Here is a 230,686-nt window from a genome sequence, read left to right as displayed (position 1 = left end):
GGTCAGGGCAACTGGGGCGCGCCGGACGATCCGAAATCCTTCGCCGCCATGCGTTATACCGAATCCCGTCTCTCTAAATACGCCGAGCTGCTGCTGGGCGAGCTGGGGCAGGGCACGGTGGAATGGCAGCCGAACTTCGACGGCACCCTGCAGGAGCCGAAAATGCTGCCTGCTCGTCTGCCGAATATTCTGCTGAACGGCACCACCGGCATCGCGGTCGGCATGGCGACGGACATCCCGCCTCATAACCTGCGTGAAGTGGCGAAAGCGGCGATCGCGCTTATCGAACAGCCGAAAACCACGCTGGATGAGCTGCTGGATATTGTGCAGGGGCCGGATTATCCGACCGAAGCGGAAATCATCACCTCGCGGGCGGAAATCCGCAAAATCTACCAGAACGGGCGCGGCTCGGTACGTATGCGCGCGGTCTGGACCAAAGAAGACGGCGCCGTGGTGATCACCGCGCTGCCGCACCAGGTCTCCGGCGCGCGCGTGCTGGAGCAGATCGCCGCCCAGATGCGCAATAAAAAGCTGCCGATGGTCGACGACCTGCGCGATGAATCCGATCACGAAAACCCGACGCGTCTGGTGGTTGTGCCGCGTTCGAACCGCGTGGATATGGATCAGGTGATGAACCACCTGTTCGCCACCACCGATCTGGAAAAAAGTTACCGCATCAACCTGAACATGATCGGGCTGGATGGCCGTCCGTCGGTGAAAAACCTGTTGGAGATCCTCTCCGAGTGGCTGGTCTTCCGCCGCGACACCGTGCGTCGTCGTCTGAATCACCGTCTGGAGAAAGTGCTCAAGCGCCTGCATATCCTCGAAGGTTTGCTGGTGGCGTTCCTCAACATTGATGAAGTGATTGAGATCATCCGTACTGAGGACGAACCGAAGCCAGCGCTGATGTCGAAGTTTGGTATCAGCGAAACCCAGGCCGAGGCGATCCTGGAGCTGAAATTACGCCACCTCGCGAAGCTCGAAGAAGTGAAAATCCGCGGCGAACAGGCCGAGCTTGAGAAAGAGCGCGACCAGCTGCAGGGCATTCTCGCCTCCGAGCGCAAAATGAGTAACCTGCTGAAGAAAGAACTGCAGGCGGATGCCGAAGCTTTTGGCGACGATCGCCGCTCGCCGCTGCATGAACGCGAAGAAGCGAAAGCGATGAGCGAGCACGACATGCTGCCGTCTGAGCCGGTGACCATTGTGCTGTCGCAGTCTGGCTGGGTGCGCAGCGCCAAAGGGCACGACATTGACGCGCAGGGCCTGAGCTACAAAGCGGGCGATGGCTGGAAAGCCTCGGTGAAAGGCAAGAGCAACCAGCCGGTGGTGTTTATTGATACCACCGGACGCAGCTACGCCATCGATCCGATCACGCTACCTTCCGCGCGCGGGCAGGGCGAGCCGCTGACCGGTAAGCTGACGCTGCCGCCGGGCGCGTCTGTGGAACATATGGTGATGGCAGGCGAAGAGCAGAAACTGCTGATGGCGTCGGACGCAGGCTACGGCTTCGTCTGCACCTTTAACGATCTCATCGCCCGTAACCGCGCCGGTAAAGCGCTGATCACGCTGCCGGAAAATGCCCGCGTCATGCCGCCGCTGGAAATTACCGACGACAGCGATATGCTGCTGGCAATCACCGCCGCCGGACGCATGCTGATGTTCCCGGTCAGCGATCTGCCGCAGTTGTCAAAAGGCAAAGGTAATAAGATCATCAGCATTCCGTCGGCCGAGGCCGCTAAAGGCGAAGACAGCCTCGCGCACCTCTATCTGCTGCCGCCGCAAAGTACGCTGACCATCCACGTTGGCAAGCGCAAAATCAAACTGCGCCCGGAAGAGTTGCAGAAGGTGCATGGCGAGCGCGGACGTCGCGGCACGCTGATGCGCGGCCTGCAACGCATCGACCGCGTGGAGATTGACTCCCCGCATCGCGCAAGCCCCGGCGACAGCGAAGAGTAATCACGGTATCACCGTCCCCCTTTTCTTACGGGGGACGTCAGTTAAAATTTCCCGAATGGCCGGATGCCCCGGGCATAAGAGGTAGCTATGCTGTTTATTATTCGCTCTATTATTATTGTTGTTTACAGCATTTTGCTGTGTATTTTTGGTTGTATTTACTGTCTGTTCAGCCCACGTAATCCGAAGCACGTCGCCACTTTTGGTCATATGTTTGGCCGCCTGGCGCCTGTGCTTGGCCTGAAGGTGGAAACCCGCCTGCCGCCGAATGCCGCTGAGTTTGGCAACGCTATCTATATCTGTAACCATCAAAATAATTACGATATGGTCACCGCGTCCTGCATCGTGCAGCCGCCGACCGTGACCGTGGGTAAAAAAAGCCTTATCTGGATCCCTTTCTTCGGCCTGCTTTACTGGCTGACCGGCAACCTGTTGATCGACCGCAATAACCGCGCCAAAGCGCACGGTACTATCGCCCAGGTCGTGAAGAACATTCAGAAGCGTAATATTTCAATCTGGATGTTCCCGGAAGGCACCCGCAGCCGTGGCCGTGGTCTGCTGCCGTTTAAGACCGGTGCATTCCATGCGGCTATTGCCGCCGGTGTGCCGGTGATCCCGGTATGCGTCTCCACCACCTCGAATAACATCAGCCTCAACCGCTGGAATAACGGTCATGTGATCGTCGAGATGATGCAACCGGTGGATACCACCAAGTTTGGTAAAGATCAGGTTCGTGAGCTGGCAGTACACTGCCGGGCATTAATGGAAAATAAAATCGCCGCGCTTGACCAGGAAGTTGCCGTGCGCAATGCCGCCGATAAGCGTTAATTTTCCCTCGTATTAAAAGTCAGTTTTACATGGAGCAGATATGTCACTCAGTCGGCGTCAGTTTATTCAGGCATCCGGGGTTGCGCTTTGTGCCGGAGCGGTGCCGCTGAGGGCAAACGCTGCCGGGCAGCAACTGCCGTTGCCCATTCCCCCCTTGCTGGAATCACGCCGCGGCCAGCCGCTGTTTCTGACGCTTCAGCGCACGCACTGGTCCTTTACCCAGGGCACCCGCGCCCAGGTGTGGGGGATTAACGGCCGCTATCTGGGGCCGACGATCCGCGTCTGGAGCGGTGACGACGTGAAGCTGATCTACAGCAACCGCATGACGGAAAACGTCGCCATGACGGTAAGCGGCTTACAGGTGCCCGGCCCGCTGATGGGCGGCCCGGCGCGCATGATGTCACCTAACGCCGACTGGGCGCCGGTGCTGCCGGTGCGCCAGAATGCCGCCACGCTGTGGTATCACGCCAACACCCCCAACCGCACCGCCGAACAGGTCTATAACGGCCTGGCGGGAATGTGGCTGGTGGAGGATGAGATCAGCAAATCCCTGCCGATCCCGAATCATTATGGGGTGGACGACATCCCGGTGATTATTCAGGACAAGCGGCTGGATAACTTTGGCACGCCGGAATACAGCGAGCCGGGCAGCGGCGGCTTTGTGGGCGATACCCTGCTGGCGAACGGCGTGCAGGGGCCGTATGTCGAGGTTTCCCGCGGCTGGGTGCGTCTGCGTCTGCTGAACGCGTCTAACGCGCGCCGTTATCAGTTACAGCTGAGCGACGGTCGCCCGCTGCACGTTATTTCCGGCGACCAGGGCTTTCTGCCTGCGCCGGTGTCGGTGAAGCAGCTGTCGCTGGCGCCGGGCGAGCGCCGGGAGATCCTCGTGGATATGACCAATGGCGATGAAGTGTCGATAACCTGCGGAGAAGCGGCGAGCATTGTCGATCGTATTCGCGGCTTCTTCGAGCCATCGAGCATACTGATCTCCACCCTGGTGCTGACGCTGCGTCCGACCGGGCTGTTGCCGCTGGTGACCGACAGCCTGCCGATGCGTCTGCTGCCGAGCGAACTGCTGACCGGCACGCCGGTGCGCAGCCGTGATATCAGCCTCGGCGACGATCCGGGTATCAACGGCCAGCTGTGGGACATTCAGCGGCTGGATATTACCGCCCAGCAGGGCACCTGGGAGCGCTGGACGGTGCGCGCCGACACGCCGCAGGCGTTCCATATTGAAGGTGTCAGCTTCCAGATCCGCAACGTCAACGGCGCCATTCCCTTCCCGGAAGATCGCGGCATGAAAGATACCGTGTGGGTGGATGGTCAGGTAGAGCTGCTGGTGTACTTCGGGCAGCCGTCCTGGCCGCATTTCCCGTTCCAGTATTACAGCCAGACGCTGGAGATGGCGGATCGCGGATCTATCGGGCAGTTGCTGGTGAATCCCGCCCCCTGATTTTTTTCCCCTCACCCTAACGAACGGCCCGGTATTCTCCCTCTCCCCTGGGGAGAGGGCCGGGGTGAGGGGTTAAACAAGGGTGATTTTTAAACAATAAGCCTTCATTCTCTGCGGTATTACAGCGTATAATCCCCGCCCTTCGAATTTGATAACTTTTCCCCGGAAGCATTATGAGCGCTATTTCCCTGATCCAGCCGGATCGCGACCTCTTTTCGTGGCCGCAATACTGGGCGGCCTGCTTTGGCCCCGCACCTTTTTTGCCAATGTCACGGGAGGAGATGGACCAGCTTGGCTGGGACAGCTGCGACATCATTCTGGTTACCGGGGATGCCTATGTCGATCATCCAAGCTTCGGCATGGCGATCTGTGGACGTATGCTGGAAGCGCAGGGCTTCCGCGTGGCGATCATCGCCCAGCCGGACTGGAGCAGCAAAGAGGATTTCATGCGTCTGGGCAAGCCGAATCTGTTCTTCGGCGTCACCGCGGGCAACATGGACTCAATGATTAACCGCTATACCGCCGACCGTAAACTGCGCCACGACGACGCCTATACGCCGGATAACGTGGCGGGTAAACGCCCCGACCGCGCGACGCTCGTTTATACCCAGCGCTGTAAAGAAGCCTGGAAAGACGTGCCGGTGATCCTGGGGGGTATCGAAGCCAGCCTGCGCCGTACCGCGCACTATGATTACTGGTCTGATACCGTGCGCCGCTCAGTGCTGGTGGATTCGAAAGCCGACATGCTGATCTTCGGCAACGGCGAGCGCCCGCTGGTGGAAGTGGCGCATCGTCTGGCGCAGGGCGAGCCGGTTGGCAATATCCGCGACGTGCGTAACACGGCGATCATGGTGAAAGAGGCGCTGCCGGGCTGGAGCGGCGTGGATTCCCGCATCATTGACCGGCCAGGCAAAATCGATCCGATCCCGCATCCCTATGGTGAAGATCTGCCATGCGCCGATAACCAACCTGTTGAACCCAAAAAAGCCGAGGCAAAAGCTGTCGTTGTGCAGCCGCCGCGCCCGAAACCCTGGGAAAAAACCTACGTGCTGCTGCCGTCCTTCGAGAAGGTAAAAGCCGATAAAGTGCTCTACGCCCATGCGTCGCGCATTCTGCACCACGAAACAAACCCAGGCTGCGCCCGCGCGCTGATGCAAAAACACGGTGAGCGTTATATCTGGATCAACCCGCCCGCCATTCCGCTCTCTACGGAAGAGATGGACAGCGTCTTTGCGCTGCCGTACCAGCGTATTCCGCATCCGGCCTACGGCACTGCCCGTATCCCGGCCTATGAGATGATCCGCTTTTCCATCAACATTATGCGCGGCTGCTTTGGCGGCTGCTCGTTCTGCTCCATTACCGAGCACGAAGGGCGCATTATTCAGAGCCGCTCTGAAGATTCGATCGTGAACGAGATCGAGGCGATCCGCGACACGGTGCCGGGCTTTACCGGCGTGATCTCCGATCTCGGCGGCCCGACCGCCAACATGTATATGCTGCGCTGCAAGTCACCGCGCGCCGAGCAGACCTGCCGCCGTCTGTCGTGCGTCTATCCTGACATTTGCCAGCATATGGATACCAATCATGAGCCGACGATCAATCTCTATCGCCGCGCCCGCGATCTGAAAGGTATCAAGAAGATCCTGATTGCCTCCGGTGTGCGTTATGACATCGCCGTGGAAGATCCGCGCTACATTAAAGAGCTGGCGACCCATCACGTTGGCGGTTACCTGAAAATCGCCCCGGAGCATACCGAAGAAGGGCCGTTGTCGAAGATGATGAAGCCGGGCATGGGGAGCTATGACCGCTTTAAAGCGTTGTTCGACACCTACTCGAAACAGGCCGGCAAAGAGCAGTATCTGATCCCGTACTTTATCTCCGCGCACCCCGGCACACGCGATGAAGATATGGTGAACCTGGCGCTGTGGCTGAAGCAGCGACGCTTCCGCCTCGATCAGGTACAGAACTTCTATCCGTCGCCGCTCGCCAACTCCACCACCATGTATTACACCGGCAAAAACCCGCTGGGTAAAATTGGCTATAAGAGTGAGGATGTGGTGATCCCGAAAGGGGATAAGCAGCGTCGTCTGCATAAAGCGCTGCTGCGCTATCACGACCCGAAAAACTGGCCGCTGATCCGTCAGGCGCTGGAAGAGATGGGGAAAAAACATCTGATTGGCGGACGCCGCGACTGCCTGGTGCCGTCGCCGACCATTGAAGAGATGCGCGAAGCGAAGCGCCAGAACCGGCATACTCGCCCGGCATTGACCAAACATACGCCGGTGGCGCATCAGCGTCAGACGCCGGTCAGCGCCAGAAAACGCAGTAAGGTTGCCGGGGGGTAAGCCTGTTGCCCGGTGGCGCTTCGCTTACCGGGCCTACAGGCCGTTGCCCGGTGGCGCTCCGCTTACCGGGCCTACAGGCTGTAGGCCGGATAAGACGCGTGCGTCGCCATCCGGCAATGAATTACCCGCCGAACTGATCCGGGTCCGGGCCAAGACGTTTGCCCTGATCCAGTTTGGCGATTTCACTCAGTTCATCTTTATCCAGACGGAAATCCCACACATCGAAGTTTTCCGCAATGCGCGCAGGCGTAACGGATTTCGGGATCACCACCAGACCCTGATCCAGATGCCAGCGGATGACGATTTGCGCCGGAGTCTTGCTGTATTTGTCTGCCAGCGAGCGGATCACTTTCTGATCGAACACGCCTTCGCCGCCCTGCGCCAGCGGACTCCAGGATTCAGTCTGGATCTTATGGGTGGCGTTCCAGGCATGCAGCTGACGCTGTTGCAGCAGCGGATGCAGCTCGATCTGGTTGATCACCGGCGTCACGCCCGTTTCATCAATCAGACGCTGTAAATGCGCGATCTGGAAGTTACACACGCCGATGCTTTTCACCAGCCCTTGTTCCTGCAGGGCGATCATCCCTTTCCAGGCTTCCACATAGTGATCGATAGCCGGTACCGGCCAGTGCATCAGGTAGAGATCAACATGATCCAGCTGCAGTTTATCCAGACTTTCCTGCAATGCTTCCTGCGGGCGTTTTTGATCGTCATTCCACAGTTTCGTGGTGATGAACAGCTCCTCACGCGGGATGCCAGCGCTCTGAAGCGCCTTGCCGACGCCTTCTTCGTTCTTATACGCGGCAGCGGTATCAATGGAGCGATAACCCACTTCCAGCGCTTTATGAATGGCGGAGATCACTTCCTCATTGCCCGCTTTCCACACGCCGAGACCCAGTTGCGGCATGATGTTGCCGTCCTGAAGCTTGATAACGGTTGGATTTGCCATGCATTCCTCCTTTTATGAAATCCACCAGGCATACGCCTGGTGAAGTGGTGTGCCTTAAGTCTGGACGAAAAGCCCAAAAACGAAAGGCGCAGAAGAAAAAACCTTTAGCGAGCCGCTTCGTAGATACGACGGCTGACATCCAGAGTTATATCCTGATGTTCGCCTAAATTCGTCATACCGTGCTCTTCCAGTTTCGCCAGCAGGGCAGGGATGGAGCTGCCGTCCAGACCGTAGCCGGACAGGCGCGTCGGCACGCCCATTTGCTCGAAGAAATCGCGGGTGGCCGCGATAGCCGCATCGATACGCTCGTCGTCAGAACCTTCAGTGATGTTCCACACGCGCTCGGCGTACTGCAACAGCTTGCCGCGTTTGGCGTCGCGTTTCTCATTCCACAGCGCAGGCAGCACCACCGCCAGCGTCTGGGCGTGATCCAGACCGTGCATCGCCGTCAGTTCGTGGCCGAGCATATGCGTCGCCCAGTCCTGCGGCACGCCCGCTCCAATCAGGCCGTTCAGCGCCTGGGTCGCTGCCCACATCACGTTTGCGCGTACGTTATAGTTCTCCGGATCGGTCAGCGCTTTCGGGCCGTCTTCAATCAGGGTCAGCAGAATGCCTTCTGCAAAACGATCCTGAATTTTGGCATCCACCGGGTAAGTGACGTACTGCTCAACGGTGTGCACAAAGGCGTCCACCACGCCGTTCGCCACCTGGCGCGGCGGCAGGGTGTAGGTGTAAACCGGATCCAGTACCGCGAAGACCGGCTGCACGAACGGCGAATGGAACGCCTGTTTATCACCGGTGGCTTTACGGGAGATCACCGCGCCTTTGTTGGACTCAGAACCGGTGGCGGGCAGCGTCAGCACGGACCCCATCGGGATGGCGCTTTTGATTTCGCTGCCAGAGGTTTGCAGGATCTGCCACGGATCGATGCCTTCCGGGTAGTGGGCCGCCGCGGCGATAAATTTGGTGCCGTCCAGCACCGAGCCGCCGCCGACCGCCAGCAGGAAGGTCACGTTTTCCTTACGCGCAATCTCAACGGCTTTCATCAGGGTTTCATAAGACGGGTTCGGCTCGATGCCGCCAAACTCCAGCACGTCGAGGCCATTGAGGGCGCTGTAAACCTGATCCAGTACGCCGGTTTTTTTGACGCTGCCGCCGCCGTAAGTGATCAGCACGCGTGCGCCTGCCGGGATTTGATCGCGCAGATCGGCAATGGCGTTTTTACCAAACAGAATGCGGGTGGGGGTATGCAGATTAAAGTTATTCATTGCTCGTGCCCTTATGTGGGTTAAAAAACCGCTGACCATGGATGGCCTGATGCGTCTCATTGTGGTCATCGGGGCTGTTCCTCTCAATGCACATTCCTGCCGATGTCTTGCCCATTTCTCCATGCCGCTGGAGAATATGCACAGAAATACGCACACTGTATTCGTCAAAAAACCCATCCGGAGTGGCGTGAAATGAACCGCGAAGAAATATGTCTGCACCTGACAGAACAGGTTAAGCGACTGAAAATTCATGAGAACAGGCTGAGCGACCTGTTGCCGGATATCCGCCTGCTGTACGGCACACAGCCGGGCACGCGCACGCCGGTGATGTACCAGCCGGGCATAGTGATCCTCTTTTCCGGGCATAAAACGGGCTATATCAACGACCGTGTATTTCACTATGACGCCAATGAATATTTGCTGCTCACCGTGCCGCTGCCGTTCGAGTGTGAAACCTTCGCCACCCCGGAAGTGCCGCTGGCGGGGATCCGCGTCAATGTGGATATTCTTCAGCTTCAGGAACTGCTGATGGATATCGGCGAGGACGAGCATTTCCGGCCAGCGCTGGCGGCAAGCGGCATTAACTCCGCCACGCTGTCCGATGAAATTCTCTGCGCGGTGGAGCGCCTGCTTGACGTGATGGAGCGCCCGCTGGATGCGCGTATCCTCGGCAGGCAAATCGTGCGGGAAATTCTCTATCATGTGCTGACCGGCCCGCGCGGCGGCGCGCTGCTGGCGCTGGTAAGCCGTCAGACGCACTTCAGCCTGATCAGCCGCGTATTAAAACGCATCGAAAGCCAGTACACGGAAAACCTGAGCGTTGACCAGCTGGCGGCCGAAGCCAACATGAGCGTCTCGGCGTTCCATCACAATTTTAAAGCCGTCACCAGCACCTCGCCGTTGCAGTATCTGAAAAGCTACCGTCTGCACCGGGCGCGCATGTTAATGATTCACGACGGTATGAAAGCCAGCGCGGCGGCCATGCGGGTGGGATATGAAAGCGCCTCGCAGTTCAGCCGCGAGTTTAAACGCTATTTTGGCGTGACGCCGGGAGAGGATGCGGCCAGGATCAGGATGATGCAGGGGACGTAACAACCCCCTCACCGCGAGGTGAGGGGATAAAAGTCAGGCGTTGCAGTATTTCTTTTTGATCACCACGATCACTGTGCCCAGTAACCCGGCGACCAGCAGGAATACGGGCAGGATCATCAGGAAGGTCATCACCTGATCTTCATGGCGCTTCACGAAAGGGATCATGCTCAGCGCATAGCCCAGCGAAGTCACCGCGCCCACCCACAGCAGCGCGCTCAGCCAGTTAAAGAACTGAAAGCGGCGGTTGGAGAGGCCGGAGATACCCGCCATCGTTGGCAGCAGCGTACGCACGAAGGCCAGAAAACGCCCGGCCAGCAGCGCCAGCAGGCCATGCCGCTCGAACATGCAGGTGGCCCGCTGGTGGTATTTAGCCGGCAACTGCGCCAGCCAGCTTTTCACCACCCGCGTATTGCCCAGCCAGCGGCCCTGAATATAGCTCAGCCAGCAGCCCAGACTGGCGGCGGTGGTGAGGATCACCAGCGCCGGTATAAAGTCCATCACGCCGCGGGCGATCAGCGCTCCGGTTAAGAGAAGCAGACTGTCGCCTGGCAGGAAAGAGGCCGGAAGTAATCCGTTTTCCAGAAACAGCGTCGCAAACATCACGAAGTAAACGACACCGACAACATGTGGATCAGCTAACGCCGCGAAATCATGATGCCAGAGCGCGGCGATAATATCTTGAATAACTACCATGGACTTTCCTGTGGAACCGCATATAGAGCGCTATTGTACGCCTGAACTGTCAAGGACACCTTGATCCCCCACGCAAGAAATGCAGACGATTCTGCTGGTCTGGAAAGATTTCTTGTCAGGCTGCTAACTTTACACGATGCGCTCAAATCCCGCTGCTAAATCAGCACGTAAATCATCAACGTTTTCTAAACCTATATGCAGACGGATAAGTGTGCCAGTAAAGTCGACCTCGGCGCCCGGACGGATCGCCGCAATATGCTCCGGCTGGTTCGCCAGGATCAGCGATTCATAGCCGCCCCAGGAGTAGGCCATGCTGAACAGCGTGAAGTGATCGAGATAAGCCGCCAGCTCCTGATTATTCAGCCTTTTACGCAGCACAAATGAGAACAGGCCGCTGCTGCCGGTAAAATCGCGCTTCCAGAATTCATGTCCTTTACTGCCCGGCAGCGCAGGGTGATTCACGCAAGCCACCTGCGGATGCGCCGCCAGCCATTCGGCGAGTTGCAGGCTGCTTTCATGATGCTGGCGCAGACGCACGCTCAGGGTGCGCAGGCCGCGGCTGGTCATATAGGCGGTGTCAGCGTCCACCATTTGCCCCATCAGGTAGGCGTTCTCGCGCAGTTGCTCCCAGCAGCGGGCATTCGCCACCGCCGTGCCGATCATGCCGTCGGAGTGGCCAATCAGGTATTTGGTGGCCGCCTGAATGGAAATATCAATGCCGAAATCCAGCGCTTTAAACAGGATGCCCGCCGCCCAGGTGTTGTCGATCATGATGATCGCCTCCGGGGCCACGCGCCGCACCGCAGCAACAATCGCCGGCACGTCGTGCACTTCCATGGTGATCGAGCCGGGGGATTCAAGGAAAACGATGCGGGTATTGGGTTGGATGAGTCCGGCAATGTCGCCGCCGATCAGCGGGTCGAACCACCCGGTGGTAACGCCCATTTTCGCCAGGATTTTTGTGCAGAAATCCTGCGTAGGTTCGTAGGCGGTGTGGGTCACCAGAATATGATCGCCCTGTTCAACAAACGCCAGAATGGTATTCGCCACGGCAGCCGCGCCGCAGGGGAAGAGCGCGCAGCCCGCGCCGCCTTCCAGTTCGCACATCGCTTCCTGTAAGGAGAAATGCGTCAGGGTGCCGCGACGGCCATAAAACAGCTCGCCGCTGGCGCGCCCTCGCGTGGCCTGCTTTTTTGCTTCCACCGTGTCGAACACCAGAGAAGAGGCGCGCTGGATAACGCTGTTCACCGCACCCTGAGTATATTTTTTGCTGCGCCCGGCATTCACCAGCGCGGTATCAATGTGCTTCGCTGCCATAATCGAAACCTGTTTTTATACGTCTGGATGTCCAGACTACCATGAATGCCCGATTCTGCATCCTGAGGGTTATTCATTCAGCACAATATTTTCTGAAAATGGCCCGATGAAAGGTTTTACTGAGTAAGCGCAATGAAAATGCACAGGAATAGGGGCATCATGTAAATACTAATGAGAACTACTATCAATTCGACGCTGTTTTGATATTATTATGCTCAGAATTTGTGATTTATGTCCGGAGATACACAGTGGGTAATAATTTGATGCAGACGGATCTCTCCGTCTGGGGTATGTATCATCATGCCGATATTGTTGTAAAAATCGTGATGATTGGCCTGATCCTGGCGTCAGTAGTCACCTGGGCAATTTTCTTCAGCAAAAGCGTTGAGCTGATCTCGCAAAAGCGCCGCCTTAAGCGCGAACAGCAACTGCTCGGCGAAGCCCGTTCGCTGGATCAGGCGAGTGAAATCGCCGCCTCCTTTAAGTCTAAAAGCCTCAGTACGCTGTTAATTAACGAAGCGCAGAACGAGCTTGAGCTCTCTGCCGGTTCGGAAGATAACGAAGGCATTAAAGAGCGTACCGGTTTCCGCCTTGAGCGCCGCGTGGCGGCTGTGGGCCGTCATATGGGCCGTGGGAATGGCTATCTGGCGACCATTGGCGCGATCTCGCCCTTTATCGGCCTGTTCGGTACCGTATGGGGCATCATGAACAGCTTTATCGGTATCGCCCAGACGCAGACCACTAACCTGGCGGTTGTCGCGCCTGGTATCGCGGAAGCGCTGTTAGCCACGGCCATTGGTCTGGTTGCCGCCATTCCGGCGGTGGTGATCTACAACATTTTCGCCCGCATGATCGGCAGCTATAAAGCCTCGCTTGGCGATGTCGCCGCGCAGGTGCTGTTACTGCAAAGCCGCGATCTTGATCTTGCCGCCAGCCCGACGGCTAAACCGGTGCACGCTGCACAGAAATTACGTTTAGGTTAATGTCCTATGGCAATGCGTCTTAATGAAAATCTGGACGATAACGGCGAAATGCATGAAATCAACGTGACGCCCTTTATCGACGTCATGCTGGTACTGCTGATTATCTTTATGGTGGCCGCGCCGCTGGCGACGGTGGACGTGAAGGTCAATCTGCCTGCCTCGTCCAGCCAGCCGCAACCGCGTCCGGAAAAACCGGTCTATCTGTCGGTAAAAGCGGATAAATCGATGTTTATCGGCAACGATCAGGTGACGGAAGAAACCATGATCAACGCGCTGAACGCCGTGACCGCGGGTAAAAAAGACACCACGGTTTTCTTCCGCGCGGATAAAACCGTGGATTATGAAACCATGATGAAAGTGATGGATACGCTGCATCAGGCGGGTTATCTGAAGATAGGTCTGGTGGGTGAAGAGGTCGCGAAAGCGCAGTAATCGCCTTATCACGCCCGGCGGCGCTGCGCTTGCCGGGCCTACTGGATCTGGTAGGCCGGGTAAGGCGAAGCCGCCACCCGGCAAATCAAAGTGTAGGCCGGGTGAGGCGAAGCCGCCCAGAGTGTAGGCCGGGTAAGCGAAGCGCCACCCGGCAAAAGAACGCTGACTCCGGTCAGCTTTTTTTTGCGCGTTATTCCGCAACCGGCGGCGTTTTCTCTGTCAGCGCGACGCTGGTGACGTTTGACGTCAGATAGCCGCCATCAGCCAGCTTGCGGGTAATACGCAGCGTAGCCGTCTCACGCGCCAGCAGATGCTGGTAGTTGGCTTCGAGGCGGGACATGATTTTTTCGTACAGTTCGGGGTGGCGCTTCGCCACTTCGTTGATCGCGGCGCCGTAAATCTCTTCTTTGATCTGTAACGCGTAAATTTCGCGGCGGTTCTGCCATTTTAAGCGCACCAGCGCGGCAGGAATGGAGATCAGATCCCGCGCCAGACGGGTAATATGATCATTTTTACTCTGTACCAGGGCATCGAGATTTTGCTTTAAGATAAATTCGTCGCTTTTATGATTATCTAAAGCTAAATAAACGTTATTATCTTCAACATCTTTCACGTTATTCATCCTCTAGTTTATAAAACAAAGGCGCATCTTTTTCGCGGGTAATGAGGTTAAGCCAGACATCATTACCGGCGGCATTTATCTCTTCGGTTTTTTCGGCAATTATTTGACTTAAGGTTTGGGCATCAATGTCCCCTTCGGCTTGTAAATCGTTAAGCAGACGGGTAAATGTTTCAATTTTTACTACGCGGTATAATCGATCTTTTATATGGCGGTCGCGTTCTTCCAGCAGCATATTTCTCGATTGCCTGGTATGGCTGACATTCGTTAATATATCGCTTTCGAAATCAGAGAGCGTTCTTTTTCCCTGAGTGAAATTAACGTCTTTTTCTGCTTCCCCCGATTCAGTTTCCTTCGCGGAAATGTGAAAACGAGCCGGGACAAGGTTCTCGGGCAGCATCTCTAATATCCTTTGATTTCAAACGAGTGGGGAAGGGGTCCGGGCGTGAGGTTCGTTGACAATATCATGGCAGACTTTTAAAATCAAAAAAAATGGAGCCAGCCCATGAACAGTATTTTTTATTCTGTTATTGCTTTGTTGTTACTTACTGCGGGCGTACTTTTTATGATGCGCGAGCTGAATAAAGGCACGCCAGCCGCAGACAGCAACCCACTTCCCGAGGCCGCGCCGTTGTCAAAGGAGGAGGGAGAAGATCACTTTTCAATGTTAATGAATGCCATTACGCCGGTGTGGTACTGGCGTGTCAATCATGAATATATTGATTTTCTGCACGCGACAATTAAAAGAATGAACATATCGCAAATAAATAGCGTGCCGGGCTTATTTGAAGCGCAACGTCGTTGCAGCGATCTGAATTCAGCAGTGTATAAGTATTACGATAATATAAAAAAACGCTGCCTTAACGGTGAGAAAGTTCCGCACTCCGATCTGGAATTACTGAACTTAAGTCAGTGTTTTCACGAATTCAGTCTCGACGCCTATCCGGAACTGGTCACGCTGGTGTGGCCGGAGTATGCCCGCCCGGACGTGGATCCGCGGGATGTGCGCACCGCGCAAATTTGATGGCTGAACATGCCGGGTGGGTGTCCCCGGCATGGTGAGATTATTTGTCCGACGACGCCTGCCAGAGATTCAGCTCGCCATCTGCCACATGTTTATCGATCTGCGCCAGCTCTTCCGCGCTGAAGGTCAGATTGTCCAGCGCCCGCACGTTTTCTTCAATTTGCTCCGGACGGCTTGCGCCAATCAGCACCGAGGTAACGCGCGCATCTTTCAGCAACCAGCTTAACGCCATCTGCGCCATCGATTGTCCGCGCTGTTGCGCCATCTCGTTGAGCAGGCGCAGGCTGTTCAGGTTACTGTCGGTCAGCATCTTCTCGGTTAATCCGCGCACCTTTTTCCCTTCCCGCTGCATACGCGAGCCGTCAGGAATGCCGTTGAGGTATTTTCCGGTCAGCAGACCCTGCGCCAGCGGCGTAAAGGCGATACAGCCCACGCCGTTGCGCTCCAGCGTATCCAGCAGGCCGCTTTTATCCACCCAGCGGTTGAGCAAATTGTACGAGGGCTGGTGGATGAGCAGCGGGATTTTCCATTCACGCAGCAAATCGACCATCGTCTGTGTGCGTTCAGAGGAGTAGGACGAGATACCCACATACAGCGCTTTACCGCTCTGCACCGCCTGCGCCAGCGCCGAGGCTGTCTCTTCCATCGGCGTATTTTCATCAACGCGGTGGGAATAGAAAATATCGATATACTCCAGCCCCATGCGGCTGAGGCTCTGATCGAGGCTGGCGAGCAGATACTTGCGCGAGCCGCCGGAGCCATACGGGCCTGGCCACATGTCATAGCCCGCTTTGGTAGAGATGATCAGCTCATCGCGGTAGGCCGCAAAATCCTCTCTCAGCAGACGACCAAAATTTTCCTCGGCGCTGCCCGGCGGCGGACCATAGTTGTTGGCCAGATCGAAATGGGTGATGCCCGCATCAAAGGCGGTGCGTAGCAGGGCGCGCTGGGTATCCAGCGGCTGAACGTGACCAAAACTGTGCCACAAACCCAGCGACAGAGCAGGCAGGCGTAACCCGCTTTTCCCGCAGTAGCGATACTGCATCTGCTCGTAACGGGCAGGATTGGCTAACCAGGGCATGATGTCTCCTTTTTTGATTATAAATATTCGAAACGCTGTTTCTATTTTAGCGTTACCGCCGATCGCCACAAGCCGCAGCGGTCACAAATCTTTATGATTATGTAGCGTTGCTTAACTATTCATTAATGCGCCTTATGGTTTAAGCCCTCAGGCGTCACGCGGCCCGGATACCAGGCTGGAAGGCAGGCGCGGTGAGCGCTTGCGGGTTTGGCTCCTCAAAAAAAGCGCATCTTTATTACGGGTAACATATGCATAATATGGCGAAACACGTAATTAACTATACGTGCCATATTTAAGATTACTTAATTTAAATTAATGCACCCTTTTTAAATTACCGTCTATATTGAGATGCTGCGACTACAGATAGTAAATAGTATTATTTAAATAAGGGATTTATTCCCCCATAAACATTGTTTAAACCAACCCGAGAATCTATTAGTTTTGGGAGGATTCTTATTTTTCGCATCAATAAGAATGTTAGCAGGCTAAATAAATGGAGTGGGGATTTTCTCTTTAAGATAAGTAGCTTACAGATAGTTTCCGCTGTAACTATCTGCTGAACTTTATGTAAAAGTGTGAGCAAAAGTGAATGGCGATATTATTTAAATGCCTGGAGCCTTGTTTTTTAAAGGATTCCTGGTGGATTATTTTTTGATCAAAAAAGGTCCGCCGTGGCATACATATTACGCATATTTTGCCGATAACCATAATAAGTCCCACCTTCTGGATGGGAATGCACCTCAAGCAAGGAATTAACTATGTGTATGCTCCAAAACTTCACAATTCGCTTTGTGATGCTCGCCATTCTTGGCGTTTTCTGCCTGCTGTGGTCAGGTGTCGGATTATTTAGCGTGTTATCGCTGTCGAAAGTGGCTGAAGGTAATGATATGGATCGCCAGCTGGTCACGCAGATGACGCTGCTCAGCCAGGGCAACGATCAGTATTTCCGCGTCGTCACCCGATTGTCACGGGCAATGGAGGCAAAAGCGACGGGCGGCAGCGCCGATTTTGGTCCGGTTCAGCAGGCGCTGGACAATATGAAAACCAAACTGGATGCGCTGAAGGCGATCTCACCCGGCCCGATTGATGCGACTGTTTCCGCACAGGTGATCGGTAACTGGCAGGCGCTGCTGGATCAGGGCGTGACGGCGCAGGTTCAGTTTGCGCAGCAAGGCAATCTTGACGCTTACCGTAATCAGGCAAGCAATGTGACGCCTGCCCTCAGCCGCGCCTTTGGTGCCAGCACCGAAGCGTTCAACAAAGCGGCGAACCAGATGCTGGATGATACCCGCGTCATGGTGGATCATCAGACCAGTGTTACCCGCACGGCGATCATCACTGCCGTGATATTTGGCCTTCTGTTACTGCTGTTCTCCGATCGCTATCTGGTTGCCATGCTGGTTAAACCGCTGGCGAAAATTCGCCAGCACTTCAGCCTGATCGCCCGGGGCGATCTCAGCCAGCCGGTAGAGGCGATGGGCCGTAACTGTGTGGGCCAGATGGTGCCGCTGTTGCAGGAAATGCAGGATAGCCTGCGCGATGCGGTCAGCTCCATTCGTTCCGGCAGCGACAATATCTGGCGCGGTGCAACGGAAATTTCCAGCGGCAATAACGATCTCTCATCCCGTACGGAAGAGCAGGCGGCAGCGCTGGAAGAGACAGCGGCCAGCATGGAACAACTGACCGCCACCGTGAAGCTGAACGCAGACAACGCACGTCAGGCCAGCGAACTGGCGGAAGTGGCGTCCACCACTGCCAGCAAAGGCGGCGCGCTGGTCAGCGAAGTGGTCACCACCATGAGCGACATTTCAGACAGCTCGAAGAAAATCGCCGAGATCACCACGGTGATCAACAGTATCGCCTTCCAGACCAATATCCTGGCGCTGAACGCCGCCGTTGAAGCGGCGCGTGCCGGTGAACAGGGCCGTGGTTTCGCGGTGGTGGCGGGTGAAGTGCGTAATCTGGCCAGCCGCAGCGCAGGGGCGGCCAAAGAGATCGAAACCCTGATTGCGGACTCGGTCAGCCGCGTCGATAAAGGCGCAAAACTGGTGAACGATACCGGCACCACCATGGAAGGCATTCTGCGTGCGGTTACTGAAGTGACCACTATTATGAAGCAGATCGCCGGCGCGTCCGCGGAGCAGAGCAAAGGCATTTCGCAGGTCGGGGTGGCCATCACCCAGATGGACAGCGTCACCCAGCAGAACGCCGCGCTGGTGGAGCAGGTTTCGGCCGCCGCCGTGGCGCTGGAGCGTCAGACGGAGGAGATGCAGCGTGCGGTTCAGCAGTTCCGTTTATCGGCAGACGAGCAAAAGCTTGCCGCCGCGCCTGCGGCGACATCGTCGTCACGCCATACCCCGCCAGTAAAATCACCCGTCTCTGACGAGTGGGTCGCGTTTTAACTTTTAGTATTCTGATCACCAGGCCACGACGGTAACGTTGTGGCTTTTTTTGTAAATAACCATGTCACTTTTAAGGTTAATTGTCGGGCCGATCGCAGCAATTTTCCCGGGAAGGGGTTGAAATAGCGCCACCTTTGCATAAGGAAGCGCAATTATGGTTACAAAAACATCTGCTATTCCGCCCGGCATCACGCGCCGGGATTTCATGACGTTATGCGCTGCCCTGGCCGCCACCATGGGGCTTAGCAGCCAGGCGGCCGCCCGCATGGCCGGGGCGCTCAGCCAGCCGCAGCGCCTGCCGGTTATCTGGATCGGCGCGCAGGAATGTACCGGCTGTACCGAATCGCTGCTGCGCGCCACCCATCCCACCATTGAAAATCTGCTGCTGGAAACCCTTTCCCTCGAATATCACGAAGTGCTGAGCGCGGCCTTTGGGCATCAGGCCGAAGACAACAAACATCAGGCGCTGGAAAAATATCAGGGGCAGTACGTGCTGGTGGTGGATGGCTCGGTGCCGCTGAAGGACAACGGCATTTACTGCATGGTCGCCGGTGAGCCCATTGTCGACCATATCCGTAAAGCCGCTGAACATGCGGCGGCCATTATCGCCATTGGCTCCTGTGCCGCCTGGGGCGGCGTGGCGGCGGCAGGCGTCAATCCAACCGGCGCCGTCGGATTGCAGGCGGCACTGCCAGGCAAAACGGTGATCAATATTCCCGGCTGCCCGCCGAATCCGCATAACTTTCTTGCCACCGTGGCGCACATCATTACCTGGGGCAAGCCGCCCGCGCTGGATGCCAAAAACCGCCCGACCTTTGCTTATGGTCGATTGATCCATGAACACTGCGAACGGCGACCGCACTTCGACGCCGGACGCTTCGCCCGCGCCTTTGGCGACGAGGGCCATCGCGCCGGCTGGTGTTTATATCATTTAGGCTGCAAAGGCCCGGAAACCTGGGGCAACTGTTCGACGCTGCAATTCTGCGATGTCGGTGGCGTGTGGCCGGTGGCGATTGGTCATCCGTGCTACGGCTGTAACGAAGAAGGCATCGGCTTTTATAAAGGCATTCACCAGCTCGCCAGCGTGGAAAATCCGACGCCGCGCGCCGACAAACCGGAGGTGGCGCAAAAAGAGGGCGGTGCGGTTTCCGCCACGGCGATGGGGTTACTCGGCGGCGTCATTGGCGTGGTGGGTGGCGTCAGCCTGATGACGGTGCGCGAACTGGGGCGTCAGCAAAAGCACGATGACGCCGATCGTCAGGGAGAGTGATCGTGGACAGACGTGATTTCCTCAAACTCTCTGCCGGGAGCGCCTTGCTGTCAGGCAGCGCGTCTTCCGCTTTCGCCGCCGCCAGCAACCGTCCGCCGATCCCCGGCGCGCTGGGGATGCTGTACGACTCCACGCTTTGCATCGGCTGCCAGGCCTGCGTCACCCGCTGCCAGGATCTTAACTTTCCAGCCCGCAATCCGCAGGGGGAAGCCACCTGGTCGAACAATGACAAACTTTCCCCCTACACCAACAACATCATTCAGGTGTGGCGCAGCGGCAGCGGGCGGCACAAAGACCAGGTGAAAGATGGTTACGCCTACATCAAAAAGCAGTGCATGCATTGTGTTGATCCTAACTGCGTGTCGGTCTGCCCGGTATCGGCGCTGAAAAAAGATCCTCTTACCGGCATTGTGCATTACGACGCCAGCGTCTGTACCGGCTGCCGCTACTGCATGGTCGGCTGCCCGTTTAACGTGCCGAAATATGATTACGCTAACCCGTTCGGGGCGCTGCATAAGTGTGAGCTGTGTAATCAGCCGGGGCTGGCGCGGCTTGATAACGGCGGTCTGCCCGGCTGCGTGGAGGCCTGTCCGGCGGGAGCGGTCATTTTCGGCACCCGCGACGCGCTGCTGGCGGAAGCGAAAAAGCGGCTGGCGCTGACGCCCGGCAGCCAGTACCGCTATCCGCGCCAGACGCTCAGTACGGGGGATACTTATCTGCATCCGGTGGCGCGTTATGTGCCGCATATCTATGGCGAAAGGGAGGCGGGCGGCACCCAGGTGCTGGTGCTGAGCGCCGTGCCGATGGAAAACCTCGATCTGCCGCCGCTGGATGAGCTCTCTACCGGCGCACGTGCCGAAAATATTCAGCATACGGTTTACAAAGGCATGCTGCTGCCGCTGGCGATGCTGGCGGGCCTGACCGTGCTGGTGCGTCGTCACAGTAAAGGCGATCAGCATAAGGAGGACGATGATGACGCATCATGATCCGCAGCCGCTGGGCGGAAAACTCATCAATAAGGCGATCCTGATCTTCGCGCCGCTGGTGGTGCTGTGCCTGATCCTTATCGGCAAACGGCTGGTGTTCGGTCTCGGATCGGTTTCCGATCTTAACGGCGGCTACCCCTGGGGGATCTGGATCGCCTTCGATCTGTTAATCGGCACCGGTTTCGCCTGCGGCGGCTGGGCGCTGGCGTGGGCGGTGTACGTTTTTAACCGCGGCGAATATCACCCGCTGGTGCGCCCGGCGCTGCTGGCCAGCCTGTTCGGTTACTCCCTGGGCGGGCTGTCGATCACCATTGACGTCGGGCGTTACTGGAACCTGCCCTATTTCTATCTGCCAGGGCATTTCAACGTCAACTCGGTGCTGTTTGAAACCGCCGTCTGTATGACGATCTACATCGGCGTGATGGCGCTGGAATTCGCGCCCGCAGTGCTGGAGCGCCTCGGCTGGAAAGTGTCGCTCAGGCGCATCAACAAAGTGATGTTTTTTATTATCGCGCTGGGGGCGCTGCTGCCCACCATGCACCAGTCGTCGATGGGATCGTTAATGATCGTTGCCGGGCACAAAGTGCATCCGTTGTGGCAGAGCTATGAAATGCTGCCGCTGTTTTCCCTGCTCACCGCCTTTATCATGGGCTTCTCCATTGTGATTTTCGAAGGATCGCTGGTGCAGAGCGCGCTGCGCGGCAGGGGCGCGGATGAAAAGCCGCTGTTTATCAAACTGACCGGGCTGTTAAGCCTTCTGCTGGCGCTGTTCCTGCTGCTGCGTTTTGGCGAACTGCTCTGGCGCGACAAGTTGCACTACGTCTTTGCCGGAGACGTTTACTCTGCACTGTTCTGGGTTGAAACCGCGCTGCTGGCGTTTCCGCTGCTGGTGCTGCGGGTAACCCGCTGGCGGCGCGACAGCCGGGTACTTTTTCTGGCGGCGCTCAGCCAGCTGCTCGGCTGCGCCTGCTGGCGGCTCTCTTATTCGCTGCTGGCCTTTAACCCCGGCGGCGGCTGGCGCTATTTTCCGACCTGGGAAGAGCTGCTGATCTCCATCGGCTTTGTGGCCATTGAGATCTGCGCCTACATCTTACTGGTCCGCCTGCTGCCGATCATTCCTCCGCTACAACAGCCTGTTCATTGTCCTCAGGGAGCGAGTAAAGCATGAGCCAACGAATTACTATTGATCCCGTTACCCGTATTGAAGGCCATCTGCGCATTGACTGCGAGATCGCCGACGGCGTGGTGTCGAAAGCCTGGGCCTCCGGCACCATGTGGCGCGGCATGGAAACTATCGTTAAGGATCGCGATCCGCGCGATGCCTGGATGATCATGCAGCGCATCTGCGGCGTCTGCACCACCACCCATGCGCTCGCGTCGGTGCGCGCCGTCGAAAGCGCGCTCAAGATCAACGTACCGCTGAACGCGCAGTACATCCGCAATATCATTCTCGCAGCGCACACCACCCACGATCATATCGTCCATTTTTATCAGTTGTCGGCACTGGACTGGGTGGATATTACCGCGGCGCTCAATGCCGATCCGGCCAAAGCGGCGGCGCTGCTGGCGGGGATCTCCCGCTGGCCGCTCAACAGCGCGGCGGAATTTACCCGTGTACAAAACAAAGTGAAGGAGCTGGTCGCCAGCGGACAACTGGGGATTTTCGCCAACGGCTACTGGGGACATCCGGCCATGAAGCTGCCGCCGGAGGTGAACCTGATCGCCGTCGCCCACTATTTACAGGCGCTGGAGTGCCAGCGGGATGCGAACCGTATTGTGGCGCTACTGGGCGGCAAATCGCCCCATATCCAGAATCTGGCGGTGGGCGGCGTGGCGAACCCCATCAACCCCGACGGCATTGGCGTGCTTAACCTTGAACGGCTGATGTACATCAAATCCTTTATCGACAAGCTCGGCGATTTTATCGAGCAGGTCTATAAAGTCGACACGGCGGTGATCGCCGCGTATTACCCGGAATGGCTGGCGCAGGGGCAGGGGGCGGTGAACTATCTCTGCGCGCCGGAATACCCAACCGACAGCCAGAACGGCAGCTTTTTGTTCCCCGGCGGGGCCATTACCGATGGCGATCTCGCTACCTTCCGCCCGATTAACGCCCACAGCAGCCAGTGGCTGATCAACGGCATTCAGGAGAGCGCGAAACATGCCTGGTACCAGGACGACGAACCCCAGGCTCCCTGGCAGGGCACCACAAATCCGGCTCACACCGGCTGGGCGGATGACGGCAAATATTCCTGGGTGAAATCCCCGACCTTTTACGGCAAAACCGTGGAAGTCGGGCCGCTGGCGACGCTGCTGTGCAAGCTGGCGGCGGGGCGGCAGGAGACCCAAACGAAATTGCAGGAAATTAACGACATTTACCAGCAGCTCACCGGTCAACGCATTGAGGTGGCACAACTGCATTCTACGCTGGGACGCATTATCGGCCGGACGGTTCACGCCTGCGAACTGCAGCTGATCCTGCAACATCAGTACCAGGCGCTGATTGCCAGTATCGGTAAAGGCGATCACCTCACCTGGGTGAAGCCAGTCATCCCCGAAACGGGGGAATTTTACGGCGTCGGTTTTCTCGAAGCGCCGCGCGGCATGTTATCTCACTGGATGGTGATCAAGGACGGCAAAATCGCTAACTATCAGGCGGTGGTGCCGTCCACCTGGAACGCCGGGCCGCGCAACTTCAACGATCAGCCGGGGCCTTATGAACAGGCGCTGGTGGGCACGCGCATTGCCGATCCGCATAAGCCGCTGGAAGTGGTGCGCACCATTCACTCTTTCGATCCGTGTATGTCCTGTGCCGTGCATCTGGTGGATACGGACGGCGGCGATCCGGTATCGGTAAAGGTGCTGTGATGACCATTTTAGTGTTAGGCGTGGGCAATATTTTGCTCAGCGACGAAGCCATTGGCGTGCGCATCGCCGGGACGCTGGCGGCGCGTTACCATCTGCCGGAGCACGTGGAAGTGCTTGATGGCGGCACGGCGGGCATGGAGCTGCTGGAGGCGATGGCGAATCGCCGCCATCTGATTATTGTCGACGCCATTGTCTCGCGTAAATACTCCCCCGGCACCGTTCTGACGCTGCGCGACGACGAGGTGCCGGTGCTGTTCACCAACAAAATTTCGCCCCATCAGCTGGGACTGGCGGACGTGTTATCGGCGCTGCGTTTTACCGGCGAGTTTCCGCGCAAGCTGACGCTTATCGGCGTCATTCCCGCATCGCTGGAACCGCACGTCGGCTTAACGCCGGTGGTGGCCGCCAGTCTGGAGCCTGCGCTGGCGCGGGTGATCGCTGAACTGCGTGACAGCGGGGTGACGCTGGTGGAGCGTGCGGCATGAGCGGCTTTTCCGGTGATCCGGCGGAGCAGGTGCAGACGGCCTTTGCGGCGATCGGCGCACGCACGCTGCACGATCTGGCGTTTTTGCATCCGGCAATGCCGGTATATGCCGCGCCCTTTACCCTGTTTGAAGAGCAGTGGATCGGCTGTCTCATCACGCCGTGGATGCTCAGCGCGCTGGTGCTGCCCGGCCCGCATCAGCGCTGGCAGCCGCGTCCGGTAGGGGGAAAACTCGCCCTCGCGCTGCCTGCGGGAAACATCACCTTTACCGTCGGCGAGCTGGAAAGCATCGGGCACTATCTGGCCTGTTCGCTGATGTCGCCGGTGCAGCGCGGGCTGACGGCGGCGCAGGGCATAAATCTGACGAACGACTGCGCCCGTATGCTGCTCTCGCTGCCGGTAAACACCCCGGATCTGTCGCGCCGGCGGGCGCTGTTTGGCTGGCAGGCGCGCGCCCGTGCATGAGCTGTCGCTGTGCCAGAGCGTGGTGGAAATTGTGCTGGAACAGGCGGCGCAGGCCGGCGCCCGGCGCGTAACAGGCGTCTGGCTGGAAATTGGCGCGCTGGCCTGCGTGGAAGAAAACGCGCTGCGCTTTAGCTTTGCCAGCGTCTGCGCGCAGACGGCGGCGCAGGGCTGCGCGTTACATCTCATCCATCGCCCGGCGCAGGCGTGGTGCTGGACGTGCAGCGCCCGCGTGGAAGTGCAGCGTCACGACGCGGTCTGTCCGTGCTGTCATGGCGCGAGCCTTAGCGTGGAAGGCGGCGAGGCGCTGCGGGTGAAAAGTATCGAAATCGAATAAAAGGAATAACCGATGTGTATAGGCGTGCCGGGGCAGATCGTTGCGGTTGGGGAGGATCTTCACCAGCTGGCGACGGTAAACATCTGCGGCGTACAACGACAGATTAACATCGCGCTGGTGTGCGAAGGCGATCCCGCCGCGCTGTTGGGGAAGTGGGTGCTGGTGCACGTCGGTTTTGCGATGAGCATCATTGATGAACAGCAGGCGAGAGAAACCCTGGCGGCGTTAGAGCAGCTGGACAGTTAACGGCGGACGTCGGTGATCATCTGCGTCACCGCGCTCAGGTTGCCAATTTTTACATCGCTGGCGCGCTGAAATTTGCTTTTATCAATCAGCAATAACGACTGCTGCGCCCGGCTTAGCAACTGCGTTTTGAATCCGGCATTATGTACCGTCGGATCCCACATATCGCCGTGGGTATCAACACCCTCGCAGGAAAAGATAAACAGGTCGATCTCAAGCGCTTTCAGTAAGGGCGCGAGCGTCGGATTCATGTAGCAGCGGTATTTACGATCCAGTTCGCCGCCGGTGCAAATCAGCCTGACGTGCTGGCGGCGCGCCATCTCCTGACAAACGGGCTGGCTGTTGGTAAATACGGTCAGCGGCACGTCCGGCAGCTGTCGTGCCAGATGAAAACAGGTGGAGCTGGCATCCAGCGCCAGGCACATCCCTTCCTCGATCCACGCCAGCGCATGGCGGGCAATATCCGCTTTATCCGCGTAATGGCTTTTTAACCGGGCGACGAAGGGCTCGCCGCCATCGTGATTTTGCGTGTGGATCAGCCGCGCGCGCCCGTGATGACGCACAATTTTCCCCTGCGCCTGTAACGCCGTGAGATCCCGGCGCAGCGTCTCTTTGCTGATGCCGAGCTGTGCCGCCAGGCTGGCGGTGGTCAGGGTGTCGTGGCGGGCGAGGAGCGCCAGAAGGGTTTGTTGTCGCGTGGATTTCATGCCCGGCCTCAGGCTGTCAGCCGCGGGGAGATGGAGATCAGCGTTGCGCCCATCGCCACGCCGTTTTTGCCGCTGTGCTTGATGTGATACATCGCCTCGTCCGCGCGGGTTAAGGCTTCCACAAAGCTGTCCTGCGGCTGCACTTCATCAATGCCAATGGATGCGCCCACCGATCCGACGCCGTTATCCAGATCAAAGGGCGTCAGCACGGCGTGCAGCAGATCCTGCGCCGCGCGGTGGATCGTCGCATCCGCCAGCGCAAAGGGCAGCAACAGCACGAACTCATCGCCGCCGAGCCGCCCGATAGTGGTGCCCGGCGGACAGGTGTCGCGCAGACGCTGGCTGAGCTGGATCAGCAATACATCGCCGCTACGATGCCCGAGGGTATCGTTAACATGCTTAAAATTATCCAGATCGATAAAAGCCACGCACAGCGGCCCGGCCTGTTTACGCTCGTCGAACTGTTTGATCAGCGCGTGACGGTTGGCAAGTCCGGTGAGCGGATCGTGATTGGCCAGCAGCGCCAGTTGCTCTTCGTACTGCTTCTCTTTGGTCATGTCGATGTGTGTGCCGGTGACCTTCAGCGGATTGCCGCTGGCATCCCGCTCGCTGACGCGCCCGCGATCCAGCACCCAGGTGATGGTGCCGTTTTTATGCTGCATGCGGTGCAGGGCTTCGTAGTAAGGGGCTTTGCCCTCAAGATGATCGTAAAACGCCTTCAGTACCCAGGGACGATCCTCCGGATGCAGATGATCTTTCCATACCTCAAACTGCGCGCTGAGCTCTTTCGGCTGATAGCCGAGCATCGATCCCCAGCGGCGGTTGAAGATGATCAGTTTCCCGCTGGGCACATCCAGCTGCCACAGGCACAGGCCGGTGCCGTCGAGGGTAGCGCTGAGTTTACTGCGGGCGTCACGCGCCAGCCTCACCAGACGGGCATTATGCTTTTTCAGATTCTGGATCTGCTGTGTCAGGGCGCGTTCAGACATAGGTGTCCGCAATGAATGAAAAAAAATCATTCTTACCAGTTATTATTTTGTTGTAAATATGCGGCGAGAAAAAGAAACCGGCGGGCGGCAGAGAAAAGAAAAACCGGGCGTAGTTCGCCCGGTTACACAGGTTAGCTGCTGCGCTTGTCTTCGGTGTTGGTATCGAAGTCGCTAGCGTCGTGACGCTCGTGCAGCTGTTCGTTCAGCGGCCCGTTGGTGCGGTTGACGATGCGGCCACGCTTCACGGCGGGGCGCACCGCCACCTCTTTCGCCCAACGTAGTACGTTTTTGTAGCTGCCGGCATCGAGGAACTCGGCGGCGTCATAGATGGTGCCGAGCACCACGTTGCCGTACCACGGCCAGATCGCCATATCCGCGATGGTGTATTCGTCACCGGCCACAAACTTATGCTTCGCCAGCTGCTGATCCAGCACGTCGAGCTGACGCTTGGCTTCCATGGTAAAGCGGTTGATGGCGTACTCGATTTTCACCGGCGCATAGTGATAAAAATGCCCGAATCCGCCGCCGAGGAACGGGGCTGCGCCCTGTAGCCAGAACAGCCAGTTCAGCGCTTCGGTACGCCCGGCCGGATCCTTCGGCAGGAAGTGGCCGTATTTTTCTGCCAGATACAGCAGGATAGATCCGGATTCGAACACGCGGGTCGGCGGAGTAGTGGAGTGATCGCTCAGCGCCGGGATTTTAGAGTTCGGGTTTACCTCAACAAAGCCGCTGGAGAACTGATCGCCTTCGCCAATACGGATAAGCCAGGCATCGTATTCCGCGGCGGTCACGCCTTTTTCCAGCAGCTCTTCCAGCAGAATTGTCACCTTCTGGCCGTTAGGCGTACCGAGGGAGTAGAGCTGAAGTGGGTGCTTGCCAACTGGCAGGGTTTTTTCATGCGTGGCGCCGGATACCGGGCGATTGATGCTGGCAAAGGCGCCGCCTGCGGATTTATCCCACGTCCAGGTTTTCGGTGGCTGATACTGATTGTCTGACATGTTAACCTGCCTTTTCATTGATGTGTTGAAGCAGTGTAGCAGGCGCTACGCGCAGAAACGGACGGTTAGTGCGCTTAACGCCAGGTCGTTGTTATTCAGGAAAAAAGGCGTTCAGCCCAGACGGTGACGTCATCTCCGCTGCCCAGATCCGGCTGCACCAGACCGTTGACCATAAAGGTCGGTGAGACGTGAATGCCGTTCTGACGGGCATATTTGCAGTGCCATTTAATGACGGTTTGCAGATCCGCCCGGCCAAAGGGTACCGAGGCATCCACCCCGCTGTAAGCTTTAAGGCGCGCCAGAATATCGTTTGGCGTGGCGTCCATATTCGGACCGCTGCAATGATCGGTAAATTCAAACTCTTCACGGTGATCGGCCACCGCCTGCATGACTTTATGCGCCGCGTCGCGCCCGTCCGGCAGCGTCGAGGCCGCAAGGATATAGCGCACGATCACGCCGGAATACAGATGCCACGGTTGGGATTGCAGACGGATTTTAATGGTGACGTTATCTTCGCCGACATGCTGTAACAGCGCGTCCAGCTTGTTAAAGGCTTTGACGGAGAACGGACAGGTAGGCTCAAGAAAAACTTCAAAGGTGCGTGGCCCGTGGCCCCACTCCAGCGGTTGCGCGTTAAGGGCAGCTTGCTGACTCATGTTAACTCCTGATGTTGTGTGTGTTTATTCACTATATCAAAAGCGTGATGAATGTTTTTAGCATGGCGGGCAGAGAAAGGAAAAGGCACGCTGGCGTGCCTTTTTAATCTTTATGGGCAGGTCCTTGACGTAACATCAAACCTTAAGCATTTTCACCGTCGCATCCACGTCGATCTCATCTTCCGTAAAGATTAACGTCTCTCCCTGGAAGGTGGTGATCGCCAGTTTTTTCAGCGTCCGCATTTGTCCCGGCTTGATATCGGTTTTTGGGCGAATGTTGCCCATCAGCAGCCCTACGGACAGCACGGTATTTTCTTTATCGATGCGCGCCTCGACGGGGACTTCTTCGCTGAAAACCACGTAAGATTTGATGGCCGTAAGCTTAATGCGCTCACCGGCGATAAAGATGTATTTGCTTTCCGGCAGCACTTTCACTGCGTAGGCGGACAGGCCTTTATTATTGGTGGTGGGTTCAAAGGTCACCGCCGCATCTTTCTTGATGAGTTCAGGGTTGGCGACCTTAATCACATGAAAATAACGGTTATCCCCGTTTTCATCTTTGAGAAATCCAAAACCTTTGTCTTTGAACCAGGTTGTGATTGTTCCGTTCATCGCCATTACCGCCTGTTTAATCGTTTATCTGCTCAGTTCTTGCCGCGCGCAGTGTAATGCACAACGCCTGCGCGTACTACGTTTTGCTTACCACATCAAATCATCAGGTACTTTGAAATCTGCATACGGATCGTCTTCATCCTGCGCTTCCTGACTCAACGCACTGTTGAGGACAATACTTTCTGCATCCCGCTGCGCAATTTTATCGGCAACGCTTGCCGGAATAATGGCGTATTCACTCTCGCCGCTGCTGTCTTTCATCAGACGCGCAATAGCAAGACGTCCGCTAATCAACTGCGCCTGGGTCACCTTATCGACGGCGATTTTTTTAATAAAGTTATTGTCGGTAAAGTTGAAATCAATATTGCCTCTGGCAATGTTGATGCGGTTCATCTCAATCAGCTGCTTCACCTGCGCTTTGTACTCTTTGGACAACGCTGCTTGTTTTTGCTGTTCGCTCAGCAGCTTGTCGCGCTCCAGCTGTGCCTTTTTATTCTCTTCCACCGCAGCACGGGCTTCACGCGTCTGCACGCGGGATTTCTTCGCCGTGCGCTGCACTTTGGCCATTTTTTTGCTGGTCACCAGGCCCGCTTTCAGCATCTGCTCTTGTAAGGTAAGTTTGGTCATCGTCGTTTCTGAACTCATTGGATAATTTTTGTCATTATACCCGCAATTGCTGAGGCTGTGACAGGTACCGATGGAGGCGGGGGAGTAGGAGCGCAGCGGGCAGAACGTCCAAAAGCAAAAACCCGCCTTGTGGGCGGGTTCTTTAAATAGTGGTGCCCGGACTCGGAATCGAACCAAGGACACGGGGATTTTCAATCCCCTGCTCTACCGACTGAGCTATCCGGGCAACGGGGCGCATTAAACCTGATCCGCCTCGTGTCGTCAACGAAATTTATTTAAATCGTTGCAGACTGCACAATCTATCAGCAATCTGGCGTCACTGCACGCGGTTCAGGCGAAAAAAGCGCTCCAGGCGGCGGAGATCGGCATGGCGATAATCAACGCGGGCAGCATGTTAGCGACGGCAAACATCTTGATACCGCAGATACGCAGGCCGGTGGCCAGCAGCAGAATACCGCCGACGGCAGTGAAATCGCCCATCATCGCCGGTGTGGTGAGCGGCAGAATAAAGGTCGCGCAGGTGGCGAGGGTAAGCTGAATAATCAGCATCGGCACCGAAATGGCCGCCACGGCAATGCCCAGCGAGGTGGCAAAAATCACCGCGGTAAAGAAGTCGAGAAAGGCTTTGGCGATCAAAATACTCGGATCGCCGGTCATGCCTTCGCGCATCGCGCCGAAAATCCCGGTGCCGCTGGCGCAGAACAGAATAATGATGGCGACCAGACTTTCGATAAAAGCGTCATGACCTTCCGGCACGCCGGTTGATTTTTTGCCGCGCTGCACCAGTTTACGCAGGCGGTTCACCCCGCCGCTGATGCCGCGCTCGACGTAACAGATCTCGCCAATCAGCGTGCCCACCAGGGTTGCCAGCACCATCACCGGCAGGTTGACGCATTTCATTACCAGAAGAATGCCGATACCCAGCGAGCACAGGCCGAAAATGGCGGGCATCGAACCACGCACGCGTTCGGGTAAGCGGTGGCTTAACACCGCGCCGAGGGTGCCGCCGATTAGCACGGCAGCGGCATTGATAAAGGGGCCAGTTAACACGCTGTTACTCCTGAACAATTTGTTTGCACTATTGCATAGTATGCCGCAAAAACTCAGGTTCCAGGCATTTTTTGCGTGTTGCACCTGCCGGTCAAAAGTGACATTATTGCGCGAAATTTCCTCTCTTAATCACGGGGCCGCCTGGATGACACCACATTCTGCTCGCCAGACCTGTCGCATAATTATGCGATCGCGTACCCGTTCTGCCATGATCCATACTCTTCTCACCATGCGGTGAGGGCAACGCAGGCTCATCCGAGGGCAACCGTAAAGGCAGACGCGATCTGTTTTTACTGATGTCTGGCGATTGGAGCTGGCTCCAGTCAGATACCTTCATTGGGTGAGATCGCCATCTCGCCCGGGGCTTTTTACTCCCCTGAAACGGGTAAACGTGCTTATGAAAACCATGAAAATTGCCGCCAGCCGCGAGCTGGTTTCCCAGCTTTCCACCCATCGCGAGGTGGTCAGCCTGGACAACACGGATTTTACCGACGTGGCGGCAGTCGTCATTACGGTGGCTGACAGTTACAGCGGCATTCTCGCGCTCTTAAAACGTACAGGCTTTAAGCTGCCGGTATTCCTGTTCAGCGACACGCCTGCCGATGCGCCAGCGGGCGTCGAGGCGGTGATCGGCGGTAAAGCGCAGGAGATGCTGGAGCTGGAATCCGCGGCCTGCCGTTACGAAGAAAACCTGCTGCCGCCGTTTTTCGATACCCTGACGCAGTATGTGGCGATGAACAACAGCACTTTTGCCTGTCCGGGACATCAGCACGGCGCGTTCTTCAAAAAACACCCTGCCGGACGTCAGTTTTTTGACTTCTTCGGCGAGAACGTTTTTCGCGCTGACATGTGCAATGCCGACGTTAAGCTCGGCGATCTGCTGATCCATGAAGGTTCCGCCAAACACGCGCAGAAATTTGCCGCCAAAGTGTTCCATGCGGATAAAACCTACTTTGTGCTGAACGGCACGTCGGCGGCGAACAAAGTTGTCACCAATGCGCTGCTGACGCGCGGCGATCTGGTGCTCTTTGACCGTAACAACCATAAATCCAACCACCATGGCGCGCTGATCCAGGCGGGGGCGACCCCGGTCTATCTGGAAGCGGCGCGTAACCCGTTTGGCTTTATCGGCGGCATTGACGAGCACTGTTTCGACGAGCGTTACCTGCGCGAGCAGATCCGCGCCGTCGCGCCGCAGAAAGCGGACGATGCGCGCCCGTTCCGCCTGGCGGTGATCCAGCTTGGCACCTACGACGGCACCATCTACAACGCCCGTCAGGTGATCGACAAGATCGGATCGCTGTGCGATTACATCCTTTTTGACTCGGCGTGGGTGGGCTACGAGCAGTTTATTCCGATGATGGCCGACTGCTCGCCGCTGCTGCTGGATCTGAATGAAAACGATCCGGGGATCTTCGTCACCCAGTCGGTGCACAAGCAGCAGGCGGGCTTCTCCCAGACCTCGCAGATTCACAAAAAAGATAACCACATTCGCGGCCAGGCGCGCTTCTGCCCGCATAAACGGCTGAACAACGCCTTTATGCTGCACGCTTCCACCAGCCCGTTTTATCCGCTGTTCGCCGCGCTGGACGTCAATGCCAAGATCCACGAAGGTGAAAGCGGCCGCCGCCTGTGGGCAGAGTGCGTTGAGCTGGGCATCGAAGCGCGCAAGGCGATCATCGCCAACTGTAAGATGATTAAACCTTTTGTGCCGCCGGAAGTGGCGGGGCGACCGTGGCAGGATCACCCGACTCACGCCATCGCCAGCGAACGTCGCTTCTTCAGCTTTGAGCCGGGGGCGAGCTGGCACGGTTTTGAAGGCTACGCCCGCGAGCAATATTTTGTCGATCCCTGCAAGCTGCTGCTCACCACGCCGGGGATCGATGCGCAGACCGGTGACTACACCGATTTCGGTATTCCGGCGACCATTCTGGCGCACTACTTGCGTGAGAACGGCATCGTGCCGGAGAAGTGCGATCTGAACTCGATCCTCTTCCTGCTGACGCCTGCCGAGAGCGCGGAGAAAATGGCGCAGCTGGTGGCGATGCTTGGTCAGTTCGAGCAGCACATTGAAGACGATACGCCGCTGGCGGACGTGCTGCCGACCATCTTCAACAAATATCCGGTGCGCTACCGCGATTACACCCTGCGCGAGCTGTGTCAGGAGATGCACGATTTGTACGTCAGCTTTGACGTTAAAGATCTGCAAAAAGCGATGTTCCGCGCCGACAGTTTCCCGCCGGTGGCGATGAATCCGCAGGATGCGAACAGCGAGTTCATTCGCGGCAATGTGGAGCTGGTGCGCATCAGCGAAGCCGAAGGGCGCATCGCGGCGGAAGGCGCGCTGCCGTATCCGCCGGGCGTCTTATGCGTGGTACCGGGGGAAGTGTGGGGCGGTGCGGTACAGCGCTATTTCCTCGCGCTGGAAGAGGGCGTGAACCTGCTGCCGGGCTTCTCGCCAGAGCTACAGGGCGTGTATAGCGAAACAGACGCCGATGGTATCAAGCGTCTGTTTGGCTATGTGTTAACAGAGAAATAAAACCGGAATGCCTTACCTGCGACGATAGCTCTTCTGCGCGGTATCCACTTTATAGAGATAGCGGCGCGATTCAGCGGACGGATGCCGCGTGGTGAGTGCTTCGTACACATCCCCCGGCGTCATGCGGTTAATAATGTTCGCCGCCTGCACCTTATCGCTGGAGAACACCCGCAGCACGCTGCCCGCGCCGCCGTTATAGGCGGTGATCACCGCATAACGCCGTGAGGTCGGGTTGGTAATGCCGGACAGATAAACATTGTTCAGCATCGCCAGATAAGCCGTGCCGGTATCAATATTACTCGCCGGATCGAACAGGAAGTTGCGGTCCGGCATCCCGGAGCGACCCTGGGCGCGGAACACGTCTTTCCCGGCGCTGTGCTGGACAACCTGCATCAGCCCCAGCGCATCGGAGCGGCTGACGGCGTACGGGTTAAAGGAGGATTCGGTCTGCATAATGGCCAGGATAAGCGATTCATCGACGCCATACTTGCGTGACGCCTGACGCACCATGCCGGTGTATTTATGGGCGCGTTTATCCAGGTGGTTCGCCACCAGATTAATGGTCACGCTGTAGATCACTTTCAGCCCGTTCTGCCGGCTTTTCATGCGCGTTTGCAGCAGATAATCCGCGTAACGTGCCGCGCGCCACTGCCAGCGAATGGCCTCGCCATTGTTATCCACTACCTGTCCGTAGAGGAACGGCTGTTTGGAAATAGGAATGTCATCGACATCGGAATAGAGGTCGATAGAGCCGGGATCGTCACCCATCAACAGCGTCTTGATGATCGCCTTGCGCAGGTGCGCCGCAGGATCTGTCCCGGCGATGGTTTCGATGGTGATCGAGCCGTCATCAAAGTTGATGTGGCTGCGGGTCTGGTACTGATCGGTGTACTTAACGTAGTCCTTGGGGCCGGCAATCAGGACTTCGTTAAATCCCCAGATATTTTCGATGTTATGGGCGAACTGCCCCATCAGAATGTCAAAACCGTTGGTGTCCTTTACCCAGGCTTCGTTATAGCTATCGCCCTTATTGTTGGAACTGGAACACGAGATGAGTAACGGCGCGATCAGGGCAAACGCTAAATATTTTTTCATCATTCCGCAGGTGCGTGTTGTGTTGGTGTTATAAGTGAAAAAGCCGGGTTACCCCGGCAATGTTATTCTTATTCCTGCGGCTTATAGCCTTCGATGTGCACGTCTTTACCTTCGAACAGGAAGTTGATCATCTCCTGCTCCAGAAGTTTACGGTGCTCCAGGTTCATCATATTGAGTTTCTTTTCGTTGATGAGCATGGTCTGCTTCTGCTGCCACTGCGCCCAGGCTTCTTTGGAAATCTCGTTATAGATGCGCTTACCGACGTCGCCCGGATAAAGCTGGAAATCCTGACCTTCCGCTTCACGGCCCAGGAAGGTACAAAAAATGGTTCTGCTCATAAAAATTCCTCTTTCATCTCAGCGCTATACAGCGGCGCCGGTACGTAATTGCTGTAACAGGCGCTCAACGGGCGCCGCCAGTCCGACGGATTGCGGTTGCGCTAAGTTATACCAGAGACCCGCTCCTTCATCCATGCATGCGGTGAATGAGGACACGGGAAGCCACATTGGCACAATATCCAGATGGAAATGGCTGAAAGTATGGCGAAACGCCGTTAACTGGCTGAGAGTATCGGCGCTAATCTGACGTTCTGCCAGCCAGTGACGCAGACTGTCTTCATCTTCGAACTGCGGAAAGCAGAATAATCCCCCCCACAGGCCGACCGGCGGACGCTGGGCCAGAAACACCTCGTCGCCGTGCTGAAGCATCAGAAAATAGCCGGTGCGCTCCGGCAGCGTCTGCTTCGGTTTTTTGCCCGGATACAGCGCCCAGCTCTCATGTTGATACGCTTCGCAGCCATTATTGAGCGGACAAAGCGAGCACTTCGGTTTTGAACGGGTGCAGACCATCGCCCCTAAATCCATCATCGCCTGGTTAAAGCGCGCCACGCCCTCGGCGGGCGTCACCTGTTCGCTGATGTCCCACAGGCGTTTTTCCACCTCTTTTTTACCTGGCCAGCCGCCGACCGCGTAGCAGCGGGCCAGCACGCGCTTCACGTTGCCGTCGAGGATCGGGAAATGTTTATTGAGCGACAGGGATAAAATCGCCCCGGCGGTAGAGCGCCCGACGCCGGGCAGCGCCGCCACTTCCTCAAAGGTGTCCGGGAACTGTCCGTGATGCAGCGTCGCCACCTGCTGCGCTGCCTTATGCAGATTGCGCGCGCGGGCGTAATAGCCAAGGCCGGTCCACAGGTGCAGCACCTCATCAAGGGGCGCATTGGCTAAATCCGTCACCGTCGGGAAGCGCGCCATAAAGCGCTCAAAGTAGGGGATCACGGTGGTGACCTGCGTTTGTTGCAACATCACCTCAGAGAGCCATACTTTGTAGGGCGTTTTTTCGAGTTGCCAGGGCAGAGTTTTACGCCCGTATTTGTCATACCACTCCAGCACCTGGGCTGAAAATTGCGACGCGTTTAAGGTCAAAGCAGGGATTCCGGGTAACGATTTGGAGGAGCCAGATTGCAGCACAGCGGCACAGAGGTGTAAACCAGAAGTTTCCGGTGCTTGCATCCGGCAACTAACTTTGGATAATGCCCGTTTCCCGAACACTCTCACAAGCAGACATATTTATGAAGAACGACGTCATTTCACCGGAATTTGATGAAAACGGTCGCCCGCTGCGCCGTATTCGCAGCTTTGTCCGCCGCCAGGGGCGTCTGACGAAAGGTCAGGAGCACGCGCTGGAAAACTTCTGGCCGGTGATGGGCGTGGAGTTCACCGAAGAACCGCTGGATTTCGCTGCGCTGTTCGGCCGCGACGCGCCGGTTACGCTGGAGATAGGGTTCGGCATGGGGGCATCGCTGGTCACTATGGCGAAAGCGAAGCCGGAGCAGAATTTCCTCGGCATTGAAGTGCATTCGCCGGGTGTGGGCGCTTGTCTTGCCACTGCCCATGAAGAGGGTGTCGAGAACCTGCGCGTGATGTGCCACGACGCGGTAGAAGTGCTGCACAAAATGATCCCTGACAATTCTTTAACCATGGTACAGCTCTTTTTCCCTGACCCATGGCATAAAGCACGTCATAATAAACGCCGTATCGTTCAGCCGCCGTTTGCGGAACTGGTGAAAAGCAAACTGAAGCTGGGCGGCGTATTCCATATGGCAACCGACTGGGAAGCCTATGCAGAACACATGCTGGAAGTGATGTCATCGCTGGACGGCTATAAAAACCAGTCCGCCAGCAATGACTATGTGCCGCGTCCTGAATCGCGTCCGGTAACCAAATTTGAACAGCGTGGCCATCGTCTTGGTCACGGCGTATGGGACTTAATGTTCGAGAGGGTGAAATAATGGCAACGAACCGTAGCCGTCGTCTGCGTAAGAAAATGCATATCGACGAGTTTCAGGAATTAGGCTTTTCCGTCGCATGGCGTTTCCCGGAAGGCACCAGTGAAGAGCAGATTGACCAGACCGTGGATGACTTCATCAATGAAGTGATCGAGCCGAACAAACTGGCGTTTGACGGCAGCGGTTATCTGGTGTGGGAAGGGCTGATTTGCAAACAGGAAATCGGCAAATGCACTGAAGAGCACCAGGCCATTGTGCGTAAATGGCTCGAAGATCGTAAGTTCGACGATGTCCGCATCAGCGAACTTTTTGACGTCTGGTGGGACTAAGTACATACCGAAAGGGCCGGCACATGCCGGCCCATTTTGTCTCTGAAGGAGTTTTTATGTTGCGCAAAACGCTGCTGGCGGCTGCCCTGACGGTAACCGCATTTACCGCACAGGCTGAATATAAATGTAGCGTCACGCCGCGTGATGACGTGGTGGTAAGCCCGCAAACCGTGCAGGTGAAAGGCGAGAACGGCAATCTGGTGATGACGCCGGACGGCAACGTGATGTTTAACGGCAAGCAATACAGCCTGAGCGCCGCCCAGCGCGAGCAGGCGAAAGATTATCAGGCGGATTTACGCACGGCGCTGCCGTGGATCGACGACGGTGCGCGTAGCCGCGTCGAAAAAGGCCGCGTGGCGCTTGATAACATCATCGCTAAAGAAGTGGGTGAAAGCAGCAATATGCGCGGTCGCCTCACCAAACTCGACGCGCAGTTAAAAGAGCAGATGAACCGCATTCTTGAGCGTCGTCCTGACGGCATCACCTTCCATTACAAAGCCATTGATGACGTGCGTGCTAACGGCCAGCAGCTGGTTAATCAGGCGATGGGCGGCATCCTGCAGGACAGCATCAATGAGATGGGCGCGAAAGCCGTGCTGAAAGGCGGCGGCAATCCGTTGCAGGGCGTGCTCGGCAGCCTCGGCGGATTACAGACCGCGATCCAGAACGAATGGAAGAATCAGGAAGCTGATTTTGAACAGTTCGGCAAAGCCGTGTGCAGCCGCGTGGTGTCGCTGGAAGAAAGCCGCAAAGCGCTGGTCAGCGGGCTGAAGTAAGGTTTTTCCCCTCACCCCAGCCCTCTCCCGGAGGGAGAGGGAGAAATCATCCGCCGGCTGGTCCCCTCTCCCTGGGGAGAGGGTCAGGGTGAGGGGAGTTTCAAAAATCTGCCGGCGCTTTAAACGTCATACTGTTGCCAAAAGCCGGATGGGTGATGGTCAGCATTTCCGCATGCAGTTGCAGGCGCGGGGCCATCGCCAGCGCGTCAGGTGTGGCGTAAAACCGATCGCCTAAGATCGGATGCCCCAGCGCCTGCATATGCACACGCAGCTGGTGGGAACGCCCGGTGATCGGCTTTAACTCTACGCGCGCGCTGTTGTCCGCCGCATACTCCAGCACACGATATTCCGTCTGCGCCGGTTTCCCGGTTTCATAACACACTTTTTGCAGCGGGCGATTCGGCCAGTCGCAAATCAGCGGTAAATCCACCAGACCCTCTTCTTTTGCCGGATGGCCCCACACGCGCGCCACATACTGCTTCTTCGGCTCACGCTCGCGGAATTGCCGCTTAAGCTCGCGCTCAGCGGCTTTGTTCAGCGCCACCACAATCACGCCGCTGGTAGCCATATCCAGACGATGGACGGATTCAGCCTGCGGATAATCGCGCTGAATACGCGTCATCACGCTGTCTTTATGCTCGTCAAGACGTCCGGGCACGGACAACAGGCCGCTCGGCTTGTTGACCACCATAATGTGCTCATCCTGATACAGAATGACCAGCCACGGATCCTGCGGCGGATTGTAGGGTTCCATCAACATTGCAGGCTCCGGTTACTGATGCGTCACGACGATCAAACGCAGGGCATCAAGACGCCAGCCCGCTTCGGCCAGGCTCTCCATCACCTGCTGGCGATTGCTTTCAATGGCCGCCAGTTCATCATCACGGATGTTCGGGTTGACCGCTTTCAGCGCTTCCAGACGGGAGAGTTCAGCAGAGAGCTTCTCATCCGCTTCAGTACGCGCGGCTTCGATCAGCGCTTTCGCGGCTTTTTCGATCTGCGCTTCGCCCTGTTGCAGAATGGCGTGCACGTCCTGCTGCACCGCGTTCACCAGCTTGCTGCCGGTATGACGGTTCACCGCGCTCAGCTGACGGTTAAAGGTTTCAAACTCCACCTGTGCCGCCAGGTTGTTGCCGTTTTTATCCAGCAGCATGCGCACCGGGGTGGCAGGCAGGAAACGGTTAAGCTGAAGCTGTTTCGGTGCCTGAGCTTCCACCACGTAGATCAGCTCCAGCAGCAGCGTCCCCACCGGCAGAGCTTTGTTTTTCAGCAGCGAAATGGTGCTGCTGCCGGTATCGCCGGAGAGGATCAGATCCAGACCGTTGCGGATCAGCGGGTGCTCCCAGGTGACAAACTGCGCGTCTTCACGGGACAGCGCCACATCACGTTCAAAGGTGATGGTGCAGCCATCTTCCGGCAGGCCAGGGAAATCCGGCACCAGCATATGGTCGGACGGCGTCAGCACGATCATGTTTTCGCCGCGATCGTCCTGATTAATGCCGACAATATCGAACAGGTTCATGGCAAAGCTGATCAGCGCCGTGTCGTCGTCCTGCTCTTCAATGCTTTCCGCCAGAGCCTGCGCTTTTTCGCCGCCGTTGGAGTGGATCTCCAGCAGACGATCGCGCCCCTGCTCAAGCTGGGCTTTCAGCGCGTCGTGCTGCTCGCGGCAGGATTTGATCAGATCGTCAAAGCCGTCGGTGTTTTCCGGCGCTGCCAGATAGCCGATAAGATCGGTATACACCTTGTCATAAATCGCGCGGCCGGTCGGGCAGGTGTGTTCAAAGGCGTCCAGACCCTCATGGAACCAGCGCACCAGCACGGACTGGGCGGTTTTTTCCAGGAAAGGCACGTGGATCTGAATATCATGCGCCTGACCGATACGATCCAGACGACCAATACGCTGCTCCAGCAGATCCGGGTTGAACGGCAGATCGAACATCACCAGGTTACTGGCGAACTGGAAGTTACGGCCTTCGGAGCCGATTTCCGAGCACAACAGCACCTGCGCGCCGCTGTCCTCTTCGCCGAACCATGCCGCTGCGCGGTCGCGTTCAATGATCGACATGCCTTCGTGGAACACTGCCGCACGAATGCCTTCGCGCTCGCGCAGCACCTGCTCAAGTTGCAGCGCGGTGGCGGCTTTGGCGCAAATCACCAGCACTTTCTGCGAGCGGTGGCTGGTCAGATAACCCATCAGCCATTCGACGCGCGGATCGAAGTTCCACCAGGTGCCGGAATCGCCTTCAAATTCCTGATAAATCTGCTCCGGATAGAGCATGTCGCGGGCGCGCTCTTCGGCGCTTTTCCGCGCGCCCATAATGCCGGAGACTTTGATTGCCGTCTGATACTGCATCGGCAGCGGCAGCTTAACAGTATGCAGCTCGCGTTTCGGGAAGCCTTTCACGCCGTTACGGGTGTTACGGAACAGCACGCGGCTGGTGCCGTGTCTGTCCATCAGCATGTTGATCAGCTCCTGACGGGCGGATTCAGCGCCGTCACGGTTGCTGTTGGCGGTTTGCAGCAGCGGTTCAATGTCCTGCTCGCCAATCAGTTCACCCAGCGTGTTCAGCTCGCTGTCGGTAAGGGTTTTTCCTGCCAGCAGCATGGCGACCGCATCGGCCACCGGGCGATAGTTATTTTGTTCTTCAACAAACTGCGCAAAGTCGTGGAAACGGTTCGGATCCAGCAGGCGCAGACGCGCGAAGTGGCTCTCCAGTCCCAGCTGTTCCGGCGTCGCGGTGAGCAGCAGCACCCCCGGCACACGTTCCGCCAGCTGTTCAATCGCGAGGTATTCGCGGCTTGGCGCATCTTCGCTCCACACCAGATGGTGGGCCTCATCGACGACCATCAGATCCCATTCGCCGTCGCACAGGTGCTCCAGACGCTGCTTGTTGCGGCGCACGAAGTCCAGCGAGCAAATCACTAACTGCTCGGTTTCAAACGGGTTATCGGCGTCGTGCTGGGCTTCGGCGTAGCGCTCGTCGTCAAACAGGGCAAAACGCAGGTTGAAGCGCCGCAGCATTTCCACCAGCCACTGATGTTGCAGGGTTTCCGGCACCACGATCAGCACGCGCTCGGCCGCGCCGGAGAGCAGTTGCTGGTGCAGGATCATGCCCGCTTCGATGGTTTTCCCCAGGCCCACTTCATCCGCCAGCAGTACGCGCGGCGCATGGCGGCGGCCAACATCGTGGGCGATATGCAGCTGGTGCGGGATCAGGCTGGTACGCTGACCGCGCAGGCCGCTCCACGGCATCCGGTACTGTTCGCTCTGGTACTTACGCGCGCGGTAGCGCAGCGAGAAGCGATCCATACGGTCGATTTGACCGGCAAACAGACGGTCCTGCGGTTTGCTGAACACCAGTTTGCTGTCCAGCAGCACTTCGCGCAGCATGACGTTCGCCTCGCCGGTATCCTGGCGTGTACCTATGTAGGCGAGGAGGCCGTTTTCTGCTTTTACTTCTTCAATATTGAGCTGCCAGCCTTCGTGGCTGGTCACTGTGTCACCTGGATTGAACATCACGCGGGTTACGGGAGCGTCGCTACGGGCATACAGGCGGTTTTCTCCGGTGGAGGAAAAAAGCAGAGTGACGGTACGCGCATCCATGGCGACAACAGTTCCAAGTCCCAGTTCGCTTTCTGTATCGCTGATCCAGCGTTGACCAAGTGTAAAAGGCATATGTATTCGGCTCTATATCTCTAATTGCAGGCAATAGTTTGACCACCGTCTGAAAGCGACGGCACATCAAAATTTGGGGCCAGGATTGGGAAGGGCGCTATGGTACTGGAAGGCACAGCTTTCGTCACCTTTTCGTCATCATTCAAAATAACCCAAGCTGGCCGGTAACAAGTGTAGCAAAATCATCGTGGAGGAAAGGCAGAATGCCGTCCGCCACCGGTTGTAGCTGTTTGGTCAGATAGTGATCGTAGTCCAGCGGCGACTGCTGATAGGCCACCGGCTCCGGGCCGTTCGTCGTCCAGACGTACTTAATGGTGCCGCGATTCTGATACTGCAACGCGCGGCCCATTTTCTGGTTATGTTCATCCGCCAGCCGTGCTGCGCGGACGTGTGGCGGCACGTTGCGCTGATACTCCGCCAGCGGGCGGCGCAGGCGTTTACGGTACACCAGCCGATCATCCAGCTCGCCCGCCATCAGCTGCGCGATGGTTTCCCGCACATAATCCTGATACGGCTCGCCGCGGAAAATGCGCAGATACAGCGACTGCTGGAACTGCTGCGCCAGCGGCGTCCAGTCGGTGCGTACCGTTTCCAGCCCTTTAAACACCATGCGCTGGCTGTCGCCTTCCTGGATCAGCCCGGCATAACGTTTCTTGCTGCCGGTATCCGCCCCGCGAATGGTCGGCATCAGGAAGCGGCAAAAATGGGTTTCAAACTCCAGCTCCAGCGCGCTGGTCAGCCCGGACTGTTGCAGATGTGTCTGCCACCAGGCGTTAACGTGCGCCACCAGCGCCTGACCGGTTTTTGCCGCCTCTTCTTCGCTGTGCGCGCCTTTCAGCCACACAAAGGTGGAATCCGTATCGCCATAGATCACATCAAAACCCTGCGCTTCAATTAACGCTTTGGTCTGCAACATGATCTCATGCCCGCGCAGGGTGATGGACGAGGCAAGCCGCGGATCGAAAAAGCGGCAGGCGCTGGTGCCGAGCACGCCGTAAAAGGAGTTCATGATGATCTTCAGCGCCTGGGACAGCGGTTTATTGTTGAGGCGTTTGGCCTCATCCCGCCCCTGCCAGACCTGGCCGATGATCTCCGGCAGACAGTGTTTTTCCCGTGAAAACCAGGCGTCGAGAAAGCCCGGTATGCTGTGCTGCGGATCCGGCTGCGCCATGCCTTCCACCAGCCCGACCGGATCGATGAGGAAGGTGCGGATAATGGCCGGATAAAGGCTTTTATAGTCCAGCACCAGCACCGAATCATACAGCCCTGGCCGCGAATCCATTACGTAGCCGCCGGGGCTGGCCTGCGGCGGCACATCGCCGAGGTTGGGCGCGACGTAGCCCGCGCGGTGCATCCGCGGAATATAAAGGTGGCTGAAGGCGGCGACGGATCCGCCATGGCGATCTGCCGGCAGACCGTTGACCGTGGCGCGCTCCAGCAGGAAGGGCATGATGGCGGTTTTATGGAAAATACGCGTCACCAGCTCGCAGTCTTTCAGGTTATAAGTGGCGAGAGCGGGTTTGTTTTCGGCAAAACGGCGTTCGATCTCATCCATGCGATCCCAGGGATTATCAATAGCTTTACCTTCGCCTAATAGTTCCTGCGACACCGCCTCCAGCGAAAACGACGGGAAGCTCCAGAACGCTGATTTCAGCGCATCGATGCCGTCGATGATCAACCGGCCATTGGCCTGGGCGAAGAACACGCCGTTTTTAAAGCCATGCTCGCGCCACTCCAGATCGGTGCTGCCGCGCCCAAGACGCAGCGGAATACCGTAACGCTCGGCATGTTTTTGCAGCACGCGCAGGTCGAACTGCACCACGTTCCAGCCGATCAACACATCGGGATCGTGAGCGGCAAACCAGGCGTTGAGTTTTTCCAGCAGCAGCGGGCGGCTGGAGACATACTCCAGATGAAAATCCACGCCGCTGGCGTCGCCATTTTGCGGACCAAGCATATAGACCGTGCGCTGGCCGCAGCCTTCCAGGCCGATGCAGTACAGCTCGCCATGACGGGTGGTTTCAATATCCAGCGACACCCATTTCAGGGGCGGACGATAAGCGGGATGCGGCTTTAAGCGCGCGTTGATCAGCGAACCGTTGTGCGCGTCGCCGTCGACCCACACCGGCGCGGTAATAAAGCGCTCCATCAGAAAACGCTCCGGCGGGCGGATATCCGCTTCAAACACCGTGACGCCGCCTTCGCGCAGCAGTTTGTCGTAGCGCATCAGCTGGCGATGGGCGCGGCAATAAAGGCCGTGCACCGGCTGGCGATGGAAATCTTTCAGCGCCAGCGGCGTGAGGCGGTACTGGGATTCACCGGCGAGAATGCGCTGCGCCTGCGGCACCTGTTCGGAGGGGATAAACGCCACCGATTCCTGCGGCGGCAGCACCACGTGCAGCGGCCCGTCATCCGTGGCCAGCCAGAATTCCACCTCGGTCCCTTTGGGGGTATCCCGCCAGTGCCGGGTCAGTAAAAAGCCTTCTCGCGCCTGCGCCACACCGTGCTCTCATAAAAATAAACCAGGCATAATTATAGCCTGGTTCGGAGGTGGGTGCTGGTGTTTTATACAGGTATTACTGCCCGTAGTAGGCTTTCGCGCCATGCTTGCGCAGATAGTGCTTATCCAGCAGGGTTTGTTGCATCGCGGGGAGATCCGGCGTCAGCTGGCGGCTGAAAATGCCCATATAGGCCACTTCTTCCAGCACGATGGCGTTATGTACCGCGTCATCGGCGTTTTTGCCCCACGCAAAGGGGCCATGGGAATGCACTAATACGCCGGGCATCTGTGCGGCATCGATACCCTGTGTCCTGAAGGTTTCGACGATGACGTTACCCGTTTCCCACTCGTATTCGCCGTTGATTTCCGCGTCGGTCATTTTGCGGGTGCAGGGGATCGCGCCGTAGAAATAGTCGGCATGGGTGGTGCCCGTCGCCGGGATGGATTGTCCCGCCTGCGCCCAGATGGTGGCGTGTCGCGAATGGGTATGCACAATGCCGCCAATGGACGGAAAAGCCTGATACAGCAGGCGATGGGTGGGCGTATCGGACGACGGTTTTTTATTACCCTCGACCACTTCACCGGTTTCAATGCTGACCACCACCATGTCTTCGGCGGTCATCACGCTGTAATCGACACCGGATGGTTTAATGACCAATACCCCGCGTTCGCGATCCACGGCGCTGACGTTACCCCAGGTGAGCGTCACCAGATTGTGCTTTGGCAGCGCCAGGTTGGCGTCCAGCACCTGACGTTTGAGATCTTCTAACATTCATCTCTCCACGCCGGATGGCGCGTTGCTTATCCGGCCTACATAAACAACGCGCCATCGGGCATTAACCATTAACGTTTCGAACCGTAATACACCTCGTTCCAGCGCAGCGCGTCTTTGAACGCGGGCAGGCGGGTGTCGTTGTCGATCACTGTCAGTTCAATGCCGTGCAGTTCGCTGAACTGGCGCATATCCTCCAGATCCAGCGCATGGCTGAAGACGGTGTGGTGCGCGCCGCCGGCGATGATCCAGGCTTCGGAAGCGGTTGGCAGATCCGGCTGGGCTTTCCACAGGGCGTTGGCGACCGGCAGCTTCGGCAGCGCATGCGGCGCTTCAACCGAGTCAACGCAGTTCACCAGCAGACGGAAACGATCCCCCAGATCGATCAGGCTGGCGTTGATCGCCGGACCCGTTTTGGTGGAGAAGATCAGACGGGCCGGATCGGCTTTGCCGCCGATGCCCAGATACTGCACGTCGAGGATCGGTTTTTCGTCCAGCGCGATGGTCGGACACACTTCCAGCATGTGCGAGCCAAGCACCAGATCGTTGCCGTTCTCAAAGTGATAGGTGTAGTCCTCCATAAAGGAGGTGCCGCCCGGCAGACCGGTCGCCATCACCTTCATGATGCGCAGCAGCGCCGCGGTCTTCCAGTCGCCTTCACCCGCAAAGCCGTAGCCCTGCTGCATCAGACGCTGCACCGCCAGACCCGGCAGCTGTTTTAAGCCGTGCAGATCTTCAAAGGTGGTGGTGAACGCGTGGAATCCGCCCTGTTCGAGGAAGCGTTTCATGCCCAGCTCAATGCGCGCGGCGTCGATAACGTTCTGCCGTTTATCGCCGTTGATCTGCGCCGCCGGGGTCAGGCGGTAGCTGCTTTCATATTCATCCACCAGCGCGTTAATATCGCCGTCGCTGATGCTGTTCACCACCTGCACCAGATCGCCCACCGCCCAGGTATTCACCGAGAAGCCGAATTTGATTTGCGCCGCGACTTTATCCCCGTCGGTCACCGCCACTTCACGCATGTTGTCGCCAAAACGGCACACTTTCAGATGACGGGTGTCCTGTTTCGACACCGCATGACGCATCCACGCGCCGATGCGCTGCTGCGCTTTTTGATCCTGCCAGTGGCCGGTCACCACGCTGTGCTGTTGACGCATGCGCGCGCCGATAAAGCCAAACTCGCGGCCGCCGTGCGCAGTCTGGTTGAGGTTCATAAAGTCCATATCAATGCTGTCCCACGGCAGGCTGGCATTGAACTGGGTATGGAACTGCAACAGCGGTTTATTGAGGATGGTCAGGCCGTTGATCCACATTTTGGCCGGGGAGAAGGTGTGCAGCCACACCACCAGACCCGCGCATTTGTCGTCATAGTTGGCGTCGCGGCAAATCGCGGTGATCTCATCCGGGGTGGTGCCGAGCGGTTTCAGCACCATTTTGCACGGCAGCTTCGCCTCTTTATTCAGGGCATTCACTACCTGTTCCGCGTGGGTGGTGACCTGGCGCAGCGCTTCCGGGCCATACAGATGCTGGCTGCCAATCACAAACCACACTTCATAGTTATCGAAAACGGTCATTTATCGTGTCCTTAATGAGTCAGCGCTGCCTGCGATGCGGGGGCAGCTGAAGGGAGATAGTGTTGTTCGGCGCTTACCGCCCACTGTTGATAGCGGCGATAGAGCTGTTCAAAACGTTGCGCCTGGCGCGGGTCCGGTTGCAGGGTGTTTTCGATGCGGCTGGCCATCGACTGCTGGGCGGTGGGAATATCCGGGTGATCGCCCGCTGCCACGGCAGCAAAAATAGCCGCACCCAGGGCGCAGCACTGATCGGAGGCGACAATCTGCAGCGGGCGGTTCAGCACGTCGCAGCAGGCCTGCATGATGACGCGGTTTTTACGGGCGATGCCGCCCAGCGCCATCACGTTATTTACCGCGATCCCCTGTTCGGTGAAGCACTCCATAATGGCGCGCGCGCCAAAGGCGGTGGCGGCCACCAGTCCGCCGAACAGCAGCGGGGCGTCGGTGGCGAGGTTGAGATCGGTGATCACCCCTTTCAGACGCTGATTAGCATCCGGTGTGCGGCGGCCGTTAAACCAGTCGAGGATCACCGGCAGATGATCCAGCGACGGGTTATCCGCCCAGGCCTGGGTGAGCGCCGGTAACAGCTGTTTCTGGCTGGCGCGGATCTGCGTTTTCAGCTCCGGGTGTTGCAACGCCAGCTGCTCCAGCGGCCAGCCGAGAATGCGGCCAAACCAGGCGTAGATATCGCCAAAGGCGGATTGCCCGGCTTCAAGCCCGATAAAGTCCGGCACCACGCTGCCGTCCACCTGACCGCAGATGCCTTTAACGGCGCGATCGCCGACGCTCGGTTTATCGGCGATCAGGATGTCGCAGGTAGAGGTGCCGATCACTTTCACCAGCGTGTTCGGCTGCGCGCCCGCGCCCACTGCGCCCATATGGCAATCAAAGGCGCCGCCGGCAATCACCACGCTTTGCGGCAGGCCGAGGCGCTGCGCCCATTCGGCGCTGAGCGTGCCCACCGGAATATCGGCGGTATAGGTGTCGGTAAACATCGGGTAGCTGAGATGTTTGTTGATCAGCGGATCCAGCTCATCGAAGAAACTGGCGGGGGGTAAGCCGCCCCAGCTTTCATGCCACAGGGATTTATGGCCGGCGCTGCAACGACCACGGCGAATAGCCTGCGGGCGGGTGGTATCGGAGAGCAGGGCAGGGATCCAGTCGCACAGCTCGATCCAGGAGGCGGCGGCCTGCGCCACCGCGGCGTCGGCACGGGTCACATGGAGGATCTTCGCCCAGAACCATTCGCTGGAGTAAATGCCGCCGATATAACGGGAGTAATCCACTTTTCCGGCGGTGTGGCACAGGCGGGTGATGGCTTCGGCTTCTTCGACGGCGGTGTGATCTTTCCACAGCACGAACATGGCGTTCGGGTTATCGGCGAACTCCGGGCGCAGGGCCAGCACGCGGCCTTCGGCATCAATGGGCGCGGGAGTGGAGCCGGTGCTGTCCACGCCAATGCCGCTGACCTGCGCGCGGTGCTCTGCGCTCAGTTCCGCCAGCACGCTTTTCAGCGCCGCCTCCATCGACTCGATGTAGTCGCGCGGGTGGTGGCGGAACTGGTTATGAGGAGCGTCGCAATAACGCCCTTCCTGCCAGCGGGGATACCATTCGACGCTGGTGGCGATCTCCTCGCCGCTGACGCTGTCCACGGCCAGGGCGCGAACCGAATCGCTGCCAAAATCGAGGCCAATTGCAATTGCCATCGTGTTACTCCATCAAGAATAAGCGTATGGAGAAACATTAGAGACAGACGCCGGAAAGGGTCAGGCAGGATCCGCTAATCTTATGGATAAAAATGCTATGGCATGGCAAAGTGTGACGCCGTGCAAATAATCAATGTGGACATTCCGCCTGGCTTTATAGACACTTTTGTTAAGCCTTTTTTGCCGGTGTGTGGAAACAAAACCGGGCAAAGTGCTTTTATCTGGCGGGGTTGGTGAAGGCTGTTTTACCTGCGGAAGGCACCGCCGGGGGATTTGATGATACAAATCACAATATGGACAATTGGTTTCCTTTAATGACATCCGGAGTATTGCCATTATGGCTGAACCGCAAAACGATCCGCTGCTGCCTGGCTACTCTTTCAATGCGCATCTGGTGGCGGGATTAACGCCCATTGAGGCAGACGGTTACCTGGATTTTTTCGTTGACCGCCCGCTGGGCATGAAGGGCTATATCCTCAACCTGACGGTGCGCGGCGAAGGCATCATCAATAACAATGGCAAAGAGTTTGTCTGCCGTCCCGGCGACATCCTGCTCTTTCCGCCCGGCGAGGTGCACCATTACGGGCGGCATCCTGACGCGCGGGAGTGGTATCACCAGTGGGTTTATTTCCGGCCGCGCGCCTACTGGCATGAATGGCTGGCGTGGCCGACGATTTTCGGTCAGACCGGGATTTTCCGTCCGGACGAGGCGCATCAGGCGGCCTTCAGCGAGCTGTTCGACCAGATTATCCATGCCGGGCAGAGCGCCGGGCGCTACGCCGAGCTGCTGGCGATCAATCTGCTGGAGCAGGTGCTGTTGCGCCGTATGGAAGCCATTAATGAATCCCTGCATCCGCCGCTGGATAACCGCGTGCGCGATGCCTGCCAGTACATCAGCGATCACCTTAGCGACAGCCATTTTGACATCGCCAGCGTCGCCCAGCATGTCTGCCTGTCGCCGTCGCGGTTATCACACCTGTTCCGCCAGCAGCTGGGCGTCAGCGTGCTGAGCTGGCGCGAGGATCAGCGTATCAGCCAGGCCAAGCTGTTGCTCAGCACCACGCGGATGCCTATCGCCAGCGTCGGGCGCAACGTCGGCTTTGAAGATCAGCTCTATTTTTCCCGCGTGTTTAAAAAATGCACCGGGGCCAGTCCGAGCGAGTTTCGCGCAGGATGTGAATGAAACGTAAATGAAACGAAAAGAGATGTCCGGTGGTCTGAGTTAACCAGTAAACTACTTATCAGATCATTTAATCGGGCAGGTTATGCAGGCATTTCTGGAACATTTTATTACGCAGTCGGCGGCGTATTCCCTTATCGCCATTGCGCTGGTGGCGTTTTTTGAGTCGCTGGCGTTAGTCGGGCTGATTTTACCCGGCACGGTGATGATGGCGGGGCTTGGGGCGCTGATTGGCAGCGGCGAGGTCAATTTCTGGTATGCATGGCTGGCGGGCATCGTCGGCTGTCTGCTGGGCGACTGGATCTCCTTCTGGCTCGGCTGGCGCTTTAAAAAACCGCTGCACCGCTGGTCTTTTTTAAAGAAAAACAAAGCGCTGCTGGATAAGACCGAGCATGCGCTGCATCAGCACAGCATGTTTACCATTCTCGTCGGGCGTTTTGTCGGGCCGACCCGGCCGCTGGTGCCGATGGTGGCGGGGATGCTGGATCTGCCGGTGGTGAAATTTATTCTGCCGAACATTATCGGCTGCGTGTTCTGGCCGCCGTTCTACTTTTTGCCGGGCATTCTGGCAGGCGCAGCCATTGATATTCCCGCGGATGAGCAGAGCGGGGGCTTCAAATGGCTGCTGTTGCTGGCCGCGGTGCTGCTGTGGCTGGCGGCCTGGATGTGCTGGCGGTTGTGGCGCAGCGCGAAGGCCAGCCCCGACAAGCTGACGCGCTTTCTGCCGCGCGCCCGTCTGCTGTGGGTAGCGCCGCTGCTGCTGGGTGTGGCGGTGGTGGCGACGGTGGTGGTGATCCGCCACCCGCTGATGCCGGTGTATGTGGATATTCTCGGGAAGGTCGTCAGGGGGCATTGACGGGGCATTGCCGGGTGGCGGCTGCGCCTTACCCGGCCTACACGAACATCATTGCTTCAGGTTTCGTAGGCCCGGCAAGCAACGCGCCGCCGGGCAACACGGCCCAATTTACACGAACATCATTGCTTCAGGTTTTGTAGGTCCGGCAAGCAACGCGCCGCCGGGCAACACGGCCCAATTTACACGAACATCATTGCTTCAGGTTTTGTAGGCCCGGCAAGCGACGCGCCGCCGGGCAACAGGGCTCCATTATTCCACCCGCACATTCACATGCCCGAACGGGGGCACCTGATGAACGGCCAGCGGCTCACCCAGCGCATTGCACGTCTGCCATCCTTCCGGCACGGTTAGCGAGTGCTCACCAGGGTTAAACAGCCTGACCAGCATCCCGCCATACAGCACATCCACGCCGCTGACCGCCAGCCCTTCGGGGATCTCTGCCAGCGACTGCCGCACCCGCACCGGCTGCGCCGGTAAAAAGACGTCGAAATTATCCAGCCGCTGCACGCATTTTTCGTCACCCTGCCATTGCCAGAGCGTCGGGTTAACCCGGAAGCGCTGGGCGCAGGCCACCCGCTCATCGGCGGCAAGCGGCGTCAGACAAAGCGCAAAATCAAAGCTCAGCAGTCCCGGCAGTTCCGCTTCCGGCGTCGCCAGCCGCTGACCCGAGGCACGACCCGGCCGCCACAGCAAATCATCTTTGCCCAGCTGCGATGCCCCGCGAAAAAGCGTTACGCGCAGCAGGCGCTCCTCGTATTCATACTCTTTCAGGCCGCGGGCGAAAAAATGGAAATCGTCGTGGGCGCGCAGCTGATGCATAAAAGGCTCGATGTCCACCGGCCGCTCGGTGAAATCTGTCCGCGCACTGTCCGGCTGGTTCTGCCGGGTGATCCAGCCGAAGGGCATATCCGCCTGCACCGCGGCGATGGGCGTGCCGGTGTCGAAAACCAGCTGCATCCGGTGCTCACGCACCTGATTATCCACCGTCAGGTGAAAACGGATCAGCGCCTCTTCCAGCGTCACGGTCAGCGTCACCGCCACGGACTTCAGATGCCCGCTGCGCCCGGTGCGCTGCGCATTCAGGCACTCCGGCAGCGACAGCAGGCTGGCGACGATCATCTCCTGTTTCGCCGGATGCTGCTTCACCGAAACCAGTTCCATCCAGCCGGAACGTAACTCCACGTCCCCCGCCAGCGGCGAGAAGTCATACAGATCGCCGTCGTTACCCAGATCGCTCAGCTGGATCAGCCGCGTCAGCGTGCACGGGCGGCGCTTATCCACCAGGCACAGATTCTGATCCTGCCAGCTGATGCGGTAGTGGGCGTTCTCGATAAAGGTCTGGCGCAGGGACTGCATCCACGGCATCGCCGCAGGTTCATTGTGCTGCACAAAAAACAGCGCCATCCCCAGCGGCGGCACAGGCGCATGGAGAATGTCCACCCGGTTGCGGTAGTAATAGTCCGCCGAAAAGGTCTCCACTTCGCCGTCGGGCGTCAGCAGCACCGCCCGCGGTTTGCGGATTTTTTCCTGCGCCAGCAGGATGAATTCCACCGGCAGACCCTGTTCATCCACCAGCCGGAACCCAGGCGTCGGCGTGATCAGCACCTGATTGTGTGCGCAGAGGGTGGGCGCGCCCGTGCCGTTAACCAGCAGAAAACGGTAGTCCCGATCCGCAGCCAGGTTTGCCAGCAGCAGACGGGCGTGCAGGCTGAACAGCGCCTCGCCGATCTGCCGGGCGTGGGCGCAGCGGGCCAGCACGTCGCGGTTGGTTTCATCGCTGTTGCAGCCGCCCATGCTGTCGTGGGCGTGGGACTCCAGCAGCATGCGCCAGGCTTTTTCCAGCATCGCTTCGCTGCAGGCCAGCCCGTTCAAACGCGCCAGCGCCAGCAGCGGTTCGGTCTGATGGATCAGCTGCGTTTCCGCATCGTCGTTCGCGCGTTTAATGTCGTAGCGCGAGGAGCCAATGGTTTTATGCACTCTGGACAGGTGAGGACGGCGGAACTCCCCCTGCCATACGGCGAGGTCTTCCTCGTTCAGCGCCGCGAAGTAATCCTCATAGCTGCTGACGATAAATTCATCCTCGCTGTGGGCGTTAAGCTCCGCGATAAGCCTCGCGAAATCCCCGTCGCAGCTGACCTGATCGCCGCCAATGGGACACAGCAGATGGCGGCAGGGAGTGAGCTGTTTAAGCCGGGCGATGAGCGGGAAGGTTTCTGTCTCAACATGCGATAGCGAGAAATTACGCCAGCGGCCGCCGCGCTCCGGGTGCGCCAGCGAATAGCCAAACGGCATGATCGCCGTGGTGATGGCGTCGCCGTTCGCCGCCTGCCAGCGCATTTCCGTCGCGCCCATCACCTCAGGATCGTAGCCCCGGCGCAGCAAAATATGCCGCAGCCCGAAGGCCGCTGTCAGCTGCGGCAACTGTGCCGGGCTGCCGAAGGTATCCGGTAAATAGAGCACGTCCATGCAGCCGCCTGCCGCGCGGGCAAGCTCAATGCCGATGCGCAGGTTGCGGAACACGGATTCGGTGCTGATGCTGAACAGATCCGGCTGCGTATACCAGGGGCCGATCAGCAACCGACGCTGGCGCACCTGCGCCGTCGCCCGTTCGGTCATCTCCGGTTTGAGCTGTAAATAATCCGCCAGCAGGGAGCTTTGTCCGTCCAGGTGGTACACCAGTTGCGGATGAGTTTCTAAGGCTTCAATCGCCTCCGTGAAGGCCTTCAGGGCGAACACCTGGGTGTCGAGGGTGGTGAAATACCACTCCCTGTCCCAGTGGGTATGGGATACCGCATGAATAATACGCTTGTCGTTCATTGACTTTCCTTGTCGCTGGCCATTTCCAGCAGGTATTCGGCATGAATATCCTCGCCGTACCACATCGGGAAATTGGTGCCCCAGATATTGTTATACAGGTGGGCGAAAATGCCTTCCGGCTCGTCATGCGGCTCGCCAAACCACAGAATGCGCGGCTCATGCAGGGCGACCAGCGGCGCGTCGAGCGGCTGTAATTGCCAGTCGGGGGTGAAAACGCGCTCGACGCCGTGCAGATTGCGGTTGCCGTTGCGCGCCACCTGCTGCCAGTCGATGGTCTGGCCGATTTTGCGGCACTGACTGCGGGATTTATCGATAAGCCCGAATTGCAGCCAGATCTCCTCCGGCAGGCGGTTCGCCTGTTTACCGATAATGGATACCTGATAGCGAATGGCAGGGCGATCTTTACCAAAACGCCAGCTGTGCCGCACTTTTTCCGGTAGCCGCAGCACCATGCCCGCCTCGTTTTGCACAAAACGCGCCTCGATAAAAAGCTGATACTCGTCCGGCGTCTCCTCCACGCGCACCTCATGCAGCCGCAGCGTGGCGCAGCGGGAAGTCACGGGCACGGCGGTCAGCTCCAGCCCCGGTTTGGTAAAGTCGGCTATCGCCCAGTCGCGGGTGGTGGTCAGATTTTGCAGATAATGTCTGGCAAAACGCTGATAGTCGTCATCGCTTACCTGCCGGTAAATCACTCTGCCCAGTGGCGTGGCAGAGAACACCTTACCGCCGACGCTCAGGGTGCTGAGGCTGCCATCATCGGCGATATAAAGATGATAATCGCCGAAAGTGCGTGAACGTCGGTTGACGATAATGCCCTCCATGGCGACGGGGGCGAGGGGGGTAAATTTCTCTGTTATTGCAGGCGGCAGACAGGCGAGAGCGTTATCAATGTAATCGCGCTGCTCCTGCCAGGAGACGGCGATGTTGTGATAGCCAGGCGCACGGCGGTGCGGCAGACGCGCGGCAAACTCTTCGATAAAGCGGTACGGCTCCGGGATGCCGTTTTCCACACGATCCGCCTGCCGCGCCACGTCAAATTCGCCGGGCAGGTAGTGGTTGTAATCCGCCAGATGCAGCTTGAGATCCATCCCCCAGGTGTGCTCCGGCACCATGATCAGCTGCGCCATCGCCTGACGATACGCCTCGCTGGCGGCAGAGATCCGCCCGGCGGACACCTCCTCTGCCAGCAATCGCACCAGCCGCAGATAGCGGCTGACCTTGCCCGGATCGGTCGCCAGTCCGTGATTCCAGGTGTCGCCAATTTCACTGTCGATTACCGGTAATTGATGTTTGATGGTTTCCACGCGGGCAGCAAACGCATCCAGCGTGGAGGCGCTGACCTCGGCGTCGGGATAACGCGCCTGGTAGCGGGCGAGAGTGGCATAAACCTGCGCGGCGTCGGGCGGGGCGCAGTTATCGGCGGCGTGACAGAACACCAGTAACTCGTCGAGCGGCTCGCACCAGTATTCGTTGCCATAGCCTCCCGGCGAATAGTTGACGATAATTTCCGCCTCCCCGAGTCGCCAGCGGAACAGCGGCGGCACGTCCGGTGCGGTGGAGGCTTCATTAACGCCGAGGTGTAAATAAGCGATACCGGCCTCGGCCAGCCAGGGAATGATCGCCTGGGTATAGCCGGGCACGTCGGTCATTTTGGCGGCGATAGTGCGCTTATTGAAACGCAGATCCAGATCCATCGCATAGTCGAGCCCGGATTGCAGGGTGCCGGCGCTGAGCAGTTCGCTGTGGGAAGTAAAAGGCAGGCCATGCCAGACGATGTCGCCGCGCAGGATGGCGTCAGTCAGCGCTCGTCGCCCCTGATCGTCTGCCGTCTGTAAGAAGCGGGTGATAAGCCAGGCCCCGCAGGTCCAGATAAAGTTTTTCGTCCCCGGCCGGTTCACCTTCTGCGCCAGCTGGATCACCGCCGGGATAAACTCATGCAGGTATTTATCTTCGACGGTGCGGGCCAGATCGGTAAAGCCAATATCCAGATGCGTTTTGTAGATGATATGTACACGTTGCACGGGATTATCCTCGATAAATAGGGTTGGTCAGCAATTGCGCCACCGGGCCGCGGTTGATGCGCAGCAGGGCGAAGGCCGCATCCTGCACGTCAATTTCCTGGTTCACATCGCCGTAGCGATTGGGCACCACGATGACGGTGTTGTCGGTGTAGAGCAGCACGCTGTTGTCTTTATGGGTGCGGAGTTTGACGTGCAGGATCCCGCCGCTGGTGGTGTCGCCCGGGCCTGCCTCGCCAATACAGAAGCGGTGCAACTGCGTCTGGTCATCGCTTTGCATATAGCTGCGCCCGGCGACCAGCGCAGAGAGGATGTCCTGGCGCTCGCGGCTGATGGCGCGTACCCACATGTACGGCCAGCGCAGCCCTTTTTCTTTATGAAAATCGCTGCCCGCCACGGCGCTGATTTTTTCGCCCTGGCAGAGCTGGTGATGCCAGTAGTTAAAAGCGTCTTCGTTGCCGGTCTGCCCGTCCCACGGCCCGTTCCAGATCTCCAGCCAGTCGTGGTCCGCAAAACGGTTCTGCCACGGGCAGTAGTGGCAGAAAGGGTGATTAATACCGATGCGCGCCCCGTTGCGGCGGGCTTCGGCAATGCGCCCGGCGATGTCATCTTCGGTAAAATGCGGCAGAAAGTTCACCACCGGCCGGGTGACGCCCAGCAGGTTGGCGTGGCCGCGCTCGCTGGTCAGCTCCATGCCGGGGATCAGGCACAGTGAGGCGTTAATGCCCGCGATTTCATGGTTCTGCGAAATGGTGTTGTGATCGGAAAAACAGAGGAAATCGAACTCCATCTGGCGGGCGCGGGCAATCAGTTCGTTCACCGTTAAGCTGCCGTCGCTGTGCACAGAATGCACATGCGTGTCGCCTTTCAGCCAGCGCGGAAATTTCGGGTACAGGGTGATCTCCACCACCACTTCGCAGAGGCGGCGGATCTTATGCAGCCCGAGCAGCACGTGCCATTTGCCGTTAACGATGCTGGTGCGCTGGTAGCCGGGCGAGGCGAAATTTTCGCTCAGCGTGATGGTTTTACGCGCGCCGCCGCTCCAGCCGTTGATGCGGTCATTGATCATCAGCCCCATATCCACCACGTTACCCGGCGTGAAGCGGTAGCTGATGTCGATGCGCTCGGTATTCAGACCGGGATCGAACTCCAGGCGGCGCAGGGTTTTTTCCTCATGGGGTGAAACCTTCAGGATACGGGTCAGTGTCACCGGCTCGGTATTCATGCTGTTTCTCCTTCGTCTAACAGTTCCTTGCAGTCACCGGCGATCATCACCACCTCGGCGCCATAAATAATCTGGAAGGCCCGTTCGCTGACCTGCACATAGCCTTTCGCCCGCAGCGTTTTCTTCCACACCGCTTCAGGGGCGACGCGGGAGCCGTCTTTCACCTGAACCCGCAGGCGTGAAATGCAGTTGTCGAACTGCTCGATATTCTCTTTGCCGCCGAAAGCCTCGATGATGTGCCGGGCGAAGCGCATTCCCTGTTGCTCGTTAAAATCCTGTTTGCTGTAAAGCCGGGTAGTTGCCTCATCCTCTTCGCGCCCCGGCGTCATGACGTTGAAGCGCAGGATCAAAAAGCGAAACAGCGCGTAGTAGAGAACAAAAAACAGCGGTACCAGCCACAGATAGCCCCATAAATTGAGTTTCGCGGGCTGGAGCAGTACCGGCAGGATGTCTTTCAGGCTGCCGCCGTAGATCGACACGTTTGCCATTTCGGTAAGCACAAAGGCGAGGCCAGTCAGCGGCACATGCACCAGATAAAACAGCCAGGGAGCGACAAACAGAAAGGTGTATTCGATGGGTTCGGTGACGCCAAACAGGATCATGGTGGCCACCACCGGGATCAGTAAGCCCGCCACGACTTTTTTATGCGGCGATTTCGCGCACTGGTAGATGGCCAGCGCCGCCCCCGGCAGCGCGCCGAAATGCACCACCACGCGGCCGGACTGAAAGCCGCGCACCAGCAGCTGCGGCGTCCCCTCGCAACCGAGCTGCGCCATATAGATATTGGTGGTGCCGCTTACCAGCTGGTTGCAGACGGTCATGGAGCCGCCCAGTTCCGTCAGTCGGATCGGCGTGGTGATCAGATGATGCAGGCCGACGGGCAGCAGGGATTTATCCGCCACCGCCCAGATAAAGGTGCCGAACAGACCGGAATTACCGATAAGCCTGCTGAACTGCGCCAGCATGCCGCCCAGCGGCGGCCAGATAACATAAAGCAGCACGCCGAGCAGCGATCCGGCCATCAGCGTGACGATAGGTACCGTGCGCGTACCGGCAAAAAAAGAGAGTACCAGCGGCAGTTTGACGTTATATAAGCGGTTATGCAGCCCGGCGGTGATCAGCCCCACCGCCATACCGCCGAATACGCTCATGCGGTAGGAGAACATCCCCAGCTCGCTGGTATAAATCGAGGCGCGCTGTACGGCGGCAATGTCATTCAAATGCTGTTGCTGCCGGAAAAATTCAACGCTGGTGGTTTGTGGCGTAATACCATTTAATTCCAGCAGCGTGGCGATAATAAAATGCATCGCCATAAAACAGACCGCGCCGGAAAACGCCGCCCAGCCTTTTTCTTTTTTCGCCAGACCGAAGGCCACGCCAATGGCGAAGAACAGCGGCAGGTTGCGAAATACCACGTCGCCGGTGGCCTTCATCACGCTGAAGGTCGTAAATAAAAGCGAGCCTTTGGTAATGATGTTCTGTAAATGCAGCGCTTCGATGGTGCCGCTACTGGTGAAGGCGCTGCCAAAGCCCATAAACATTGAGCCGACGGTAATGATGGAGATTGGCACCAGCATCGCCTGGCCAATCATTTGCATTGTTTGCTTCATAAAAATCCTTTTTTACGGGCTTTAATTATTCATTTGAATAATGTATTGAAGCACTCCGGTTTATTTGTTTTGTGTGATATTGACTGCGATAATTACTATTCCGCTATTTTCTTTCTTCTCCTGAAAATAATTATTTATTATCAGGCTGACGAGCGCGAATATAACGATTTAACGGGGCGGGTTTTGTGATGTGAACAGCGTAACGCTATCAATGCAGAGGATATTTGTAAGCAAAAGATGCCGCGGTTCACGGCATTATTAGCGGTTTCGTTATCAGGAAAGGGATGGCGCGGGCAGACCATCGACGCTGATTTGCCCGTCAGCCAGGCGAATAACGCGGGGAAAGTGGCGGCGGGTAAAATCATCATCATGGCTGATGGCGAGCAACGTCGTCTGCCGCTGGCGACAGACCGCCAGCCACGCTTCAAAGCGTGCTAACCAGCATGCGTCAAAATCCCGGCTCGGCTCATCCAGCAGCAGCACCGGCGGGGCCATCGCCTCCAGGCTTGCGACCGCCACCATTCGCCGTTGGGCAGCATGCAGATCCAGCGGATGCGCCTGCGCCACGTCCGCCAGGCCGCACAGCTCAAGCGCCGCGCGGACGCGCTGCTCAATAACGGTGGTGGGCAATTTTTGCAGCTTCAGGCCAAAAGCCACTTCACTCAGCACCGTGCTGTGCAGGATCTGGTTTTCCGCCTCCTGAAACAGCACGCCGATCTGCGCGGCGCGTTGCGGGGCGTTCAGCGCTGACAGCGGCTGCCCTTTCAGTAAAACTTCACCCTGCTGCGGGGTCAGCAGACCCGCCATCAGGCGCAGCAGCGTGGATTTTCCGGCGCCATTATCGCCGGTTAACGCCACCCATTCGCCGCGCTCAATGTTCAGCGTGAGGTGATGCAGACAGTTTTCCGCGGCCGCGGGCCAGCGGAAGGTAAGGTTATGCAAAGCGATCATAGAGCGGTCAGTCCTGTTTCATCGAGCTGCCACATCTGGCGGCAAAACGCCTGCGCTGGCTGGCGGTGACGTTCAAAGAGCATCACCAGCGCCCCGCTGGCATCTGCCCATGCCGCCAGGCGGCTAAGCATCTGTTGCGTGGCCTGCGGCGTCAGACGGCTGAAGGCCTCGTCGAGCAGCAGCAGGCGCGGCTGCATCGCCAGCGCACAGGCGATCACCACCCGCTGGGCTTCGCCGCCGGAGAGCGTGGCGGGGTGCCGGTGACGCAGCGGCAGGCAATCGGTGAGCGTCAGTGCGGCTTCAAGCCGGGCGAGGATCTCACCTTCCGCCAGGCACAGGTTTTCCGGCCCGAAGGCAACTTCTTCTTCCACGCTGAAGGTACAGCCGGAGAGTTGCAGGGCAGGGGACTGCTGCACCAGCTGTACGGTCTGCGCCTGTTCGGGCTGCGACCGTTCACCCGGCGGCTGGCCCAGGATCCGCCCGGTTCCGCTAAGGGTGCCGGGCAGATAATCCGGATACCATCCCGCAAGCAGCTGCGCGAGGGTGCTTTTGCCGCTGCCATTACCGCCGAGGATCGCCACCATGCCCGGCTGTGCGATCTGCAAATTCAGGCTACGCGGCGGCGCGGCGCTGTGCGTGGGCTGAAAGCAGAGGTTTTCTAGCGTAACCATAGCCAGGCTCCGGTTTCTGCCAGCATCAGCGCGAGCAGGGTATAACGCAGCGCGCGCTGGCGGCGGCTGTCGGGGGGCGCCCATAAAGTCGTGCGCGTGCGGTGCAGACGAAAGGCGCGCATGTCCAGCGCTGCGCCGCGTACCGGCAGATCGTTAAGCGCGCCCTGGATCAGCGGTACGATCAGCGCCGGGACGGCACGCAGCCGCTGATACCAGCGCCCGTCCAGCGGGACGCCTCGTGCGCGCTGCGCTTCGTGAATGCTCGCCAGCCGGTGTTTAAGCTGCTCGGCAATCAGCAGCGGCCCGGAGAACAGATACGCCACGCCCGGCGGCAGCCGGCTGGCAAAAAGCGCGCGGATAAACTGACGTACCGGCACGAAAGCCATCCACAGTTGCGACGTGGCGACGATGGTCAGAATGCGCTGCCACAGGATGATCGCCTGCGCCCAGTGGCTGGCATCGCGCGGCTCACCGCTCAGCCAGGCCACCAGCCAGCCGCCGTGCACCAGCCACATGCCGACGCCGAGCGACGCCATCAGCCAGGCCACATAGCGGGCGCGGGGACGGGTAGCGCGGAACAGCAGCAGGCTGATGAAAGCCGCGCCGCTTACCACCGTCAGCAGCGGCCCGGCGGGCAGCAGCAGCGCCGACCAGGCCCCCAGACTCCACAGCGTCAGGGAGGTAAAAGGATGCATTCAGCGTACGGCCGACATGGTCGGGAAACGGCGCGTGGTGCGCAGCGGCAACTGACGCAGCAGGATCCAGACGATCGCCGCCGTGAGGATCTTATCCACCAGATTCGCGCCCACCACCGTCAGCGCCACGGATTCGATCAGATCGTTCCCCATGGATCGCGCCCAGGCGACAACCAGATCCGCGCCGCTGCCGGTGACGCCGCCAAACAGCGCGGTGCGGATCGGCACCGCCACTATCGTGACCGCCAGGGTGATCAGGATCCCGCTGACCACCACCTTTGGCAGGGTGCGGAACCAGCCGAGCCGCGCCAGCCAGCCTGCCGTCAGACCTATCACCATCGCCACAGGTGCAAAGGCGGCGGCAATAGGATCGGTTAACAATCCCCACAGCAGGTTAGTGAGTAAACCGGTCAGCATGCCGACAACCGGCCCCAGCAGGACGGCGCTCAGCAGCGTGCCGATAGAATCAAGAAAAATTGGCAGCCTGAGCATACTGATAAGCTGCCCGCCGATCATATTGATGGCGACGGAAATAACGATCAGAACCAGCGTCTGGCTGGAGAGTGGGCGACGCGCCATAGCAACCTCTTTGATTTAAGCGACAGTTAACGGGAATGGACAACGAGTTCGTCATAGCCGGAGAGCGGGCAGGGCTGGCGCGAAAACGACAGCGCCGTCAGTTCGCCAATCACCAGTTCCAGGGTGGTGCGCACCGTGCAGCCGGACATAACGTGACCGCCCAGCAGCGCGCCCTGTTCGTCGGCAATGCTCAGGTGCAGATGCTCCCCCGTTAATTCCAGCGTGCCGGACAGCGAGATGAGTTCGTAGGTGCCGGTAAGCCGGGTGCTTTCATCGCGGCCCGCATAGCGCAGGGCGACCTCCGTCAGGCTGCCGGTAGCGCCGGCAATCCATGCGGCCTGTAGCCCGTGAAGGGCCATAAACTGACGTAATTCCGTTAACAGCTCCTGACCGGGAGCGAGGCGCAGCGCGTAAAACCGCGCCGCAGAGGCAATGGACTGATTCATGGGATGAGTAAACTCCGAAACTCGGACGTGGGCCGAATATTAAGAGTGACGGCGGTTCTGTGTACTGATGTATATCATTAAAATATTCCGCCGTTATGACGCTTTTATTCTTTAGAAATGCCCGTTACGGGAAAGGATGGCCGCAACGTGAGGGGGTAAAAGTGTGATGCAGATCAGATTACTGTCGTTCATCGCCGGGCGTCGATTCCTTTTATTCCGCGTTTCGCTTATTCTAGCTGAAGCGTTTCAGTCGATTAAATTTTCGACAAAATATTAACAGGTCGCAGTTTGCGACAGGTAAGGTTTCCCTTGTTGTGCCGCTGCATTATTCTGTCAGCCACAGCAAATCAGGGACAGCCTTGCAGGAGATCTATGACCGTACGCGTGGCGATAAATGGCTTCGGTCGCATCGGGCGTAACGTGGTTCGTGCTTTATATGAATCCGGGCGTCGTGCGGAAGTGAGCGTGGTGGCAATCAATGAACTGGCGGATGCTGCGGGCATGGCGCATTTGTTGAAATATGACACCACCCACGGGCGTTTCGCATGGGATGTCCGTCAGGAACGCGAACTGCTGTATATCGGCGATGACGCCGTCCGCCTGCTGCATCAGGAAACCATTGAGGCGCTGCCCTGGCGTGAGCTGGGCGTGGATGTGGTGCTCGACTGCACCGGCGTGTACGGCAATCGCCAGCACGGCGAAGCGCATCTGGCGGCAGGCGCTAAAAAGGTGCTGTTTTCGCATCCCGGCAGCCACGATCTCGACGCCACCGTGGTCTTTGGCGTAAATCAGCATACCTTGCGTGAAGATGACCGCATTGTATCTAACGCCTCCTGCACCACTAACTGCATTATTCCGGTGATCAAACTTCTTGATGACGCTTACGGCATTGATTCCGGCACGGTAACGACAATCCATTCGGCGATGAACGATCAGCCGGTGATCGACGCCTGGCACGCGGATCTGCGCCGCACGCGCGCCGCCAGCCAGTCCATCATCCCGGTCGATACCAAACTCGCGGCGGGCATCACCCGTTTCTTCCCGCAGTTTGAAGATAAATTCGAAGCCATTTCCGTGCGTGTGCCGACGATAAACGTCACCGCAATCGACTTAAGCGTCACGGTGAAGCAACCGGTAAAAGCCATAGAAGTCAACCTGTTGCTGCAAAAAGCGGCACAGGGTGCATTTCATGGTATAGTTGACTATACGGAATTACCGTTGGTCTCAGCAGATTTTAACCACGATCCGCACAGTGCCATTGTGGATGGTACGCAGACGCGGGTCAGTGGGGCGCACCTCATCAAAACGCTGGTGTGGTGTGATAATGAATGGGGCTTTGCTAACCGAATGCTCGACACGACGTTAGCCATGGCAGCGACTGGTTTCAGGTGAGATGCACATTGCATCTGCCAAACTTTAAAAAAAACGAGAGGATTCACCATGTCTGTAATTAAGATGACCGATCTGGATCTGGCTGGTAAACGTGTTTTTATCCGTGCGGATCTGAACGTACCGGTTAAAGATGGCAAAGTCACCAGCGACGCGCGTATCCGTGCTTCTCTGCCGACGATTGAGCTGGCGCTGAAACAGGGTGCGAAAGTGATGGTTACTTCTCACCTGGGCCGTCCTACCGAAGGCGAGTACAACGAAGAATTCTCTCTGCTGCCGGTAGTTAACTACCTGAAAGACAAACTGTCCAGCCCGGTTCGCCTGGTAAAAGACTACCTGGACGGCGTTGAAGTTGCCGCAGGCGAGCTGGTAGTGCTGGAAAACGTTCGCTTTAACAAAGGCGAAAAGAAAGACGACGAAACCCTGTCTAAAAAATACGCCGCGCTGTGCGACGTATTCGTGATGGACGCCTTCGGCACCGCACACCGTGCGCAGGCTTCCACCCACGGCATCGCGAAATTCGCGGACGTGGCGTGCGCAGGTCCGCTGCTGGCGGAAGAGCTGGACGCGCTGGGTAAAGCGCTGAAAGAACCGGCTCGCCCGATGGTAGCTATCGTCGGTGGTTCTAAAGTCTCCACCAAACTGACCGTTCTGGATTCCCTATCCAAAATCGCTGACCAGCTGATCGTTGGCGGCGGTATTGCGAACACCTTCGTCGCCGCTCAGGGTAATAACGTAGGTAAATCCCTGTACGAACCAGACCTGGTTGACGAAGCAAAACGTCTGCTGACCACCTGTGACATCCCGGTTCCGACGGATGTTCGCGTGGCGACCGAGTTCTCTGAAACCGCGACCGCGACTCTGAAATCTGCCAGCGACATCAAAGATGAAGAGCAGATCCTCGATATGGGCGACGTTTCCGCACAGAAACTGGCTGAAATCCTGAAAAACGCCAAAACTATTCTGTGGAACGGCCCGGTAGGTGTGTTCGAGTTCCCGAACTTCCGTAAAGGTACCGAAATCGTGGCGCACGCTATCGCCGACAGCGAAGCGTTTTCCATCGCCGGTGGTGGTGATACCCTGGCAGCCATCGATATGTTCGGTATCGCTGACAAAATTTCCTACATCTCCACTGGCGGCGGTGCGTTCCTCGAATTCGTGGAAGGCAAAGTGCTGCCTGCAGTAGCTATGCTCGAAGAGCGCGCTAAGCAGTAAGTTTGATCAGGCGGGGAAACCCGCCTGATTTTCAGCGCGCTTTACTAAAGCACGCGCTCCCTTTTTCTAACGGCCAAGATACAGGACTACGTAACATGTCTAAAATTTTCGATTTCGTAAAACCTGGCGTGATCACTGGTGATGACGTTCAGAAAGTGTTCCAGGTAGCTAAAGAAAACAACTTCGCTCTGCCGGCAGTTAACTGCGTTGGTACCGACTCCATCAACGCCGTTCTGGAAACCGCTGCGAAAGTGAAAGCGCCGGTAATCGTTCAGTTCTCTAACGGTGGCGCAGCCTTCATCGCTGGTAAAGGCGTGAAGACTGATATTCCGCAGGGCGCGGCAATCCTGGGCGCTATCTCTGGCGCGCATCACGTACACCAGATGGCTGAGCACTACGGCGTGCCGGTGATCCTGCACACTGACCACTGCGCGAAGAAACTGCTGCCGTGGATCGACGGTCTGCTGGACGCGGGTGAAAAACACTTTGCGGCAACCGGCAAACCGCTGTTCTCTTCCCACATGATCGACCTGTCTGAAGAGTCTCTGGAAGAGAACATCGAAATCTGTTCCAAATACCTGGAGCGCATGTCCAAAATCGGCATGACCCTGGAAATCGAACTGGGTTGCACCGGTGGCGAAGAAGACGGCGTGGACAACAGCCACATGGACGCTTCTGCACTGTACACCCAGCCGGAAGACGTTGATTACGCGTACACCAAACTGAACGCTATCAGCCCGCGCTTCACCATTGCGGCGTCCTTCGGTAACGTACACGGCGTTTACAAGCCGGGTAACGTGAAACTGACTCCGACCATCCTGCGTGATTCTCAGGAATACGTCAGCAAGAAACACAACCTGCCGCACAACGCTCTGAACTTCGTGTTCCACGGCGGTTCCGGTTCTACTGCGCAGGAAATCAAAGACTCCGTAAGCTACGGCGTTATCAAAATGAACATCGATACCGATACCCAGTGGGCAACATGGGAAGGTATCCTGAACTACTACAAAGAAAACGAAGCCTATCTGCAGGGCCAGCTGGGCAACCCGAAAGGCGAAGACCAGCCGAACAAGAAATACTACGATCCGCGCGTATGGCTGCGCGCTGCACAGACGTCCATGATCACCCGTCTGGAGCAGGCTTTCAAAGAACTGAACGCGGTTGACGTTCTGTAATCTGAAATAAGCTGGGCAAATGGCTTCCCCCGGGAAGCCATTTTTATTTGCGGGTTATTATTCCGCTTTAAAACATTCATCACATTTATTCATCCGCTAATTGTGAGTCAAGGCACATAACCTGCCATGTGGGATAAGTATGATCGTTGTCGTTGCGTTGAAAATAATAATGAAGCTATTGCAAACACAATAACCATAATGAGTCGCGAGGGTATTCAGGCGAATATCTCCGTAAAACGTAAATTACAGCGCGCTGTAATTTATCTCTGGTTATTGCGAGGAAAGGATGCACATTCAACACGATCTGCCCGTCACTATTGACGATATTTTAGACGCTAAGGAAAGGCTCGCCGGACATATCTACAAAACCGGGATGCCACGCTCAAATTACCTCAGTGAATGCTGCCACGGCGAAATCTATTTAAAATTTGAAAATATGCAGCGTACCGGCTCGTTTAAAATACGCGGTGCGTTCAACAAACTCAGTTCGCTTACCGACGAGGAACGTCAGCGCGGGGTGGTAGCCTGTTCCGCCGGTAATCATGCGCAGGGTGTCTCCCTATCCTGCGCCATGCTTGGTATCAACGGCAAAGTGGTGATGCCCGTCAGCGCGCCGAAATCGAAAGTCGCCGCCACCAGCGATTATTCCGCCCAGGTGGTGATGCATGGGGAGAATTTTAACGACACCATCGCCAAAGTCAGTGAAATTGTCGAAATGGAAGGACGTATTTTCATTCCGCCTTACAACGACGAAAAGGTCATCGCCGGGCAGGGGACGATCGGCCTTGAGATTTTAGAAGATCTCTATGATGTCGATAACGTCATTTTACCGGTCGGCGGCGGCGGTTTAATTGCCGGGGTCGCGCTGGCTATCAAATCAATTAACCCAACCATCAATATTATCGGCGTGCAGGCGGAAAATGTGCACGGTATGACGGCCTCGTTTCGCGCCGGGAAAATAACCAGCCATCGCACCACAGGTACGCTGGCGGACGGCTGCGACGTCTCACGTCCCGGCGATTTAACCTTTGAGATCGTCAATGCATTAGTCTCAGATATGATTCTGGTGAGCGAAGAAGAAATTCGGCACAGCATGTTAGCGCTGATCCAGCGTAATAAGATTATCGCCGAAGGGGCAGGGGCGCTGGCCACCGCCGCATTATTAAGCGGCAAGCTCGACGATATTATCAAAGGCCGAAAAACCGTCAGCCTTATTTCCGGCGGGAATATCGATCTCTCGCGGGTCTCCGCTATTACCGGCGCCGGTGAATTCTGAAGGTATAAAAAGGATATTTTATGAGCACAACTGACAGCACCATTCTCAGCCAGCAGGACAAAGCGCTATGGCGTAAATCCGACACCACCTGGACGCTGGGATTATTCGGCACGGCCATTGGCGCAGGGGTATTATTCTTCCCGATCCGCGCCGGATTCGGCGGCTTGATCCCTATTCTCTGTATGCTGCTGCTGGCGTACCCGATTGCCTTTTTCTGCCACCGCGCGCTGGCCCGGCTGTGCCTGTCCGGCAGCAAGGTATCGGGCAATATTACCGAAACGGTGGAAGAGCACTTCGGCAGGACCGGCGGCGTGGTGATCACCTTTCTCTACTTCTTCGCCATCTGCCCGCTGCTGTGGATTTACGGCGTTACCATTACCAACACCTTTATGACCTTCTGGGAAAATCAGCTCCAGCTGATGCCGCTAAACCGTGGCCTGGTGGCGCTGGCGCTGCTGCTGTTAATGGCGGTGGTGATCTGCTTCGGTAAGGATCTGATGGTCAGGGTGATGAGCTGGCTGGTATTTCCGTTTATCGCAAGCCTGGTACTGATCTCCCTGTCGCTGATCCCCTACTGGAACAGCGCGGTGTTTGACCAGGTTAACCTGAGCGAGATTTCGCTGGCCGGTCATGACGGTATTCTGGTGACGGTGTGGCTCGGTATCTCCATTATGGTGTTCTCCTTTAACTTCTCGCCCATTGTCTCCTCTTTCGTGGTCTCCAAACGCGAGGAGTATGAAGCGGATTTTGGCCGGGATTTTACTGAACGCAAATGTGCACAAATTATCTCCCGCGCCAGCGTGCTGATGGTGGCGGTGGTGATGTTTTTCGCCTTCAGCTGCCTGTTTACCCTGTCGCCGCAGGATATGGCGGACGCCAAAGCGCAAAATATTCCGGTGCTCTCTTATCTGGCAAACCACTTCGCCGCCATGAGCGGCAGTAAATCCACCTTTGCCACCGTGCTGGAGTATGGCGCGTCCATTATTGCGCTGGTGGCTATTTTTAAATCCTTCTTTGGCCATTACCTTGGCACCCTGGAAGGGCTGAACGGCCTGGTAGTCAAGTTTGCTTACAAAGGCGATAAAACCCGCGTCTCCACCGGCAAGCTGAATACCATCAGCATGCTGTTTATCATGGGTTCCACCTGGATTGTGGCCTATGCGAATCCGAATATTCTCGATCTGATCGAAGCCATGGGCGCGCCTATTATCGCTTCGCTGCTGTGTTTATTGCCGATGTATGCCGTGCGCAAAGTCCCGCAGCTTGCGAAATATCAGGGCAAAGCCGACAACCTGTTCGTTACCCTGATCGGCCTGCTGACCATTCTCAACATCCTCTACAAACTATTTTGATCGGCTAAAAATGCCACGACGGAGAGGGAAACCTCTCCGTTAATCCGTTGAAATCTGGCAGATGATCTTTTTTATGGTTACCCTTTGTTGACCTGTCTCACGCCTGCAACGTGAGTGTTACGCCGTTTTGGCAAGAAAAAAAGGAACCGTAAATGGACGATCTTAACGTGGTTGGCAGCATCAATAGCGCAGGGGGATGGCTGGTACATAACCAGGCATTACTGCTGAGTTATGCGGTGAATATCGTGGCGGCTATCGCCATTATCATCATCGGGATGATCATCGCGCGTATCATTTCCAACGGCCTCAATCGCCTGATGCTGGCGCGACATATTGACGCCACCGTGGCGGACTTTTTATCGGCGCTGGTGCGCTATGGCATTATCGCCTTTACGCTGATTGCCGCGCTGGGGCGTGTCGGGGTGCAAACCGCCTCGGTGATCGCCGTGCTGGGCGCCGCCGGTCTGGCCGTTGGTCTGGCATTACAGGGGTCGCTGTCGAACCTGGCCGCGGGCGTGCTGCTGGTAACCTTCCGCCCGTTCCGCTCCGGCGAATATGTTGATTTGGGCGGTGTGGCCGGTACCGTGCTGCATGTGCAGATTTTCTCTACCACGCTGCGCTCTGCCGATGGCCGCTATGTGGTGATCCCGAACGGTAAAATCATCGCCGGGAATATCATCAACTTTTCCCGTGAGCCGGTACGCCGCAACGAATTTATCATCGGCGTGGATTACGACGCGGATATCGATCTGGTGAGAAAACTGCTGACGGAGATCATCGAATCGGACGACCGCATTCTTAAAGATCGCGAGATGACCGTTCGCATGAACGAGCTGGGCGCCTCAAGCGTGAACTTTGTGATCCGCGTCTGGAGCAACAGCGGCGATCTGCAAAACGTTTACTGGGACGTGCTGGAACGCATCAAGAAAACCTTCGATGCCAACGGCATTAACTTCCCGTATCCGCAGATGGATGTGCATCTGAAACGCGAAAAAGCGGAAAAGCAGGCGGAAGCGGAAGCCTGACCTGAGCATCAATGCCCGGCTACGTTGCCGGGCGGCGACTTCGTCCTGCCCGGCCTACAGGTGGTACCCTGGCCGGGCAGGGTATTATTAACTCCACTTATCCCCGATTAAAATAATCCATTTCCGCTAATAACTGCCGCCCGGTATAGTCGGCGCATTCCTTATTAGCGTGAGTAATTCCAGGTGTTAACTTATTATATTCAGGGGCTTGCCCTCGGCGCGGCTATGATTTTACCCCTCGGCCCGCAAAATGCGTTTGTCATGAATCAGGGCATTCGCCGCCACCATCATTTGCTGGTCGCCTCGCTGTGCGCGGTGAGCGATTTGCTGCTGATTTGTGCCGGGATCTTTGGCGGCAGCGCATTGCTGATGCAGTCGCCGTGGCTGCTGGCCATCGTCACCTGGGGCGGCGTGGCGTTCTTGCTGTGGTACGGCTTTGGCGCGCTGAAAACGGCGCTCGGCAGCCAGCCAGAGCTTGCCAGTGGGGAAGTATCAAAACAGGGCCGCGGGCGGATCATCGCCACCATGCTGGCGGTCACCTGGCTTAATCCCCATGTCTATCTCGATACCTTCGTGGTGCTCGGCAGCCTGGGCGGGCAACTGGCCGAAATGCCGAAACGCTGGTTTGCGCTCGGCACCATCAGCGCCTCCTTCCTGTGGTTTTTCAGCCTGGCGCTGCTGGCGGCCTGGCTCGCCCCGCGTCTGCGTACCGCCACTGCCCAGCGCATTATTAATACGCTGGTGGGTGGTGTGATGTGGTTCATTGCCTTTCAGCTGGCCCGCGAAGGTGTCCATCACTTACAGGCGCTGTGGTAATCAGACCATACCTTATGGACAAGCGTGCTGAAAACGCTAAGCTTGCTGGCAGAAGCCTGTATTTTTGGGCGATTGTCATGACATGGAGGAACTACAGTGAAGTTTAACGTTATAGCCCTGGCAGCAATGGTTGGATTAGGTGCGATGTCGGTACAGGCAAGCGAATTGCCGAACGGGCCGCACATCGTTACTTCAGGCACGGCGAGCGTCGATGCGGTTCCGGATATTGCCACCCTGGCAATTGAGGTCAACGTAGCGGCCAAGGATGCCGCCTCTGCCAAGAAACAGGCAGACGATCGCGTGGCGCAGTATTTAGGCTTCCTCGAGAAAAACGGCGTTGCCAAAAAAGACATCAACTCCGCCAACCTGCGCACTCAGCCGGATTACGACTATCAGGACGGCAAAAGCATTCTGAAAGGCTACCGCGCGGTACGCAGCGTGGAAGTGACCCTGCACGAGCTGGATAAACTTAACTCCCTGCTGGATGGCGCGCTGAAAGCGGGCCTGAACGAAGTACGTTCAGTCACCCTGGGCGTGGCGCAGCCGGAAGAGTACAAAGACAAAGCGCGTAAAGCGGCCATTGACGATGCGAAGCATCAGGCTGAACAGCTGGCGGCAGGCTTTAACAGCAAGCTCGGCCAGGTGTACAGCGTGCGCTACCACGTTTCCAACTATCAGCCGACCCCGATGGTCCGCATGATGAAAGCGGATGCCGCCCCGGTATCAGCCCAGGAAACCTACGAGCAGCCGACCATTCAGTTTGACGATCAGGTCGACGTGGTGTTTGAACTGCAACCGGGCGCAAACGCGGCACCGGCACAGTCCACGCCAGCCAGCCAGCCGGCTCCGGCAGCGCAGTAAGGTTGGTGGTGTGCCCGGCGGCGCTGCGCTTGCCGGGCCTACGACAGTACGACAGTAGGCCGGGTAAGCGCCAGCGCCACCCGGCAGTTGCGCCACAATACTTTAATCCTGACGCAATACCCGATGACCGTGCGCTAACAGCGCATCGGTGACGTTGCGCATCATGCGGCTTTCCGGCGCAAAGCGGTGCCAGTAGAGCATCCGGCGCTGGAACAGGCCCGGCGTGAGATCAATCAGCTCACCGCTGTCTAACTCTCTTTCAATCTGCAAATGCGGGATCATGCAACAGGTGGTGCCCTGACGCGCCAGCTGCACGAAGGCTTCTGACGAGTTCACGATATGGCAGGGCACGCTGCCCGGCGGCAGGTCGAAATTCTGCTGTAAAAACGCCTGATGCATATCATCCAGATGGTCGAACGCCACGGCAGGCGCTTTCAGCAAGGCCTGGCGGGTTACGCCGTTCGGAAAATAGCGCTCAGCAAAGGCTTTCGAGCCGACAAACAGGTAATCGAGCGCACCCAGTTGGTCCACCAGGCAGCTTGGCAATGCCTGCGGTTGAATGGAGACCGCGCCCACCACTTCGCCACGTCGCAGCCGCTCCTGGGTGCGGGTTTCATCTTCCACCTGTAAATTCAGGCGGATCGGCGAATCGGCCAGCACCGGGGCCAGCGCCGGTAGCAACCAGGTCGCCAGACTGTCGGCGTTGACCGCCAGCGACAGCAGCAACGGCGTGGAACCGATCTGCTCATCCCCGAGCCACTCCTCTTCCAGCAGTTCTACCTGACGCAGCAACGCCAGCAGTTTTTGCCCCTGTTCGGTCGGGCGCGGCGGCACGGTACGCACCAGCAGCGGCTGACCAAACATGTTCTCAAGCTGTTTAATGCGCTGAGAAACGGCGGACTGAGTGATACACAGCTTTTGCGCGGCGCGCTCGAAGCCACGCTCCCGGATGACCGCGTCAAGCGCCTGTAATGTTCTGTAGTCAGGACGTTTCATTGCTATAACTTATCCCCGTTTGTGATTAGGCGCACTATGACATAATTTTGTCGTCCTGGCGGGATGCATTTATAATGCGGGCAGGATTTTCTCACCACAGGCCAATGATCATGACGCAGGATGAACTGAAAAAAGCAGTTGGATGGGCGGCGCTCAAATACGTTGAACCCGGCACTATCGTGGGTGTGGGCACCGGCTCCACGGCGGCGCATTTTATTGACGCGCTTGGCACCATGAAAGGCCAGATCGAAGGCGCGGTATCCAGCTCCGATGCCTCCACCGCCAAACTGCAAAGTCTCGGCATTCACGTTTTTGATCTCAACGAAGTGGACCGTCTGGGCGTGTACGTTGACGGCGCTGACGAGATCAACGGTCAGATGCAGATGATCAAAGGCGGTGGCGCGGCCCTGACCCGCGAGAAAATTATCGCCTCGGTGGCCGACAAATTTATCTGCATCGCCGATGCCTCCAAAGAAGTGGCGATCCTCGGCGCATTCCCGCTGCCGGTTGAGGTGATCCCGATGGCGCGCAGCGCCGTGGCGCGTGAGCTGGTCAAGCTGGGCGGACGTCCGGAATACCGTCAGGGCGTGGTGACCGATAACGGCAACGTGATCCTCGACGTGCACGGCCTGGAGATCATCGATCCCATCGCGCTGGAAAACGCCATCAACGGCCTGCCGGGTGTGGTGACGGTCGGGCTGTTCGCCAACCGTGGCGCGGATGTCGCGCTGATTGGCACCGCCGACGGCGTGAAAACCATCGTAAAATGATCTGGCGGGGAGCCTGCCTTCCCGTTAAAAAAATTTTGCGTGACAGATTTTGGTGACATCTATCACGTTTTTTATTCCGCTCTGATTTTCCTTCCGCAATCGTTTTCTTTTCCAGCATTTTCCTCTGCCAAATTCCGCTGTATGACTTTTCTTCAGAGCGCCGCCGCAAAGGTTCATATTGCTGCAATAGTTTTTTTTGATATGTTGGCTAAGGCGAACACACACATAAGTTATGACAAACAGGGTCGGGGAAATGGCAAAAGTATCACTGGAAAAAGACAAAATTAAGTTTCTGCTGGTGGAAGGGGTGCATCAAAAAGCAATCGATAGCCTCCGCGCCGCGGGTTACACTAACATCGAATTCCACAAAGGGGCGCTGGACAGCGAACAGCTGAAAGCCTCCATCCGTGATGCGCATTTCATCGGCCTGCGATCCCGTACCAACCTGACGGAAGAGATTTTCGCGGCGGCAGAAAAACTTGTCGCCGTGGGCTGCTTCTGTATCGGCACCAACCAGGTGGATCTGAACGCGGCGGCAAAACGCGGCATTCCGGTGTTTAACGCGCCCTTCTCAAATACCCGCTCGGTAGCGGAGCTGGTGATCGGCGAGCTGTTGCTGCTGATGCGCGGCATTCCGGAAGCGAACGCCAAAGCGCACCGCGGTATCTGGAACAAGCTGGCGACCGGCTCCTATGAAGCGCGCGGCAAAAAGCTGGGGATTATCGGCTACGGCCATATCGGCACGCAGCTGGGGATCCTCGCGGAATCGCTGGGGATGCACGTCTTTTTCTACGACATTGAAAGCAAGCTGCCGCTCGGCAACGCGACCCAGGTTCAGCATCTCTCCGACCTGCTGAACATGAGCGACGTGGTAAGCCTGCACGTACCGGAAAACGCCTCCACCAAAGATATGATGGGCGCGGAACAGCTGGCGCTGATGAAACCGGGTTCGCTGCTGATCAACGCCGCACGCGGCACGGTGGTGGATATTCCGGCATTATGCGAAGCGCTGCGCAGCAAACATCTGGCGGGGGCGGCAATCGACGTCTTCCCGACGGAACCGGCCACCAACAGCGATCCGTTCAACTCTCCGCTGTGTGAATTCGATAACGTGCTGTTGACGCCGCACATCGGCGGTTCCACCCAGGAAGCGCAGGAAAATATCGGCCTCGAAGTGGCGGGCAAACTGGTGAAATACTCCGATAACGGCTCCACGCTGTCGGCGGTGAACTTCCCGGAAGTATCCCTGCCGCTGCACGGCGGTCGTCGCCTGCTGCACATCCATGAAAACCGTCCTGGCGTGCTGACCGCGATCAACCAGATTTTTGCCGAGCAGGGCGTGAACATCGCCGCGCAGTATCTGCAAACCTCGCCGCAAATGGGCTATGTGGTCATTGATATTGAAGCGGAAGAGGATGTGGCAGAGAAAGCGCTGCACAGCATGAAGGCCATTCCGGGCACCATCCGCGCCCGACTGCTGTACTGATTTTCCCTCACACTGACCCTCTCCCCAGGGAGAGGGGTTACCACATCCAGACTTTCGACGGCGTCACCACCGCCGGCAGCGGCACATCCCACTCTTCCACCGGCAGTTTCTCCACAAACTGACAATCATGGGCGTAACCCACCGGCGTCAGCGCGTACTGTTGCCAGTTTTGCAGCGTGCGGTCGTAAAAGCCACCTCCCATGCCCAGCCGCTGCCCCTGCGCGTCAAAGGCCACCAGCGGCGTGATCAGCACATCCAGCTTGCTGAGCGGCAGCACGTCGCGCACATCCAGCCTCGGCTCATAAATTTTCAACCGGTTCATCACCAGATCGCTTTGCGGATGGTAATGCAAAAACAGCAGATTGCCGGGGCTGAAAGGGTGCAGTACGGGCAGATAGACCTGTTTGCCGCTGCGCCACAGCTGTTCGATAAGCGGACGGGTATCCAGCTCGCCATCAAAGGACAAAAACAGCGCGACGGTGCGGGCCATCACCACGGGCGGAAACGCCATCATGCGGGAGGCGGCCTGTTCGGCAAAGCGTAATTGTTGATCGGTGGTCAATGCGCGACGGCGCAGACGAATTTGCTGGCGAATGGTCTGACGGGGTGAAACCGGGAGTGTTGTTTGCGTCATGATAACGGCTGGTACAGGTAGTGGTAGAAGAAGGGGAATCTCCGAGATGCCGCCGCAGGCTGTAACCCTTGAACCCTTGGTTCAAGGTGAATGTGTCGTCACAGTTTTAAGGCTTCTCGGACGAACCGAGCATGCTCACCAACCGTGGAGCGCCACATTCTTGTGGTATGAAATATCGGCTCAGGGGACTGGCCCGCTTGCGAACATCTCAGAGAAATTTTTTCTTCATGGTCACTCTACCATAGTAGACCCTGAAGTGTTATTCAAACTTCGGCCCCGGTCTTTCTGTTATGCGACCCTGATCAAGCAATGCCTGTTCGATGGTCTGCTGTAACATCCGAATACGCTGCTCCATGTTGGCGGCGTAGTCGCGGGTTTTTGCCTTTTCCTGAGCAAGTTCGTAGCTGATGTTCAACGCGGCGATGAAAACCAGCTGCTCAGTATTTGTGACTCTAGTGCGTACTTTCAGATCTTGCAACCGCTGATTCAGATCTTCCGCAGCCTGATTCAAAGCATCCCTTTGTTCAGGTGGGCAATTCACTCGCAGTGAACGGCCAAAAATTTGGATATCGACGGGTTCTGCAGACATGCCACCTTCCTGCTGTTTGACTGCGCTCTGCCTTCCCAGCCGAGCCCTGGCTGCGAAGGGGCGTCACTATAGCTACCCTGATGAGAGGATTCAAGCCCTTTAACGGCACAAATACATTGCCTGAGGTAAGGCCTGACGGGTATATCACCAGGGTCCAAAGTGGTAGCATACCATGAATATTCCTCCCAACGACGACGAATGCGCATGTCAATACAGAACGAAATGCCTGGTTACAATGAACTTAACCAGTTACTCAATCAACAGGGCGTTGGCTTAACCGCGGCGGAAATGCACGGTCTGATCGGCGGGATGCTCTGCGGCGGCAACAAAGACGCCTCCTGGCAGCCGCTGTTGCACGACCTGACAAACGAAGGCCTGGCCTTTGGGCATGAGCTGGCGGAAGCCTTGCGCAAGCTGCATGCCGCCACCAGCGACGCGCTGGAAGACGATGGTTTCCAGTTCCAGCTGTTTCTGCCGGATGGCGACGACACCACGGTTTTCGAACGTGCCGACGCCATGGCGGGCTGGGTCAACCACTTCCTGCTTGGTCTGGGCGTCACTCAGCCGAAGCTGGATAAAGTGACCGGCGAAACCGGCGAGGCGATTGACGATCTGCGCAACATCGCGCAGCTGGGCTACGAAGAAGACGAAGATCAGGAAGAGCTGGAGATGTCGCTGGAAGAGATCGTCGAGTATGTGCGCATCGCCGCGCTGCTGTGCCACGATACGTTCACCCGACCACAGCCAACCGCACCGGAAATGCGTAAGCCCACGCTACACTAAACTGTCTTGTTGAATATGGAGGTGTCATGACACAGCTTGAATTTCTTCGTCGCCGTCAGGCCTTACTGGCGCAGATGGCGCCTGCCAGCGCGGCTCTAATCTTCGCCGCGCCGGAAGTGACCCGCAGCGCCGACAGTGAATATCCCTACCGGCAGAGCAGCGACTTCTGGTATTTCACCGGCTTTAACGAGCCGCAGGCCGTGCTGGTGCTGATTAAAAGCGATGACACCCATAACCACAGCGTGCTGTTTAACCGCCTGCGCGATAAAACCGCCGAGATCTGGTTTGGCCGCCGTCTCGGGCAGGAAGCCGCCCCGGAAAAACTGGGCGTCGATCGCGCGCTGGCGTTCAGCGAAATCAACGAGCAACTCTATCAGTTACTGAACGGCCTCGACGTGGTCTATCACGCGCAGGGCGAATACGCCTGGGCCGATGAGATCGTCTTTGCCGCGCTGGATAAACTGCGTAAAAGCGCGCGCCAGAACCTCACCGCGCCAGCCACCATGACCGACTGGCGTCCGATGGTGCACGAAATGCGCCTGTTCAAATCCGCCGAAGAGATCGAGGTGATGCGTCGCGCCGGAGAGATCACCGCCCTGGCGCACACCCGCGCCATGCAGGTCTGCCGTCCGGGGATGTTCGAATACCAGCTGGAAGGCGAAATTCTGCACGAATTTTCCCGCCACGGCGCGCGCTTCCCGTCCTACAACACCATCGTCGGCAGCGGTGAAAACGCCTGCATCCTGCACTACACCGAAAACGAAAGTGAAATGCGCGACGGCGATCTGGTGCTGATTGACGCTGGATGCGAATACCAGGGCTACGCGGGCGACATTACCCGTACCTTCCCGGTAAACGGCAAATTCACCCCCGCCCAGCGCGCCATCTATGACATCGTGCTGGAATCTTTAGAGACGGCCCTGCAACGCTTCCGGCCGGGCGTCTCCATTCAGGACGTGACTGCCGACGTGGTGCGCATCATGATCACCGGCCTGGTGAAGCTCGGCATCCTGAAAGGCGAAATCGACCAGCTGATTGCCGACAACGCGCACCGTCCGTTCTTTATGCATGGCCTGAGCCACTGGCTGGGGCTGGATGTGCATGACGTCGGCGTTTACGGCGCGGATCGCTCCCGCGTGCTGGAGCCGGGCATGGTGATCACCGTCGAGCCGGGTCTGTACATCGCCCCGGACGCCGACGTGCCGGAAGAATACCGCGGCATTGGCGTGCGTATTGAAGACGATATTCTGATCACTGAAGACGGCAACGAAAACCTCACCGCCAGCGTGGTTAAAAAAGCCGATGACATCGAGGCGCTGATGGCGGCAGCGAAACGCGCATGAGCGTGATTATCGTGGGCGGCGGCATGGCGGGCGCGACCCTGGCGCTGGCCATTTCACGCTTATCAAAGGGAACGCTGCCGGTGCATGTGGTGGAAGCCATCGCCCCGGACGCCACGCGCCATCCGGGGTTTGATGCCCGCGCCATTGCGCTGGCGGAGGGCACCTGTCAGCAGCTGGCGCGGGTCGGTATCTGGCAACGCCTTGCCGACTGCGCTACACCTATTACCACCGTACACGTCAGCGATCGCGGCCATGCGGGTTTTGTCACTTTAGAGGCCCAGGATTATCGCGTGGACGCGCTGGGTCAGGTGGTCGAGCTGCATGATATCGGCCAGCGCCTTTTTGCCATGCTGAAAAACGCCCCCGGCGTGACGCTGCATTGTCCCGCACGGGTCAATACCTTTTCCCGCACGGAAAACGGCGTCAGCGTGATGCTGGAAAATGGCGATCAGATCGACGGCACGCTGCTGGTAGCCGCGGATGGCTCCCGTTCGTCGCTGGGATCGCAAAGCGGCATTACCTGGCAGCAGACGCCCTATCATCAGGTGGCGGTGATCGCCAACGTCACGGTGTCTGCGAAACAAGCTGGCCGCGCCTTCGAGCGCTTTACCGAGCATGGCCCGCTGGCACTGCTGCCGATGACGCAGGGGCGCTACTCGCTGGTGTGGTGCCACGCAGAAAACAAGCGTGACGAGGTGCTCGCCTGGTCTGACGAAAAATTCTGTCACGAGCTGCAAAAAGCCTTCGGCTGGCGGCTCGGGCGTATCCTTCACGCCGGAACGCGCAGCGCCTATCCGCTGTCGCTGACCACCGCCTCGTCGTCCATTTCCCATCGCGTGGTGCTGGTGGGCAATGCCGCCCAGACGCTGCATCCTATCGCCGGGCAGGGGTTTAACCTCGGCATGCGCGACGTGATGACGCTGGCCGAAACCCTGACCAGCGCATGGGCGAGTCAGACGGACGTAGGCATCTATCCGGTGCTGTGCCAGTATCAAAAACGCCGCCAGGCCGACAAAGAGGCGACCATCGGCGTCACCGACGGGCTGGTGCACCTGTTCGCCAACCGCTGGGCACCGCTGGTCGCCGGGCGCAACGCCGGTCTGATGGCAATGGAATTATTTACCCCGGCACGTGATGTGCTGGCGCAGAGGACGCTGGGCTGGGTCGCGCGCTAGGCCTGTCTTACCAGGCTATTTTATTTGCCATTTTGAACCTGGGCAGTGCTCAAAATCCTCACGTACTGCAAGTACGCTCCGGTTTTTCCGCGCTGTCCGTGTTCAAACTGGCTGCAACAATTACGCCTGCTAAGCCAGGCTGCTGGAGTGAATTGTGCAAAGTGTAGATGTAGCAATTGTTGGCGGGGGCATGGTCGGGCTGGCTGTGGCCTGTGGATTACAGGGCAGCGGGCTACGCGTGGCGGTGCTGGAACAGAATGCGCCGGTGCCGCTGGCCCCGGATGCGCCGCCTGAACTGCGCGTATCCGCCATCAACGCCGCCAGTGAAAAACTGCTGACGCATCTGGGCGTCTGGTCTGACATTCTGGCGCACCGCGTCAGCTGCTATCACGGCATGGAAGTGTGGGACAAAGACAGCTTTGGCCGCATCGCCTTTGACGACGAAAGCATGGGCTACAGCCATCTGGGACACATCGTCGAAAACGCCGTGGTACATCAGGCGCTGTGGCAAAAAGCGCAGCAGAGCAGCGACATCACGTTGATTACCCCGGCCACGCTGCAACAGGTCGCCTGGGGCGAAAACGACGCCTTCCTTACCATGCAGGACGGCAGCATGCTGACGGCGCGGCTGGTGGTGGGCGCTGACGGCGCTAACTCCTGGCTGCGTAGCAAAGCCGATATTCCGCTCACTTACTGGGATTACGGCCATCACGCGCTGGTGGCGACCATCCGTACCACCGAGCCGCACAACGCCACCGCGCGTCAGGTGTTTTACGGCGACGGCATTCTGGCATTCCTGCCGCTGGCGGATCCGCATCTGTGCTCTATTGTCTGGTCGTTGCCACCGCGTGAGGCGGAAAAAATGCAGCAGGCCAGCACTGAAGACTTCAATCAGGCGCTGTGCGTGGCCTTCGACAATGCCCTTGGCCTGTGTCAGGTGGAGAGCGAGCGTCAGGTTTATCCCCTTACCGGACGCTACGCCCGTCAGTTTGCCGGCCACCGTCTGGCGCTGGTTGGCGACGCGGCGCACACCATTCATCCGCTGGCCGGGCAGGGCGTCAACCTGGGCTTTATGGATGCGGCAGTGCTGGTTAACGAGCTGCGTCGTCTGCATCGCGAGGGCAAAGACATCGGGCAGCATCTCTATCTGCGCCGTTACGAGCGCAGCCGCAAGCACAGCGCGGCGGTGATGCTCGCCGGGATGCAGGGCTTCCGTGGGCTGTTTGCCGGTAACAACCCGGCGAAAAAATTGCTGCGTGATATTGGTCTCAAGCTGGCCGACACCCTCCCTGGCGTGAAGCCGCAACTTATCCGTCAGGCGATGGGTCTCAACGACCTTCCCGACTGGCTGAAATAATCATTTTTTAGCCTTCCGCCTGAACTAAGATCCGCGTCACACTTTCCCTTCCCGGTTCCGGGAAGGGCAGCGTCACCTCATTTGAAATAATCTAATTTCACCCGCTTTTTCAGATTACTTTTTCTCATGTCATGAATTTTCAGCGTCGGGAAATTCTCATGATTTTTGGTGAAAAATGTCACTTTACAGGGTCGGGAAGTTCAATTCTCCCTATAAAGAGAATGTTAATTACTCGTTATTAAGTTTTTTACGCTGTGCGGCTCTGCGGGTTTTCAGGTCATAAGCTAATGTGATGGCGCATTTTTACTTATGGTTTAGGGCGCTTTTCAGTGATAAGTTCAGGCGAAAGGTAACGTTTGCGTCGGCAACCTGAAAGGAGGCTGACGCCGGGGGTCGTGGCGGTTTTTATGACCCGGGAAATCCTTAACAGCCCCGCTTATTCAATGAGGAAAAGATGGCTCAGCAGACTCCTTTGTTTGAACAACACACGCTATGTGGCGCGCGCATGGTGGATTTCCACGGCTGGATGATGCCGCTGCATTACGGCTCCCAGCTTGACGAGCATCACGCGGTACGCCGCGATGCAGGCATGTTCGATGTGTCCCACATGACCATCGTCGATCTGAAAGGCACCCGTACCCGCGACTTCCTGCGTTACCTGCTGGCCAACGACGTAGCCAGACTCACCACCCCCGGCAAGGCGCTCTACAGCGGCATGCTTAACGCCTCCGGCGGCGTGATTGACGACCTGATCGTCTACTTCTTCAGCGAAGACTTCTTCCGCCTGGTGGTCAACTCCGCCACCCGCGAAAAAGATCTCGCCTGGATCACCGAACACGCCGCGCCTTACGCCATCGACATCAGCGTGCGCGACGATCTATCGCTGATCGCCGTGCAGGGCCCGAACGCCAAAGCCAAAGCCGCCACGCTGTTCAGCGATGAACAACGTGAAGCCGTCAGCGGCATGAAGCCATTCTTTGGCGTGGAAACAGGCGGACTCTTTATTGCCACCACTGGCTACACCGGCGAAGCGGGCTATGAAATCGCCATGCCGAATGAAAAGGCCGCCGAATTCTGGCATGCGCTGGTGGAAGCGGGCGTGAAACCCTGCGGCCTGGGCGCGCGCGATACGCTGCGTCTGGAAGCGGGCATGAATCTTTACGGTCAGGAAATGGATGAAGGCGTCTCTCCGCTGGCCGCCAATATGGGCTGGACCATCGCCTGGGAACCCGCTGACCGCGACTTTATTGGCCGCGACGCGCTGGAAGCGCAGCGTGAAAATGGCACCGAACAGCTGGTCGGCCTGGTGATGACCGAAAAAGGCGTGCTGCGTAACGAACTGCCGGTGCGTTTCACTGACCACGACGGCAATCAGCAGGAAGGCGTTATCACCAGCGGTACCTTCTCACCGACGCTGGGCTACAGCATTGCGCTGGCCCGCGTACCGGCAGGCATTGGCGAAACCGCCATCGTACAGATCCGTAACCGCGAAATGCCGGTTACCGTTACCAAACCTGTTTTTGTGCGCATGGGTAAACCTGTCGCGTAACGCATTTTATTGTGGAGAAACCTTTATGAGCAATGTACCGGCTGAACTGAAATACAGTAAAGAACATGAATGGCTGCGCAAAGAAGCGGACGGCAGCTACACCGTTGGCATTACCGAGCACGCGCAGGAGCTGCTGGGTGATATGGTGTTTGTCGATCTGCCTGAAGTGGGCGCGACCGTCAGCGCGGGCGACGACTGTGCCGTTGCCGAATCCGTAAAAGCCGCTTCCGATATTTATGCGCCGGTCAGCGGCGAGATCCTGGCCGTCAACGACGCGCTGAGCGACACGCCGGAGCTGGTCAACAGCGAGCCGTACAGCGGCGGCTGGATCTTCAAAATCAAAGCCAGCGATGAAAGCGAAGTTGCCGCTCTGCTGGACGCCAGCGCGTATGAAGCGCTGTTAGAAGACGAGTAAATATTTCATTACTTTGCAGGCCCGGTGAGCGCCAGCGCCACCGGGCAAATCAGCCAGACCGTTTCAGGAACCCTCGCCCATGACACAGACGCTAAGCCAGCTTGAAAATAGCGGCGCATTCATTGAACGCCACATCGGACCGGATGCCACGCAGCAGCAGGAAATGCTGAACGCCGTGGGCGCAGAGTCCCTTAACGCGCTGATCGGCCAGATTGTGCCGAAAGATATTCAGCTGGATACCCCGCCGCAGGTGGGTGACGCCGCAACCGAATTTGCCGCGCTGGCAGAGTTAAAAGCCATCGCCGCCCGCAATAAACGCTTTAAGTCTTATATCGGCATGGGTTACACCGCCGTGCAGCTGCCGCCGGTGATCCTGCGCAACATGCTGGAAAATCCGGGCTGGTATACCGCTTATACCCCGTATCAGCCGGAAGTTTCCCAGGGCCGTCTGGAAGCGCTGCTTAACTTCCAGCAGGTGACCCTGGATCTGACCGGACTGGACATTGCCTCCGCCTCGCTGCTCGATGAAGCCACCGCAGGCGCGGAAGCCATGGCAATGGCAAAGCGCGTCAGCAAACTGAAAAACGCCAACCGTTTCTTCGTGGCGGCAGACGTACACCCGCAGACGCTGGACGTGGTACGTACCCGTGCTGAAACCTTTGGTTTTGACGTGATCGTCGATGATGCTGACAAAGTGCTCGATCATCAGGATGTGTTCGGCGTGCTGTTACAGCAGGTGGGCACCACCGGCGAAGTGCATGACTACAGCGCGCTGATCGCCGAACTGAAAGCGCGCAAAGTGATTGTCAGCGTAGCCGCCGACTTTATGGCGCTGGTGCTGTTAACCGCGCCGGGCAAACAGGGCGCGGACATCGTCTTCGGCTCTGCTCAGCGTTTCGGCGTGCCTATGGGCTACGGCGGCCCGCACGCGGCCTTCTTCGCTGCGAAAGATGAATTCAAACGTTCCATGCCAGGCCGTATTATCGGCGTGTCCAAAGATGCCGCCGGTAACACCGCGCTGCGCATGGCGATGCAGACCCGCGAGCAGCATATCCGCCGCGAGAAAGCGAACTCCAACATCTGTACCTCGCAGGTGTTGCTGGCGAACATTGCCAGCCTGTACGCCGTGTATCACGGTCCGGTCGGCCTGAAGCGTATTGCCAGTCGTATTCACCGCCTGGCGGATATTCTGGCGGCGGGCCTGCAACAGCACGGCCTGAAACTGCGCCACGCCCACTACTTCGACACCCTGTGCGTGGAAGTGGCGGATAAAGCCGAAGTGCTGGCGCGTGCTGAAGCCCGTGAAATCAACCTGCGCAGCGACATCATTAACGCGGTCGGCATTACGCTGGATGAAACCACCACCCGCGAAGACGTGCAGCTGTTGCTTGCCGTGCTCACCGGCGTTGAGCAGCACGACATTGACGCGCTGGATAAAAACGTCGCTCACGACAGCCGTTCCATTCAGCCGGCTATGCTGCGCGAAGACGCGATCCTCGCGCATCCGGTGTTTAACCGCTATCACAGCGAAACCGAAATGATGCGCTACATGCACAGTCTGGAGCGCAAAGATCTGGCCCTTAACCAGGCGATGATCCCGCTCGGCTCCTGCACCATGAAGCTGAACGCCGCGGCCGAAATGATCCCCATCACCTGGCCGGAATTCTCGGAACTGCACCCGTTCTGCCCGCCGGAGCAGGCGGAAGGCTATCACCAGATGATCAACCAGCTCTCCGACTGGCTGGTCAAACTCACCGGTTACGATGCCTTGTGTATGCAGCCGAACTCCGGCGCGCAGGGCGAATATGCCGGTCTGCTGGCGATCCGTCACTATCACGAAAGCCGTAACGAAGGGCATCGCGATATTTGCCTGATCCCGAGCTCCGCGCACGGTACTAACCCGGCGTCGGCACAGATGGCGGGGATGCAGGTCGTGGTTGTGGCCTGTGATAAAAACGGCAACATCGATCTGAACGATTTGCGCGCCAAAGCAGAGCAGGCGGGCGACAATCTCTCCTGCATTATGGTGACCTACCCGTCCACCCACGGCGTGTATGAAGAGACCATCCGCGAAGTCTGCGAGATCGTGCACCAGTTCGGCGGCCAGGTGTATCTGGATGGCGCGAACATGAACGCCCAGGTGGGCATTACCTCGCCGGGCTTTATCGGCGCGGATGTGTCGCACCTTAACCTGCATAAAACCTTCTGCATTCCGCACGGCGGCGGCGGTCCTGGCATGGGGCCGATCGGCGTGAAAGCGCATCTGGCACCTTTTGTACCGGGACACAGCGTGGTGCAAATCGAAGGGATGCTGACCCGTCAGGGCGCGGTATCCGCGGCCCCGTTCGGCAGCGCCTCTATTCTGCCGATCAGCTGGATGTATATCCGCATGATGGGCGCGGAAGGGCTGAAAAAGGCAAGCCAGGTGGCGATCCTCAATGCCAACTACATCGCCAGCCGTCTGAAAGACGCCTATCCTGTGTTGTACACCGGTCGCGACGGTCGTGTGGCGCACGAATGTATTCTGGATATTCGTCCGCTGAAAGAAGAGACCGGTATCAGCGAGCTGGACATCGCCAAGCGCCTGATCGACTACGGTTTCCATGCGCCGACTATGTCCTTCCCGGTGGCGGGCACGCTGATGGTTGAGCCGACAGAATCCGAAAGCAAAGTCGAACTGGACCGCTTTATTGATGCGATGCTGGCGATCCGTGGGGAAATCGACCGCGTGCAGGCCGGTGAGTGGACGCTGGAAGATAACCCGCTGGTCAACGCGCCGCACACCCAGCGCGAGCTGGTGGCGGAGTGGCAGCACGGTTACAGCCGCGAGCAGGCGGTCTTCCCGGCAGGGCTGAACAACAAATACTGGCCGACCGTGAAGCGTCTTGACGACGTGTACGGCGACCGCAATCTGTTCTGCTCCTGCGTGCCGATGAGCGACTATGAGTAATTGATCCGTTCTGTTCTGTAGGCCGGGTAAGCGTCAGCGCCACCCGGCTTTTTTTATGAGGAAAACGTAATGGCAATAGCACTGGTTACCGGCGGCAGCCGCGGGATCGGCAAAGCAACGGCGCTGCAACTGGCGCGCGAGGGTTATACCGTGGCGGTGAACTATCACCACAATATTCAGGCCGCCACCGACGTGGTTAACGAGATCGTCGCAGCAGGCGGCAACGCCTTTGCGCTGCGGGCGGACATCAGCGATGAAGCGCAGGTGCTGGCGATGTTTGAGAGTATCGATCGGGAAGGCGCGCCTCTGACCGCGCTGGTGAATAACGCGGGCATTTTGTTTGAACAGAGCACTATCGAAAACCTGAGTGCCGAACGCATCAACCGCGTCCTTGCGACCAACGTCACCGGCTATTTTCTTTGCTGTCGCGAGGCGGTAAAACGTATGTCCCATAAGCACGGCGGGGCAGGCGGTGCTATTGTCAACGTCTCTTCCGCCGCATCACGCCTGGGCGCTGCGGGTGAGTATGTGGATTATGCCGCCTCGAAAGGGGCAGTAGATACGCTGACGACCGGCCTGGCGCTGGAAGTGGCGGCGCAGGGGATCCGCGTGAACTGTGTACGGCCGGGTTTTATCTACACGGAGATGCATGCCGACGGCGGCGAGCCGGGGCGCGTGGATCGGGTGAAGACGGTATTACCAATGCAGCGCGGCGGCCAGCCCGAAGAAGTGGCGCAGGCGATAGTCTGGCTATTGAGTGAAAAGGCGTCCTATGTGACGGGAAGTTTTCTTGAGCTGGCGGGCGGGAAATAAACAGGCCCTGAACGCGTGTAGGCCGGGTAAGCGTCAGCGCCACCCGGCAAAATGAAGCCTTGTAGGCCGGGTAAGCGCAAGCGCCACCCGGCAACTGTCAACCTCAGAGATTCTCGCCGTTGCTGGCGATCACTTCTTTGTACCAGTTAAAGCTCTTCTTACGGGAACGGGACATGTCGCCGGTGCCGTCGTCGTGCTTATTCACATAAATAAAGCCATAGCGCTTGCTGTACTGCCCGGTAGTGAAGGACACACAGTCGATGCAGCCCCACGGGGTATAGCCCATCAGATCCACACCGTCATAAGTCACCGCTTTGACCATCTCTTCCACGTGCGCCCGCAGATAGTCGATGCGGTAATCGTCGTTGATGCTGCCGTCTTCTTCCACTTTGTCGTAAGCGCCAAAGCCGTTTTCCACGATGAACAGCGGTTTCTGGTAACGCTCATAGAGTTCGCACAGCGCATAGCGCAGGCCAACCGGGTCAATCTGCCAGCCCCAGTCGGAGGCCTTCACGTGCGGGTTCGGCACGCTGCCCTGGAAACCGGAGATCGCATCGCCGCTGCCGCCTTCTTCTTTCACGGCGTTGGTCATGTAGTAGCTGAAGCCCAGATAATCGCAGGTGCCTTCACGCAGGATCTGCTCATCGCCCGCTTCCATTTTGATGTTGAATTCCCGGCGTTCCCACTCGTTCAGGACATAGGATGGGTAGTAGCCGCGCAGCTGCACGTCGGTAAAGACATAACGCTCACGCATGGATTCCTGGGCATACATTACATCTTCCGGCTTACAGGAGAACGGGTACAGCGGCACCATCGCCAGCATACAGCCGATTTTCATCTCCGGATTAATGCGATGACCAATCTTCACCGCCATGGCGCTGGCTACGAACTGGTGATGCAGCACCTGGTACATGGTCTCTTCCGGATTATCATGCTCGGTATAGACCACGCCGGAGCAGCAGTAGCCGAACAGCGGCGCGCGCCAGTTACGCTGGTTGTTGATCTCGTTAAAGGTCATCCAGTATTTAACTTTGTTCTTATAGCGCTCGAATACCACTTCCGAGAAACGCACAAAGAAATCCACCACTTTACGGTTGGTCCAGCCGCCGTATTCCTGCACCAGATGCAATGGCATTTCAAAGTGGGAGAGGGTGATCACCGGCTCAATGTTGTATTTGAGCAGCTCATCAAACATGTCGTCGTAAAACTGCAGGCCTTCTTCGTTCGGCTCGGCCTCATCGCCTTTCGGGAAGATGCGTGTCCAGGCGATGGAGGTGCGGAAGCATTTGAAGCCCATCTCGGCAAACAGCTTGATGTCTTCTTTATAGTGGCTGTAAAACTCCACCGCTTCGTGGTTCGGGTAGTATTTGCCCGGCACCACTTCGCTGGTGATCTCGCGCGGTACGCCGTGCGCGCCGCCGGTCAGCACGTCACAAATGCTCGGGCCTTTGCCGCCTTTGTTCCAGCCGCCTTCAACCTGATGCGCCGCAACCGCGCCGCCCCATAAAAAGTCTTTCGGTAATGTCAGCTTTTTCATCGATCATTTTCTCTTGTGTGCAGTAAATAAAGGTTACCGGGCAGTTTCACTCTGAAAATGAGTCTAACAAAGGGCGGAGAAATGTCACGATATAACAAATCACCGCTACGGTGACTTGTTACATGGAAAAAACAGCCTGTTTTTTTATGCTAATTTCTTCGCCAGTTTACGGCCTAAGGATTCGAGAATATAAATTACCGGGATTTGCGTGGTGACATCATAAACCCCGGCGATACGCATTTGCGGCGCATGCCAGGAGATATTGAAATCCGCCAGTTTCGCCAGCCGCGAATGCTCATGGCTGGTGATGGTCATCACTTTACAGTTATGCAGGCTGAACTGGCTGGCGAAGCGCAGGATCTCTTCAGTTTCACCGGACACCGACAGCACGATAGCCAGCGCGTTTTTCGCCATGTCGTTAGTCACCGGAAAATAAGGATCGTCAATATGGTTGCTGAATTTTCCGATATTGGAAAAGAATCGTGCGCCATATTTAGCAAGCGACCCAGAAGTGCCTGCGCCGACAAAAATAATACGCTCGGAAGCGAAAATAATATCAACCGCCTGATCCAGAAGCGTATCAAATTCATCGTTATTCACGCTTTTAAAAAAGCTGATAATTTCCCCGGCGCCAAAATTAGCCTGCGGCGGTTCGTTCTGCTCTAAATATAATTTATAGCGCACGCGAAATTCCGAATAGCCTTCGCAATTCAGCTTGCGGCAGAAGCGCAGTACGGTGGTGGTGGAGACGCCAGCAGCGTCGGCCAGCTCGCGAATGGTCATGTACATCACCTTGTCGCGATTCTTGATGACGTAGTGATAAACCATCATCTCAAGATTATTGAGGCTGGCGACAGCGGAGTGAGTAAACAGGGTCACGGGCTTGCAGGATCCTTTCCGGGCAACTGAACGGCTCTATGCTGCCACAAAACGGACAAAACAGGAATCGCATAACGCCGGGTGCAGTCACCGGGAAAAATGAACAACTGTAAACTTAACAATGCCCGCAATGCCTGGAAGCGAAGCGGCTGGAAATATATTTTAGCGAACAGGTGTGCACTGGAATCATTCTCAGTTACTCTGGTGAGGTCATCGTCAGTGTCGCGCGTTTGTCATCATCGTGCGTCAGAATGGCGATGAGTAACCTTTGTTTCCTGGAGTACGCCAATGGTTGAAAAACCGCTTATCACGAAGGGATATTCAGTGGCTGAGGAAGTAGCCAACAGCATCAGTCACGGCATCGGGCTGGTGTTTGGGATCGTCGGCCTGGTACTGCTGCTGGTACAGGCAGTTGATAACAACGCCAGCGCCACCGCCATCACCAGCTTCAGCGTTTACGGCAGCAGTATGATTGTGCTGTATCTGGCCTCCACGCTGTACCACGCCATTCCGCATCCGCGGGCTAAAGTCTGGTTAAAGAAATTTGACCACTGCGCCATCTATTTATTAATCGCCGGCACCTATACCCCATTTTTACTGGTCGGGCTGGATTCACCGCTGGCGCGGGGGCTGATGATTGTTATCTGGAGCCTGGCGCTGCTGGGGATCCTGTTTAAGCTGACCATTGCGCACCGCTTTGAGGTGCTGTCGCTAATTACCTATCTGGCGATGGGCTGGCTGTCGCTGGTGGTGATTTATGAAATGGTGATGAAGCTGGCCGTTGGCAGCGTAACGCTGCTGGCCGTGGGCGGCCTGGTGTATACGCTGGGGGTGATCTTTTACGCCTGCCAGCGCATTCCGTATAACCACGCTATCTGGCACGGCTTTGTACTGGGCGGCAGCGTCTGCCACTTTCTGGCAATTTATTTGTATATCGGCACAGTGTAATTACTGCCGGAAAGGCAATGTATGCCCGGCAAGCAACGCGCCGCCGGGCCAACCAGCCTGGATCAGGCTTCTTCTAACGAGTAGGGCAGCGGCTCGATGGCCAGCGTAAAGCTGTCATCGCGCACACGGAACACGCTGTCCGGCTCCATATCGTTATTCATCACTACCTGCACCAGCAAACGCCCGTCTTCCAGCTGAGCGGCGGCGAGCACCGTGCCGGTTCTGCGCCAGTTTTCACCCAGTTTCATTTCCAGATCTTCACCGGCTTCCGGTACCCGGCTGGCTTTGCCCGCCAGATACCACATTGCGCGCTTATTCGCGCCGCGGAATTTCGCCCGCGCTACCATCTCCTGGCCGGTATAGCAGCCTTTTTTAAAGCTGATGCCGCCCAGCGCCTGAATATTGGTAGCCTGCGGCAGGAACTGCGCACTGTTGGCGGCATCGATCACCGGCAGACCGGCCTCAATGTTCAGCGCCAGCCACTGCTGACTGTTATTAAGCTGCGCTTCGCCGCGCAGGGTTTCGGTGATGCGCTCCGCGGTGGCGACATCGGTTACCAGCAGGAAGCGCTCCGCCGGTTGCTCAAACCACAGAATTTGCGTGTCGCCATCCTGCACCACCTGCGTTTGCTGATCGGGCAGGGTGGAGAACAGGTTCGCCAGCGCCGCGCGGGCCTGGAATCCGGCCACGCCAAGCAGCACGTGTTCGTCATCGGCGGCAATGGTGACCTTCGAGAAGACGGCATATTTTTTCAGCTCGGTCAGCTGCGCCTCGCGGACGCTGCGACGTTCAACCCACGCAAAGCCATCGTTACGACGGAACAGGCGCAGGTTGCTCCACATTTTGCCTTTGGCATCGCAATGGGCAACCAGCAGATGCTGATGTTCAGTGAGTTGCGCCACGTCGTTAGTGACCTGGCCCTGCAAATATTTTTCGCTGTCGGCACCGGTGATCGTGGCCAGCGCCCAGTCATCGAGCGTCATTAGCGTCAGCGGCAAACGCGCAGAGGCGCAGGGCAGACGCGGAGGAAACGGAGTAAAAGCCATAATGATGTCCTGGTAAGCTTAACGCTGTATGAATGCTTAATGTTAAAAGAGCCGTGGTTCATTGCAAGCGGTAATCGCGTGGACCGCACAGCTTGCGAGTTTGCGCGCAAAAAATGGTAATCCTTACATTTTTAAAGGTTTATTCTGGAAGCTTGCTTCTGAAGCCGAACATTCCGGTGAGGATTGGCCGGAAAAAGCGTTACACTAGAAGCCATCTTTAACGTCGCTATGCAGGAAAAGAACATGGATATTACCAACAAAGCCCGCATTCACTGGGCGTGCCGCAGAGGTATGCGTGAACTCGACATTTCCATCATGCCTTTCTTCGAACACGAGTACGATACGCTAAGCGATGACGACAAGCGGCTGTTTATCCGCCTGCTTGAGAGCGACGATCCGGATTTATTCAACTGGCTGATGAATCACGGCGAACCTGCAGATACGGAATTGCAGCGGATGGTCCAGTTAATTCAGACACGGAATCGGGAACGTGGTCCTGTGGCAATCTGATTTACGCGTCTCATGGCGCTCGCAATGGCTCTCTTTATTACTGCACGGTCTGGTGGCGGCGCTGGTGTTGCTTATCCCCTGGCCGTTAAGTTATACGCCGTTGTGGTTATTACTGCTTTCGCTGGTGGTGTTTGACTGCGTGCGCAGCCAGCGCCGAATTAACGCCAGCCATGGTGAAATTAAACTCCTGATGGATTCGCGCCTGCGCTGGCAGGGCAATGAATGGGATATTACAGGCGCGCCCTGGTTGTTAAACAGCGGCATGATGCTGCGCTTACGGCGCAGTACGGACGGCAAACGGCAGCATTTGTGGCTGGCGGCGGACAGTATGGACGCGCAGGAGTGGCGGGAGCTGCGCCGGATGATGCTCCAGCAACCGGCGCAGGAAAAGCACTGAGGCTCAGGCGAAGTTTTCCGCCATTTCGCCAAGAATTTGCTCGCACCAGGTTTGCAGGCGTTCTTCGCTTAAATCGTACTGATTGGTTTCATCCAGCGCCAGGCCGACAAACAGCTGCCCGTCCGCAATGACGGGTTTGGGGCTGGTGAACTCATAGCCTTCGGTGGGCCAGTAGCCGATAAACTTCACCGCTTTGGCGGACAGTTTGTCGTGCAGCATGCCGAGGGCGTCAAGGAACCATTCGCCGTAACCGAGCTGATCGCCCATGCCGTAGAGGGCAATCATTTTGCCATCCAGGTTAAGGGAATCCAGCTGATCCCAGATGGCTTCCCAGTCTTCCTGCAGCTCGCCGAAATCCCATGTCGGGATGCCGAGGATCAGCACATCGTACTGCTCCATCAGTGTGGGCGCGTCGTCTTTAAGGTTATGCAGCGTCACCAGTTCCGGGCCGATAATGTCGCGGATTTTCTCTGCTGCCATTTCGGTATAGCAGGTACTGGAACCATAAAAAAGACCAATGTTCATAGCGTAAACGTCTCAATTCCTGATGTGGCTTTGCGCACAGTGTACCAGAATCAATACGCAATCAGGCATAATGCCCTGACGTTGAAATAAGGGGCAATGATGGAACAGGATCTCGCACGCATAGAACAATTTCTCGATGCCCTGTGGCTGGAACGCAATGTGGCTGAGAACACATTGAGCGCCTATCGTCGCGATCTGCGTATGCTTGTCGAGTGGCTGCACCACAGAAACAGCGATGTGCTCAGCGTGCAGCATGACGATTTACAGGCGCTGCTGGCCGAGCGCGTCACCGGCGGCTACAAAGCGACCAGCTCCGCCCGTTTACTGAGCGCGATGCGGCGTTTTTTCCAGTATCTTTATCGCGAAAAGGTACGTACTGACGATCCCAGCGCCGTTCTGGCATCGCCAAAACTGCCGCAGCGCCTGCCAAAAGATCTGAGCGAGGCGCAGGTCGAGCGCCTGTTGCAGGCGCCGCTTACCGATCAGCCGCTGGAGTTACGTGACAAAGCCATGCTGGAAGTGTTGTATGCTACCGGCCTGCGCGTGTCGGAACTGGTCGGGCTGACAATGAGCGACATCAGTTTGCGTCAGGGCGTAGTGCGGGTGATCGGTAAAGGTAACAAAGAACGGCTGGTGCCGCTGGGGGAAGAAGCGGTCTACTGGCTGGAAAACTACCTGGAGCACGGGCGGCCCTGGCTTTTAAACGGCGCGTCAGTGGATGTGCTGTTTCCCAGTAGTCGCGCCCAACAAATGACCCGGCAGACGTTCTGGCATCGTATTAAGCATTATGCCATCCAGGCGGGCATAGACAGTGAAAAGCTTTCGCCGCACGTGTTGCGACATGCCTTCGCCACGCATCTGTTAAACCATGGCGCTGATTTGCGCGTCGTACAGATGCTGCTTGGGCACAGCGATCTCTCCACCACGCAAATTTATACGCATGTGGCGACAGAACGTTTGCGGCAACTCCATCAACAGCACCACCCACGCGCGTGATGCTGATTTATTAAGGATGTGAAATGAAAAAAAGTTTGATGATGTTCACCCTGCTGGCGGCGTTCAGTACCGCAGTTCAGGCCGACGATGCGGCCATTAAGCAGACGCTGGCGAAGCTGGGCGTGCAGAGCACGGAAATTCAGCCATCACCCATCAGCGGTATGAAAACCGTGCTGACTAACAGCGGCGTGCTGTACGTCACTGAAGACGGCAAACATATGATCCAGGGGCCGCTGTATGACGTGAGCGGTCCGCAGCCGATCAACACCACCAACAGCATGCTGATGACGCATCTCAACGCGCTGGAAAAAGAGATGATCGTGTATAAAGCGGCGAACGAAAAACACGTCATTACCGTATTCACCGACATCACCTGCGGCTACTGCCATAAGCTGCACGAGCAGATGGCGGATTACAACGCGCTGGGCATTACCGTGCGTTATCTGGCGTTCCCGCGTCAGGGTATGCAGAGCGAAGCGGCAGACAATATGAAGGCCATCTGGTGCGCCAAAGATCGCAACAAAGCCTTTGACGATGCGATGGCGGGCAAAGGTGTGAAGGCCGCAAGCTGTGATGTCGACATTGCCGACCAGTATGCCCTTGGCGTGCAGTTTGGCGTGAGCGGCACGCCGGCGATTGTGCTGAGCAATGGCTATGTCGTGCCGGGCTATCAGGCCCCTCAGGAGATGAAAACCTTCCTGGACGAGCATAAAAAACAGACCGGCGGTAAATAATTTTCGTGAAACTTCAGAGACAACTTCGCCGCCGCGAGCCGGATCCAGCGGCAAATCTGCCGGATAACCTGCCGCCCCTGTTACGCCGTCTGTATGCCAGCCGTGGCGTGGTATCGCCTGCGGAGCTGGAGCGCGGCGTAAAAGGGATGCTGCCCTGGCAGCAACTGAGCGGCGTGGAGAAGGCAGCGGAGCATCTGTATCAGGCGTTTAAGCAGGGGCTGCGCATTATGGTGGTCGGCGATTTTGATGCCGATGGCGCTACCAGCACCGCGCTGAGCGTACTGGCGATGCGGTCGATGGGCTGTCCGAACGTCGCCTATCTGGTGCCGAACCGCTTTGATGACGGTTATGGTTTAAGCCCGGAAGTGGTCGACCAGGCCCATGCCCGTGGCGCGCAGCTGATCCTCACCGTGGATAACGGCATCTCGTCCCATGCGGGCGTGGAGCGCGCCCATGAACTGGGTATTCCAGTGCTGGTGACCGATCACCATCTGCCCGGCGAGACGCTGCCAGATGCAGAAGCCATCGTTAACCCGAATCTGCGCGACTGCGCCTTCCCGTCGAAATCGCTGGCGGGCGTCGGAGTGGCCTTTTACCTGATGCTGGCGCTGCGCACCCATCTGCGCGATCAGGGCTGGTTTGAGGCGCAGGGGATAGCGATCCCCAATCTGGCCGAGCTGCTGGATCTGGTGGCGCTGGGTACGGTAGCCGACGTGGTGCCCCTGGATACCAACAACCGTATTCTTACCTGGCAGGGCTTAAGCCGGATCCGCGCGGGCAGGTGCCGTCCTGGCATCAAAGCCCTGCTGGAAGTCGCGAATCGTGACGCGCAAAAACTTGCAGCCAGCGATCTGGGCTTTGCTCTCGGTCCGCGCCTGAACGCCGCCGGACGACTGGATGACATGTCGGTCGGCGTGGCATTGCTGCTGTGCGATAACGTTGGCGAAGCCCGCGTGCTGGCCAGCGAACTGGATGCGTTAAACCAGACGCGCAAAGAGATTGAACAGGGGATGCAGGCGGAAGCGCTGGCGCTGTGCGAAAAGCTGGAGCGCAGCAGCGAAGCCCTTCCCGGCGGGCTGGCAATGTATCACCCCGAATGGCATCAGGGCGTGGTGGGGATTCTCGCCTCCCGCCTGAAAGAGCGCTTTAACCGCCCGGTGATCGCCTTTGCCCCTGCGGGTGAGGGCCTGCTGAAAGGTTCGGGTCGCTCTATCCAGGGGCTGCATATGCGCGATGCGCTGGAGCGGCTTGATACGCTCTATCCGGGCATGATGCTCAAATTCGGCGGCCACGCGATGGCGGCCGGGCTGTCGCTGGAAGTGGCGCGCTTCGACGAGTTCCAGCAGCGCTTTGGCGCGCTGGTGACCGAATGGCTGGATCCGGCGCTGTTACAGGGGGAAATCGTTTCCGACGGCCCGCTGGACGCGCAGGAGATGACGCTTGGCGTCGCCGAAATGCTGCGTGATGCCGGGCCCTGGGGACAGATGTTCCCGGAACCGCTGTTCGATGGACGTTTTCGCCTGCTGCAGCAGCGCATCGTTGGCGAACGCCATCTGAAAGTGATGGTGGAGCCGGTCGGCGGCGGCCCGCTGCTGGACGGCATCGCCTTTAACGTCGACACCAGCATCTGGCCGGATAACGGCGTGCGGGAAGTGAGCCTCGCCTATAAACTGGATGTAAATGAGTTTCGCGGCAATCGCAGCGTTCAGCTGATTATCGACGACATCTGGCCAATTTAGCGCCAGTATTCGCTATAAAACAGGGCGTAATTCCGGTAGAATTCCGCCCTTATAACCGCATTTTGACAAGTCCAATAAAAGAAAACAGACCATGTTTGAAATCAATCCGGTAAAAAACCGCATTCAGGACCTCACGGAGCGCTCGGACGTTCTTAGGGGGTATCTTTGACTACGATGCCAAGAAAGAGCGTCTGGAAGAAGTAAACGCCGAGCTGGAACAGTCGGACGTCTGGAACGAACCTGAACGCGCACAGGCGCTGGGTAAAGAGCGTTCCTCCCTCGAAGCCATCGTTGAAACCCTGGATCAAATGCGCCAGGGTCTGGAAGACGTCGCTGGCCTGCTTGAGCTGGCCGTGGAAGCCGACGACGAAGAAACCTTTAACGAAGCCGTGGCTGAGCTGGACGGGCTGGAAGAGAAGCTGGCGCAGCTTGAATTCCGCCGTATGTTCTCCGGTGAATACGACAGCGCCGACTGCTACCTGGATATCCAGGCCGGTTCCGGCGGCACAGAAGCCCAGGACTGGGCGAGCATGCTGACCCGTATGTATCTGCGCTGGGCCGAAGCCCGCGGCTTCAAAACCGAAATTATCGAAGAATCCGAAGGTGAAGTGGCGGGTCTTAAATCCGTGACCATCAAGATTTCCGGCGATTACGCTTACGGCTGGCTGCGTACCGAAACCGGCGTTCACCGCCTGGTGCGTAAGAGCCCGTTCGACTCCGGCGGCCGTCGCCATACGTCGTTCAGCTCCGCGTTCGTTTACCCGGAAGTGGATGACGATATTGATATTGAAATCAACCCGGCGGACCTGCGTATCGACGTTTACCGTGCCTCCGGTGCGGGCGGTCAGCACGTTAACCGTACGGAATCGGCGGTGCGTATTACGCACATCCCGACCAATACCGTCACGCAGTGCCAGAACGACCGCTCTCAGCATAAGAACAAAGACCAGGCCATGAAGCAGATGAAAGCGAAGCTTTATGAACTGGAAATGCAGAAGAAAAACGCTGAGAAACAGGCGATGGAAGACAACAAGTCCGACATCGGCTGGGGCAGCCAGATCCGTTCTTATGTGCTGGACGACTCCCGCATCAAAGACCTGCGTACCGGTGTTGAAACCCGTAACACGCAGGCGGTGCTGGATGGCAGTCTGGACCAATTTATTGAAGCAAGTTTGAAAGCAGGGCTATGAGGAACCAACATGTCTGAACAACAAGCACAGGGCGCTGAAACCGTAGTTGATCTGAACAATGAACTGAAAGCTCGCCGCGAAAAGCTGGCACAACTGCGTGAGCAGGGTGTTGCGTTCCCGAACGATTTCCGTCGCGATCATACCTCTGACCAGCTGCATGCCGCCTACGACGACAAAGATAACGAAGAGCTGGAATCGCTCGGTATCGAAGTCGCCGTGGCTGGCCGTATGATGACCCGCCGCGTAATGGGTAAAGCCTCGTTCGTCACCCTGCAGGACGTTGGCGGTCGCATCCAGCTGTACGTCTCCCGTGACGATCTGGCTGAAGGCGTCTATAACGAGCAGTTCAAAAAGTGGGATCTCGGTGACATCCTCGGCGCGCGCGGCAAGCTGTTCAGGACAAAAACCGGCGAGCTGTCCATTCACTGCACCGAGCTGCGTCTGCTGACCAAAGCCCTGCGCCCGCTGCCGGACAAATTCCACGGCCTGCAGGACCAGGAAGCGCGCTATCGTCAGCGCTACCTGGATCTCATCGCTAACGAAGAATCCCGCAACACCTTTAAAATTCGCTCGCAGATCATGGCCGGTATTCGCCAGTTCATGGTAAGCCGCGACTTTATGGAAGTGGAAACCCCGATGATGCAGGTCATCCCTGGCGGCGCGTCTGCGCGTCCGTTTGTGACCCATCACAATGCGCTGGATCTGGACATGTACCTGCGTATCGCGCCGGAACTGTACCTCAAGCGTCTGGTGGTCGGCGGCTTCGATCGCGTGTTTGAAATCAACCGTAACTTCCGTAACGAAGGCATCTCCGTACGTCACAATCCAGAGTTCACCATGATGGAACTCTATATGGCGTATGCGGATTACAAAGATCTGATCGAGCTGACCGAGTCCCTGTTCCGCACCCTGGCGCAGGATATTCTGGGCAGCACCAAAGTGCCGTACGACGACCAGGTCTTTGACTTCGGTAAACCGTTCGAAAAACTGACCATGCGCGAAGCGATCAAGAAATACCGTCCGGAAACGGATCTGGCAGATCTGGATAACTTCGACAGCGCGAAAGCCATCGCCGAAAGCCTGGGCATCAAAGTTGAGAAGAGCTGGGGTCTGGGCCGCATCGTGACCGAGATCTTCGAAGAGACCGCCGAAGCGCATCTGATCCAGCCGACCTTCATTACTGAATACCCGGCAGAAGTGTCTCCGCTGGCGCGTCGTAACGATGAAAACCCGGAGATCACCGACCGCTTTGAGTTCTTCATCGGCGGACGTGAAATCGGTAACGGCTTTAGCGAGCTGAACGATGCGCAGGATCAGGCTAAACGCTTCCAGGATCAGGTTGACGCGAAAGCGGCGGGCGACGACGAAGCCATGTTCTTCGACGAAGACTACGTCACCGCGCTGGAGCACGGTCTGCCGCCGACTGCGGGTCTGGGCATTGGTATCGACCGTATGGTGATGCTGTTCACCAACCGTCATACCATCCGCGACGTGATCCTCTTCCCGGCTATGCGTCCGGTTAAATAATCACGCGCAACGCGAACAAGCCCTGGCAGCGATGCCGGGGCTTTTTTTATGCGGCGGCGAAAACGCGCAGCCGTTCCCGCACCTCGGGCCGGGCGACCTGCTGCACCATCCACGGGCTGAACGCCCAGGGTGTGGCATCCACGGCGCAGAACAGCGCTTCCAGTGTTACCCACTGATGATCCATCACTTCATCGGCATTCACCGCCAGCGGCGTGGTAACGCGCGCGGCAAACACCGGGCAAATTTCATTTTCGACAATGCCTGAAGGATCGGTTTCGCAGTAGCGGAATTCCGGATACACCGGCGCAATGGCGGCGACGGTCGCGCCGACTTCAAACTGACAGCGACGGATCACCGCGGCGGTAAAATCTTCCCCGCTTTGCGGATGCCCGCATACGGAGTTGGTCCATACGCCCGGCCAGGCTTTTTTGTGCAGGGAGCGGCGGGTAAGCAGGCACTCGCCGCGTGCATTGAACAGCCAACTGGAGAAGGCGAGATGCAGGGGCGTATCGGCATGGTGGGCGGCATATTTTTCCTGCGTCCCGGCCGCCATGCCCTGCTCATCCAGTAAAATCACATGTTCCTGCAACATAATCTTTATCCACTCTCAATCCAGCCAGAATAACGGCTCTATTATACGTGAGGGTCAATAAAACGTTTTGCTCTGGCGCGCTTAATCTGGCATGACCAGCGACATTTATTCAGTGAACTGGGTAATAGACGCTAATGCATTTTGCATCGCGGCTGTGGCTGCTATGATATGCAGTCATGCTCATTTGTTCCGGGGAAGTGTTTTGATTGCAGGACGCCTGATGAAAAATCCGTGTCGACTTCTTATCTGCCTGGCGTTCAGCCTGTTGCTGGCGGCATGCTCATCGAAAAACGCCGCCGACGGCGAGACTTACACCGTTAAGCGTGGCGACACCTTATCTAAAATTTCGCGCATGACCGGCACCAGCGTCAAAGAGCTGGCGCGCCTGAACGGGATTTCCCCGCCTTACACTATTGAAATCGGCCAGCGTCTGCGGGTTAACAGCGGCGGCAAATCCGGCGGCTCGGGTAAGGGCGGCAAAACCGCGTCCGCCAGACCGTCAGCTTCCGTGCCCTTAGCCTCCTGGCCGCCGGTGGGTCAACGCTGCTGGCGCTGGCCGACGAACGGTAAAATTATCCTGCCGTACTCCTCCGCCGATGGCGGTAACAAGGGGCTGGATATTGCCGGTACGCGCGGACAGCCGGTGTACGCCGCCGGTGCCGGTAAAGTGGTGTACGTCGGCAACCAGCTGCGCGGTTACGGCAATCTGATTATGATCAAGCACAGCGAAGACTATATTACGGCCTATGCCCATAATGATTCGCTGCTGGTGAATAACGGCCAGAGCGTGAAGATCGGTCAGAAGATTGCCACTATGGGCAGCACCGACGCCGACTCGGTGCGATTGCACTTCCAGCTGCGTTATCGCGCCACGGCAATCGATCCGGCGCGTTATCTGCCGCCGCAGGGCAGTCCGCCTAAATGCTAAGCGATTAATATATCGCCGGTTAGCCGCCATGCGGCTTGCCAGACGGTGCGTAAGGTTTATAATGCCCTACGCACCTCAAAGCGGGCGTAGTTCAATGGTAGAACGAGAGCTTCCCAAGCTCTATACGAGGGTTCGATTCCCTTCGCCCGCTCCAGATTTATTCTTTCATCACCCCAGGCTGCACCCTCAACTGATTCTCTCCGACCTTTTTCCCGTGCCTGTCTTCGATCCAGTAATTGATCTCCACGTCCTGTTTATCCGCAGGCGTTACCGTCACCTCCTGCACTTTTTGTCCGGAATCAGCAGGAATAGTCAGGGTGGTTTCACCCTTATCCAGCACGCGCCGATCCTGCTTCACCTGCCATTTCAGCTGGCACTGATCGCAGGCAGACCAGGTATCGTTGATCGCCCACAGCCGCACGGTGGCGGGCTGGCCGGGCTGCCACCGGGCGGTGACAGGTTCAATGGACGGCAGCAGCGGCTGATAGGCTTTTTGCAGCGCGTAATAGCCTGCTTTCGGTTTGCGCAGATAGTCCACCACGCCCCAGTTGATGGAAGGCCAGGTCTCGACAAACATAAAATGGAACAGCGCGGTTACCGGCTGGTAACGCTGTCGGCGATAGCTTTCTGCCGCCGTGGCGACCAGTTCCGCCTGATAGGCCTGCGTATTGGCGATCATCTGCTGCAAATTATCGCCGCGCGGGATTTTGGCGAACTTAAAGGTCTGGAAAGGCTGGAAGTTGTGGTATTTCCAGCGCGTCCAGCCAGGATCGTCGGCGGCGGTGGTTTTCGGCCAGCGCACTTCTGGCGGAATAATGGTCTTCAGGGTCGACAGCCGCGGCAGCGCCTGCGCGCCGAATTCAGTAATAATGGCGGTTTTGGCCGGGCCAAGCAGATCGCGGATGGTGCCGAAATACCATCCGGCCCAGTAATGCTCCTCCACCGCAGAAAAGCGGTGCACGATGCGCGAGTTATCGGTCGCCAGCGCATCCGCCACTTTGTCCGTCAGGGCGCGGTTTAAATCCTTATGCCAGTCGGGGAAGCGTTTTTCCATCCACGGCGAGTTCCACGGCGGTTCGTTATGGCCGCCCCAGACGATAATGGCAGGCGAGTTGCCGAACTGCTCCACCATTTCCCGGGTCTGGCGTACCGCGTTGTCGGCGAAGGCGGCACTGTCATCGTAGCCCCATTGCAGCGGCACATCCTGCCAGATCATCAGCCCCATCTCGTCCGCCACCTCATACAGCCCGCGGCCCGCCACATGACCGTGAACGCGGATGGCGTTGGCGTTCATCTCCTCCACCAGCCGGAAATCCCGGCGGTATTTTTCCCGCGTCATGGTGCTGAGCCACGGCGAGCCAATATAGTTAGTTCCCTTGATAAACAACCGTTTACCATTGATAAGCCAGCCTTTATTCTCCGGCTGTTCTTCCACTTTGCGCAGGCCGGTGCGCGTGACGGTGGTATCCATGAGCCCCTGGCTATCCGTCAGCGAGGCGCGTACCCGATATAAATGCGGTTTGCCGGATCCTTTCGGCCACCAGAGCTTTGCGGCCTTCATCGGCAGATCTACCTTCAGCGTACGGGCGCTGCCGTCCGTTTTCTCCAGGGTGACAGGAAATTCCTGCTGAAAGCGCTGGCCGTTAAAATTAGCAGGAGCCGCGTTCAGGCGCAGTGTGGCGCTGCCGCCTTCAAGGGCACGGTAGCGGATCGTCGCCTGCAACGCGGGATTGTCCAGCCCCTGACGCCAGTCCGGGCGCAGGATGATTTCATCAATAGTTGCGCCCCTGCTGAGATGCAGTCTCACCGGTGCCCAGATACCCCCTGAGTTGGCATCCTGCCCCTCCGGCGACCAGGCGCCGCCTGGCCGACTATCGTGCTGATTAAGCACGCCCTTCATCAAGGCTTTATGCAGCGGCCAGATTTTCTTCGGATCTTCGAACGGGCTATCCACTTTTACCGCCAGCTTATTATGACGACGCAGTGATTTAGTGACATCCACCGCGAAGCGCTGGAAATAGCCTTCATGACGGGTCAGCGCCTGACCATTGAGCGTCACATCCGCAAAGTAATCGACGCCGTCAAACACCAGCGTGGCCATGGTATCCGCAGGCTGCGCGGGCAGGGTGAAGGCATGGCGGTACATCAGCGCCCCCTGATGATCGTACCCGGCGCTGTACCAGTTAGCCGGAACCTTTAGCGCCCGCCAGCCCGCGGTGGAGGCGGTGGTGCCATCAAAAGCGCTGTCATTGGCGTCATGCACCTGCCACTGTCCGGCGAGGGACCAGGTCACAGGCACCGTGGTCGCCCGGGCCAGCGGGACGAGGGCGACCAGCAACAGCATGATCTTACGCACCATTTTTTACCTCCTGCGCCCGGCGTTGCAGCCACGCCATAATGCGACTGGCCTCGGCATACAGGCCATCCCGCAGGGTTTTCAGTTCGTCGTCATCCAGCGTCTGCGCATCGCTCTCCAGCCGTTGCAGCAGTTGCGTGAGATGCCCGAAATCCAGCGCCATGGCTTCGCCGCGCAGTTTATGGGCAGCGCGGCGCAGGCCGTCACGATCATGGTTGTTCATGGCCTGCACGATCGTCGCCAGCGCCTCATCCAGTCCCTCGCGGAACAGACCTAATAACTCGTCCACCAGCTCCGCATCGTCGGCGCACTGCTTCAGCAGGCGGGCCTCATCCGGCAGCCCCTGTTCCGGGGGGCGGCAGACACGCAGGATCTCATCCTGCAGCGCGTCCTGGGTGACGGGTTTGGCAATATAGCCGTCAAAGCCCATCGCCAGGCAGCGCTCTTTGTCCCCCTGCATGGCGTGAGCGGTCATGGCGATGGCAGGCTGATGCGTCTGCTGCTCTTCCCGAAGCAGGCGGATGGCGGTTTCGCCGTCCATCTCCGGCATCTGTAAATCAATGAGCAGCACATCCCAGCGGGCCGCGCGCCAGCGTTCCAGCGCTTCACGACCGTTATTCACCACCTCGCACTCATGCCCGAGCCGCTCCAGCAGCCGCCGGGCAACTTTCTGGTTAACGAGATTATCTTCCGCGAGCAATACGTGCAGCCCCTGGCGCGCGGTTTCAGGCGCGGCCTGTGGGGCGGGCGGCGGCGGTGTCTCCTCCGCAGGCGGCACCGGCGCAAGCACGCTGGCGATCACCTGATGTAGTTCGTGCTGCGCAACCGGCTTATGCAGATAGTGGGCAATGCCGATGCGTTTGAGCATTTTGGCGTCGAAATGGCGGCTCATTGAACTGAGCATAATGATATGGCTGTGGCTGGTCTGCGGCAGCACCGACAGCTCCAGCGCCAGGGAGACGCCGTCCATATCCGGCATCTGCGCATCCAGCAGGATCAGCGGCCAGGGCGTTCCCGCCGCCGCCAGTCGCAGGGCGTCGGCGGCGTTATTGACGCAGGTGGGTTGCAGTCCCATCAGGCTAAGCATGGTATCAAGCAGGCGCAGGTTGGTGCTGTTATCATCCACCACCAGTACCCGTTCGCCGTTAAAGCGCGCCAGGGTTGAGCGGCTGGCGGTTGAGGCCTGCTGACTGGTGAGCGGAATGGTGAAGGCAAACTCGCTGCCCGCGCCGGGTTCACTGGTGACCGACAGCTCACCGCCCATGATCTTCACCAGCCTGGCGGAGATGGTCAGCCCCAGCCCGGTGCCACCATAGCGACGGGTGGTTGAGCTGTCGGCCTGGCTGAAGGCTTCAAAAATGGCTTTCTGCTTGTCCGGCGGAATGCCGATGCCGCTGTCGCGCACCCGGAAGCGCCAGTGACCTGCGCTGTCGGCAGGCTCGATGGCCAGCAGCACTTCCCCCTGCGGGGTAAATTTCAGCGCGTTACCCAGTAAATTGGTGAGGATCTGCCGCAGCCGGGTACCGTCCGCCATCAGCACTTCCGGCACCGTAGGGGCAATATCCACCAGCAGTTCGATGCTTTTTTCGCTGGCGGCGGGCATATGCGGGCGGATCAGCGACTGGACGAACGGGCGAATTTCCACCGGCGCTTCGTCCAGCACCACCTTGCCCGCTTCGATTTTAGAGAAGTCGAGAATGTCGTTGATGATATGCAACAGCGACTGGGCCGAGCTCATCACCAGCGAAAGATACTCCCGCTGATCCGCCGTCAGCGGCGTGTCCAGGCAGAGCTGGGTCATGCCTAAAATGCCGTTCATCGGCGTGCGGATCTCATGGCTCATATTGGCGAGAAAGGCGCTTTTCGCCTCGTTCGCCTCGCGCGCGACTTTCGCCGCTTCAATGGCGAGCAGCTCGGCTTCTTTACGCCGGGTAATATCCTGAAGCGTGCCGATAACCCGCTCCGCTTCACGATCGATGGTCATGGTCACCACCTGGCCGGACAGCAGCATCCAGCGCCATCCCTGGTCGGGATGACGCACGCGGATCTCGCACTCGAAGACCGGCATATGATCTTTTTTCGAGGAGGCCAGCGCCTGGCGCAGGGTGGCGCGATCCTCCTCATGCACCAGATTCAGCAGAAAACGCACCGGATGCTGCCACTGCACCCGCGACTGCCCGACCATCGCCAGCAGGGTATCGTTGACCTGCAGGCTATCCTGCGACACCTGCCAGTCCCAGATGCCGATCTGGATCGACTCGGCGGTCAGTAAAAAATCTTCATGCAGCTGGTGGCGGGAACGGCGGGCCTGATCGAGCTGGGTAATGTCGCTGTGCAGGCTGACGATGCCGCCATCCGGCAGGCGCTGATGCTGCACATATAGCTGCCGCTGCCCGGACTGGCGCACTTCATAATGATATTTCTGGCGGCAGTTGCGGATAATGGTTTCACGCAGGCTCTGGCGTTTGGCGGGGTCGATGTTGTACACCGCATCGATAAATTTTTCGGCAAGCTCTTCCAGCGTGGCACCGGCGGTAAGCCAGGGGCCGATCACCGGATAAAGCTGCGTGACCTTATCATTCCAGGCCTGCAGTCGTTCGGCAGAATCATAGATCATCACCGCCACCGGCAGCGCATTCAGATCGAAGCAGGACGATGCGTTCATCATACCTCCTGTGCCCGGTAGTGCAGCTCTGCCTGACGGCGCAGATACTCCAGCCCCGGCGCAATCGCCATCGCCCAGGCGGTGAGGATCTCGTCGTCACACTCGGGATCCCGAAGGTGAACGGTGTTCAGCATCGCCTCGCGCCAGAGGGCAAAAAAGCGCGGCGGCAGACGCAGGCCGTCGTGACTTTGCTCGCGGGCGAGGCGTTCGAGAAAATCCGGTACAAACAGCACGCCGTCCACGGCGAGCATGGCGAAAAACGTTTTGTACATCATCTGCGGCCCTTCCTCATCGGGCTGGCGGGAGAAGTGCAGCTCCGTCTCGGGCGTCATGTGTTTGAAAGCGTCGTAAAAGGCCTGAAAAAAACTCTTTTTATCGTTTTCAGGGATCACCCGGTTGAGGCTCGCCTCAAAGAGATCGCGGTAAAACTTCATGGCGCGGCCCTCGCAGCACGTTCACCCGGCAGGCACAGTCCGGGCGGGTTAAATTCATCCGCCAGACGGCGTGAGAAGTAGCTGTCCTGCTCCATCAGGCCATTTTTAAACAGCGGCCCGGCGTTGTGTTTATAGAGCAGCGCTTCCAGCACCATGGCATTGGTGGAGAGCGTAAGGGATTTGTTGATGTCGCCGGTGGCCTCGACGCGGCCTTCAAACCAGCCCTTCTGCGGATCGTTGAGATGACGGGTCACCGCCATCAGCGCGTCGGTATATTCGGTGTCCCACAGCGTCCATAGGGTAAAGACCGCTTTGGTCGAAACCTGCGACAGCCGCGGATAGTCCCGGCCATCGTCCCCCAGGGTATTCCAGGCGTAGCCGTTACCCCACACGGTATCTTCGACATGCCAGGGCGCCTGGCCGAGTGAAAAATCGGCGCGGGCGGTCAGCACTTTGTCTGTTTCCCAGCGTGATTTCTGGGTGAGCCATACCCGCTCGGCCCGCGTGCGCAGGGTACTCTGGAATTCAGACGGCAGGCCCGGCGGTTCCCAGCCGAATTCCAGCCCCGGCAGCATATAGGGGAGGGTAGTAATGAGCGACGGCTGCCAGGTGGTACGGGGATCCCGGGCGTCAACGGCGAGGCTGCGCTGGTAGATGATGACGTTGCGCGACGGCGGGGTAAAGGCCTTGTCGACCGGGAATCCCCACAGGCGGAACGCGCTGGCGGCATATTCGCTTTCGCCCAGCCGCAATTCTTCGCGCACCACCGGCTGGCCGTTTTGCAGCGACGAGGACCAGAGTTCGCCCTCTTTATCCATCACCGGACAGAAATTCCAGCGCAGGATAATTTTATCCAGATACTCGCGATACTGCGGCGCGCGCTCGGCGGTGAGGCGCAGCGCCAGCATCAGGCGCGCCATATCTCTGGCGGACCAGCCGCTTTTTACCGGTTTTCCGCTGAAGTCGATAAGGGTGGCGCTCTGGGTGGAATAAAGTCGGCCCGGCGTACGCTGCTCGCTGAGCATCAGGCGATTAAGGGTGCCAAGCAGCCGCGTCAGACGGGCATCAAACTCATCCTCCTTAATCAGATCCAGCTCGCGGGCAGCCAGCAGGGCGATCAGCGTGTCGCCCATCTGCCACAGGGTGACGCGAGGTTGTTTATCGCTGCCGTTGACCAGCCCGGTCTGCGGCTGGGTGTTATTGACGAAATAGCGCCAGGCGATGCCCGCCCACTCCTGCTCCTGCGGCGTCAGACGGTCAATACGCGCGCTGCTATGCCAGCCGCCTTTCGTCAGCCAGCGCCATCCCGCCCCGTCGCGACTAAATAGCGCAAAGGCGATAAGCAGGACAATCAAAATTCCCGCCAGCCAGCGGCTCAGGGTTTTAAACATTGCGCCGTCACCGGAGGAAGTTTCACGGGCTCATCCGCCTTACAGGAGGAGCACTGGCAGGCCTGGCACGCAGGTTTAGTGCGCTGGCTGGTGCCGGTCTGTTCGCACCAGGTTTTCACCGCCGGGGTACTCTCCAGGAACGGACGATTCCGTTTGGTGTTGTTCTCCTCAAACTGATCGACAAGTTTCTTCTCCCACAGGGAGGGCGCGAACTGGCGATCTTTCGGGTTATCGCTGTTAAATTGCAGCAGCTTGCCCTCTTTTTTGAACAGCAGCGCCTCCAGCATGATGCCGTTATTGTTGGCGGTGAACTCTTTAATCGGGCCGTCGCCGTTTTCATACAGCCCTTCGTAATAGCCTTTGCCCTCTTCGTTGGCGTTTTCAATGGTGGTGAGTAACCGATCCGTGTAAGGCGAATCCCATAGCGCCCACATGCCGAGGGCCGCTTTTAGCGACACCGCAGCGGTATTAGGAACATATTGTCCTTTATCGGTAATGGTGTTCCAGTTAAAGCCATCGCTGAATACGGTGTCGTAGACAAAGTACGGCGATTTATCGAGCTGGTGCTCCGAACGGGCGGTTAAAATGCCGGTAATGGCGTAGCGGTTCTCCTGCGCCTGATAGACACGGTCGGCGAAGTCTTTCATCCACGCGAGGGAATAATCGCGCGGGCTGTTATCGCGATCCGTCGGGTTATCGAAACCAAACTCCAGGCCGTAAAGCAGGTAGGATTCGGTTACCACATAGTTATGTTGACTGGTACGACGGGGATCGCGTGAATCGTACGGCACCAGCACGCAGTAAATTTCTGCCAGCTCATAGGGTTCCGGTCGGCTTGACTGGCAGGTGCTGAATCCCCATAAACGGAAGCCCGCCGCGCCATATTCCTCATAGCCCAGACGTCCTTCCTGAACATATTTGGGCTGGCCGTTTTCCAGATAAGCGCCGTATAACATGCCGCAGGGATCCACGGCATGGCTGAAGTCCCAGCCCAGCACGATATTATCCACGCTGTTGCCATATTCCGGATAACGCTCTTTGATGACCCTCAACCAGATCAGCATCCTGCCAATGTCCAGCGCTGAAAAGCCGATCTCGCCGGGTTTGTTCTGGTAGTTCACCTTCTGCCCGCTGATGGTGTTGTAGGCCTTGTTAGGGAGTTCATCACGGAACAGCACCAGTTTATTCAGCGTGGCAAGCAATTTGATCATGCGCCGATCGAATTCCGCCTTATCAATAATCCCCAGCTCGCGGGCTGCGGTCATCGCCGCCATATAAGACGCGCTGTCCCACATGGTGGTGGACGGGTATTTGTTTACCGCGTTCACCAGCCCGGTGGTGGGCTGATAGTTGGAGACGAAATATTGCCAGGCGTTTTTCGCGATGGCCATTTCCCGCGCGCTCAGCTCGCCGCTGCGGGGATCGTAGCCGGAAGCAGGCAATTCAGTAGCCGCCCGTGCGCCCGAGATCGCCAGCCAGAACGCCACCAATCCGGCCAAAAGTGGGAAAAAGAACAAGCATTTCAGCTTCATGGCGTAGCTCCTGCTGAAGAAGTGGATCGGGATGCGTCGTTAAAACAGGCCAGGCACAGCATCTGGCCGTGGGCAATGTACGCCAGGCTTTCAAGGACCACCGCATTGGTATCGGCGTCAATCACCTTATTCACGCTGTTATTCAGATTCAGGCCGCGCTGCCAGCCTTTGCCGGGTACCTGTAACGGCTGCACCTGCTGGCGTAACGCCTCGCTCCAGCTGTTGCGGAACAGGGCATACCAGGCAAAGGCGGAGCGGGTGGAGGTGATGGCAGTCTGCTCCGGGGTGGCATCGAGCAGGGCGCTGTTTTGCAACGGCTGGCGATCCGGCAGATCGTTGACGTAGTCCGGCGCAGGCTCGGCATAATCGGTACTGATGGGCGGTTTACGCACCCGCAGGCTGTTGCGGCGCTGCTGAATTTGCATAATGCGCCAGGTGATTTCCGCGCTTTGCGCGTCAAAGCCCAGTTCGAGGCCGGTTAACAGATAGGGCAGGCTAATGAGCGACGGCTGTTTGCCCCAGGGGGTGCGCAACCCTTCGTCCGGCACCATCACGCCATCGATGTCGATCATCTGCTGTCCTTCCGGCGGATTCGTTACCGCCAGCCCGGCGGCGCTGTCGATCAGCCGCAGCGTGTGGCTGGCATACAGCCGGTAGCCGTAGCTGTTGCGCGGCTCGTCTGTGTTCAGCGCCCAGTGATGCAGCGGCGCGGCGGCCTGGGTGGCGGTGCTGGTGACCACCATCGCCCCGGTGTTCCACTGGTTAAAGAGATCGCGAATGGCGGGAGCGTGCTGGGGATAGCGCCACAGCAGCGTTTGCAGGGCGTTCAGCAATCGTCCCATGCCGATGGCGGAGGTATCCGGTTTTCCCAGCATTTTCAGCGTGTCGGCGTGGTAATAAGCGGCGGGCACGCCCTGCGGATTCAGCGGCAACTGACCGAGGGTAAAGAGGGCGGCAGTAACGCGCTCGTCAAACTCGGCGGCAGTCAGAATGTTAAGCTGTTTTGCCGCGCTCAGGGCAAACAGGTAGCTGCCGGTACTCCACAGGCTGAACCAGGGTTCGCGATCGTGGGCGTTCGCCAGGCCATTAGGCTGGGTGTTGTTGACGTAATACTGCCAGGCCACCCGCGCCCAGATCGCCTCATCAAAGGTCAGCTCGCGGGAGGCGGGCAGCGGCGGAAAATCCTTGCTGAGGCTCAGCCCGCCGCTGCTTTCAACGCGCGAGGGCATCTGGTGCTCCACCCATACCACAATGGCAAACCCGAGCAGAAAACCCAGCAGGATGGTGAGATAGCTGCGGGCGGAAAGCAGGGCGTCACGCGTTCTCATTGGCTGGCTTCCTCTTCAGCAGGTGTCCATATGGCGGCGAGGATCAGGGGCAACATGGCGGCGATATTCACCGCGCCCCAGAAAATATTGATCACGTAGCCGGAAGGGTCATCCACCTGGCCGCGCGCCACCTGTATCCCGCCCCAGATCAGCCCCGCCAGGGTTAACACCACGATGGCGATCTGCGGTTTCACCAGATAGAGAAAACGGCCGGTCTGCCGCTCTTTCGGCGTTACGTGGAATTTGATCTGCTCGCCGCGCAGCACGGTATCCAGCGCCCGTAAGTTCATGGAAAAGAAGGAGAGGTAAGAGGCGCGGCCATCCCAGGCGGAAATCCCCCAGGTGCCGAACATAAAGGCCAGCTCCGAGAAAATGAAAAAAGGTAAAAAGTGCAGGTAAAAGGGCGTTGACCAGGCGGAAACCGGCGGAATGCCGGTGAACAGATAAATAATCGGCGAGATCAGAAATACCGTATTCCACACGCAGGCCATGTAAGACCAGAAGGTGGTGGCATACATCAGCGTTTGCGGCAGCGACAGCTTAAAGCGGCGACGGCTGAAGATGTTGTCATGGAAGAGAATATCCAGCGATCCGGCGGCGTATTTAAAGCGCTGGATCATCCACGTCAGCATATCCTGCGGCGAGAGCATTTTGGATTCGATGCGCGGATGCATCACGGAGCGCCAGTTGCGCGCCGCATCGCCGTGCAGCAGGATGGAGGTGTAAATATCTTCCGAGACGTGAAATTTATAGGGCGTCAGCTCTGTATCAAAGGCGACGTGCGGGCGCATGGCATCCTGCAAGGCTTCGCGCGTGGCAGGATCGCGGATGTCGCGGGTGTGGCGGGAAATCTCTTCTTCCACCGTCCATACATAGCTGCGTAACGCCGCCTGCATCACCGCTTCGCGACGGTGAATGGATGCCGCACCGCAACAGAACGCCGCGTTGGCCCAGTTACGCCGCCGCAGGATCACGTCATAAAACATGCGGGGATCGTTGAAAAAGGGATCGCGGCCAATGGTGATCGGGCCGACGATTTTTTGCGCCAGCCAGCCGAGGCCGTAGCCAGGCTTGCCCGCTTTACGCCCCAGCCAGCGCGCCAGGCTTTCCCCTTCCGGCAGGTCGTAAAACCACTGCGGCGTCTGCACCCAGGCGACATCCGGATCGCGGAAATAGCCCAGCGTATGGCTGAGCAGTGTCGGGAAGACCCGCGTGTCCGCATCGCAGATAACAATAAAATCGCCGTCGGTTTGCTCAAGGCCGTTACGCAGATTACCGGCCTTATAACCGATATTGGTCTGACGGGTGATGTAATTGACGCCTTCCTCATCGCAAACGGCTTTCATCTCCGGCCGCCGTCCGTCGTCCAGCACATGCACCTGATAATCGAGCGGAAAGGGGTACTGCATTTTCATCGCATCGCGGATGGACAGCCTGACCAGCTCGACGTCCTCAGAATAGGTGGCGATGAACAGATCCACTTTCACTGGCCGCTGCTCCACCGCGTCTTCAGCCAGCAGACAGTCGTTGATCTCCGCGGGCGGCGGGTTCTGCGGCGGATCCTCTTCTTTCCAGATATTGATGGTAAATAATACTGTGCCGATCCAGGCGAAGGTTTCCGCCAGCACCAGCGGCACGGCGTACCACAGCGCATCGGTATTCAGAGAGGCAGTCCAGCGCCAGTAAATATAATTGCCGCCCAGAATAAGCGCCGCTACCGCTAATACCTGCCAGGTCATCATCACCCAGCGCGGTGTTTTAAGCGGTTCAGGCGGCCTGCGATTTTCAAAACGGGAAAAGTAAAAATCCATAGCGGTGGATATCCTGCTTCCGTGATGATGAATTATTGATGCATTACAGGCACCGGCCTGCCCGGAAAAGTAAAGTCAAAACAAAACGAAAAGTAAATTAAGTGTAGAAGCCCGTAAAAAAGTGTCCAGCAGAATAAATTGCCATAATTTAGCCGGGCTTAACTTACTATCATTGTCACTAAATAAAAAATGAGTGCCGATGAATAATTGCCAGAACCATTTATTTAAGCTAAATAAATAATTTGAAACATTTTTTTGGGATGAGTGTAAGGGAAACCTATGAGCCAGATTGCGCCAGCGCTACCAAAAAAAGAAACTGAAAAATCAGTGTCATGGCGCTATGCGATCCCGGGCAACCGCGATCTGCGTATTGACCTGATGCGTGGCATTGCGCTGGTAATGATGGTGGTGGCGCATACCGAGTTACTCTCTGTTTTTAATATTTTCACCTGGGAACGATTCGGCTTAACTACCGGTGCTGAAGGATTCGTTATTCTTTCAGGATTTATGCTTGGCATGTTAAATCGCGCGCGTCTCCAGAAAGTAGTATTGCTTACTGTATCGTGGGGACTTTATCTCCGGGCATGGAAAATATATCGTGTAAATATCATTATTATAGTTTCCTTCTTATTGCTGGGGTATTTGCCGTTTATCAATGTTTTTGAAGTAACCCATTTTACCGATCGCTTTTCCGGTACCACCTGGTCCCTTTATCCGGTCACACCGCAAATCAAAGAAACCTGGTTTAATATCATTCTCTATTTGCAGATAGGCCCGCATCAGACGCAAATTCTCGGCCTGTATATTTTTTTGTTACTGTTAAGCCCACTATTTCTGGGGATGCTGAGTAAAGGGAAAGTGTACTGGCTGTTAAGCCTTTCACTGCTGGTGTACGGCTGCTGGCAGCGCTGGCCGCTGCGCGTTACGCCGTCCGAATTTGAGTTCGCCTTTCCGCTGCTGGCCTGGCAATTTATCTTTGTGCTGGGCATGTGTAGCGGCTGGTACAAAGAAGAGTTGCTCTCTTTTGCCCGCACGCCCTCCGGCAAAGTGGTGGTGGTTGCCATGGTGGTGATCGCCCTTATCCTCGCTTTTGTCGCCCAGAACCATACCAACCCCTTTATGCCGCACGCCCTGCTGATGCATGTGATTTCCCCTGCCGATTTCAACGCCTTTTATCATACCTGGGCGGCGAAAAACGGCCTCGGGCCGGTGCGGGTGCTGAACGATATTTGTCTGATGGTGACGGTCTATCTGCTGCTCAGCTGGTGCTGGCTGCCGATCTATCGTGTGGCGGGGTGGTTTCTGATCCCGCTGGGACAACGCTCGCTTTATACCTTCATTTTGCATGTCTATGTGGTGCTGCTGGTGAGCCAGTTTGTGACCTTCGATTTATGGCGGCAGGCATGGATCGAAAACACCCTCATTCACGCGGCCGCGCTGGGCGTGTTATGGCTGATGGCGAAATACAACGTCGCCGCTCGCTGGATCCCTAACTAAGGAAAGGCAGTATGCGTGAGAAATTCTTGCTGGCCTGCGCGCTGCTATCGGCCGCCACCGCAACGGCCGCAGCGGAAGCAGACAAAAAAGAGACTTTACGGGATGAAGCCGGCGAACCGGTGCAGGTGGGGGTTTTCACCAGCCGCTGGGGACGGCTTTTCTCCGGTAATGAGGATAAATTTTCCGGGGCGCTGAGCTTCACTTCAGGGCTGAAGGAGCAGAGGATCGCCATTCCTAACAGTTCATCCACGGCGGAGCAGAAAAAGAAATATAACCAGACGCTGAACCTCAGCCTGCAATATTCACCCTACAGCTTCTGGTTCGCTAACGTCACTTCCCGTCTGCCGGTGACGGATACCAGCCGTTACACGGCGGATTTCCGCTACAGTTTTGGCTATGACGACTGGCACGCCAATACCGTTAGCCTGGTCTACAGCAACTATGGCGACAATCACTTCTGGACCTCCGGCAGCCGCCGTAACACCTATTTTGAGCAGGGCGCCGTGACGCTGGCCTATAAATTCTCGCTGCCAAAGCCCGTGGAAAACGCGCTGTTGATCAATAAAGGCGACTCCATTATCTGTCAGGCGGGCTACAGCTGGGTGCCGCGCTATTACGATTTAAGCAGCAACGATATCCGCAAAAACAAAAACGTCATGCTGGGCGGCTGCGGTTATACCTTCAAACAGCATTTCTTCGTGCGCGCCACGGCGTTCTGGTATCCCGACAGCAGTCAGCAGCAGCCGTGGAACGGCGATTACAGCTACAGTTTTGGCTATGCGGGCTATACGCCGGGATCTTTTTCCGTGCAGTACGCCAACTATTCCGGCACGCGTTATCCGGGTCATCAGACCGGCAATGGGAAATTTCGTGAAGGCACGGTCAGCCTTACCTGGTTCTTACCGCTATAGGGGATACCATGTCGCCACAACAGGTTCTGGTTGTTGAAGATTCACCGGTTTACCGTCGTCTGCTGGTGCGGATGCTGGCCCAGTGGGGCTATGCGGTGAGCGAGGCGGAAAACGGCATCGCCGCGCTGCATATTCTGGAAACCCAGCCGGTGAGCATGGTGATCAGCGACTGGGAAATGCCGGAGATGGATGGCCTGACGCTGTGCCGGGAGATCCGTAGCCGCCAGTTTGGTCACTATATTTATGTCATCCTGCTCACCGCGCGGGAAAATACCGGCGATGTGACCCTTGGCTTTGATGCGGGCGCGGATGATTTTCTCAGTAAGCCCGTCGAGCAGGCAGAGCTGCGGGCGCGGCTGCATGCCGGGGCGCGTATTCTGACGCTGGAGGCGACGCTGGCGGCGCACAACACGCGGCTTAGCGAAGCGCTGCGGCAGATTGAACTGGATCTGGAAGCGGCGGCGCGTATTCAGCACTCGGTACTGCCGTCCCACCAGTTGCGCTATCAGGATTTTTTTTCCGACTGGCTGTTTTTGCCCTCGGCCTGGGTATCGGGGGACATTTTCAACGTCTTTCCGCTGGATAACCATCTGGCGTTTTACTGCGTCGATGTTTCGGGCCATGGCGTCGGCGCGGCCATGATGTCCCTTGCCGTTGCGCGCCAGTTTCTGCATGGCCGGGCAGTGGAGCGCTTCTTATTTGCCGATAATGGCGAGGTGGCATCCCCCGCCGATGTGGTGCAGATCCTCAATAGCCGTTTTTGCAGCGAAGAGGCAGAGATCATGAGCTATTTCACGATGATTTATGGCGTCATCGATCTCGACAGCGGCCAGGGACGGCTGTGCCAGGCCGGGCACCCGACGCCCTTTATCATCACTCCGAACGGCGACGCGCGCGCCGTGGGCAACGGCGGCGCGCCTGTAGGCTTAATGCCCGATCTCAGCTGGGAGGACGTGCACTTCTCGCTGGCTGCGGGCGAGCGGCTGTGCCTGTTCAGCGATGGTATTACCGAATGCGAGGATCCGACCGGCACGCAGTTCGGCCCGCAATCTTTACAACACTGGCTGCAAAGCCACACAACTTTGCCGCTGGACGAACTGCTGGCGCAGTTTGGTCAACATTTGATCCGCTGGCGCAACGGTGAAGGCGATGGCGATAACGCGATGGCCGATGATGTTTCACTGCTGCTGATCGAGCGAAAAGGAGAAGCGTAATGCACATTGATACTGAACGACATCTGAACATGAATATCCTCACCCCTTCAATCCGCCGCCTCGACGCCTCCGTTGCCGCGGCCTTCAAAGAGGCGATCATGCGGGAAGTGGGGGAAGATCGTAAGGCGCTGATCATGGATTTCAGCAAAATTGATTTTATCGACAGTAGCGGCCTCGGCACCCTGGTGTCGCTGATGAAAATGATGAACGGCAGGGGAGAAATGGCGCTGTGCAGCATGAACGCCGGGATCCGCAATATGTTTACCCTCACGCGTATGGATCGTATTTTCCGCATCTGCGCCGATCGCGCAGCGGCCGTCGAGCAGCTGAACCATGGCGGATAAACAGCGTTTTGCGGCGTCGCTCCGCTCGCTTACGCCGCTGGCCGGGTGGCTGGCAAACCATATGGCGGATCTGCCGGTGCAGGAGGAGTGGCAGTTCGCCCTTGATTTAGCCGCCTGCGAGGCGGCCACCAATATCATTCGTTATGCCCTGCACGAGGACGACAGCCGATCCTTTAGCGCCGAATTTACCGCCACGGACGAAGAGGTCTGCCTGCGCTTTACCGACAGCGGCGACGCCATGCCTGACGGGCTGATTGAGGCGGCGCGCGCGACAGACTTTGCGGAGATGTCGCCGCTGATGGAAAGCGGCCGGGGACTGAAGCTGATCCTGCTGTGCGTCGATACTTTCGATTACGCGCGCGAGGCAGACCGCAATATCACCACGCTGATAAAAAAGGTGGAAGGTTAAATCGGCTCCCGCTCCAGCCAGAAAATCAGGCGGGAAAATATCTCGTTCTGCATGGCCACCTTGTTGTACATCATGTAGGTACGCACCCCGTTCAGCTCAAAATCTGTCGCCAGTTCTCGTAGGGGATACAGATGCCGACTCTGTTCATACAGCCAGGCCGGAATAATGCCCAGCGTATCGGTATGGGCTACCACCGCGGGAATACTCTGCACTGAAAAACTGCTGTAGCGCACCTGACGTTCGCCGAACTGACTTTCCACGGTGGCCAGCGTTGACTGCAATCCCAGCCGTTTGGTGTTGAGCACGGCGAATTTCTCCAGCCGGGCTTCGGCGGCGCTGATCTGGCTGCCGAGGCGGGGATGATCGCGTCGGCAGATCACACTGAGCTTTTCGTCGAGGATCGCCGTGGTGACGATGGCTGAATGAAAGACAGGCTCCACATCAAACACCAGATCGACATCGCGCTGCAAAAGCAGCACGTCCGGCGTGTCCTGGGCGCGTATCACATCCCGGTGCACGATCCGGCAGCCGGGGGCGTTGAGTTCGGCCCATTGCACAATGCGTGGAATAACGCGCGTCGCAAACCAGGCGCTACAGTGGATAACCAGTAAATCTTTGGTGGTGGCGTTCGCCAGCGCCTCCAGCGAACTTAGCAGGCCGCTGTACTGTTTCGCGATCTGCAAATGAATAGTTTCCGCCATAGTAGTGGGTGTCAGACTCTGCCCATTACGCACAAACAGCGGATCGGAGAAATAGACGCGTAATTTCTGCAAAGACTTACTGATAAAGGCCGGGGAACAATTAAGCGCCTCCGCCGCGCGCGTTACGCTGCTGTGTTTATAAATCTCATTGAATATTCCCAGCAGTTTGAAATCAAAATTAACGCCGATTACCGATTTTTTGCACATCTACTGTTCCTTCAGAGGTAGGCTGGTGGTCAGCTTTCATCAATGAAAGCTATCATTTAAGTAACATCTCCTGGCGTGAAACATTCCGGTTTTCACGAGCCATAAAAGATAGATTTTTAAACAATGTAAGAAAGTTGTTGCGGTTTTAACATTTTTAATTTGTTGTTTATTAAGGGTTAAATAAGAAATTGCTCTTTTTTATTCCATATGCAGGCATACTTAACCCGGCGGTAAAAATCTTATTACCCTGACGAATCTTTCGGCCTGGTCATTTCTGTAACATAATTCCCTGAACACTCAGTTTATATTATCTGGAACAATTTCGTTAATACCTAACCTGTATCTTGTTTAAATATTTCCTGTGGTTATTTGTCTGCGCTTTTTTAAATCATTTATTCAGATATTTATCAAGTTAATGAATTGACAACGCGTGCCCGTTTAAAGGTCGATTATGAATAAATACCGTTTATATCAACACGCCATTATTATGATGGCAGGCTTATTCCCGTTATTCCCCTGCGTCGTTCATGCCACCGGTATGGTTCCTGAAACAACAGCGCTGTTAATTGATGAAGAAAAAGGCGGCGCGAGCATGAACGTAAAAAATACCGACAATAAAGCGGCGCTGCTTTATACCACCGTTCAGGAGCCAGACGGCACGCCAGCGCAGGACGCGACTCTCGTCGTTACCCAGCCGATTGTGCGGCTGGAAGCCGGGCAGACTCAGCGGGTGCGCTTTGTGCTGAATACCACCGCGCCTTTAAAAGTGGAGCAGTACAAGCGGGTAATTTTTGAGGGGATCCCGCAGGCAAAAGCGCCGGGTAAAAAACAGATCACCACCACCATTCGCCAGAATCTGCCGGTAATTATTCACCCAAAAGGCCTGCCGGTATTAACCACGCCCTGGGAAAAGCTGGAGTGGTCGGCCGCAGGAAGCACCCTGACAGTCACTAATCCCGGCGCTTATGTGGTACGTCTCTCGCCGCAAGTGGTGATGCAGCCGTCTGGCGTGACGGGCAGCCTCGGAAAAACCTGGATCCTGCCGGGTGAAACGCTCTCCATCTCGCTGAAATCACCCACCACCGATAAACAGGTGAAGCTTTTCCCCGCTTCCCGCTATGGCTTTGACGTCGGCAGCTATATCGCCATTGTGAAATAGCCCGTGCAGATGAGAAAGGATCCACTGTTGCTGATGAGCACTGTGCTGGCCTGCGGGGTGTTCAGCGCAATGGCAGCGTGCGCCGCGTCTGAAGGCGTTTCACCGACGAACGGCAGCGAAGCCGCGCTGGAGTTCGATCTGCAGATCCTGCGTCAGCGCGGTGTCGACCCGGCGGTAGCGGGCTATTTCTCCCGCCGTGCCCGCTTTGCGCCAGGCAGGAAGACGGTAGATGTGTCCCTTAACGGCAGGCGCGTCGGCAGTATTGCCGTGCTGTTTAACGATAACGGCGATCCCTGCGTGGATCGGGCGCTGCTGGAGGCTCTCCGCCTGAAAGCGCCTGCATCGGACAAGGGCGACCGCTGTTATGACTATGCCAGTGCCTTTCCCGGCACCCTGTTTACCCTGTTGCCGACGGAAGATCGCATTGAGATGGTCACGCCGCCGGAGGCGCTGTTGCCGCTGTCCGGGACAGCGGAAAATTATGCCACCGGCGGCACGGCGGCGCTGCTTAACTATTCCCTGTTTACCAGCAGCAGCCAGACGGACGGCGGGCGATACGACTACCGCCAGGGCACGTTTGAAAGCGGGCTGAATTTCCACGACTGGCTGGTGCGCAGCAAGCAGATGGTCAGCCAGTCCGACGGAAAAATGAACAGTGACCGGCTCTACACCTACGCCCAGCATACCTTTACCGGCATCAAGAAAATCGCCCAGCTGGGGCAGATCAACGTCGGCAGCACGCTATTTTCCGGCAGCGCCATTAACGGCGTTCAGTTGGTACCGGCAACGACGCTGGACAACGACACGGGGAGCGGGGTGACGGTGAGCGGGCTGGCGCAGATGCCGCAGGCGCGCGTGGATATTAAGCAGTCCGGCGCGCTGATTTTTTCGACGCTGGTTCCGGCAGGGCCCTTCACCCTGAAGGACGTTCCGGTGATCAGCGCCAATACCGATCTGCACGTCTCGGTGACGGAAACCAGCGGCGCGGTGAATACTTTTATTGTCTCCGCCGCCAGCTTTTCCAGCCGACTGCCTGGCAGACCGCAAGGGCTGTCGATGGCGCTCGGGACGCTGCGGGACGTGGAGACGCCGTTCGATAAACCCTGGCTGGCGACCTTTTCAAACGGCTGGCAGATCACCGATCGCTTCAATCTGTCTGCGGGGCTGACGACCGCCAACAAATATCAGGCGCTGGCGGCAGGGGGGATCTGACGCCGGTAAAGGATCTGCTGCTGAATGCCCGCCTGCTTCGCGCCCGCGATCGGCTCAATAGCAATCAGGGGCAACAGCTGACGGCCTCGGTCAGCTACATGACGCCGTTTCGCCTGAACCTGAGCCTGTCCGGCACGCAGAACAGCCGGGGCTACCGGGATTTGCAGGATACTTTCAGCGAGGGGGAAGCGCTCCATACCAGGCATGACTACGCCCTGTCACTGGGCTGGTCGCATCAACTGACGGGCAGCTTTTCGCTGGGGTATTCCCGTTCGTCTGGATTTGACGCCAGCAGCGACGCCACGCGCCTGACCGCTTCCTGGAGCAAAACCTTCAGCCGGGCCTCGGTAAATCTTAGCTGGCAGCATGAAATCGACCGGGACTCCGGGCGTTATGCCAGCGCGGCTTACCAGAGCGGCGGCGACACCTTATACCTCAATGTCAGCATTCCGTTTGGCGCACAGAGCCTCAACCTCTCCGCCCATGACGACGGCAGCAGTACCCGCTTTGGTGCGCAGACGGCGGGCAAAATAACGCCACAGGTCGGCTACAACCTGTCGGCGGAAACTACAGACAACCACGGCGAACGCCGCATAAACGGCGGCCTGACCGCCAATCTGCGCTACGTCCAACTTGGCCTTAACGCCGGGACGAGCGGGCATAACAGCCGCAACAGCTCGGCGACGCTCGATGGCGGCATGGTAGCCCACGCGGGCGGGCTGACCTTCTCGCCTTACGCCGTGCAGGAAACCTTCGGCATCGCCACCCTCGATATACCCATGTCAGGCGTGGAAATCAGCACGCCGCAGGGCACGGTATGGACCGATCGCTGGGGCAACGCCGTGGTGCCGTCCCTCGCTGCTTATCAACGCTCAAACGTCATGGTGAACACTGAATCGCTGCCGAAAAACGTCGACATCAGTAACGGTATGAGGACGGTGAGCGCCGGGCACGGCTCGGTAAGCCAGTTGCAGTTTGGCGTGCTGGCGGTGCGCCGCGTGATGCTGACGCTGATCATGCCGGACGGCAGACCGGTAAACAAAGGCACGGCGATTTTCAATGCCGCCGGGCAGTACGTCACCACTGCGGTAGAGGACGGCGTGGTCTTTATCGTCGATGTGGAAAACAGCGGTGAGCTCTACGCGCCGGTCGATGACGCGGGCCACCAGTGTCGTCTGATCTTTGCGCCCGGCGATGAGCCGGATCTGGACGCATTTTACGAACACGCCCGCGCAACCTGCGTGGCGGGAGAAGCTTTATGAGATCGAAACTGACCGTGCCTGCCGTCGCGCTGCTCCTGCTGAGCAGCACGGCGCGGGGCGACATCAACAACTGCGTAATGCAGCTCTCGCCGCTGGAGCATGACTACGGCGATCTGACCCGCGATCGTCAGACGTTTATTACCACGCCGCAGGGAAAGGTTGCACAGCTTAGTGAACGCCGTAGCAACCTGAGCGTCACTTGCCCGGAAAAAGCGCTAATGCGGCTGCGCTTCACCGGCGACAGCCATGCTGACGGCAGCTTTCGCTTTGGCAGCAAGGGCAGGCTGAACGTGACTATCGGAGAGGCGGTACTGGATGGCAACCCGATGTTGTTAACCAGAACCACGCCCCAGGGCGACGCCGTGGCCGCCAGCCACAGCCTGCGCGCGGCGGATGAAATCATCCCCGGCAATAGCAGCGTACAGGGTCACAACCTCAACCTCACCCTGACTATCACGCCATACCTTGCCGGGGCGGCGTTTGTGGTCCCGGACACTCAGCTACAGGAGGAACTTATCCACATCGAACTACTGAACACGCAGTAATGGAAAAGGGCAGTCGCCCGCCAGTGTATTCATAACAAGCAAGAGATGGAGCAATAAACCATGGAAATGAAGTCCGTTCTGAAAACCACCGCGTTAGGCGTCCTGATGATGACCGCGATGACCGCGCAGGCCTTGCCGGTCAATACCAATCTGATCGTCAAAGGCACCATTACGCCTGCCGCCTGCGTGCCGACGCTGGCTAACAACGGTGTTATCGACTTTGGGGACACCTCCGCCGGAAGACTGCCAGAAAATGGCAGCCTGGCGCTGGAAGCAAAAAGCCTGACCGCCACAGTAACCTGCGCCAGCGCCGCCAGCGTGGCGATGACCTTTAAAGATAACCGTGCGGATACCGTTTCGCTGGTCGGCGGTGAAAGCACGAAAGCGGAACAGGCGTTTGGGCTGGGTAACGCCGGGGGGATCAATATTGGTTCGTACGGTATAAAAATCACCCATATCACGGGCGACAGCGCCGATGGCGTGGTGCTGCACAGTAGCGATAAAGAGAGCTGGTCCAAATTGGCGTCGACGGAATTCGTCAATAACAACGCCGTCCCGCAATATCTGACTTTTGGGCTCAGCGGCAACAATGTGCCGAAAGAAGCGAAAGTGCTCACCTTCGATCTGCAGGTCATCCCGGCGCTGAATTCAGCTTTAAAAGACATTTCTGAAGCAGTAAACCTTGATGGCAATGCCACCCTCAGCTTTGAGTACCTGTGAGGCGCGCGGAATTCCGGCAACTCACCAGATAAAAGGAATCGATTAATATGGAAAATAACTCAATGAAAACCCTACTGAAAGCCACTGCTCTGGCAGGCATGATGCTGACAGCCTCCGCAGGCGCAGCCATTGATGATAATACGCTGCAAGTGACGGGAACTGTGACGCCAGCATCCTGCCTCCCGGCACTGTCGAACGGGGGTGAAGTCAATTTTGGCAATACGATTTCGGAAAAGCTGACGCAAAAGGATAACCAGCTGCCGCCTAAGACCCTCACTTTTACCATCACCTGCGACCATGCGGCGAAAGTATCCCTGCATATGGTTGACAATAACACCGTGGGTCACCGGCTGATGGTCATTAAAAATGCTTACCATAATGATGACGACAATAATGAGGCCGCCTACCAGTTCGGCATCGGCAAAAACAGCAAAGGCGATGCCGTGGGCGCGTACAGCGTGACAATCGCCGGCAGTCCTGTGGTGAATGGTGACGCCACCAACGTTATTGTCTCCGCTGGCGGCGTCTGGGGGTATAGCCAGACTCATGCGTTTACCAACGGGACTGGTGTTAACGCTTTACTGAGCGTGGCAAAACCTGATGGTGAAATTATCCCGATGGCCTTTAAGGTTCTGGAAATGACGCTGAGAATTAATGCGGCCGTGGCCTCTAACACGGATGTGGAGATGACCGACGCCATTGAGTTTGACGGCAGCTCCACTATCGTAATGACTTACCTGTAATTCTCCGGAATATCGCCCTGCGGCAGGCTGATTAATACCTGCCGCTTTCTTTTTCCCGCCCCGTAGTCACCACGCGTTCATATCGGTATGCTAAATTCGACCCAATAAAAACAACACACCGAGCCAATGTCATGGATAAAGCACTCCTGGATGCGGGCTACCGCCTCTACAGCGGTCAGCAAATAGATGTCTATTTCAATACCGCACTCTGTCAGCATGCCGGAAAGTGCGTACGCGGCAGCGCGGCGCTTTTCGATCTGAAACGCAAACCCTGGATCATGCCGGATGAAGTGGATGCGGCAACGGTCACACGCATTATCGACACCTGCCCGAGCGGTGCACTTCAGTACCGCCAGAAAAAAGAGAGTGAATAATGGAAATCCTTGAAGGCCATAATAAATTTTATGTGAATAATGCCGACGGCGAGCAGATCGCGGAAATCGTTTTCGTCCCGACCGGCGAGCATTTAAGCATTATCGAACATACCGATGTCGACCCGAGCCTGAAAGGTCAGGGCGTCGGCAAACAGCTGGTGGCGCGCGTGGTTGAAAAAATGCGTCAGGAAGAGCGAAAAATTATCCCGCTCTGCCCGTTTGCCAAACATGAGTTTGATAATACCCGCGAGTATGACGATATCCGCGCCTGATAGTACGCATGTGAGTATGCAATGCGAAGTCATCGGCGTCTGAATATATAAAGCCCGCATAATGCGGGCTCTTAAATTTCAGTTACAGGTTAAGCGCAATTCGCTTACCGTCTGGCAGGGTAACATCTAACGTTAACTCTCCGCCCAGCGCCGTAACATAGCGCTTGAGTGTAGAAAGTTTCGGGTCATTATCGATCTTCTCCATCTTAACGACAGAAGGCTGGCTTACGCCCAGCGCGGCGGCGAGTTGTGTCTGCGAGACGTTTAGCTCTTCGCGCAGTTTCGCTAAGGTAATTTCCTGACGTATTTCAGCGGCACGCGCCTTTATGCGATCACGGCTTTCTGGAGAGCGTTTAGCCATCATTTCTTTAAGCGTCGCCATTTTCTTTAACCTCCGGTGATTTCAGATGCGATTTGAACTCAGCATCGGCAATCTTAATCATACGTTTATAGAAGATTTTATCCGTTTCACCTTTCTTATCTGCCGCGCATAACACAATCGCTTTTCGCTGCGGATCAAATGCGAAGAATGCCCGGAATGGATGCCCCGCAACCTGTACGCGAAGTTCCTTCATGTTCTGGTATTGCGATCCCTTGATCTGGTCTACCTGTGGTCGTCCTAAGTGTGGACCATCCTCTTCGAGAATGACGAAGTGGGCTAAAATTTCTTCCTGTACTTCCTCGGTCTGTTCCTCAAACCACCTATCAAACAGCTTTCGCGTAATGATTTCCCACACCAATTCCCTTATCTCCTATAACCTGCGGGTTATAAAATTTTATAACCCACAGGTTATAATGGCAAGTGATTTCCCATAAAATAGCCTCCTTTAAAGATTTATAATGATTCTCATGAATGCATTCCCGATATTTAGTAAAAAGCCATAACATTATTATCTGATGTCCTTTTCTTTTATTGATTATTCCTCTGACCCGCTGCACTGCGCTGGTACAAATATGGTCGACTTTAGTGCAGCGTCATCTTAAATATATTCCCGATATATATAAATAAATCAAATTAATCATTGAGTTAACTTTCTGGCACGGCAGTTGCTATCTGGATTTCATCTTGTATACCAACAGGGATCCAGAACATGACAGCAATGACAGGAAATACGTTGTCGGCATGGCAACAGCATATCCACCAGCATAGCGATGACATATTTTCACTCCTTGAGGCGTATGCCGGATCCCTGGCGTCGGAAGATAACGCCTGGATCGCCATTGCCAGCGCTGCGCAGATCCGCGAGCAGCTCGACGCCTTATTGCCGCAGTACCAGCAGAACCCGCAGGCGCTGCCGTTATTCGGTATTCCCTTCGCGGTGAAAGACAATATTGACGTCGCGGGCTGGCCGACCACCGCCGCCTGTCCGGCCTTCGCTTATGCTGCTGAGCGCGATGCCTTCGCGGTGGCAAAACTCAAAGCGGCAGGGGCGATCGTCATCGGCAAAACCAATCTCGACCAGTTCGCCACCGGGCTGGTGGGCACGCGCTCACCCTATGGCGCGGTGAGCAATACTTTTAACGCGGATTACGTCAGCGGCGGCTCCAGCTCCGGCTCGGCCTCCGTTGTTGCGCGCGGTCTGGTGCCGTTCGCGCTGGGCACCGACACCGCCGGATCCGGGCGCGTCCCGGCGGCCTTTAACAATATCGTCGGGCTGAAGCCCACCAAAGGCTGGCTCTCCGCGCAGGGCGTGGTGCCTGCCTGTCGGCTGAACGACACGCTGTCGGTCTTCGCCCTGACGGTGGAGGACGCCTTTTATATCACCACCCTTGCCGCAGGCCACGACGCCGGGGATGCCTACTCCCGCGTGCATCCGGCCAGCGCGCCTGCCGCCATTTCACAAAATCCGGTGTTTGCCATCCCGGCAACCCTCACCTTTTTTGACGATGCGCAGGCGGAAGCCGCGTGGGAACAGGCGTTGGCCGCGCTGCGCGCAAGTGGCGCGACCCTCAAGCCGATTGATTTTTCAGCCTTCACCCGCCTCGCAGAACAGCTGTATCAGGGGCCATGGGTGGCGGAGCGTACCGCCGCTGTTGGTGAAATGCTGGATCACCCGGCGCAAATGGATCCCACCGTGCACGGGATTATTTCCGGGGGCCTGAAATTCAGCGCCGTGGAAGCGTTTCAGGCGGAATACCTGCGCGCGGAACTGGCGCAGCAGATTAACGCCGCCCTGCGTGAGGTGGATGCGCTGGTGGTGCCGACCTCGCCGACCATTCACACCATCGATGAGATGAAGCAGGAGCCGGTGCGCTTTAACTCGCAGTTTGGCACCTACACCAACTTTACCAATCTGGCGGATCTTTCCGCGCTGGCGCTGCCTGCGCCGTTCCGCGCCGACGGATTACCTGCAGGGATCACGCTGATCGCCCCGGCCTGGCACGATCGCGCGCTGGCGGATTTCGGCGTGCGCTGGCAACAGCAACTGGCGCTGCCGCTGGGGGCGACGGGGCGGGATTTCACGCCGTCCTGCACGCCGCTACCGGTGTCGGCGCAGCATGTGCGCGTGGCGGTAGTCGGTGCGCATCTGCGCGGTATGCCGCTCAATTTCCAGCTGACTACCCGCCGGGCGGTCTTTGTGGAAACCACGCAAACCGCCGCCTGCTACCTCTTGTATGCGCTGGCGAATACCCAGCCGCAGAAACCGGGTCTTGCCCGCGCGGATGAGGGGGCGGCCATTGAGGTGGAACTGTGGGACATCCCGCTGGCCCGCTTCGGGGAATTCGTTGCGGAGATCCCGCCGCCGCTCGGCATCGGCACGCTGGAGCTGAGCGATGGCCGTCTGGTGAAAGGCTTTATCTGTGAACCGGCAGCGCTACCTGATGCCACGGACATTACCGCATTCGGAGGCTGGCGCAACTGGATCGCCCGCCAGGAGACCCGCCATGTTTAATACCGTCCTTATCGCTAACCGCGGCGAAATTGCCTGCCGCGCCATCCGCACCCTGAAGCGCCTCGGCATCACCAGCGTGGCGGTGTACTCCGACGCCGACAAAAACGCCGAACACGTTAAACAGGCGGATGTCGCACTGCCACTTGGCGGAGAAAAAGCCAGCGACAGCTATCTGCGCATCGACAAAATCATTGCCGCGGCGCAGGAGAGCGGGGCGCAGGCCATCTGGCCCGGCTACGGTTTTCTCTCCGAAAGCCTGGCGTTCGCCGCCGCCTGCGACAGCGCCGGGATCGTCTTTATCGGCCCGACCGCAGAACAGATCGGCGAGTTCGGCCTCAAGCACCGCGCCCGTGAGCTGGCCGCCGCCGCAGGCGTGCCGATGACGCCGGGCACCGGTCTGCTCAATTCCCTGCCGGAGGCGCTTAACGCCGCGGAGTTGATCGGCTATCCGGTGATGCTGAAAAGCACCGCGGGCGGCGGCGGCATCGGCCTGACGCGCTGCGCCGACGACGAGGCGCTGGCACAGGCCTGGGAAAGCGTGCGCCGTCTGGGAGAGCAGTTCTTCAGCGATGCGGGGGTATTCCTCGAACGCTGCATCGATCGCGCGCGCCATATCGAAGTACAGATTTTTGGCGACGGGCAGGGCAACGTGGTGGCCCTCGGCGAGCGCGACTGCTCCCTGCAACGCCGCAATCAGAAAGTGGTGGAGGAGACGCCCGCGCCGCATCTGCCGCCCGCCACCCGCGAGGCGCTGCTGAACGCCGCCGTGCAACTCGGGAAACAGGTGAACTACCGCAGCGCCGGGACGGTGGAGTTTATCTACGACAGCGCACAGGACGCCTTCTATTTTCTCGAAGTGAACACCCGCTTACAGGTGGAGCATCCGGTGACCGAGTGCGTCACCGGGCTTGACCTGGTGGAGTGCATGCTGCGGGTCGCCGCCGGGGAGTCCATCGACTGGGCGCGGCTGGCGCAGGCACCGCAGGGCGCGGCCATCGAAGTGCGTATTTACGCCGAAAACCCGCTGAAAAACTTCCAGCCAAGCCCCGGCGTGCTGACCGAAGTGGTGTTCCCGTCGGACGTGCGCATTGATACCGGCGTCATCACCGGCAGCGAGGTGTCAGCGTTTTACGATCCGATGATCGCCAAACTGATCGTCCATGCGCCAACCCGCGAGGCGGCGCTGGCAAAACTTCAGCAGGCGCTGAACGCCACGCGTCTGCACGGCATCGCCACCAACCTCGATTATCTGCGGCAGATCACCGCCAGCGACGCCTTCGTGGACGGCAACGTCTGGACGCGGATGCTCGACAGCGTAACGGTGGAGAGCGCGGTAATTGAAGTGCTGCAACCCGGCACCTGGAGCAGCGTGCAGGATTATCCGGGACGCCTCGGCTACTGGGACATCGGCGTGCCGCCGTCCGGCCCGATGGATGATTTTGCTTTCCGGCTGGCGAACCGCATTGTCGGCAACCACGACGCGGCGGCGGGGCTGGAGTTTACCCTGCAAGGCCCGGTGCTGCGTTTTCACGCCGCGGCGGTGATCGCCCTGACCGGCGCGGACTGCCAGGCTACCCTGGACGGCGAGACCGTTCCCCTGTGGCAGCCGGTAACGGTGCAGGCGGGGCAGACGCTGGCGCTGGGCCGCGCGCAAAGCGGTTGTCGCGGTTATCTGGCAGTACGTAACGGTATCGACGTGCCGGAATATCTCGGCAGCCGATCCACTTTCGCGCTCGGGCAGTTTGGCGGTCACGCCGGGCGCACCCTCAGCGTGGCAGATCTGCTGCCCATTTCCCGTCCGGCGCTGATCGCCTGCACCACGCCCGTGCCGGTGAGCGAGCCGCAGGGGCTGTCACCGGTGCTGATCCCGACGTATGGCGATGAGTGGCGCATCGGCGTGCTTTACGGCCCGCACGGCGCGCCGGATTTCTTCACCCAGGCGTCCATTGACGACTTCTTTGCCAGCGAATGGCAGGTGCACTACAACTCCAACCGCCTCGGCGTACGGCTGGTCGGGCCTAAACCCGGCTGGGCGCGGCCCAACGGCGGCGAGGCCGGACTGCATCCCTCTAACGTGCATGACTGTGAATACGCCATTGGCGCAATTAACTTTACCGGCGATTTTCCGGTGATCCTCACCCGTGACGGGCCAAGCCTCGGCGGTTTTGTCTGCCCGGTGACCATCGCCAAAGCCGAACTGTGGAAAGTGGGCCAGGTGAAGCCCGGCGACCGCATCCGCTTTTATCCGATGAGCATTGAGGAAGCGGTGGCGCGGGAGAACGCCATGGATCGCATTATCGACTCGCTGCAAACCAGCCCGCTGGCTACCTTTGAGGTGCCGTCCCTGGCGGAGCGCAACGGCGTCTCCGCGGCGGCGCTGGTGTCGCTTCCGGCGTCCGCCGGTGCGCCGGCCATTGTCTATCGCCAGGTGGGGGATAACTACATTCTCATCGAGTACGGCGATAACGTGCTCGATCTGGCGCTGCGTCTGCGCGTGCACCTGATCATGGCGCAACTGCGTGAGCTGTCGCATCCCGGCATTAAAGAGCTGTCGCCGGGCGTGCGCTCCTTACAGGTGCGTTACGACAGCAAGCTTATCAGCCAGCAGGCGCTGGTGGCGCTGTTGCTGGAAACCGAATCGCGCACCGGCGATGTCAGCCAGATGAAAGTGCCGTCGCGCATCGTGCACCTGCCGATGGCCTTTGAAGATCGCGCCACTCTTGACGCCGTCAGCCGCTATCAGGATACGGTGCGCGCCAGCGCCCCCTGGCTGCCGAACAACGTTGATTTTATTCAGCGCATTAATGGTCTTGAAAGTCGCGAGGCGGTGAAGGCGACGATTTTTGACGCCAGCTATCTGATCCTCGGCCTGGGCGATGTGTACCTCGGCGCGCCCTGCGCGGTGCCGGTCGATCCCCGTCACCGGCTGTTAAGTTCCAAATACAACCCGGCGCGTACTTTTACCGCCGAAGGCACGGTGGGTATTGGCGGCATGTATATGTGCATCTACGGGATGGATTCCCCCGGCGGTTATCAGCTGGTAGGGCGCACGCTGCCGATCTGGAACAAGTTCCTGAAAAACGACCAGTTCAGCGCGGGCGAACCCTGGCTGCTGCGCTTCTTCGACCAGGTGCGTTTCTACCCGGTCAGCGAAGAAGAGCTGGATCGGCTGCGGGAGGATTTCCGCGAAGGCCGCGCCACCGTGCGCATCGAAGAAACGGTGTTCGATTTCCCGGCACACCTGCAATTCCTGGACGATAACGCCGACGACATCAGCCGTTTCCGTCAGCATCAGGCCGCCGCTTTTGAGACGGAAGTGGAGCGCTGGCAGCTGGACGATGACAGCAGCCAGGAGATCGCGCCGGTGGCAGAAGAAGCGATCGACGAGGACGCGCAGCCGGTGATGGCCGACATGAGCGGCAATATCTGGAAAGTGCTGGTGCAGCCGGGCGACGAGGTGACAGCCGGACAGCCGCTGGTCATCGTCGAGGCGATGAAAATGGAGCTGGCGATTGTCGCGCCGCAGGCGGGGCGCGTGAAGCGTCTTGGCTGTAAGCCTGGCCGTCCGGTCAATCCCGGCGACAGCCTGCTGTGGCTGGAGTAGCACGATGCAAATGGCGGCGAGCGGTAAAAATGACAAAACGCGCAGCGCGGGGCTGGCGGAACGCATCTATCAGGCGCTGAAAAACGAAATTTTCGATTTCCGCCTGATGCCCGGCGAGCATTTCAGCGAAAGCGAGATCTCCGCCCGTATGTCCGCCAGCCGCACGCCGGTGCGTCAGGCGCTGTTCTGGCTGGAGCACGAAGGCTATGTGCAGGTGTATTCCCGCAGCGGCTGGCAGGTGCGGCCTTTTGATTTCACCTACTACGAAGCGCTGTATGACTTTCGCATCGTGCTGGAGCGGGAAGCGGTGCGCCGCCTGTGCGGCATGCCGCCGGGTCTCTGTTCAGAGCATCTTGCGCCGCTTACCGCCTTCTGGATCGCCGCGCCGCGTATGACGCCGGGCAAGGCGCTGTCGCTGATGGACGAACAGTTTCATACCACGCTGGTGCAGAGCACCGGCAACAGCGAAATGGTGCGGGTGCACGTCGAGCTGACGGAGAAGATGCGCATTATTCGCCACCTCGATTTCACCCGCGAGGATCGCGTTGAGGCGACCTACAACGAGCACGCCCGCATTTTGCAGGCCATCGAAGATCAGAACACCGGGGAGGCGCAACAGCTGCTGACCGGACACATTTCCCAAAGCAAAGCCGAGGTCAGAAAAATCACACTACACATGCTCCAGCAGGCCAGTTTGCAACCCGTTTCACCGTAGTCAACAACAACACTCACTCAATACCATTTAGGGGTTTAGTCATGAAAAGACGTTCGTTGCTGAAAGCATTTGCCCTGTCCGCCACCTTTTTGAGCATGGGCTTTTCTCTACAGGCATACGCAGCAGAGACCATTAAAGTGGGGATCATGCACTCCCTCTCCGGGACGATGGCGATCTCTGAAACGCCGCTGAAAGACATGGCGCTGATGACCATCGCCGAGATCAACGCCAAAGGCGGCGTGCTGGGTAAACAGCTGGAGCCGGTGGTGGTCGATCCGGCCTCCAACTGGCCGCTGTTCGCGGAAAAAGCCCGTCAGTTACTGAGCCAGGATAAAGCGGCGGTGGTGTTTGGCTGCTGGACCTCGGTATCGCGTAAATCCGTGCTGCCGGTATTTGAGGAACTGAACGGGCTGCTGTTCTACCCGGTGCAGTATGAGGGCGAAGAGATGTCGCCGAACGTCTTCTACACCGGTGCCGCGCCAAACCAGCAGGCGATCCCGGCGGTGGAGTACATGATGAGCGAAGACGGCGGCAGCGCGAAACGCTTCTTCCTGCTCGGCACCGATTACGTCTATCCGCGCACCACCAACAAGATCCTGCGCGCCTTCCTGCACAGCAAAGGCGTGAAGGATCAGGACATTGAAGAGGTCTATACGCCGTTCGGTTACAGCGATTACCAGACCATTGTCTCCAACATCAAAAAATTCTCGGCCGGTGGCAAAACGGCGGTGATCTCCACCATCAACGGCGACTCCAACGTGCCGTTCTATAAAGAGCTGGCGAACCAGGGCATCAAGGCGACGGACGTGCCGGTGGTGGCCTTCTCGGTGGGTGAAGAAGAGCTGCGCGGGATCGATGCCAAACCGCTGGTCGGGCATCTGGCGGCGTGGAACTACTTTGAGTCGGTCAGCAATCCGGTGAACAGCAAATTTGTCGCCGATTACCGGGCGTATGCCAAAGCGCACAAGCTGCCGAACGCCGATACCGTGGTGACCAACGATCCGATGGAAGCCACGTATGTCGGCATTCATATGTGGGCGCAGGCAGTGGAAAAAGCAGGCACCACCGACGTGGATAAAGTGCGCGCGGCCATGGCCAACCAGTCATTCGCCGCGCCGAGCGGCTTCACCCTGACCATGGACGCCACCAACCATCACCTGCACAAACCGGTGATGATTGGCGAAATCGAAGATAACGGTCAGTTCAACGTGGTGTGGCAGACGGAGCAGGCGGTTCGCGCCCAGCCGTGGAGCCCGTTCATTGCCGGTAACGACAAAAAGCCGGATCACCCGGTGAAAACCGGCGGTAAGTAATTCCCGCAGGGCAGAGGCGTGGGGCGGCAGACGCGGCCCCACGCTGTGGCTGAACTCACCCGGAAAGACAGTGACATGATGAAAATACTCCCGGCTTTGGGCGTTCTTCTTTTAAGCGGTCTGCTGATGGCAAGCCACGCATACGCCGGGCCTGCCGCTGAGTACGGTCAGGCCAGCCGCGCGCAGCAGATCCAGTTGCTCCAGCAGTGGGCCGCCGCGCCTGAAGCTTCACGCCTGCCGTTTCTGCAAAAGCTTAATGAGGCGGAAGTGGTGACGGATACGCGCGGTCAGCTGTTTACGCCAGCGGGTGACAAATTTATCCCGCTGGAAGGCGAGGCCGCCCCGGTGGGCAGCGTCAAAAAAATCTTCCTTAATAACCGCCTGCGCGGGCTGATCAAAAGCGCGCTGGCCTCGCATCAACTGGTCAGCCCCGATGACGCCGTGCGGCTTCAGGCGGCGCTGACGTTACAGGCTAATGCTCAGGCCGATCAGCTGCCGCTGCTCAGCGCGCGCCTGGCCGCGGAACAGGATGATCGGGTACATACCGCGCTGGCGATTGCGGTGGCGAATTTACAGCTGGCGGACAGCCGGGCGGAAAAACGCCTGGAAGCGGTGAAACTGCTGGGTGAAGCCAGCGATCCGCAGGTGCAGGCCAGCCTGATGCGCCTGACGGATCCGCAGGCGGAGCCGGATCCGGCGGTGCGTGCCGCCGCGGCGGAAAGTCTGGCGCAGGTGCAGCAGCGCCTGAAGTGGGGCGAGTGGCTGGGGCAGGCGTTCAGCGGCATTTCGCTGGGATCGATCCTGCTGCTGGCAGCTTTGGGGCTGGCGATCACCTATGGCCTGCTGGGGGTGATCAATATGGCCCACGGCGAGATGCTGATGATCGGCGCGTACTCCACCTGGCTGGTGCAGGATCTGTTTTCGCGCGTGGCCCCGGAGTGGCTGGCGTTCTACCCGCTGGCGGCGCTGCCGGTGGCCTTCCTGATCACCGCCGCGGTGGGCATGATCCTTGAGCGTACCATTATCCGCCATCTTTATGGCCGACCGCTGGAAACCCTGCTCGCCACCTGGGGGATCAGCCTGATGCTGATCCAGTGCGTGCGCATGCTGTTTGGTACGCAAAATCTCGAAGTGGCCAACCCGGCCTGGCTCTCCGGCGGCTGGGCGGTACTGCCGAATCTGGTGCTGCCGTACAACCGGCTGGCGGTGATCCTCTTTGTGGCGGGCGTGCTGACCCTTACCTGGCTGCTGCTTAACAAAACCCGTCTCGGCATGAACGTGCGGGCGGTGACGCAAAACCGCCGTATGGCGGACTGCTGCGGCGTGCCGACCGGACGGGTGGACATGCTGGCGTTCGGTCTCGGCTCCGGCATCGCCGGACTGGGGGGCGTGGCCTTATCGCAGCTGGGCAACGTTGGCCCGGAACTGGGGCAGGGCTACATCATCGACTCCTTCCTCGTGGTGGTCACCGGCGGCGTCGGCCAGCTGGCGGGCACGGTGGTGGCGGCGCTGGGGCTGGGCGTGCTCAACAAAGTGCTGGAGCCGCAGACCGGCGCGGTGCTGGCGAAAATCGCCATTCTGGTCCTGATCGTGCTGTTTATCCAGAAACGGCCGCAGGGGTTATTTGCATTCAAAGGGCGGGTAATTGACTGATGAGCCAACCGATAACGCTGACCCTGGCCCGACGCGCGCCACGTCTGACCGGCTTTTTTACCGGGCTGTTGTTACTGGCGCTGCTGGCGCTGCCGTTTCTGGCTTTGCTGCCCGCCGCACACCCGCTGGCGATCTCCACTTATACGCTGACGCTGATCGGCAAGATCCTCTGCTATGCGGTGGTCGCGGTAGCGCTGGATCTGGTGTGGGGCTACGCCGGGATGCTGTCGCTCGGGCACGGGCTGTTTTTCGCCCTCGGCGGCTACGCCATGGGCATGTACCTGATGCGCCAGGCCGCCGGCGACGGGCTGCCTGCTTTTATGTCGTTTCTGTCGTGGACGGAGCTGCCCTGGTTCTGGGCGGGGACACAATATTTTGCCTGGGCGCTGTGCCTGGTGATCCTCGTGCCGGGGCTGCTGGCGCTGGTGTTTGGCTGGTTCGCCTTCCGCTCGCGCATTAAAGATGTCTACTTTTCAATTATGACCCAGGCGCTGACCTATGCCGGAATGCTGCTGTTTTTCCGCAACGAAACCGGCTTTGGCGGCAATAATGGTTTTACCGGCTTCACGACCATGCTGGGCTTTCCGGTCTCCGCCACCGGCACGCGCATCGGGCTGTTTATCGCCACCGTGCTGTTACTGGCGGGCACGCTGCTGGTGGGCGTGCTGTTAACCCGCAGCAAGTTTGGCCGCGTGCTGACGGCGGTGCGCGATGCGGAGAATCGCCTGATGTTCTGCGGCTACGATCCGCGCGGCTTTAAGCTGTTCGTCTGGACGCTGTCGGCGGTGCTGTGCGGGCTGGCGGGGGCGCTGTATGTACCGCAGGTGGGCATTATTAATCCCGGCGAAATGTCGCCGACCAACTCCATCGAAGCGGCGATCTGGGTGGCGCTGGGCGGGCGCGGATCGCTGATCGGCCCGATCCTCGGCGCGGGGATCGTCAACGGCGCGCGCAGCTGGTTTACCGTGGCCTTCCCGGACTTCTGGCTCTTTTTCCTCGGCCTGATGTTTATTCTGGTCACGCTGTTTTTGCCGCGTGGCGTCATCGGCCTTATTCAACGGAGGAAGCATGACTGATGCGCTCTTTACCCAGCCGCTGCCGCAGGATCGCTTTCGGGAAACCACCGATCCGGTGTTGCAGCTGGAAAAAATTAACGTCACCTTTGACGGCTTTCGGGCACTGACGGATCTGTCGCTGTCCATTGGCGTCGGCGAGCTGCGCTGTGTGATCGGCCCCAACGGGGCAGGGAAAACCACGCTGATGGATGTGATCACCGGCAAGACGCGACCGCAGAGCGGACAGGTGTTTTACGATCAGACCATCAGCCTGCTGGAACTGTCGCCGGTGGAGATCGCCCGGGCAGGCATTGGCCGTAAGTTCCAGAAACCGACGGTATTTGAAGCGCTGAGCGTGCTGGAAAATCTGGAGATCGCGCAGAAAACCGATAAATCAGTGTGGCATAGCCTGCGGGCGAAGCTGAACGGCGAGCAGCGCGATCGTATTGATGAAGTGCTGGAACTGCTGCGTCTGACCGGGCAGAAACAGCGCCCGGCGGGACTGCTCTCACACGGGCAAAAACAGTTTCTGGAGATCGGCATGCTGCTGGTGCAGGAACCGCATTTACTGCTGCTCGATGAACCCGCCGCCGGCCTTACGGATGCGGAAACCGAATATATCGCGGGGGTGTTCCGCAAGCTTGCGGGCAAGCATTCGCTGATGGTGGTGGAGCACGATATGGGCTTTGTGGAAACCATAGCCGATCACGTGACCGTGCTGCATCAGGGGCAGGTGCTGGCAGAAGGCTCGCTCGCGCAGGTGCAGGCGAATGAGCAGGTTATCGACGTTTATCTGGGGCGCTGATCATGTTGCAGGTTAAAGAGTTACAGCAGTATTACGGCGGCAGTCATATTCTGCGCGGCTTATCCTTTGACACCCCGCCCGGCGAGATCACCTGTTTGCTGGGGCGCAACGGCGTGGGTAAAACCACGCTGCTGAAATGCCTGATGGGGCTGATCCCGGCGAAATCCGGCACTATCCACTGGCAGGGCAAGCTGATTAACAATGCGAAGCCGCACCAGCGCGTTCAGCAGGGTATCGCCTATGTGCCGCAGGGACGGGAAATTTTTCCGCGTCTGACGGTGGAGGAAAACCTGCTGATGGGGCTGTCGCGCTTTTCCGGCCGCGACGCGAAAAGCGTGCCGGAGGAGATTTATGCGCTGTTCCCGGTGCTGCGGGAGATGAAGCAGCGGCGGGGCGGTGATCTTTCCGGCGGTCAGCAACAGCAGCTGGCGATCGGCCGGGCGCTGGCGTGCCGTCCACAGCTGTTGATCCTGGATGAGCCGACCGAGGGGATCCAGCCGTCGGTAATCAAGGAGATCGGCGCGGTGATCCGTGGCCTGGCGAACCGGGGCGATATGGCGATATTACTGGTGGAGCAGTTTTACGATTTCGCCGCTGAGCTGGCGGATAATTATCTGGTGATGTCGCGCGGGGCGATTATTCAGGCAGGGAAGGGGCATGAGATGGAAGCGCAGGGGGTACGGCATCTGGTGGCGATTTAGTGTTGTGGGGTGGTGCCCGGCGGCGCGTTGCTTGCCGGGCCTACGGTCAATACCTGTAGGCCGGGTAAGCGCCAGCGCCACCCGGCACAACAGTTACATCACAATGTCGCATTCCCGGCATGCATCCCCGGCACCAGGATCACCTTGCGGCACTCCTCCTGGCGTTTCTCGAAGATCTCATAGCCACGCGCCGCATCTTCCAGCGGCATATGGTGGGTGACGATCTCTTCCGGCGTCAGATGGCCTTTTTCAATCAGCGCCAGCAGATCCGGCAGGTACGCATGGACATGGGTCTGGCCCATTTTAAAGGTCAGCCCTTTGTCGAACGCATCGCCGAACATAAAGGCGTGAATAAAGCCCGCATAGACGCCTGGCACGCTGAGCACGCCACCGCGACGTACCGCCGCGATACCCTGACGCAGCACTTTACCGCTGCTGCCTTCCAGCTTCAGGTTGCTCAGTACCGTTTCGGTCAGGCTGCCTTTGGCTTCAAAGCCTACGGCGTCGATCACTGCATCCACGCCACGATGACCTGCGGTGTGCTCAATGATGTACGCCGCCGGATCGTCATTGTCGTCGAAGTTGATCGGCACAATGCCATAGCGCTGTTTGGCAAACTCCAGCCGGTAGTCGTTATGGTCGATCATAAAGATCAGCTCCGCGCCCATCAGACGGGCACAGGCGGCACTCAGTAAACCGACCGGACCCGCGCCGAAGATCGCCACGCTGGAGCCTTGCTTAATATCCGCGTTTTTCACCGCCTGCCAGGCGGTGGGCAGAATATCTGACAGGAACAGCACTTTCTCATCCGGCAGGGTATCCGGTACTTTGAACGGGCCGACGTTGGCTTTCGGTACGCGCACGTACTCAGCCTGACCGCCGGGAACGCCGCCGTAAAGTTTGCTGTAACCAAAGAGCGCGGCGGGCGGCGTAATGGATTTACGGTTTAAGGTGGCGCCGCCGCCGCTGTTGGTGTTTTCACACGCGGAATACTGGTGCATATGACAGAAAAAGCAGTCACCGCAGGCGATCACAAAGGGGATCACTACGCGATCGCCTTTCGCGACGGCGTGTACATCTTTCCCCGTCTCGACCACTTCCCCCATAAATTCATGACCGAAAATATCGCCATGATCGGTGCCGGGGATCTTCCCGCGATAGAGGTGAAGATCCGAACCGCAGATCGCGGTGGCGGTAACGCGCAGGATAATGTCGTCCGCCGCTTCGATACTCGGATCGGGCATGGTATCGACACTGACTTTATGCGGGCCGTGATAGGTGAGTGCTTTCATTATTGTTTGCTCCGGTATCGTAATCGCGTGTTAAACAGAAACTACGTCAGATCTTGCCGTTACAGCGTGCCGGTACCGCCATCGGAGCACCAGACCTGACCTGAGCTGTAGCTGTTTTCATTGGAGGCCAGCGTCACATAAATAGTGGCGATTTCGGCAGGCTGCCCGGGGCGACCCAGCGGCGCTGAGGCACCGAACTGCTCCAGTTTTTCCTGAGGTTGACCACCGCAGGCCTGCAACACCGTCCAGTATGGCCCTGGCGCGACCGCGTTCACGCGGATGCCTTCTTCCGCCAGTTGTTGCGCCAGGGATTTGGTAAAGGCGGCAATGGACGCTTTAGTCTGGGCATAGTCCAGCAGCGTCGGGCTTGGCTGGTAGGCCTGTACGGACGAGGTGTTGATGATAGACGCGCCGCGTGGCAGATAATCCAGCGCCGCTTTGGTGATCCAGAACATCGCGTAGACGTTAGTTTTAAAGGTGGCGTCAAAGTCTTCGGTAGACAGTTCGCGGATATGGTTGCGGAACTGCTGACGACCGGCGTTATTCACCAGGAGATCCAGCCCGCCTAACTCTTCCGCCGCCTGTTTGACCAGCTGCTGGCAGAAGGATTCGTCGCGAATATCGCCCGGGATCGCCACGGCTTTACGGCCTGCGGCGCGAATAAGTTCAATTACCTCGCGGGCATCTTCTTCTTCCGCCGGCAGGTAGTTGATGGCGACGTCTGCGCCTTCACGGGCATAGGCAATGGCCACCGCGCGGCCAATACCGGAATCGCCGCCGGTGATCAGCGCTTTTCTGCCTTCCAGACGACCACTGCCCTTATAGGAGGTTTCGCCGTGATCGGGACGCGGATTCATTTTACAGGCCAGGCCAGGGAAGGGTTGATGCTGACGTTCAAACGGGGGAACCGGATAGTTGTCTGCCGGATTGGAGATACCTGCGGTGGTGACGCCGTTTTTATTGCTCATGTTTCGCTCCTTCTGTGTGGCTTTGGGTCTATTAAGCATAGATCATCAGCGTGAAATGCCAGTTTTCTCGGAATTTTGCACATAAAAAGTTGCTTAAAAGGCATTTGCCGCTTCGTTTAGCCAGCCTGGAAAAATCTGCAATTCGCAATGCTGGCTTGCGCCATGCCGCAAGGTGCAAAATACTTGAAGCATTGAAAATCGTTTGGTTTTTGGTTGCAGATGTGGCAAAGCCCACCGACAACCGCTGAAACGAGTGAGGATGTGGTGACAGACACTTACAAAAATGCTTCTGGCAACAGCACGTCTTTACCTGCGCTTGCGCCCCCGTCCGGGGAAGAGACGCTGGGAAGGGTGGTGATGGAATTGCTGCGAGGCGGACAGGAAATCAACCGGCATAGCCTGTGCGTCAAACTGGCCGCGCAGATTGACCTTTCAACCGATCCGGCGCTGGAAGCGCAGCTGAGTGAACTTCTTGGTCTGGTGCTAAATAAAAGTTAAAATTCATTGTGAATATCTATGTCCAGGCCCTTTCTTTCCGCCGCTGACGCAGCCATACTCACCGGGTTACACCGTGCCTAACGGTAACAATAATGAGAGGCTCAATGAGCAAAAATGATAAGGAAAGACTGGTAGATACCATCATGGGGGAAGCGGTGTTGCATCTTCTCGAAAATGATGACAACGTTTCCTTTGATGCGCTTATCGGCCAGTTACAGGAAAATCTGCAAAATGAAACCGACCGGGAAAGGCGCGATGCTTTCCGGACCGCCATTAACGGTGTTCATCAGTTCCGGTCGCTGCAAACTCAATCGGTGAGCACGCCGGGATCGCTAAAGCAGAGTTTGCGCAGTTCGCTGGCGCAGAAAAGTACTTCTACCACTAAACACTAATACCACTAAACACTAATCTGTCCCTCTGCTTAACCTTCGGGTTAGCAGAGTTCGCCCTTCTAATCAGACTTGCTCTGGCATGCTTCATCGATGCTCCTGTGACTTTGATAATGGCTCCGGCCATAGAAGAAGACATCCCACCCCGCATTGAGAGTGCAATTGAAAGAAGATGAACAGATTTTTCTTGAAAATATTCAAGAGGCTATCGGCGAGGCTGCGACTCATCTTATGAGTAACGGTCATGCTATAGACGCCGAAAATATCATCCTCGTACTGCGCGCACGCCGTATGATGACGACCGATCCACACCACCAGCACGTTTTTGAAGGAGCCTGTAAGTTACTTAAGGTTCGGGTAAAACAATCCGCGTAATCTCAGAATTCACACCGGTCAGCCGTGCGTGTTTCACGGTAGACCGGGTGGATTTTTATCAAAACTTACAGGTCATCTGGCGTTTGCTGAACAATCTTTTCCAGCGCGCTGCGATAGACATCCAGTTTTACAACATCCTCTTCCGTCTCAAGTAAGCGGATCACCGCCAGAATAAGGTTCTTATTGGTGACCTCTATCTGGTTACGCTTCAGACTTGCCGAAAGCTCCTGGATGAACAGTCTTTCGGCTTCAAACGTCTGCGCGCTCTGGCCGAAGTATTCATTCAACTGTTCTTCTGATGTCGCGGTGTGCATAAAAGATCCTCAAAATTCATAACGTTTTCCTCTCAATATGGCGAGAGGGTATGAGTAACCGAATAAAATTAGTCATCATTAAGATTATCCGCAATATGGCACGTGCAATTTCTTCAAAAATTTTTTACGCAAACGTTAACTATTTTAAGAATGTGCTTATCAAATGTTAAGCTCAGTTCTGCACCAGCTTAATCTTCTGCCAGTGCCTGTTTCAGATCTTCCAGCAGATCTTTCTCATCTTCGATCCCAACCGATAACCGGATTAACTGCGGCGTAATGCCATTAGCGAGACGTTGCGCCAGCGGGATAGAGGCGTGGGTCATAAAGAACGGCTGGCTCACCAGGCTTTCCACGCCGCCGAGGCTTTCTGCCAGCGTAAAGAGCGTGAGACGGCTGATGATTTGCGCGGCACGCTGTTCATCGCCTTTCACCACGATGGAGATCATACCGCCCGGCAGCGCCATCTGGCGGCGGGCCAGCTGATACTGCGGATGTGATTCCAGCCACGGGAAAAAGACCTGTTCAACCTGCGGCTGCTGTTCCAGCCATTGCGCCAGCCGCAGGGCGTTGCTGCTGTGCCGCTCAATACGCAGCGCCAGAGTGCGGATGCCGCGCAGGGTGAGAAAACTGCTGAAGGGATCGAGCACGCCGCCGACGGCGTTTTGCAGATAGCCAAGTTGTTCAGCCAGTTCAGGGCGATCGCCCACCACCGCCAGCCCGGCCACCACGTCCGAATGACCGTTAAGGTATTTGGTGGCGGAGTGCACCACGATGTCAAAACCCAGCGCCAGCGGACGATGGATCAGCGGCGAGGCAAAGGTGTTATCCGCCACGCTGATCAGGTTGTGGCGTCTGGCGATGGCGGCGATGGCTTCCAGATCCGCCAGCTTCAGCAGCGGGTTGGTCGGCGTCTCGACCCAGATCATCCGTGTGTCCGGGCGGATCGCCGCCTCCAGACCCGCCAGATCATCCGGCTTCACCCAGCTCACCTGTAAGCCCGTGCTGCGGCGGCGCACGTTTTCGATTAAACGGTAGGTGCCGCCGTAAACATCGTCGATGGCGACAATGTGGCTGTCTTTGTCCAGCAGCTCCAGCACCGTGGAAATGGCCGCCAGCCCAGAGGCGAAGGCGTAGCCGCGCGCACCGCCTTCCAGTTCGGCGATGGCACTCTCCAGCGCGTGACGCGTCGGGTTGCCGCTACGGGAGTATTCGTAGCCGGTGTGCTGACCCGGTGCAGGCTGCGCAAAGGTGGAGGTGGCGTAAATCGGCGGCATCACCGCGCCATGCTGATCGTTAAACGCGCCGCTGTGCACGCTGAGGGTATTTAATGTTTTCATTTTTCTTCCTTACAGGCATTGCTGATCAGACCCTGCTCGCGCAGCCAGTCGTCGTTAAACATTTTTGAGAGATATTTGTTGCCGCTGTCGCAGGCGAAGGTCACCACGCGTTTCGGCGTGGTCTGGGCTGCGCAGTAACGCAGCGCCGCCGCCAGCAGCGTACCGGTGGAGGATCCGGCGAGCACGCCTTCGCGCTGTAGCAGCAGGCGCGCGGTGGCAAAGGCGTCGGCATCGCTGACGCGGTACGCCTGTTTCACGCCCTCAATAAGCGCAAGCGGCGGAATAAAGTCTTCGCCGATGCCTTCCACCCGCCATGATCCCGCCTCGCCGTGCCGCCCGCTTTCCACCTGGTCGGCAAGAATGGAACCTTCGGGATCCGCCAGCACAAATTCGGTATGCGGTGAGTGGCGCGCAAACCAGGCTTGCAGGCCGCCGAGGGTGCCGCCAGAGCCGACGCCGACAACAATGGCGTCCACGCGCCCGTCGAGCTGATCATATATCTCTTTGGCGGTGGCAGCGTGGGCCAGCGGATTGGCCGGATTGTTAAACTGGTCGATGTAATAGGCGCCAGGCATATCCTGCGCCAGACGCAGAGCGTAATCCTGGTAATACGCCGGATGGCCTTTGGTGACGTCCGAGCGGGTGAGCACCACCTCTGCGCCCAGCGCCCGCAGGTGGAAGATCTTCTCGCGGCTCATTTTATCCGGCACCACCAGCAGTACCCGGTAGCCTTTTTGCGCGGCGATCAGCGCCAGCCCCAGCCCGGTATTACCGGCGGTGGCTTCAATAATGGTGCCGCCTGGCTTCAGTAAGCCTTCCCGCTCGGCGGCTTCAATCATCGACAGCGCCACGCGATCTTTAATCGACCCGCCGGGATTTTGGTTTTCCAGCTTCAGGTACAGCTCACAGGGCCCGCGCTGCAGCTTATGCAGCTGGAGTAGCGGCGTATGGCCGATTAATTCAGTGACAGAATGGGCAACAGACATGGTGTGCGATCCGTAGTTAACACGATGCCTGGATAATAGGTCTGCGATTTTCGCGGATTAAAGAATCTTTCTCTGCATTTTAGATCGAAAAGGAATATCACCTGCTGTTCAGCCATCAGGAAGGAAATCCCTGTAGACATCCGGACGTGTTGATTGCTATAAAACGGCACTTTTGCCGTAAAAACAGGCGAATGGCGCATAAATTGTCCGTGATTTATGCGTTTTTTAGCTAACCAATGCTGAAAATATCCATTACACAGCCAACCCTTTTGCCATACTGGTTATAGCTAACAGGTATAAGCAATGATGATTAAGTTATTTCAATTATAATTGCGACAGATTATTATCGTCTGGACATCCATACTGCTAAACCGCCAAAACGGATAGAACACATACATGATCGTCCTTCGGAATATTTCCAAGATTTTTGACCACGGAAAGGTGCCTATCACCGCCGTGGATAGCGTTAACCTGACGGTGGAGCAGGGACAAATTTACGGCATTATCGGCTACAGCGGCGCAGGAAAAAGCACGCTGATCCGTCTGCTTAACGGTCTGGAAAAACCGACCTCCGGGGATGTCACCATCAACGGGCAGAATATTTCCAGCGCCGAGGGCGAAGCGTTGCGCCAGGCGCGTCTGAAGATCAGCATGGTCTTTCAGCACTTTAACCTGCTGTGGTCGCGCACCGTCAGCGAGAACATCGCCTTTTCGATGCAGATCGCCGGTGTGCCGAAAGCGAAAATCGCCGCCCGCGTGGCGGAGCTGATTGAGCTGGTGGGCCTGACCGGACGCGAAAAAGCCTACCCGTCGCAGCTCAGCGGCGGCCAGAAACAGCGCGTCGGTATTGCCCGCGCGCTGGCCAACAGCCCGGACGTGCTGCTGTGTGACGAAGCCACCTCGGCGCTCGATCCGCAGACCACCGATCAAATTCTCGATCTGCTGCTGGATATTAACCGCCGCTTTAAGCTGACCATTGTGCTGATCACCCATGAGATGCACGTGGTGCGCAAGATCTGCGATCGCGTGGCGGTAATGGAAAACGGCAAAGTGGTGGAAGAGGGCGATGTGCTTCAGGTGTTTACCCATCCGCAACAGCCGATCACCCGTCAGTTTGTGCGCCAGGTGAGCCAGTATGCGGAGGAAGAGGCCTTTAACCCGGCGCTGGCTTCCGGTCTTGATGGCAGCATTATCAAACTGACCTTTACCGGCAATAAAACCTATCAACCGGTGGTCAGTGAACTGACGCTGCGCTACGGCCTGTCGTTTAATATTCTGCACGGCAAAATGACGCAAACCGCACATGGCCTGTTTGGTCAGCTGTGGGTACATGTGGTGGCAAATCAGGAACAACTGAACAATATCCTTGCCGATCTGCAACAGAGTGATATTGAAGGCGAGGTAATTAAGCATGATTGAGAATTTACTGCCCCACCTGAAATGGGACCAGCTGTGGGCGGCGACGCTCGAAACCTTATATATGACGGCGCTGTCCGGCGTGGCGACCTTTGCGCTCGGCCTGCTACTGGGGCTGGCGCTGTTCCTGACCGCCAAAGGCGGCCTGTTCCAGAATAAGCCGCTGTACAGCGTGATTTCGGTGGTGGTGAACGTGTTCCGTTCCATCCCGTTCATCATTTTGATTGTGTTACTGATCCCCTTCACCAAGACGATTGTCGGCACCATTCTCGGCGCGGATGCGGCACTGCCGGCGCTGATTGTCGGCGCGGCGCCTTTTTATGCCCGCCTGGTGGAAATTGCACTGCGTGAAGTGGATAAAGGGGTGATTGAAGCGACGCGTTCAATGGGCGCGCGCCTCAGCACCCTCGTATTCCGGGTATTAATCCCTGAATCCTCGCCTGCGCTGGTGTCCGGTATTACCGTCACGCTGATCGCGCTGGTGAGCTATAGCGCCATGGCAGGTGTTATCGGTGCCGGTGGCTTAGGAAATCTTGCATATCTGGAAGGATTCCAGCGTAACCATAACGACGTCACGCTGGTGGCGACAGTAACCATTCTGGTGATTGTCTTCATCATTCAGTTCTGCGGCGACGTGTTGACCTCTCTGTTAGATAAACGCTAAACATAACAATTACTGGAAACCAACATCATGAAAAAGACACTGACACTGATTGCCGCAGCCACCCTGAGCGCCCTGAGCTTTGCTTCCTGGGCCGATACCCTGACCGTGGGCGCATCCAACGTGCCGCACGCGGAAATTCTGGAGCAGGCGAAGCCGATCCTCGCCAAAGAGGGTATCGATCTGGAAATCCGTCCGTTCCAGGACTACATCCTGCCGAACACCGCGCTGGCAAGCCGCGACATCGACGCCAACTATTTCCAGCACATCCCGTATCTGAACAGCGTGCTGAAAGATCATGCGGATGACAAAACCTATGATTTCGTCAATGCGGGCGCGATCCACATTGAGCCAATTGGTATCTACTCCAAAAAATACAAATCGCTGAAAGATCTGCCGGAAGGCGGCAAAGTCATCATGCGTGACGCGGTGGCGGAAGAGGGTCGTATTCTCTCTATCTTCGAGAAAGAGGGTGTGATCAAACTGAAGCCGGGCATCGACAAAGTGACCGCCCGCATCAGCGACATCGTGGAAAACCCGAAAAAGCTGAAGTTCCTGCCGAACGTCGAAGGTTCTCTGCTGCCGCAGATGTATAACAACGACGAAGGCGACGCAGTGGTAATTAACGCCAACTATGCCATCGATGCTGGCCTGGATCCGGTGAAAGATCCGATTGCCGTGGAAAGCGGCGAAAACAACCCGTACGCCAATATCATCACTGTGCATCGCGGCGATGAGAAGAAAAAAGAGATCGTCGAGCTGGTGAAAGTGCTGCACTCGAAAGAAATTCAGGAGTGGATCCGCACCAAATACAAAGGCGCGGTGATCCCGGTTAACAACTAACCCTGCCCCTTCACGCGTCAGCTGCCGCTGGCGCGTGTTTCCCTCATCCTGCCGTATGAAATTCCTCTGTGATAGTAGTCACCAATCCTAAACAATTAAGAAAATAGTTAATAACAATCCTCTACTATTGCCGGGACAAGCTAAGCAGAGGTAGAGATGAAAGATGTCGTGATCGTAGGGGCCGTGCGCACGCCTATCGGCTGTTTTCAGGGCGCTTTATCTCGTCATTCTGCGGTGGAACTCGGCAGTCTGGTGGTCAAAGCGCTTATCGAACGCAGTGGCGTGATCCCGCAACATATAGATGAAGTGATCCTCGGACAGGTATTAACCGCCGGTGCCGGGCAAAACCCTGCCCGCCAGACGGCGATCAAGGGCGGGCTACCGAATTCGGTGTCGGCCATCACCATTAATGATGTCTGCGGATCCGGGCTGAAAGCGCTGCATCTGGCGACACAGGCGATCCAGTGCGGCGAGGCGGATATCGTCATCGCGGGCGGCCAGGAGAACATGAGCCGTGCGCCACACGTGCTGACGGACAGCCGCACCGGTGCGCCGCTTGGCAACAGCCAGCTGATCGACAGCCTGGTGCATGACGGCCTGTGGGACGCCTTTAATGATTATCATATGGGCGTGACGGCGGAGAATCTGGCGCGGGAGTACGGCATCAGCCGTGAGCGCCAGGATGATTACGCCTTACGCTCCCAGCAAAAAGCCCGCGCCGCGATAGACGCGGGGCGCTTTCGCGACGAAATCGTGCCGGTGCTGGTGGATCGCCCCGGCGGGCAGACGCTGCGGGTGGAGTGCGACGAGCAGCCGCGCACCGACGCCAGCGCCGAAGGGCTGGCGGGGCTCAGCCCGGTCTTTGATCGCAGCGGATCGGTGACGGCGGGCAATGCGTCATCCATTAACGACGGCGCGGCGGCGGTGCTGATGATGAGCGAAAGCAAGGCGCTGGAACTTAACCTGCCGATCATGGCGCGCATCCGGGCTTTTGCCAGCGTCGGAGTGGATCCGGCGCTGATGGGCATTGCGCCGGTATATGCCACACGGCGCTGCCTTGAGCGCGCGGGATGGCAGCTACAGGATGTCGATCTGATCGAGGCCAACGAAGCCTTTGCGGCGCAGGCGCTGTCGGTCGGGCAGATCCTGGAATGGGACGAGCGGCGGGTAAACGTTAACGGCGGGGCCATTGCGCTGGGGCATCCGATTGGCGCGTCCGGCTGCCGTATTCTGGTGTCGTTGGTGCATGAAATGGTGAAACGGCGGGCGCACAAGGGCCTGGCGACGCTGTGCATTGGCGGCGGGCAGGGCGTGGCGCTGGCGATCGAGCGCGACTGATTTTGTCTTGTGTGCCGGGCGGCGCTGCGCTTGCCCGGCCTGGGTTTATGGCTGTTTTGCCGGGCGGCGCTACGCTTGCCCGGCCTACGTTTGTGGTGTTGGGTCTCTGTGTAGGCCCGGCAAGCTTGCGCCGCCGGGCGTGCCAGACTCCTCCTCTCAACTCCCCCTCCCGATAAACATCAATAAGCTAATCCTTACTGTTTTAAATTTTTTGAAATTGAAATTTCTGTCTGCAAATTAACCCTGATGCCATGGGTAATGAATAATTATAAATTTAATGATGACTAAAAAATAAAGTCACAACAGGTACTATATGTCTGCTAATCCACTATCATGCTGATAAATATGGTTTTTCATTTTTTATGAAATCTTTGTTGTTACTAAGTTAATAATATATTTATGTGATCGCAGTCTTTATTTAATGCCATTATCACAAATTATTATTGATGCTCATCACGTCTTCCCGCTCTGCTTTTCAGCAAGCAAATAATTACGATCCGGATCACTAAAAAATCCTTTTTAAAAAAATAAAATGCAGTCTCATAAAAACGGAACGATATTTTAAATTTTTGAGGGTTTTTTCATGGTTAAAAAGTCTCTGGTCCTTGCGTCTCTCATTGGTGCATCATTTGCGGCCCAGGCCGTAACCGTTGACCTGCGTCACGAATATATTGACAGTGGCAGCAACGCCGACCGTGTTTCTGTATCCCACCGTTTTGATAATGGCATCGGTTTTGGTGTGGAAGCAAAATGGAAATCAGGCGGTGAAGATGCAGATAAACCATTAACCGAAATTGTAGGTAATGGCCATGAAGAATCCATTAACTGGCGCTGGAAGGCGACAGATAATTTTGCGCTGACGCCAGGTTTTAATATTGAAAGTAAAGACACCTTCTCCATTTATAAGCCGTATCTGCATGCGCAATATACCTTTGACAGCGGCTTTTATGTAGCGGGTCGTTACCGCTATGAGTACACCCGTAACCCTGACTCAGATGTGGTTGATAACAAAGTAAATAAATTCGACGCCTGGGTGGGCTGGGCGATGGGCGACTGGCGTACCGAGCTGAACTACGTCTATGCCAAAAGCACCGAAGACGTGGTTCGTGAAAATGGTAAAAACTACTCCAACGAATATAACGCCAAGCTGGCTTACAAATGGGATAAAAACTGGTCGCCGTATGTTGAGCTGGGTAACGTTGGCGTGAGAAATACCGATGAGCGTCAGACCCGTTATCGTGTAGGCGTCGCATACTCCTTCTGATATAAAACTTACCCTCATGAGATGCCCCGGCGCAGTTAGTCGGGGTTTTCTCGTTTTTGTTATTTATGGCACTGGCAGATAATCTAATAAAATAATAATCAGCGGATCTAAAGGCTATTATAAATAAAAAAAGGCCCTCCAGAAGGAGGGCAAGGCCAGTTACAGAAACACTAACTCAATTACGCTTGCAACATTTCACGCTGCTCAGGAAGCTTCGCAATATAAAGGGCTGGTTTGCCGTCTTTATCGGAGCTAAACAGGATCGCACTATCGTCCGGCGTAAAGGACGGGTGCGGGTGAGTCACCTGACGACTATTTTCGAAGGTGGCCCATGAGGTATCGTGACGCGCCACGCGGAAATACGCGCGCTGCGCCACATCAAAGACATAAAGATAAGGATCGTTATCGATGGTGTAGCCGCCGGTGTCTTTTACATCAACCGGCGTGCCGGAACCATCGCCGACCAGCAGCGTGCCGTCGAAGTTGCTCATCAGATGTGAACAGGCAGGCATCTGCATGACGTCTTCATTCACACCGGTGTCCGGATTAAAACGGGAGATCGTGCGGCCCTGTTGTCCTTTCAGATAAGAGACGTACACCAGCGCAGAACCGTCCGGCACCCAGAACTCATGGGTGCAGCTTTCGCCTTCGGCGTGATCTTTCACTTTGCGCACATTGCTGCCGTCTTCATTAACCAGCCACATGCGGGCGTCGATCAGATCGTGCGGGCCTTCGTGACAGAACGCCACGGTGTTGTCATCGAATGGACGGTAAATCGGGTGGCCGAGCCAGATTTTCTCATCGTGGATCACTGAGCTTTCGCCGCTCTGCAAATCAATTCGCATCAGGCGGCAATGGGGACCTTTATGGAAGAAGTCGTGAAACAGCTGCCAGTCGGTAAGCGGCGTCCAGTCGCTTTTCGCGATCTCAATGCCCACCAGTTTGGTGCAGTCGCTGTTGGCAACCCAGGTGCCGTAACCTACCCAGTCATCGGACACGCGGTAGACTTCGCGCTCTTCAAAGGTGGTAAGGTTGACTTCGCGCAGAGTGCGATCGTTCTTCACGTAATAAAGGGAACGATCGTCTGGGGAAAGGAAACCGCCGAACGTATTGTCGCCGCTGCCTTCCGTCAGCTGTACGGCTTCGGCCTTTTCAATATTCAGCAAGTAGTAGTTCCAGTGCCCGTCAAATTCACCGGCGAAAAGCAGATGACTGCCATCGTTGAAAAAACACTTCTGATAGAAGTAGTTACGATGGCAGGTGACTTCTGGTGGGGTTAAGCGGGTGATCTCCGCACCCGTATCGGGGTCACGGCTGACCTCATACTGAAGTTTTACCCGCATGCCTTTCGCCATAATGCGCTCCTTTTCCTGGTCCGGTTGTAGGGCGGTGTCCCAAAGAGTTGATGAGTTTAAAAGCTGGGTGTTAATTTATCAAAACGACGTTTCAATGTGTGTGACAGGTGGCGCACTTTATGAGGATCTCCTTAATTTATTTTACATAACGACGTCTGGCCCCGGTGCAGAAGCTCTGGGATCTTCGTTTTTCAACAATAAAACTCACTCAAAATGGGTAAATTTAAAGGTATTTTAAGTGTTTGTTTTAAGTGATTTTTATTCGAGAGAAAAACGCCAGAGATAATCCCGTCGTGTTGTCAACTGCGTACAATCGTGATCCTCTTTACACTTTTACTATTTAATTACAGAAAAAGTGAAACGTTGTTTTATTTAGAATTGAAAACGCGTTTTAAGCGGGATACTATGTGCCCATACTGCAAGCGGAACACTGTTTTAATGCTTCGCTGCATGACATCTCAGTCAGTTTCTTTGGAGGTTAATGTGGAAGTCAGACAAAGCATCCACAGCGCGCATGCAAAAACACTGGATACCCAGGGGCTGCGCGATGAGTTTTTAGTTGAGAAAGTGTTCGTCGCGGATGAATACACCATGGTGTACAGCCATATTGACCGCATCATTGTCGGCGGCATTATGCCAGCGACCAAAACCGTGTCTGTGGGCGGCGAAGTGGGCAAACAGCTCGGCGTGAGCTACTTCCTTGAGCGCCGTGAACTGGGCGTGATCAACATCGGCGGCGCGGGCAGCATTACTGTTGACGGTCAGGTTTATGAAATCGGCCATCGCGATGCGTTGTACGTCGGTAAAGGCGCTAAAGAAGTGGTGTTTGCCAGCCGCGATGCGGCGAACCCGGCGAAGTTTTACTACAACTGCGCCCCGGCCCATACCACCTATCCGACCAAAAAAGTGACGCCATCTGAAGTATCGCCGGTGACGCTGGGCGATCCGCTGACCAGTAACCGTCGCACCATCAATAAATATTTTGTCCCTGATGTGCTGGAAACTTGCCAGCTCAGCATGGGCCTGACCGAGCTTGAGCCGGGCAACCTGTGGAACACCATGCCGTGTCATACCCATGAGCGCCGCATGGAAGTCTACTTCTACTTCAACATGGACGAAGACGCCTGCGTGTTCCACATGATGGGGCAGCCGCAGGAAACGCGTCACATTGTGATGCACAACGAGCAAGCGGTGATCTCTCCGAGCTGGTCTATTCACTCAGGCGTGGGAACGCGCGCTTATACCTTTATCTGGGGTATGGTCGGCGAAAACCAGGTCTTTGATGATATGGACCACGTCGCCGTTAAGGATCTGCGCTAGTCGCGGACAGCATAAGTTAACTCTGCCTGTTCGTGCAGGCGCTGCAAGATTAAGGAACAAACATGATTCTGGATGCATTTTCTCTTCAAGGTAAAGTGGCCGTTGTCTCCGGTTGTGACACTGGTCTGGGTCAGGGTATGGCGCTGGGCCTGGCGGAAGCGGGCTGCGACATCGTGGGCATCAACATTGTTGAGCCGACAGAAACCATCGAACGCGTAACCGCGCTGGGCCGCCGTTTTCTGAGCCTGACCGCCGATCTGCGTCAGATTGACGGTATTCCGGAACTGCTGGAGCGTGCGGTCTCCGAATTCGGCCATATCGATATTCTGGTGAACAACGCGGGTCTTATTCGCCGTGAAGATGCGATTAACTTCAGCGAAAAAGACTGGGACGACGTCATGAACCTGAACATCAAGAGCGTATTCTTTATGTCTCAGGCCGCGGCGAAACACTTTATCGCGCAGGGTAAAGGCGGCAAGATCATCAACATCGCTTCCATGCTTTCTTTCCAGGGCGGCATCCGCGTACCGTCTTACACCGCATCGAAAAGCGCGGTGATGGGCGTGACCCGTCTGCTGGCGAACGAGTGGGCGCAGCACAACATCAACGTTAACGCGATTGCGCCGGGCTATATGGCGACCAACAACACCCAGCAACTGCGTGCCGACGAAGAGCGTAGCGCCGCAATTCTTGAGCGTATCCCGGCGGGTCGTTGGGGGCTGCCGAGCGATCTGATGGGGCCGGTGGTGTTCCTGGCCTCCAGCGCGTCTGATTATATTAATGGATATACCGTGGCCGTTGACGGCGGCTGGCTGGCCCGTTAATTAATCATATTCTTAAATGATTACGCCCTGCCCGAAGCAGGGCTTTTTTATGCCTGAAATAAAGTAACTTCCAATAAAATATTAAAAAACTTTATATTTTATTTCTGCATTATGATTTTTGTGAGACATCTCATTTAATATATAATTGATATGAATTACGCTAATGATTAATGAAAAAATGAGATATTGATTTGCTGATTGCTTTGTTTAACTTGTTGATTTTTAGTGGTTAATATTTCTTTTCTGAAGGGTATTTAACCTAATTTTTTATAATGTTGTTAAAGTGCAACATTTTTATCTCTCATCCGACCATCGTGTCATTATCCTATTTCATGCTGCAGATATCATGTCACTGTGGCATTCGAAAAATAAATATTCTTATAATGACGCGCCTCTATTGCATGAGGGGCAGTCAATTCAACAAGGATTTTTTCAAACATAAGGACCAGGAAATGAGAACGTTAATTGATTCATGGAAGAAAAAAGCGAATCGGTATCAGGAGCTCAAAAAACAGAAGGGTGTGACCTTACTGGAAATCATCATTGTACTGGGTATTATCGGTATTATTGCGGCGGGTGTGGTAGTACTGGCACAGCGTGCGTTTACGTCTCAGGATATTTCAAACGTTATTGATGATACCAACTCAGTTCGTGTCGCTATGACCGAAGCGTATAAAGACAGCATGGAATATCCAGCGCTTGTATCTGTAATTGATATCACCAAAGCTGATATTGCCAAATCAAGCAGTAAGGCTGCCATCGTATCTCTGGTTAAAATGGGCAAGATCAGTCCCGACGAAGCATTTAATGGTTTCTCCAATGATGCGTTCGAAATTGGTCACGCTAAACTGGGGACAAGCGATGCAAAATTTAAGGGTTTCTATTTAGTCCTGAATGGCCTGGAAACTGAAGATTGCCGCAATGTTATCTCACAAGTTGGTGCTCAGTGGGACTATGTCGCCACGACTACTGGTCGTGCAGGGGAAAATAGTGGTCAAAATGATGAATTAGATATGAGCGTTCCTGTTACAACTGCTGGCGTATTGAAATCTACTACTGGGGACCGTCTGAACCCTGAAGAAATTGTTGCGAAAGGTATCTGTGATGCTGATGCCGGTGCGGGTAACGCGATCGTACTCGGCAGTCGTTAATTAACCAAGCATTAATAATACTAATATTTCATGCCCTCTGATCCTCAGGGGGCATCTTTGTCAGAATGGATGCATGACATGACGAACAGGCAGAATAATAAACCGGGTCGTGCGGATGCAGGCGTCACATTATTAGAAATGATAATTGTGCTTGCCGTTATTGGCGTGGCCTTGATGATGCTCGCCAATTATAAACGAAAAGAAGCACAGCAAACGCATCAGCAAGTTATCGCTGAGATGATCGTGCGCGATATTTCTGGCGTGCTTAAGTTCACCGCGCAAACCAAGCTGGATATTCTTGATAGCGGCAATAATCCTGCGACGAAAGACAATCCCCTGTACGATGATAAAAACCCGGATAAGGCTAATTATAATAATCGGGTAGAAAATAAGACCCTACAGGATCAGCCTGATACTGAAGAAAAAAATTTTTATTCTGCCTGGTCCAGGGATCCAGAAAAAGTCAGCCAGGTGTCAACGGTTAATGGTTCCCGTTACCTCTTCCTCGGCAGTGAATGCCGCGGTCCCAGTGGCGCAAAAGGCGCATTAAAATTCAAGCTTGCAGACACCATGCTCCCATGTGAAATGCGTGCAGGTGCAGAAGATTTCGAACTGGTGCTGGAGCGCGTGGATTTTGTTAACAACAGCGGTAGCACTGGCGCTCTCGGTATTCAGCGCATCGATTTTTACCTGACGCATCAGGCAGAAGCCGAGGATGAGGGACTGCATTTTACCGGCTTTATTAAACCGCTGGAAAAAGCGCTGCGTAATGCGGGCCTGGGCTATATTCAGGCGGCAGTCGTAGAGATCACTTCTTCCGGCGATTTTAAGCTGATTATGAAGAATTCGAAGGTGATTGAGGTCAGTGATGTTGCCAGTAATATGGATCTCTTTGATACCGATAAACGCTACGGTATCCGCCTGAGCTTCGATAAAAGCAGCGAGTATATTCCGGCTGACGGCTCGGTGCCTGTCGCCAAAATGTGCTGGAATGATGTAAAAGGTGAAGCCGGGCCCTGCATTTCCGCCATTGATTCCGATCGCCTGGTGATCAAAACCAGTGATGCAGCGGGCAAAAACAGCGATGAACCGGCGATGTGCTGGGATAAAGAACAGAAACAGAGCACCCTGTGCCTGGCAGCGATGAATAGTACCGGCGTTAATCCAAACGGTGAGAATCCGGACGATCGCATCCTGCATTTACGCACCACTTCAAGTAAAAATGATACTGAAGTAGTGCCGGGAACGCCGAGTTCACTCAAGGGTACTACCGGTACGCTGTATGCCAATATCGTGATGGAAAACACTTCCCGGCGGCACCCGGCGATATGGCATATCGCCTATAACCAGGATGATGCTAATAAGCTGAAAGATGGCATTGGTGGAAGTAAAAATACCAGTGACAACGATAGTACCACTTTAGATTTTAAGGATGCCTTCCGGGGCCAGTATGAACTGGTCACGCCAGCCGTCACCTTCTACCAGTCATTTAAAAATGATTATGCGCCAGGAGCCGGACCGAAAACGAATATTGATCAACTGTATATAGATACCAACGCCGAGAAGAACTATAAGGCGCTATTATCAGAACCCGGTGTGATCAGGTTGCCACTACAAACCTGCCCGCGAGTGGATGGCAAGCCATCTAACGCAGAAAGCAAATCAGCGAATGCCCCATTGCTGGCCCGTAAACTCTATCCACGCTTGTCGGTCGCCATTTCATCAGTAGCGGCAGACGATAATAAAGAGATGGATGAGCGTGGGTATACCGACTATACCCAGCAGGGCGCGGTGCGAGCTAATACGAACGCAAAAGGCAATCCGGCAGGAGCGATAGCCGGTGTCGCGGTTCAGGCAAATATCGTAGTAGATAAAGACGATGCCACTGAAGCTGACAGGGCGCTTCTGAAAGAAGAAACAACAGGTCTTTTTGACGACTGGATTTCTGATATTTGGTTTAGCGGAAAGGATATTTACCATAAACCATTTTGGTTAATCAGCGCGACCGCAGCAACTATCGATCCGGATGGTAATGGTACCAATAAAATCAACCCGCAGTCATTGTCGGTCATTATTACCCAGTGGTGCAGCACTATCCCGCAGGGTGGGATTATATCTTCTGATGCAGCATATAACTGGGATAGCAAAGAACCGCATAAATTTTTATTGCACTCTGTCGTAGCAGAAGATACAGATTTGAAGTTCTACAACGACAGTGATAGTGAAATCGATTTTCCTGACCATGAAAGAATTACCTATTAATCATTGGAAGAATAAAATGAAAAAAACATGGATTATTAAGGCCGCGGTAACTGCCGTAATAGGGGGGCAGATCGCCTTTGCGGGTGCCGCAACCGCATCAAAGAATGCCGACGCGGGCCTGCTGGTCACAACACCACAGCCTGCTCAGCCGACAGCACGTAACCCGTTTTCCGGCAGTGAAGCGGTGGGCGTTACCGCGCCAGTCAGCAAACCCGTTGTCGTACCGGCGCCGGAAGTAAAACTGGTGCTGGTTGAAGAGGAATTGCTCAGCCAGCAACTGTCGAAATGGGCGCAGCAAAATGGCTATAAGCTGCTGTGGAACAGTTCCACAGATTTTGTCATTTATAAAGCAATCAACCTTTCCGGGAAGACGACACAGGATGTATTAGTGAAGCTGGGAAAGGTTTTTACCTCTGAGAATTATGGCTTAGTGATCAAAGACTATCAGGCCAACCACGTACTGATCATTGATGAACAGTAATAAACGCAAGGGAATGATGCTATGAATATTAAAGTTTCGCTTCTGGCACTGACGCTGGCCATTCAGGGCTGTACGTCTTTTGATACGAAATACAATAAAGATAATGTTTTAAAAGAGACGGGTAATCCAACTACACCGGATGAGATGAAAACCACCGGCTACATGAAATATAATGAACCCTATCTGGGTAAAAAAGTGGAATTTAACTCCCGCAAACAGTCCCTGCTGCGCAAGCATGTAAAAATTCAGTCGTATGAAGCGACCGATTTAGCCACCATTCTGGAGGCGGTTTCGGCGCAGACCGGCGTCAGCTATCGCATTAATACCAAAGCCGGTGAAAAGGCAGAGGCGGGCGAGCCAGAATACCGCAGCGTCAACTTTGAAGGCACCTTTGAGGAGTTTACCCGCTATATTTCCGCGCTATATGACGTCAATCCGGTGCTGGATAACAACGGCGTGCTGGTGGTTTCTTACTACCAAAACTATGTGCTGAAGCTCGATTTCTACGGCGAAGAGAATAAGTTTGAAACCAGTCTCGATCTGTCCGGCAACGAGGCCACCTCAAGCGGCGGCGTGAAGGGCAAAGCGGAAACCAAGTTCGAGTCCAGCTTCTGGGACGACGTGGAAGACATGGCGGAGAAATTCGTCAGCAGCGGCATGTACAGTATCTTTAAAGATGCTTCGATCCTGACTATCACGGCGCGTCCGTCTGAATATCACGCCCTTAATGAGGCGCTGAAAAAATTCCAGGCCGACAATACGCGTCAGTTTGTGGTTACCTACAAAATTTTCACCCTCGATAAGCGTAAAGCGAAAGAGCTGGGCGGCGGCATTAACGGCAAATTTAATGACGGCACGTCCTCATTCGGTATTGAAAGTGCCGATATGCTGATGAAACTTTCCGGCGGCATGTCCGCAGGCTGGACGAATCAGCATATGAACATCAGCGCACAGCTGGATGCGCTGTATGAATTAACCGGCAGTAAGGTATTGCAGAGCGGCTCTTTTATTACGCGCAACAATATTCCGGTACCGGTCAACATGACCAATTCACAAAATTATGTTTCCAGTCGTACTCGCGAAGAAGACTCGGAAACGGGCGATGTGGACATGACGGTTGAGACATCCGAACTCATCACCGGTACCAGCTTTATTCTGACACCACGTGTGTTAACGGACGGTCGTATTGAGGTGGCCAGCGCCTTTACCAAGCGTTACCTGCAGGGCATTGAAGTTTTCGATGACGTGCAGTTACCAGCTGTCAGCACCACTGAAACCTTTAATATTTCTACCATTACGCCGGGAAGTTTATTACTGGTCAGTAAATACGAAGCCAGAGAGGATGCAGACAGCCGCGGCATATCCATTCTGGAAGGGTCGGTCACTAACGATGAACATACCGAAACGGTAGTGATGGTTGTCGGTATCGATCATTATCGCGCTCCTACACAAACCCGGTGAGGCGTTTATGCTTGAGCGTTTGGCAGAGAATAACGTCCTGATCAATCTGGTCTGGAATTATCAACCGGCGTCACATGAACCCTATTATCTGGAATGGGTGGCGCATTTACGCCGCACGCACCGACAGCTGAAAACGGTCGATGACAACGGTCAGGAAATGACGGCATTTTGTCACAAACTCTCTACGTTGTATGAGCCGTTTGCGCTGTGGATGCGTGCGTTGTACGGGGATGGGATCTTTTACTGTGAAACTCAGGGGAATTATTACTTTCTGATTATTTCGCAGGGTGCCCCCGTCTCGGGTAGCGATATTGTCGTGTCACGGCGGTTCTGGACGATCCTGAAAGAGCAACTGGCTGAATCGCCTGAGTATAAAGATCTCGCGCTCAGGAAAATCACCGAAGAGCATATTTCAACGGTGATCGAACGCTGCAACGAACATCAGGCGAAAATGAAAAAAAGGCGTCAGGTCATTATTGGCTCGCTGGCGTTGGGCGGCATTGTTTTACTTTTGGCCGTGATGGTGCTGCTAAAAATATTTATAAGAGGATAAGCAGGTGGCTGAGTCCAATAAATTATATTTCTGGAAAAGTCGTAGTCTCAACGTCTCGTCGTCAGGAAAGGGCACGTCTGTTCTCGTCTGGGTTATTGTCGTGCTGTTACTGCTGGTCGCCGTGGGAGGCGGAGCCTATTACTACCTCGTCTGGAAACCTGAGCAGGAGCGTCTGGCGCAGATTGAAAGAGAAAAAGCGGCACGCCAGCAAAAAATAAAATCGGTGGAGAAGTTTTATCAGGACTCGCTCACCGGCGGCAGCATTACAGATGTCCATAAGCTGTTAGCGCAACTCCATATGGTGAATGATCGTCTGGCGATGCTGGGCTTTAGCCCTAAAGCGATGCTTTGTAATAGTAAGGATTGTTCCCTTAGCTATCAACTTAACGCCGGAAGAATATTCACTATGACCGATATTCAGGTGGGGGGAGAGAGTTATTCACCGAGCTTCTCGCAAAACAGTCTGGATTATACGGGCATACCTTCTGGTCTGAATAATCACCCGTGGTTAAACGACTGGAAAAATAAAAAGCCAGTGGATCTGCCGGTATGTACTGATGTTTTAAGCTACCTGAGTACCTGGAATTCCCTTGGCGGCAGCTATAACGAAATCGCTCTGAAAGGTTTTCCGGCGTCTTCGGTGGCAAATGATGAATCCGCGCTGAAAAATGCGGTGATGTCATTTGGCATGCTATTCGCTAACTGGACGATCACCATACCGTCTGAAATGGCGATGACGAAAGTATCGCTATTGTTACAAAAACAGCTATTTGCCGATGCATTCATTATTAAATCTATAGAGTTCAAAGAAAAATCAACGCTTGTTACCGGAGGACTGGCATGCAAAAAGGGAAATTAATTATTGCGGGGTTGATGTTGACGCTGTCGCCTGCGATCTATGCGGCAGAGACGGCGGAAGTAAAACCTGCTGAGCAGATTGTAGAAGGGCAAGCTGCGGCAACAGCCGAAAGCGCGGCTTCGCCGATGCAAAATCATGTCGTCCAGTTGATGGAGAAGGATTTCAGCTTCGAAACGCAGTATCGGGAACTGAATAACCAGCTCGCGCTGGAAAAACTGCGTAGCGAACTGCGTAAACTTCGCGGCGGCAACGCCGCCTCTGTTCCGGTGCCTGCAACGCCTCTTACCGCAGCGGAAACTGATTTTAACGATGAACCCGCCGAAGCCGGTGCGGCTGCGCCTGCCTTACGGGCGCTACTGATCTCTGAAATTGCCGGGCAAAAACGCGTCGCAATTTCAGGTGAAGGCGGCGGGGTAAAAATGGTGCCACTGAATAAACGCTTTAGTTACGGCGGTTATGAATATATTGCTCATCATCGTCAGGGCGATGAAGTCACGGTTGAGGTTATTAGTCAGTGATAGATTATATCCAGTTTACCGAGGAGAATATTCATTCTCAGGAGTGGCAATTTAAAGAGTATGACGGCGATATGCTGGTTGCTGAACATGCGGATGAAGCCTGGTTGCTGGTATCGACACCACTTATTGATAATCTTGCTCCAATGCAGGCGGTATTTCACCGCCTGCTGGTGACGCATAATTTGCAGATTAAGGGCATTGCCCAGGTTACGGAACGCAATTATTACCAGATTGTTGAGCAGCTCCTCTCCACAGAAAACAAGCTGCTGGAGCAGGAGTCCAGTAATACGCAGCGCGCGCTGGAAGAGTTACTGAAAAAAGCCGTAGCACTAAAGGCGAGCGATCTGCATATCACGCGTAACGATATGGTGGCGGATATTGAACTGCGAATTAACGGCGTTCTCTGTCCATTTATCCAGATGAAAGCGTCACGCTGCGACGAACTGGTCTTCGTGCTTTATAACGTTGAGGCCAGTACGCGTGACACGACCTGGAACCGCAATATTGCCCAGAATGCGAATATTCTCTATTCGCTGGATGGTAAAAGCTACCGCTTCCGTTATGCGCATTATCCGGTATTTGGTGAAACCAGCGACTGCTATCACGCTGTGTTGCGTATTATTCCGTCGGGCCTGGATAAAGCCAGCGTCGCCAGTCTGGATAAGCTGGGCGTCTCGGATGAAGAGATCGTCGATCTTAAACGCATTCTCAGCAATCCGTACGGCGCTTATATCATTGCCGGGACAACCGGTTCCGGTAAATCGACGACGCTGAAAAACCTGATGGAATGGATGCAAATCCACCGTTATGACAATCGCGGTTGTTTCCTCACCGTTGAAGATCCGGTGGAATACCAGATCTACGGCGCGAAACAGAGTTCGGTATTAAGCGGCGAGTCTGGCGGTTTTCACTCGGCAATTAAATCTTCATTACGTCGCGATCCGGATGTGCTGATGGTGGGGGAGATCCGCGACAGTATTTCATCAAACGCGCTGGCCGGTGCGGTAGAGAGCGGTCACTACTGTTTTACCACGGTACACGCCGGGAACATTGTGTCGCTGTTGCAGCGTCTTTCAGCGCTGGGGATCACCAGCGATAAACTCTCGACGCCGGGTTTTATCGCGGGGCTGCAATGCCAGAAACTGATCCCGCTACTGTGCCCGCACTGCAAGGTGCCCCTGCGTACCGACGTTATTTCCGGACGCGAATTCCCGCTGTTTGAAAAGAATGCGGCGGGATGCCCGGCCTGTAAGCATACCGGTATCAGCGGGCGGCAACTGGTGATGGAGTACCTGCTGCCGGTGTACGACGAACTGGAAGCCATTGCCGAACAAAAATGGCTCAAGGTGTACACCATCTGGCGTGCCAAGCGTTTTAAAACCACCAGCCTCAGTGAAGGATTTGAGATTAAAGAAAAAACCATGGCGGCGGTGCTGACCGGACGGGTCTGCGCCACATGGTTTCAAATGGAATTTGGCGGAGTTGCTCAGGAAGAACTGGAGGTTATAGTTGAAAAAATTCGGTAAGAAGCAACGTATTTACCTCTACCAGTTTTGTGCCGACATGATAGAAGCGGAGCTGCCGCTTTATGATGCGTTACAAAAACTGCGCGCAGAGGGCAAGCAGTTACTTGGAAATGGCTTTGCAAAGCGACTGGAAGCGCTCACCACAAAGATGGCGAACACCACCTCGATTTCCATGGTATTTGAAGGTTTTGTGCCGGATTCGGAACTGAGCGTGATTAACGCAGCAGAACGCAGCAGCAGTCTGGCAGATGGTTTTAAGACGCTGGTTAACGTCATTAAATACAACAGCGAGCTCAAACAGAAAATCGTCGGCGCGGTGACGTTTCCGCTCATTATGCTGGTGCTGTCGCTGATTGTGATTGCCGGTTACGCCGCCAAAGTTTTCCCGGCCTTTGAAAGCGTGGTGCCGGTTTCTAAATGGCCCGGCGTCACCCAGGCGCTGTACACCTTTGGTATGGCGTTATGTAATGGTCTGTGGATCTATATTCTGTGTGGATTTATCGCGACCGTGATCGTCATTAATATCGCGATGTCCAAAGTAGCCGGTCCGCTGCGTAATAAATATCTCGATCGTATTATTCCGTTTTCGACCTATAAGCAGCTTTCCGCCTCGATATTTCTTAACAACCTGGCGCTGATGCTGCGCAATAAAATTCCGCTGCATGATGCGTTAAGTATTATCGGTCTGAACGCTAACCGCTGGCTGCGCTGGCACCTGAATGATATGCAGGAAAAAATGGCTAAGGGCATGAGCTACGGCGAAGCGCTGAATTCTGGCCTGCTTAACGCCGAAGCTTTGCTGAATATCAGCCTGTACGCCGCGCTGCCTTCTTTTAATGAAGTGCTGATGGCGGTGTCAGATAAGTCCCGCGAAAGTATTCGTGTCTATATCGGGAAACTTTCAGGCTTGCTGAAATCACTTTCTACGCTGGTGCTGGGCGGTTGCGTAATTTGGGTCTTTGCCGCGCTCTTTGCGCTGAGTGACAAACTGGCTGCGATGGGTGCCAGCGGTTCGTTTTAAGCAGGAAAAAGGAACGAAAAGACATGGAACTGTTGCTGCCCTGGCTGCCGGGGCTCTTTTTACTGCTGGGGCTGTTGTTTGGCAGTCTGGCGAACGTCATTATTTACCGTCTGCCGCTAATGATGGGCATCCACGAGAATGGCGATGACGCCGGGGTTAATCTCTGGTGGCCGCCGTCCCACTGCCCGTCGTGTAAAAGCGATATTAAACCCCGGGATAATATTCCCGTCCTGAGTTGGCTGCTGCTGCGCGGAAAATGTCGACGCTGCGCCGCTGCCATCCCGGCGATTTATCCGCTTTCCGAACTGGCGATGGGGCTGGTGTGGGGGGCGCTGGCCTTCTTTGGCGCGCCACTCTCGCCTGTGATCCTGCTGGCCTGGGCGCTGCTGTTTCTGCTGCTCTATACCGCTGCGGTGATTGATTTTAAACACCTGCTCCTGCCGGATGCGCTGGTGTTTAGCGTGCTGTGGGGCGGACTGCTGCTCAGCGTGGCGGGCTATTCCTTTATTCGCCCCAAAGACGCCGTCTATGGCGTGGTGCTGGCGTGGCTGCTGCTGTGGTGCGTGATGAAGTTGTGGTGCGCCTTCTGCAAATACGAGGGCCTTGGCAACGGCGATGTGAAGCTTTTCGCGGCGGCGGGCGCCTGGCTTGGCTGGCAGCGGCTGCCTGAGCTGTTGCTCTACTCGGCGCTGCTGGGCCTGCTCTGTTATGCGGCGATCTATTTCGTTACCCGTGGCGACGGCGATAAACGACCTGTCTACATTCCTTTTGGCCCGGCGATTGCGCTTACCGCCTTTACGCTCGTCATTATCGGGAGGTAGCCAGTGCCCTGTTTGATCTGGAGCCTGTGGCTCAGCATCGCGCCGTTATCCATCGGCAGCTGCGATCAGCAGCAGGCCACCACTGCTTTCACGCCTTTGTTACAGCAGGCGCTGCCGCAGTCCGATACGGCAGCGCCTTCCAGTAGCATAATCACCGATGAGGTGCGCTTTGTGCACCCCATAGAGAAAAAGGTGGCAGTCAGCTCCGCTTTTGGCCTGCGCCGCCACCCGATTCTGGGGCGTTATATCGAACATAAAGGGATGGATCTGCCGGTGCCGATCGGCAGCCCGGTGATGTCGGTGGCGGATGGCGTGGTGGTGGAGCGTGGGCACGATCGCCGCGCCGGGAACTATCTCACCGTGCGGCACAATGACGGCTGGTACAGCCGCTATTTACATCTCAATACGGTGACTGTGCGTAAAGGCGATCGCTTGTCTGCCGGGGAAACCATTGCCACCTCCGGTAACACCGGGTTATCCACCGGGCCGCATCTGCATCTGGAGATTGGCTATAAAGGCGTCGCGCTTGATCCAGCGCCGCTGCTCAGCGGCAGCCCGATGCTGCTGGCAAGCCGCATGCGGCACGAAATGCCTTCCGCAACCGTCCCGGCATCGCCGCGAGTGGTAATGATTTCGCAGGGGGAGGGCGGGACGCGCGTTACCGTCCGCTTTAACCATAAAACCCGCACCGTCACGCCCGGCAGTAAGGTGTTCGGCGCGTATCGGGTCGTTCAACAGCACAATGGCAAATATCAGGTTGTTTCCGCGGCCTGATGAAGGAGTTATTTATGAAAAAGACAGGAATCGTCGTTGGCCTGCTTACCGCCATCATATTAAGTAGCAGCGCGATGGCGGCCGATGAACCCAATGCTGGTCGTTTTAGTTTTCAGAAGCGTACGCCCGAGCCTAAAGACCATTTTATCACGCTCAAAATCCAGATGGTTGGAAGAATGCCTAATGATTCCGGCGGTAATCAGGTGCTGGGCGTTAATGTTTACTGGAAAACAAAGGATAAAAATCAGCTACAGGGAAGGAGCGTTTATTCATCGCTACAGCCCAATTTACCGCGGGCTGGCAAGAATTTTTCTGATACTTATTATGTCGCTCATAATAGGCATGAGTATGAAGGTAACCACGAAAATATCGAGTGGCTGGTCTGGGAAGGCGTGAACATGGATTGGGATTTTGATAACGGCTGCCCTCCTACGCCCGGCAATAGTTCTACCCGGTTTTACAATCATCGTTTCAAAACTTATGAAATCACAGGCGTGGTCCCGGCCACCTGTTCGGCTGACGCTGTGGTGAGTCCCCCGCAGGGTGAAGATTTGGATGTTGCATTAACCTCGTTTGCGGTGTCATTTAATAGCGGAATCTGTAACCGCATGGGCGAGTTTTGTATCGGTGCAAAAAGCGGCTCAAGTACCACTTTCGCAAAAGATATTTATATCCCTTCGTATAAGCTGGAATTCCTTGTGATTGAAGTTATTGGCTTTGAATACAATACCAATACGGGGGGCGCCAATCAGTCGTTTTATATTCTGCCCATAGAGGCGCTGAAATTTACCCCCACAGGCGAGCCGGGTAATCCGGGAAGAATGAATTTACTGAGGGGCGATCGTAGTCCGGCAGGGGGCGAATTTTCAGCATTTGGTGTGTCCGGATATACGCAGGGCGGCGAAGGCGAAATAAGGGGCTATTACAACGCACAGGACAGCCATTTCTACCAGAATGACGAAAGAACGGCAGCCTGTGGTCAGTTAAGCACTTCTCCCTGTACTTACGATTTCTCTAATCTGGATACATTGATTCTTAGCCTGGAGTATACAAATCCACATAAGATCCCCAAATGGGAACAACCTTTTGGAAGTGGCGTCATATTTACCCTCGAACCCAGGAGTTTTACCTGGCATTGCATGGAAGAACGCAGCCAGTGTACTTTCCCTCCTCGTAAGTAATAAAAAAAGGCAGCGTCAGACGCTGCCCTTTTTCTTTCCCGGTAAGAGCGATTAACGCATCGCGCGTTTCAGAATACGTTCTGCCTGACGCTGGAAGTCAGCGGCGGTTTCTTCCACGCTTTTCTGGCCGTAGTCGATATACTGCAATGCGGTCCCGAACTGTGCCACGATCTGCGGATCGTCAAAGTATGGCGATACCGTCAGTTTCGATGGCAGAGACTGCGCCAGGCGCAGACCCGCAACCGCCGGATCTTCTTCTTTAATCGCGCCGCTGGCGGTCAGGGTTTCCACCGCCGCTTTACTCAGCGGTACACCGCGCTCCAGACCGAGGGTTTCCGCGCCTTCTTTGCTGTTCAGCAGGAAGTTAATCAGCTCGGCTGCTTCTTTCGGATGCTTAGTGGATTTACCGATAGAGAGCATTTGCGCCGGTTTAAAGAACAGGCCTGCGTCGGTGGCGCCGTCCAGCATCGGATAGCTGCCCAGTTCCAGCTTCGCCGGTGGCTTCAGGTTGTCGGAGTATTTGGTGATGGTGGAGTTCCACATATAGGTGCCGCCCCATTCCCCTTCGATCCAGGGTTTCATCTCATACATGTTGCTCTTCCCGAAGGACGCATAGTACTTGGTGTCCGGCATCACGTGGCTGTCGACCAGGTTCTTATAGGTCTGGAAGAACTCCACCCACTGCTCTTTGCTGTAGGCGAATTTTTTGGTTTTCTCGTCTACCGCCGGAATGTTGTATTTCTGGATCATGTACGAGTTCAGCAGCGCCAGCGTATCCTGGTGCTCAAGCACCACCGGGTAATACTGTTTACCCAGCTTGCTTTCAAAGGTTTTGCCCGCGGCTTTCAGCTCGTCCCAGGTTTTCGGGTAGGCGACACCCGCTTTTTTCCAGGTCTCATCGTTGAAATAGAAGACGCGCGCCGTGACGGAGATCGGAATGCCATTCAGCTTGCCGTTAACGGTGGTGCTTTTCAGCTCTTTCGGATCGAACTGGCTTAAGTCAATAACGTCTTTCACCTGGTTCAGATCGTAGAAGCCGTCACCGGTTTTGGAAAAAATCGGCAGCCAGTTCCAGTTAGTCTGCATCACGTCAGGCTCGGTGCCGCCGGCGATCTGGGTGGTCAGGCGGGAGAGGTGACCATCCCAGCCGGTGTACTCAGATTTCACATTGATGTTCGGGTGCAGCTTGTGAAACTCTTCAATCGCTTTCAGGGTGACCTGGTGGCGACCATTGCCGCCCCACCAGGACATACGCAGATCCACATTGTCCGCGGCGTAAGAAGGTAAGGCACAGAGTCCCAGAGTGGCGGAGATCGCTGCGCTTAAAAGCACTTTTTTCATTTTTATGCTCCAGTTTAGAGAGAGATGTTCTGTTCGGTTTTCGCGTCAAAAATATGACACTTATCCATGTCAAACTTGAAGTACACCTTACGATGTAAACCTTTCGCTATCATCGGTTTGGCTACATCAGAAGGAATGCGGGCGGTCAGTTCATAGTTACCAACGCGCAGGTAAACAAAGAATTCATGACCCATGTTTTCCACGCGCACCAGATCCCCTGAACCGTAACCTTCGGCAAAAGGCTCGTCGGAGACGGAGACAAATTCCGGGCGCACGCCAAAGAAGACGTCCTGATCCTGATAATTGGCCACTTTTTCGCGCTGTTTCGCGTTCAGGGGCAGCGTTTCGTCGCCAACGGTGATGTGCAGATCTTCACCTTTTCTGACGATTTTTCCCGGTTTGATGTTCATCTCTGGCGCGCCGATAAAGCCCGCCACGAACATGTTTTTCGGGAAGTGGTAGAGGTTATCCGGCGTATCCACCTGCATGATGTGACCGAGCTTCATCACGCAGATGCGGTCGCCCATGGTCATCGCTTCGGTTTGATCGTGCGTCACGTAGACCGTGGTGGCCGGTTTGCCGGACTGTTTCAGCTGTTTGTGCAGATCCGAAATACGGATGCGCATCGAGGCGCGCAGCTTGGCGTCGAGGTTGGAAAGCGGTTCGTCAAACAGGAAAACGTCCGGCTTTTTCACAATCGCGCGGCCTACCGCCACACGCTGCGCCTGACCGCCGGAAAGCTGACGCGGCAGTCTGTCCAGCAGCTCCTCCAGCTCAAGGATTTTTGCCGCTTCATCCACCTGTTTATCAATCTGATCTTTCGGGATTTTGCTCAGCTTCAGGCCAAAGGCCAGGTTCTCGCGCACCGTCATATGCGGATAGAGCGCATAGTTCTGGAACACCATGGCGATACCACGCGCTTTCGGCGCGAGATTGTTGACCACGCGCTCGCCAATACGCACTTCGCCGCCGCTGATGGTTTCCAGGCCCGCCAGCATACGCAGGGTGGTGGACTTGGCGCAGCCGGATGGCCCGACGATCACCATAAACTCCCCGTCAGCGATTTTCAGGTCGATACCATGTACCGCTTTGAAGCCGTTGGAGTACACTTTTTCCAGTTTGTTGAAAATAACTTCAGCCATGATATTTCCCTCTTAACCTTTAATTCCGCTGCTGGTAACGCCCTGCACGAAGTAGCGCTGAGCCAGGAAGAACACAATGATGGACGGCAGAATGGAGATACTCGCCATTGCCAGAATTTCGTTCCACGGCGCGCCTTCAGTGACGTCGATGGACATTTTCAGCGCCAGGGCGATCGGATATTTGTCCACGCTGTAGACGTAGATCAGCGGCCCGATAAAGTCGTTCATTGACCACATGAACTGGAACAGCGCCACGGAGATAATCGCCGGTTTCAGGATCGGCACCACCACGTACCACAGTACCTGCGCCGAGTTACAGCCATCGATCTGCGCCGCTTCTTCCATGTCGCGCGGCACGCCGCGCAGGAACTGGATCAGCATGAAGACGAAGAACCCTTGCGTGGCGAACGCGGTCGGCAGATACAGCGGCAGATAGCTGTTCAGCATGCCCATTTCACGGAACATCAGGTACTGCGGGATCAGCAGCACGGTGCTTGGCAGCAACATGGTGGCGATAAGCGTCGCGAACCAGAACTTCTTCCATGGAATTTCAAAGCGCGCAAAACCGTAGGCCACAATGGTTGACGAGATGATGGTCAGCAGCACTTTCGGGATCACATATTTGAACGTGTTCCACATGTAATGGCCGAAGGTGTATTCCGTGCCGGTTTTCCAGCCGTTCACAAAGCCGTCGCTGGTCGGGTGGGCAGGCCACAGTCCGAGCGTGGTGAAGATCTCGTGGTTCGGTTTGAACGACGCTGAGAACATCCACGCCAGCGGATAGAGCATCAACAGGCCAACAAACAGCAGGATCACGTAGCGGATCGCGGCGCTGATCTTCTCTTTACGCTGCGTCTGCGCCACTTCGCGCTCTGCGTCTGTCATTGCAGGCGTAATTTGTTGTACGTCAGCCATTTTTGCCTCCCTTATCGGCGGAGTAGAACACCCAGTATTTTGAAGATTTAAAGGCGACAGAGGCGAAGAGTGCCACGACCAGGAACAGTACCCACGCCAGCGCTGCGCCATAGCCCATATCAAAGTACTTGAAGGCGGTGTCGTAGATATAGAGCGAGAACAGGTAGGTGGAGTAGGTCGGCCCGCCGCCGGTGATCACGTATGGCCCGGTAAATTCCTGGAAGGCCTGCGTGGTCTGCATAATGAAGTTGAAGAAAATGACCGGCGTGATCAGCGGCACCGTCACTTTCATGAACATCTGCCATTTGGATGCGCCGTCGATCATTGCCGCTTCATACTGTGATTGCGGAACGTTTTGCAGTGCGGCGAGGAAAATCACCATTGCCGAGCCAAACTGCCAGACGCGCAACAGGGTCACGGACATCAGCGCCAGCGACGGTTCGCCCAGCCAGTTAATGGGATCCAGACCAAACACGCCGATAAAGCTGTTTAGCAGACCATCAATGGCAAAGAGCGCGCGCCACAGCACGGCAATTGCCACAGAGCTGCCGAGGATCGATGGAATATAATAAGCGGTACGGAAAAAACCGATGCCGCGCAGTTTAAAGTTCAGTACAAACGCAATACCCAGCGCGAAGGCCAGCTTGAGGGGGATGGTTAAAAATACATAGGCAAAGGTCACGCCCATGGATTTCCAGAAGAGAGAATCTTCTGTCAGCATATAGCGATAGTTTTCTATGCCGTTAAATACCGGCGGGCTCATCAAATCGTACTCGGTAAAGCTGAGTACAAAAGATGAAACGAAGGGAAAGGCCGTAAAGATAATCAACCCTATGATATAAGGTGAAATCCAGGCTAATCCCAGTGCTCTGTTTTCATTCATACATACCTACCTGGCGATCAATGGTTTAAAACGGAACCGGAGATTTCTGGTGCCCGCACCGGTAAGGCGAAGGCGTAAATGTGCAAAATCTTTGCCCTTTTCCATGGGCGGTGTGAATGAGTTTTAAAATCTTCTGAACTCGCGTTCTTGATTTGTAAAACATCGTTTTAATTTATTTTATTGTGATTTGTTACGGCGTCATTCGATTAATCATGGAAATGTGATCAGAGTCGAAACGACGTTTCAATAAGGTGAGGTGTGTGTCATTTCTGCGAAAAAGATCTGATGTATAGACAGGGCGAATGACATACAGAACATGAATAAAACAAGGCGCAGCCAGAAATAGATCACCGCTAAAATCATTTACAGACTAAGTATTTAGCGCGTCGGCATAAATAAAAACGCCCTCCGTGCAGAGGGCGCTTTAAACAGTGGCGGGCTATCAGCTTTTAAGGAAATCTTCCCGTACCGGCGTGAAGGTGTCGAGCAGCGTACCGGGCTTCAGGCAGACGCAGCCGTGCATTACGTGCGGTTTCTTGTAAAGTGTATCCCCGGCGCTGACGATATGTTTTTCATCGCCGATGGTAAATTCAAATTCGCCGGAGAGCACATAGGTCAGCTGTTCATGAGGATGGTTATGAAGCGGGCCGACCGCGCCTTCTTCAAAATTGACTTCTACTGCCATCATTTTACCGTCGTGCGCAAGGATACGACGGGTGACGCCGTTGCCCAAATCGTCAAGCTGAGTGTCTTTATGGAAAATAAACATCGGATCGTCCTGTAGTCAGTAAATTGCATGAAGTAAAACATTGTTTCATTAAATTTATATCAGCCAGAGCTAAAAAGAAACGCCAGAGCCGGTGAAGTGGAAAGCCGATCACATATTGTTTTGACGATAACGTTTAAGGGGAAAAAGATGAAAACGATAGGCTTGCTCGGCGGTATGAGCTGGGAATCCACCATTCCGTATTACCGCTTAATTAATGAAGGGGTAAAAGCACGGCTGGGAGGGCTGCATTCCGCCAGCCTCCTGTTGCACAGCGTGGACTTTCACGAGATCGAAGCCTGCCAGGCTAACGGCGACTGGCATAAGGCTGGCGTGATGCTGGCGGAAGCGGCGGCGGGGCTTGAGCGCGCGGGCGCGCAGGGTATCGTGCTTTGTACCAACACCATGCATAAAGTGGCGGGGCAGATTGAAGACCGCTGTCAGGTGCCGTTTTTACATATCGCCGATGCCACCGCCCGGGCAATTCAGCGCGCCGGGCTGAAATCCGTGGCGCTGCTCGGTACGCGCTATACCATGGAGCAGGAGTTTTACCGTGGCCGACTGGCGCACAATTTTGGGATTCAAACCACGGTGCCGGATGCGGACGATCGCGGGCGGGTCAATCAGATCATTTTTGAAGAACTTTGCCTCGGCACCTTCAGCGAGCCGTCGCGTGACTATTTCCTTGGGCTAATCGCGCGCATGGCGGCGGAAGGGGCGCAGGGGGTGATATTCGGCTGTACTGAAATCGAACTGCTGGTGCCGGCTGACCAGTGCCCGATCCCGGTATTTGACACCGCCGCGCTGCATGCCGCCGATGCGGTGGAGTTTATGCTCTCTTAAGGCCGCGCCAGCACCGCATCCAGCGGTTCGGTGATGCGCGGCATGGAAGATTGCAGATGCCGCGCAAAGGCTTCCACCAGCGCCGAGGCGGGGCGGTGCAGCGGGCGGATCAGGCTGACGGTAAAAGGCACGTCAATGCTGAAACGCCTGACCACTACGCCGCTGGCGGCATAATCCAGCGCGGTCAGCGGATTTACCACCGACACCCCCGCGCCTGCCCGTACCATGGCGCACACCGACGCCGCGCTGTGCGTTTCCACTACCATCCGCCGCTTCACCTGATGCTCCGCGAAAAGCGCGTCCAGCAACTGGCGATAGCTGTCGGTACGCGACAGGCTGATGTAGTTTTCCCCCTGAAAATCCTCCGGCGTCAGCACGGTTTTATGCGCCAGCGGATGATCCTGCGGCAGTACGCACACTTCGTTAAGCGTCAGCAGCGGCGTGCGCCCGGTGCCTGCGGGCGTGCTCAATGTCTCCGTCAGCCCCAGATCGTGACGCTGCGCGGACAGCCACTCCTCCAGCAGCGGCGACTCCTGCGGTACCACGTTGAGGCTGACCTCCGGGTAGCGCGCCAGAAAGGGTTGCAGCAGCAGCGGCAGAAACGACTGGGAGAACACCGGCAGGCAGACCACCGACAGCTCCCCCTGGCGGAATTCCCGCAGGCTTTCGGCGGCGCTGACGATGCGGTCCAGCCCGTACCAGGAGCGTTGTACTTCTTCGAACAACCGCAGCCCCTGCACCGTGGGATGCAGGCGGCCCCGCGTGCGCTCGAACAGCGTCAGGCCGATCACCTTTTCAAAGCGCGCCAGCTCACGGCTGACGGTGGGCTGTGACGTCTGCAACAGCCGCGCCGCCTCCGTCAGGTTGCCGGTGGTCATCACCGCGTGAAAAATTTCGATATGGCGCAGGTTAACGGCGGGCATGACAGGTTCCTCATACAACATATTCCCATATCATAAATGAATAGACTCGCGATAAAACGATATTTTTTATCCGGTTCGCGTTGTGGCGTAATAGCTAAAAATTATTAACCGGAGCCACCTATGCCACGCTCACTTAACAACACCGACACCGCCCTTAACGCCGCGAACCTGCTGGCGCTGCCGGCCCTGTACGGCTGCCCGGTCTGGGCGTACGACGCGCAGATCATCCGCGAAAAAATCGCCCAGCTCAGTCAGTTCGACGTGGTGCGTTTTGCGCAGAAGGCCTGCTCCAACGTGCACATTCTGCGCCTGATGCGCGAGCTGGGCGTGAAAGTGGATTCCGTGTCGCTGGGTGAAATTGAGCGCGCGCTGGTGGCGGGTTACGAGCCGCAGACCAGTCCCGATGACGTGGTCTTCACCGCTGATATGATCGACGCCCCGACGCTTACGCGGGTGCATGAGCTGCAAATTCCGGTGAATGCCGGATCGGTGGATATGCTGCGCCAACTGGGGGAAGTCTCGCCAGGGCATCGCGTCTGGCTGCGGGTGAATCCGGGCTTTGGCCACGGTCACAGCCAGAAAACCAATACCGGCGGCGAAAACAGCAAGCACGGTATCTGGTACAGCGATCTGCCTGAGGCGCTGGAGGTGATTAAGCGTTATCAGCTGAAGCTGGTTGGCCTGCATATGCATATTGGTTCCGGCGTGGACTATGGGCATCTGGAGCAGGTGTGCGGCGCGATGGTACGCCAGGTGATCGAGTTTGGTCAGGATCTGGAAGCCATCTCCGCCGGTGGCGGCCTGTCGATCCCCTATCGCGAAGGGGAAGAGGCCATTGATACCCACCACTATTACGCCCTGTGGAATCGCGCCCGGGAGCAGATTGCGGAGCATCTGGGGCATCCGGTCAAGCTGGAAATCGAGCCGGGGCGTTTCCTGGTGGCGGAATCCGGCGTGCTGGTGGCGCAGGTGCGCAGCGTAAAAAGCATGGGTAGCCGCCACTTTGTGCTGATCGACGCCGGTTTTAACGATCTGATGCGCCCGTCCATGTACGGCAGCTATCACCACATCACGGCGCTTGCGGCAGATGGCCGTGATTTAACAACCGCGCCCTTAATGGATACCGTGGTGGCCGGGCCGCTGTGTGAATCCGGCGACGTGTTCACCCAGCAGGAGGGCGGCAAAGTGGAAACCCGCGCGCTGCCTGCGGTGGTGCCCGGGGATTATCTGGTGCTGCACGATACCGGCGCGTACGGGGCCTCGATGTCCTCTAACTACAACAGCCGTCCGCTGCTGCCGGAAGTGCTGTTCGAGGGCGGCGAGCCGCGCCTGATCCGCCGCCGTCAGACCATCGACGAACTGCTGGCGCTGGAATTACTTTAAGCTTTTGAAATGCGGGCCGGGGGCGACCGAATCGCGCAGTACCAGCGTGCCGGTAAAGGGCGGGATCGTCTCAATGGGGCGATCCGCCGCCAGCCGCATCGCCTGATCAATGGCGGTGGTGATCATGATGTCGATAGGCAGACAAACCGTCGACAGCCCCGGCTCCAGCCATCTGGCGCTGGGGGCATCATCAAAACCAAACAGCGAAATATCCTGCGGAATACGCAGCCCGGCCTGGTGGATCGCCTTGGACGCGCCGAGCGCCATATCATCGTTACAGGCAAAGAGCGCGCTGAAGGCAACGCCTTCCTGCAACAGTGCCTGACACTGCTCATAGCCGCTGGTCATACCCGCATCGCCATACCTGACTTTCGCCGCATCCCAGCGGATACCGTGCTTTTCCAGCGCTTTGCGGTAGCCCATCAGCCGCGCTTTGCCGGTGGGCGTGTGGATAGGTACGGTAATGCAGGCGATATCGCGATGTCCCTGAGAAATCAGATATTCCACCGCCTTAAAAGCCGCGTCCTGCTGCTCGAAGAATACGCATTTATCCCGCGCCTGGCTGACGTCGCGGTTGATCACAATCAGCGGCATCGGGATGCGATCGATAAGCGCCATAATGGCTTTTTCGCGCATAAAGCGGGTGTAGAGCACAATGGCGTCGCAGCGGCGGTCCGCCAGCATCTGCACCGCTTCTTCTTCCCGCTCCGGGGTATCGTGCCCGTCGGTGACAATCAGCTGCTTGCCGTGGGTTTCCGTCTGGCGGGAGGCCTGCTGTAACAGGCGTCCAAAATAGAAGCCGTCAAAGGTCGATACCACCAGGCCAATACTGTTACTGGTGCGGTTGGCCAGCGACTGGGCCAGAAAGTTAGGCCGGTAGCCCAGCTCTTCCATCGCTTTAAACACCTGCTGCCGGGTGCTGTCTTTAACCTGACCTGTACCGTTCAGCACGCGTGAAACCGTCGCCTTTGAGACGCCCGCGCGCAGTGAAACATCCAGCATTGTTGCCATGACGACGTCCTGTTTCCTGAGTTGAGCGGGAGTTTATCACAAAGGCTATATGACGTTACGGCCTCTCCCTGTGGAAAAGCGATGGGTGGAATACCAATCTACGCGCGATCACATTATCTGGAATACCACTTTCTATCCTGAGAGCTTTATCACAGAACTTTTCCCCTACGCTGTCTACTTTTGGTATGCCAGTTGGTATTCGGCTGTAACCCTGGACAATAAAAAAGCCCTTTTACTGAGGTACCATCGTATGGCTTTACAGGATAAGCTCATTGATTCTCTGGGTAGTTTCGCGACAACTTTTAACAGTTATCGCTATATTATGGCGATTAAATCCGCCTTTATTACCCTGATGCCGGTCATTATTGTCGGTGCGTTTTCAGTACTGATTTCCAATATGGTGCTGGATCCGAAAAACGGTCTCGCCAGTTTTCAGTCGCTGTCATTTCTGGCGGCGTTAAAACCCATTACCAGCGCCATTAATTACGCCACGCTCAACTTCTTAAATATCGGCGCGGTATTTTTAATTGGTCTGGAATTAGGGCGCATTAACGGCATTAAATCCTTATTCCCTGGCCTGCTGGCGGTTATTTGTTTTATCTGCGTGACGCCAACGACCGTAGAAATGCTGGTGGACGGCGAAATGCATGTGGTGAAAGACGTGCTGCTGCGTCAGTTCTCCGATACCCGCAGCCTGTTCCTCGGCATGTTTATCGCCATTCTGTCGGTGGAAATTTATTGCTGGCTGGAAGGGCGCAAGGGGCTGAAGATCAAAATGCCCGACACCGTGCCGCCCAACGTCGCTGCGTCGTTTTCGGCGCTGATCCCGGCGATCATCACCACCACCGCCATCGCCACCTTCGGATTCGTTTTCCATCAAATCACCGGCTTGTATCTCTACGACGCCATCTATCAGGTGGTGCAACAGCCGCTGGAGCGTGTGGTGCAGAGCCTGCCGGGGATCCTGCTGCTGATGTTCGTGGCGCAGCTGTTCTGGGTGATCGGTATTCATGGTAACCAGATGATCAAACCGATCCGTGAGCCGCTGCTGCTGGGGGCGATCACCGTCAATATGAGCGCTTTCGAACAGGGCAAAGAAGTGCCGAACATCATCACCATGCCGTTCTGGGATGTGTACATGAGCATCGGCGGTTCCGGGCTGACCATCGGCCTGCTGATTGCCGTGATGATCGCCACCAAACGTAAAGAGATGCGCGAGATCGCCAAGCTCTCTATCGGCCCTGGCCTGTTTAACATCAACGAACCGGTGATTTTCGGCATGCCGATCATGCTCAACCCGATCCTCGCGATCCCCTTCATCATCACGCCGCTGGTCACCGGATCCATTGGCTATTTCGCCACCGTCACCGGTTTCGCCGGAAAAGCGGTGGTAATGGTGCCCTGGACCACGCCGCCACTGATCAACGCCTGGCTCTCCACTGCCGGATCGATGGGCGCGGTGATCACCCAGTTTATCTGCATCGTTACTGCGGTAATTATCTATCTGCCCTTTGTGAAGATCGCCTCGCGCCGCGCGGAACAGGCGCAGCTGAAGGCGGAAGCAACGGAACTGGCGAAAAACGCCTGAGGACAGTATGAGCACGAAAACCATCGTTATCCCGCCGTCATTTATCCTCGGGGCGGCGGCCTCCGCCTGGCAAACCGAAGGCTGGAGCGGGAAAAAAGCCGGGCAGGACTCCTGGCCGGATCTCTGGTACAAAAACGACCGCCACGTCTGGCATGAAGGCTACGGCCCGGCTGTCGCCACCGATTTTCATCATCGCTTCCGTGAAGACGTGCAGCTGATGAAAGCGGCGGGGCTGACCCACTACCGCACCTCGATCAACTGGTCACGCTTTTTTACCGACTACGAGAATGGCGTGGTGGATGAGGAGTACGCCGCCTGGTATGACGAACTCTTTGCCGAGATGCATCGCCACGGCATAGAGCCGATGATCTGCCTTGAGCATTACGAGCTGCCCGGTTATCTGCTGGAAAACTACGGCGGCTGGGCGTCGAAAAAGGTGGTGGAGTTTTTCCTGCTGTATGCGGAAAAAGTCTTTGCCCGCTATCACACCCAGGTGACGCGCTGGTTCACCTTTAACGAGCCGATTGTGGTGCAGACGCGCGTCTATCTGGACGCGCTGCGCTGGCCCTATGAACAAAACACCGGCACCTGGATGCAGTGGAATCACAACAAAAACCTCGCCACGGCGAAAGTGGTGAAACTGTTTCGTGAGAAGGGCTATCAGGGCAGCGTCGGCTGTATTCTTAATCCGGAAGTGACCTACCCGCGCTCTCGTGCGCCGCACGATGTGCGGGCGGCCGACATGTACGATCTGTTCTACAACCGCGTGTTTCTGGATCCGTTAGTGAAGGGTCATTATCCCCCGGAGCTGTTCAGCCTGCTGGAACAGCATCAGGTGGCGTGGGAGTACAACGACGAAGAACTGGCGATCATTCGCGATAATACCGTCGATGAACTGGGGATTAATCTCTATTACCCGCACCGCGTGAAAGCGCCGTCCCGCGCCTGGCATCCGGACACGCCTTTCCATCCGGCATACTATTACGAGCCATTTGAATTACCGGGGCGGCGGATGAATAAATCCCGCGGCTGGGAAATTTATCCGCAGATTATTTACGACATGGCGATGCGCATTAAAAACGACTACGGCAATATTCCGTGGTTCGTTGCCGAAAGCGGGATGGGCATTGAAAACGAGGGGCAGTTCCGCAATGTCGATGGCGTGATTGAAGATGATTATCGCATCGCCTTTATCAGCGAACATCTTTACCAGACGCTGCGCGCCAGGGAAGACGGCGCTAACTGCCAGGGTTATATGCTGTGGGCGTTCACCGATAACGTCTCGCCGATGAACGCCTTTAAAAATCGCTATGGTTTAATTGAGATCGATCTGCAAAATAACCGTAACCGGCGCGCCAAAAAATCTGCCTCATGGTACCGTCGGTTAAGCGAGGAGCGCACGCTCACGCTGACTCTCGACGATGAATGGAAATAGCAGGTGATATGGTGGAGAAAGCAGTCGTAGTGACGGAAAAAAAACAGTACCAGGAGATAGGTGAGGATCTGCGCGCGCAGATTATCCAGGGACACTACCCGGTAGGCTCCCGTCTGCCGCCGGAGCGAAATATTGCCGAAACCTACGGCGTCAGCCGCACCATCGTGCGCGAGGCGCTGTTAATGCTGGAGTTGCAGGGCACGGTGGATATCCGCCAGGGATCCGGGGTGTACGTGATGCGCATCCCCCAGGAGCACGAAAACGAAGAAGAACGCTTTTTAAGCAGCGACGTCGGCCCCTTTGAAATCCTCCAGGCGCGGCAACTGCTGGAGAGCAACATTGCCGCCTTTGCCGCAAAAATGGCCACCCGCGCCGACATCGACAACCTGCGGCGTATTCTGGAGCAGGAACAGCGCGCCATCGCCATGAATGACAATTCCCAGGATAACAGCAAAATGTTCCACCTGGTGCTGGCAGGGGCGTCACAAAACCAGATGCTGCTGGGCACGGTGGAAAGCATCTGGCATCACATGGACAGCAGCCCATTGTGGCAGCAGTTTAATGTGCACATCGCCAGCCGGGCATATCGTCTGAAATGGCTGGGCGACCGCCAAACCCTGCTGGCGGCGCTGCGCCGTCGCGATGTGATGGGGGCGTGGCAGGCGATGTGGCAACATCTGGAAAACGTCAAAAAAAGCCTGCTGGAGCTATCGGACGAAGATGCGCCGGACTTCGACGGCTATCTGTTCGAATCCGTACCGCTTTTTCAGGGAAAATTAATGTGAAGATCCAGCCGCTTTACGACGTGCCGCAGTTTACCGGACAGGTGATCGACTGGCAGTGGCGCGCCTTTGGCGACGGGCTGCCGCGGGAATTTTTTGCCAGCATCGTCGAACACAGCCAGCGTCCCGGCGAGCTGCCGCTGACCTTCGTGGCGACGGAGGGTGAGCAGTTGCTGGGTACGGTGGGACTCTGGCGCTGCGATTTAATCAGCCGTCAGGATCTGTGGCCGTGGCTGGCGGCGCTGTATGTGGATGAAAGCGCGCGCGGGCAGGGGCTGGCGGGGGCGCTGCAACAACAGGTGATAGAGTACGCCCGCGGGCAGGGCTATCCGCAGCTGTATCTGTGGTCTGCCTGCATGGATTTTTACGAGCGCTACGGCTGGCAGTACATTGGCGACGGCCTTGAATACCCGGACAAAACCGTGCACCTGTACCGCTATACGCTTTAGCTTTCCTGCAACGTGCCGACCGAGTGGCGTCGTACCAGCGTCGGGTTAAAGACGTGGGTAATATCCGGCAGCGGACGATTTTCCGCCAGCGCCAGCGCCAGTTCAGCGGCCTGGGTCGCCATGGTGACAATCGGATAGCGTACGGTGGTCAGGCGCGGACGCACGTAGCGGGAGATCAGAATGTCATCAAAGCCGATCAGCGAAATCTCACCCGGCACGTCAATGCCGTTATCGTTTAACACCCCCATCGCCCCTGCCGCCATGGAGTCGTTATAACAGGCCACCGCGGTAAAGTTTTTGCCGCGTCCCAGCAGTTCGGTCATCGCCTGTTCGCCGCCGCTCTCGTCAGGCGCAGCCCAGGTCACCAGCCGGTCGTTGCACGGCAGGCCATTTTCCCGCAGCGCGTCGTAATAGCCCTGCAGTCGATCTTCCGCATCCGAAATGGCGTGATTAGAGCACAGATAGCCGATTTTAGTGTGTCCCTGCTGGATCAGATGGCGGGTCGCCAGCCAGGCGCCGTAACGATCGTCCAGCGCCACGCAGCGCGTTTCAAAGCCCGGCACGATGCGGTTGATCAGCACCATGCCCGGCATCTGTTCCATCAGGGCGGCGAGATCGGCATCGGGGATCATTTTGGCGTGCACCACCAGCGCCGCGCAGCGATGGCGGATCAGTTGTTCAATCGCCTGCCGCTCTTTGTGTTCGTTATGGTAGCCGTTGCCGATAAGCAGAAAATTGCCGGTGTTATAGGCCACATGCTCCACGGCTTTCACCATTGAGCCAAAGAAGGGATCCGAGACATCGCCCACCACCAGCCCGACGGTTTCCGTCGACTGCTGCGCCAGCGCGCGGGCATTGGCGTTCGGGTGGTAATTAAGGGATTCCATGGCGCTCTGCACCGCCAGGCGCGACGATTCGCTGGCTTTCGGGGAGTGGTTGATCACGCGTGACACCGTGGCAACAGAAACACCTGCAAGCCGGGCTACATCCTTTATCGTCGCCATACAGAACCTTCTTTTTGGGTAAGCGTTTACACAGCGTTAAGTGTTACGGAAAAGCGCCGTCTGTTCAAGGCGATTGCGGTACGGGACGCCGTAAACGTGATCGACAGCCTACTGCGGCTGGTGAAAACGTTACACGAGGTGGTTGACAGCAAATAAGACAAAAAAAGCGAATTCAAACCTTTGGTTACACTTTGCGAAGGGCTGTTGCGATTGATTACTGTAGGGACAGGGGGGCTGTTGCTACAGTTAAAGTCCCAGAGGTATTGATTGGTGAGATTTCAGTACGTTTTGAGTACTCACGTTTTGCACCAACCTGCGCGGATGCGCAGGTTTTTTTTCGTCTGGATTTTACCTTCGCCCCTTCTGCACTTCTCGTGTAATCTGCCACAATTCCCTGACATCTTTCATATTAACTGACACAGGAAGTTGCCATGTTACTGGACTTTTTCCGTTTTTTATTCCGCCTGTTGTTCAGGGTCGAACTGACCGGCGATACCCAGGCGCTCCGCGGTGAGCGCGTACTGATCACCCCTAATCACGTCTCTTTTCTTGACGGCGTTTTGCTGGCGCTGTTTTTACCGGTACGTCCGGTGTTTGCGGTTTACACCTCCATCAGCCAGCAGTGGTACATGCGCGCCCTGCGCAATCTGATTGATTTTGTGCCGCTCGATCCCACAAAACCGATGTCTGTTAAGCAGCTGGTGCGCATGATTGGCCAGGGCCGCCCGGTGGTGATTTTCCCGGAAGGGCGCATCTCGGTGTCCGGATCGCTGATGAAAATTTATGACGGCGCGGGCTTTGTAGCCGCCAAATCCGGCGCGACCGTGGTGCCGGTGCGTATCGAAGGCGCGGAGTTGACCTTCTTCAGCCGCCTGAAAGGGCTGGTCAAACAGCGCCTGTTCCCGCGCATTCATATCCGCATCCTGCCGCCTACCTCGCTGCCGATGCCGGATGCGCCGCGCGCCCGTGACCGTCGTAAAATCGCCGGCGAAATGCTGCACCAGATCATGATGGAAGCGCGTATGGCCGTGCGCCCGCGTGAAACTCTGTTTGAAGCGCTGCTTGCGGCGCAATACCGTTACGGCGCGAACAAGCCCTGTATTGAAGACATCAACTTCAAACCGGACTCCTATCGCAAGCTGTTAACGAAAACCCTGTTCGTGGCGCGTATTCTGGATAAATACACCGCGCAGGGCGAAAAGATCGGCCTGATGCTGCCGAACGCGGCCATCAGCGCGGCGGTGATCTTTGGCGCGGTCGCCCGCGGGCGCGTTCCGGCGATGATGAACTACACCGCAGGCGTGAAAGGGCTGACCAGCGCCATCACCGCCGCGCAAATCAAAACCATTTTTACCTCACGCACCTTTATGGACAAAGGCAAGCTCTGGCACCTGCCGGAGCAGCTGACGCAGGTGCGCTGGGTGTATCTCGAAGATCTGAAGGGCGACGTGACCCTCGCCGATAAGCTGTGGATCTTCGCCCACGTGCTGATGCCGCATCTGGCGCAGGTGCCGCAGCAGCCGGAAGACGCCGCGCTGGTGCTGTTTACCTCCGGCTCGGAAGGTAATCCGAAAGGCGTGGTGCACAGCCATAAGAGTCTGCTGGCGAACGTCGAGCAGATCCGCACCATCGCGGATTTTACGGCTAACGACCGCTTTATGTCGGCGCTGCCGCTGTTCCACTCCTTTGGCTTAACCGTCGGCCTGTTCACGCCGCTGCTGACCGGTGCGGAAGTGTTCCTCTACCCAAGCCCGCTGCATTACCGCATCGTGCCGGAACTGGTGTATGACCGTAACTGCACCGTGCTGTTCGGCACCTCCACCTTCCTCGGCCACTACGCACGTTTCGCCAATCCTTATGATTTCTATCGTCTGCGTTACGTGGTGGCGGGGGCGGAAAAACTTCAGGAGAGCACGCGGCAAATCTGGCAGGACAAATTTGGTCTGCGCATTCTGGAAGGCTACGGCGTGACCGAGTGCGCGCCGGTGGTCTCCATTAACGTGCCGATGGCGGCGCGCCCCGGCACCGTCGGGCGCATTCTGCCGGGTATGGACGCGCGTCTGCTGGCGGTACCCGGCATTGAAGACGGCGGTCGCCTGCAACTGAAAGGGCCGAACGTGATGAACGGCTATCTGCGGGTGGAAAACCCCGGCGTGCTGGAAGCGCCGACGGCGGAAAATGAGCGCGGCGAGATCGAGCCGGGCTGGTACGACACCGGTGACATCGTGCGTTTTGATGACAGCGGCTTTGTGCAGATCCAGGGGCGCGCAAAACGCTTTGCCAAGATTGCGGGCGAAATGGTGTCGCTGGAGATGGTCGAGCAACTGGCGCTGGCGGTATCGCCGGAAAAAATGCACGGCACGGTGATCAAAAGCGACGCCAGCAAAGGCGAGGCGCTGGTGATGTTTACCACCGACAGCGAGCTGACGCGCGACAAGCTGCTCCAGCATGCCCGCGCGCAGGGGATCCCTGAGCTGGCCGTCCCGCGGGATATTCGCTATCTGAAGCAACTTCCGGTATTGGGCAGCGGCAAGCCTGATTTTGTCACCCTTAAAGGTCTGCTTGAAGACCCGGAACATCATCATGCGTGAGTCACACACTAACAATTCCCTGTGGTCGAAGGGGATGCTGGCAGTCACCGCCGCGCAGTTCCTGTCTGCTTTCGGGGATAACGCGCTGCTGTTCGCCACTCTGGCGCTGCTGAAAGAGCAGTATTACCCGGACTGGAGCCAGCCGATCCTGCAAATGGTGTTTGTAGGCGCTTACATACTCTTTGCGCCTTTTGTCGGCCAGGTTGCTGACAGCTTCCCCAAAGGCCGCGTGATGATGGTGGCGAACAGCCTGAAACTGCTCGGCGCGGCAAGCATCTGTCTCGGCGTTAACCCGTTTATTGGCTATACGCTGGTGGGAATTGGCGCGGCGGCCTACTCGCCAGCCAAGTACGGCATTCTCGGCGAGCTGACCACCGGCGATAAACTGGTAAAGGCGAACGGTCTGATGGAGTCCTCCACCATCGCCGCCATTTTGCTTGGCTCGGTAGCGGGCGGGGTGCTGGCAGACTGGCACGTGCTGGCGGCGCTTGGCGTCTGTGCGCTGGTGTACGCGGGTGCGGTGGTGGCGAATTTGCTGATCCCGGTATTGCCTGTCGCCCGTCCCGGCCAGTCCTGGCGTTTCGTGCCGATGACCAACAGCTTTTTCAGCGCCTGCCGATCTTTATGGCAGAACGGCGAAACCCGTTTCTCGCTGGTGGGCACCAGTCTGTTCTGGGGCGCAGGCGTGACGCTGCGCTTCCTGCTGGTGTTGTGGGTACCGGAGGCGCTGGGTATTACCGATAACGCCACGCCGACCTATCTGAACGCGATGGTGGCGGTGGGGATCGTGTTGGGCGCAGGCGTGGCGGCGAAACTCGTCACCCTGGAAACGGTGTCGCGCTGTATGCCAGCCGGGATTTTAATTGGCGTCGGCGTGCTGTTCTTCTCCCTGCAACATGCGCTACTGCCTGCCTATGGCCTGTTAATTCTGATTGGTCTGCTGGGTGGATTCTTTGTGGTGCCGCTGAACGCGCTATTGCAGGAGCGCGGTAAACGCTCGGTGGGCGCGGGGAATGCCATTGCGGTACAGAATCTCGGTGAGAACACCGCTATGCTGCTGATGCTGGGGCTGTATTCGCTGGCGATAAAAGTCGGCGTGCCGGTGGTGGGCGTTGGCGTGGGCTTCGGTGCGCTCTTTGCGCTGGCGATTGCCGCGCTGTGGATCTGGCAGCGTCGTCGGTAAAGAAGTCTGGGATACGTAGGCCGGGTAAGCGCAAGCGCCACCCGGCAAAAAAAAGCCGGGCATCTGCCCGGCTTTTTACATCACGGTGCCGGATAGGTATACACCCGGTGCACTGCTTCAATCTCTGCTAACACGTCCTCACTGAGATCAAGATGGAAGCTCTCCACATTGGTCTTCAGCTGTACCAGCGTGGTCGCCCCCAGCAGGGTGCTGGCGACAAACGGCTGGCGACGCACAAAGGCCAGCGCCATCTGCGCCGGATCCAGATTATGCCGCTTCGCAATATCCACGTAAGCGGCGACTGCTTTTTGCGACTGCTCGCCGCTGTAGCGGGTAAAGCGACTGAACAGGGTATTACGCGCGCCTGCCGGTTTCGCGCCGTTGAGGTATTTCCCGGTCAGCGTACCAAAGGCCAGGCAGGAATAGGCCAGCAGCTCCACCCCTTCAAACTGGCTGACTTCCGCCAGCGCCACTTCATAGCTGCGGTTCAGCAGGCTATACGGGTTCTGAATGGTGACGATGCGCGGCAGATCGTGCTTGTCCGCCAGGTGCAGATAACGCATCACGCCAAACGCCGTTTCGTTGGAGACGCCAATGTAACGAATTTTCCCGGCACGCTGGTATTCCGTCAGCGCTTCAAGGGTTTCAAGGATGGTTACACCCGGCGCGCTATCCGTCCACTCATAGCCCAGTTTGCCGAAGCAGTTGGTCGGACGCTGCGGCCAGTGAACCTGATAGAGATCGAGATAGTCGGTTTGCAGGCGTTTTAAGCTGGCATCCAGCGCCTGGCGGATATTTTTTCGATCCAGCGCCTGATCCGGGCGGATACCGCTGTCGCTGTTGCGGCTCGGGCCGCTGACTTTTGAGGCGATAACGAGTTTTTCGCGGTTACCGCGTTTCGTCAGCCAGTTGCCGACGTAAGTCTCGGTAAGCCCCTGGGTTTCCGGGCGTGGCGGAACAGGGTACATCTCCGCGACATCAATAAAATTTATTCCCTGGCTTACGGCATAATCGAGCTGTGCATGGGCGTCGGCTTCGCTATTTTGTTCACCAAACGTCATAGTGCCCAGCCCCAGAGTGCTTATCTCAAGGGAGCTGTGAGGGATACGGTGATAGTGCATTTGCCGGCTTCCTTTTGTTAACAACGTCAGTCGCTTCCTGACAAAGGAATATAAACATGGCAGAGGGGAGTGAAAAGGGAAAGTGAAAAATCAAAAGGTCAGCAGGGTACTGACCCTTTCAGGATTAACGTTCGATAATCTGTGAAACGTCGTCGCGGTTGATCTGCATCTCGTTGCCCTGCTGATCGCGATAGCTAACCAGTCCGGTGTCATCATCAATTTGTGGTTTACCATCTGTCAGGATCATTTTGCCATCTTTGGTCGCCATAACGTAATCACTGCTGCACCCTGAAACCGCAAAAGCCAGGCCTACTGCAGAGATCACCACTGCCCATTTTTTCATCGTTTTATTCCTCGCGTGACGGTTAACTGAATGTAGTCTAGTAATAACGCAGAATAATGTGATGAAAAAGCAGCAAATTCTGAAAGCGGAAGAAAAAATGTACACTCCCCCGGGGGCGGGGGAGCGGTAAATCAGAGCGGACGCTTCTTGTTGCGCAACAGATTGAGGGTTTCCACGGCAATGGAGAAGAACATTGCGAAATAGATGTAGCCTTTCGGCACGTGGATGCCGAAACTTTCCAGCATCAGCGTAAAGCCGACGAGGATCAGGAAGGCCAGCGCCAGCATTTTCACCGACGGGTGACGATCGACGAATTCGCCAATCGGACGCGCCGCGAACATCATCACGCCAACGGCAATCACCACCGCCGCCATCATAATGAACAGATGGTCAGACAGTCCCACCGCCGTAATCACCGAGTCGAGACTAAAGATGATGTCCAGCAGCATGATCTGCACAATCGCGCCCATAAAGGAGTGGACGTTGGTTTTCAGTCCTTCCTCTTCCCCTTCAATGGACTCGTGGATCTCTTTGCTCGCTTTCCAGATCAGGAATAAGCCGCCAAGCAGTAAAATCAGATCGCGTGCCGACACCGCATGGCCCATCACCTCAAACAGCGGCGTGGTCAGGCGTATCACCCATGCGATTGAGGCCAACAGCGCCAGACGCATGATCATTGCTCCCGCAAGGCCGAGACGGCGGGCGCGGTTACGTTGTGCGGGCGGAAGTTTTGCCACTACCAGAGAAAGGAAAATAATATTATCGATACCCAGCACTATTTCCAGCAGCGTCAGTGTTCCGAGCGCCAGCCAGGCATTGGGATCGGTGATCCATGCAAATAACATCGTAAAAGTCCTGCCAAAAAAAGAAGGGCTAATTATAAGCGCAAGCCCGGTCAGGGCAAAATTTAATAACCCTGCAACAAAAAATGCCGCGCCAGCAATGCGCGGGTAAAATTCTTTTTCAGATAAAAGCCGCGGGGCAGGGTCAGGATACGTTGGCCCTCGGTGCCCACGGCCTCGGTCAGCGCTTTACTGTTCGCCGCTTTCGGGCGCAGTTGTAACACTTCGCCGTGACGCGCAGTAATTGTTTCAACCTGACCCAGTACGATGAGATCCATTAGCTCCTCCCAGTCCAGGCGCAACTGGCGCTCCTCATCTTCATCCGGACTCCACAGCAGCGGTGCTCCCACACGCCGCACGGCGAGAGGGATCTCCCGCGATCCTTCCACCGGGATCCACAGCACACGCTTTAACTTGTGACGCACATGACTGGTTTCCCACACCACCCCGCTATTACCCGTCAAAGGGGCAACGCACACAAAGGTGGTTTCCAGCGGGCGTCCGGCGTTATCCACAGGAATGGTTTTAAGCTCCACACCGAGCGCCGCGAAATCCTGTTCCGGCTTGCTGCCTGCGCTTGCGCCCAGCCAGCGTTCCAGCAGGATCCCGGTCCAGCCCTTATCACGTTTCAGATCCTGGGGCACTGGCAGACCGGCCATTTGACCCAGTTCTCCTAACGTGAAGCCCGCCAGACGCTGTGCCTGCGCCAACAGCTTTGCTTCGGTATCCGGTGGTGTAGTTAAGGGAACAGGTGGGAACATGATTCAGACCTTTGGTTAAAAAATGAACAACAATTATGCACCGGGGTGAGCAGTGAGGTTTATTTCTGTGAGCAACCTTCAATACTATGATTTAACGACTTTTTTTGGAAATAATCACTTATGTTGCGCAACAGCCTGCCCGGTTTTCCAATTCTGGTCACTGGCAATGAACAGGATCTTACACCATGTTATCCACAGAAAAGTGGGATAACTGGTAAAAACCTTCACTACTGTTTCCATTTACAGCCTTGACGTGGGAGCAAAATCGAATTTTCGCACAAATTGTGTTTAACTTGGTGGCACAAACTGTGGATAAAACCGACGCTGTGCGATCTTTCATCAGCGAGGCGATCATCCCTGTGATGATCGTCACATAACCGCCTTTTCGTTCCGGTATAAGTGCATTAAGCTACTGACGCATAGCGCTTTATTTTTTCATGGCATTAATGCGGATTTAGGACTACTCCGGGTTTTCCCCCTTTAATTCCATACTTCTTCACAACTATATCCACAGAAAAAGTGAATAAAGTGGCCGCCCGGAACCCTAATCTGTTTATAACTCGGCAGATAACTGTGAGTTATTCAATTGTTATTAGGTTATGCACCGTTAACAGAGTGGTTTACCGTTTACCACTAGTGTGAAACAATCGTTCAAATTCAGATTTTTTTTGAGGTAGTCCGGTGATTGATGACGATGGCTACCGCCCCAATGTTGGGATCGTAATTTGTAACCGACAGGGCCAGGTGATGTGGGCCAGGCGCTTTGGTCAGCACTCATGGCAGTTTCCTCAGGGGGGAATTAACCCCGGAGAATCCCCGGAGCAGGCTATGTACCGGGAGCTGTTCGAAGAGGTTGGGTTAAGTCGTAAAGATGTGCGTATCCTTGCTTCTACTCGCAACTGGTTGCGTTACAAGTTACCGAAACGTTTGGTGCGTTGGGACACAAAGCCGGTGTGTATCGGCCAGAAACAAAAATGGTTTCTTCTGCAATTAGTCAGCAGTGATGCTGATATTAATATGCAAACCAGCAGTACCCCCGAGTTTGATGGCTGGCGCTGGGTGAGTTACTGGTATCCCGTTCGTCAGGTTGTCTCCTTTAAACGCGATGTCTATCGTCGGGTGATGAAAGAGTTTGCAAGCGTAGTGATGGCGCTTTCTGAAGCGACGCCGAAGCCGCAAAGTCCCCCAGCCTGGCGACGTAAAAGAGGTTAAGCCATACATAACATGCTCACCCGGCTGCGAGAAATCGTCGAGAAAGTGGCAAGTGCTCCGCGCCTCAACGAGGCGCTGGACGTACTGGTTACTGAAATTTGTCAGGCGATGGATACCGAGGTCTGCTCGGTTTATCTCGCCGATCACGACAGACGCTGCTATTACCTGATGGCGACGCGCGGTTTGAAAAAGCCGCGTGGTCGTACTGTCACGCTTGCCTTCGATCAGGGCATTGTCGGCCTGGTCGGTCGGCTTGCGGAGCCCATCAACCTGGCCGATGCGCAAAAGCACCCCAGCTTTAAATTCATTCCCGCAGTCAAAGAAGAGCGCTTCCGCGCCTTTCTCGGCGTGCCCATTATTCAGCGCCGCCAGTTGCTGGGCGTGCTGGTGGTGCAGCAGCGTGAATTACGCCAGTTTGACGAAAGCGAAGAGTCCTTCCTGGTCACGCTGGCCACGCAGATGGCCGCCATTCTTTCCCAGTCACAGCTGGCGGCGCTCTTTGGTCAGTACCGTCAGACACGCATCCGCGCGCTGCCTGCCTCGCCGGGCGTAGCCATCGCCGAAGGCTGGATGGATGCCACGCTGCCGCTGATGGAGCAGGTGTATGAAGCCTCGACGCTCGACACCTCGCTGGAGCGCGAAAGGCTCACCGGGGCGCTGGAAGAGGCGGCCAGTGAATTTCGCCGTTACAGCAAGCGCTTCTCTGCCGGGGCGCAGAAAGAGACGGCAGCGATCTTCGATCTCTATTCGCATCTGCTCTCTGACGCCCGCCTGCGCCGGGAACTCTTTGAGGAAGTGGACCGGGGCTTTGTCGCCGAATGGGCGGTAAAAAAGGTTATTGAGCGCTTTGCCGAACAGTTTGCGGCGCTGACCGATGGCTATCTGAAAGAGCGCGCCGGGGATTTGCGCATGCTCGGCCAGCGTCTGCTCTTCCACCTTGACGATACATTACAGGGCCCGAATGCCTGGCCTGCGCGCTTTGTGCTGGTGGCTGATGAACTCTCCGCCACCACGCTTGCCGAACTGCCGCACGACCGACTGGTGGGCGTGGTGGTGCGCGATGGCGCGGCGAACTCCCATGCGGCGATCATGGTTCGCGCCCTTGGCATCCCGACCGTGATGGGCGCAGACATTCAGCCGTCGATCCTGCATCAACGCACGCTGATCGTCGATGGCTATCGCGGTGAACTGCTGGTGGATCCAGAGCCGATCCTGATGCAGGAATATCAGCGGCTTATCAGCGAAGAAAATGAATTAAGCCGTCTGGCTGAAGATGACGTTAATCTGCCCGCCCAGCTCAGAAGCGGCGAGCGGGTGAAAGTGATGCTCAACGCGGGCTTAAGCCCGGCGCACGAAGAAAATCTCGACAGCCGCATTGACGGCATCGGTCTTTACCGCACCGAAATCCCCTTTATGCTGCAAAGCGGTTTCCCCTCGGAAGAGGAGCAGGTGGCGCAGTACCAGGGCATGATGCAGATGTTTATCGACAAGCCCGTCACGCTGCGTACGCTGGATGTCGGCGCCGATAAACAGCTGCCTTACATGCCGATCAGCGAAGAGAATCCGTGCCTCGGCTGGCGCGGGATCCGCATTACGCTCGATCAGCCGGAGATCTTTTTGATCCAGGTGCGCGCCATGCTGCGCGCCAACGCCGCCACCGGCAACCTGAATATTCTGCTGCCGATGGTCACCAGCATCGATGAGATCGACGAGGCGCGACGTCTGATTGAGCGCGCCGGGCGCGAAGTGGAAGAGATGATCGGCTACGCCATTCCCAAACCGCGCATTGGCGTGATGCTGGAAGTGCCGTCGATGGTCTTTATGATCGCCCATCTGGTTAAACGGGTCGATTTTATCTCCGTCGGCACCAACGATTTGACCCAGTACATTCTGGCGGTGGATCGCAACAATACCCGCGTGGCAAATATGTACGACAGCCTGCATCCTGCCGTGCTGCGCGCGCTGGCGATGATCGCCGACGAAGCCGAACGGCACGACATCGATCTGCGGCTGTGCGGTGAAATGGCAGGGGATCCGATGTGCGTCGCCATTCTCATCGGCCTTGGCTACCGTCATCTGTCGATGAACGGCCGCTCGGTGGCGCGTATTAAATATTTGCTGCGCCATATCGATCACGAAGATGCGCAGACGCTTGCCAGACGGGCGCTTGACGCCCAGCTGGCCGCCGAAGTTCGCCATCAGGTCGCGGCCTTTATGGAACGGCGCAGCATGGGCGGGTTAATTCGCGGCGGACGCTAGGTGCAGGATCCGGCGAACGTTATACATATCTTTTACAACTTCAGCGCAATCAGCATGTCCGCCTTATGCTATGATTCGCAACTTTGGCGCGCCTGTCGACGCGGGCGCACGTCTTTGCCGCTGACCACTTTCGGCGGAATAACAACAAGTTGTGGTGACAGATGAACAGTGGTTATCTGCGTTTTCCGGACATCGATCCGGTGATTTTCTCCATAGGGCCGCTTGCCCTGCACTGGTACGGCATGATGTATCTGGTCGGCTTCATCTTTGCGATGTGGCTGGCGACGCGCCGCGCTAATCGTCCCGGCAGCGGCTGGACGAAAAACGAAGTCGAAAACCTGCTTTACGCAGGATTCCTCGGCGTGTTCCTTGGCGGGCGTATCGGCTACGTGCTGTTCTATAACTTCCCGGTATTCATGAGCGATCCGCTGTACCTGTTCCGCGTCTGGGACGGCGGCATGTCGTTCCACGGCGGTCTGATCGGCGTTATTCTGGTAATGGTCATTTTTGCCCGTCGCACCAAACGTCATTTCTTCCAGGTTGCGGATTTCATCGCGCCGCTGATCCCGTTCGGGCTGGGCGCAGGCCGTCTGGGTAACTTTATCAACGGTGAACTCTGGGGCCGTGTCGATCCGGGCTTCCCGTTCGCCATGCTGTTCCCCGCCTCCCGCAGCGAAGATATGGCGCTGCTGCCGGCGCACCCGGAATGGCAGTCTATTTTTGATACTTACGGCGTCCTGCCGCGACATCCGTCCCAGCTCTATGAACTGGTGCTGGAAGGCATTGTACTGTTCATCATTCTCAACCTGTTTATTCGCAAACCGCGCCCGATGGGTGCCGTCTCCGGATTGTTCCTGATTGGTTATGGCGCGTTCCGCATCATTGTTGAATTCTTCCGCCAGCCGGATGCGCAGTTTACCGGCGAATGGGTGCAGTACATCAGCATGGGGCAAATTCTCTCTATCCCGATGATTGTCGCCGGCGTTCTGATGATGATCTGGGCGTACCGCCGTCGCCCGCAGCTACACGTTTCCTGAGGAACCATGAAACAGTATTTAGACCTGATGCAAAAGGTGCTCGATGAGGGCACCCAAAAAAACGATCGTACCGGTACCGGCACGCTGTCTATTTTTGGCCATCAGATGCGCTTTAACCTGCGCGACGGCTTCCCGCTGGTGACCACCAAACGTTGTCATCTGCGATCGATTATCCATGAGCTGTTGTGGTTCCTGCAGGGTGATACTAACGTTGCCTATCTTCATGAAAACAACGTCTCCATCTGGGATGAATGGGCCGATGAGCAGGGCGATTTGGGTCCGGTATACGGCAAACAGTGGCGCGCCTGGCCGACGCCGGATGGCCGCCATATCGATCAGATCTCCAACGTGCTTGAGCAGTTAAAAAACGATCCGGATTCGCGCCGTATTATCGTTTCTGCCTGGAACGTGGGCGAGCTGGACAAAATGGCGCTGGCGCCATGCCATGCGTTTTTCCAGTTCTACGTGGCTGACGGCAAACTCTCCTGCCAGCTTTATCAGCGCTCCTGCGATGTCTTCCTCGGCCTGCCGTTCAACATCGCCAGCTATGCGCTGCTGGTGCATATGGTGGCGCAGCAGTGCGATCTGGAAGTGGGCGACTTCGTCTGGACCGGCGGCGATACGCACCTGTACAGCAACCATATGGAGCAGACGCACCTGCAGCTGAGCCGTGAGCCGCGCGCGCTGCCTAAGCTGATTATCAAGCGTAAGCCCGCTTCGCTGTTTGACTACCGCTTCGAGGATTTTGAAATCGAAGGCTACGATCCGCATCCCGCCATCAAAGCGCCTGTCGCTATCTGATGCGCAAAGCGTGACATAACCGGTGCCTTAGCGCGCCGGTTTTTTTTATCCGCCGTTCCATTTTCCGGGGCGTCTTCCGGAAAAAATGCAAAGGCCTGCAACGGCATTTAAACCTCTCGTAACGCCCCGCAAAACCACGCTTTCCCGTTCGCTCTCTCTGCACGTCTTCGGCACACTGCCGCCATGAAAAAACAACAAGGCTTCACCCTGATCGAAATCCTGGTCGCCGTGGCGCTGGTCATCATTCTGAGCGGCGCAGGGCTGTACGGCTGGCAGAGTTTCCGCCTGCACCAGCAGCTGTGGCAAACCGCCTGGCAGGTGCGTGTTTACCTGGAGCTGCTGCGCGATGATGCCAACTGGCAGAACCGCGACCACCTTATCAGCGCCAGCACAACGGAGGACGGCTGGTGCCTGTTAAGTTCGGTGAATGAGCGGGCAGGCTGCGCGGCTGATAATGCGTTTGCGCTGCGGCCGTTGTCCGCGGGTGTGGCGCTGGCTGATATCACGCCGTCGCTGCGTTTTTTTGGTCTGCGTAATACCGCCTGGCCCGGGCATATCGTGCTGCGCAATCCGGCGGGCGAATGGCGAATTATCGTTTCAAACGGAGGACGAATAAGAATGTGTCAACCTGTGGCGGCCACGCCATGCATCTGACCCATCGCGGCTTTACCCTGCCGGAGGTGTTGATCGCGATGACAATCGGCAGCGTGCTACTGCTTGGCGCGGCCCGCTTTCTGCCGGCCTTACAGAGGGCGATGCTCGCCCAGACCCGCCAGCAGGCGCTGGAAGATGAAATCTGGCAGCGGCTATATACCATGGCAAAACACGTGCAGCGGGCCGGTTATTGCCGTGGCCTGTGCAGCGGCCAACCGCTGGTGATAAACCCGCAGGCGTCCTGCATCATTGTGCAGTGGGACGGCAACAGCAACGGCGTGTGGGATCGCGCGCCTGCAAAAGAGCCGGATCAGACCGGATTTCGCCTGCACGACGGCGCGCTGGAAACCCGGCGCGGGGCGACATCCTGTCAGGATAAGGGCTGGGATAAAATGACCGAGCCTGAGACGATCACCGTAGAGCAGTTCAGCGTGACGCACGTGCGGCCTGAAGGTTTTCACAGCCAGCTCACGCTTACCCTTGCGGCCAGCGTGACCGGCCATCCGGACGAGCGCATCACCGCCCGCCACAGCGTAACGGGTTACAACCTGTGAAGCGCCAGCATGGGATGTCGTCGCTGGGGCTGGTACTGCTCATCATGCTGCTGGGAAGTGTGATGCTGAACGGACTAAACCAGCGCCAGCACACGCATCATCTGCGGGTGGTCAGCGAAAGCCGGGCGCTGCGCACGATGGCGGATGCGCAGTCCGCCATGGAGTGGGGAAGGGTACAGCCATGGCAATCCCGGCCTGCGGTGCAGTGTCGGCAGGCGCACGACCATGACTGGCGCGCCTGTCTGCGAATTTTTGACGACCAGACGCTGCTGCTGATCGCCGCGAGCGGCAGCCATACGCTGTGGCGTCTGGGCGCGCTGGAAAACGATCTCGTGATATTTTCCCGTCATGGCTGGAGTGATTTTTGCCCGTTCACCGGGGAGGCGTTATGTCAGCTTCCCTGAAAAATCAGGCGGGATTCAGCCTGCCTGAAGTGCTGCTGGCGATGGTACTCCTGGTGATGATCATCACCGCGCTGGCGGGAACGCAGCGTGCAATAATGAGCGGTTTTATGCACGATAGCCTCTACCGGGAGGTATGGCGTAATGCCTGGCAGCATATACAGTGGTATCCTGTTGCTCCGCCAGCAGGCTGGCAGGTGAAGCGAATGCAGACAAGCACGGCGGGATGTGTCAGCATCAGCGTAACAATCACCTCTCCCGTGGGTCGGCAGGGTCAGATGTCGCGGCTATATTGCCCAATCAGTCAGTAGTCAGGAGCATGTATGTTAAGGGTTTATCACTCCAATCGTCTGGATGTGCTTGAAGCACTGATGGAGTTTATTGTTGAGCGCGAACGCCTCGACGATCCCTTTGAAGCTGAAATGGTGCTGGTGCAAAGCACCGGCATGGCGCAATGGCTCCAGATGACGCTGTCGCAAAAATTCGGTATTGCCGCCAATATCGACTTCCCGCTGCCCGCGAGTTTTATCTGGGATATGTTTGTGCGTGTGCTGCCGGACATCCCTAAAGAGAGCGCGTTTAATAAGCAGAGTATGAGCTGGAAGCTAATGGCCCTGCTGCCCGACATGCTGGAGCAGGAGGCCTTCGCCATGCTCGGGAATTATCTGCACGACGATGACGACAAGCGCAAACTCTTCCAGCTCGCCTCGCGCATTGCGGATCTCTACGATCAGTATCTGGTGTACCGCCCGGAATGGCTGACCCGCTGGGAAGCCGGCGAATGGGTGGATGGCTTAGGCGAAGCGCAGATCTGGCAGGCGCCGCTGTGGCGCATGCTGGTTGAGCATACCGCGGCGCTCGGACAGCCGCACTGGCACCGTGCCAATCTCTATCAGCGGTTTATCCAGACGCTGGAGAACGCCAGTGAATGTCCGCCGGGGCTGCCGTCCCGCGTCTTTATCTGCGGCATCTCCGCGCTGCCGCCGGTCTATTTACAGGCCTTACAGGCGCTGGGTAAGCACGTAGATGTGCACCTGCTGTTCACCAACCCGTGCCGTTACTACTGGGGCGATATTAAAGATCCGGCGTTTCTGGCGAAACTCATCACCCGCCGCCGCAAACATCATCGCGAAGCGCAGGAAACGCCGCTGTTCCAGGAAGGGCTGGAGGTGGAAAGCCTGTTTAATGATGAAGGCGAGCAGGACGTGGGTAACCCGCTGCTGGCCTCCTGGGGTAAGCTGGGACGCGACTATATCTATCTGCTGGCGGGACTGGATCGCTATGACGAACTGGACGCCTTTGTGGACGTCACCCCTGGCACGCTGCTCAATAATTTGCAGTCGGACATTCTGGAGCTGAAGAACAGCGTGGTCGCTGGCGTCACCGCCGAGGAGTATGCGCGCAGCGATGCGAAACGCCTGCTCGATCCCGCCGATCGCAGCGTCACGGTGCACGTCTGCCACAGTCCGCAGCGGGAAGTGGAAGTGTTGCACGACCGTCTGCTGGCCATGATGCAGGACGATCCGGAACTGACGCCGCGTGACATCATCGTGATGGTGTCGGATATCGACAGCTACAGCCCCTTTATTCAGGCGGTCTTCGGCAGCGCCACCGGGGCGCGTTTTGTACCCTATGCCATTTCCGACCGCCGGGCAGGGCAGGCGCATCCGGCGTTACAGGCGTTTCTCAGCCTGCTGTCGCTGCCGGACAGCCGTTTCCAGTCAGAAGACGTGCTGGCACTGCTTGACGTGCCTGTACTTGCCGCGCGTTTCGATATTGATGAAGAAGGGCTGCGTTATCTGCGTCAGTGGGTCAACGAATCCGGCGTACGCTGGGGCATGGATGACGATAACGTGCGCGAGCTGGAACTGCCGCCTACCGGTCAGCATACCTGGCAGTTTGGCCTGATGCGTATGCTGCTGGGCTATGCGATGGAGAGTCGCCACGGGGAGTGGCGCTCGGTGCTGCCTTATGATGAATCCAGCGGGCTTATCGCCGAACTGGTGGGGCATCTGGCTTCGCTACTGATGAAGCTCAATCTGTGGCGCAAAGGCCTGTCCCAGGCACGTCCGCTGGTCGAGTGGCTGCCGGTATGCCGGGATATGCTTAATGACTTTTTCCTGCCCGATGCCGACACCGAAGCGGCGCTGGCGCTGATTGAACAGCAGTGGCAGGCGATGATCGCCCACGGCGTAGGAGCTGCATATAACGAGTCGGTACCGCTGACGCTGCTGCGGGACGAACTGACGCAGCGCCTGAACCAGGAGCGTATCAGCCAGCGTTTTCTGGCCGGGCCGGTAAATATTTGTACCCTGATGCCAATGCGCTCTATTCCCTTTAAAGTGGTCTGCCTGCTGGGCATGAACGACGGCGTATACCCGCGCACGCTGGCGCCGCTGGGATTTGACCTGATGAGCCAGAAGCCAATGCGCGGCGACCGCAGCCGCCGTGACGATGACCGTTACCTCTTCCTTGAGGCGCTGATTTCCGCCCAGCAAAAACTCTATATCAGCTACATCGGACGCTCGATTCAGGATAACAGCGAACGCTTTCCGTCCGTACTGGTGCAGGAACTGGTGGATTACATCGCTCAGAGCCACTATCTGCCGGGGGATGAATCGCTCACCTGCGATGACAGCGCAGCAAGGGTGATCCAGCATCTGAATCACCTGCACACCCGTATGCCATTCGATGCGGAAAACTTTGTCAGCGATGAAGTACAGAGCTTCGCCCATGAGTGGCTGCCCGCCGCCAGCCAGCAGGGCGTTGCCCACGAAACCTTTATTCAGCCGCTGCCCGCGCAGCCTATAGAGACGCTGGCGTTTGAGCAGTTACAGCGCTTCTGGACGCACCCGGTGCGGGCATTTTTCCAGATGCGCTTACAGGTGAACTTCCGCCCGGAAGCCAGCGACATCCCCGACGCCGAACCCTTTATTCTGGACGGTCTGAACCGCTATCAGCTTAATCAGACGCTATTGAATACGCTGGTGGAACAGGAAGACGCCGAAAAGCTGTTCCGCCGCTATCGTGCCGCAGGAGAACTCCCCTACGGGGCATTCGGCGAAATTGTCTGGGAAACGCAGCAGCAGGAGATGCAGGCGCTGGCGGATCGCATTAACGAATGCCGCCTGCCTTGTGAAAGCATGGAGATCGACCTTCACTGCGGCGGTGTGCAGCTCACCGGCTGGCTACAGCAGGTGCAGGCCGACGGGCTGCTGCGCTGGCGACCCTCCCTGCTCAGCGTATCCCAGGGACTGCAACTTTGGCTGGAACACCTTGTCTACTGTGCGAGCGGCGGCACCGGGGAAAGCCGTCTGTTCGTGCGCAAAGACGGCGAATGGCGTTTCCCGCCGCTTGAAGCAGATCAGGCGCATCACTACCTTGAACAGCTTATCGCCGGGTATCGCGAGGGGATGTCGCAGCCCTTACTTTTACTACCAGAAAGCGGCGGGGCATGGATAAAAGCCTGTTACGACGCGCAAAATGATGCCATGTTAAAGGACGACGCGACGCTGGCGAAAGCGCGCGCGAAGTTTCTTCAGGCTTACGAAGGCAACATGGTGGTGAGCGGCGAAGGGGACGATGTGTGGTATCAGCGTCTGTGGCGCACCCTTGAACCGGAACACTTTGATGCCATCACCGCCCAGGCGGAGCGCTATTTATTGCCGCTCTATCGTTTCAGTCAGTCCTGATAAAAATGAGTCGCTGGCGGGGCCAGTACAGCGTTTGTTAATGATGAGGTTTGTGAATGCCGAGCAGCACCTGGTTTAAAGCATTAATCATTTTTGCCGCCCTCTGGGCACCGTTAAGTCAGGCAGACACCGGCTGGCAACCCGTTCAGGAAACCATTCGTAAAAGCGATAAAGATACCCGTCAGTATCAGGCGATCCGCCTTGATAATGGCATGGTCGTGCTGCTGGTCTCGGATCCGCAGGCAGTCAAATCCCTCTCCGCGCTGGTGGTGCCGGTGGGATCCTTACAGGATCCCGATACTCATCCAGGCCTTGCGCACTATCTTGAACATATGACGCTGATGGGGTCGAAAAAATACCCGCAGCCGGACAGCCTCGCCGAGTTTTTGAAGTCGCACGGCGGCAGCCATAACGCCAGTACCGCGCCTTACCGCACCGCTTATTATCTGGAAGTGGAAAATAACGCGCTGGAAGGAGCCGTCGATCGCCTGGCGGACGCCATCGCCGCGCCGCTGTTAGACAAAAAGTATGCCGAACGTGAACGCAATGCGGTGAATGCCGAGCTGACCATGGCCCGCGCCCGCGACGGTATGCGCATGGCGCAGGTCAGCGCCGAAACCATCAACCCGGCCCACCCCGGCGCGCGTTTTTCGGGCGGCAATCTTGAGACGCTGAGCGATAAACCCGGCAGCCCGGTGCATGACGCTCTGCTGGCTTTCCGCGATAAATACTACTCCGCTAACCTGATGAAGGCCGTGGTGTACAGCAACCGTCCGCTGCCTGAGCTGGCGAAAATCGCCGCGCAAACCTATGGACGCGTACCGAACAAAAATATCACCCCGCCGGAAGTGACGGTGCCGGTGGTGACGGATGCGCAAAAGGGCCTGATTATTCACTATGTGCCCGCCATCCCGCGTAAAGTGCTGCGCGTGGAATTCCGTATCGACAACAACACGCCGCAGTTTCGCAGTAAAACCGATGAGCTGGTGACCTATCTCATCGGCAACCGCAGCCCGGGAACCCTCTCTGACTGGCTTCAACAGCAGGGGCTGGTGGAAGGGATCCGCGCCGACTCCGATCCGGTGGTCAATGGCAACAGCGGCGTGCTGGCGATTTCCGCCACGCTGACCGACAAAGGCCTTGCCCATCGCGATGAAGTGGTGGCGGCAATTTTTAGCTATCTGAAATTGCTGCGCGAACAGGGCGTGGATAAACGTTATTTTGATGAACTGGCGCACGTGCTGGATCTCGATTTCCGCTATCCGTCCATCACCCGTGATATGAGCTATGTCGAATGGCTGGCGGATACCATGATCCGCGTGCCGGTGGAACATACCCTGGATGCGGTGAATATTGCCGACCAGTACGATCCCCGGGCGCTGAAAGACCGCCTTGACATGATGACGCCGCAGAATGCCCGCGTCTGGTATATCAGCCCGGATGAGCCGCATAACAAAACCGCCTATTTTGTGAATGCGCCTTATCAGGTGGATAAAATCAGCGCGCAGACCTTTAGCGACTGGCAGCAAAAATCCGCCGCCATCCCGCTTAAATTGCCGGAGCTGAACCCCTATATCCCGGACGATTTCACCCTGCTGAAACCGGGTAAAACCTTTGAACATCCGGAGCTTATCGTGGATGAGCCAGCGCTACGGGTGGTGTACATGCCGAGCCGCTATTTCCCGCAGGAACCCAAAGCTGATGTCAGCGTGGTGCTGCGTAATCCACAGGCGATGGACAGCGCCAGAAACCAGGTGCTGTTTGCCCTGAACGATTATCTGGCAGGTATCGCGCTGGATCAGCTCAGCAATCAGGCGGCAGTGGGCGGCATCAGCTTTTCGACTAACGCCAATAACGGCTTAATGCTTAACGCCAATGGTTATACCCAGCGGCTGCCGCAGCTGTTTGAGGCGTTGCTGAAAGGCTACTTCAGCTATGAGCCAACCGAAGAACAGCTGGCGCAGGCCAAATCCTGGTATGCGCAGATGATGGATTCAGCCGACAAAGGCAAAGCCTACGATCAGGCTATTTTGCCTCCGCAAATGCTCTCTCAGGTGCCCTATTTCCAGCGGGAAGTGCGCCGCGAACTGCTGCCCTCTATTAGTCTGCAGGACGTGGTGGCCTACCGTAACGCGCTGAAAACCAACGCCCGTCCGGAATTTCTGGTGGTCGGCAACATGGCGGAAAGCGAGGCGAAAGCCTTAGCGCACAACGTACAGACGCAACTGGGGACGCAGGGTAATGAATGGTGTCGTAACCGGGATGTGCTGGTAGATAAAAAGCAGTCGGTCATCTTTGAAAAAGCGGGCAGCAGCACTGATTCCGCGCTGGCTGCGGTGTTCGTGCCGCCGGGTTACGATGAGTTCAGTAGCTCCGCCTACAGCGCCATGCTCGGCCAAATCATTCAGCCGTGGTTTTATAATCAGCTGCGCACCGAGGAGCAGCTCGGCTATGCGGTTTTTGCTTTCCCGTTCAGCGTCGGACGGCAGTGGGGCATGGGCTTCCTGTTACAAAGCAGCGATCGCCAGCCAGCGTATCTGTGGGCGCGTTATAAAGCCTTCTTCCCGACGGCGGAAGCCCGACTGCGGGCGATGAAGCCGGAAGAATTTGCCCAGATCCAGCAGGGGGTGATCGCGCAAATGGAGCAGGCCCCTCAGACGTTAGGTGAAGAAGCCTCGCAAATCAGCAAAGATTTCGATCGCGGTAATATGCGCTTCGATTCACGTGATAAAGTAGTGGCCCAGATTAAACTGCTGACGCCGCAAAAGCTGGCGGATTTCTTCCACCAGGCGGTGGTTGAACCGCACGGTATGGCGATCCTCTCCCAGGTTTCCGGCAGCCAGAACGGCAAGGCTGAGTATGTGCGTCCTGACGGCTGGAAAGTATGGGATAACGTCAGCAAGTTGCAGCAAACTATGCCCCTGTTAAGTGAGAAAGAATGACCGAACCCGCCCAGACCCTTGATCCACTGCGCTTGCCGCTGACAGGCGAGCGCCTGATTGAAGCGTCGGCGGGGACGGGAAAAACCTTCACCATTGCCGCGCTCTATTTGCGGCTACTGTTGGGCCTTGGCGGTCCGGCGGCATTCCCGCGCCTGCTGAGCGTGGAAGAGTTGCTGGTGGTGACCTTCACCGAGGCGGCGACGGAAGAGCTGCGCGGACGTATCCGCAGCAATATCCATGAACTGCGCATCGCCTGCCTGCGCGGTTCTTCTGATAATCCGCTGTATGCCAGCCTGCTGGACGAAATCCCCGACCGGCAACAGGCCGCCAGCTGGCTGCTGCTTGCCGAACGGCAAATGGACGAGGCGGCCGTGTTTACCATTCACGGCTTCTGCCAGCGTATGCTGAGCCTTAACGCCTTTGAGTCCGGCATGCTGTTTGAGCAACAGCTGATTGAAGACGAATCCCTGCTGCGCGCGCAGGCGTGCGCAGACTTCTGGCGTCGCCACTGTTATCCGCTGCCGCGTGATATCGCCCAGGTGATCCACGCCTCCTGGCAGGGACCGCTGGATCTGCTGAAATCCATCAACCGCTATTTGCAGGGTGAAGCGCCGGTGATCAAATCGCCGCCGCCGGAAAACGAAACCCTGGCGGAGCGGCATCAGCAGATCATCACGCAAATTAACGACATGAAAGCCCAGTGGCTGACGGCCTGCAATGAAATTGACGCAGTGATCGAGCCATCCGGCATCGACCGGCGTAAGTTCAACCGTGGCAACCAGGGTAAGTGGATCGAGAAGATCACCGCCTGGGCGCAGGAAGAAACGCGCAGCTACCTGCTGCCCGACGCGCTGGAAAAGTTCTCGCAATCCTTCCTGGCGTCACGCACCAAAACGGATGGCGTGGTGCCGGAGCATCCGCTGTTTGTCGCAATTGAAACCTTTCTGGCCCGTCCGCTGACGTTAAGCGATCTGGTGCTGGTCAAGGCGATGAAAGAAATCCGCGAAGCCGTGGCGCGGGAAAAACGCCGTCGCGGCGCGCTGGGTTTTGACGACATGCTCAGCCGTCTCGACAGCGCCCTGCAAAGTGAAAACGGCGACGCGCTGGCCGCGGCGATCCGCCAGCGTTTTCCGGTGGCGATGATCGACGAATTCCAGGATACCGATCCGCAGCAGTATCGTATTTTCCGCCGTATCTGGCGACAACAGCCCGATACCGCGCTGCTGTTAATTGGCGATCCGAAACAGGCGATCTACGCGTTCCGCGGCGCGGACATTTTTACCTACATGAAAGCGCGTAGCGAAGTCAGCGCCCACTACACGCTGGATACCAACTGGCGCTCGGCGCCGGGCATGGTGGCCAGCGTTAATACGCTGTTCAGCCGCATGGATAACGCTTTTATGTTTCGCGAGATCCCCTTCCTGCCGGTGAAATCCGCGCCGAAAAACAGCGCGTTACGCTTTGAGTTTAACGGTCAGATGCAGCCTGCCATGAGCCTGTGGCTGATGGACGGCGACGGCGTCAGCGTCGGGGATTATCAGACCTTTATGGCGCAGCACTGCGCCGCGCAAATCCGCGACTGGCTGATTGCCGGACAGCAGGGCAGCGCCGTGCTGCACGATGGCAAAGTCAGCCGCGCGGTGAAAGCCTCGGATATCACCGTGCTGGTGCGCAGCCGCCACGAAGCGGCGCTGATCCGTGATGCGCTGACGCTGCTGGCCATCCCGTCCGTTTATCTCTCCAACCGCGACAGCGTATTTGAAACCCCTGAAGCGCAGGAGCTGCTCTGGCTGTTACAGGCGGTGCTGGCCCCGGAGCGGGAAAGCACGCTGCGCAGCGCCCTGGCCACCTCCATGCTGGGTCTGAACGCCCAGCACATCGAAGCGCTTAATCTTGATGAGCAGGCGTGGGATGAGGTGGTAGAGGAATTTGATGGTTATCGTCAGCTGTGGCAAAAGCGCGGCGTGATGCCGATGCTGCGCGCGCTGATGAAGCACCGCAATATTGCGGAAAATCTGCTGGCGACCTCCGGCGGCGAACGTCGGCTGACGGATATTCTGCACATCAGCGAACTGCTACAGGAAGCAGGCGCGCATGCCGAGAGCGAACATGCGCTGGTGCGCTGGCTGGCGCAGCATATCGCCGAGCCGGACAGTAACGCCTCCAGCCAGCAACTGCGGCTGGAAAGCGACAAACATCTGGTGAAAATCGTCACCATTCACAAATCCAAAGGTCTGGAATATCCGCTGGTCTGGCTGCCCTTTATCGCCAACTACCGCGCGCAGGACCAGGCTTTCTATCACGATCGCACGTCCTTTGAGGCGGTGCTTGACCTGAGTGATGCCGAGGAGAGCGTGGCGCTCGCCGAAGCTGAACGTCTGGCGGAAGATTTACGTCTGCTGTACGTGGCGCTGACGCGTTCAGTGTGGCATTGCAGCCTGGGAATTGCGCCGCTGTTTCGCCGACGCGGTGAGAAAGCCGGCGACAGCGATTTTCATCACAGCGCATGCGGACGCCTGATCCAGCAGGGCGAGCCGCGCGACGCCGCCGGGCTGCGGGCCTGCCTGCAAAGCCTGGAGAGTGACAACATCGCGCTGCACATTCCCGGCGTGCCGGATAACCGCCGCTGGCAGTTCAACAGCGAGGTGCCGCCGTTGCTGCGCGCGCGCGACATTGAGCGCCTGGTGCGCGATGACTGGCGCGTCACCAGCTATTCCGGCCTGCAACAGCGTGGACACAGCATGGCGCAGGATCTGCTGCCGCGCTTCGATCTCGATGCCGCAGGCGAACGCGATGCGCAGGAAACCCCGGCGCTGACGCCGCACCAGTTTCCGCGCGGCGCGTCGCCCGGTACCTTCCTGCACAGCCTGTTTGAAGATCTCGATTTCACTCAGCCGGTCGCGCCTGAATGGGTGGCGGAAAAGCTTGAGCTGGGCGGGTTTGACGAGCACTGGCAGCCGGTACTGAGCGAGTGGATCAACGCGATCCTACAGGTGCCGCTCAGCGGGCCAGGCATTTCGTTAAGCCAGCTGCCAGCCCGCGAAAAGCAGGTGGAGATGGAGTTTTATTTGCCGATCAGCGCTACCCTGACCGCACCGGCGCTTGATGCGCTGATCCGCCGTTACGATCCGCTGTCCGCCGACTGCCCGCCGCTCGATTTCCGCGATGTACGCGGCATGCTGAAAGGCTTTATCGACCTTGTTTTCCGTCATAACGGGCGCTATTACCTGCTCGATTACAAATCGAACTGGCTCGGGGAAAGTAGCGAAGCCTATACCCAGGCGGCGATGGCGCAGGCCATGCAGGCGCACCGTTATGATCTGCAATACCAGCTCTACACCCTGGCGCTGCACCGTTATTTACGACACCGCATCGCCGGATATGATTACGAGCAGCACTTCGGCGGCGTGATTTATCTGTTCCTGCGCGGCGTGGATCGCGACGCGCCAGGCCAGGGGATTTTTGCCACCCGCCCGGATGTGCAACTGATTAGCCAGATGGACGCGCTGTTCGCCGGTGAGATGCAGGAGAACAGAGAATGAATATGCAGAATTTATTATTAGAGGCCGTGGCGCAAAAAGCGCTGCGTCCGCTGGATGTGCAGTTTGCGCTGACCGTCGCCCGTGACGATGAACCCGCCGTGATGCTGGTGGCGGCGTTGTTAAGCCGCGATGCGGGGGAGGGGCACGTCTGCCTGCCGCTGTCGCGCCTGTCCGTCGCCGAGTTCAATCGCCTGTATCCGCAGCTGTTGCCCTTGCTGGAAGAAGCGGGCGTACCGGATGACTGGCGCGCAATGCTGCTTGCTTCGCCTGCGGTGAGCGCAGGAGATGAGCCGACGCCCATGGTGCTGACCGGTGAGCGGTTGTATCTCAACCGGATGTGGTGCAATGAGCTGACGGTGGCGCGCTTTTTCTGCGAGGCCAACCAGCCGCTGCCGGTGAATGAAGATGAAATTAAACGCTCGCTGGACGATCTCTTTCCGGCAACCGACGGCATCAACTGGCAGAAAATCGCCGCCGCTGTGGCGCTGACAAGACGGATCTCGGTGATCTCCGGCGGGCCTGGCACGGGTAAAACCACCACCGTCGCTAAGCTGCTGGCGGCGCTGGTGCAGACCGCCAACGGCGACAAATGCCGTATCCGGCTGGCGGCGCCTACCGGCAAAGCCGCCGCGCGACTGACCGAATCGCTCGGCGCGGCGCTGCGCCAGCTGCCGTTAAGCGATGAGCAAAAGAAACGTCTGCCGGATGAGGCCAGTACGCTGCACCGCTTGCTGGGGGCGCAGCCGGGCAGTCAGCGCCTGCGCTACCATGCGGGCAACCCGCTGCATCTGGACGTGCTGGTGGTGGATGAAGCCTCCATGATCGACCTGCCGATGATGTCGCGGCTTATCGACGCGCTGCCGCCGCACGGACGGGTGATTTTCCTTGGCGATCGCGATCAGCTGGCGTCGGTGGAAGCCGGTGCGGTGCTGGGAGATATCTGCGCCTGGGTGAACGCCGGTTACAGTCCGCAGCGTGCTGAAGAGCTGTCGCGTCTCACAGGCATGCAGGTGCCCTGCGGCGAACAACAGGGCGCAGAGGCGCTGCGTGACAGCCTCTGCCTGCTGCAAACCAGTTACCGCTTCGGCAGCGATTCCGGTATCGGCCAGCTGGCGGCCGCGGTAAACCGGGGCGATAAGCCCGCCATGCGCGCCGTCTTCAGCCAGGGCTTTACCGACATCGGCAAAAGCACCTTACAGACCGGCGATGATTATCAGACCATGATCGATGACGCGCTGGCAGGTTATGCGCGTTATTTACAACTGGTACGCGACGGCGCGCCGCCAGAAGACGTGCTGGCGGCGTTCAGCGAGTTTCAGTTGCTGTGCGCGCTGCGCGACGGGCCCTTTGGCGTCGGCGGTTTAAACGAGCGCCTTGAGCAACGACTGGCGCAGAAACGCTGGCTGGTGCGTCATGCCCACTCCCGCTGGTACGAAGGGCGTCCGGTGATGATTGCCCGCAACGACAGCGCGCTGGGGCTGTACAACGGGGATATCGGCGTGGCGCTGGATCGCGGGCAGGGGACGCGCGTCTGGTTCCCGCTGCCGGACGGCACCATCAAGTCTGTGCAGCCGAGCCGTTTACCGGATCACGATACCGCCTGGGCGATGACGGTACATAAATCCCAGGGGTCGGAGTTTGACCATGCGGCGCTGATTTTGCCGGGGCAGATTGTGCCGGTGGTGACCCGCGAGCTGGTGTATACCGCCATCACCCGTGCGCGGCGCAGGCTGTCGCTGTATGCCGATGACCGTATTCTGGCGCAGGCGATTGCCACCCGCACCGAGCGGCGCAGCGGATTAAGCGACATCTTTTCACTGTGAAAGCACCCCCGCCCGCTGCGGGGGCGTAAATCAGCCGAGATCCGCCATCAGCACTTTTGAACGGCGCTGATAGTTGTACATCTCTTTTTTGCTCTCCGGCAGGGAATCAATATCCACCGGCGTAAAGCCGCGCTCCTGGAACCAGTGAATGCTGCGCGTGGTTAACACGAAGAGTTTGCTGAGTCCCATCTGCCGCGCCTGTAAAGCCACACGCTCCAGCAATACCTCACCGCGGGACGAGCTGCGGTAGTCCGGGTGCACCGCCACGCAGGCCATTTCACCGATTTTTTCTTCCGGGAACGGATAGAGCGCCGCGCAGGCGATGGTCAGGTTATCGCGCTGGATAATAGTGAATTTGTCGATCTCCATCTCCAGTTGCTCACGCGAGCGGCGAACCAGAATACCCTGCTGCTCCAGCGGGCGGATCAGCTCCAGAATACCGCCGATGTCGTTGATGGTCGCACGACGGATCTGCTCGGCGCTCTCCATTACGATTTGCGTGCCGATACCGTCGCGGGAGAACAGCTCCTGCAACAGCGCGCCATCTTCCTGATAGCTGATCAGGTGACTGCGACGCACACCGCTGCGGCAGGCTTTGACCGCCCCGCGCAGAAAGCGCACCGTGCCCGACTGGTAATCCTGACGCGCCTCCAGCTCCTCAACACGCGCCTGGGCATCGTTGGGGAACAGCTCTGAGACGATATTGCCATCGTCGTTGATCACCCCCTGCGAGGAGCAGAAGCCGATCATTTTCTCCGCCTTCAGCTTAATCGCCAGCTGGGTGGCGATCTCTTCTGACGTCAGGTTGAAGCTTTCACCCGTTACCGATACCGCCACCGGCCCCATCAGCACAATGGCGCCGCTGTCCAGCTGGCGGTGAATGGCTTCCTCGTCGATACGACGGATACGGCCGCTGTGGCAGTAGTCCACGCCATCATCCACGCCCAGCGGCTGAGAGATAATAAAGTTGCCGCTCACCACGTTGATATGCGCGCCCTGAAGCGGCGTGTTGTTGAGGCTCATCGACAGCCGGGCGGTAATATCCAGCTGCAACTGACCTGCCGCCTGTTTAACCAGCTCCAGCGTTTTGGCGTCGGTCACGCGGGTATGTTTGTGATAAACCGGCTCGTGATGATGCGCGGCAAGGTTCGCGTCAATTTGCGGGCGTGCGCCATACACCACCACCAGGCGAATGCCGAGGCTGTGCAGCAAGCCAATGTCATTGACGATACTGGAAAAGTTCTCATGCTCAATGGCTTCGCCGCCCAGCATGATGACAAAGGTTTTCCCCCGATGGGCATTAATATAGGGAACTGAATGGCGGAATCCCTCGACCAGTTCGGTTCTACGCTCCTTCACCACGGCACAACCCTCACTGCATGATTATTCGGATTTTGTGTATTTTTATTCTTTTATGGCGGCGGGCGCAAGCCTAAATTTGCCGCGGCTCCATTTTCATTGCCACGAGAATTAAGTTACGAATGCTATGTTTACCCTTTTGTTGATGACAGTTTATGCGTCATTCGTTAAAGTTTTCGGTCAATTTGGACGTATAGATAGCTTATTAGATTTACTTTGCTCGGGAGAGGCATGTCAGGATCCAATTCAATTATCAGCCGCCGCCGTTTACTGCAAGGGGCAGGCGCGATGTGGTTGCTCAGCGTAAGCCAGGTGGGACTGGCTGCGGTAAGCCAGGTTATCGCCGTGCGCGTCTGGCCTGCATCCACCTACACGCGCGTGACCGTGGAATCGAACCGGTTATTAAAATATCGCCAGTTCGCCCTGAGTAATCCTGAACGTCTGGTTGTGGATATTGAAGGCGTCAACCTGAACTCGGTCCTCAAAGGCGTGGGCATGCAGATCCGCGATGACGATCCCTTTATCAAATCCGCGCGCGTCGGGCAGTTCGACCCGAAAACCGTGCGTATGGTGTTTGAACTGAAACAGAATGTAACGCCGCATCTGTTCTCGCTGGCACCGGTCGCGGAGTTTAAAGAGCGTCTGGTGATGGATCTCTATCCGGTAAACGGACAGAACGAACAGGATCCGCTGCTGGCGTTGCTGGAAGATTACAATAAAGGTGAGTTAGATCGGCAGGTGCCGCCTGCGCAGAGCGGACCGAAGCCGGGGAAAGCGGGGCGCGATCGGCCGATTGTGATCATGCTCGATCCGGGACACGGTGGGGAAGATCCCGGCGCGATTGGCAAATATAAAACCCGGGAAAAAGACGTGGTGCTGCAAATCGCCCGTCGGCTGCGAGCGCTCATCGATCGTGAAGCCAATATGAAAGCCTATATGACCCGTAACGAGGATGTGTTTATTCCGTTGAAGGTGCGGGTGGCGAAAGCCCAGAAGCAGCGCGCAGATCTGTTTGTCTCTATCCATGCGGATGCCTTTACCAGCCGGGCAGCGCGGGGTTCATCTGTATTTGCGTTGTCCACCAAGGGCGCAACCAGTACCGCGGCAAAATTTCTCGCCCAGACGCAGAACGCCGCTGACCTGGTGGGGGGCGTCAGTAAAAGCGGCGACCGCTATCTCGATCACACGCTGTTCGACATGGTGCAGTCGCTGACGATTAACGACAGCCTGAAGTTTGGCAAAGAGGTGTTAAAGCGTCTTGGCGGTATCAACAAACTGCACAAAAACCGCGTGGATCAGGCAGGCTTCGCTGTACTGAAAGCGCCGGATATTCCGTCGATCCTCGTCGAAACGGCGTTTATCAGTAATATCGAAGAAGAGCGCAAGCTGAAGACCGCGAAGTTCCAGCAGGAAGTGGCGGAGTCGATTCTGGCAGGGATCAAAGCGTACTTTGCAGAGGGCGGGGCACTGGCACGGCGCGGATAACGCGTCGTTTTTTTACGGAACGCAGAAACAAAAAAACACCCGTCAGGGTGTTTAATGTGTTGGTTGCGGGGGCCGGATTTGAACCGACGACCTTCGGGTTATGAGCCCGACGAGCTACCAGGCTGCTCCACCCCGCGTCCGTCTTTACTCTTCCATCGAGTAAACTTTCTCTTTGTGCATAATTGGTTGCGGGGGCCGGATTTGAACCGACGACCTTCGGGTTATGAGCCCGACGAGCTACCAGGCTGCTCCACCCCGCGTCCGTCTTTTACTCTTTCATTCGAGTAAACGTCTTACTGTAATGCACTTAATTGGTTGCGGGGGCCGGATTTGAACCGACGACCTTCGGGTTATGAGCCCGACGAGCTACCAGGCTGCTCCACCCCGCGTCCGTGGAAGCGCACTATACTCCGCTCGCTCTTTGACGCAACCCTTTTTCCAAAAAAAGGCGAATTTCATTGAGCATCTGAATAAAAATAGTGCAGCCAGGCTATTTTTTATACTCCTCGGGGCTGTGATGCCGTTCGCACATTTCATTAGCGACACGGGTTTGTTATCTTCAGAGCACGCATTCGGCTTAAGTAAGAAGACGAGACATAATGAAAGGACGTTGGGCGAAGTACCTACTCACTGGCGCGATGGTGGTGATCCTCGCAGCCTGTTCCTCCAAACCGACCGATCGCGGTCAACAATATAAAGACGGGAAATTCACCCAGCCTTTCTCTCTGGTTAATCAGCCAGACGCCGTAGGCGCGCCCATTAACGGCGGCGATTATGCCGAACAGGTCAGTCAGGTGCGCACCGCGTCACCGCGTTTATATGGCAACCAGAGCGCCATCTATAATGCCGTGCAGGACTGGCTGCGCGCGGGTGGCGATACGCGCACCCTGCGCCAGTACGGTCTGGACGCCTGGCAGATGGAAGGCGCGGATAACTACGGCAACGTGCAGTTCACCGGTTACTACACGCCGGTAGTGCAGGCGCGTCATACCCGTCAGGGCGAATTCCAGTACCCGATTTATCGTATGCCGCCAAAACGCGGACGGCTGCCGTCCCGGGCGGAGATCTACGCCGGGGCACTGAGCGACAACTATATCCTCGCCTACAGCAACTCGCTGATGGACAACTTTATTATGGACGTGCAGGGCAGTGGCTATATTGATTTCGGCGACGGCAGCCCGCTCAACTTCTTCAGCTACAGCGGCAAAAACGGCCATGCCTACCGCAGCATCGGTAAAGTGCTGATCGATCGCGGCGAAGTGAAGCGGGAAGATATGTCGATGCAGGCGATCCGTCACTGGGGCGAAACGCACAGCGAGGCGCAGGTGCGCGAACTGCTGGAGCAAAATCCGTCCTTCGTCTTCTTCAAACCGCAATCTTACGCGCCGGTGAAAGGGGCGAGCGGCGTGCCGCTGATTGGCCGCGCATCCGTGGCCTCTGATCGCAGCATTATTCCGGCCGGGACAACGCTGCTGGCGGAAGTGCCTTTGCTGGATAACAACGGCAAATTCAACGGCCAGTACGAGCTGCGTCTGATGGTGGCGCTGGACGTGGGCGGCGCAATTAAAGGCCAGCACTTCGATATTTATCAGGGGATTGGCGCAGACGCCGGTCATCGCGCGGGATGGTATAACCATTATGGCCGCGTGTGGGTACTGAAGACCGCGCCGGGCGCAGGATCGGGTAACGTGTTTAGCGGGTGATCGTGCTACTATTTTGCCCCTCTCCTGCAAGGGGAAGGTGATCATCAACTCCATTTCTGAGGTTTTATGTCTGCGGTAATCAGCGACGCCTGGCGTCAGCGTTTTGGTGGCACAGCGCGTCTGTATGGCGAAAACGCGTTGCAGCTTTTTGCGGATGCGCATATCTGCGTGGTGGGGATCGGCGGCGTCGGATCCTGGGCGGCGGAAGCGCTGGCGCGCACCGGCATCGGCGCTATCACGCTGATTGATATGGATGATGTCTGCGTCACCAACACCAACCGGCAGATCCACGCCCTGCGCGACAGCGTGGGCCTTGCGAAATCCGAAGTGATGGCTGAGCGCATTCGTCAGATCAACCCGGAATGCCGGGTGACGGTAGTGGACGATTTCGTTACCGCCAACAACGTGGCGCAGTACATGAGCGCCGGATTCAGCTATGTGATCGACGCCATCGACAGCGTACGGCCTAAAGCGGCGCTGATCGCTTACTGCCGTCGTAATAAGATCCCGCTGGTGACCACCGGCGGCGCGGGCGGGCAGATCGATCCGACGCAGATCCAGGTCAGCGATCTGGCGAAAACCATTCAGGATCCGCTGGCGGCGAAGCTGCGCGAAAGGCTGAAAAGCGATTTCGGCGTGGTGAAAAACAGCAAGGGTAAGCTCGGCGTGGACTGTGTGTTCTCCACCGAAGCGCTGGTGTATCCGCAGGCGGACGGCTCGGTATGCGCGATGAAAAGCACCGCAGAAGGGCCAAAACGGATGGACTGCGCCTCAGGCTTTGGCGCGGCGACCATGGTCACCGCCACTTTTGGTTTTGTGGCGGTGTCCCATGCGCTGAAAAAAATGATGGCGAAAGCGGCGCGTCAGGCCTGACGCGCGGCATCCTGTACGGCGGCGGCCAGCGCCGCCAGCCCCTGACTGCGCGATGCGCTGAGCTGTCCGCGTAATCCCAGCTCATCAAACAGCGCCAGCGGATCCTGCGCCAGCAGGGTCGGCGCGGTTTTTCCCTCCACCGCCGTCAGCAGTACCGCCAGCAGTCCCCGCACAATGCGGCCTTCGCTGTCGCCGAAGAAATGCAGTTTTCCCTCGCCTGAAAGGGTATGTCCCAGCCAGACGCGATTTTCACAGCCGGGAATTTCCCGCGCCTGGGCTTTAAGATCGTCTGACAGAGCAGGCAACTGTTTACCGAGCAGGATCAGCTGTCGGTATTTATCTTCCCACTGCGTCAGCGGGTTAAAGATCTGACGCAGTGTGTCTTCGGTTACGGCGCTGCCGAACGGGTGTCCGGCGAAAGCAGGGTTAGTCATTAATCCACCAGAAGTTCAAGGGCGCGGTCGATGGCGTTAACCAGCGCATCGACATCGTTTTTCGTATTATAGGGCGCAAAAGAGGCGCGCAGTGTACCGCTGACGCCAAGCGCCGCCAGCAGCGGCTGGGCGCAGTGCTGGCCTGCGCGCAGCGCGATGCCGTACTCTGCCAGCAGCGTCACCATATCGCTGTGGTGCACCCCGGCAAAATCAAAGGCCAGCAGGCTGGAGTCCTGGCAACGGAACGAGCGGAAGCCGGGGCGTTTTGCCAGCGCGTCTTCCGCCAGCGTCGCCAGCCCGCGGCTGTAGCTTTCGGCCTGCCCCATATCCATTTCTTCCAGCCATTCCAGCGCCGCGCTCAGCCCAATCACCCCGGCCACGTTCGGCGTGCCCGCCTCCAGGCGCCAGGGCACCGGCTGGGTTTTAAAGCCGTCAAAGGTGACCTCGGTGATCATCTTACCGCCGCCCAGCCAGGGGGACATCACCTCCAGCAATTCGCTTTTGCCGTACAACGCGCCGATGCCGGTCGGGCCATAGAGTTTGTGGCCGGAAAAAGCATAAAAATCAATGTCCAGCTTTTGCACGTCCGCCGGGAAGTGCACCGCGCCCTGTGCGCCATCCACCATCACCACCATGCCGGCAGCGTGGGCGAGAGTTATGGCGCGCGCCAGATCCGGGCAGCCGCCGGTGACGTTGGACATTTGCCCGATGGCCATAATGCGGCTGCGGGGGGTGATCAGCGCGGGAAGTTGTTCAATGTCCGGCACACCGTCGGCCGCAACAGGCAGCTTCACCACGCTCGCGCCGGTTTGCTCCGCCACCATCAGCCAGGGCACCAGATTGGCATGATGCTCTGCCTCGCTGACGATAATCTCATCGCCTGGCTGTAAACGCGGACGCGCATAACACTGGGCGACCATATTGATCGCCTCGGTGGTGCCCCGCGTCCAGACGATGTTGTTACCGGCAGGCGCGTTAAGCAGGGCGGCAACCTGGTCGCGCGCGGCTTCATAGCGCGCCGTCAGTTTTTGCGCCTGCGCATGCTGGCTGCGATGCACGTTTCCTGCGCTCAGGCTGTAAAACTGCTGCGTGGCGTCAATGACGGCCTGTGGTTTTAGCGCAGTGGCGGCGCTGTCCAGATAGACGCCCGCATCGGCAAGAGCAGGAAATTGGGCACGAAAATGGGCAGGATTGAATGCGTTCATGGCGTTCCTCATAGTCAGACGATGATCGTCGCGCAATTTGCAAACTGATACAAGCGCCTGTGCTCCATCAGATTTTTCTGTTTATCCTGGCGCACTTTCGAAAGCAGGTTATGCTAAATAGTGTTGGGTGGACGTTGAACCCTGTTAATAAACAAGATTCAGATAGCATTAATTGCTAAAAGGAGAAGAATCATGAAAAAGACTGCCGCCATTATTACCGCATGTATGATGACTTTTGCACTGAGCGCCTGTTCGGGTCCGAACTATGTAATGCACACCAACGATGGCCGTTCCATTGTGTCTGAAGGTAAGCCGAAAACCGACGATCAAACCGGCATGATCTCTTATAAAGACGCTAACGGTAACAAACAGCAGATCAATCGCACTGACGTAAAAGAAATGGTTGCTCTGGAAAAATAATAGCCCGTTTCAGAGTAAAAAAAAGCACCGCAATTTGCGGTGCTACATTAATCACTATGGACAGACAGGGTAAATGTACAGGAAGTGAAAAGGGTAGCGTTGCTACCGTGGTCTGAATAGCAGACCAATTGCAAACACAACATCACAACCGCAAGCCAAAAGCCCTTCAGAACACGCATTCCAAAAAAGACTCTTCGTTCCGGCTCAGGAAGTGCCGCCACTATAGGTATTTGCTGGTAGTTCCTCAACGGACAAATTATAATGTCTCAGATAAAAAAAACTAATGGGTTAAACCTTGTTTCCTGTTTGTTAAATTCCATTAACATCTGAACCTTATAATCATGTCCAAGCGCTTACCACCTCTTAATGCATTACGTGTTTTTGATGCCGCCGCACGCCATTTAAGCTTCACCCGCGCCGCAGATGAGCTTTTTGTGACGCAGGCCGCAGTAAGCCATCAAATCAAGTCTCTTGAGGATTTCCTTGGGCTGAAGCTGTTCCGCCGTCGCAACCGTTCTCTGTTATTAACAGAAGAAGGTCAGAGTTATTTTCAGGATATTAAAGAGATTTTTTCCCAACTCACCGACGCCACCCGCAAACTGCAATCGCGCAGTGCTAAAGGGGCGCTGACCGTCAGTTTATTGCCCAGTTTTGCCATTCAGTGGCTGGTGCCGAGACTCACCAGCTTTAATTCAGCTTATCCGGGAATCGACGTCAGGATCCAGGCGGTTGACCGCGAAGTGGACAAGCTGGCGGATGATGTCGATGTGGCAATTTTTTATGGGCGCGGCAACTGGCCGGGCTTGCGTGTCGAAAAATTATACGCAGAATATCTGCTGCCGGTCTGCTCGCCGTTATTGCTCACTGGCGATAAGCCCCTGAAAACGCCTGCGGATCTGGCAAAACATACGTTATTGCATGATGCTTCCCGCCGCGACTGGCAAACTTATACGCGACAGTTAGGTCTTAATTTGAATGTGCAGCAGGGACCGATTTTCAGCCATAGCGCTATGGTGCTACAGGCGGCAATCCACGGACAGGGTATCGCGCTGGCCAACAATGTGATGGCGCAGTCCGAAATTGAGGCAGGCCGACTGGTCTGTCCGTTTAATGATGTACTGGTCAGTAAAAACGCGTTTTATCTGGTTTGTCATGACAGTCAGGCAGAACTGGGTAAAATAGCCGCCTTTCGACAGTGGATCCTGGCAAAAGCGGCATCAGAGCAAGAAAAATTCCGCTTCCGTTACGAGCAATAATTCAACGCGCGCGATTTCGCGCATGACTTTTTAGGGTACTGACATGACCAGCCGGTTTATGCTGATTTTTGCTGCCATTAGTGGCTTTGTTTTTGTTGCGCTGGGCGCCTTCGGCGCGCACGTGCTGGGGAAATCTCTGGGCACGGTAGAGATGGGCTGGATCCAGACCGGTCTTGAATACCAGGCTTTCCATACGCTGGCGATTTTCTGCCTCGCCGTGGCGATGCAGCGTCGCATCAGCATCTGGTTTTACTGGAGCAGCGTGTTTCTGGCGCTGGGTACGGTGTTGTTCAGCGGGAGCTTATACTGCCTCGCGCTTTCCCATCTGCGCCTGTGGGCCTTCGTCACCCCGGTTGGCGGCGTCTGCTTCCTCGCGGGCTGGGTATTAATGTTAATTGGTGCTATTCGTCTGAAACGTAAGGGCGTTGTTCATGAATAAAGTTGTCTTGTTGTGTCGCCCGGGTTTTGAGAAAGAGTGCGCCGCAGAAATTACCGATAAAGCCGGACGCCTTGAGGTGTTTGGCTTTGCCCGCGTGAAAGAAAACTCAGGCTATGTGGTTTTCGAATGCTATCAGCCTGATGATGCGGATAAAGTGGCAAAAGATCTGCCGTTCAGCTCGCTGATTTTTGCCCGTCAGATGTTTGTCGCCGGTGAGCTGTTACAGGATCTGCCGCCTGACGATCGCATCACGCCGATTGTCGGCATGTTGCAGGGCGTGGTGGAAAAAGGCGGCGAGCTGCGCGTTGAAGTGGCGGACACCAACGAAAGCAAAGAGCTGATGAAGTTCTGCCGCAAGTTCACCGTACCGCTGCGTGCGGCGCTGCGCGAGGCGAAAATCCTCACCAGCTACGAAACCGCAAAACGTCCGGTGGTGCATGTGTTCTTTATCGCTCCCGGCTGCTGCTATGCCGGTTATTCGTATACCAATAACAACTCGCCGTTTTACATGGGCATTCCGCGCCTGAAGTTTCCGTCGGACGCGCCAAGCCGTTCCACCCTCAAACTGGAAGAAGCCTTTCATATCTTCATTCCGGCAGACGAGTGGGACGAGCGCCTGGCAAACGGCATGTACGCGGTGGATCTGGGCGCCTGTCCGGGCGGCTGGACCTATCAGCTGGTGAAACGCAACATGTGGGTGGCCTCTGTGGATAACGGCCCGATGGCGCAGAGCCTGATGGATACCGGGCAGGTCACCTGGCTGCGTGAGGATGGTTTCCGCTATCGCCCGACGCGCAATAACATTACGTGGATGGTGTGCGATATGGTGGAGAAACCCGCGAAAGTCACCGCTCTGATGGTGCAGTGGCTGGTCAACGGCTGGTGCCGCGAAACCATTTTCAACCTCAAGCTGCCGATGAAAAAACGCTACGAAGAAGTGTCCGGCAATCTGGCGTACATTCAGGAGCAACTGGCGGAGCACGGCATCAATGCCACTATTCAGGCCCGTCAGCTGTATCACGATCGCGAAGAAGTGACCGTACACGTGCGCCGCTGGTGGGCTGCGGTGGGCGGACGTCGCGACGAGCGTTAAAACTGCAACCCTCACCCTGAGGTAAAGTGTGGATCCCTCTCCCTGGAGAGAGGGTCAGGGTGAGGGGATTATCTCGCCAGCCGCAGCTGCTGCAAATTCCCTTCCACCTGTAGATCCGTTTTCAGCCTTGCCACATCCCGGCAGATAAACGCCATTTCGCGATGTTCCACCAGTTTTTTGCGCCACTTTTCCGGTACCTCCGCAAGCCCTGCATAGAGATTTTCCAGCGTGCCAAAGGTGGTGATAAGCTGCGTGGCGCTCTTCTGCCCGATACCCGCCACGCCCGGAATTTTTGAACTGCTGATCCCCGCGAGTCCCCAGTAATCTGCCAGTTGCTCAGGCGTGACGCCAAATTCAGCGGCGATAAAGGGCGCATCCAGCCAGCGCTTCTGAAAATAGTCGCGGATGCGGATGGTCGGAGAGAGCAGCTGGCAGTAGCCTTTGTCCGTTGACACTATGGTGGCCTGATGCCCGGCCTGCGCCACTTTTACCGCCAGGGTGGCGGCCAGATCGTCCGCCTCATTGCCTTCTGACACCCAGCATGGCACGCCGTGGCTGGCAAAGGCCGCACGCAGGGCAGGCATTTCCGCGTGCAGGTTGTCCGGCATCGGCGCGCGACCTGCTTTGTAATCCGGCAGGATCTGATGTCGCCAGCCGCTGTTGCGCGCCTCGTCATCAAAGACCGCCACCGCATGAGTCGGCTGGCTGTGAAGGATCAACTGGTCGAGCGCGTGCAGGCAGGTCTGGACGCAGGGCGATCCCTGCACGGCATGGATCCGGCGAATAAGATTAAGCGCATCAACAATTAACAGATGAACAGCCACAGCACGCTCCCGAAAAAATTTAACGCGCTAAGGGTAACACCGGCGGTGAGGAGGAGGCCAGAAAGCGGGGGAAAAACAGGAAGACGCCTCGCAAAAAAGCCGGGTGGCATAAGCGCACCCGGCTTCATAAAGGAACGACTGACGTGATTAATCGCAGGCGACGACTTTCATCGCCAGACCGCCACGGGATGTTTCGCGGTATTTGGCGTTCATGTCTTTGCCCGTCTCATACATGGTCTCAATGACTTTATCGAGGCACACGCGCGGCTCGCTGGTACGGCGCAGGGCCATACGCGCGGCGTTCACCGCTTTCACCGAGGCAATGGCGTTGCGTTCAATGCAGGGTACCTGTACCTGTCCGGCGACCGGATCGCAGGTTAGCCCCAGGTTATGCTCCATGCCGATTTCGGCCGCGATGCACACCTGCGTCGGGCTGCCGCCCAGCAATTCCGCCAGACCTGCCGCTGCCATGGAGCAGGCCACGCCCACTTCACCCTGACAGCCCACTTCCGCGCCGGAAATGGAGGCGTTCATTTTGTACAGGGAGCCGATTGCGCTGGCGACCAGCAGATAGCGGGCCAGTGAGTTAGCATTTACTTCACGAATAAATTTATCGTAGTACGCCAGCACCGCCGGCACGATGCCACAGGCGCCGTTGGTCGGCGCGGTCACCACACGTCCACCGGCGGCGTTTTCTTCGTTCACCGCCAGCGCGAACATGTTGATCCAGTCGACCACCGCCATCGGATCGGTAGAAGTTTTATCACCGCTGACCAGCATACGGCGTAACGCCGCCGCCCGGCGCGGGACGCGCAGTTTGCCCGGCAGGACGCCTTCGGTGGTAATGCCGCGCTCAATGCCGCCGCGCATCACTTCCCAGACGTTTGCCAGATGCTGATCCAGCTCGGCTTTGCTGCGCAGCGCCAGCTCGTTTTTCATCATCAGGCCGGAGAGGGATAAGCCGGTTTCCTGGCAATGACGCTGTAAATCGGCGGCATTTTTATAGGGGTACGGCACCGTGATTTCTGCATTACTGGTCAGGCCGAAGTGCGCCTCATCGACGATAAAGCCGCCGCCGATGGAGTAATAAGTCTGGCTGTAAACCACGCTTTCACCCGCCAGTGCGCTGATACGCATGCCGTTTTCGTGCAGGGAAAGGTTATCCGCATGGAAGTTCATGCACTGGTCAACCGGAAATTCCACTTCATGCTGACCGTTCGCCAGCAGCAGGCGGCCATGGGTATTCACGTCCTGAATGAAGCCCGGAATGCTGTCGATGTCGACGCTGTCCGGCAGGTTGCCCGCCAGCCCCATAATAATGGCGATATCGGTATGGTGGCCTTTGCCGGTGAGGGAGAGGGAGCCGTAAACATCCACCACGACGCGAGTGATGTCACTGAGAATGCCACGCGCAATCAGGTCGTCCGTAAACTGTTTACCTGCTTTCATTGGTCCCACGGTATGGGAGCTGGAAGGGCCAATGCCGATTTTGAAAATATCGAATACGCTAATCATGATGCATTATCCGTTGCTATGAGTCAGAGGGCGCCGCCCGAAAAGGCGGCGCGGGGGATTAGCTGAACAGGGAGTAGAAGATAGCGGAGATAGCTACCAGGCCCATGCAGACAACGAAGATGTTGCTGATGTGACCGCTGTATTTGCGCATCGCCGGCACTTTCTGAATCGCATACATCGGCATCAGGAACAGGATCATCGCGATAATCGGACCGCCCAGGGTTTCGATCATACCGAGGATGCTCGGGTTCAGGGTTGCCACAATCCAGGTGGTCACCAGCATAAACAGCGCGGTGATTTTATTCAGACGGCTGATTTCGATGGTTTTGCCACGGCTGCGCAGGGATTTGATCACCATACCGTTGAAGCCTTCACGCGCACCCAGATAGTGGCCGAGGAAGGATTTAGTGATGGCGATGATGGCGATAATCGGTGCCATCCACGCAATAATCGGCGCGTTAAAGTGGTTAGCCAGATAAGACAGAATAGAGATGTTCTGATCTTTCGCAGCCTGCAAATCTGCCGGCGTCAGGCTCAGCACGCAGCTGAACACGAAGAACATTACCGTCAGCACCATCATGATGTGCGCGAACGCCAGGATGCGGGAGCATTTCTTCTCGGCTTCATCACCGTACTCTTCACGTTTCGCCACGGCGAAGGAGGAGATGATCGGTGAGTGGTTGAAAGAGAACACCATTACCGGAATAGCAAGCCACAGGGTCATCCACAGGCCTTTACCGGTACTGGCTGCTGCGTCAAAGGAGAGCGTTTCCAGCGCGGCACCGCTCCACTGCGGGATCAGGTACAGGGCCAGCAGCATCAGCGCAACCACAAACGGGAACACCAGAATACTCATCGCTTTCACGATCATCTGCTCGCCGAAGCGCACGATGGTCATCATACCGACGATCAGGATCAGGGAAAGAATGAAACGCGGCGGCGGCGTCATACCCAGCTGGTGGGTCATAAAGCTGTCAACCGTGTTGGTGATCGCCACGCTGTAGACCAGCAGGATCGGATAGATAGCGAAGAAATAGAGCAGGGTGATGAGTTTACCTGCGCCGATACCAAAGTGTTCTTCTACCACTTCAGTAATATCTTCCCCCGGATTTTTTCCGGACAGCACAAAGCGGGTCAGGCCACGGTGAGCAAAAAAGGTCATCGGGAAGGCGATGATGGCCATGATGATCAACGGGATCATACCGCCGACACCGGCGTTGATCGGCAGGAAGAGCACACCTGCGCCGATAGCGGTGCCGTAAAGGCCCAGCATCCACATGGTGTCAGTTTTACGCCATGCGCTGCGCGTTTCTACGGCAGCAACAGTGCTGGTTTGAGTTGTTTCCATCTGTATCTCCTGGAGGAAGCTAAATATCAGGTTTTTCAGTGCAATCTAATGAAAAGTGGCCTGACGGTAATATGAAATCTGTTCAGCGACGGTTTTTTTATAATTTCTTGCCGTAACTATCGGCGGGCGGAAAGATACATTTATGTAATGAATGTATCAGTGATCCCGATCGCAAATGCAATAATCCGCTTTCTCTGGGGTTAATGACAGGTCATCCCACTGCAAAGCGATCCCAAGCCAAAATTAATGGTGGCGCAGGCTACCACTGACAATATATGCACGCAAAGCATCAAACGAAAAATACGACAAAATCGCTGCAAAAGATGATGTAAACAGCGTTTTCTGAGGAATACCTGAGGTAAGAATGGATTTTTAGCGGTGAAATAGCATACGCAACCGTTTGGCTTAGGGAGCAGAAATAAGACTGGCTTATAACGGGCAGGATGGCTTTGCCCGGCGGCGCAGGCTTGCCGGGCCTACGAAACGGATACCGGATGGCAGAGAGTAGGCCGGGTAAGCGCAGCGCCACCCGGCAAAACAGTTCAACGGCCGGGTAAGCGTAATGTCACCCGGCATGAGAACCCGCTATCAGGTCATAATTTCATAGCAGGGAATATACGCCGAGCCCGGCAGCTTCATGCGGTGCTGCGCGACAAAGCCCTGCAGCAGGTCGTCCATGCGGCGCATCATGTCGCTGTCGCCGTGGATTTTGTACGGCCCGTATTTTTCAATCGCGTGGATCCCCGCCTCTTTAACGTTCCCGGCGACAATCCCTGAAAATGCGCGGCGCAGATCGGCGGCCAGAATTTCCACCGGCTGATCTGGATAGAGCTTCAGGTTCGCCATATTTTCATGGGACGGGATGAAAGGCACCTGGAGTTCCGGCGCAATGCGAATTGACCAGTTAAAGCTGTAGGCATCGCCGGTCTCACGACGATTCTCTTTCACCATCGGCATCGCTTTTTTCATCAGCCGCGCCACTTCATGGGCGTCATCAATAATCACGCGGTAATAACGACGCGCGCCTTCGCCCAGCGTGTTAACAATAAATTCGTCGAGCACGCGGAAGTAGTCAGCGCTCTGTTTTGGCCCGGTGAGGATCAACGGCAGCACCTGGTCCTGGTTGGCAGGATTCATCAGAATGCCCAGCAGATAGAGCAGTTCTTCCGCCGTACCGACGCCGCCAGGGAAGATGATAATGCCGTGGGCGATACGCACGAAGGCTTCCAGACGCTTTTCAATGTCCGGCATGATCACCAGCTCATTGACCAGCGGGTTCGGCGGTTCTGCGGCGATAATCGACGGCTCCGTCATGCCGATAAAACGGCCTTCTTTGTAACGCTGCTGCGCATGGCCGACCGCCGCGCCTTTCATCGGCGCTTCCATCGCCCCCGGCCCGCAGCCGGTGCAGATGTTCAGTTCACGCAGGCCGAGTTGGGTGCCCACGCGTCGGGCGTACAGGTATTCGGTTTCGTTGATCGAGTGACCGCCCCAGCACACCACCATGTTCGGCGCTTCGCCGACGTGCAGCGCACGGGCGTTACGCAGGATGGAAAACACCAGGTTGGTAATGTGGGTCGAGCTTTCCAGATTTAAATGCTGGAAACGACCGGCGCTGTGGATCTGTCCGTTAACGAACAGAATGTCGCGCAGTACGGCAAACAGGTTGGCCTGAAGCGCGCGGATGATACGGCCATCCACAAAGGCGTCTTCCGGGGGATTGATCAGTTCAAGCTTGACGCCGCGCTCACGACGCAAAACGTTAATGTCGAAACTTTCAAAACGCGACAGCAGCTCTTTGCTGTTATCGGTCAGACTCCCTGAGTTAAGAACTGCCAGTGAACAGTTGCGAAACAGCTGGTACAGGTCGCTGCTGGCCGTGCGTTTAAGCATATCGACTTCCAGCTGCGACAACATATCCATTGAGCCTAGCGGGCTAATATGTGTAATCAAGTGAGCTCCTTACGGGGCGAAAATCGCCGCTCCCTGTGATTACAATAGCCCTGGCTTATGACGTTTAACAACCTCATGCGCCGATTGTGCGGCGCAAATGCAGAAAATTGTCTGTTTACTGGCGAACCAGTCTTCCGGTTGAGGGCGCAAAATCGCCGTTGGTGCGCCACGGATTAATGTCCAGACCGCCGCGACGGGTATAGCGCGCATATACGCTCAGGGATTCTGGCTTACAAAAACGCTGCACATCATTGAAAATGCGCTCCACGCACTGTTCATGAAATTCATTGTGATGGCGGAAGGAGACCAGATAACGCAGCAGCTTCTCACGGTCGATTTGCGGACCGCGATACTGGATCTGCACCGAACCCCAGTCCGGCTGATGAGTGATCAGGCAGTTAGATTTCAGCAGATGGCTGACCAGGGTTTCTTCCACAATCGGGCCGCTGGCGGCGTTTTCCAGGTAATCGGCGCTAAAGTCGTAGTTATCGATCGCAATATCCTGATCGTCGATGCACACACCGTTGAACGCGGCGATCGGCTGACCTTCCAGTTCATTAAGGCGATAAAGCGCCACGCTCACGTCGCCCTGCGCACAGGCGCTGAGATCGCGCTGCAGGGTGGCCTGCACCTCGTCCCAGCTGGCGAAACGCGTCTGGTTGAAGCTGTTGAGATAAAGCTTGAAGCTTTTTGATTCCACCAGATTGACGCTGGCATAGTTAAGTTCCACCTGTCCAACCGCCACCTGCGGCAGGCCATTACTGTTCAGCCATGACAGCTCATAGAGCGTCCAGATATCGCCGCCGTGAAAGGGCAGGTTGTCGGCATGCAGGCCGAGCGGATCGCGGTTCAGGCTGCGCGGTACGCCCTGCAACAGGCTGGCGTCGTAGGTATCGCGGTACGCGGTGGATTTGCCGAGGGTCAGGCCAGCCAGCGCCTGGTGGTTATCATAAGAAGACATGTTTCATCGCCATTTTGCAGGTAAACTATCCGCCAAGTTTATCCTGGCTTTGGTTAAGAGAGAAATCGGTGCACACAGAAACGGCGCTCGCCCTGAAAGCATTTACCGCACGCTATTGCGATGCCTGGCATGAGACACACCACAGCTGGCCGCAGAGTGAAGATTTGTACGGCGTGCCCTCGCCCTGCATTATCTCCACCACCCAGGACAGCGTATTCTGGCAGCCGCAACCCTTTGAAGGGGAACCCAATGTAAACGCGGTTGAACGGGCATTAGATATTGTGGTACAACCCGCGCTGCACGCGTTTTATGCCACCCAGTTTGCCGGTGATATGCCCGCGCGCTTTGGCGCGCAGACGCTGACGCTGCTGCAAACCTGGAGCGAGGACGATTTCCGCCGCGTGCAGGAAAATCTAATTGGCCATCTGGTGACGCAAAAGCGACTTAAGATTTCGCCCACGCTGTTTATCGCCACGCTCGACAGCGAACTGGACGTTATTGCCGTCTGCAACCTGACCGGACAGGTGATTCTCGAAACCATCGGTACGGCGAAACGTACGGTGCTGGCCCCGTCTGTTACGGAATTTCTTAATCAGCTTGAGCCTGTTCTGTAATCCAGATTACTACTGAGTTTGTGAGAGATCTCTTACACAGGCTGTAGGAGATCGCCAGGATTTTCTTCTCATTCAGTCCGTCATGCTCTCCCGTTAAGCCCTTATATTCAACAAGTTAACCTCATAAACTCCCGTCTGTGTCGAATGCTATTCTGATTATGTTCTTAAGCACCTTCTTGTAGGACAGGGCAAAAAAGCGGATCCTTATCCCCGTTGACAAGAGGTCACATTGCGAAGTGGATGCCGGGATGGTGTAGCTTCGCAGCAGGAACACCAGGACGGTGCTGCAAGGAAAGGCTTCCGGATGAAGCAAAGTGGATGACGCAGGACGCGTTAAAGTACACCTCCAGGACGGAGAATGAGAGCCGGTCAGGATGCCCGGCGGACCAGGATGTTCAGGGACGGGCGTTACGGATAACGCAGATCGTATCGGGGTGGTACGAGCAGGATGCAGTTGTTTACGGATGAACAGGTCAGGAGACCGCAGGAAAAGTTGTCAAGGATGAGCAGGGAGCAACAAAAGTAGCCGGAATGCTGCGAAACGAACCGGGAGCACTGTTTTTACAGTGCTCCCTTTTTTTGTTCAGGCCCGACTAGTGCTATCCTGCGCGCCAGTTTTATTTTCAGTCGAGGTTGATATGACTCCCCACCAGCACGTGCGCCAACAACTGTTCAGCCTGGAAACCCTGTTAAACGAGCAGGGCATCTGGCAAACCCATTCCCCGGTCGCCAGCGCTTTCGAAAGTACCGAGCCTTTTTGTCTGGATACCATGGAGCCGTTCGAGTGGCTGCAATGGGTGCTGATCCCGCGTATGCATGCCCTGTTAGACAGCGGACAGCCGTTGCCGCAGACCTTCGCCATCGCGCCTTATTATGAAGTCGCGCTTGATGCCAGCCATCCGGCCCGGGATGTGGTGCTGGTACAGCTTCAACAGCTTGATGCCATCTTTGCTGGCGATAACGCCTGATGCTGGAGATCATCTATCAGGACGAATGGCTGGTGGCGGTGAACAAACCTTCCGGCTGGCTGGTGCACCGCAGTTGGCTTGATCGCGATGAAAAAGTGGTGGTGATGCAAACCGTGCGCGACCAGATTGGTCAGCACGTGTTTACCGCCCATCGCCTCGATCGTCCGACCTCCGGCGTACTGTTGATGGGCCTGTCCAGCGAGGCGGGCCGCCTGTTATCGCAACAGTTTGAACAGCATCAGATGCAGAAGCGCTATCATGCGATAGTACGCGGCTGGCTGATGGACGAGGCCGAGCTGGATTACCCGCTGACCGAAGAGCTGGATAAAATCGCCGACAAATTCGCCCGCGCAGATAAAGGCCCTCAGCCCGCGGTGACGCACTATCGTGGGCTGGCCACTGCCGAGATGCCCGTCGCCACCGGGAAATTTCCCACCACCCGTTACGGACTGGTGGAGCTGCTGCCGAAAACCGGCCGCAAGCACCAGCTACGCCGCCATCTTTCGCATCTGCGCCATCCGATTATAGGCGACAGCAAGCACGGCGATTTAAAGCAAAACCGCAGCGCCGCCGAACACTTCGGCTGTCAGCGCCTGATGCTGCACGCCAGCGAACTGTCGCTGACGCATCCTTTTACCGGCGAACCGCTGGTGCTGCGTGCCGGGCTGGACGAGGTCTGGATGCAGGCACTGTCGCACTTTGGCTGGCGGGGGCTTCTCCCTTTAAATGAAAGGGTTGAGTTTGCCGCATGCAGCGGTCAGGATGAAGAGAGTCAAGTCTGAACAAGGAGTGAATAGCATGGCAGAAGTAGGCATATTTGTCGGCACCACCTATGGCAACGCGCTGCTGGTGGCGGAAGAAGCAGAAGCGATCCTGAGCGGCCATGGACATAAGGCCACCGTTTACGAAGATGCAGTGCTCGCCGACTGGCAGCGCTACCAGGATAAAATTATTCTGGTGATCACCTCCACCACCGGGCAGGGGGATTTTCCCGACAGCATCGCCCCGTTGTTCCATGCGGTGAAAGATCAGATCGGCGTGCAGCCTGCACTGCGCTATGGCGTTATCGCCCTCGGCGACAGCACCTATACGCACTTTTGCGGCGCCGGTAAAACCTTTGATGCCCTGCTACAGGAACAGAATGCACAGCGGCTGGGCGAGGTATTACTCATCGACGCCAGCGAAGATCCGGAGCCGGAATCCGTCTCTAACCCGTGGGTTGAACACTGGGCTACCTTGCTTAACTAAATAAAAGCCACCCTGAAGGTGGCTTTTTACATTCTTACTCCCCTTTCTGTTCATTTCCGTGAAGTACTCCCCATAGCCCTGGGCTTTTGCATCAAACCTTCACCCCACGCCTGCGTAATGTTGTGGGGTTGCACAGTGAGTGTTCGTAGCCCGCTTTTTATACTTTTTGAGCCAGATACAAATGCAGCGTTCAGGGGAAAGCGACCTGACAGATGAACTGCAAAAAATAACAGCATGATCCCGGGCACCCTACCGCTACACCGACGGGAAACATGCTACGAACATCTACGCTTCGGGAGTACAACCATGAGTTCATTAAGCCACGCGGCGAGCAGTGCGGAAAAACGCACCAACGCCCGCTACTGGATAGTGGTGATGCTGTTTATCGTCACATCCTTCAACTACGGTGACCGCGCCACGCTGTCTATCGCCGGTTCGGAAATGGCCAAAGACATTGGCCTTGATCCCATCGGTATGGGTTATGTTTTCTCGGCATTTTCATGGGCCTATGTGATTGGCCAAATCCCCGGCGGCTGGCTGCTTGACCGTTTCGGCTCCAAGCGCGTCTATTTCTGGTCCATTTTTATCTGGTCCGCCTTCACCCTCCTGCAGGGTTTCGTCGATATTTTCAGCGGGTTCGGCATCATAGTCGCGCTCTTTACCCTGCGCTTCCTGGTCGGACTAGCTGAAGCGCCATCTTTCCCCGGCAACAGCCGTATCGTCGCGGCCTGGTTCCCGGCGCAGGAGAGGGGTACCGCCGTCGCCATTTTTAACTCCGCACAATACTTCGCGACGGTGATCTTCGCGCCGATCATGGGCTGGTTAACCCATGAGGTGGGCTGGTCGCACGTGTTCTTCTTTATGGGCGGGCTGGGGATTATCATCAGCTTTATCTGGCTGAAAGTGATCCACGAACCTAACGAACATCCGGGCGTAAACAAAAAAGAGCTGGAATACATCGCCGCAGGCGGCGGGCTGATCAATATGGATCAGAAAGGCCCTAAAACGCATGTTCCGCTCAGTCAAAAGTGGGGGCAGATCAAACAGCTGATCGGCTCCCGCATGATGCTCGGCATCTATCTCGGCCAGTACTGCATTAACGCCCTGACTTACTTCTTTATCACCTGGTTCCCGGTCTATCTGGTGCAGGCGCGCGGCATGTCGATCCTGAAAGCAGGCTTTGTCGCCTCGGTACCGGCCATCTGCGGCTTTGTAGGCGGCGTGCTGGGCGGCGTAATTTCCGACTGGCTGATGCGTCGTACCGGCTCGCTGAATATCGCCCGTAAAACGCCTATCGTGCTCGGCATGATGTTGTCGATGGTGATGGTGTTCTGTAACTACGTTGAAACCGAGTGGATGATCATCGGCTTTATGGCGATGGCGTTCTTCGGCAAAGGCATTGGCGCGCTGGGCTGGGCAGTGATGGCGGATACCGCGCCGAAAGAGATCAGCGGCCTCTCCGGCGGACTGTTCAATATGTTCGGCAATGTCTCCGGCATCGTCACGCCGATCGCTATCGGCTATATCGTCGGCACCACCGGCTCCTTTAACGGCGCGCTGATTTACGTTGGTATCCATGCGCTGGTGGCGGTACTGAGTTATCTGGTGCTGGTGGGTGACATTAAACGTGTCGAACTGAAACCTGTGGCGGGACGTGAATGATGAATACACAGGCAACTCCCTTAATTGCCAGCATGCGGGTGATCCCGGTAGCCGGGCACGACAGCATGCTGATGAATATCGGTGGCGCGCATAACGCTTACTTCACCCGCAATATCGTGGTGCTGACCGATAACGCCGGTAACACCGGCGTCGGTGAAGCACCGGGCGGCGAAACCATTTACCAGACGCTGGTGGATGCCATTCCGCTGGTAGTGGGGCAGGAAGTGGCCCGTCTGAATAAAGTCGTACAGCGGGTCCACAAAGGCAACCAGGCCGCGGATTTTGACACCTTCGGCAAAGGCGCATGGACGTTTGAGCTGCGCGTTAACGCGGTGGCCGCGCTGGAAGCGGCGCTGCTGGATCTGCTGGGCAAAGCGCTGAACGTGCCGGTGTGCGAACTGCTCGGTCCCGGCAAACAGCGCGATGCGGTGACCGTGCTTGGCTATCTGTTTTACGTCGGTGACCGCACGCAAACGCCGCTGCCGTACCTTGACGCGACGCCGGGCAATCACGACTGGTATCGCCTGCGTCATCAGCACGCCATGACCAGCGAGGCGGTGGTGACGCTGGCGCAGGCGGCGCAGGATCGCTACGGCTTTAAAGACTTCAAACTCAAGGGCGGCGTACTGCCCGGCGAGCAGGAGATCGAAACCGCACGCGCGCTCAAGAAAGGTTTTCCGGATGCGCGTATTACCGTGGATCCCAACGGCGCATGGCTGCTCGATGAGGCCATTCGCCTGTGTAAGGGACTCAACGATGTGCTGACCTATGCGGAAGATCCATGCGGGGCGGAGCAGGGCTTTTCCGGACGCGAAGTGATGGCGGAGTTCCGCCGCGCAACCGGGCTGCCGGTCGCCACCAATATGATCGCCACCAACTGGCGGGAAATGGGCCACGCCGTCATGCTCAATGCGGTCGACATTCCGCTGGCGGACCCGCATTTCTGGACGCTGTCCGGGGCGGTGCGCGTGGCGCAGTTGTGCGATGACTGGGGGCTGACCTGGGGTTGTCATTCCAACAACCATTTCGATATTTCGCTGGCGATGTTTACCCATGTCGGCGCGGCAGCACCTGGTACGCCAACGGCCATCGACACCCACTGGATCTGGCAGGAAGGCGATGCCCGCCTGACGAAACAGCCGCTGGAAATTAAGCAGGGCAAAATCGCCGTCCCTGACGCGCCGGGGCTGGGCGTGGAAATCGACTGGAGCCAGATTGAGAAGGCCCACGAGCTCTACAAAACCCTGCCGGGCGGCGCGCGTAATGACGCCGGCCCCATGCAGTATCTCATCCCGGGCTGGACGTTTGACCGCAAACGCCCCGTCTTTGGACGCCATTGATTAGAGTAAAAGGATGACAGAATGAGCACCACTACCCCCGTTGTTACTTCCATGCAGGTGATCCCGGTTGCCGGTTACGACAGCATGTTAATGAACCTGAGCGGTGCCCATGCGCCGTTCTTTACCCGCAACATCGTGATCATCAAAGATAACGCCGGACAGACCGGCGTGGGCGAAATTCCCGGCGGCGAAAAAATCCGCACCACGCTGGAAGACGCCGCCGCGCTGGTGGTGGGTAAAACCATCGGCGAATACAAAAATATCCTCACCGCCGTGCGTCAGGCATTCGCCGATCGCGACGCCGCTGGCCGCGGCCTGCAAACCTTCGATTTGCGTACCACCATTCACGTGGTGACCGGTATTGAAGCCGCGATGCTGGATCTGCTCGGCAAACACCTCGGCGTTAACGTTGCCACCCTGCTGGGCGACGGGCAGCAGCGCAGCGAAGTGGAAATGCTCGGCTATCTGTTCTTTGTCGGCGATCGTAAACGCACGCCGCTGCCGTACCAGAGCCAGCCGGACGACAAATGCGACTGGTATCGCGTGCGCCACGAAGAAGCCATGACCCCGGATGCGGTGGTGCGCCTGGCGGAAGCGGCCTATGAAAAATACGGCTTTAACGACTTCAAACTCAAGGGCGGCGTGCTGGCGGGCTTTGAAGAAGCTGAGGCAGTTACCGCGCTGGCTAAACGCTTCCCGCAGGCGCGTGTGACCCTCGATCCGAACGGCGCCTGGTCGCTGGATGAAGCCATCGCTATCGGTAAATCCCTGCGCGGCGTGCTGGCCTATGCCGAAGATCCGTGCGGCGCAGAGCAGGGTTTCTCCGGGCGTGAAGTGATGGCGGAATTCCGCCGCGCCACCGGCCTGCCGACCGCCACCAATATGATCGCCACCGACTGGCGGCAGATGGGGCACACGCTGTCGCTGCAATCGGTGGACATTCCGCTGGCGGATCCGCACTTCTGGACCATGCAGGGCTCGGTACGGGTGGCGCAGATGTGTCATGAATTCGGCCTGACCTGGGGTTCACACTCCAACAACCATTTCGATATCTCGCTGGCGATGTTCACTCACGTGGCGGCCGCAGCGCCAGGCAACATCACCGCCATTGATACACACTGGATCTGGCAGGAAGGCAATCAGCGCCTCACTAAACAGCCATTCGAAATTAAAGGCGGCATGGTGCAGGTGCCGACTACGCCGGGCCTCGGCGTTGAGCTGGATATGGATCAGGTGATGAAGGCGAATGAACTGTATCAGAAGCATGGCCTGGGCGCGCGCGACGACGCCATGGGCATGCAGTACCTGATCCCCAACTGGACTTTTGATAACAAACGCCCCTGCATGGTGCGTTAGTGCAACCCCGCCGGTTCTTGCGGGAACCGGCGCTTTCCCGTGTCGGGAAAGATAATACTGGCAGTCAACATACCTAAGGACAGCATATGAAAATAGTGATCGCACCGGACTCATACAAGGAAAGCCTGAGTGCCCTCGATGTCGCTACCGCCATTGAACGCGGTTTTAAAGAGATTTTCCCGGACGCGGAGTACGTCAAACTGCCGGTGGCAGATGGCGGCGAAGGCACGGTCGAAGCGATGGTGGCTGCCACCCACGGCAGAAAAGTGCAGGTTAAGGTGACCGGCCCGCTCGGCGAACCGGTAGCGGGTTTTTACGGTCTTTCCGGCGATGAGCGGAGCGCCTTTATTGAAATGGCCGCCGCCAGTGGTCTGGAACTGGTGCCTGCGGCAAAACGCGACCCATTAATTACAACATCCTGGGGGACGGGCGAGCTGATCCGTCACGCCCTCGACGCGGGCGTGAAACATATTATTATCGGGCTTGGCGGCAGTGCCACCAATGACGGCGGCGCCGGAATGGTACAGGCGCTGGGCGCGAAGCTGTTAAATGCGCAGGGGAAGTCGCTGGGGCAGGGCGGCGGCGAACTGGAAACGCTGGCGCGCATTGACGTCAGCGAACTGGATGCGCGCCTGAAAACCTGCCGCATAGAAGTGGCCTGTGACGTGACCAATCCGCTTACGGGTGACCAGGGGGCATCGGCGATTTTCGGTCCGCAAAAAGGCGCGACGGGCGAAACCGTTGCCCGTCTGGACCACGCGCTGCACCATTATGCGACGATCATTCAGCGCGATCTGGATGTGGATGTGCTGACGCTGGCAGGCGGGGGCGCGGCGGGCGGCATGGGGGCCGGGCTGTACGCATTTTGCGGCGCGGAGCTGCGTCGCGGCATTGAGATCGTCACCGACGCGCTGCATCTGGCGGAGCACGTTGCCGGTGCCGATCTGGTGATCACCGGCGAAGGGCGCATCGACAGCCAGACCGTGCACGGCAAAGTGCCGGTTGGTGTGGCGAAGGTCGCGAAGCGTTATAACAAACCGGTAATTGGTATTGCCGGCAGCCTGACGGCAGACGTGGGGATCGTCCATGAGCACGGACTGGACGCGGTATTCAGCGTCATCTACACCATTTGCTCACTGGACGACGCGCTGAAAAATGCCGGGGAAAACGTACGCATGACCGCGCGCAACGTCGCGGCGGTGTTAAAGGCCGGGCGGGGATTACCGCCGTCAGCCTGACAACGTCTCCCTCTCCCTGCGGGAGAGGGCCGGGGTGAGAGGGAGTATTATCCCAGGATCTTACTCGCTTCCCGCCCCACGTTATCCATCTCATCCAGCAGTTCGAGGAATTCCGGCTCCAGATCCGCGGCGGGCGTTCCGCTGCGTAACTGGTGCTCAATCAGATGGCAGAGATTTTTCAGCCGTGGCACGCCGCTGTAGCCACAGCTGCCATGCAGCTTATGAATGGCCTCCGTCAGTCCTTCCGGCGCTTCTCCCACCAGTTGTTCCTCCACCTTATTGCGGATCTCCGGCAGGAAATCGAGCAGCATCTGTAACATTTCCCGCGCCAGATCGTTCTTTCCGGCGGCCTGACGCAGCGCCAGCTGCCAGTCGAGGGTGGCGTTCGGGTTGACCGTGGCTGCCACCGGCTCAGGAAGCGGCTGCGGCTCAGGCGGCGTCAGCCACTGGCTCACGCCGGGGCCGGGCAGATAGCGCAGCAGCAGGCTGCGTAACTTATCTTCTTCGATCGGTTTCGCCAGATAGCCGTTCATGCCCGCGCTGAACAGCTTCTCTTTCTGATCGGCGAGGGCATGGGCCGTGACCGCCACTACCGGCGTCTGCTGCTGGTGCGGCAACTGGCGGATTAACTCGCAGGCGCGAATGCCGTCCATTTCCGGCATCTGAATATCCATCAGGATCAAATCGAACTGCATCTGCCGCGCCCGGTCAACGGCCTGTTGCCCGCTTTCGCACAGTTCCACCTGCTGCACCTGATCGTCAAGCAGCGCGCCGATCAGCTTCAGGTTGGCGGGATTATCATCTACCGCCATGACGCTCATCGCCAGCTTATCCGCGTTCTCCAGCAGCGGCGGCGCACGGCGGTTCAGGCGACAATATTCATTGAGCGCGGGCAGCAGTCGCGCCGCCGTTAGGGGCTTGAGCAGACAGGCCGCCGCGCCATTTTGTTTCAGCTCTTCGGCGTTAATTTGCGCATGGCAGGGCAGCGCCAGCAGCAGGTAATCGGTCATCTGCGACGCCTTCGCCAGCCGGGTATGCTGCATGGTCAGCGGCTCCTGCAGGGTCACCGGCACCGCCAGTAGCAGAATATCGTAATGATCTTCCGGCAGCCCTGACAGCGTCGGGCTGTAGATCACCTCCAGCGGCGTACTGCTGAGTAAATCCAGCGTGCTCTGCGCCGCCGCCGTGTTCGGCTCAATGTAGGCCAGCCGTTTACCCGTAAGGCACAGCGTTGATGGCCCTTCGCCGATGACGTTTGGATTGAGATCGAGATTGATGTGGAACCAGAAGGTGGACCCACGCTGCGGCTGGCTGTGGAAAGAGATATCGCCGCCCATTTCATTAACCAGTTTTTGCGTGATCACCAGCCCCAGCCCGGTACCGCCGTGTCGCCGCGAAATACTCGCATCCGCCTGACGGAACGCCTGGAACAGCCGCGACTGATCCCGCTCGGGAATACCGATACCGGTATCGCGGATCTGCACCTCGATCTGCACTTTGTTATTACTGATGGAGCGTTTTTCCACCAGGATGTCTATGTTGCCGTTTTCGGTGAACTTAATGGCGTTACCCACCAGATTAGTGATCACCTGTTGCAGGCGCAGAGGATCGCCAATGACATTGTCCGGCACGTCGTTCTTGATGTTCAGCGTCAGCTCAAGGCCCTTATCATGCGCGGCATGAGCCAGCAGCGTCACCACTTCGTCCAGCGCGTTGCGCAGCGGGAAGGGAATGCTTTCAAGGATCAGCTTACCGGCTTCAAGCTTCGAGAAATCCAGCACGTCATTGATGATGGTCAGCAGATTATTGGCCGAGCGCTCAATGGTATGCAGATGATCTTTCTGGGTGGGCGTCAGCTCGGATTTCAGCGTCAGGCGGGTAAAGCCGATCACGCCGTTAAGAGGCGTGCGCAGCTCATGAGACATGTTCGCCAGAAACTCTGACTTGATGCGCGCCGCTTCCTGCGCCCGTTTTTTCGCCAGATCCAGCTCAACGTTCTGGATCTCCATCTGCTCCAGCGTTTCCCGCAGATCGGAGGTGGCCTGATCGATATTGTGCTGCATCTCCTCGTGATAGGCCGCCAGCGACATCGCCATCGAATTAATGCCGTTTTTCAGCATATCCAGCTCGCCGAGCATGAAGCCTTCCACGCGGCTGTCCAGCTGACCGCGACGGATGCGATCAACGGTATTGACCATATTGCGGATCGGGCCGGTGACGTCGCGCATCAGCCGCCAGCCAAAGATCAGGGCGATGCCGATACAGAACAGCATCATCACCGAGGAGACAAAAATCTCTTTGTACTGCTGCAGGCGCACGGAACGCAGATCCAGCTCCAGCGCCACATAGCCCAACATATTATTCGCCTGCTTGGCATCCGCCGTGGAAGATTCGTCAGGTGAATACCTTTCTGAGATAATCGGCGTACGCAGGATCATAAAATCGCCGTTGCGCACCACGCTCAAGCGGCGCGGGAAAGGCGTGCCTTTCGACAGTTTTAGCTCGTCCGGGTCGAGATGGAAATTTGAGGTAACAAACAGATTGTTACGCTCATCGTAAATGGAGATCGCCCGCACGATGTCCGAATGGCGACGGTGCAACACGCTGATGAGCTGCCCGATAGACTCACGGTTTTGCAGATTCATGCCGTATTCGCTGGAGACGGCGAGCGGCTCAATAATGCTGGCGCCGGCGTCTTCAAGCTGACGCTGTAAGTCATTGTAGCGGTGGACAACAAAGAAGATGCTGAGCAACAAACCGATCAGTACGGTGGGGGCCAGAATCAAAATCATCATGCGCGCGCGCAGGCTGTAGTTGGTCATGGAGTTCCGTTATGGGACAATTAGGGCAATTATGTTTGATTGAGAAAATTCCCGGCAATGGCGCAATTCTACTCTGCAAAACGACGCGTGGCGACGCGTCAGATCATAACTGTTGAAGTGAGCGACCTCGATCCTTTCGGTCAGGGCGTGGCTCGTCACAACGGTAAAGCGCTGTTTATCCCCGG

The 230,686-nt window shown here is 56.9% G+C and carries 205 protein-coding genes, 5 tRNA genes, 1 other RNA gene and 1 pseudogene (2 of these 212 running past the window's edge); 130 read left to right on the top strand and 82 right to left on the bottom strand.

Going from position 1 to position 230,686, the window contains the following annotated elements; translation table 11 throughout:
- The 4 genes from parC to BMF08_RS01925 form a co-directional block, all read left to right on the top strand.
- Nucleotides 1-1,956: the 3' portion of a DNA topoisomerase IV subunit A gene (parC, locus tag BMF08_RS01940; RefSeq protein ID WP_072569757.1), read on the top strand. It extends 303 nt beyond the left edge of the window; the window shows 1,956 of its 2,259 coding nt (coding positions 304-2,259); its start codon lies off the left edge, out of view; its stop codon occupies nucleotides 1,954-1,956.
- Nucleotides 1,957-2,043: 87 nt separating this feature from the next.
- Nucleotides 2,044-2,781: a 1-acylglycerol-3-phosphate O-acyltransferase gene (locus BMF08_RS01935; RefSeq protein WP_072569758.1), complete on the top strand. Its 738-nt coding sequence runs from the start codon at nucleotides 2,044-2,046 to the stop codon at nucleotides 2,779-2,781.
- A 40-nt stretch (nucleotides 2,782-2,821) separates the two neighbouring features.
- The gene (gene ftsP, locus BMF08_RS01930; protein WP_072569759.1) at nucleotides 2,822-4,234 is read left to right on the top strand and encodes a cell division protein FtsP; all 1,413 of its coding nucleotides are present in this window, start codon (nucleotides 2,822-2,824) and stop codon (nucleotides 4,232-4,234) included.
- 173 nt (nucleotides 4,235-4,407) lie between these two features.
- On the top strand, nucleotides 4,408-6,579 hold the full coding sequence (locus BMF08_RS01925; protein ID WP_072569760.1) for a YgiQ family radical SAM protein: 2,172 nt from the start codon (nucleotides 4,408-4,410) through the stop codon (nucleotides 6,577-6,579).
- 121 nt (nucleotides 6,580-6,700) lie between these two features.
- On the opposite strand, the gene dkgA is transcribed toward BMF08_RS01925, so the two are convergent.
- Nucleotides 6,701-7,528 (bottom strand): 2,5-didehydrogluconate reductase DkgA, encoded by an 828-nt coding sequence (gene dkgA, locus BMF08_RS01920; RefSeq protein WP_072569761.1) that lies wholly within the window; start codon nucleotides 7,526-7,528, stop codon nucleotides 6,701-6,703.
- Nucleotides 7,529-7,632: 104 nt separating this feature from the next.
- Nucleotides 7,633-8,796, bottom strand: coding sequence for an alcohol dehydrogenase (yqhD, locus tag BMF08_RS01915; protein WP_072569762.1), 1,164 nt, complete (start codon nucleotides 8,794-8,796; stop codon nucleotides 7,633-7,635).
- 192 nt (nucleotides 8,797-8,988) lie between these two features.
- On the opposite strand from yqhD, the gene BMF08_RS01910 reads away from it, so the two are divergent.
- Nucleotides 8,989-9,888: an AraC family transcriptional regulator gene (locus BMF08_RS01910; RefSeq protein ID WP_072569763.1), complete on the top strand. Its 900-nt coding sequence runs from the start codon at nucleotides 8,989-8,991 to the stop codon at nucleotides 9,886-9,888.
- Nucleotides 9,889-9,921: 33 nt separating this feature from the next.
- Here BMF08_RS01910 and yghB read toward each other — a convergent pair whose 3' ends face one another.
- Together yghB and metC are read right to left on the bottom strand one after the other, a co-directional pair.
- A complete protein-coding gene (gene yghB, locus BMF08_RS01905; RefSeq protein ID WP_072569764.1) occupies nucleotides 9,922-10,581 on the bottom strand; it encodes a DedA family general envelope maintenance protein YghB in 660 nt (219 codons plus the stop codon).
- A gap of 129 nt (nucleotides 10,582-10,710) precedes the next feature.
- On the bottom strand, nucleotides 10,711-11,898 hold the full coding sequence (gene metC / locus BMF08_RS01900; RefSeq protein WP_072569765.1) for a cystathionine beta-lyase: 1,188 nt from the start codon (nucleotides 11,896-11,898) through the stop codon (nucleotides 10,711-10,713).
- Between the two features lie 248 nt (nucleotides 11,899-12,146).
- Between metC and exbB the strand changes: the two genes are divergently transcribed.
- Both exbB and exbD read left to right on the top strand, forming a co-directional pair.
- Entirely contained in the window at nucleotides 12,147-12,881 is a 735-nt protein-coding gene (gene exbB, locus BMF08_RS01895) for a tol-pal system-associated acyl-CoA thioesterase (RefSeq protein WP_072569766.1), read from the top strand.
- Between the two features lie 6 nt (nucleotides 12,882-12,887).
- Nucleotides 12,888-13,313, top strand: coding sequence for a TonB system transport protein ExbD (gene exbD / locus BMF08_RS01890; RefSeq protein WP_072569767.1), 426 nt, complete (start codon nucleotides 12,888-12,890; stop codon nucleotides 13,311-13,313).
- Nucleotides 13,314-13,503: 190 nt separating this feature from the next.
- Here the strand turns inward: exbD and BMF08_RS01885 are convergent, their stop codons facing one another.
- Nucleotides 13,504-13,926: a cytoplasmic protein gene (locus BMF08_RS01885; protein ID WP_234007206.1), complete on the bottom strand. Its 423-nt coding sequence runs from the start codon at nucleotides 13,924-13,926 to the stop codon at nucleotides 13,504-13,506.
- Nucleotide 13,927: 1 nt separating this feature from the next.
- Nucleotides 13,928-14,332 carry a hypothetical protein gene (locus tag BMF08_RS01880; RefSeq protein ID WP_072569769.1) on the bottom strand — a complete coding sequence of 135 codons (405 nt, stop codon included), beginning with the start codon at nucleotides 14,330-14,332 and terminating at the stop codon, nucleotides 13,928-13,930.
- 105 nt (nucleotides 14,333-14,437) lie between these two features.
- Here BMF08_RS01880 and BMF08_RS01875 point away from each other — a divergent pair, with 105 nt between their 5' ends.
- Nucleotides 14,438-14,956 (top strand): ESA_00282 family adhesion-associated protein, encoded by a 519-nt coding sequence (locus BMF08_RS01875; RefSeq protein WP_072569770.1) that lies wholly within the window; start codon nucleotides 14,438-14,440, stop codon nucleotides 14,954-14,956.
- A gap of 40 nt (nucleotides 14,957-14,996) precedes the next feature.
- On the opposite strand, the gene BMF08_RS01870 is transcribed toward BMF08_RS01875, so the two are convergent.
- Nucleotides 14,997-16,037: an aldo/keto reductase gene (locus BMF08_RS01870; RefSeq protein WP_072569771.1), complete on the bottom strand. Its 1,041-nt coding sequence runs from the start codon at nucleotides 16,035-16,037 to the stop codon at nucleotides 14,997-14,999.
- Between the two features lie 758 nt (nucleotides 16,038-16,795).
- Between BMF08_RS01870 and BMF08_RS01865 the strand changes: the two genes are divergently transcribed.
- The 9 genes from BMF08_RS01865 (at nucleotide 16,796) to hybG (ending at nucleotide 25,092) form a co-directional block, all read left to right on the top strand.
- A complete protein-coding gene (locus BMF08_RS01865) occupies nucleotides 16,796-18,439 on the top strand; it encodes a methyl-accepting chemotaxis protein (RefSeq protein WP_072569772.1) in 1,644 nt (547 codons plus the stop codon).
- A 154-nt stretch (nucleotides 18,440-18,593) separates the two neighbouring features.
- Nucleotides 18,594-19,709, top strand: coding sequence for a hydrogenase 2 small subunit (gene hybO / locus BMF08_RS01860; protein WP_072569773.1), 1,116 nt, complete (start codon nucleotides 18,594-18,596; stop codon nucleotides 19,707-19,709).
- A gap of 2 nt (nucleotides 19,710-19,711) precedes the next feature.
- Nucleotides 19,712-20,695 carry a hydrogenase 2 operon protein HybA gene (gene hybA / locus BMF08_RS01855; protein ID WP_072569774.1) on the top strand — a complete coding sequence of 328 codons (984 nt, stop codon included), beginning with the start codon at nucleotides 19,712-19,714 and terminating at the stop codon, nucleotides 20,693-20,695.
- Nucleotides 20,682-21,863, top strand: a complete 1,182-nt coding sequence (gene hybB, locus BMF08_RS01850) for a Ni/Fe-hydrogenase cytochrome b subunit (protein WP_099458801.1) — start codon at nucleotides 20,682-20,684, stop codon at nucleotides 21,861-21,863. Before hybA ends, hybB begins: the two co-directional genes overlap by 14 nt.
- Complete coding sequence (gene hybC, locus BMF08_RS01845; protein ID WP_072569776.1) at nucleotides 21,860-23,563, top strand: hydrogenase 2 large subunit; 1,704 nt, start codon at nucleotides 21,860-21,862, stop codon at nucleotides 23,561-23,563. The genes hybB and hybC overlap by 4 nt, the downstream gene beginning before the upstream one ends.
- Nucleotides 23,563-24,048 (top strand): HyaD/HybD family hydrogenase maturation endopeptidase, encoded by a 486-nt coding sequence (locus tag BMF08_RS01840; protein ID WP_072569777.1) that lies wholly within the window; start codon nucleotides 23,563-23,565, stop codon nucleotides 24,046-24,048. Before hybC ends, BMF08_RS01840 begins: the two co-directional genes overlap by 1 nt.
- Entirely contained in the window at nucleotides 24,045-24,512 is a 468-nt protein-coding gene (gene hybE, locus BMF08_RS01835; protein WP_072569778.1) for a hydrogenase-2 assembly chaperone, read from the top strand. Before BMF08_RS01840 ends, hybE begins: the two co-directional genes overlap by 4 nt.
- A complete protein-coding gene (gene hypA / locus BMF08_RS01830; protein ID WP_072569779.1) occupies nucleotides 24,505-24,846 on the top strand; it encodes a hydrogenase maturation nickel metallochaperone HypA in 342 nt (113 codons plus the stop codon). The genes hybE and hypA overlap by 8 nt, the downstream gene beginning before the upstream one ends.
- 12 nt (nucleotides 24,847-24,858) lie before the next feature.
- Nucleotides 24,859-25,092, top strand: coding sequence for a hydrogenase maturation factor HybG (hybG, locus tag BMF08_RS01825; RefSeq protein ID WP_072569780.1), 234 nt, complete (start codon nucleotides 24,859-24,861; stop codon nucleotides 25,090-25,092).
- Here the strand turns inward: hybG and fucR are convergent.
- From fucR to BMF08_RS01785, 8 genes are all read right to left on the bottom strand, one after another.
- Nucleotides 25,089-25,796 (bottom strand): L-fucose operon activator, encoded by a 708-nt coding sequence (fucR, locus tag BMF08_RS01820; protein ID WP_072569781.1) that lies wholly within the window; start codon nucleotides 25,794-25,796, stop codon nucleotides 25,089-25,091. The genes hybG and fucR overlap by 4 nt on opposite strands.
- An 8-nt stretch (nucleotides 25,797-25,804) precedes the next feature.
- On the bottom strand, nucleotides 25,805-26,785 hold the full coding sequence (locus BMF08_RS01815; protein ID WP_072569782.1) for a sensor domain-containing diguanylate cyclase: 981 nt from the start codon (nucleotides 26,783-26,785) through the stop codon (nucleotides 25,805-25,807).
- 131 nt (nucleotides 26,786-26,916) lie between these two features.
- Nucleotides 26,917-27,783 carry a glutathione-dependent disulfide-bond oxidoreductase gene (yghU, locus tag BMF08_RS01810; RefSeq protein ID WP_072569783.1) on the bottom strand — a complete coding sequence of 289 codons (867 nt, stop codon included), beginning with the start codon at nucleotides 27,781-27,783 and terminating at the stop codon, nucleotides 26,917-26,919.
- A 95-nt stretch (nucleotides 27,784-27,878) separates the two neighbouring features.
- On the bottom strand, nucleotides 27,879-28,439 hold the full coding sequence (locus BMF08_RS01805) for a DsbA family protein (protein WP_072569784.1): 561 nt from the start codon (nucleotides 28,437-28,439) through the stop codon (nucleotides 27,879-27,881).
- Nucleotides 28,440-28,574: 135 nt separating this feature from the next.
- Nucleotides 28,575-29,057, bottom strand: a complete 483-nt coding sequence (locus BMF08_RS01800; RefSeq protein ID WP_072569785.1) for a cold-shock protein — start codon at nucleotides 29,055-29,057, stop codon at nucleotides 28,575-28,577.
- An 81-nt stretch (nucleotides 29,058-29,138) separates the two neighbouring features.
- Nucleotides 29,139-29,678, bottom strand: a complete 540-nt coding sequence (locus BMF08_RS01795; RefSeq protein ID WP_072569786.1) for a DUF2058 domain-containing protein — start codon at nucleotides 29,676-29,678, stop codon at nucleotides 29,139-29,141.
- Between the two features lie 150 nt (nucleotides 29,679-29,828).
- Nucleotides 29,829-29,904 (bottom strand) — tRNA-Phe (locus tag BMF08_RS01790).
- Nucleotides 29,905-30,008: 104 nt separating this feature from the next.
- Nucleotides 30,009-30,728: a DUF554 domain-containing protein gene (locus tag BMF08_RS01785; RefSeq protein WP_072569787.1), complete on the bottom strand. Its 720-nt coding sequence runs from the start codon at nucleotides 30,726-30,728 to the stop codon at nucleotides 30,009-30,011.
- A 397-nt stretch (nucleotides 30,729-31,125) separates the two neighbouring features.
- On the opposite strand from BMF08_RS01785, the gene BMF08_RS01780 reads away from it, so the two are divergent.
- Nucleotides 31,126-33,267, top strand: coding sequence for an ornithine decarboxylase (locus BMF08_RS01780; RefSeq protein WP_072569788.1), 2,142 nt, complete (start codon nucleotides 31,126-31,128; stop codon nucleotides 33,265-33,267).
- A 12-nt stretch (nucleotides 33,268-33,279) separates the two neighbouring features.
- Here BMF08_RS01780 and mltC read toward each other — a convergent pair whose 3' ends face one another.
- The 3 genes from mltC to mutY form a co-directional block, all read right to left on the bottom strand.
- The gene (mltC, locus tag BMF08_RS01775) at nucleotides 33,280-34,362 is read right to left on the bottom strand and encodes a membrane-bound lytic murein transglycosylase MltC (RefSeq protein WP_072569789.1); all 1,083 of its coding nucleotides are present in this window, start codon (nucleotides 34,360-34,362) and stop codon (nucleotides 33,280-33,282) included.
- Between the two features lie 68 nt (nucleotides 34,363-34,430).
- Complete coding sequence (locus BMF08_RS01770; protein WP_072569790.1) at nucleotides 34,431-34,700, bottom strand: oxidative damage protection protein; 270 nt, start codon at nucleotides 34,698-34,700, stop codon at nucleotides 34,431-34,433.
- Between the two features lie 24 nt (nucleotides 34,701-34,724).
- Complete coding sequence (mutY, locus tag BMF08_RS01765; protein WP_072569791.1) at nucleotides 34,725-35,783, bottom strand: A/G-specific adenine glycosylase; 1,059 nt, start codon at nucleotides 35,781-35,783, stop codon at nucleotides 34,725-34,727.
- A gap of 146 nt (nucleotides 35,784-35,929) precedes the next feature.
- Here mutY and trmB point away from each other — a divergent pair, with 146 nt between their 5' ends.
- The 3 genes from trmB to BMF08_RS01750 are packed head-to-tail and all read left to right on the top strand — an operon-like array spanning nucleotide 35,930 to nucleotide 37,751.
- Nucleotides 35,930-36,649, top strand: coding sequence for a tRNA (guanosine(46)-N7)-methyltransferase TrmB (trmB, locus tag BMF08_RS01760; RefSeq protein ID WP_072569792.1), 720 nt, complete (start codon nucleotides 35,930-35,932; stop codon nucleotides 36,647-36,649).
- A complete protein-coding gene (locus tag BMF08_RS01755) occupies nucleotides 36,649-36,975 on the top strand; it encodes a YggL family protein (RefSeq protein ID WP_072569793.1) in 327 nt (108 codons plus the stop codon). Before trmB ends, BMF08_RS01755 begins: the two co-directional genes overlap by 1 nt.
- Nucleotides 36,976-37,031: 56 nt before the next feature.
- Nucleotides 37,032-37,751, top strand: coding sequence for a DUF2884 domain-containing protein (locus BMF08_RS01750; RefSeq protein ID WP_072569794.1), 720 nt, complete (start codon nucleotides 37,032-37,034; stop codon nucleotides 37,749-37,751).
- Nucleotides 37,752-37,851: 100 nt separating this feature from the next.
- On the opposite strand, the gene rluA is transcribed toward BMF08_RS01750, so the two are convergent.
- The 6 genes from rluA to araB all read right to left on the bottom strand — a co-directional run bounded on the left by rluA (nucleotide 37,852) and on the right by araB (nucleotide 47,982).
- A complete protein-coding gene (gene rluA, locus BMF08_RS01745; RefSeq protein WP_072569795.1) occupies nucleotides 37,852-38,511 on the bottom strand; it encodes a bifunctional tRNA pseudouridine(32) synthase/23S rRNA pseudouridine(746) synthase RluA in 660 nt (219 codons plus the stop codon).
- 12 nt (nucleotides 38,512-38,523) lie between these two features.
- Nucleotides 38,524-41,430: an RNA polymerase-associated protein RapA gene (rapA, locus tag BMF08_RS01740; RefSeq protein WP_072569796.1), complete on the bottom strand. Its 2,907-nt coding sequence runs from the start codon at nucleotides 41,428-41,430 to the stop codon at nucleotides 38,524-38,526.
- 142 nt (nucleotides 41,431-41,572) lie between these two features.
- Nucleotides 41,573-43,930: a DNA polymerase II gene (gene polB / locus BMF08_RS01735; protein ID WP_072569797.1), complete on the bottom strand. Its 2,358-nt coding sequence runs from the start codon at nucleotides 43,928-43,930 to the stop codon at nucleotides 41,573-41,575.
- Between the two features lie 76 nt (nucleotides 43,931-44,006).
- Complete coding sequence (gene araD, locus BMF08_RS01730; protein ID WP_072569798.1) at nucleotides 44,007-44,702, bottom strand: L-ribulose-5-phosphate 4-epimerase; 696 nt, start codon at nucleotides 44,700-44,702, stop codon at nucleotides 44,007-44,009.
- Between the two features lie 71 nt (nucleotides 44,703-44,773).
- Nucleotides 44,774-46,276: an L-arabinose isomerase gene (gene araA / locus BMF08_RS01725; protein WP_072569799.1), complete on the bottom strand. Its 1,503-nt coding sequence runs from the start codon at nucleotides 46,274-46,276 to the stop codon at nucleotides 44,774-44,776.
- An 11-nt stretch (nucleotides 46,277-46,287) separates the two neighbouring features.
- Nucleotides 46,288-47,982 carry a ribulokinase gene (gene araB, locus BMF08_RS01720; protein WP_072569800.1) on the bottom strand — a complete coding sequence of 565 codons (1,695 nt, stop codon included), beginning with the start codon at nucleotides 47,980-47,982 and terminating at the stop codon, nucleotides 46,288-46,290.
- A 337-nt stretch (nucleotides 47,983-48,319) separates the two neighbouring features.
- Here araB and araC point away from each other — a divergent pair, with 337 nt between their 5' ends.
- Nucleotides 48,320-49,165, top strand: coding sequence for an arabinose operon transcriptional regulator AraC (gene araC, locus BMF08_RS01710; RefSeq protein WP_072569802.1), 846 nt, complete (start codon nucleotides 48,320-48,322; stop codon nucleotides 49,163-49,165).
- Nucleotides 49,166-49,247: 82 nt separating this feature from the next.
- Nucleotides 49,248-50,018: a DedA family protein gene (locus BMF08_RS01705; RefSeq protein ID WP_072569803.1), complete on the top strand. Its 771-nt coding sequence runs from the start codon at nucleotides 49,248-49,250 to the stop codon at nucleotides 50,016-50,018.
- Nucleotides 50,019-50,267: 249 nt separating this feature from the next.
- Here the strand turns inward: BMF08_RS01705 and BMF08_RS01700 are convergent, their stop codons facing one another.
- The 9 genes from BMF08_RS01700 to BMF08_RS01660 all read right to left on the bottom strand — a co-directional run bounded on the left by BMF08_RS01700 (nucleotide 50,268) and on the right by BMF08_RS01660 (nucleotide 61,030).
- A complete protein-coding gene (locus BMF08_RS01700; RefSeq protein ID WP_072569804.1) occupies nucleotides 50,268-52,835 on the bottom strand; it encodes a glycoside hydrolase family 38 C-terminal domain-containing protein in 2,568 nt (855 codons plus the stop codon).
- Nucleotides 52,832-54,856, bottom strand: coding sequence for a DUF5054 domain-containing protein (locus BMF08_RS01695; RefSeq protein ID WP_072569805.1), 2,025 nt, complete (start codon nucleotides 54,854-54,856; stop codon nucleotides 52,832-52,834). Before BMF08_RS01695 ends, BMF08_RS01700 begins: the two co-directional genes overlap by 4 nt.
- 4 nt (nucleotides 54,857-54,860) lie before the next feature.
- A complete protein-coding gene (locus BMF08_RS01690) occupies nucleotides 54,861-56,078 on the bottom strand; it encodes a CehA/McbA family metallohydrolase (protein ID WP_072569806.1) in 1,218 nt (405 codons plus the stop codon).
- A complete protein-coding gene (locus BMF08_RS01685; protein ID WP_072569807.1) occupies nucleotides 56,075-57,688 on the bottom strand; it encodes a PTS transporter subunit EIIC in 1,614 nt (537 codons plus the stop codon). The genes BMF08_RS01690 and BMF08_RS01685 overlap by 4 nt, the downstream gene beginning before the upstream one ends.
- A gap of 273 nt (nucleotides 57,689-57,961) precedes the next feature.
- Nucleotides 57,962-58,639, bottom strand: coding sequence for an energy-coupling factor ABC transporter ATP-binding protein (locus BMF08_RS01680; RefSeq protein ID WP_072569808.1), 678 nt, complete (start codon nucleotides 58,637-58,639; stop codon nucleotides 57,962-57,964).
- Nucleotides 58,636-59,310 carry an ABC transporter ATP-binding protein gene (locus BMF08_RS01675; RefSeq protein WP_072569809.1) on the bottom strand — a complete coding sequence of 225 codons (675 nt, stop codon included), beginning with the start codon at nucleotides 59,308-59,310 and terminating at the stop codon, nucleotides 58,636-58,638. The genes BMF08_RS01680 and BMF08_RS01675 overlap by 4 nt, the downstream gene beginning before the upstream one ends.
- Nucleotides 59,298-60,005 carry an energy-coupling factor transporter transmembrane component T gene (locus tag BMF08_RS01670; RefSeq protein ID WP_072569810.1) on the bottom strand — a complete coding sequence of 236 codons (708 nt, stop codon included), beginning with the start codon at nucleotides 60,003-60,005 and terminating at the stop codon, nucleotides 59,298-59,300. Before BMF08_RS01670 ends, BMF08_RS01675 begins: the two co-directional genes overlap by 13 nt.
- Nucleotides 60,006-60,584 carry an ECF transporter S component gene (locus tag BMF08_RS01665; protein ID WP_072569811.1) on the bottom strand — a complete coding sequence of 193 codons (579 nt, stop codon included), beginning with the start codon at nucleotides 60,582-60,584 and terminating at the stop codon, nucleotides 60,006-60,008. It lies immediately after the preceding gene.
- Nucleotides 60,585-60,610: 26 nt separating this feature from the next.
- Nucleotides 60,611-61,030: a PPC domain-containing DNA-binding protein gene (locus BMF08_RS01660; protein ID WP_072569812.1), complete on the bottom strand. Its 420-nt coding sequence runs from the start codon at nucleotides 61,028-61,030 to the stop codon at nucleotides 60,611-60,613.
- A 372-nt stretch (nucleotides 61,031-61,402) separates the two neighbouring features.
- Here BMF08_RS01660 and epd point away from each other — a divergent pair, with 372 nt between their 5' ends.
- From epd to BMF08_RS01615, 8 genes are all read left to right on the top strand, one after another.
- Nucleotides 61,403-62,422, top strand: a complete 1,020-nt coding sequence (gene epd, locus BMF08_RS01650; protein ID WP_072569814.1) for an erythrose-4-phosphate dehydrogenase — start codon at nucleotides 61,403-61,405, stop codon at nucleotides 62,420-62,422.
- Between the two features lie 48 nt (nucleotides 62,423-62,470).
- A complete protein-coding gene (pgk, locus tag BMF08_RS01645; protein WP_072569815.1) occupies nucleotides 62,471-63,634 on the top strand; it encodes a phosphoglycerate kinase in 1,164 nt (387 codons plus the stop codon).
- Between the two features lie 95 nt (nucleotides 63,635-63,729).
- Nucleotides 63,730-64,809 carry a class II fructose-bisphosphate aldolase gene (gene fbaA, locus BMF08_RS01640; protein WP_072569816.1) on the top strand — a complete coding sequence of 360 codons (1,080 nt, stop codon included), beginning with the start codon at nucleotides 63,730-63,732 and terminating at the stop codon, nucleotides 64,807-64,809.
- A 286-nt stretch (nucleotides 64,810-65,095) separates the two neighbouring features.
- The gene (tdcB, locus tag BMF08_RS01635; RefSeq protein WP_072569817.1) at nucleotides 65,096-66,085 is read left to right on the top strand and encodes a bifunctional threonine ammonia-lyase/L-serine ammonia-lyase TdcB; all 990 of its coding nucleotides are present in this window, start codon (nucleotides 65,096-65,098) and stop codon (nucleotides 66,083-66,085) included.
- 20 nt (nucleotides 66,086-66,105) lie between these two features.
- Nucleotides 66,106-67,437 (top strand): threonine/serine transporter TdcC, encoded by a 1,332-nt coding sequence (tdcC, locus tag BMF08_RS01630; protein WP_072569818.1) that lies wholly within the window; start codon nucleotides 66,106-66,108, stop codon nucleotides 67,435-67,437.
- 152 nt (nucleotides 67,438-67,589) lie between these two features.
- The gene (gene mscS / locus BMF08_RS01625; RefSeq protein WP_072569819.1) at nucleotides 67,590-68,462 is read left to right on the top strand and encodes a small-conductance mechanosensitive channel MscS; all 873 of its coding nucleotides are present in this window, start codon (nucleotides 67,590-67,592) and stop codon (nucleotides 68,460-68,462) included.
- A 183-nt stretch (nucleotides 68,463-68,645) separates the two neighbouring features.
- Nucleotides 68,646-69,278 (top strand): arginine exporter ArgO, encoded by a 633-nt coding sequence (argO, locus tag BMF08_RS01620; RefSeq protein WP_072569820.1) that lies wholly within the window; start codon nucleotides 68,646-68,648, stop codon nucleotides 69,276-69,278.
- A gap of 96 nt (nucleotides 69,279-69,374) precedes the next feature.
- A complete protein-coding gene (locus tag BMF08_RS01615) occupies nucleotides 69,375-70,139 on the top strand; it encodes an oxidative stress defense protein (protein WP_072569821.1) in 765 nt (254 codons plus the stop codon).
- Between the two features lie 102 nt (nucleotides 70,140-70,241).
- Here the strand turns inward: BMF08_RS01615 and argP are convergent, their stop codons facing one another.
- A complete protein-coding gene (gene argP, locus BMF08_RS01610; protein ID WP_072569822.1) occupies nucleotides 70,242-71,135 on the bottom strand; it encodes a DNA-binding transcriptional regulator ArgP in 894 nt (297 codons plus the stop codon).
- 110 nt (nucleotides 71,136-71,245) lie between these two features.
- Here argP and rpiA point away from each other — a divergent pair, with 110 nt between their 5' ends.
- Nucleotides 71,246-71,905 carry a ribose-5-phosphate isomerase RpiA gene (gene rpiA / locus BMF08_RS01605; RefSeq protein WP_072570136.1) on the top strand — a complete coding sequence of 220 codons (660 nt, stop codon included), beginning with the start codon at nucleotides 71,246-71,248 and terminating at the stop codon, nucleotides 71,903-71,905.
- 253 nt (nucleotides 71,906-72,158) lie between these two features.
- Nucleotides 72,159-73,391 carry a phosphoglycerate dehydrogenase gene (serA, locus tag BMF08_RS01595; RefSeq protein WP_072569824.1) on the top strand — a complete coding sequence of 411 codons (1,233 nt, stop codon included), beginning with the start codon at nucleotides 72,159-72,161 and terminating at the stop codon, nucleotides 73,389-73,391.
- A 37-nt stretch (nucleotides 73,392-73,428) separates the two neighbouring features.
- Here the strand turns inward: serA and BMF08_RS01590 are convergent, their stop codons facing one another.
- From BMF08_RS01590 to zapA, 3 genes are all read right to left on the bottom strand, one after another.
- Nucleotides 73,429-74,025, bottom strand: coding sequence for a 5-formyltetrahydrofolate cyclo-ligase (locus BMF08_RS01590; RefSeq protein ID WP_072569825.1), 597 nt, complete (start codon nucleotides 74,023-74,025; stop codon nucleotides 73,429-73,431).
- Between the two features lie 34 nt (nucleotides 74,026-74,059).
- A non-coding RNA gene (gene ssrS, locus BMF08_RS01585) (6S RNA) lies at nucleotides 74,060-74,243 on the bottom strand.
- Nucleotides 74,244-74,284: 41 nt separating this feature from the next.
- Nucleotides 74,285-74,614, bottom strand: coding sequence for a cell division protein ZapA (zapA, locus tag BMF08_RS01580; protein ID WP_072569826.1), 330 nt, complete (start codon nucleotides 74,612-74,614; stop codon nucleotides 74,285-74,287).
- Nucleotides 74,615-74,818: 204 nt separating this feature from the next.
- Here zapA and BMF08_RS01570 point away from each other — a divergent pair, with 204 nt between their 5' ends.
- The 8 genes from BMF08_RS01570 (at nucleotide 74,819) to BMF08_RS01530 (ending at nucleotide 84,999) form a co-directional block, all read left to right on the top strand.
- Entirely contained in the window at nucleotides 74,819-75,397 is a 579-nt protein-coding gene (locus BMF08_RS01570; protein ID WP_158684869.1) for a YecA/YgfB family protein, read from the top strand.
- A gap of 26 nt (nucleotides 75,398-75,423) precedes the next feature.
- On the top strand, nucleotides 75,424-76,740 hold the full coding sequence (gene pepP, locus BMF08_RS01565) for a Xaa-Pro aminopeptidase (protein ID WP_072569828.1): 1,317 nt from the start codon (nucleotides 75,424-75,426) through the stop codon (nucleotides 76,738-76,740).
- A complete protein-coding gene (ubiH, locus tag BMF08_RS01560; protein ID WP_072569829.1) occupies nucleotides 76,737-77,915 on the top strand; it encodes a 2-octaprenyl-6-methoxyphenyl hydroxylase in 1,179 nt (392 codons plus the stop codon). Before pepP ends, ubiH begins: the two co-directional genes overlap by 4 nt.
- A gap of 154 nt (nucleotides 77,916-78,069) precedes the next feature.
- Nucleotides 78,070-79,272, top strand: a complete 1,203-nt coding sequence (gene ubiI / locus BMF08_RS01550) for an FAD-dependent 2-octaprenylphenol hydroxylase (RefSeq protein ID WP_072569831.1) — start codon at nucleotides 78,070-78,072, stop codon at nucleotides 79,270-79,272.
- 454 nt (nucleotides 79,273-79,726) lie between these two features.
- Nucleotides 79,727-80,821 carry a glycine cleavage system aminomethyltransferase GcvT gene (gene gcvT / locus BMF08_RS01545; RefSeq protein ID WP_072569832.1) on the top strand — a complete coding sequence of 365 codons (1,095 nt, stop codon included), beginning with the start codon at nucleotides 79,727-79,729 and terminating at the stop codon, nucleotides 80,819-80,821.
- 25 nt (nucleotides 80,822-80,846) lie between these two features.
- Nucleotides 80,847-81,236 (top strand): glycine cleavage system protein GcvH, encoded by a 390-nt coding sequence (gcvH, locus tag BMF08_RS01540; protein WP_072569833.1) that lies wholly within the window; start codon nucleotides 80,847-80,849, stop codon nucleotides 81,234-81,236.
- 79 nt (nucleotides 81,237-81,315) lie between these two features.
- The gene (gene gcvP / locus BMF08_RS01535; protein ID WP_072569834.1) at nucleotides 81,316-84,186 is read left to right on the top strand and encodes an aminomethyl-transferring glycine dehydrogenase; all 2,871 of its coding nucleotides are present in this window, start codon (nucleotides 81,316-81,318) and stop codon (nucleotides 84,184-84,186) included.
- A gap of 69 nt (nucleotides 84,187-84,255) precedes the next feature.
- Entirely contained in the window at nucleotides 84,256-84,999 is a 744-nt protein-coding gene (locus BMF08_RS01530) for an SDR family oxidoreductase (RefSeq protein ID WP_072569835.1), read from the top strand.
- Between the two features lie 103 nt (nucleotides 85,000-85,102).
- On the opposite strand, the gene BMF08_RS01525 is transcribed toward BMF08_RS01530, so the two are convergent.
- Together BMF08_RS01525 and BMF08_RS01520 are read right to left on the bottom strand one after the other, a co-directional pair.
- Nucleotides 85,103-86,536 carry a 6-phospho-beta-glucosidase gene (locus BMF08_RS01525; RefSeq protein WP_072569836.1) on the bottom strand — a complete coding sequence of 478 codons (1,434 nt, stop codon included), beginning with the start codon at nucleotides 86,534-86,536 and terminating at the stop codon, nucleotides 85,103-85,105.
- Nucleotides 86,537-86,680: 144 nt separating this feature from the next.
- On the bottom strand, nucleotides 86,681-87,409 hold the full coding sequence (locus BMF08_RS01520; protein WP_072570137.1) for a MurR/RpiR family transcriptional regulator: 729 nt from the start codon (nucleotides 87,407-87,409) through the stop codon (nucleotides 86,681-86,683).
- 294 nt (nucleotides 87,410-87,703) lie between these two features.
- Between BMF08_RS01520 and trhA the strand changes: the two genes are divergently transcribed.
- Entirely contained in the window at nucleotides 87,704-88,363 is a 660-nt protein-coding gene (gene trhA / locus BMF08_RS01515) for a PAQR family membrane homeostasis protein TrhA (RefSeq protein ID WP_072569837.1), read from the top strand.
- A 62-nt stretch (nucleotides 88,364-88,425) separates the two neighbouring features.
- On the opposite strand, the gene ygfZ is transcribed toward trhA, so the two are convergent.
- A complete protein-coding gene (ygfZ, locus tag BMF08_RS01510; protein WP_072569838.1) occupies nucleotides 88,426-89,409 on the bottom strand; it encodes a tRNA-modifying protein YgfZ in 984 nt (327 codons plus the stop codon).
- Nucleotides 89,410-89,652: 243 nt separating this feature from the next.
- On the opposite strand from ygfZ, the gene sdhE reads away from it, so the two are divergent.
- Entirely contained in the window at nucleotides 89,653-89,919 is a 267-nt protein-coding gene (sdhE, locus tag BMF08_RS01505) for an FAD assembly factor SdhE (protein ID WP_072569839.1), read from the top strand.
- A complete protein-coding gene (locus BMF08_RS01500; RefSeq protein ID WP_072569840.1) occupies nucleotides 89,900-90,316 on the top strand; it encodes a protein YgfX in 417 nt (138 codons plus the stop codon). The genes sdhE and BMF08_RS01500 overlap by 20 nt, the downstream gene beginning before the upstream one ends.
- A gap of 3 nt (nucleotides 90,317-90,319) precedes the next feature.
- On the opposite strand, the gene fldB is transcribed toward BMF08_RS01500, so the two are convergent.
- A complete protein-coding gene (fldB, locus tag BMF08_RS01495; RefSeq protein ID WP_072569841.1) occupies nucleotides 90,320-90,841 on the bottom strand; it encodes a flavodoxin FldB in 522 nt (173 codons plus the stop codon).
- Nucleotides 90,842-90,940: 99 nt separating this feature from the next.
- Here fldB and xerD point away from each other — a divergent pair, with 99 nt between their 5' ends.
- From xerD to lysS, 5 genes are all read left to right on the top strand, one after another.
- Nucleotides 90,941-91,837, top strand: coding sequence for a site-specific tyrosine recombinase XerD (xerD, locus tag BMF08_RS01490; protein ID WP_072569842.1), 897 nt, complete (start codon nucleotides 90,941-90,943; stop codon nucleotides 91,835-91,837).
- 23 nt (nucleotides 91,838-91,860) lie between these two features.
- Nucleotides 91,861-92,571, top strand: coding sequence for a bifunctional protein-disulfide isomerase/oxidoreductase DsbC (gene dsbC, locus BMF08_RS01485; RefSeq protein ID WP_072569843.1), 711 nt, complete (start codon nucleotides 91,861-91,863; stop codon nucleotides 92,569-92,571).
- 5 nt (nucleotides 92,572-92,576) lie between these two features.
- Nucleotides 92,577-94,310 (top strand): single-stranded-DNA-specific exonuclease RecJ, encoded by a 1,734-nt coding sequence (recJ, locus tag BMF08_RS01480; RefSeq protein ID WP_072569844.1) that lies wholly within the window; start codon nucleotides 92,577-92,579, stop codon nucleotides 94,308-94,310.
- Nucleotides 94,311-94,401: 91 nt separating this feature from the next.
- A protein-coding gene (gene prfB, locus BMF08_RS01475) for a peptide chain release factor 2 (protein ID WP_099458802.1) occupies nucleotides 94,402-95,500 on the top strand; the annotation gives its coding sequence in 2 pieces (ribosomal slippage) (nucleotides 94,402-94,476 and nucleotides 94,478-95,500; 1,098 coding nt in all).
- A gap of 9 nt (nucleotides 95,501-95,509) precedes the next feature.
- A complete protein-coding gene (gene lysS, locus BMF08_RS01470) occupies nucleotides 95,510-97,027 on the top strand; it encodes a lysine--tRNA ligase (RefSeq protein WP_072569845.1) in 1,518 nt (505 codons plus the stop codon).
- Between the two features lie 46 nt (nucleotides 97,028-97,073).
- Here lysS and idi read toward each other — a convergent pair whose 3' ends face one another.
- Nucleotides 97,074-97,622 carry an isopentenyl-diphosphate Delta-isomerase gene (gene idi, locus BMF08_RS01465; protein ID WP_083580961.1) on the bottom strand — a complete coding sequence of 183 codons (549 nt, stop codon included), beginning with the start codon at nucleotides 97,620-97,622 and terminating at the stop codon, nucleotides 97,074-97,076.
- 160 nt (nucleotides 97,623-97,782) lie between these two features.
- On the opposite strand from idi, the gene actS reads away from it, so the two are divergent.
- Both actS and BMF08_RS01455 read left to right on the top strand, forming a co-directional pair.
- On the top strand, nucleotides 97,783-98,547 hold the full coding sequence (gene actS / locus BMF08_RS01460) for an amidase activator ActS (protein WP_199775941.1): 765 nt from the start codon (nucleotides 97,783-97,785) through the stop codon (nucleotides 98,545-98,547).
- A gap of 80 nt (nucleotides 98,548-98,627) precedes the next feature.
- Nucleotides 98,628-98,701: transfer RNA gene (locus tag BMF08_RS01455), tRNA-Gly, on the top strand.
- Nucleotides 98,702-98,704: 3 nt separating this feature from the next.
- Here the strand turns inward: BMF08_RS01455 and BMF08_RS01450 are convergent.
- The 7 genes from BMF08_RS01450 to BMF08_RS01420 are packed head-to-tail and all read right to left on the bottom strand — an operon-like array spanning nucleotide 98,705 to nucleotide 110,064.
- Nucleotides 98,705-100,906 (bottom strand): glycoside hydrolase family 2 protein, encoded by a 2,202-nt coding sequence (locus tag BMF08_RS01450; protein WP_072569848.1) that lies wholly within the window; start codon nucleotides 100,904-100,906, stop codon nucleotides 98,705-98,707.
- Nucleotides 100,896-103,568 carry a hybrid sensor histidine kinase/response regulator gene (locus BMF08_RS01445; RefSeq protein WP_072569849.1) on the bottom strand — a complete coding sequence of 891 codons (2,673 nt, stop codon included), beginning with the start codon at nucleotides 103,566-103,568 and terminating at the stop codon, nucleotides 100,896-100,898. Before BMF08_RS01445 ends, BMF08_RS01450 begins: the two co-directional genes overlap by 11 nt.
- Entirely contained in the window at nucleotides 103,568-104,002 is a 435-nt protein-coding gene (locus BMF08_RS01440) for a globin (RefSeq protein WP_072569850.1), read from the bottom strand. Before BMF08_RS01440 ends, BMF08_RS01445 begins: the two co-directional genes overlap by 1 nt.
- Nucleotides 103,999-105,393, bottom strand: a complete 1,395-nt coding sequence (locus BMF08_RS01435) for a DUF3131 domain-containing protein (RefSeq protein WP_072569851.1) — start codon at nucleotides 105,391-105,393, stop codon at nucleotides 103,999-104,001. The genes BMF08_RS01440 and BMF08_RS01435 overlap by 4 nt, the downstream gene beginning before the upstream one ends.
- A complete protein-coding gene (locus BMF08_RS01430) occupies nucleotides 105,378-106,925 on the bottom strand; it encodes a DUF3131 domain-containing protein (protein ID WP_072569852.1) in 1,548 nt (515 codons plus the stop codon). Before BMF08_RS01430 ends, BMF08_RS01435 begins: the two co-directional genes overlap by 16 nt.
- Complete coding sequence (locus BMF08_RS01425; RefSeq protein WP_072569853.1) at nucleotides 106,922-108,253, bottom strand: DUF3131 domain-containing protein; 1,332 nt, start codon at nucleotides 108,251-108,253, stop codon at nucleotides 106,922-106,924. Before BMF08_RS01425 ends, BMF08_RS01430 begins: the two co-directional genes overlap by 4 nt.
- Nucleotides 108,250-110,064 carry a glycosyltransferase gene (locus tag BMF08_RS01420; protein WP_072569854.1) on the bottom strand — a complete coding sequence of 605 codons (1,815 nt, stop codon included), beginning with the start codon at nucleotides 110,062-110,064 and terminating at the stop codon, nucleotides 108,250-108,252. Before BMF08_RS01420 ends, BMF08_RS01425 begins: the two co-directional genes overlap by 4 nt.
- 279 nt (nucleotides 110,065-110,343) lie before the next feature.
- Between BMF08_RS01420 and opgC the strand changes: the two genes are divergently transcribed.
- The 5 genes from opgC to BMF08_RS01395 are packed head-to-tail and all read left to right on the top strand — an operon-like array spanning nucleotide 110,344 to nucleotide 114,439.
- Nucleotides 110,344-111,561: an OpgC domain-containing protein gene (opgC, locus tag BMF08_RS01415; RefSeq protein WP_072569855.1), complete on the top strand. Its 1,218-nt coding sequence runs from the start codon at nucleotides 110,344-110,346 to the stop codon at nucleotides 111,559-111,561.
- Between the two features lie 11 nt (nucleotides 111,562-111,572).
- Entirely contained in the window at nucleotides 111,573-112,472 is a 900-nt protein-coding gene (locus tag BMF08_RS01410) for a hypothetical protein (protein WP_072569856.1), read from the top strand.
- Nucleotides 112,473-112,480: 8 nt separating this feature from the next.
- Nucleotides 112,481-113,686: a PP2C family protein-serine/threonine phosphatase gene (locus BMF08_RS01405; protein WP_072569857.1), complete on the top strand. Its 1,206-nt coding sequence runs from the start codon at nucleotides 112,481-112,483 to the stop codon at nucleotides 113,684-113,686.
- The gene (locus BMF08_RS01400; protein WP_072569858.1) at nucleotides 113,686-114,030 is read left to right on the top strand and encodes an STAS domain-containing protein; all 345 of its coding nucleotides are present in this window, start codon (nucleotides 113,686-113,688) and stop codon (nucleotides 114,028-114,030) included. The genes BMF08_RS01405 and BMF08_RS01400 overlap by 1 nt, the downstream gene beginning before the upstream one ends.
- Entirely contained in the window at nucleotides 114,020-114,439 is a 420-nt protein-coding gene (locus BMF08_RS01395; RefSeq protein WP_072569859.1) for an ATP-binding protein, read from the top strand. The genes BMF08_RS01400 and BMF08_RS01395 overlap by 11 nt, the downstream gene beginning before the upstream one ends.
- Here the strand turns inward: BMF08_RS01395 and BMF08_RS01390 are convergent.
- Nucleotides 114,436-115,347: a LysR family transcriptional regulator gene (locus BMF08_RS01390; protein ID WP_072569860.1), complete on the bottom strand. Its 912-nt coding sequence runs from the start codon at nucleotides 115,345-115,347 to the stop codon at nucleotides 114,436-114,438. The genes BMF08_RS01395 and BMF08_RS01390 overlap by 4 nt on opposite strands.
- Before the next feature lie 451 nt (nucleotides 115,348-115,798).
- On the opposite strand from BMF08_RS01390, the gene BMF08_RS01385 reads away from it, so the two are divergent.
- The 8 genes from BMF08_RS01385 to BMF08_RS01350 all read left to right on the top strand — a co-directional run bounded on the left by BMF08_RS01385 (nucleotide 115,799) and on the right by BMF08_RS01350 (nucleotide 121,634).
- Nucleotides 115,799-116,506, top strand: coding sequence for a fimbria/pilus chaperone family protein (locus BMF08_RS01385; RefSeq protein WP_072569861.1), 708 nt, complete (start codon nucleotides 115,799-115,801; stop codon nucleotides 116,504-116,506).
- Between the two features lie 33 nt (nucleotides 116,507-116,539).
- Complete coding sequence (locus tag BMF08_RS21410) at nucleotides 116,540-117,718, top strand: fimbria/pilus outer membrane usher protein (RefSeq protein ID WP_158684868.1); 1,179 nt, start codon at nucleotides 116,540-116,542, stop codon at nucleotides 117,716-117,718.
- A 98-nt stretch (nucleotides 117,719-117,816) separates the two neighbouring features.
- Nucleotides 117,817-118,980, top strand: coding sequence for a fimbria/pilus outer membrane usher protein (locus tag BMF08_RS21405; RefSeq protein ID WP_083580963.1), 1,164 nt, complete (start codon nucleotides 117,817-117,819; stop codon nucleotides 118,978-118,980).
- Nucleotides 118,977-119,525 carry a hypothetical protein gene (locus BMF08_RS01370; RefSeq protein WP_072569862.1) on the top strand — a complete coding sequence of 183 codons (549 nt, stop codon included), beginning with the start codon at nucleotides 118,977-118,979 and terminating at the stop codon, nucleotides 119,523-119,525. The genes BMF08_RS21405 and BMF08_RS01370 overlap by 4 nt, the downstream gene beginning before the upstream one ends.
- A 60-nt stretch (nucleotides 119,526-119,585) precedes the next feature.
- A complete protein-coding gene (locus BMF08_RS01365; RefSeq protein ID WP_072569863.1) occupies nucleotides 119,586-120,245 on the top strand; it encodes a DUF1120 domain-containing protein in 660 nt (219 codons plus the stop codon).
- Nucleotides 120,246-120,307: 62 nt separating this feature from the next.
- Nucleotides 120,308-120,988, top strand: coding sequence for a DUF1120 domain-containing protein (locus BMF08_RS01360; RefSeq protein WP_158684867.1), 681 nt, complete (start codon nucleotides 120,308-120,310; stop codon nucleotides 120,986-120,988).
- A 131-nt stretch (nucleotides 120,989-121,119) separates the two neighbouring features.
- Nucleotides 121,120-121,362, top strand: coding sequence for a (4Fe-4S)-binding protein (locus BMF08_RS01355; protein WP_072569865.1), 243 nt, complete (start codon nucleotides 121,120-121,122; stop codon nucleotides 121,360-121,362).
- Nucleotides 121,362-121,634 (top strand): GNAT family N-acetyltransferase, encoded by a 273-nt coding sequence (locus BMF08_RS01350; protein ID WP_072569866.1) that lies wholly within the window; start codon nucleotides 121,362-121,364, stop codon nucleotides 121,632-121,634. Before BMF08_RS01355 ends, BMF08_RS01350 begins: the two co-directional genes overlap by 1 nt.
- Before the next feature lie 82 nt (nucleotides 121,635-121,716).
- On the opposite strand, the gene BMF08_RS01345 is transcribed toward BMF08_RS01350, so the two are convergent.
- Together BMF08_RS01345 and BMF08_RS01340 are read right to left on the bottom strand one after the other, a co-directional pair.
- Nucleotides 121,717-122,016 carry a helix-turn-helix domain-containing protein gene (locus BMF08_RS01345; RefSeq protein ID WP_072569867.1) on the bottom strand — a complete coding sequence of 100 codons (300 nt, stop codon included), beginning with the start codon at nucleotides 122,014-122,016 and terminating at the stop codon, nucleotides 121,717-121,719.
- Complete coding sequence (locus BMF08_RS01340; protein ID WP_072569868.1) at nucleotides 122,003-122,371, bottom strand: type II toxin-antitoxin system RelE/ParE family toxin; 369 nt, start codon at nucleotides 122,369-122,371, stop codon at nucleotides 122,003-122,005. Before BMF08_RS01340 ends, BMF08_RS01345 begins: the two co-directional genes overlap by 14 nt.
- A gap of 354 nt (nucleotides 122,372-122,725) precedes the next feature.
- Here BMF08_RS01340 and atzF point away from each other — a divergent pair, with 354 nt between their 5' ends.
- The 8 genes from atzF (at nucleotide 122,726) to urtE (ending at nucleotide 134,374) form a co-directional block, all read left to right on the top strand.
- Nucleotides 122,726-124,528 carry an allophanate hydrolase gene (atzF, locus tag BMF08_RS01335; RefSeq protein ID WP_072569869.1) on the top strand — a complete coding sequence of 601 codons (1,803 nt, stop codon included), beginning with the start codon at nucleotides 122,726-122,728 and terminating at the stop codon, nucleotides 124,526-124,528.
- The gene (uca, locus tag BMF08_RS01330) at nucleotides 124,521-128,132 is read left to right on the top strand and encodes an urea carboxylase (RefSeq protein WP_072569870.1); all 3,612 of its coding nucleotides are present in this window, start codon (nucleotides 124,521-124,523) and stop codon (nucleotides 128,130-128,132) included. The genes atzF and uca overlap by 8 nt, the downstream gene beginning before the upstream one ends.
- A 4-nt stretch (nucleotides 128,133-128,136) precedes the next feature.
- The gene (locus tag BMF08_RS01325; RefSeq protein WP_412175866.1) at nucleotides 128,137-128,847 is read left to right on the top strand and encodes a GntR family transcriptional regulator; all 711 of its coding nucleotides are present in this window, start codon (nucleotides 128,137-128,139) and stop codon (nucleotides 128,845-128,847) included.
- Between the two features lie 41 nt (nucleotides 128,848-128,888).
- Nucleotides 128,889-130,160, top strand: coding sequence for an urea ABC transporter substrate-binding protein (gene urtA, locus BMF08_RS01320; protein ID WP_072569871.1), 1,272 nt, complete (start codon nucleotides 128,889-128,891; stop codon nucleotides 130,158-130,160).
- 78 nt (nucleotides 130,161-130,238) lie between these two features.
- Nucleotides 130,239-131,813 carry an urea ABC transporter permease subunit UrtB gene (urtB, locus tag BMF08_RS01315; protein WP_072570139.1) on the top strand — a complete coding sequence of 525 codons (1,575 nt, stop codon included), beginning with the start codon at nucleotides 130,239-130,241 and terminating at the stop codon, nucleotides 131,811-131,813.
- Complete coding sequence (gene urtC, locus BMF08_RS01310; protein ID WP_072569872.1) at nucleotides 131,813-132,889, top strand: urea ABC transporter permease subunit UrtC; 1,077 nt, start codon at nucleotides 131,813-131,815, stop codon at nucleotides 132,887-132,889. Before urtB ends, urtC begins: the two co-directional genes overlap by 1 nt.
- Nucleotides 132,882-133,673 carry an urea ABC transporter ATP-binding protein UrtD gene (gene urtD, locus BMF08_RS01305; RefSeq protein WP_072569873.1) on the top strand — a complete coding sequence of 264 codons (792 nt, stop codon included), beginning with the start codon at nucleotides 132,882-132,884 and terminating at the stop codon, nucleotides 133,671-133,673. The genes urtC and urtD overlap by 8 nt, the downstream gene beginning before the upstream one ends.
- Before the next feature lie 2 nt (nucleotides 133,674-133,675).
- Complete coding sequence (gene urtE / locus BMF08_RS01300) at nucleotides 133,676-134,374, top strand: urea ABC transporter ATP-binding subunit UrtE (protein WP_072569874.1); 699 nt, start codon at nucleotides 133,676-133,678, stop codon at nucleotides 134,372-134,374.
- A 98-nt stretch (nucleotides 134,375-134,472) separates the two neighbouring features.
- Here urtE and BMF08_RS01295 read toward each other — a convergent pair whose 3' ends face one another.
- Together BMF08_RS01295 and BMF08_RS01290 are read right to left on the bottom strand one after the other, a co-directional pair.
- Entirely contained in the window at nucleotides 134,473-135,666 is a 1,194-nt protein-coding gene (locus BMF08_RS01295) for a zinc-dependent alcohol dehydrogenase (RefSeq protein ID WP_072569875.1), read from the bottom strand.
- Nucleotides 135,667-135,725: 59 nt separating this feature from the next.
- The gene (locus BMF08_RS01290; protein ID WP_072569876.1) at nucleotides 135,726-136,634 is read right to left on the bottom strand and encodes an SDR family oxidoreductase; all 909 of its coding nucleotides are present in this window, start codon (nucleotides 136,632-136,634) and stop codon (nucleotides 135,726-135,728) included.
- A 261-nt stretch (nucleotides 136,635-136,895) separates the two neighbouring features.
- Between BMF08_RS01290 and BMF08_RS21115 the strand changes: the two genes are divergently transcribed.
- From BMF08_RS21115 to BMF08_RS01280, 3 genes are all read left to right on the top strand, one after another.
- Nucleotides 136,896-137,132 carry a hypothetical protein gene (locus BMF08_RS21115; protein ID WP_158684866.1) on the top strand — a complete coding sequence of 79 codons (237 nt, stop codon included), beginning with the start codon at nucleotides 136,896-136,898 and terminating at the stop codon, nucleotides 137,130-137,132.
- 104 nt (nucleotides 137,133-137,236) lie between these two features.
- The gene (locus BMF08_RS01285; RefSeq protein WP_072569877.1) at nucleotides 137,237-137,524 is read left to right on the top strand and encodes a hypothetical protein; all 288 of its coding nucleotides are present in this window, start codon (nucleotides 137,237-137,239) and stop codon (nucleotides 137,522-137,524) included.
- A gap of 159 nt (nucleotides 137,525-137,683) precedes the next feature.
- Nucleotides 137,684-137,896: a hypothetical protein gene (locus tag BMF08_RS01280; protein ID WP_158684865.1), complete on the top strand. Its 213-nt coding sequence runs from the start codon at nucleotides 137,684-137,686 to the stop codon at nucleotides 137,894-137,896.
- A 65-nt stretch (nucleotides 137,897-137,961) separates the two neighbouring features.
- On the opposite strand, the gene BMF08_RS01275 is transcribed toward BMF08_RS01280, so the two are convergent.
- The 3 genes and pseudogenes from BMF08_RS01275 to BMF08_RS01265 all read right to left on the bottom strand — a co-directional run.
- Nucleotides 137,962-138,210 carry a biofilm development regulator YmgB/AriR family protein gene (locus BMF08_RS01275; protein ID WP_072569879.1) on the bottom strand — a complete coding sequence of 83 codons (249 nt, stop codon included), beginning with the start codon at nucleotides 138,208-138,210 and terminating at the stop codon, nucleotides 137,962-137,964.
- Nucleotides 138,211-138,398: 188 nt separating this feature from the next.
- Nucleotides 138,399-139,547, bottom strand: coding sequence for a trans-sulfuration enzyme family protein (locus tag BMF08_RS01270; protein ID WP_072569880.1), 1,149 nt, complete (start codon nucleotides 139,545-139,547; stop codon nucleotides 138,399-138,401).
- 20 nt (nucleotides 139,548-139,567) lie between these two features.
- A pseudogene (locus tag BMF08_RS01265) lies at nucleotides 139,568-140,533 on the bottom strand (PLP-dependent cysteine synthase family protein); the annotation flags it as partial.
- A 396-nt stretch (nucleotides 140,534-140,929) separates the two neighbouring features.
- Here BMF08_RS01265 and BMF08_RS01260 point away from each other — a divergent pair.
- From BMF08_RS01260 to BMF08_RS01240, 5 genes are all read left to right on the top strand, one after another.
- Nucleotides 140,930-141,952: a methionine ABC transporter ATP-binding protein gene (locus BMF08_RS01260; protein WP_072569881.1), complete on the top strand. Its 1,023-nt coding sequence runs from the start codon at nucleotides 140,930-140,932 to the stop codon at nucleotides 141,950-141,952.
- The gene (locus BMF08_RS01255; RefSeq protein WP_072569882.1) at nucleotides 141,945-142,613 is read left to right on the top strand and encodes a methionine ABC transporter permease; all 669 of its coding nucleotides are present in this window, start codon (nucleotides 141,945-141,947) and stop codon (nucleotides 142,611-142,613) included. The genes BMF08_RS01260 and BMF08_RS01255 overlap by 8 nt, the downstream gene beginning before the upstream one ends.
- A 27-nt stretch (nucleotides 142,614-142,640) precedes the next feature.
- A complete protein-coding gene (locus BMF08_RS01250) occupies nucleotides 142,641-143,453 on the top strand; it encodes a MetQ/NlpA family ABC transporter substrate-binding protein (protein ID WP_072569883.1) in 813 nt (270 codons plus the stop codon).
- A gap of 156 nt (nucleotides 143,454-143,609) precedes the next feature.
- Nucleotides 143,610-144,791, top strand: a complete 1,182-nt coding sequence (locus BMF08_RS01245; protein WP_072569884.1) for an acetyl-CoA C-acetyltransferase — start codon at nucleotides 143,610-143,612, stop codon at nucleotides 144,789-144,791.
- 583 nt (nucleotides 144,792-145,374) lie between these two features.
- Entirely contained in the window at nucleotides 145,375-146,055 is a 681-nt protein-coding gene (locus BMF08_RS01240) for an oligogalacturonate-specific porin KdgM family protein (RefSeq protein ID WP_072569885.1), read from the top strand.
- Between the two features lie 179 nt (nucleotides 146,056-146,234).
- Here BMF08_RS01240 and BMF08_RS01235 read toward each other — a convergent pair whose 3' ends face one another.
- Nucleotides 146,235-147,410 carry an oligogalacturonate lyase family protein gene (locus BMF08_RS01235; protein WP_072569886.1) on the bottom strand — a complete coding sequence of 392 codons (1,176 nt, stop codon included), beginning with the start codon at nucleotides 147,408-147,410 and terminating at the stop codon, nucleotides 146,235-146,237.
- Between the two features lie 483 nt (nucleotides 147,411-147,893).
- On the opposite strand from BMF08_RS01235, the gene kduI reads away from it, so the two are divergent.
- The 14 genes from kduI to BMF08_RS01165 all read left to right on the top strand — a co-directional run bounded on the left by kduI (nucleotide 147,894) and on the right by BMF08_RS01165 (nucleotide 162,162).
- The gene (gene kduI / locus BMF08_RS01230) at nucleotides 147,894-148,730 is read left to right on the top strand and encodes a 5-dehydro-4-deoxy-D-glucuronate isomerase (RefSeq protein WP_072569887.1); all 837 of its coding nucleotides are present in this window, start codon (nucleotides 147,894-147,896) and stop codon (nucleotides 148,728-148,730) included.
- Between the two features lie 62 nt (nucleotides 148,731-148,792).
- Entirely contained in the window at nucleotides 148,793-149,554 is a 762-nt protein-coding gene (kduD, locus tag BMF08_RS01225) for a 2-dehydro-3-deoxy-D-gluconate 5-dehydrogenase KduD (RefSeq protein ID WP_072569888.1), read from the top strand.
- Between the two features lie 452 nt (nucleotides 149,555-150,006).
- Nucleotides 150,007-150,705, top strand: a complete 699-nt coding sequence (locus tag BMF08_RS01220; protein ID WP_072570140.1) for a type IV pilus major pilin — start codon at nucleotides 150,007-150,009, stop codon at nucleotides 150,703-150,705.
- 78 nt (nucleotides 150,706-150,783) lie between these two features.
- A complete protein-coding gene (locus BMF08_RS01215) occupies nucleotides 150,784-152,967 on the top strand; it encodes a type II secretion system protein (RefSeq protein ID WP_072569889.1) in 2,184 nt (727 codons plus the stop codon).
- On the top strand, nucleotides 152,927-153,448 hold the full coding sequence (locus BMF08_RS01210; protein WP_234007205.1) for a TcpQ domain-containing protein: 522 nt from the start codon (nucleotides 152,927-152,929) through the stop codon (nucleotides 153,446-153,448). Before BMF08_RS01215 ends, BMF08_RS01210 begins: the two co-directional genes overlap by 41 nt.
- Nucleotides 153,449-153,469: 21 nt before the next feature.
- Nucleotides 153,470-154,909: a type II and III secretion system protein gene (locus BMF08_RS01205; RefSeq protein ID WP_072569891.1), complete on the top strand. Its 1,440-nt coding sequence runs from the start codon at nucleotides 153,470-153,472 to the stop codon at nucleotides 154,907-154,909.
- Nucleotides 154,866-155,462: a hypothetical protein gene (locus BMF08_RS01200; protein WP_234007204.1), complete on the top strand. Its 597-nt coding sequence runs from the start codon at nucleotides 154,866-154,868 to the stop codon at nucleotides 155,460-155,462. The genes BMF08_RS01205 and BMF08_RS01200 overlap by 44 nt, the downstream gene beginning before the upstream one ends.
- 4 nt (nucleotides 155,463-155,466) lie before the next feature.
- Nucleotides 155,467-156,321 carry a hypothetical protein gene (locus tag BMF08_RS01195; RefSeq protein WP_072569893.1) on the top strand — a complete coding sequence of 285 codons (855 nt, stop codon included), beginning with the start codon at nucleotides 155,467-155,469 and terminating at the stop codon, nucleotides 156,319-156,321.
- The gene (locus BMF08_RS01190) at nucleotides 156,303-156,839 is read left to right on the top strand and encodes a hypothetical protein (RefSeq protein ID WP_072569894.1); all 537 of its coding nucleotides are present in this window, start codon (nucleotides 156,303-156,305) and stop codon (nucleotides 156,837-156,839) included. Before BMF08_RS01195 ends, BMF08_RS01190 begins: the two co-directional genes overlap by 19 nt.
- A 188-nt stretch (nucleotides 156,840-157,027) precedes the next feature.
- A complete protein-coding gene (locus BMF08_RS01185) occupies nucleotides 157,028-158,365 on the top strand; it encodes an ATPase, T2SS/T4P/T4SS family (RefSeq protein WP_412176406.1) in 1,338 nt (445 codons plus the stop codon).
- Complete coding sequence (locus BMF08_RS01180; protein ID WP_072569896.1) at nucleotides 158,349-159,386, top strand: type II secretion system F family protein; 1,038 nt, start codon at nucleotides 158,349-158,351, stop codon at nucleotides 159,384-159,386. Before BMF08_RS01185 ends, BMF08_RS01180 begins: the two co-directional genes overlap by 17 nt.
- A 23-nt stretch (nucleotides 159,387-159,409) precedes the next feature.
- A complete protein-coding gene (locus BMF08_RS01175; RefSeq protein WP_072569897.1) occupies nucleotides 159,410-160,207 on the top strand; it encodes a prepilin peptidase in 798 nt (265 codons plus the stop codon).
- Between the two features lie 3 nt (nucleotides 160,208-160,210).
- Nucleotides 160,211-160,981 carry a M23 family metallopeptidase gene (locus BMF08_RS01170; RefSeq protein ID WP_234007203.1) on the top strand — a complete coding sequence of 257 codons (771 nt, stop codon included), beginning with the start codon at nucleotides 160,211-160,213 and terminating at the stop codon, nucleotides 160,979-160,981.
- Nucleotides 160,982-160,995: 14 nt separating this feature from the next.
- Nucleotides 160,996-162,162: a hypothetical protein gene (locus BMF08_RS01165; protein ID WP_072569898.1), complete on the top strand. Its 1,167-nt coding sequence runs from the start codon at nucleotides 160,996-160,998 to the stop codon at nucleotides 162,160-162,162.
- A gap of 51 nt (nucleotides 162,163-162,213) precedes the next feature.
- Here the strand turns inward: BMF08_RS01165 and BMF08_RS01160 are convergent, their stop codons facing one another.
- The 5 genes from BMF08_RS01160 to BMF08_RS01140 form a co-directional block, all read right to left on the bottom strand.
- The gene (locus tag BMF08_RS01160; RefSeq protein ID WP_072569899.1) at nucleotides 162,214-163,503 is read right to left on the bottom strand and encodes an ABC transporter substrate-binding protein; all 1,290 of its coding nucleotides are present in this window, start codon (nucleotides 163,501-163,503) and stop codon (nucleotides 162,214-162,216) included.
- A 14-nt stretch (nucleotides 163,504-163,517) separates the two neighbouring features.
- Nucleotides 163,518-164,645 carry an ABC transporter ATP-binding protein gene (locus tag BMF08_RS01155; protein WP_072569900.1) on the bottom strand — a complete coding sequence of 376 codons (1,128 nt, stop codon included), beginning with the start codon at nucleotides 164,643-164,645 and terminating at the stop codon, nucleotides 163,518-163,520.
- Nucleotides 164,646-164,657: 12 nt separating this feature from the next.
- Complete coding sequence (locus BMF08_RS01150) at nucleotides 164,658-165,560, bottom strand: carbohydrate ABC transporter permease (protein WP_072569901.1); 903 nt, start codon at nucleotides 165,558-165,560, stop codon at nucleotides 164,658-164,660.
- A complete protein-coding gene (locus tag BMF08_RS01145; RefSeq protein ID WP_072569902.1) occupies nucleotides 165,553-166,443 on the bottom strand; it encodes a carbohydrate ABC transporter permease in 891 nt (296 codons plus the stop codon). Before BMF08_RS01145 ends, BMF08_RS01150 begins: the two co-directional genes overlap by 8 nt.
- A gap of 442 nt (nucleotides 166,444-166,885) precedes the next feature.
- The gene (locus tag BMF08_RS01140) at nucleotides 166,886-167,212 is read right to left on the bottom strand and encodes a cupin domain-containing protein (RefSeq protein WP_072569903.1); all 327 of its coding nucleotides are present in this window, start codon (nucleotides 167,210-167,212) and stop codon (nucleotides 166,886-166,888) included.
- Nucleotides 167,213-167,359: 147 nt separating this feature from the next.
- On the opposite strand from BMF08_RS01140, the gene BMF08_RS01135 reads away from it, so the two are divergent.
- Nucleotides 167,360-168,052, top strand: coding sequence for an aspartate/glutamate racemase (locus BMF08_RS01135; protein WP_072569904.1), 693 nt, complete (start codon nucleotides 167,360-167,362; stop codon nucleotides 168,050-168,052).
- On the opposite strand, the gene BMF08_RS01130 is transcribed toward BMF08_RS01135, so the two are convergent.
- Nucleotides 168,049-168,975, bottom strand: a complete 927-nt coding sequence (locus BMF08_RS01130) for a LysR family transcriptional regulator (RefSeq protein WP_072569905.1) — start codon at nucleotides 168,973-168,975, stop codon at nucleotides 168,049-168,051. The two genes, BMF08_RS01135 and BMF08_RS01130, sit on opposite strands and share 4 nt — an antisense overlap.
- 120 nt (nucleotides 168,976-169,095) lie before the next feature.
- Here BMF08_RS01130 and lysA point away from each other — a divergent pair, with 120 nt between their 5' ends.
- On the top strand, nucleotides 169,096-170,358 hold the full coding sequence (lysA, locus tag BMF08_RS01125) for a diaminopimelate decarboxylase (RefSeq protein ID WP_072569906.1): 1,263 nt from the start codon (nucleotides 169,096-169,098) through the stop codon (nucleotides 170,356-170,358).
- Here the strand turns inward: lysA and BMF08_RS01120 are convergent.
- Entirely contained in the window at nucleotides 170,350-171,369 is a 1,020-nt protein-coding gene (locus BMF08_RS01120; RefSeq protein WP_072569907.1) for a LacI family DNA-binding transcriptional regulator, read from the bottom strand. The two genes, lysA and BMF08_RS01120, sit on opposite strands and share 9 nt — an antisense overlap.
- 250 nt (nucleotides 171,370-171,619) lie before the next feature.
- Between BMF08_RS01120 and BMF08_RS01115 the strand changes: the two genes are divergently transcribed.
- Genes BMF08_RS01115 through BMF08_RS01100 form a run of 4 tightly spaced genes read left to right on the top strand, consistent with a single transcriptional unit; the run spans nucleotide 171,620 to nucleotide 175,623 of the window.
- Nucleotides 171,620-172,957 carry a PTS sugar transporter subunit IIC gene (locus BMF08_RS01115; protein ID WP_072569908.1) on the top strand — a complete coding sequence of 446 codons (1,338 nt, stop codon included), beginning with the start codon at nucleotides 171,620-171,622 and terminating at the stop codon, nucleotides 172,955-172,957.
- A 7-nt stretch (nucleotides 172,958-172,964) separates the two neighbouring features.
- Nucleotides 172,965-174,392, top strand: a complete 1,428-nt coding sequence (locus tag BMF08_RS01110; RefSeq protein WP_072569909.1) for a glycoside hydrolase family 1 protein — start codon at nucleotides 172,965-172,967, stop codon at nucleotides 174,390-174,392.
- A gap of 11 nt (nucleotides 174,393-174,403) precedes the next feature.
- Entirely contained in the window at nucleotides 174,404-175,177 is a 774-nt protein-coding gene (locus BMF08_RS01105; protein WP_072570142.1) for a GntR family transcriptional regulator, read from the top strand.
- Nucleotides 175,174-175,623, top strand: a complete 450-nt coding sequence (locus BMF08_RS01100) for a GNAT family N-acetyltransferase (RefSeq protein WP_072569910.1) — start codon at nucleotides 175,174-175,176, stop codon at nucleotides 175,621-175,623. Before BMF08_RS01105 ends, BMF08_RS01100 begins: the two co-directional genes overlap by 4 nt.
- Here BMF08_RS01100 and galR read toward each other — a convergent pair.
- Nucleotides 175,620-176,627 (bottom strand): HTH-type transcriptional regulator GalR, encoded by a 1,008-nt coding sequence (gene galR, locus BMF08_RS01095; RefSeq protein ID WP_072569911.1) that lies wholly within the window; start codon nucleotides 176,625-176,627, stop codon nucleotides 175,620-175,622. The genes BMF08_RS01100 and galR overlap by 4 nt on opposite strands.
- 431 nt (nucleotides 176,628-177,058) lie before the next feature.
- Between galR and aas the strand changes: the two genes are divergently transcribed.
- Together aas and lplT are read left to right on the top strand one after the other, a co-directional pair.
- Nucleotides 177,059-179,218 carry a bifunctional acyl-ACP--phospholipid O-acyltransferase/long-chain-fatty-acid--ACP ligase gene (gene aas, locus BMF08_RS01085; protein WP_072569912.1) on the top strand — a complete coding sequence of 720 codons (2,160 nt, stop codon included), beginning with the start codon at nucleotides 177,059-177,061 and terminating at the stop codon, nucleotides 179,216-179,218.
- Nucleotides 179,211-180,401, top strand: a complete 1,191-nt coding sequence (gene lplT, locus BMF08_RS01080; RefSeq protein ID WP_072569913.1) for a lysophospholipid transporter LplT — start codon at nucleotides 179,211-179,213, stop codon at nucleotides 180,399-180,401. Before aas ends, lplT begins: the two co-directional genes overlap by 8 nt.
- A gap of 80 nt (nucleotides 180,402-180,481) precedes the next feature.
- On the opposite strand, the gene BMF08_RS01075 is transcribed toward lplT, so the two are convergent.
- From BMF08_RS01075 to mutH, 4 genes are all read right to left on the bottom strand, one after another.
- The gene (locus BMF08_RS01075) at nucleotides 180,482-181,522 is read right to left on the bottom strand and encodes an NADP(H)-dependent aldo-keto reductase (RefSeq protein ID WP_072569914.1); all 1,041 of its coding nucleotides are present in this window, start codon (nucleotides 181,520-181,522) and stop codon (nucleotides 180,482-180,484) included.
- 124 nt (nucleotides 181,523-181,646) lie between these two features.
- Nucleotides 181,647-181,865: a YgdI/YgdR family lipoprotein gene (locus tag BMF08_RS01070; RefSeq protein WP_072569915.1), complete on the bottom strand. Its 219-nt coding sequence runs from the start codon at nucleotides 181,863-181,865 to the stop codon at nucleotides 181,647-181,649.
- A 131-nt stretch (nucleotides 181,866-181,996) separates the two neighbouring features.
- Nucleotides 181,997-182,710: a TerC family protein gene (locus BMF08_RS01065; RefSeq protein ID WP_072569916.1), complete on the bottom strand. Its 714-nt coding sequence runs from the start codon at nucleotides 182,708-182,710 to the stop codon at nucleotides 181,997-181,999.
- 62 nt (nucleotides 182,711-182,772) lie between these two features.
- Nucleotides 182,773-183,468, bottom strand: a complete 696-nt coding sequence (gene mutH / locus BMF08_RS01060) for a DNA mismatch repair endonuclease MutH (RefSeq protein ID WP_072569917.1) — start codon at nucleotides 183,466-183,468, stop codon at nucleotides 182,773-182,775.
- 681 nt (nucleotides 183,469-184,149) lie between these two features.
- Between mutH and rppH the strand changes: the two genes are divergently transcribed.
- From rppH to recD, 12 genes are all read left to right on the top strand, one after another.
- Complete coding sequence (rppH, locus tag BMF08_RS01055) at nucleotides 184,150-184,680, top strand: RNA pyrophosphohydrolase (RefSeq protein WP_072569918.1); 531 nt, start codon at nucleotides 184,150-184,152, stop codon at nucleotides 184,678-184,680.
- A gap of 12 nt (nucleotides 184,681-184,692) precedes the next feature.
- Complete coding sequence (gene ptsP / locus BMF08_RS01050; protein WP_072569919.1) at nucleotides 184,693-186,939, top strand: phosphoenolpyruvate--protein phosphotransferase; 2,247 nt, start codon at nucleotides 184,693-184,695, stop codon at nucleotides 186,937-186,939.
- Nucleotides 186,940-187,100: 161 nt separating this feature from the next.
- A complete protein-coding gene (gene lgt / locus BMF08_RS01045) occupies nucleotides 187,101-187,976 on the top strand; it encodes a prolipoprotein diacylglyceryl transferase (RefSeq protein WP_072569920.1) in 876 nt (291 codons plus the stop codon).
- Between the two features lie 6 nt (nucleotides 187,977-187,982).
- Nucleotides 187,983-188,777: a thymidylate synthase gene (gene thyA / locus BMF08_RS01040; RefSeq protein WP_072569921.1), complete on the top strand. Its 795-nt coding sequence runs from the start codon at nucleotides 187,983-187,985 to the stop codon at nucleotides 188,775-188,777.
- Between the two features lie 183 nt (nucleotides 188,778-188,960).
- A complete protein-coding gene (locus BMF08_RS01035; RefSeq protein WP_072569922.1) occupies nucleotides 188,961-189,431 on the top strand; it encodes a prepilin peptidase-dependent protein in 471 nt (156 codons plus the stop codon).
- Entirely contained in the window at nucleotides 189,422-189,985 is a 564-nt protein-coding gene (locus BMF08_RS01030; protein WP_072569923.1) for a prepilin peptidase-dependent protein, read from the top strand. The genes BMF08_RS01035 and BMF08_RS01030 overlap by 10 nt, the downstream gene beginning before the upstream one ends.
- Nucleotides 189,982-190,389 (top strand): DUF2509 family protein, encoded by a 408-nt coding sequence (locus tag BMF08_RS01025; protein WP_072569924.1) that lies wholly within the window; start codon nucleotides 189,982-189,984, stop codon nucleotides 190,387-190,389. Before BMF08_RS01030 ends, BMF08_RS01025 begins: the two co-directional genes overlap by 4 nt.
- Entirely contained in the window at nucleotides 190,374-190,697 is a 324-nt protein-coding gene (locus tag BMF08_RS01020; RefSeq protein WP_072569925.1) for a prepilin-type N-terminal cleavage/methylation domain-containing protein, read from the top strand. The genes BMF08_RS01025 and BMF08_RS01020 overlap by 16 nt, the downstream gene beginning before the upstream one ends.
- 12 nt (nucleotides 190,698-190,709) lie before the next feature.
- A complete protein-coding gene (gene recC, locus BMF08_RS01015; RefSeq protein WP_072569926.1) occupies nucleotides 190,710-194,078 on the top strand; it encodes an exodeoxyribonuclease V subunit gamma in 3,369 nt (1,122 codons plus the stop codon).
- A gap of 56 nt (nucleotides 194,079-194,134) precedes the next feature.
- Nucleotides 194,135-197,020 carry a pitrilysin gene (ptrA, locus tag BMF08_RS01010; protein ID WP_072569927.1) on the top strand — a complete coding sequence of 962 codons (2,886 nt, stop codon included), beginning with the start codon at nucleotides 194,135-194,137 and terminating at the stop codon, nucleotides 197,018-197,020.
- Entirely contained in the window at nucleotides 197,017-200,562 is a 3,546-nt protein-coding gene (gene recB, locus BMF08_RS01005) for an exodeoxyribonuclease V subunit beta (protein WP_072569928.1), read from the top strand. Before ptrA ends, recB begins: the two co-directional genes overlap by 4 nt.
- Complete coding sequence (recD, locus tag BMF08_RS01000; protein ID WP_072569929.1) at nucleotides 200,559-202,385, top strand: exodeoxyribonuclease V subunit alpha; 1,827 nt, start codon at nucleotides 200,559-200,561, stop codon at nucleotides 202,383-202,385. Before recB ends, recD begins: the two co-directional genes overlap by 4 nt.
- A 30-nt stretch (nucleotides 202,386-202,415) precedes the next feature.
- Here recD and argA read toward each other — a convergent pair whose 3' ends face one another.
- Nucleotides 202,416-203,747, bottom strand: coding sequence for an amino-acid N-acetyltransferase (gene argA, locus BMF08_RS00995; protein ID WP_072569930.1), 1,332 nt, complete (start codon nucleotides 203,745-203,747; stop codon nucleotides 202,416-202,418).
- A gap of 228 nt (nucleotides 203,748-203,975) precedes the next feature.
- On the opposite strand from argA, the gene amiC reads away from it, so the two are divergent.
- A complete protein-coding gene (gene amiC / locus BMF08_RS00990; protein ID WP_072569931.1) occupies nucleotides 203,976-205,229 on the top strand; it encodes an N-acetylmuramoyl-L-alanine amidase AmiC in 1,254 nt (417 codons plus the stop codon).
- A gap of 60 nt (nucleotides 205,230-205,289) precedes the next feature.
- On the opposite strand, the gene BMF08_RS00985 is transcribed toward amiC, so the two are convergent.
- The 3 genes from BMF08_RS00985 to BMF08_RS00975 all read right to left on the bottom strand — a co-directional run bounded on the left by BMF08_RS00985 (nucleotide 205,290) and on the right by BMF08_RS00975 (nucleotide 205,618).
- Nucleotides 205,290-205,366: transfer RNA gene (locus BMF08_RS00985), tRNA-Met, on the bottom strand.
- 46 nt (nucleotides 205,367-205,412) lie between these two features.
- Nucleotides 205,413-205,489, bottom strand: a tRNA-Met gene (locus tag BMF08_RS00980).
- Between the two features lie 52 nt (nucleotides 205,490-205,541).
- Nucleotides 205,542-205,618 (bottom strand) — tRNA-Met (locus tag BMF08_RS00975).
- 210 nt (nucleotides 205,619-205,828) lie between these two features.
- Between BMF08_RS00975 and mltA the strand changes: the two genes are divergently transcribed.
- Both mltA and tcdA read left to right on the top strand, forming a co-directional pair.
- Nucleotides 205,829-206,932 (top strand): murein transglycosylase A, encoded by a 1,104-nt coding sequence (gene mltA / locus BMF08_RS00970; RefSeq protein WP_072569932.1) that lies wholly within the window; start codon nucleotides 205,829-205,831, stop codon nucleotides 206,930-206,932.
- A 66-nt stretch (nucleotides 206,933-206,998) separates the two neighbouring features.
- A complete protein-coding gene (gene tcdA / locus BMF08_RS00965) occupies nucleotides 206,999-207,805 on the top strand; it encodes a tRNA cyclic N6-threonylcarbamoyladenosine(37) synthase TcdA (protein ID WP_072569933.1) in 807 nt (268 codons plus the stop codon).
- Here tcdA and csdE read toward each other — a convergent pair.
- On the bottom strand, nucleotides 207,796-208,239 hold the full coding sequence (gene csdE, locus BMF08_RS00960; protein WP_072569934.1) for a cysteine desulfurase sulfur acceptor subunit CsdE: 444 nt from the start codon (nucleotides 208,237-208,239) through the stop codon (nucleotides 207,796-207,798). The genes tcdA and csdE overlap by 10 nt on opposite strands.
- Nucleotides 208,239-209,444 carry a cysteine desulfurase CsdA gene (gene csdA / locus BMF08_RS00955; protein WP_072569935.1) on the bottom strand — a complete coding sequence of 402 codons (1,206 nt, stop codon included), beginning with the start codon at nucleotides 209,442-209,444 and terminating at the stop codon, nucleotides 208,239-208,241. The genes csdE and csdA overlap by 1 nt, the downstream gene beginning before the upstream one ends.
- A gap of 192 nt (nucleotides 209,445-209,636) precedes the next feature.
- On the opposite strand from csdA, the gene BMF08_RS00950 reads away from it, so the two are divergent.
- The 4 genes from BMF08_RS00950 (at nucleotide 209,637) to rlmM (ending at nucleotide 212,652) form a co-directional block, all read left to right on the top strand.
- On the top strand, nucleotides 209,637-209,864 hold the full coding sequence (locus tag BMF08_RS00950) for a YgdI/YgdR family lipoprotein (protein ID WP_072569936.1): 228 nt from the start codon (nucleotides 209,637-209,639) through the stop codon (nucleotides 209,862-209,864).
- Between the two features lie 341 nt (nucleotides 209,865-210,205).
- Nucleotides 210,206-211,120 carry a glycine cleavage system transcriptional regulator GcvA gene (gcvA, locus tag BMF08_RS00945; protein WP_072569937.1) on the top strand — a complete coding sequence of 305 codons (915 nt, stop codon included), beginning with the start codon at nucleotides 210,206-210,208 and terminating at the stop codon, nucleotides 211,118-211,120.
- Between the two features lie 43 nt (nucleotides 211,121-211,163).
- Nucleotides 211,164-211,559 carry a DUF423 domain-containing protein gene (locus tag BMF08_RS00940; RefSeq protein ID WP_072569938.1) on the top strand — a complete coding sequence of 132 codons (396 nt, stop codon included), beginning with the start codon at nucleotides 211,164-211,166 and terminating at the stop codon, nucleotides 211,557-211,559.
- Nucleotides 211,552-212,652, top strand: coding sequence for a 23S rRNA (cytidine(2498)-2'-O)-methyltransferase RlmM (gene rlmM / locus BMF08_RS00935; RefSeq protein WP_072569939.1), 1,101 nt, complete (start codon nucleotides 211,552-211,554; stop codon nucleotides 212,650-212,652). The genes BMF08_RS00940 and rlmM overlap by 8 nt, the downstream gene beginning before the upstream one ends.
- Nucleotides 212,653-212,720: 68 nt before the next feature.
- Here the strand turns inward: rlmM and xni are convergent, their stop codons facing one another.
- The 5 genes from xni to queF all read right to left on the bottom strand — a co-directional run bounded on the left by xni (nucleotide 212,721) and on the right by queF (nucleotide 219,253).
- The gene (gene xni, locus BMF08_RS00930; protein WP_072569940.1) at nucleotides 212,721-213,476 is read right to left on the bottom strand and encodes a flap endonuclease Xni; all 756 of its coding nucleotides are present in this window, start codon (nucleotides 213,474-213,476) and stop codon (nucleotides 212,721-212,723) included.
- A 147-nt stretch (nucleotides 213,477-213,623) separates the two neighbouring features.
- On the bottom strand, nucleotides 213,624-214,991 hold the full coding sequence (locus BMF08_RS00925; RefSeq protein ID WP_072569941.1) for an L-serine ammonia-lyase: 1,368 nt from the start codon (nucleotides 214,989-214,991) through the stop codon (nucleotides 213,624-213,626).
- 58 nt (nucleotides 214,992-215,049) lie between these two features.
- The gene (locus tag BMF08_RS00920) at nucleotides 215,050-216,339 is read right to left on the bottom strand and encodes an HAAAP family serine/threonine permease (protein ID WP_072569942.1); all 1,290 of its coding nucleotides are present in this window, start codon (nucleotides 216,337-216,339) and stop codon (nucleotides 215,050-215,052) included.
- 588 nt (nucleotides 216,340-216,927) lie between these two features.
- Complete coding sequence (gene ppnN, locus BMF08_RS00915; RefSeq protein ID WP_072569943.1) at nucleotides 216,928-218,292, bottom strand: nucleotide 5'-monophosphate nucleosidase PpnN; 1,365 nt, start codon at nucleotides 218,290-218,292, stop codon at nucleotides 216,928-216,930.
- 115 nt (nucleotides 218,293-218,407) lie between these two features.
- A complete protein-coding gene (gene queF / locus BMF08_RS00910) occupies nucleotides 218,408-219,253 on the bottom strand; it encodes an NADPH-dependent 7-cyano-7-deazaguanine reductase QueF (RefSeq protein WP_072569944.1) in 846 nt (281 codons plus the stop codon).
- Nucleotides 219,254-219,321: 68 nt separating this feature from the next.
- Here queF and syd point away from each other — a divergent pair, with 68 nt between their 5' ends.
- The 8 genes from syd (at nucleotide 219,322) to BMF08_RS00865 (ending at nucleotide 227,679) form a co-directional block, all read left to right on the top strand.
- Nucleotides 219,322-219,867 (top strand): SecY-interacting protein, encoded by a 546-nt coding sequence (syd, locus tag BMF08_RS00905; protein ID WP_072569945.1) that lies wholly within the window; start codon nucleotides 219,322-219,324, stop codon nucleotides 219,865-219,867.
- A 638-nt stretch (nucleotides 219,868-220,505) separates the two neighbouring features.
- A complete protein-coding gene (locus BMF08_RS00895; RefSeq protein ID WP_072569947.1) occupies nucleotides 220,506-220,835 on the top strand; it encodes a YqcC family protein in 330 nt (109 codons plus the stop codon).
- Nucleotides 220,835-221,617, top strand: a complete 783-nt coding sequence (truC, locus tag BMF08_RS00890) for a tRNA pseudouridine(65) synthase TruC (protein WP_072569948.1) — start codon at nucleotides 220,835-220,837, stop codon at nucleotides 221,615-221,617. The genes BMF08_RS00895 and truC overlap by 1 nt, the downstream gene beginning before the upstream one ends.
- A gap of 16 nt (nucleotides 221,618-221,633) precedes the next feature.
- Nucleotides 221,634-222,083: a flavodoxin gene (locus tag BMF08_RS00885; RefSeq protein ID WP_072569949.1), complete on the top strand. Its 450-nt coding sequence runs from the start codon at nucleotides 221,634-221,636 to the stop codon at nucleotides 222,081-222,083.
- Between the two features lie 306 nt (nucleotides 222,084-222,389).
- Nucleotides 222,390-223,745: an MFS transporter gene (locus tag BMF08_RS00880; RefSeq protein ID WP_072569950.1), complete on the top strand. Its 1,356-nt coding sequence runs from the start codon at nucleotides 222,390-222,392 to the stop codon at nucleotides 223,743-223,745.
- Nucleotides 223,745-225,085, top strand: a complete 1,341-nt coding sequence (locus BMF08_RS00875; protein ID WP_072570143.1) for an enolase C-terminal domain-like protein — start codon at nucleotides 223,745-223,747, stop codon at nucleotides 225,083-225,085. Before BMF08_RS00880 ends, BMF08_RS00875 begins: the two co-directional genes overlap by 1 nt.
- Before the next feature lie 21 nt (nucleotides 225,086-225,106).
- The gene (gudD, locus tag BMF08_RS00870) at nucleotides 225,107-226,441 is read left to right on the top strand and encodes a glucarate dehydratase (RefSeq protein ID WP_072569951.1); all 1,335 of its coding nucleotides are present in this window, start codon (nucleotides 225,107-225,109) and stop codon (nucleotides 226,439-226,441) included.
- An 86-nt stretch (nucleotides 226,442-226,527) separates the two neighbouring features.
- Nucleotides 226,528-227,679 carry a glycerate kinase gene (locus tag BMF08_RS00865; RefSeq protein WP_072569952.1) on the top strand — a complete coding sequence of 384 codons (1,152 nt, stop codon included), beginning with the start codon at nucleotides 226,528-226,530 and terminating at the stop codon, nucleotides 227,677-227,679.
- 47 nt (nucleotides 227,680-227,726) lie between these two features.
- Here the strand turns inward: BMF08_RS00865 and barA are convergent, their stop codons facing one another.
- Nucleotides 227,727-230,501, bottom strand: a complete 2,775-nt coding sequence (gene barA, locus BMF08_RS00860) for a two-component sensor histidine kinase BarA (protein WP_072569953.1) — start codon at nucleotides 230,499-230,501, stop codon at nucleotides 227,727-227,729.
- A gap of 57 nt (nucleotides 230,502-230,558) precedes the next feature.
- On the opposite strand from barA, the gene rlmD reads away from it, so the two are divergent.
- On the top strand, nucleotides 230,559-230,686 hold the 5' portion of the coding sequence (gene rlmD / locus BMF08_RS00855) for a 23S rRNA (uracil(1939)-C(5))-methyltransferase RlmD (RefSeq protein WP_072569954.1). 1,186 nt of this gene lie beyond the right edge of the window; 128 of the gene's 1,314 nt are visible here — the first part of the coding sequence; its start codon is at nucleotides 230,559-230,561; its stop codon lies beyond the right edge, outside the window.

Source organism: Enterobacter sp. SA187, from assembly GCF_001888805.2.
Classification (GTDB): domain Bacteria; phylum Pseudomonadota; class Gammaproteobacteria; order Enterobacterales; family Enterobacteriaceae; genus Enterobacter_D.
The sequence above is the reverse complement of the archived record's forward strand: the minus strand, read 5'-3'. Positions and strand labels throughout refer to the sequence as shown.

Bases quoted from the DNA above. Each gene is read 5' to 3' on its own strand.
- BMF08_RS01935 (WP_072569758.1), top strand. From the start codon at position 2,044: ATGCTGTTTATTATTCGCTCTATTATTATTGTTGTTTACAGCATTTTG.
- ftsP (WP_072569759.1), top strand. From the start codon at position 2,822: ATGTCACTCAGTCGGCGTCAGTTTATTCAGGCATCCGGGGTTGCGCTT.
- BMF08_RS01925 (WP_072569760.1), top strand. From the start codon at position 4,408: ATGAGCGCTATTTCCCTGATCCAGCCGGATCGCGACCTCTTTTCGTGG.
- dkgA (WP_072569761.1), bottom strand. From the start codon at position 7,528: ATGGCAAATCCAACCGTTATCAAGCTTCAGGACGGCAACATCATGCCG.
- yqhD (WP_072569762.1), bottom strand. From the start codon at position 8,796: ATGAATAACTTTAATCTGCATACCCCCACCCGCATTCTGTTTGGTAAA.
- BMF08_RS01910 (WP_072569763.1), top strand. From the start codon at position 8,989: ATGAACCGCGAAGAAATATGTCTGCACCTGACAGAACAGGTTAAGCGA.
- yghB (WP_072569764.1), bottom strand. From the start codon at position 10,581: ATGGTAGTTATTCAAGATATTATCGCCGCGCTCTGGCATCATGATTTC.
- metC (WP_072569765.1), bottom strand. From the start codon at position 11,898: ATGGCAGCGAAGCACATTGATACCGCGCTGGTGAATGCCGGGCGCAGC.
- exbD (WP_072569767.1), top strand. From the start codon at position 12,888: ATGGCAATGCGTCTTAATGAAAATCTGGACGATAACGGCGAAATGCAT.
- BMF08_RS01880 (WP_072569769.1), bottom strand. From the start codon at position 14,332: ATGCTGCCCGAGAACCTTGTCCCGGCTCGTTTTCACATTTCCGCGAAG.
- BMF08_RS01875 (WP_072569770.1), top strand. From the start codon at position 14,438: ATGAACAGTATTTTTTATTCTGTTATTGCTTTGTTGTTACTTACTGCG.
- BMF08_RS01870 (WP_072569771.1), bottom strand. From the start codon at position 16,037: ATGCCCTGGTTAGCCAATCCTGCCCGTTACGAGCAGATGCAGTATCGC.
- BMF08_RS01865 (WP_072569772.1), top strand. From the start codon at position 16,796: ATGTGTATGCTCCAAAACTTCACAATTCGCTTTGTGATGCTCGCCATT.
- hybO (WP_072569773.1), top strand. From the start codon at position 18,594: ATGGTTACAAAAACATCTGCTATTCCGCCCGGCATCACGCGCCGGGAT.
- hybB (WP_099458801.1), top strand. From the start codon at position 20,682: ATGACGCATCATGATCCGCAGCCGCTGGGCGGAAAACTCATCAATAAG.
- hybC (WP_072569776.1), top strand. From the start codon at position 21,860: ATGAGCCAACGAATTACTATTGATCCCGTTACCCGTATTGAAGGCCAT.
- BMF08_RS01840 (WP_072569777.1), top strand. From the start codon at position 23,563: ATGACCATTTTAGTGTTAGGCGTGGGCAATATTTTGCTCAGCGACGAA.
- hybE (WP_072569778.1), top strand. From the start codon at position 24,045: ATGAGCGGCTTTTCCGGTGATCCGGCGGAGCAGGTGCAGACGGCCTTT.
- hybG (WP_072569780.1), top strand. From the start codon at position 24,859: ATGTGTATAGGCGTGCCGGGGCAGATCGTTGCGGTTGGGGAGGATCTT.
- fucR (WP_072569781.1), bottom strand. From the start codon at position 25,796: ATGAAATCCACGCGACAACAAACCCTTCTGGCGCTCCTCGCCCGCCAC.
- BMF08_RS01815 (WP_072569782.1), bottom strand. From the start codon at position 26,785: ATGTCTGAACGCGCCCTGACACAGCAGATCCAGAATCTGAAAAAGCAT.
- yghU (WP_072569783.1), bottom strand. From the start codon at position 27,783: ATGTCAGACAATCAGTATCAGCCACCGAAAACCTGGACGTGGGATAAA.
- BMF08_RS01805 (WP_072569784.1), bottom strand. From the start codon at position 28,439: ATGAGTCAGCAAGCTGCCCTTAACGCGCAACCGCTGGAGTGGGGCCAC.
- BMF08_RS01800 (WP_072569785.1), bottom strand. From the start codon at position 29,057: ATGGCGATGAACGGAACAATCACAACCTGGTTCAAAGACAAAGGTTTT.
- BMF08_RS01795 (WP_072569786.1), bottom strand. From the start codon at position 29,678: ATGACCAAACTTACCTTACAAGAGCAGATGCTGAAAGCGGGCCTGGTG.
- BMF08_RS01780 (WP_072569788.1), top strand. From the start codon at position 31,126: ATGAAAACCATGAAAATTGCCGCCAGCCGCGAGCTGGTTTCCCAGCTT.
- mltC (WP_072569789.1), bottom strand. From the start codon at position 34,362: ATGAAAAAATATTTAGCGTTTGCCCTGATCGCGCCGTTACTCATCTCG.
- BMF08_RS01770 (WP_072569790.1), bottom strand. From the start codon at position 34,700: ATGAGCAGAACCATTTTTTGTACCTTCCTGGGCCGTGAAGCGGAAGGT.
- trmB (WP_072569792.1), top strand. From the start codon at position 35,930: ATGAAGAACGACGTCATTTCACCGGAATTTGATGAAAACGGTCGCCCG.
- BMF08_RS01755 (WP_072569793.1), top strand. From the start codon at position 36,649: ATGGCAACGAACCGTAGCCGTCGTCTGCGTAAGAAAATGCATATCGAC.
- BMF08_RS01750 (WP_072569794.1), top strand. From the start codon at position 37,032: ATGTTGCGCAAAACGCTGCTGGCGGCTGCCCTGACGGTAACCGCATTT.
- rluA (WP_072569795.1), bottom strand. From the start codon at position 38,511: ATGTTGATGGAACCCTACAATCCGCCGCAGGATCCGTGGCTGGTCATT.
- rapA (WP_072569796.1), bottom strand. From the start codon at position 41,430: ATGCCTTTTACACTTGGTCAACGCTGGATCAGCGATACAGAAAGCGAA.
- araD (WP_072569798.1), bottom strand. From the start codon at position 44,702: ATGTTAGAAGATCTCAAACGTCAGGTGCTGGACGCCAACCTGGCGCTG.
- araA (WP_072569799.1), bottom strand. From the start codon at position 46,276: ATGACCGTTTTCGATAACTATGAAGTGTGGTTTGTGATTGGCAGCCAG.
- araB (WP_072569800.1), bottom strand. From the start codon at position 47,982: ATGGCAATTGCAATTGGCCTCGATTTTGGCAGCGATTCGGTTCGCGCC.
- araC (WP_072569802.1), top strand. From the start codon at position 48,320: ATGGCTGAACCGCAAAACGATCCGCTGCTGCCTGGCTACTCTTTCAAT.
- BMF08_RS01705 (WP_072569803.1), top strand. From the start codon at position 49,248: ATGCAGGCATTTCTGGAACATTTTATTACGCAGTCGGCGGCGTATTCC.
- BMF08_RS01700 (WP_072569804.1), bottom strand. From the start codon at position 52,835: ATGAACGACAAGCGTATTATTCATGCGGTATCCCATACCCACTGGGAC.
- BMF08_RS01690 (WP_072569806.1), bottom strand. From the start codon at position 56,078: ATGAATACCGAGCCGGTGACACTGACCCGTATCCTGAAGGTTTCACCC.
- BMF08_RS01685 (WP_072569807.1), bottom strand. From the start codon at position 57,688: ATGAAGCAAACAATGCAAATGATTGGCCAGGCGATGCTGGTGCCAATC.
- BMF08_RS01680 (WP_072569808.1), bottom strand. From the start codon at position 58,639: ATGATCGCTTTGCATAACCTTACCTTCCGCTGGCCCGCGGCCGCGGAA.
- BMF08_RS01675 (WP_072569809.1), bottom strand. From the start codon at position 59,310: ATGGTTACGCTAGAAAACCTCTGCTTTCAGCCCACGCACAGCGCCGCG.
- BMF08_RS01670 (WP_072569810.1), bottom strand. From the start codon at position 60,005: ATGCATCCTTTTACCTCCCTGACGCTGTGGAGTCTGGGGGCCTGGTCG.
- BMF08_RS01665 (WP_072569811.1), bottom strand. From the start codon at position 60,584: ATGGCGCGTCGCCCACTCTCCAGCCAGACGCTGGTTCTGATCGTTATT.
- BMF08_RS01660 (WP_072569812.1), bottom strand. From the start codon at position 61,030: ATGAATCAGTCCATTGCCTCTGCGGCGCGGTTTTACGCGCTGCGCCTC.
- epd (WP_072569814.1), top strand. From the start codon at position 61,403: ATGACCGTACGCGTGGCGATAAATGGCTTCGGTCGCATCGGGCGTAAC.
- pgk (WP_072569815.1), top strand. From the start codon at position 62,471: ATGTCTGTAATTAAGATGACCGATCTGGATCTGGCTGGTAAACGTGTT.
- fbaA (WP_072569816.1), top strand. From the start codon at position 63,730: ATGTCTAAAATTTTCGATTTCGTAAAACCTGGCGTGATCACTGGTGAT.
- tdcB (WP_072569817.1), top strand. From the start codon at position 65,096: ATGCACATTCAACACGATCTGCCCGTCACTATTGACGATATTTTAGAC.
- tdcC (WP_072569818.1), top strand. From the start codon at position 66,106: ATGAGCACAACTGACAGCACCATTCTCAGCCAGCAGGACAAAGCGCTA.
- mscS (WP_072569819.1), top strand. From the start codon at position 67,590: ATGGACGATCTTAACGTGGTTGGCAGCATCAATAGCGCAGGGGGATGG.
- argP (WP_072569822.1), bottom strand. From the start codon at position 71,135: ATGAAACGTCCTGACTACAGAACATTACAGGCGCTTGACGCGGTCATC.
- rpiA (WP_072570136.1), top strand. From the start codon at position 71,246: ATGACGCAGGATGAACTGAAAAAAGCAGTTGGATGGGCGGCGCTCAAA.
- serA (WP_072569824.1), top strand. From the start codon at position 72,159: ATGGCAAAAGTATCACTGGAAAAAGACAAAATTAAGTTTCTGCTGGTG.
- BMF08_RS01590 (WP_072569825.1), bottom strand. From the start codon at position 74,025: ATGACGCAAACAACACTCCCGGTTTCACCCCGTCAGACCATTCGCCAG.
- zapA (WP_072569826.1), bottom strand. From the start codon at position 74,614: ATGTCTGCAGAACCCGTCGATATCCAAATTTTTGGCCGTTCACTGCGA.
- BMF08_RS01570 (WP_158684869.1), top strand. From the start codon at position 74,819: ATGTCAATACAGAACGAAATGCCTGGTTACAATGAACTTAACCAGTTA.
- pepP (WP_072569828.1), top strand. From the start codon at position 75,424: ATGACACAGCTTGAATTTCTTCGTCGCCGTCAGGCCTTACTGGCGCAG.
- ubiH (WP_072569829.1), top strand. From the start codon at position 76,737: ATGAGCGTGATTATCGTGGGCGGCGGCATGGCGGGCGCGACCCTGGCG.
- gcvT (WP_072569832.1), top strand. From the start codon at position 79,727: ATGGCTCAGCAGACTCCTTTGTTTGAACAACACACGCTATGTGGCGCG.
- gcvH (WP_072569833.1), top strand. From the start codon at position 80,847: ATGAGCAATGTACCGGCTGAACTGAAATACAGTAAAGAACATGAATGG.
- gcvP (WP_072569834.1), top strand. From the start codon at position 81,316: ATGACACAGACGCTAAGCCAGCTTGAAAATAGCGGCGCATTCATTGAA.
- BMF08_RS01530 (WP_072569835.1), top strand. From the start codon at position 84,256: ATGGCAATAGCACTGGTTACCGGCGGCAGCCGCGGGATCGGCAAAGCA.
- BMF08_RS01525 (WP_072569836.1), bottom strand. From the start codon at position 86,536: ATGAAAAAGCTGACATTACCGAAAGACTTTTTATGGGGCGGCGCGGTT.
- trhA (WP_072569837.1), top strand. From the start codon at position 87,704: ATGGTTGAAAAACCGCTTATCACGAAGGGATATTCAGTGGCTGAGGAA.
- ygfZ (WP_072569838.1), bottom strand. From the start codon at position 89,409: ATGGCTTTTACTCCGTTTCCTCCGCGTCTGCCCTGCGCCTCTGCGCGT.
- sdhE (WP_072569839.1), top strand. From the start codon at position 89,653: ATGGATATTACCAACAAAGCCCGCATTCACTGGGCGTGCCGCAGAGGT.
- fldB (WP_072569841.1), bottom strand. From the start codon at position 90,841: ATGAACATTGGTCTTTTTTATGGTTCCAGTACCTGCTATACCGAAATG.
- xerD (WP_072569842.1), top strand. From the start codon at position 90,941: ATGGAACAGGATCTCGCACGCATAGAACAATTTCTCGATGCCCTGTGG.
- dsbC (WP_072569843.1), top strand. From the start codon at position 91,861: ATGAAAAAAAGTTTGATGATGTTCACCCTGCTGGCGGCGTTCAGTACC.
- lysS (WP_072569845.1), top strand. From the start codon at position 95,510: ATGTCTGAACAACAAGCACAGGGCGCTGAAACCGTAGTTGATCTGAAC.
- actS (WP_199775941.1), top strand. From the start codon at position 97,783: ATGATATGCAGTCATGCTCATTTGTTCCGGGGAAGTGTTTTGATTGCA.
- BMF08_RS01450 (WP_072569848.1), bottom strand. From the start codon at position 100,906: ATGGTGCGTAAGATCATGCTGTTGCTGGTCGCCCTCGTCCCGCTGGCC.
- BMF08_RS01445 (WP_072569849.1), bottom strand. From the start codon at position 103,568: ATGAACGCATCGTCCTGCTTCGATCTGAATGCGCTGCCGGTGGCGGTG.
- BMF08_RS01440 (WP_072569850.1), bottom strand. From the start codon at position 104,002: ATGAAGTTTTACCGCGATCTCTTTGAGGCGAGCCTCAACCGGGTGATC.
- BMF08_RS01435 (WP_072569851.1), bottom strand. From the start codon at position 105,393: ATGTTTAAAACCCTGAGCCGCTGGCTGGCGGGAATTTTGATTGTCCTG.
- BMF08_RS01430 (WP_072569852.1), bottom strand. From the start codon at position 106,925: ATGAAGCTGAAATGCTTGTTCTTTTTCCCACTTTTGGCCGGATTGGTG.
- BMF08_RS01425 (WP_072569853.1), bottom strand. From the start codon at position 108,253: ATGAGAACGCGTGACGCCCTGCTTTCCGCCCGCAGCTATCTCACCATC.
- BMF08_RS01420 (WP_072569854.1), bottom strand. From the start codon at position 110,064: ATGGATTTTTACTTTTCCCGTTTTGAAAATCGCAGGCCGCCTGAACCG.
- opgC (WP_072569855.1), top strand. From the start codon at position 110,344: ATGAGCCAGATTGCGCCAGCGCTACCAAAAAAAGAAACTGAAAAATCA.
- BMF08_RS01410 (WP_072569856.1), top strand. From the start codon at position 111,573: ATGCGTGAGAAATTCTTGCTGGCCTGCGCGCTGCTATCGGCCGCCACC.
- BMF08_RS01405 (WP_072569857.1), top strand. From the start codon at position 112,481: ATGTCGCCACAACAGGTTCTGGTTGTTGAAGATTCACCGGTTTACCGT.
- BMF08_RS01400 (WP_072569858.1), top strand. From the start codon at position 113,686: ATGCACATTGATACTGAACGACATCTGAACATGAATATCCTCACCCCT.
- BMF08_RS01395 (WP_072569859.1), top strand. From the start codon at position 114,020: ATGGCGGATAAACAGCGTTTTGCGGCGTCGCTCCGCTCGCTTACGCCG.
- BMF08_RS01390 (WP_072569860.1), bottom strand. From the start codon at position 115,347: ATGTGCAAAAAATCGGTAATCGGCGTTAATTTTGATTTCAAACTGCTG.
- BMF08_RS01385 (WP_072569861.1), top strand. From the start codon at position 115,799: ATGAATAAATACCGTTTATATCAACACGCCATTATTATGATGGCAGGC.
- BMF08_RS21410 (WP_158684868.1), top strand. From the start codon at position 116,540: ATGAGCACTGTGCTGGCCTGCGGGGTGTTCAGCGCAATGGCAGCGTGC.
- BMF08_RS21405 (WP_083580963.1), top strand. From the start codon at position 117,817: ATGACGCCGTTTCGCCTGAACCTGAGCCTGTCCGGCACGCAGAACAGC.
- BMF08_RS01370 (WP_072569862.1), top strand. From the start codon at position 118,977: ATGAGATCGAAACTGACCGTGCCTGCCGTCGCGCTGCTCCTGCTGAGC.
- BMF08_RS01365 (WP_072569863.1), top strand. From the start codon at position 119,586: ATGGAAATGAAGTCCGTTCTGAAAACCACCGCGTTAGGCGTCCTGATG.
- BMF08_RS01360 (WP_158684867.1), top strand. From the start codon at position 120,308: ATGAAAACCCTACTGAAAGCCACTGCTCTGGCAGGCATGATGCTGACA.
- BMF08_RS01355 (WP_072569865.1), top strand. From the start codon at position 121,120: ATGGATAAAGCACTCCTGGATGCGGGCTACCGCCTCTACAGCGGTCAG.
- BMF08_RS01350 (WP_072569866.1), top strand. From the start codon at position 121,362: ATGGAAATCCTTGAAGGCCATAATAAATTTTATGTGAATAATGCCGAC.
- BMF08_RS01345 (WP_072569867.1), bottom strand. From the start codon at position 122,016: ATGGCGACGCTTAAAGAAATGATGGCTAAACGCTCTCCAGAAAGCCGT.
- atzF (WP_072569869.1), top strand. From the start codon at position 122,726: ATGACAGCAATGACAGGAAATACGTTGTCGGCATGGCAACAGCATATC.
- uca (WP_072569870.1), top strand. From the start codon at position 124,521: ATGTTTAATACCGTCCTTATCGCTAACCGCGGCGAAATTGCCTGCCGC.
- BMF08_RS01325 (WP_412175866.1), top strand. From the start codon at position 128,137: ATGCAAATGGCGGCGAGCGGTAAAAATGACAAAACGCGCAGCGCGGGG.
- urtA (WP_072569871.1), top strand. From the start codon at position 128,889: ATGAAAAGACGTTCGTTGCTGAAAGCATTTGCCCTGTCCGCCACCTTT.
- urtB (WP_072570139.1), top strand. From the start codon at position 130,239: ATGAAAATACTCCCGGCTTTGGGCGTTCTTCTTTTAAGCGGTCTGCTG.
- urtC (WP_072569872.1), top strand. From the start codon at position 131,813: ATGAGCCAACCGATAACGCTGACCCTGGCCCGACGCGCGCCACGTCTG.
- urtD (WP_072569873.1), top strand. From the start codon at position 132,882: ATGACTGATGCGCTCTTTACCCAGCCGCTGCCGCAGGATCGCTTTCGG.
- urtE (WP_072569874.1), top strand. From the start codon at position 133,676: ATGTTGCAGGTTAAAGAGTTACAGCAGTATTACGGCGGCAGTCATATT.
- BMF08_RS01295 (WP_072569875.1), bottom strand. From the start codon at position 135,666: ATGAAAGCACTCACCTATCACGGCCCGCATAAAGTCAGTGTCGATACC.
- BMF08_RS01290 (WP_072569876.1), bottom strand. From the start codon at position 136,634: ATGAGCAATAAAAACGGCGTCACCACCGCAGGTATCTCCAATCCGGCA.
- BMF08_RS01285 (WP_072569877.1), top strand. From the start codon at position 137,237: ATGAGCAAAAATGATAAGGAAAGACTGGTAGATACCATCATGGGGGAA.
- BMF08_RS01275 (WP_072569879.1), bottom strand. From the start codon at position 138,210: ATGCACACCGCGACATCAGAAGAACAGTTGAATGAATACTTCGGCCAG.
- BMF08_RS01270 (WP_072569880.1), bottom strand. From the start codon at position 139,547: ATGAAAACATTAAATACCCTCAGCGTGCACAGCGGCGCGTTTAACGAT.
- BMF08_RS01260 (WP_072569881.1), top strand. From the start codon at position 140,930: ATGATCGTCCTTCGGAATATTTCCAAGATTTTTGACCACGGAAAGGTG.
- BMF08_RS01255 (WP_072569882.1), top strand. From the start codon at position 141,945: ATGATTGAGAATTTACTGCCCCACCTGAAATGGGACCAGCTGTGGGCG.
- BMF08_RS01250 (WP_072569883.1), top strand. From the start codon at position 142,641: ATGAAAAAGACACTGACACTGATTGCCGCAGCCACCCTGAGCGCCCTG.
- BMF08_RS01245 (WP_072569884.1), top strand. From the start codon at position 143,610: ATGAAAGATGTCGTGATCGTAGGGGCCGTGCGCACGCCTATCGGCTGT.
- BMF08_RS01240 (WP_072569885.1), top strand. From the start codon at position 145,375: ATGGTTAAAAAGTCTCTGGTCCTTGCGTCTCTCATTGGTGCATCATTT.
- BMF08_RS01235 (WP_072569886.1), bottom strand. From the start codon at position 147,410: ATGGCGAAAGGCATGCGGGTAAAACTTCAGTATGAGGTCAGCCGTGAC.
- kduD (WP_072569888.1), top strand. From the start codon at position 148,793: ATGATTCTGGATGCATTTTCTCTTCAAGGTAAAGTGGCCGTTGTCTCC.
- BMF08_RS01220 (WP_072570140.1), top strand. From the start codon at position 150,007: ATGAGAACGTTAATTGATTCATGGAAGAAAAAAGCGAATCGGTATCAG.
- BMF08_RS01215 (WP_072569889.1), top strand. From the start codon at position 150,784: ATGACGAACAGGCAGAATAATAAACCGGGTCGTGCGGATGCAGGCGTC.
- BMF08_RS01205 (WP_072569891.1), top strand. From the start codon at position 153,470: ATGAATATTAAAGTTTCGCTTCTGGCACTGACGCTGGCCATTCAGGGC.
- BMF08_RS01190 (WP_072569894.1), top strand. From the start codon at position 156,303: ATGCAAAAAGGGAAATTAATTATTGCGGGGTTGATGTTGACGCTGTCG.
- BMF08_RS01175 (WP_072569897.1), top strand. From the start codon at position 159,410: ATGGAACTGTTGCTGCCCTGGCTGCCGGGGCTCTTTTTACTGCTGGGG.
- BMF08_RS01165 (WP_072569898.1), top strand. From the start codon at position 160,996: ATGAAAAAGACAGGAATCGTCGTTGGCCTGCTTACCGCCATCATATTA.
- BMF08_RS01160 (WP_072569899.1), bottom strand. From the start codon at position 163,503: ATGAAAAAAGTGCTTTTAAGCGCAGCGATCTCCGCCACTCTGGGACTC.
- BMF08_RS01155 (WP_072569900.1), bottom strand. From the start codon at position 164,645: ATGGCTGAAGTTATTTTCAACAAACTGGAAAAAGTGTACTCCAACGGC.
- BMF08_RS01150 (WP_072569901.1), bottom strand. From the start codon at position 165,560: ATGGCTGACGTACAACAAATTACGCCTGCAATGACAGACGCAGAGCGC.
- BMF08_RS01145 (WP_072569902.1), bottom strand. From the start codon at position 166,443: ATGAATGAAAACAGAGCACTGGGATTAGCCTGGATTTCACCTTATATC.
- BMF08_RS01140 (WP_072569903.1), bottom strand. From the start codon at position 167,212: ATGTTTATTTTCCATAAAGACACTCAGCTTGACGATTTGGGCAACGGC.
- BMF08_RS01135 (WP_072569904.1), top strand. From the start codon at position 167,360: ATGAAAACGATAGGCTTGCTCGGCGGTATGAGCTGGGAATCCACCATT.
- BMF08_RS01130 (WP_072569905.1), bottom strand. From the start codon at position 168,975: ATGCCCGCCGTTAACCTGCGCCATATCGAAATTTTTCACGCGGTGATG.
- lysA (WP_072569906.1), top strand. From the start codon at position 169,096: ATGCCACGCTCACTTAACAACACCGACACCGCCCTTAACGCCGCGAAC.
- BMF08_RS01120 (WP_072569907.1), bottom strand. From the start codon at position 171,369: ATGGCAACAATGCTGGATGTTTCACTGCGCGCGGGCGTCTCAAAGGCG.
- BMF08_RS01115 (WP_072569908.1), top strand. From the start codon at position 171,620: ATGGCTTTACAGGATAAGCTCATTGATTCTCTGGGTAGTTTCGCGACA.
- BMF08_RS01110 (WP_072569909.1), top strand. From the start codon at position 172,965: ATGAGCACGAAAACCATCGTTATCCCGCCGTCATTTATCCTCGGGGCG.
- galR (WP_072569911.1), bottom strand. From the start codon at position 176,627: ATGGCGACGATAAAGGATGTAGCCCGGCTTGCAGGTGTTTCTGTTGCC.
- aas (WP_072569912.1), top strand. From the start codon at position 177,059: ATGTTACTGGACTTTTTCCGTTTTTTATTCCGCCTGTTGTTCAGGGTC.
- lplT (WP_072569913.1), top strand. From the start codon at position 179,211: ATGCGTGAGTCACACACTAACAATTCCCTGTGGTCGAAGGGGATGCTG.
- BMF08_RS01075 (WP_072569914.1), bottom strand. From the start codon at position 181,522: ATGCACTATCACCGTATCCCTCACAGCTCCCTTGAGATAAGCACTCTG.
- BMF08_RS01070 (WP_072569915.1), bottom strand. From the start codon at position 181,865: ATGAAAAAATGGGCAGTGGTGATCTCTGCAGTAGGCCTGGCTTTTGCG.
- BMF08_RS01065 (WP_072569916.1), bottom strand. From the start codon at position 182,710: ATGTTATTTGCATGGATCACCGATCCCAATGCCTGGCTGGCGCTCGGA.
- mutH (WP_072569917.1), bottom strand. From the start codon at position 183,468: ATGTTCCCACCTGTTCCCTTAACTACACCACCGGATACCGAAGCAAAG.
- ptsP (WP_072569919.1), top strand. From the start codon at position 184,693: ATGCTCACCCGGCTGCGAGAAATCGTCGAGAAAGTGGCAAGTGCTCCG.
- lgt (WP_072569920.1), top strand. From the start codon at position 187,101: ATGAACAGTGGTTATCTGCGTTTTCCGGACATCGATCCGGTGATTTTC.
- thyA (WP_072569921.1), top strand. From the start codon at position 187,983: ATGAAACAGTATTTAGACCTGATGCAAAAGGTGCTCGATGAGGGCACC.
- BMF08_RS01035 (WP_072569922.1), top strand. From the start codon at position 188,961: ATGAAAAAACAACAAGGCTTCACCCTGATCGAAATCCTGGTCGCCGTG.
- BMF08_RS01030 (WP_072569923.1), top strand. From the start codon at position 189,422: ATGCATCTGACCCATCGCGGCTTTACCCTGCCGGAGGTGTTGATCGCG.
- BMF08_RS01020 (WP_072569925.1), top strand. From the start codon at position 190,374: ATGTCAGCTTCCCTGAAAAATCAGGCGGGATTCAGCCTGCCTGAAGTG.
- recC (WP_072569926.1), top strand. From the start codon at position 190,710: ATGTTAAGGGTTTATCACTCCAATCGTCTGGATGTGCTTGAAGCACTG.
- ptrA (WP_072569927.1), top strand. From the start codon at position 194,135: ATGCCGAGCAGCACCTGGTTTAAAGCATTAATCATTTTTGCCGCCCTC.
- recB (WP_072569928.1), top strand. From the start codon at position 197,017: ATGACCGAACCCGCCCAGACCCTTGATCCACTGCGCTTGCCGCTGACA.
- recD (WP_072569929.1), top strand. From the start codon at position 200,559: ATGAATATGCAGAATTTATTATTAGAGGCCGTGGCGCAAAAAGCGCTG.
- amiC (WP_072569931.1), top strand. From the start codon at position 203,976: ATGTCAGGATCCAATTCAATTATCAGCCGCCGCCGTTTACTGCAAGGG.
- mltA (WP_072569932.1), top strand. From the start codon at position 205,829: ATGAAAGGACGTTGGGCGAAGTACCTACTCACTGGCGCGATGGTGGTG.
- tcdA (WP_072569933.1), top strand. From the start codon at position 206,999: ATGTCTGCGGTAATCAGCGACGCCTGGCGTCAGCGTTTTGGTGGCACA.
- csdE (WP_072569934.1), bottom strand. From the start codon at position 208,239: ATGACTAACCCTGCTTTCGCCGGACACCCGTTCGGCAGCGCCGTAACC.
- csdA (WP_072569935.1), bottom strand. From the start codon at position 209,444: ATGAACGCATTCAATCCTGCCCATTTTCGTGCCCAATTTCCTGCTCTT.
- BMF08_RS00950 (WP_072569936.1), top strand. From the start codon at position 209,637: ATGAAAAAGACTGCCGCCATTATTACCGCATGTATGATGACTTTTGCA.
- gcvA (WP_072569937.1), top strand. From the start codon at position 210,206: ATGTCCAAGCGCTTACCACCTCTTAATGCATTACGTGTTTTTGATGCC.
- BMF08_RS00940 (WP_072569938.1), top strand. From the start codon at position 211,164: ATGACCAGCCGGTTTATGCTGATTTTTGCTGCCATTAGTGGCTTTGTT.
- rlmM (WP_072569939.1), top strand. From the start codon at position 211,552: ATGAATAAAGTTGTCTTGTTGTGTCGCCCGGGTTTTGAGAAAGAGTGC.
- BMF08_RS00925 (WP_072569941.1), bottom strand. From the start codon at position 214,991: ATGATTAGCGTATTCGATATTTTCAAAATCGGCATTGGCCCTTCCAGC.
- BMF08_RS00920 (WP_072569942.1), bottom strand. From the start codon at position 216,339: ATGGAAACAACTCAAACCAGCACTGTTGCTGCCGTAGAAACGCGCAGC.
- queF (WP_072569944.1), bottom strand. From the start codon at position 219,253: ATGTCTTCTTATGATAACCACCAGGCGCTGGCTGGCCTGACCCTCGGC.
- BMF08_RS00895 (WP_072569947.1), top strand. From the start codon at position 220,506: ATGACTCCCCACCAGCACGTGCGCCAACAACTGTTCAGCCTGGAAACC.
- truC (WP_072569948.1), top strand. From the start codon at position 220,835: ATGCTGGAGATCATCTATCAGGACGAATGGCTGGTGGCGGTGAACAAA.
- BMF08_RS00885 (WP_072569949.1), top strand. From the start codon at position 221,634: ATGGCAGAAGTAGGCATATTTGTCGGCACCACCTATGGCAACGCGCTG.
- BMF08_RS00880 (WP_072569950.1), top strand. From the start codon at position 222,390: ATGAGTTCATTAAGCCACGCGGCGAGCAGTGCGGAAAAACGCACCAAC.
- BMF08_RS00875 (WP_072570143.1), top strand. From the start codon at position 223,745: ATGAATACACAGGCAACTCCCTTAATTGCCAGCATGCGGGTGATCCCG.
- gudD (WP_072569951.1), top strand. From the start codon at position 225,107: ATGAGCACCACTACCCCCGTTGTTACTTCCATGCAGGTGATCCCGGTT.
- BMF08_RS00865 (WP_072569952.1), top strand. From the start codon at position 226,528: ATGAAAATAGTGATCGCACCGGACTCATACAAGGAAAGCCTGAGTGCC.
- barA (WP_072569953.1), bottom strand. From the start codon at position 230,501: ATGACCAACTACAGCCTGCGCGCGCGCATGATGATTTTGATTCTGGCC.